The 222,224-nt window shown below is 62.1% G+C and carries 205 protein-coding genes, 4 tRNA genes, 1 other RNA gene, 3 pseudogenes and 3 riboswitches (2 of these 216 only partly in view); of the genes and pseudogenes, 90 read left to right on the forward strand and 123 right to left on the reverse strand.

What is annotated here, in order from left to right; genetic code table 11:
• Both ACN9MU_RS11380 and ACN9MU_RS11385 read right to left on the reverse strand, forming a co-directional pair.
• On the reverse strand, positions 1 to 181 hold the 5' portion of the coding sequence (locus ACN9MU_RS11380; protein ID WP_426170679.1) for a C39 family peptidase. The gene continues 401 nt to the left of window position 1, outside the view; the window shows 181 of its 582 coding nt (coding positions 1-181); it begins with the start codon at positions 179 to 181; its stop codon lies off the left edge, out of view.
• Between the two features lie 12 nt (positions 182 to 193).
• On the reverse strand, positions 194 to 838 hold the full coding sequence (locus ACN9MU_RS11385; RefSeq protein WP_426170680.1) for a hypothetical protein: 645 nt from the start codon (positions 836 to 838) through the stop codon (positions 194 to 196).
• A 155-nt stretch (positions 839 to 993) separates the two neighbouring features.
• Positions 994 to 1,088, reverse strand: a riboswitch (glycine riboswitch).
• Positions 1,089 to 1,257: 169 nt separating this feature from the next.
• Between ACN9MU_RS11385 and ACN9MU_RS11390 the strand changes: the two genes are divergently transcribed.
• The 8 genes from ACN9MU_RS11390 (at position 1,258) to ACN9MU_RS11425 (ending at position 11,511) form a co-directional block, all read left to right on the forward strand.
• Positions 1,258 to 2,481, forward strand: a complete 1,224-nt coding sequence (locus tag ACN9MU_RS11390) for an ABC transporter substrate-binding protein (protein WP_426322426.1) — start codon at positions 1,258 to 1,260, stop codon at positions 2,479 to 2,481.
• Between the two features lie 15 nt (positions 2,482 to 2,496).
• On the forward strand, positions 2,497 to 3,315 hold the full coding sequence (locus ACN9MU_RS11395; RefSeq protein ID WP_426323727.1) for a carbohydrate ABC transporter permease: 819 nt from the start codon (positions 2,497 to 2,499) through the stop codon (positions 3,313 to 3,315).
• Positions 3,312 to 4,157: a carbohydrate ABC transporter permease gene (locus ACN9MU_RS11400; protein ID WP_426322428.1), complete on the forward strand. Its 846-nt coding sequence runs from the start codon at positions 3,312 to 3,314 to the stop codon at positions 4,155 to 4,157. The genes ACN9MU_RS11395 and ACN9MU_RS11400 overlap by 4 nt, the downstream gene beginning before the upstream one ends.
• 4 nt (positions 4,158 to 4,161) lie before the next feature.
• A complete protein-coding gene (locus ACN9MU_RS11405; RefSeq protein WP_426322430.1) occupies positions 4,162 to 5,256 on the forward strand; it encodes an ABC transporter ATP-binding protein in 1,095 nt (364 codons plus the stop codon).
• Between the two features lie 16 nt (positions 5,257 to 5,272).
• A complete protein-coding gene (locus tag ACN9MU_RS11410) occupies positions 5,273 to 6,304 on the forward strand; it encodes a LacI family DNA-binding transcriptional regulator (RefSeq protein ID WP_426322432.1) in 1,032 nt (343 codons plus the stop codon).
• 81 nt (positions 6,305 to 6,385) lie between these two features.
• Positions 6,386 to 7,753, forward strand: a complete 1,368-nt coding sequence (locus tag ACN9MU_RS11415; RefSeq protein WP_426322434.1) for a GH1 family beta-glucosidase — start codon at positions 6,386 to 6,388, stop codon at positions 7,751 to 7,753.
• A gap of 11 nt (positions 7,754 to 7,764) precedes the next feature.
• The gene (locus ACN9MU_RS11420; RefSeq protein WP_426337340.1) at positions 7,765 to 10,245 is read left to right on the forward strand and encodes a glycoside hydrolase family 3 N-terminal domain-containing protein; all 2,481 of its coding nucleotides are present in this window, start codon (positions 7,765 to 7,767) and stop codon (positions 10,243 to 10,245) included.
• A complete protein-coding gene (locus ACN9MU_RS11425; protein ID WP_426344597.1) occupies positions 10,246 to 11,511 on the forward strand; it encodes a sugar MFS transporter in 1,266 nt (421 codons plus the stop codon).
• On the opposite strand, the gene ACN9MU_RS11430 is transcribed toward ACN9MU_RS11425, so the two are convergent.
• The 4 genes from ACN9MU_RS11430 to ACN9MU_RS11445 all read right to left on the reverse strand — a co-directional run bounded on the left by ACN9MU_RS11430 (position 11,469) and on the right by ACN9MU_RS11445 (position 17,709).
• A complete protein-coding gene (locus tag ACN9MU_RS11430) occupies positions 11,469 to 12,992 on the reverse strand; it encodes a tryptophan halogenase family protein (RefSeq protein ID WP_426344598.1) in 1,524 nt (507 codons plus the stop codon). The two genes, ACN9MU_RS11425 and ACN9MU_RS11430, sit on opposite strands and share 43 nt — an antisense overlap.
• Before the next feature lie 11 nt (positions 12,993 to 13,003).
• Positions 13,004 to 14,035 carry a cupin-like domain-containing protein gene (locus ACN9MU_RS11435; RefSeq protein ID WP_426322442.1) on the reverse strand — a complete coding sequence of 344 codons (1,032 nt, stop codon included), beginning with the start codon at positions 14,033 to 14,035 and terminating at the stop codon, positions 13,004 to 13,006.
• Positions 14,019 to 14,726 carry a SapC family protein gene (locus ACN9MU_RS11440; RefSeq protein WP_426344599.1) on the reverse strand — a complete coding sequence of 236 codons (708 nt, stop codon included), beginning with the start codon at positions 14,724 to 14,726 and terminating at the stop codon, positions 14,019 to 14,021. The genes ACN9MU_RS11435 and ACN9MU_RS11440 overlap by 17 nt, the downstream gene beginning before the upstream one ends.
• A gap of 64 nt (positions 14,727 to 14,790) precedes the next feature.
• Entirely contained in the window at positions 14,791 to 17,709 is a 2,919-nt protein-coding gene (locus ACN9MU_RS11445; RefSeq protein WP_426344600.1) for a TonB-dependent receptor, read from the reverse strand.
• Positions 17,710 to 18,090: 381 nt separating this feature from the next.
• Between ACN9MU_RS11445 and ACN9MU_RS11450 the strand changes: the two genes are divergently transcribed.
• The 3 genes from ACN9MU_RS11450 to ACN9MU_RS11460 are packed head-to-tail and all read left to right on the forward strand — an operon-like array spanning position 18,091 to position 21,476.
• Positions 18,091 to 18,579, forward strand: a complete 489-nt coding sequence (locus tag ACN9MU_RS11450; protein WP_426170701.1) for a hypothetical protein — start codon at positions 18,091 to 18,093, stop codon at positions 18,577 to 18,579.
• Positions 18,580 to 19,986 (forward strand): DUF2868 domain-containing protein, encoded by a 1,407-nt coding sequence (locus ACN9MU_RS11455; protein WP_426344601.1) that lies wholly within the window; start codon positions 18,580 to 18,582, stop codon positions 19,984 to 19,986.
• The gene (locus ACN9MU_RS11460) at positions 19,983 to 21,476 is read left to right on the forward strand and encodes a DUF3482 domain-containing protein (RefSeq protein WP_426322450.1); all 1,494 of its coding nucleotides are present in this window, start codon (positions 19,983 to 19,985) and stop codon (positions 21,474 to 21,476) included. The genes ACN9MU_RS11455 and ACN9MU_RS11460 overlap by 4 nt, the downstream gene beginning before the upstream one ends.
• On the opposite strand, the gene ACN9MU_RS11465 is transcribed toward ACN9MU_RS11460, so the two are convergent.
• Positions 21,428 to 22,156 (reverse strand): SDR family oxidoreductase, encoded by a 729-nt coding sequence (locus tag ACN9MU_RS11465; protein WP_426344602.1) that lies wholly within the window; start codon positions 22,154 to 22,156, stop codon positions 21,428 to 21,430. The two genes, ACN9MU_RS11460 and ACN9MU_RS11465, sit on opposite strands and share 49 nt — an antisense overlap.
• A gap of 103 nt (positions 22,157 to 22,259) precedes the next feature.
• Between ACN9MU_RS11465 and ACN9MU_RS11470 the strand changes: the two genes are divergently transcribed.
• Entirely contained in the window at positions 22,260 to 23,183 is a 924-nt protein-coding gene (locus ACN9MU_RS11470; RefSeq protein WP_426344603.1) for a LysR family transcriptional regulator, read from the forward strand.
• Positions 23,184 to 23,234: 51 nt separating this feature from the next.
• On the forward strand, positions 23,235 to 24,158 hold the full coding sequence (locus ACN9MU_RS11475; RefSeq protein ID WP_426170708.1) for an exopolyphosphatase: 924 nt from the start codon (positions 23,235 to 23,237) through the stop codon (positions 24,156 to 24,158).
• Positions 24,159 to 24,213: 55 nt separating this feature from the next.
• Here ACN9MU_RS11475 and ACN9MU_RS11480 read toward each other — a convergent pair whose 3' ends face one another.
• Both ACN9MU_RS11480 and ACN9MU_RS11485 read right to left on the reverse strand, forming a co-directional pair.
• The gene (locus ACN9MU_RS11480) at positions 24,214 to 25,473 is read right to left on the reverse strand and encodes a nitronate monooxygenase (protein WP_426344604.1); all 1,260 of its coding nucleotides are present in this window, start codon (positions 25,471 to 25,473) and stop codon (positions 24,214 to 24,216) included.
• A 13-nt stretch (positions 25,474 to 25,486) separates the two neighbouring features.
• Positions 25,487 to 25,972 carry a YajQ family cyclic di-GMP-binding protein gene (locus tag ACN9MU_RS11485; RefSeq protein ID WP_057262600.1) on the reverse strand — a complete coding sequence of 162 codons (486 nt, stop codon included), beginning with the start codon at positions 25,970 to 25,972 and terminating at the stop codon, positions 25,487 to 25,489.
• A 134-nt stretch (positions 25,973 to 26,106) separates the two neighbouring features.
• Here ACN9MU_RS11485 and murB point away from each other — a divergent pair, with 134 nt between their 5' ends.
• Positions 26,107 to 27,132, forward strand: coding sequence for a UDP-N-acetylmuramate dehydrogenase (murB, locus tag ACN9MU_RS11490; protein ID WP_426344605.1), 1,026 nt, complete (start codon positions 26,107 to 26,109; stop codon positions 27,130 to 27,132).
• Positions 27,133 to 27,213: 81 nt separating this feature from the next.
• Here murB and ACN9MU_RS11495 read toward each other — a convergent pair whose 3' ends face one another.
• The 13 genes from ACN9MU_RS11495 to ACN9MU_RS11555 form a co-directional block, all read right to left on the reverse strand.
• On the reverse strand, positions 27,214 to 28,230 hold the full coding sequence (locus tag ACN9MU_RS11495) for a diguanylate cyclase (RefSeq protein WP_426344606.1): 1,017 nt from the start codon (positions 28,228 to 28,230) through the stop codon (positions 27,214 to 27,216).
• A 9-nt stretch (positions 28,231 to 28,239) separates the two neighbouring features.
• Entirely contained in the window at positions 28,240 to 29,268 is a 1,029-nt protein-coding gene (gene cheB, locus ACN9MU_RS11500) for a chemotaxis-specific protein-glutamate methyltransferase CheB (protein ID WP_426344607.1), read from the reverse strand.
• On the reverse strand, positions 29,265 to 31,562 hold the full coding sequence (locus tag ACN9MU_RS11505) for a hybrid sensor histidine kinase/response regulator (RefSeq protein WP_426337347.1): 2,298 nt from the start codon (positions 31,560 to 31,562) through the stop codon (positions 29,265 to 29,267). The genes cheB and ACN9MU_RS11505 overlap by 4 nt, the downstream gene beginning before the upstream one ends.
• Positions 31,559 to 32,230, reverse strand: coding sequence for a chemotaxis protein CheW (locus ACN9MU_RS11510; RefSeq protein ID WP_426170720.1), 672 nt, complete (start codon positions 32,228 to 32,230; stop codon positions 31,559 to 31,561). The genes ACN9MU_RS11505 and ACN9MU_RS11510 overlap by 4 nt, the downstream gene beginning before the upstream one ends.
• A 15-nt stretch (positions 32,231 to 32,245) precedes the next feature.
• Positions 32,246 to 33,559 carry a CheR family methyltransferase gene (locus ACN9MU_RS11515; protein WP_426344608.1) on the reverse strand — a complete coding sequence of 438 codons (1,314 nt, stop codon included), beginning with the start codon at positions 33,557 to 33,559 and terminating at the stop codon, positions 32,246 to 32,248.
• On the reverse strand, positions 33,556 to 34,014 hold the full coding sequence (locus tag ACN9MU_RS11520; RefSeq protein WP_426344609.1) for a chemotaxis protein CheW: 459 nt from the start codon (positions 34,012 to 34,014) through the stop codon (positions 33,556 to 33,558). Before ACN9MU_RS11520 ends, ACN9MU_RS11515 begins: the two co-directional genes overlap by 4 nt.
• Positions 34,011 to 35,822, reverse strand: coding sequence for a methyl-accepting chemotaxis protein (locus ACN9MU_RS11525; protein ID WP_426170725.1), 1,812 nt, complete (start codon positions 35,820 to 35,822; stop codon positions 34,011 to 34,013). Before ACN9MU_RS11525 ends, ACN9MU_RS11520 begins: the two co-directional genes overlap by 4 nt.
• A 96-nt stretch (positions 35,823 to 35,918) precedes the next feature.
• Complete coding sequence (locus ACN9MU_RS11530; protein ID WP_426344610.1) at positions 35,919 to 37,151, reverse strand: argininosuccinate synthase; 1,233 nt, start codon at positions 37,149 to 37,151, stop codon at positions 35,919 to 35,921.
• A 59-nt stretch (positions 37,152 to 37,210) separates the two neighbouring features.
• Positions 37,211 to 38,137, reverse strand: coding sequence for an ornithine carbamoyltransferase (gene argF / locus ACN9MU_RS11535; RefSeq protein ID WP_426344611.1), 927 nt, complete (start codon positions 38,135 to 38,137; stop codon positions 37,211 to 37,213).
• A 45-nt stretch (positions 38,138 to 38,182) separates the two neighbouring features.
• Positions 38,183 to 41,017 (reverse strand): ATP-binding protein, encoded by a 2,835-nt coding sequence (locus tag ACN9MU_RS11540; protein ID WP_426322469.1) that lies wholly within the window; start codon positions 41,015 to 41,017, stop codon positions 38,183 to 38,185.
• A gap of 10 nt (positions 41,018 to 41,027) precedes the next feature.
• Complete coding sequence (gene rsgA, locus ACN9MU_RS11545) at positions 41,028 to 41,927, reverse strand: ribosome small subunit-dependent GTPase A (RefSeq protein ID WP_426170731.1); 900 nt, start codon at positions 41,925 to 41,927, stop codon at positions 41,028 to 41,030.
• Entirely contained in the window at positions 41,924 to 42,265 is a 342-nt protein-coding gene (locus ACN9MU_RS11550; protein WP_426170732.1) for a 4a-hydroxytetrahydrobiopterin dehydratase, read from the reverse strand. Before ACN9MU_RS11550 ends, rsgA begins: the two co-directional genes overlap by 4 nt.
• On the reverse strand, positions 42,262 to 43,533 hold the full coding sequence (locus ACN9MU_RS11555) for a M48 family metallopeptidase (RefSeq protein ID WP_426170734.1): 1,272 nt from the start codon (positions 43,531 to 43,533) through the stop codon (positions 42,262 to 42,264). Before ACN9MU_RS11555 ends, ACN9MU_RS11550 begins: the two co-directional genes overlap by 4 nt.
• Positions 43,534 to 43,590: 57 nt before the next feature.
• Here ACN9MU_RS11555 and orn point away from each other — a divergent pair, with 57 nt between their 5' ends.
• On the forward strand, positions 43,591 to 44,178 hold the full coding sequence (gene orn / locus ACN9MU_RS11560; RefSeq protein ID WP_426170736.1) for an oligoribonuclease: 588 nt from the start codon (positions 43,591 to 43,593) through the stop codon (positions 44,176 to 44,178).
• A gap of 28 nt (positions 44,179 to 44,206) precedes the next feature.
• Here orn and ACN9MU_RS11565 read toward each other — a convergent pair whose 3' ends face one another.
• From ACN9MU_RS11565 to ACN9MU_RS11600, 8 genes are all read right to left on the reverse strand, one after another.
• Complete coding sequence (locus ACN9MU_RS11565) at positions 44,207 to 45,568, reverse strand: DUF3526 domain-containing protein (protein ID WP_426322474.1); 1,362 nt, start codon at positions 45,566 to 45,568, stop codon at positions 44,207 to 44,209.
• The gene (locus ACN9MU_RS11570; RefSeq protein WP_426344612.1) at positions 45,569 to 47,002 is read right to left on the reverse strand and encodes a DUF3526 domain-containing protein; all 1,434 of its coding nucleotides are present in this window, start codon (positions 47,000 to 47,002) and stop codon (positions 45,569 to 45,571) included.
• On the reverse strand, positions 46,999 to 47,724 hold the full coding sequence (locus tag ACN9MU_RS11575) for an ABC transporter ATP-binding protein (protein WP_426344613.1): 726 nt from the start codon (positions 47,722 to 47,724) through the stop codon (positions 46,999 to 47,001). Before ACN9MU_RS11575 ends, ACN9MU_RS11570 begins: the two co-directional genes overlap by 4 nt.
• Positions 47,725 to 47,741: 17 nt before the next feature.
• On the reverse strand, positions 47,742 to 49,850 hold the full coding sequence (locus tag ACN9MU_RS11580) for a TonB-dependent siderophore receptor (protein ID WP_426344614.1): 2,109 nt from the start codon (positions 49,848 to 49,850) through the stop codon (positions 47,742 to 47,744).
• 60 nt (positions 49,851 to 49,910) lie between these two features.
• On the reverse strand, positions 49,911 to 50,249 hold the full coding sequence (locus tag ACN9MU_RS11585) for a hypothetical protein (RefSeq protein ID WP_426170743.1): 339 nt from the start codon (positions 50,247 to 50,249) through the stop codon (positions 49,911 to 49,913).
• 68 nt (positions 50,250 to 50,317) lie between these two features.
• A complete protein-coding gene (locus tag ACN9MU_RS11590; RefSeq protein ID WP_426344615.1) occupies positions 50,318 to 50,650 on the reverse strand; it encodes a hypothetical protein in 333 nt (110 codons plus the stop codon).
• A 74-nt stretch (positions 50,651 to 50,724) separates the two neighbouring features.
• A complete protein-coding gene (locus tag ACN9MU_RS11595; RefSeq protein WP_426322481.1) occupies positions 50,725 to 51,546 on the reverse strand; it encodes a crotonase/enoyl-CoA hydratase family protein in 822 nt (273 codons plus the stop codon).
• A 14-nt stretch (positions 51,547 to 51,560) separates the two neighbouring features.
• The gene (locus tag ACN9MU_RS11600; RefSeq protein WP_426170748.1) at positions 51,561 to 52,250 is read right to left on the reverse strand and encodes a UPF0149 family protein; all 690 of its coding nucleotides are present in this window, start codon (positions 52,248 to 52,250) and stop codon (positions 51,561 to 51,563) included.
• 66 nt (positions 52,251 to 52,316) lie between these two features.
• Here ACN9MU_RS11600 and ACN9MU_RS11605 point away from each other — a divergent pair, with 66 nt between their 5' ends.
• Together ACN9MU_RS11605 and ACN9MU_RS11610 are read left to right on the forward strand one after the other, a co-directional pair.
• Positions 52,317 to 53,294, forward strand: coding sequence for a serine/threonine protein kinase (locus tag ACN9MU_RS11605; RefSeq protein ID WP_426337357.1), 978 nt, complete (start codon positions 52,317 to 52,319; stop codon positions 53,292 to 53,294).
• Between the two features lie 188 nt (positions 53,295 to 53,482).
• Positions 53,483 to 55,771, forward strand: a complete 2,289-nt coding sequence (locus tag ACN9MU_RS11610; protein WP_426344616.1) for a hypothetical protein — start codon at positions 53,483 to 53,485, stop codon at positions 55,769 to 55,771.
• Between the two features lie 113 nt (positions 55,772 to 55,884).
• On the opposite strand, the gene ACN9MU_RS11615 is transcribed toward ACN9MU_RS11610, so the two are convergent.
• Entirely contained in the window at positions 55,885 to 56,247 is a 363-nt protein-coding gene (locus ACN9MU_RS11615; protein WP_426344617.1) for a hypothetical protein, read from the reverse strand.
• Positions 56,247 to 57,278 carry a DUF475 domain-containing protein gene (locus tag ACN9MU_RS11620; RefSeq protein WP_426170754.1) on the reverse strand — a complete coding sequence of 344 codons (1,032 nt, stop codon included), beginning with the start codon at positions 57,276 to 57,278 and terminating at the stop codon, positions 56,247 to 56,249. The genes ACN9MU_RS11615 and ACN9MU_RS11620 overlap by 1 nt, the downstream gene beginning before the upstream one ends.
• 68 nt (positions 57,279 to 57,346) lie before the next feature.
• Here ACN9MU_RS11620 and ACN9MU_RS11625 point away from each other — a divergent pair, with 68 nt between their 5' ends.
• The 5 genes from ACN9MU_RS11625 (at position 57,347) to ACN9MU_RS11645 (ending at position 67,327) form a co-directional block, all read left to right on the forward strand.
• The gene (locus ACN9MU_RS11625; protein WP_426170755.1) at positions 57,347 to 57,769 is read left to right on the forward strand and encodes a divergent PAP2 family protein; all 423 of its coding nucleotides are present in this window, start codon (positions 57,347 to 57,349) and stop codon (positions 57,767 to 57,769) included.
• 225 nt (positions 57,770 to 57,994) lie between these two features.
• Positions 57,995 to 59,179, forward strand: coding sequence for an efflux RND transporter periplasmic adaptor subunit (locus tag ACN9MU_RS11630; RefSeq protein WP_426170757.1), 1,185 nt, complete (start codon positions 57,995 to 57,997; stop codon positions 59,177 to 59,179).
• Between the two features lie 39 nt (positions 59,180 to 59,218).
• Positions 59,219 to 62,431 (forward strand): efflux RND transporter permease subunit, encoded by a 3,213-nt coding sequence (locus tag ACN9MU_RS11635; protein ID WP_426170759.1) that lies wholly within the window; start codon positions 59,219 to 59,221, stop codon positions 62,429 to 62,431.
• Between the two features lie 81 nt (positions 62,432 to 62,512).
• Positions 62,513 to 65,722: an efflux RND transporter permease subunit gene (locus tag ACN9MU_RS11640; RefSeq protein WP_426322487.1), complete on the forward strand. Its 3,210-nt coding sequence runs from the start codon at positions 62,513 to 62,515 to the stop codon at positions 65,720 to 65,722.
• Between the two features lie 156 nt (positions 65,723 to 65,878).
• Entirely contained in the window at positions 65,879 to 67,327 is a 1,449-nt protein-coding gene (locus ACN9MU_RS11645) for an OmpP1/FadL family transporter (protein WP_426322489.1), read from the forward strand.
• Positions 67,328 to 67,372: 45 nt separating this feature from the next.
• On the opposite strand, the gene ACN9MU_RS11650 is transcribed toward ACN9MU_RS11645, so the two are convergent.
• Entirely contained in the window at positions 67,373 to 68,596 is a 1,224-nt protein-coding gene (locus ACN9MU_RS11650) for an NADH:flavin oxidoreductase/NADH oxidase family protein (RefSeq protein WP_426322491.1), read from the reverse strand.
• Positions 68,597 to 68,729: 133 nt separating this feature from the next.
• Here ACN9MU_RS11650 and ACN9MU_RS11655 point away from each other — a divergent pair, with 133 nt between their 5' ends.
• Positions 68,730 to 69,161 (forward strand): MerR family transcriptional regulator, encoded by a 432-nt coding sequence (locus ACN9MU_RS11655; protein ID WP_426322493.1) that lies wholly within the window; start codon positions 68,730 to 68,732, stop codon positions 69,159 to 69,161.
• Positions 69,162 to 69,206: 45 nt separating this feature from the next.
• On the opposite strand, the gene ACN9MU_RS11660 is transcribed toward ACN9MU_RS11655, so the two are convergent.
• From ACN9MU_RS11660 to ACN9MU_RS11710, 11 genes are all read right to left on the reverse strand, one after another.
• The gene (locus tag ACN9MU_RS11660) at positions 69,207 to 69,533 is read right to left on the reverse strand and encodes a hypothetical protein (protein WP_426322495.1); all 327 of its coding nucleotides are present in this window, start codon (positions 69,531 to 69,533) and stop codon (positions 69,207 to 69,209) included.
• Between the two features lie 41 nt (positions 69,534 to 69,574).
• A riboswitch (SAM-I-IV-variant riboswitch) is annotated at positions 69,575 to 69,677 on the reverse strand.
• A gap of 115 nt (positions 69,678 to 69,792) precedes the next feature.
• On the reverse strand, positions 69,793 to 70,437 hold the full coding sequence (locus ACN9MU_RS11665; RefSeq protein WP_426322497.1) for a GNAT family N-acetyltransferase: 645 nt from the start codon (positions 70,435 to 70,437) through the stop codon (positions 69,793 to 69,795).
• Between the two features lie 646 nt (positions 70,438 to 71,083).
• Positions 71,084 to 71,350: a hypothetical protein gene (locus ACN9MU_RS11670; RefSeq protein WP_426344618.1), complete on the reverse strand. Its 267-nt coding sequence runs from the start codon at positions 71,348 to 71,350 to the stop codon at positions 71,084 to 71,086.
• 18 nt (positions 71,351 to 71,368) lie between these two features.
• Entirely contained in the window at positions 71,369 to 71,728 is a 360-nt protein-coding gene (locus tag ACN9MU_RS11675; RefSeq protein WP_426344619.1) for a helix-hairpin-helix domain-containing protein, read from the reverse strand.
• Between the two features lie 289 nt (positions 71,729 to 72,017).
• A complete protein-coding gene (locus ACN9MU_RS11680; RefSeq protein WP_426344620.1) occupies positions 72,018 to 72,749 on the reverse strand; it encodes an ATP-grasp domain-containing protein in 732 nt (243 codons plus the stop codon).
• A 326-nt stretch (positions 72,750 to 73,075) separates the two neighbouring features.
• Positions 73,076 to 73,363: a barstar family protein gene (locus ACN9MU_RS11685; RefSeq protein WP_426322502.1), complete on the reverse strand. Its 288-nt coding sequence runs from the start codon at positions 73,361 to 73,363 to the stop codon at positions 73,076 to 73,078.
• A 127-nt stretch (positions 73,364 to 73,490) separates the two neighbouring features.
• Positions 73,491 to 73,898 (reverse strand): hypothetical protein, encoded by a 408-nt coding sequence (locus ACN9MU_RS11690; protein WP_426322504.1) that lies wholly within the window; start codon positions 73,896 to 73,898, stop codon positions 73,491 to 73,493.
• 84 nt (positions 73,899 to 73,982) lie between these two features.
• Entirely contained in the window at positions 73,983 to 74,369 is a 387-nt protein-coding gene (locus tag ACN9MU_RS11695; RefSeq protein ID WP_426322506.1) for a hypothetical protein, read from the reverse strand.
• A gap of 389 nt (positions 74,370 to 74,758) precedes the next feature.
• Positions 74,759 to 75,166 (reverse strand): hypothetical protein, encoded by a 408-nt coding sequence (locus ACN9MU_RS11700; RefSeq protein WP_426322508.1) that lies wholly within the window; start codon positions 75,164 to 75,166, stop codon positions 74,759 to 74,761.
• A 513-nt stretch (positions 75,167 to 75,679) separates the two neighbouring features.
• Positions 75,680 to 76,147, reverse strand: a complete 468-nt coding sequence (locus tag ACN9MU_RS11705; RefSeq protein WP_426170774.1) for a hypothetical protein — start codon at positions 76,145 to 76,147, stop codon at positions 75,680 to 75,682.
• 17 nt (positions 76,148 to 76,164) lie between these two features.
• Positions 76,165 to 76,533, reverse strand: a complete 369-nt coding sequence (locus ACN9MU_RS11710) for a transposase (protein ID WP_426170776.1) — start codon at positions 76,531 to 76,533, stop codon at positions 76,165 to 76,167.
• Between the two features lie 644 nt (positions 76,534 to 77,177).
• Between ACN9MU_RS11710 and tnpB the strand changes: the two genes are divergently transcribed.
• Genes tnpB through ACN9MU_RS11725 form a run of 3 tightly spaced genes read left to right on the forward strand, consistent with a single transcriptional unit; the run spans position 77,178 to position 78,500 of the window.
• The gene (gene tnpB, locus ACN9MU_RS11715; protein ID WP_426170777.1) at positions 77,178 to 77,528 is read left to right on the forward strand and encodes an IS66 family insertion sequence element accessory protein TnpB; all 351 of its coding nucleotides are present in this window, start codon (positions 77,178 to 77,180) and stop codon (positions 77,526 to 77,528) included.
• Complete coding sequence (locus tag ACN9MU_RS11720) at positions 77,480 to 78,031, forward strand: transposase domain-containing protein (RefSeq protein ID WP_426170778.1); 552 nt, start codon at positions 77,480 to 77,482, stop codon at positions 78,029 to 78,031. The genes tnpB and ACN9MU_RS11720 overlap by 49 nt, the downstream gene beginning before the upstream one ends.
• Positions 78,000 to 78,500, forward strand: a complete 501-nt coding sequence (locus ACN9MU_RS11725; protein WP_426170780.1) for a hypothetical protein — start codon at positions 78,000 to 78,002, stop codon at positions 78,498 to 78,500. The genes ACN9MU_RS11720 and ACN9MU_RS11725 overlap by 32 nt, the downstream gene beginning before the upstream one ends.
• Before the next feature lie 418 nt (positions 78,501 to 78,918).
• Here ACN9MU_RS11725 and ACN9MU_RS11730 read toward each other — a convergent pair.
• The 5 genes and pseudogenes from ACN9MU_RS11730 to ACN9MU_RS11750 all read right to left on the reverse strand — a co-directional run bounded on the left by ACN9MU_RS11730 (position 78,919) and on the right by ACN9MU_RS11750 (position 81,309).
• Positions 78,919 to 79,314 (reverse strand): annotated as a pseudogene (locus ACN9MU_RS11730) (IS66 family transposase).
• A 2-nt stretch (positions 79,315 to 79,316) separates the two neighbouring features.
• Positions 79,317 to 79,604 carry a hypothetical protein gene (locus ACN9MU_RS11735; RefSeq protein WP_426344621.1) on the reverse strand — a complete coding sequence of 96 codons (288 nt, stop codon included), beginning with the start codon at positions 79,602 to 79,604 and terminating at the stop codon, positions 79,317 to 79,319.
• A 103-nt stretch (positions 79,605 to 79,707) separates the two neighbouring features.
• The gene (locus tag ACN9MU_RS11740; RefSeq protein ID WP_426322511.1) at positions 79,708 to 80,088 is read right to left on the reverse strand and encodes a hypothetical protein; all 381 of its coding nucleotides are present in this window, start codon (positions 80,086 to 80,088) and stop codon (positions 79,708 to 79,710) included.
• A 24-nt stretch (positions 80,089 to 80,112) separates the two neighbouring features.
• Positions 80,113 to 80,631, reverse strand: a complete 519-nt coding sequence (locus ACN9MU_RS11745; RefSeq protein WP_426170784.1) for a hypothetical protein — start codon at positions 80,629 to 80,631, stop codon at positions 80,113 to 80,115.
• Between the two features lie 360 nt (positions 80,632 to 80,991).
• On the reverse strand, positions 80,992 to 81,309 hold the full coding sequence (locus ACN9MU_RS11750) for a hypothetical protein (RefSeq protein WP_426170785.1): 318 nt from the start codon (positions 81,307 to 81,309) through the stop codon (positions 80,992 to 80,994).
• An 824-nt stretch (positions 81,310 to 82,133) separates the two neighbouring features.
• Between ACN9MU_RS11750 and ACN9MU_RS11755 the strand changes: the two genes are divergently transcribed.
• Positions 82,134 to 84,437, forward strand: coding sequence for an alpha-amylase family glycosyl hydrolase (locus ACN9MU_RS11755; RefSeq protein ID WP_426344622.1), 2,304 nt, complete (start codon positions 82,134 to 82,136; stop codon positions 84,435 to 84,437).
• A 46-nt stretch (positions 84,438 to 84,483) separates the two neighbouring features.
• On the opposite strand, the gene ACN9MU_RS11760 is transcribed toward ACN9MU_RS11755, so the two are convergent.
• The 12 genes from ACN9MU_RS11760 to ACN9MU_RS11815 all read right to left on the reverse strand — a co-directional run bounded on the left by ACN9MU_RS11760 (position 84,484) and on the right by ACN9MU_RS11815 (position 95,356).
• A complete protein-coding gene (locus ACN9MU_RS11760; RefSeq protein WP_426344623.1) occupies positions 84,484 to 84,834 on the reverse strand; it encodes a hypothetical protein in 351 nt (116 codons plus the stop codon).
• Between the two features lie 15 nt (positions 84,835 to 84,849).
• Positions 84,850 to 85,209: a hypothetical protein gene (locus ACN9MU_RS11765; RefSeq protein ID WP_426337372.1), complete on the reverse strand. Its 360-nt coding sequence runs from the start codon at positions 85,207 to 85,209 to the stop codon at positions 84,850 to 84,852.
• Between the two features lie 12 nt (positions 85,210 to 85,221).
• Positions 85,222 to 86,148, reverse strand: coding sequence for an NAD(P)H-hydrate dehydratase (locus tag ACN9MU_RS11770; RefSeq protein WP_426170792.1), 927 nt, complete (start codon positions 86,146 to 86,148; stop codon positions 85,222 to 85,224).
• Complete coding sequence (locus tag ACN9MU_RS11775; protein WP_426170793.1) at positions 86,145 to 86,909, reverse strand: histidine phosphatase family protein; 765 nt, start codon at positions 86,907 to 86,909, stop codon at positions 86,145 to 86,147. The genes ACN9MU_RS11770 and ACN9MU_RS11775 overlap by 4 nt, the downstream gene beginning before the upstream one ends.
• A 215-nt stretch (positions 86,910 to 87,124) precedes the next feature.
• Entirely contained in the window at positions 87,125 to 90,664 is a 3,540-nt protein-coding gene (locus ACN9MU_RS11780; RefSeq protein ID WP_426344624.1) for a pectinesterase family protein, read from the reverse strand.
• 31 nt (positions 90,665 to 90,695) lie between these two features.
• Complete coding sequence (locus ACN9MU_RS11785; RefSeq protein ID WP_426344625.1) at positions 90,696 to 91,265, reverse strand: PEP-CTERM sorting domain-containing protein; 570 nt, start codon at positions 91,263 to 91,265, stop codon at positions 90,696 to 90,698.
• A 344-nt stretch (positions 91,266 to 91,609) separates the two neighbouring features.
• Positions 91,610 to 91,921 (reverse strand): hypothetical protein, encoded by a 312-nt coding sequence (locus tag ACN9MU_RS11790; RefSeq protein ID WP_426170798.1) that lies wholly within the window; start codon positions 91,919 to 91,921, stop codon positions 91,610 to 91,612.
• 32 nt (positions 91,922 to 91,953) lie between these two features.
• Complete coding sequence (locus tag ACN9MU_RS11795) at positions 91,954 to 92,490, reverse strand: YcxB family protein (RefSeq protein WP_426170799.1); 537 nt, start codon at positions 92,488 to 92,490, stop codon at positions 91,954 to 91,956.
• Positions 92,477 to 92,920, reverse strand: a complete 444-nt coding sequence (locus tag ACN9MU_RS11800; RefSeq protein ID WP_426170801.1) for a TIGR02594 family protein — start codon at positions 92,918 to 92,920, stop codon at positions 92,477 to 92,479. Before ACN9MU_RS11800 ends, ACN9MU_RS11795 begins: the two co-directional genes overlap by 14 nt.
• Before the next feature lie 85 nt (positions 92,921 to 93,005).
• Positions 93,006 to 93,461: a type II toxin-antitoxin system RatA family toxin gene (locus ACN9MU_RS11805; RefSeq protein ID WP_426170802.1), complete on the reverse strand. Its 456-nt coding sequence runs from the start codon at positions 93,459 to 93,461 to the stop codon at positions 93,006 to 93,008.
• Positions 93,455 to 93,949, reverse strand: a complete 495-nt coding sequence (locus tag ACN9MU_RS11810; RefSeq protein WP_426170804.1) for a GNAT family N-acetyltransferase — start codon at positions 93,947 to 93,949, stop codon at positions 93,455 to 93,457. The genes ACN9MU_RS11805 and ACN9MU_RS11810 overlap by 7 nt, the downstream gene beginning before the upstream one ends.
• A 9-nt stretch (positions 93,950 to 93,958) precedes the next feature.
• Positions 93,959 to 95,356, reverse strand: coding sequence for an L-cystine transporter (locus ACN9MU_RS11815; RefSeq protein WP_426170806.1), 1,398 nt, complete (start codon positions 95,354 to 95,356; stop codon positions 93,959 to 93,961).
• A gap of 107 nt (positions 95,357 to 95,463) precedes the next feature.
• Between ACN9MU_RS11815 and ACN9MU_RS11820 the strand changes: the two genes are divergently transcribed.
• A complete protein-coding gene (locus ACN9MU_RS11820) occupies positions 95,464 to 97,095 on the forward strand; it encodes a methyl-accepting chemotaxis protein (RefSeq protein ID WP_426337376.1) in 1,632 nt (543 codons plus the stop codon).
• Here ACN9MU_RS11820 and ACN9MU_RS11825 read toward each other — a convergent pair.
• The 4 genes from ACN9MU_RS11825 to ACN9MU_RS11840 form a co-directional block, all read right to left on the reverse strand.
• Complete coding sequence (locus ACN9MU_RS11825; RefSeq protein ID WP_426170809.1) at positions 97,014 to 97,211, reverse strand: DUF2970 domain-containing protein; 198 nt, start codon at positions 97,209 to 97,211, stop codon at positions 97,014 to 97,016. The two genes, ACN9MU_RS11820 and ACN9MU_RS11825, sit on opposite strands and share 82 nt — an antisense overlap.
• Before the next feature lie 82 nt (positions 97,212 to 97,293).
• Entirely contained in the window at positions 97,294 to 98,043 is a 750-nt protein-coding gene (locus tag ACN9MU_RS11830) for a hypothetical protein (protein ID WP_426170810.1), read from the reverse strand.
• A 58-nt stretch (positions 98,044 to 98,101) separates the two neighbouring features.
• Positions 98,102 to 98,926 (reverse strand): GGDEF domain-containing protein, encoded by an 825-nt coding sequence (locus ACN9MU_RS11835; RefSeq protein WP_426170812.1) that lies wholly within the window; start codon positions 98,924 to 98,926, stop codon positions 98,102 to 98,104.
• A gap of 167 nt (positions 98,927 to 99,093) precedes the next feature.
• Positions 99,094 to 99,693, reverse strand: a complete 600-nt coding sequence (locus tag ACN9MU_RS11840) for an IMPACT family protein (protein WP_426170814.1) — start codon at positions 99,691 to 99,693, stop codon at positions 99,094 to 99,096.
• Between the two features lie 96 nt (positions 99,694 to 99,789).
• Between ACN9MU_RS11840 and ACN9MU_RS11845 the strand changes: the two genes are divergently transcribed.
• Both ACN9MU_RS11845 and ACN9MU_RS11850 read left to right on the forward strand, forming a co-directional pair.
• Positions 99,790 to 101,403 (forward strand): hypothetical protein, encoded by a 1,614-nt coding sequence (locus tag ACN9MU_RS11845; protein WP_426170816.1) that lies wholly within the window; start codon positions 99,790 to 99,792, stop codon positions 101,401 to 101,403.
• Positions 101,393 to 102,508, forward strand: a complete 1,116-nt coding sequence (locus ACN9MU_RS11850) for a sterol desaturase family protein (RefSeq protein WP_426337378.1) — start codon at positions 101,393 to 101,395, stop codon at positions 102,506 to 102,508. The genes ACN9MU_RS11845 and ACN9MU_RS11850 overlap by 11 nt, the downstream gene beginning before the upstream one ends.
• Here ACN9MU_RS11850 and ACN9MU_RS11855 read toward each other — a convergent pair.
• Complete coding sequence (locus ACN9MU_RS11855) at positions 102,420 to 103,769, reverse strand: APC family permease (protein WP_426322533.1); 1,350 nt, start codon at positions 103,767 to 103,769, stop codon at positions 102,420 to 102,422. The two genes, ACN9MU_RS11850 and ACN9MU_RS11855, sit on opposite strands and share 89 nt — an antisense overlap.
• Positions 103,753 to 104,817 (reverse strand): aromatic ring-hydroxylating oxygenase subunit alpha, encoded by a 1,065-nt coding sequence (locus tag ACN9MU_RS11860; RefSeq protein ID WP_426344626.1) that lies wholly within the window; start codon positions 104,815 to 104,817, stop codon positions 103,753 to 103,755. Before ACN9MU_RS11860 ends, ACN9MU_RS11855 begins: the two co-directional genes overlap by 17 nt.
• A 70-nt stretch (positions 104,818 to 104,887) precedes the next feature.
• Here ACN9MU_RS11860 and ACN9MU_RS11865 point away from each other — a divergent pair, with 70 nt between their 5' ends.
• From ACN9MU_RS11865 to ACN9MU_RS11875, 3 genes are read left to right on the forward strand one after another with little or no spacing between them, the layout of a single operon-like run.
• Entirely contained in the window at positions 104,888 to 105,280 is a 393-nt protein-coding gene (locus ACN9MU_RS11865; protein ID WP_426170823.1) for a hypothetical protein, read from the forward strand.
• 20 nt (positions 105,281 to 105,300) lie between these two features.
• Positions 105,301 to 105,759, forward strand: coding sequence for a MarR family winged helix-turn-helix transcriptional regulator (locus ACN9MU_RS11870; protein ID WP_426170824.1), 459 nt, complete (start codon positions 105,301 to 105,303; stop codon positions 105,757 to 105,759).
• Positions 105,756 to 107,210 carry an MDR family MFS transporter gene (locus ACN9MU_RS11875; RefSeq protein ID WP_426170826.1) on the forward strand — a complete coding sequence of 485 codons (1,455 nt, stop codon included), beginning with the start codon at positions 105,756 to 105,758 and terminating at the stop codon, positions 107,208 to 107,210. Before ACN9MU_RS11870 ends, ACN9MU_RS11875 begins: the two co-directional genes overlap by 4 nt.
• Positions 107,211 to 107,229: 19 nt before the next feature.
• On the opposite strand, the gene ACN9MU_RS11880 is transcribed toward ACN9MU_RS11875, so the two are convergent.
• Positions 107,230 to 107,796: a hypothetical protein gene (locus ACN9MU_RS11880; RefSeq protein ID WP_426170828.1), complete on the reverse strand. Its 567-nt coding sequence runs from the start codon at positions 107,794 to 107,796 to the stop codon at positions 107,230 to 107,232.
• 231 nt (positions 107,797 to 108,027) lie between these two features.
• Between ACN9MU_RS11880 and ACN9MU_RS11885 the strand changes: the two genes are divergently transcribed.
• The gene (locus ACN9MU_RS11885) at positions 108,028 to 110,766 is read left to right on the forward strand and encodes a TonB-dependent receptor (protein ID WP_426170830.1); all 2,739 of its coding nucleotides are present in this window, start codon (positions 108,028 to 108,030) and stop codon (positions 110,764 to 110,766) included.
• Here ACN9MU_RS11885 and ACN9MU_RS11890 read toward each other — a convergent pair.
• Together ACN9MU_RS11890 and ACN9MU_RS11895 are read right to left on the reverse strand one after the other, a co-directional pair.
• A complete protein-coding gene (locus ACN9MU_RS11890; RefSeq protein ID WP_426170831.1) occupies positions 110,763 to 111,449 on the reverse strand; it encodes a YjjG family noncanonical pyrimidine nucleotidase in 687 nt (228 codons plus the stop codon). The genes ACN9MU_RS11885 and ACN9MU_RS11890 overlap by 4 nt on opposite strands.
• Before the next feature lie 51 nt (positions 111,450 to 111,500).
• Positions 111,501 to 111,576: transfer RNA gene (locus ACN9MU_RS11895), tRNA-Lys, on the reverse strand.
• An 83-nt stretch (positions 111,577 to 111,659) separates the two neighbouring features.
• Here ACN9MU_RS11895 and ACN9MU_RS11900 point away from each other — a divergent pair.
• Both ACN9MU_RS11900 and ACN9MU_RS11905 read left to right on the forward strand, forming a co-directional pair.
• A complete protein-coding gene (locus tag ACN9MU_RS11900; RefSeq protein ID WP_426170832.1) occupies positions 111,660 to 111,875 on the forward strand; it encodes a hypothetical protein in 216 nt (71 codons plus the stop codon).
• A gap of 1 nt (position 111,876) precedes the next feature.
• Complete coding sequence (locus ACN9MU_RS11905; RefSeq protein ID WP_426170833.1) at positions 111,877 to 112,530, forward strand: pentapeptide repeat-containing protein; 654 nt, start codon at positions 111,877 to 111,879, stop codon at positions 112,528 to 112,530.
• 5 nt (positions 112,531 to 112,535) lie between these two features.
• On the opposite strand, the gene ACN9MU_RS11910 is transcribed toward ACN9MU_RS11905, so the two are convergent.
• From ACN9MU_RS11910 to ACN9MU_RS11925, 4 genes are read right to left on the reverse strand one after another with little or no spacing between them, the layout of a single operon-like run.
• On the reverse strand, positions 112,536 to 114,308 hold the full coding sequence (locus ACN9MU_RS11910) for an FUSC family protein (protein WP_426344879.1): 1,773 nt from the start codon (positions 114,306 to 114,308) through the stop codon (positions 112,536 to 112,538).
• A 5-nt stretch (positions 114,309 to 114,313) separates the two neighbouring features.
• Positions 114,314 to 115,339 carry a multidrug transporter subunit MdtN gene (gene mdtN, locus ACN9MU_RS11915; RefSeq protein ID WP_426170834.1) on the reverse strand — a complete coding sequence of 342 codons (1,026 nt, stop codon included), beginning with the start codon at positions 115,337 to 115,339 and terminating at the stop codon, positions 114,314 to 114,316.
• A 9-nt stretch (positions 115,340 to 115,348) separates the two neighbouring features.
• The gene (locus tag ACN9MU_RS11920; protein ID WP_426170836.1) at positions 115,349 to 115,558 is read right to left on the reverse strand and encodes a YtcA family lipoprotein; all 210 of its coding nucleotides are present in this window, start codon (positions 115,556 to 115,558) and stop codon (positions 115,349 to 115,351) included.
• 53 nt (positions 115,559 to 115,611) lie between these two features.
• Positions 115,612 to 116,037: a MarR family winged helix-turn-helix transcriptional regulator gene (locus ACN9MU_RS11925; protein ID WP_426344627.1), complete on the reverse strand. Its 426-nt coding sequence runs from the start codon at positions 116,035 to 116,037 to the stop codon at positions 115,612 to 115,614.
• Between the two features lie 125 nt (positions 116,038 to 116,162).
• Between ACN9MU_RS11925 and ACN9MU_RS11930 the strand changes: the two are divergent.
• Positions 116,163 to 117,309: pseudogene (locus ACN9MU_RS11930) on the forward strand (glycerophosphodiester phosphodiesterase).
• A 1-nt stretch (position 117,310) separates the two neighbouring features.
• Here the strand turns inward: ACN9MU_RS11930 and ACN9MU_RS11935 are convergent.
• The 4 genes from ACN9MU_RS11935 to ACN9MU_RS11950 all read right to left on the reverse strand — a co-directional run bounded on the left by ACN9MU_RS11935 (position 117,311) and on the right by ACN9MU_RS11950 (position 125,486).
• Entirely contained in the window at positions 117,311 to 120,298 is a 2,988-nt protein-coding gene (locus ACN9MU_RS11935) for a TonB-dependent receptor (RefSeq protein WP_426344628.1), read from the reverse strand.
• A gap of 114 nt (positions 120,299 to 120,412) precedes the next feature.
• Positions 120,413 to 122,443, reverse strand: coding sequence for a hypothetical protein (locus ACN9MU_RS11940; RefSeq protein WP_426344629.1), 2,031 nt, complete (start codon positions 122,441 to 122,443; stop codon positions 120,413 to 120,415).
• A 10-nt stretch (positions 122,444 to 122,453) separates the two neighbouring features.
• Complete coding sequence (locus tag ACN9MU_RS11945; RefSeq protein ID WP_426344880.1) at positions 122,454 to 124,403, reverse strand: glycoside hydrolase family 97 protein; 1,950 nt, start codon at positions 124,401 to 124,403, stop codon at positions 122,454 to 122,456.
• Positions 124,404 to 124,481: 78 nt separating this feature from the next.
• Positions 124,482 to 125,486 carry a LysR family transcriptional regulator gene (locus ACN9MU_RS11950; protein WP_426170843.1) on the reverse strand — a complete coding sequence of 335 codons (1,005 nt, stop codon included), beginning with the start codon at positions 125,484 to 125,486 and terminating at the stop codon, positions 124,482 to 124,484.
• Between the two features lie 157 nt (positions 125,487 to 125,643).
• On the opposite strand from ACN9MU_RS11950, the gene ACN9MU_RS11955 reads away from it, so the two are divergent.
• Entirely contained in the window at positions 125,644 to 126,867 is a 1,224-nt protein-coding gene (locus ACN9MU_RS11955) for a GNAT family N-acetyltransferase (protein ID WP_426170844.1), read from the forward strand.
• A gap of 104 nt (positions 126,868 to 126,971) precedes the next feature.
• A complete protein-coding gene (locus tag ACN9MU_RS11960; protein WP_426344630.1) occupies positions 126,972 to 128,036 on the forward strand; it encodes an acyltransferase family protein in 1,065 nt (354 codons plus the stop codon).
• 6 nt (positions 128,037 to 128,042) lie between these two features.
• On the opposite strand, the gene ACN9MU_RS11965 is transcribed toward ACN9MU_RS11960, so the two are convergent.
• Positions 128,043 to 128,258: an energy transducer TonB gene (locus tag ACN9MU_RS11965; RefSeq protein WP_426344631.1), complete on the reverse strand. Its 216-nt coding sequence runs from the start codon at positions 128,256 to 128,258 to the stop codon at positions 128,043 to 128,045.
• Positions 128,195 to 128,986: a tetratricopeptide repeat protein gene (locus ACN9MU_RS11970; protein WP_426344632.1), complete on the reverse strand. Its 792-nt coding sequence runs from the start codon at positions 128,984 to 128,986 to the stop codon at positions 128,195 to 128,197. Before ACN9MU_RS11970 ends, ACN9MU_RS11965 begins: the two co-directional genes overlap by 64 nt.
• A 218-nt stretch (positions 128,987 to 129,204) precedes the next feature.
• Here ACN9MU_RS11970 and ACN9MU_RS11975 point away from each other — a divergent pair, with 218 nt between their 5' ends.
• The gene (locus ACN9MU_RS11975; RefSeq protein WP_426170848.1) at positions 129,205 to 129,882 is read left to right on the forward strand and encodes a substrate-binding periplasmic protein; all 678 of its coding nucleotides are present in this window, start codon (positions 129,205 to 129,207) and stop codon (positions 129,880 to 129,882) included.
• Here the strand turns inward: ACN9MU_RS11975 and ACN9MU_RS11980 are convergent.
• The 3 genes and pseudogenes from ACN9MU_RS11980 to ACN9MU_RS11990 form a co-directional block, all read right to left on the reverse strand.
• On the reverse strand, positions 129,879 to 130,190 hold the full coding sequence (locus tag ACN9MU_RS11980) for a putative quinol monooxygenase (protein WP_426170850.1): 312 nt from the start codon (positions 130,188 to 130,190) through the stop codon (positions 129,879 to 129,881). The genes ACN9MU_RS11975 and ACN9MU_RS11980 overlap by 4 nt on opposite strands.
• 32 nt (positions 130,191 to 130,222) lie before the next feature.
• On the reverse strand, positions 130,223 to 131,032 hold the full coding sequence (locus ACN9MU_RS11985; RefSeq protein ID WP_426170851.1) for a helix-turn-helix domain-containing protein: 810 nt from the start codon (positions 131,030 to 131,032) through the stop codon (positions 130,223 to 130,225).
• 32 nt (positions 131,033 to 131,064) lie between these two features.
• Positions 131,065 to 133,013 (reverse strand): annotated as a pseudogene (locus ACN9MU_RS11990) (phosphatase PAP2 family protein).
• A gap of 104 nt (positions 133,014 to 133,117) precedes the next feature.
• On the opposite strand from ACN9MU_RS11990, the gene ACN9MU_RS11995 reads away from it, so the two are divergent.
• On the forward strand, positions 133,118 to 134,161 hold the full coding sequence (locus ACN9MU_RS11995; protein ID WP_426322559.1) for a hypothetical protein: 1,044 nt from the start codon (positions 133,118 to 133,120) through the stop codon (positions 134,159 to 134,161).
• Positions 134,162 to 134,183: 22 nt separating this feature from the next.
• On the opposite strand, the gene ACN9MU_RS12000 is transcribed toward ACN9MU_RS11995, so the two are convergent.
• The 12 genes from ACN9MU_RS12000 to ACN9MU_RS12055 form a co-directional block, all read right to left on the reverse strand.
• Positions 134,184 to 134,801: a hypothetical protein gene (locus ACN9MU_RS12000; RefSeq protein WP_426322561.1), complete on the reverse strand. Its 618-nt coding sequence runs from the start codon at positions 134,799 to 134,801 to the stop codon at positions 134,184 to 134,186.
• A gap of 638 nt (positions 134,802 to 135,439) precedes the next feature.
• Positions 135,440 to 135,515: transfer RNA gene (locus ACN9MU_RS12005), tRNA-Lys, on the reverse strand.
• Positions 135,516 to 135,532: 17 nt separating this feature from the next.
• Positions 135,533 to 135,608 (reverse strand) — tRNA-Lys (locus ACN9MU_RS12010).
• Positions 135,609 to 135,672: 64 nt separating this feature from the next.
• Positions 135,673 to 136,425 carry a tol-pal system protein YbgF gene (gene ybgF, locus ACN9MU_RS12015; protein WP_426170865.1) on the reverse strand — a complete coding sequence of 251 codons (753 nt, stop codon included), beginning with the start codon at positions 136,423 to 136,425 and terminating at the stop codon, positions 135,673 to 135,675.
• A gap of 87 nt (positions 136,426 to 136,512) precedes the next feature.
• Positions 136,513 to 137,037: an OmpA family protein gene (locus tag ACN9MU_RS12020; protein WP_426170867.1), complete on the reverse strand. Its 525-nt coding sequence runs from the start codon at positions 137,035 to 137,037 to the stop codon at positions 136,513 to 136,515.
• An 80-nt stretch (positions 137,038 to 137,117) separates the two neighbouring features.
• Positions 137,118 to 137,642, reverse strand: a complete 525-nt coding sequence (gene pal, locus ACN9MU_RS12025) for a peptidoglycan-associated lipoprotein Pal (protein ID WP_426170869.1) — start codon at positions 137,640 to 137,642, stop codon at positions 137,118 to 137,120.
• 55 nt (positions 137,643 to 137,697) lie between these two features.
• Complete coding sequence (gene tolB, locus ACN9MU_RS12030) at positions 137,698 to 138,960, reverse strand: Tol-Pal system beta propeller repeat protein TolB (protein WP_426170870.1); 1,263 nt, start codon at positions 138,958 to 138,960, stop codon at positions 137,698 to 137,700.
• Positions 138,960 to 139,814, reverse strand: coding sequence for an energy transducer TonB (locus ACN9MU_RS12035; protein ID WP_426170872.1), 855 nt, complete (start codon positions 139,812 to 139,814; stop codon positions 138,960 to 138,962). Before ACN9MU_RS12035 ends, tolB begins: the two co-directional genes overlap by 1 nt.
• Positions 139,815 to 139,817: 3 nt before the next feature.
• Positions 139,818 to 140,258 carry a biopolymer transporter ExbD gene (locus ACN9MU_RS12040; protein ID WP_426337391.1) on the reverse strand — a complete coding sequence of 147 codons (441 nt, stop codon included), beginning with the start codon at positions 140,256 to 140,258 and terminating at the stop codon, positions 139,818 to 139,820.
• Positions 140,259 to 140,273: 15 nt separating this feature from the next.
• Positions 140,274 to 140,963: a protein TolQ gene (tolQ, locus tag ACN9MU_RS12045; RefSeq protein ID WP_426170875.1), complete on the reverse strand. Its 690-nt coding sequence runs from the start codon at positions 140,961 to 140,963 to the stop codon at positions 140,274 to 140,276.
• A gap of 18 nt (positions 140,964 to 140,981) precedes the next feature.
• Complete coding sequence (gene ybgC / locus ACN9MU_RS12050) at positions 140,982 to 141,380, reverse strand: tol-pal system-associated acyl-CoA thioesterase (RefSeq protein ID WP_426170877.1); 399 nt, start codon at positions 141,378 to 141,380, stop codon at positions 140,982 to 140,984.
• A 119-nt stretch (positions 141,381 to 141,499) separates the two neighbouring features.
• Entirely contained in the window at positions 141,500 to 142,243 is a 744-nt protein-coding gene (locus tag ACN9MU_RS12055) for an SDR family NAD(P)-dependent oxidoreductase (protein WP_426322571.1), read from the reverse strand.
• A gap of 214 nt (positions 142,244 to 142,457) precedes the next feature.
• Positions 142,458 to 142,568, forward strand: a riboswitch (ZMP/ZTP riboswitch).
• 81 nt (positions 142,569 to 142,649) lie between these two features.
• Here ACN9MU_RS12055 and glyA point away from each other — a divergent pair.
• The 9 genes from glyA to ACN9MU_RS12100 all read left to right on the forward strand — a co-directional run bounded on the left by glyA (position 142,650) and on the right by ACN9MU_RS12100 (position 149,296).
• Complete coding sequence (gene glyA / locus ACN9MU_RS12060; RefSeq protein ID WP_426170880.1) at positions 142,650 to 143,894, forward strand: serine hydroxymethyltransferase; 1,245 nt, start codon at positions 142,650 to 142,652, stop codon at positions 143,892 to 143,894.
• Between the two features lie 78 nt (positions 143,895 to 143,972).
• The gene (nrdR, locus tag ACN9MU_RS12065) at positions 143,973 to 144,446 is read left to right on the forward strand and encodes a transcriptional regulator NrdR (protein WP_090443505.1); all 474 of its coding nucleotides are present in this window, start codon (positions 143,973 to 143,975) and stop codon (positions 144,444 to 144,446) included.
• A gap of 60 nt (positions 144,447 to 144,506) precedes the next feature.
• Positions 144,507 to 145,130, forward strand: a complete 624-nt coding sequence (gene pilV, locus ACN9MU_RS12070) for a type IV pilus modification protein PilV (RefSeq protein ID WP_426170881.1) — start codon at positions 144,507 to 144,509, stop codon at positions 145,128 to 145,130.
• Positions 145,127 to 146,002, forward strand: coding sequence for a PilW family protein (locus ACN9MU_RS12075; RefSeq protein WP_426344633.1), 876 nt, complete (start codon positions 145,127 to 145,129; stop codon positions 146,000 to 146,002). Before pilV ends, ACN9MU_RS12075 begins: the two co-directional genes overlap by 4 nt.
• A 10-nt stretch (positions 146,003 to 146,012) precedes the next feature.
• The gene (locus tag ACN9MU_RS12080; protein WP_426344634.1) at positions 146,013 to 146,585 is read left to right on the forward strand and encodes a pilus assembly PilX family protein; all 573 of its coding nucleotides are present in this window, start codon (positions 146,013 to 146,015) and stop codon (positions 146,583 to 146,585) included.
• Positions 146,582 to 147,025, forward strand: coding sequence for a type IV pilin protein (locus tag ACN9MU_RS12085; RefSeq protein WP_426344635.1), 444 nt, complete (start codon positions 146,582 to 146,584; stop codon positions 147,023 to 147,025). Before ACN9MU_RS12080 ends, ACN9MU_RS12085 begins: the two co-directional genes overlap by 4 nt.
• On the forward strand, positions 146,953 to 147,579 hold the full coding sequence (locus ACN9MU_RS12090; protein WP_426344636.1) for a GspH/FimT family pseudopilin: 627 nt from the start codon (positions 146,953 to 146,955) through the stop codon (positions 147,577 to 147,579). The genes ACN9MU_RS12085 and ACN9MU_RS12090 overlap by 73 nt, the downstream gene beginning before the upstream one ends.
• On the forward strand, positions 147,576 to 148,670 hold the full coding sequence (gene ribD, locus ACN9MU_RS12095; protein WP_426323735.1) for a bifunctional diaminohydroxyphosphoribosylaminopyrimidine deaminase/5-amino-6-(5-phosphoribosylamino)uracil reductase RibD: 1,095 nt from the start codon (positions 147,576 to 147,578) through the stop codon (positions 148,668 to 148,670). Before ACN9MU_RS12090 ends, ribD begins: the two co-directional genes overlap by 4 nt.
• An 11-nt stretch (positions 148,671 to 148,681) precedes the next feature.
• On the forward strand, positions 148,682 to 149,296 hold the full coding sequence (locus ACN9MU_RS12100; protein ID WP_426322580.1) for a riboflavin synthase: 615 nt from the start codon (positions 148,682 to 148,684) through the stop codon (positions 149,294 to 149,296).
• Positions 149,297 to 149,521: 225 nt separating this feature from the next.
• On the opposite strand, the gene ACN9MU_RS12105 is transcribed toward ACN9MU_RS12100, so the two are convergent.
• A complete protein-coding gene (locus ACN9MU_RS12105) occupies positions 149,522 to 149,671 on the reverse strand; it encodes a hypothetical protein (protein ID WP_426322582.1) in 150 nt (49 codons plus the stop codon).
• Positions 149,672 to 149,803: 132 nt separating this feature from the next.
• Here ACN9MU_RS12105 and ACN9MU_RS12110 point away from each other — a divergent pair, with 132 nt between their 5' ends.
• Complete coding sequence (locus tag ACN9MU_RS12110) at positions 149,804 to 152,743, forward strand: sensor histidine kinase (RefSeq protein ID WP_426344637.1); 2,940 nt, start codon at positions 149,804 to 149,806, stop codon at positions 152,741 to 152,743.
• A 208-nt stretch (positions 152,744 to 152,951) separates the two neighbouring features.
• On the opposite strand, the gene ACN9MU_RS12115 is transcribed toward ACN9MU_RS12110, so the two are convergent.
• The 3 genes from ACN9MU_RS12115 to ACN9MU_RS12125 form a co-directional block, all read right to left on the reverse strand.
• Positions 152,952 to 153,281 carry a type II toxin-antitoxin system RelE/ParE family toxin gene (locus ACN9MU_RS12115; protein ID WP_426170892.1) on the reverse strand — a complete coding sequence of 110 codons (330 nt, stop codon included), beginning with the start codon at positions 153,279 to 153,281 and terminating at the stop codon, positions 152,952 to 152,954.
• Positions 153,282 to 153,312: 31 nt separating this feature from the next.
• A complete protein-coding gene (locus ACN9MU_RS12120) occupies positions 153,313 to 154,026 on the reverse strand; it encodes an SDR family oxidoreductase (protein ID WP_426344638.1) in 714 nt (237 codons plus the stop codon).
• Between the two features lie 151 nt (positions 154,027 to 154,177).
• Positions 154,178 to 154,600, reverse strand: a complete 423-nt coding sequence (locus ACN9MU_RS12125; RefSeq protein ID WP_426170896.1) for an OsmC family protein — start codon at positions 154,598 to 154,600, stop codon at positions 154,178 to 154,180.
• Between the two features lie 144 nt (positions 154,601 to 154,744).
• Between ACN9MU_RS12125 and ribBA the strand changes: the two genes are divergently transcribed.
• Genes ribBA through nusB form a run of 3 tightly spaced genes read left to right on the forward strand, consistent with a single transcriptional unit; the run spans position 154,745 to position 156,871 of the window.
• Positions 154,745 to 155,854 carry a bifunctional 3,4-dihydroxy-2-butanone-4-phosphate synthase/GTP cyclohydrolase II gene (gene ribBA, locus ACN9MU_RS12130; protein WP_426322594.1) on the forward strand — a complete coding sequence of 370 codons (1,110 nt, stop codon included), beginning with the start codon at positions 154,745 to 154,747 and terminating at the stop codon, positions 155,852 to 155,854.
• Between the two features lie 37 nt (positions 155,855 to 155,891).
• Positions 155,892 to 156,380 carry a 6,7-dimethyl-8-ribityllumazine synthase gene (gene ribH / locus ACN9MU_RS12135; RefSeq protein WP_057263414.1) on the forward strand — a complete coding sequence of 163 codons (489 nt, stop codon included), beginning with the start codon at positions 155,892 to 155,894 and terminating at the stop codon, positions 156,378 to 156,380.
• Between the two features lie 20 nt (positions 156,381 to 156,400).
• A complete protein-coding gene (gene nusB, locus ACN9MU_RS12140) occupies positions 156,401 to 156,871 on the forward strand; it encodes a transcription antitermination factor NusB (protein WP_426170900.1) in 471 nt (156 codons plus the stop codon).
• On the opposite strand, the gene ACN9MU_RS12145 is transcribed toward nusB, so the two are convergent.
• Both ACN9MU_RS12145 and ACN9MU_RS12150 read right to left on the reverse strand, forming a co-directional pair.
• On the reverse strand, positions 156,868 to 157,578 hold the full coding sequence (locus tag ACN9MU_RS12145; RefSeq protein ID WP_426322597.1) for a hypothetical protein: 711 nt from the start codon (positions 157,576 to 157,578) through the stop codon (positions 156,868 to 156,870). The genes nusB and ACN9MU_RS12145 overlap by 4 nt on opposite strands.
• Positions 157,579 to 157,647: 69 nt before the next feature.
• The gene (locus ACN9MU_RS12150; RefSeq protein ID WP_426170902.1) at positions 157,648 to 158,577 is read right to left on the reverse strand and encodes a transglycosylase SLT domain-containing protein; all 930 of its coding nucleotides are present in this window, start codon (positions 158,575 to 158,577) and stop codon (positions 157,648 to 157,650) included.
• A gap of 477 nt (positions 158,578 to 159,054) precedes the next feature.
• Between ACN9MU_RS12150 and ubiD the strand changes: the two genes are divergently transcribed.
• From ubiD to recR, 6 genes are all read left to right on the forward strand, one after another.
• A complete protein-coding gene (gene ubiD / locus ACN9MU_RS12155; protein ID WP_426170903.1) occupies positions 159,055 to 160,539 on the forward strand; it encodes a 4-hydroxy-3-polyprenylbenzoate decarboxylase in 1,485 nt (494 codons plus the stop codon).
• Between the two features lie 16 nt (positions 160,540 to 160,555).
• Positions 160,556 to 160,654: signal recognition particle sRNA small type (gene ffs / locus ACN9MU_RS12160), an RNA gene on the forward strand.
• Positions 160,655 to 160,870: 216 nt separating this feature from the next.
• The gene (dnaX, locus tag ACN9MU_RS12165) at positions 160,871 to 163,372 is read left to right on the forward strand and encodes a DNA polymerase III subunit gamma/tau (RefSeq protein WP_426344639.1); all 2,502 of its coding nucleotides are present in this window, start codon (positions 160,871 to 160,873) and stop codon (positions 163,370 to 163,372) included.
• Between the two features lie 37 nt (positions 163,373 to 163,409).
• Positions 163,410 to 163,736, forward strand: coding sequence for a YbaB/EbfC family nucleoid-associated protein (locus ACN9MU_RS12170; protein ID WP_130313213.1), 327 nt, complete (start codon positions 163,410 to 163,412; stop codon positions 163,734 to 163,736).
• Between the two features lie 9 nt (positions 163,737 to 163,745).
• Positions 163,746 to 164,036: a YciI family protein gene (locus ACN9MU_RS12175; RefSeq protein ID WP_426170909.1), complete on the forward strand. Its 291-nt coding sequence runs from the start codon at positions 163,746 to 163,748 to the stop codon at positions 164,034 to 164,036.
• 4 nt (positions 164,037 to 164,040) lie between these two features.
• Entirely contained in the window at positions 164,041 to 164,631 is a 591-nt protein-coding gene (gene recR, locus ACN9MU_RS12180) for a recombination mediator RecR (RefSeq protein ID WP_426344640.1), read from the forward strand.
• Positions 164,632 to 164,640: 9 nt separating this feature from the next.
• On the opposite strand, the gene ACN9MU_RS12185 is transcribed toward recR, so the two are convergent.
• The 4 genes from ACN9MU_RS12185 to ACN9MU_RS12200 form a co-directional block, all read right to left on the reverse strand.
• Entirely contained in the window at positions 164,641 to 166,728 is a 2,088-nt protein-coding gene (locus ACN9MU_RS12185; RefSeq protein WP_426170913.1) for a putative bifunctional diguanylate cyclase/phosphodiesterase, read from the reverse strand.
• Between the two features lie 4 nt (positions 166,729 to 166,732).
• Positions 166,733 to 169,681: a response regulator gene (locus ACN9MU_RS12190; RefSeq protein ID WP_426170915.1), complete on the reverse strand. Its 2,949-nt coding sequence runs from the start codon at positions 169,679 to 169,681 to the stop codon at positions 166,733 to 166,735.
• Between the two features lie 84 nt (positions 169,682 to 169,765).
• The gene (locus ACN9MU_RS12195; protein WP_130313223.1) at positions 169,766 to 169,966 is read right to left on the reverse strand and encodes a YbdD/YjiX family protein; all 201 of its coding nucleotides are present in this window, start codon (positions 169,964 to 169,966) and stop codon (positions 169,766 to 169,768) included.
• A 4-nt stretch (positions 169,967 to 169,970) separates the two neighbouring features.
• Positions 169,971 to 172,031, reverse strand: coding sequence for a carbon starvation CstA family protein (locus tag ACN9MU_RS12200; protein ID WP_426170917.1), 2,061 nt, complete (start codon positions 172,029 to 172,031; stop codon positions 169,971 to 169,973).
• 129 nt (positions 172,032 to 172,160) lie between these two features.
• On the opposite strand from ACN9MU_RS12200, the gene ACN9MU_RS12205 reads away from it, so the two are divergent.
• The 12 genes from ACN9MU_RS12205 to ACN9MU_RS12260 all read left to right on the forward strand — a co-directional run bounded on the left by ACN9MU_RS12205 (position 172,161) and on the right by ACN9MU_RS12260 (position 183,460).
• Entirely contained in the window at positions 172,161 to 173,522 is a 1,362-nt protein-coding gene (locus ACN9MU_RS12205; RefSeq protein ID WP_426170919.1) for a cache domain-containing protein, read from the forward strand.
• Positions 173,519 to 174,148, forward strand: coding sequence for a response regulator (locus ACN9MU_RS12210; protein ID WP_426170921.1), 630 nt, complete (start codon positions 173,519 to 173,521; stop codon positions 174,146 to 174,148). Before ACN9MU_RS12205 ends, ACN9MU_RS12210 begins: the two co-directional genes overlap by 4 nt.
• Before the next feature lie 293 nt (positions 174,149 to 174,441).
• Entirely contained in the window at positions 174,442 to 175,380 is a 939-nt protein-coding gene (locus ACN9MU_RS12215; RefSeq protein WP_426344641.1) for an HDOD domain-containing protein, read from the forward strand.
• Positions 175,381 to 175,382: 2 nt separating this feature from the next.
• Positions 175,383 to 177,440, forward strand: coding sequence for a putative bifunctional diguanylate cyclase/phosphodiesterase (locus ACN9MU_RS12220; RefSeq protein ID WP_426170924.1), 2,058 nt, complete (start codon positions 175,383 to 175,385; stop codon positions 177,438 to 177,440).
• A 2-nt stretch (positions 177,441 to 177,442) separates the two neighbouring features.
• A complete protein-coding gene (locus tag ACN9MU_RS12225) occupies positions 177,443 to 178,240 on the forward strand; it encodes a substrate-binding periplasmic protein (protein WP_426170926.1) in 798 nt (265 codons plus the stop codon).
• A gap of 122 nt (positions 178,241 to 178,362) precedes the next feature.
• Positions 178,363 to 179,757: a DUF6861 domain-containing protein gene (locus tag ACN9MU_RS12230; RefSeq protein ID WP_426344642.1), complete on the forward strand. Its 1,395-nt coding sequence runs from the start codon at positions 178,363 to 178,365 to the stop codon at positions 179,755 to 179,757.
• Positions 179,758 to 179,768: 11 nt separating this feature from the next.
• Positions 179,769 to 180,395, forward strand: coding sequence for a GAD-like domain-containing protein (locus ACN9MU_RS12235; RefSeq protein ID WP_426170928.1), 627 nt, complete (start codon positions 179,769 to 179,771; stop codon positions 180,393 to 180,395).
• A 4-nt stretch (positions 180,396 to 180,399) separates the two neighbouring features.
• On the forward strand, positions 180,400 to 181,011 hold the full coding sequence (locus ACN9MU_RS12240; protein ID WP_426344643.1) for a GAD-like domain-containing protein: 612 nt from the start codon (positions 180,400 to 180,402) through the stop codon (positions 181,009 to 181,011).
• A 34-nt stretch (positions 181,012 to 181,045) separates the two neighbouring features.
• The gene (locus ACN9MU_RS12245) at positions 181,046 to 181,657 is read left to right on the forward strand and encodes a GAD-like domain-containing protein (RefSeq protein ID WP_426344644.1); all 612 of its coding nucleotides are present in this window, start codon (positions 181,046 to 181,048) and stop codon (positions 181,655 to 181,657) included.
• 15 nt (positions 181,658 to 181,672) lie between these two features.
• Positions 181,673 to 182,299, forward strand: coding sequence for a GAD-like domain-containing protein (locus ACN9MU_RS12250; protein ID WP_426170931.1), 627 nt, complete (start codon positions 181,673 to 181,675; stop codon positions 182,297 to 182,299).
• Position 182,300: 1 nt separating this feature from the next.
• The gene (locus tag ACN9MU_RS12255; RefSeq protein WP_426170932.1) at positions 182,301 to 182,909 is read left to right on the forward strand and encodes a GAD-like domain-containing protein; all 609 of its coding nucleotides are present in this window, start codon (positions 182,301 to 182,303) and stop codon (positions 182,907 to 182,909) included.
• The gene (locus ACN9MU_RS12260; protein WP_426344645.1) at positions 182,906 to 183,460 is read left to right on the forward strand and encodes a GAD-like domain-containing protein; all 555 of its coding nucleotides are present in this window, start codon (positions 182,906 to 182,908) and stop codon (positions 183,458 to 183,460) included. Before ACN9MU_RS12255 ends, ACN9MU_RS12260 begins: the two co-directional genes overlap by 4 nt.
• Here ACN9MU_RS12260 and ACN9MU_RS12265 read toward each other — a convergent pair whose 3' ends face one another.
• Complete coding sequence (locus tag ACN9MU_RS12265) at positions 183,461 to 184,705, reverse strand: IS256 family transposase (RefSeq protein WP_426344881.1); 1,245 nt, start codon at positions 184,703 to 184,705, stop codon at positions 183,461 to 183,463.
• A gap of 91 nt (positions 184,706 to 184,796) precedes the next feature.
• On the opposite strand from ACN9MU_RS12265, the gene ACN9MU_RS12270 reads away from it, so the two are divergent.
• From ACN9MU_RS12270 to ACN9MU_RS12285, 4 genes are all read left to right on the forward strand, one after another.
• Positions 184,797 to 184,886 carry a hypothetical protein gene (locus ACN9MU_RS12270; protein ID WP_426344646.1) on the forward strand — a complete coding sequence of 30 codons (90 nt, stop codon included), beginning with the start codon at positions 184,797 to 184,799 and terminating at the stop codon, positions 184,884 to 184,886.
• Positions 184,887 to 185,028: 142 nt separating this feature from the next.
• Positions 185,029 to 187,170 (forward strand): exo-alpha-sialidase, encoded by a 2,142-nt coding sequence (locus tag ACN9MU_RS12275; protein WP_426344647.1) that lies wholly within the window; start codon positions 185,029 to 185,031, stop codon positions 187,168 to 187,170.
• A 167-nt stretch (positions 187,171 to 187,337) separates the two neighbouring features.
• Entirely contained in the window at positions 187,338 to 190,349 is a 3,012-nt protein-coding gene (locus ACN9MU_RS12280; protein ID WP_426344648.1) for a TonB-dependent receptor, read from the forward strand.
• 14 nt (positions 190,350 to 190,363) lie between these two features.
• On the forward strand, positions 190,364 to 193,234 hold the full coding sequence (locus ACN9MU_RS12285) for a TIM-barrel domain-containing protein (protein ID WP_426344649.1): 2,871 nt from the start codon (positions 190,364 to 190,366) through the stop codon (positions 193,232 to 193,234).
• Positions 193,235 to 193,253: 19 nt separating this feature from the next.
• On the opposite strand, the gene ACN9MU_RS12290 is transcribed toward ACN9MU_RS12285, so the two are convergent.
• From ACN9MU_RS12290 to ACN9MU_RS12315, 6 genes are all read right to left on the reverse strand, one after another.
• A complete protein-coding gene (locus tag ACN9MU_RS12290; protein WP_426344650.1) occupies positions 193,254 to 194,876 on the reverse strand; it encodes an alpha/beta hydrolase in 1,623 nt (540 codons plus the stop codon).
• A gap of 261 nt (positions 194,877 to 195,137) precedes the next feature.
• Positions 195,138 to 195,728, reverse strand: a complete 591-nt coding sequence (locus tag ACN9MU_RS12295; RefSeq protein ID WP_426170942.1) for an addiction module antidote protein — start codon at positions 195,726 to 195,728, stop codon at positions 195,138 to 195,140.
• 62 nt (positions 195,729 to 195,790) lie between these two features.
• A complete protein-coding gene (locus ACN9MU_RS12300; protein ID WP_426344651.1) occupies positions 195,791 to 196,147 on the reverse strand; it encodes a type II toxin-antitoxin system RelE/ParE family toxin in 357 nt (118 codons plus the stop codon).
• Positions 196,148 to 196,485: 338 nt separating this feature from the next.
• Positions 196,486 to 196,830 carry a YggL family protein gene (locus ACN9MU_RS12305; protein ID WP_426344652.1) on the reverse strand — a complete coding sequence of 115 codons (345 nt, stop codon included), beginning with the start codon at positions 196,828 to 196,830 and terminating at the stop codon, positions 196,486 to 196,488.
• Between the two features lie 65 nt (positions 196,831 to 196,895).
• Entirely contained in the window at positions 196,896 to 197,447 is a 552-nt protein-coding gene (locus ACN9MU_RS12310) for a hypothetical protein (RefSeq protein ID WP_426170947.1), read from the reverse strand.
• A gap of 121 nt (positions 197,448 to 197,568) precedes the next feature.
• A tRNA-Ser gene (locus ACN9MU_RS12315) sits at positions 197,569 to 197,658 on the reverse strand.
• Between the two features lie 124 nt (positions 197,659 to 197,782).
• Between ACN9MU_RS12315 and ACN9MU_RS12320 the strand changes: the two genes are divergently transcribed.
• Positions 197,783 to 198,868, forward strand: a complete 1,086-nt coding sequence (locus tag ACN9MU_RS12320) for a M23 family metallopeptidase (protein ID WP_426344653.1) — start codon at positions 197,783 to 197,785, stop codon at positions 198,866 to 198,868.
• Between the two features lie 3 nt (positions 198,869 to 198,871).
• Here the strand turns inward: ACN9MU_RS12320 and ACN9MU_RS12325 are convergent, their stop codons facing one another.
• Both ACN9MU_RS12325 and ACN9MU_RS12330 read right to left on the reverse strand, forming a co-directional pair.
• Positions 198,872 to 199,891, reverse strand: a complete 1,020-nt coding sequence (locus ACN9MU_RS12325) for a LacI family DNA-binding transcriptional regulator (RefSeq protein ID WP_426344654.1) — start codon at positions 199,889 to 199,891, stop codon at positions 198,872 to 198,874.
• A 65-nt stretch (positions 199,892 to 199,956) separates the two neighbouring features.
• The gene (locus tag ACN9MU_RS12330) at positions 199,957 to 201,519 is read right to left on the reverse strand and encodes a tryptophan halogenase family protein (RefSeq protein WP_426344655.1); all 1,563 of its coding nucleotides are present in this window, start codon (positions 201,517 to 201,519) and stop codon (positions 199,957 to 199,959) included.
• A gap of 110 nt (positions 201,520 to 201,629) precedes the next feature.
• Between ACN9MU_RS12330 and ACN9MU_RS12335 the strand changes: the two genes are divergently transcribed.
• The 3 genes from ACN9MU_RS12335 to ACN9MU_RS12345 all read left to right on the forward strand — a co-directional run bounded on the left by ACN9MU_RS12335 (position 201,630) and on the right by ACN9MU_RS12345 (position 206,649).
• The gene (locus ACN9MU_RS12335; protein ID WP_426344656.1) at positions 201,630 to 203,981 is read left to right on the forward strand and encodes a TonB-dependent receptor; all 2,352 of its coding nucleotides are present in this window, start codon (positions 201,630 to 201,632) and stop codon (positions 203,979 to 203,981) included.
• Between the two features lie 71 nt (positions 203,982 to 204,052).
• Entirely contained in the window at positions 204,053 to 205,354 is a 1,302-nt protein-coding gene (locus ACN9MU_RS12340; RefSeq protein WP_426344657.1) for a GH1 family beta-glucosidase, read from the forward strand.
• The gene (locus ACN9MU_RS12345; RefSeq protein WP_426344658.1) at positions 205,351 to 206,649 is read left to right on the forward strand and encodes an MFS transporter; all 1,299 of its coding nucleotides are present in this window, start codon (positions 205,351 to 205,353) and stop codon (positions 206,647 to 206,649) included. Before ACN9MU_RS12340 ends, ACN9MU_RS12345 begins: the two co-directional genes overlap by 4 nt.
• Here ACN9MU_RS12345 and ACN9MU_RS12350 read toward each other — a convergent pair.
• Positions 206,625 to 207,455, reverse strand: a complete 831-nt coding sequence (locus ACN9MU_RS12350; protein ID WP_426322638.1) for an alpha/beta fold hydrolase — start codon at positions 207,453 to 207,455, stop codon at positions 206,625 to 206,627. The genes ACN9MU_RS12345 and ACN9MU_RS12350 overlap by 25 nt on opposite strands.
• A 151-nt stretch (positions 207,456 to 207,606) precedes the next feature.
• On the opposite strand from ACN9MU_RS12350, the gene ACN9MU_RS12355 reads away from it, so the two are divergent.
• The 3 genes from ACN9MU_RS12355 to ACN9MU_RS12365 all read left to right on the forward strand — a co-directional run bounded on the left by ACN9MU_RS12355 (position 207,607) and on the right by ACN9MU_RS12365 (position 209,915).
• Positions 207,607 to 208,503: a ribose-phosphate pyrophosphokinase gene (locus ACN9MU_RS12355; RefSeq protein ID WP_426344659.1), complete on the forward strand. Its 897-nt coding sequence runs from the start codon at positions 207,607 to 207,609 to the stop codon at positions 208,501 to 208,503.
• Between the two features lie 15 nt (positions 208,504 to 208,518).
• Complete coding sequence (locus ACN9MU_RS12360; RefSeq protein WP_426344660.1) at positions 208,519 to 209,241, forward strand: hypothetical protein; 723 nt, start codon at positions 208,519 to 208,521, stop codon at positions 209,239 to 209,241.
• Positions 209,242 to 209,354: 113 nt separating this feature from the next.
• Complete coding sequence (locus tag ACN9MU_RS12365; protein ID WP_426322642.1) at positions 209,355 to 209,915, forward strand: hypothetical protein; 561 nt, start codon at positions 209,355 to 209,357, stop codon at positions 209,913 to 209,915.
• On the opposite strand, the gene ACN9MU_RS12370 is transcribed toward ACN9MU_RS12365, so the two are convergent.
• A complete protein-coding gene (locus ACN9MU_RS12370) occupies positions 209,912 to 210,928 on the reverse strand; it encodes a zinc-binding alcohol dehydrogenase family protein (RefSeq protein WP_426322644.1) in 1,017 nt (338 codons plus the stop codon). The two genes, ACN9MU_RS12365 and ACN9MU_RS12370, sit on opposite strands and share 4 nt — an antisense overlap.
• Positions 210,929 to 211,030: 102 nt before the next feature.
• Between ACN9MU_RS12370 and ACN9MU_RS12375 the strand changes: the two genes are divergently transcribed.
• Positions 211,031 to 211,933: a LysR family transcriptional regulator gene (locus ACN9MU_RS12375; RefSeq protein ID WP_426170966.1), complete on the forward strand. Its 903-nt coding sequence runs from the start codon at positions 211,031 to 211,033 to the stop codon at positions 211,931 to 211,933.
• Here the strand turns inward: ACN9MU_RS12375 and ACN9MU_RS12380 are convergent.
• Positions 211,930 to 212,154: a hypothetical protein gene (locus ACN9MU_RS12380; RefSeq protein WP_055934969.1), complete on the reverse strand. Its 225-nt coding sequence runs from the start codon at positions 212,152 to 212,154 to the stop codon at positions 211,930 to 211,932. The genes ACN9MU_RS12375 and ACN9MU_RS12380 overlap by 4 nt on opposite strands.
• Before the next feature lie 108 nt (positions 212,155 to 212,262).
• On the opposite strand from ACN9MU_RS12380, the gene ACN9MU_RS12385 reads away from it, so the two are divergent.
• Genes ACN9MU_RS12385 through ACN9MU_RS12395 form a run of 3 tightly spaced genes read left to right on the forward strand, consistent with a single transcriptional unit; the run spans position 212,263 to position 214,633 of the window.
• Positions 212,263 to 212,925, forward strand: coding sequence for a phosphatase PAP2 family protein (locus ACN9MU_RS12385; RefSeq protein ID WP_426170968.1), 663 nt, complete (start codon positions 212,263 to 212,265; stop codon positions 212,923 to 212,925).
• Positions 212,922 to 213,824, forward strand: coding sequence for a diacylglycerol/lipid kinase family protein (locus tag ACN9MU_RS12390; RefSeq protein WP_426344661.1), 903 nt, complete (start codon positions 212,922 to 212,924; stop codon positions 213,822 to 213,824). The genes ACN9MU_RS12385 and ACN9MU_RS12390 overlap by 4 nt, the downstream gene beginning before the upstream one ends.
• Positions 213,824 to 214,633: a metallophosphoesterase family protein gene (locus ACN9MU_RS12395; RefSeq protein WP_426170971.1), complete on the forward strand. Its 810-nt coding sequence runs from the start codon at positions 213,824 to 213,826 to the stop codon at positions 214,631 to 214,633. Before ACN9MU_RS12390 ends, ACN9MU_RS12395 begins: the two co-directional genes overlap by 1 nt.
• Before the next feature lie 38 nt (positions 214,634 to 214,671).
• Here the strand turns inward: ACN9MU_RS12395 and ACN9MU_RS12400 are convergent, their stop codons facing one another.
• Together ACN9MU_RS12400 and ACN9MU_RS12405 are read right to left on the reverse strand one after the other, a co-directional pair.
• Complete coding sequence (locus tag ACN9MU_RS12400; protein ID WP_426344662.1) at positions 214,672 to 216,093, reverse strand: phospholipase D-like domain-containing protein; 1,422 nt, start codon at positions 216,091 to 216,093, stop codon at positions 214,672 to 214,674.
• 64 nt (positions 216,094 to 216,157) lie between these two features.
• Positions 216,158 to 217,435 carry an acetyl-CoA hydrolase/transferase family protein gene (locus ACN9MU_RS12405; RefSeq protein ID WP_426344663.1) on the reverse strand — a complete coding sequence of 426 codons (1,278 nt, stop codon included), beginning with the start codon at positions 217,433 to 217,435 and terminating at the stop codon, positions 216,158 to 216,160.
• A gap of 71 nt (positions 217,436 to 217,506) precedes the next feature.
• On the opposite strand from ACN9MU_RS12405, the gene ACN9MU_RS12410 reads away from it, so the two are divergent.
• Complete coding sequence (locus ACN9MU_RS12410; protein WP_426170975.1) at positions 217,507 to 218,592, forward strand: porin; 1,086 nt, start codon at positions 217,507 to 217,509, stop codon at positions 218,590 to 218,592.
• A 41-nt stretch (positions 218,593 to 218,633) separates the two neighbouring features.
• Positions 218,634 to 219,473, forward strand: a complete 840-nt coding sequence (locus ACN9MU_RS12415; RefSeq protein WP_426344664.1) for a branched-chain amino acid aminotransferase — start codon at positions 218,634 to 218,636, stop codon at positions 219,471 to 219,473.
• On the opposite strand, the gene ACN9MU_RS12420 is transcribed toward ACN9MU_RS12415, so the two are convergent.
• The 4 genes from ACN9MU_RS12420 to ACN9MU_RS12435 form a co-directional block, all read right to left on the reverse strand.
• On the reverse strand, positions 219,454 to 220,047 hold the full coding sequence (locus ACN9MU_RS12420; protein ID WP_426322661.1) for a DUF3617 domain-containing protein: 594 nt from the start codon (positions 220,045 to 220,047) through the stop codon (positions 219,454 to 219,456). The genes ACN9MU_RS12415 and ACN9MU_RS12420 overlap by 20 nt on opposite strands.
• Positions 220,048 to 220,110: 63 nt before the next feature.
• Entirely contained in the window at positions 220,111 to 220,776 is a 666-nt protein-coding gene (locus ACN9MU_RS12425) for an OmpA family protein (RefSeq protein ID WP_426344665.1), read from the reverse strand.
• A gap of 97 nt (positions 220,777 to 220,873) precedes the next feature.
• Positions 220,874 to 221,020: a lmo0937 family membrane protein gene (locus ACN9MU_RS12430; protein ID WP_139232699.1), complete on the reverse strand. Its 147-nt coding sequence runs from the start codon at positions 221,018 to 221,020 to the stop codon at positions 220,874 to 220,876.
• 79 nt (positions 221,021 to 221,099) lie between these two features.
• Positions 221,100 to 221,795: a glycine zipper 2TM domain-containing protein gene (locus ACN9MU_RS12435; RefSeq protein ID WP_426344666.1), complete on the reverse strand. Its 696-nt coding sequence runs from the start codon at positions 221,793 to 221,795 to the stop codon at positions 221,100 to 221,102.
• Between the two features lie 128 nt (positions 221,796 to 221,923).
• Between ACN9MU_RS12435 and ACN9MU_RS12440 the strand changes: the two genes are divergently transcribed.
• Positions 221,924 to 222,224 carry the 5' end (the start) of a Crp/Fnr family transcriptional regulator gene (locus ACN9MU_RS12440; RefSeq protein WP_426322667.1) on the forward strand. The gene runs 419 nt beyond the window's last position, so the window shows 301 of its 720 coding nt (coding positions 1-301); its start codon is at positions 221,924 to 221,926; its stop codon lies off the right edge, out of view.

The following is a 222,224-nucleotide window of genomic DNA, read 5'->3' on the forward strand; positions in this document are numbered from 1 at the left end:
CGATCTGGCATTGGCTGGGTGTGCGGCTGTAGTAGTTCAGGACCGCTTTGCTGGAGCCTGCCCAGCACCACTGGCTGTGTTCCTGCGTCACCAGCGGGACGTTCAAGGTACGCCATTGCGCGAAGGCTGAGGGCAGGGCAAGCACCAGCGCTGCACCGGCCACGATTTTTGCGATTTTCATAGTCGGTCCTCCTTAGCGAAATGCTTCAATGTTGGCTTTGACGGCGGCGCGCAATGGCTCCAGCAATTCCGTGCCGTCGACCAGCTGGTTGCCGTTCTTCTGAAGCAGCAGCGATTCGCGAGCCGAGTGCAGCGGCGCGAACTTGGCGTGGTCCACTTCCAGCAGGTCGGCGCGGGCCTGGTAGATGCGGATGAAGCGCAGGTTGGAACGCGCGCTGTTGCCGTGAACCGCCATCGCAGCATCCACGTCTTTTGCGAGGATGGAGGCGCCATAGGCGACGGTTTCATAACGGCCGTTCACACGCTGGACAGTCGCCAGTCCGATGGGCTTCCCGTGCAGGGAAATGACGAAGCGCCATTCGCCGGTAGGCTTGGCTAGGGATGCCAGGTCGCCGCGCGCCAGCAGGTCTTTCGGGTCGACGGTGTAGACCTCGAAACCGTGGCCGACCGTGGCTTGCTTCAAGTCGCCCACGTCCGTGATATCGAGCGGGAAGTCGACCGGTGCGCTGCCGGGGCGAATCGCCTGCTGGTGCTCGGCGAATTGTACGAGTCCGCGTTTGGCGGCCTGCAATGCCGCGCCGTTGTCTGCTTTTGCCAGGAACGGGGCGGCCAACATCGCTGCGCAGGCAATGCGCAGCCAGAGTCGATGCGTATGCATGTGACTACTCCTCTGAAGGTTGATCAGATGTTCTTGAGGTGCGAGGTGATTGCCCCCTCTGTGCTGGACCTGAGAGTTTCACAGGCGTTGGCGGCCTGCTTGCTCCTTCGGTGCGCCGGCGCTTACCCTTGCCGGCGGCTCTTCAGAGTTGTGAAAACACGCGACCGGTCCTTTGGCCTGAGAGATTCCGGGGGCGGCTTGCTCCTTCGGCGTTGTCCATGGGTGGGACAAACTCTCCCGATCGCGCGACCGGAATGCTCCGGCAGCGAAATCAGGATATCCCAGGGATTTATTCGATTTCAATCGTTTTCCGATACACGTTGCGTTTTCGCCAAGAAGGACTTTCCTGTTATTCTATTGACACTCGCCTGGGAAATTGGTAACGTTTCCAAAAATAAGCGGCACACAGAGGAGACGGGATGTTTAAGCAGTTATTTGCTTGTGCAATGGCGTTCGGCGCCACCTCCGCGCAGGCTGCCGGGCCAAGCGCAGAAGTGATCCATTGGTGGACGTCAGGCGGTGAATCCGCTGCCGTCAAGCAGCTCGCAAGTGCCTATCGTGCCGCCGGCGGCACATGGATCGATACGGCGATTGCCGGTGGCGAGCAGGCTCGCGCGGTGACCCTCAATCGCATGGTTGGCGGCAAGGCGCCTGCTGCAGCGCAGTTCAATATTTCCAAGCAGTTCCTCGATATAGTGGACCAGGACATGCTGGTGCAACTGGATGATGTCGCACGCCAGGAGCGCTGGGAATCCACGCTGCCGGAACCGATCGTCAACACCATCCGCATCGATGGCCATTACTACGCGATGCCGATGAACATCCACATGCAGACCTGGATCTGGTATTCCAGGGCCGCCTTCAAAAAGGCCGGCATCGCAAAAGAACCTGCAACCGTCGACGAACTTTTTGCCGCGCTGGATAGACTCAAGGCCGCGGGCCTGGTGCCGCTGGCGCATGGCGGGCAGGCGTGGCAGGAGCACATTCTGTTCGCATCGCTGCTGGCAAACATGGGAGGGCGCCAGCTCTACCTGCAAGTGATGCGCGATCGCGACCAGCGTGCGATCAATTCCGAACCGGTGCGCAAAGTGCTGCTGGCCTTCAAGCGCCTGCAATCCTATGTCGATCCCGCGTCACCGGGCCGCAACTGGAATGACGCGACCGCAATGCTGGTTAGCGGCAAGGCGGGCATGCAGATCATGGGGGATTGGGCCAAGGGCGAATTCAGCAATGCAAAAATGGCGCCCGGCGTCGATTACGGCTGCATCGCGGGCCTTGGCGCGAATTCGCCGTACCTGATCCAGGGCGACGCTTTCGTCTTTCCTCGTTCGGAGCAGGCGGTAGTGCAGCAGGCACAGAAGCTGATGACCAAAGTGCTGCTGGCGCCTGCGACACAGGTGAGCTTCAACAAACTCAAAGGCTCGGTGCCTCCGCGTGTGGATGCCGATACCAGCCAGCTCGACGCCTGCGCCCGCGCGGGCGCCGCCATCATGCGCGACCGCAATCGACAGGTCGGGGCGCCCGAAATCTACCTGACTCCCGACCAGAACGGTGCAGTCCAGGACGCGCTGACCGCGTACTGGAACACATCGATGACGGTTGACAAGGCGCAGAAGGCGCTTGCTGCGGCGCTGAGGAACTGAGCGGTGCGTCGAGCCATGTCTTATGCGGCGCTGTTGCCGATGTTGCTGACGGTATGCGTGGGCTACCTCGGCTCCTTCGCCTGGACGTTCTACGTATCCCTCACCAGTTCGCGCAGCATCGCGACCAGCAAGCTGGTTGGCATGGCGCAGTATGAGCGCCTGTTCGACAATGAGCGCTGGCTGCTGTCGCTGCACAACCTGGCGTTGTTTGGCGTGCTGTTCGTGCTGGCCTGCATGGTGATCGGCTTTCTGCTGGCTGCCGCGATCGATCGGCAGGTTGCCGGCGAGGGTGCACTGCGCACCCTGTTCCTGTACCCGTATGCGATGTCATTTGTCGCGACGGGGCTGGTGTGGCAGTGGATCCTGACGCCCGGCGGCATGCCGGGCGTTGAGATTGACTGGCTGGTGGACCAGGACATGGTGCTCTATACGGTGGTGCTGGCGTCGGTGTGGCAGGCATCAGGTTTCGTCATGGCGCTGATGCTGGCCGGCCTGCGCAGCGTTGATCCGGAAATATGGAAGGCTGCGCGACTGGACGGCATTCCGGCCTGGCGCGTCTATGTTTCCATTATTCTGCCGATGCTGGCGCCAACCCTGGCGACCGTTTTCATCCTGCTGGCGACCATGGTGGTGAAGTTATACGACGCCGTCGTGTCGATGACCCAGGGCGGCCCGGGTACGGCCAGCGAAGTGCCGGCGAAATTCATCATGGATCACCTGTTCCTGCGCGCGAATATCGGCCTGGCCTCGGCCGGCGCGGTGGTGTTGCTCCTGACGGTGCTGGCCCTGCTGGCGCCATGGGCTTATGCCCGCAGCAGGAGAGGTAGGGCATGAAGGCGGCGCGTATCGGGCTTTACGCCTTCCTGGCCAGCGCGGCGCTGTTCTTCCTGCTGCCGCTGTACGTGATGCTGGCGACTTCGCTGAAATCGATGGACGAGATCCGGCTGGGGAATATTTTCGCCTTGCCGCTGGCGCCCACACTGGACGCCTGGCGGGCTGCCTGGAGCGAGGCATGCACCGGCGCGGCTTGCGAGGGTGTGCAGGGCGGGTTCTGGAATTCGGTGCGTATCGCCGTGCCAAGCACGATGCTGCCGATTGCGCTGGGAGCGCTGAATGGTTATGCCTTGTCTTTCTGGCGGCCGCGCGGCGCGAATCTGTTGTTCGGCATCCTGTTGCTGGGAGCCTTTGTACCGGTACAAGTGATGATCTATCCGCTGGTGCGCATGATGGCCGGCCTGGGTGTCTTTGGTTCGTTGCCGGCCATTGTGATCGTGCACCTGGTGTTCGGCATGCCGGTGCTGACGCTGCTGTTCCGCAATTACTACGCGGCGCTGCCGCAGGAGCTGTTCCATGCCGCGCGTATCGATGGCGGCGGTTTCTGGCGCATCTTCTGGCACGTGATGCTGCCCTTGTCGGTACCTATGCTGGTAGTGGCGGCGATCATGCAGCTTACCGGCGTATGGAACGACTATATCCTGGGCCTGGTTTTTGCCGGGCGCGACAACTTGCCAATGACGGTGCAGTTGAACAATGTGATCAATACGACGACAGGCACGCGTCTTTACAACGTCAATATGGCGGCCACGATCCTGACGGCACTGGTGCCCTTGACGATTTATTTCCTGTCGGGCCGCTGGTTCGTGCGCGGCATCGCTGCCGGCGCTGTGAAAGGTTGAACGGATGTCGAACGTAAGTCTTAAAAAGCTGGACATTAGCCTTGGCGGCAACGCCATTATCCGGGGCCTGGATCTGGAGGTGGAGGAGGGCGAATTCCTGGTCCTGCTCGGGCCCTCCGGTTGCGGCAAGTCGACCTTGTTGCACAGCATTGCGGGGCTGACGGAAGCCAGCGGTGGCACGATCGAGATCGGCGGCAAGGACATGTCGCGCACGGATCCGAGCGATCGCGGGATCGGCATGGTATTCCAGTCCTACGCCCTGTATCCGACCATGACGGTCGAAAAGAACATGTCGTTCGGCCTGCGCATTGCGGGTGTGGCGAAGGAGGAAATCAGGCGCCGCGTTGACCGCGCGGCAGCCATGCTGCACCTGGGCGACCTGCTTGGCCGTAAACCGGCGGCACTTTCGGGAGGGCAGCGGCAACGAGTGGCGATTGGCCGCGCGCTGGTGCGCGAGGCCAGCGTTTACCTGTTCGACGAGCCGCTCTCCAACCTCGATGCGAAGCTGCGTACCGATTTGCGGCGCGAGCTGAAGCTGCTGCACCAGCAACTGGGCGCCACCATGATCTACGTGACGCACGACCAGGTGGAAGCCATGACGCTGGCCAGCCGCATTGCCGTCATGCGGGCGGGGCAGATCCAGCAGGTCGGCACGCCGGGCCATGTGTACGAGCGGCCGGCAAACCTCTTCGTCGCCGGCTTCCTCGGTGCGCCCGCCATGAACTTCATTGAAGGCGAAGTCGATGCCTCCGGCACGTTTGCGGGCGGCAGCCTGCGCTTGGCGATGGACGAGCATGCCGGGACTGGCGATGGGCGCAAGGCTGTATTGGGCGTCCGTCCGGAACATATTTCCCTGGTGCTGGCCGGCCCGATGCAGGGGCGCGTCACGCTGGTCGAGCCGATGGGAAGCCATCGCGTAGTATGGCTCGATTGCGGCGGCAAGCTGCTCTCCTGCATCTTGCAGGGCAGCCGCCCGATTGCGCCGGATGACATGGTCGCATTCGAGATTGATGCACAACGCGCTTCGCTGTTCGATCCGGATAGCGGCAGTCGCTTTGATTTGGCGGGCGCTTCAAGTATGCTCGCGATGACGTTATAAGAAGAAAAGGATTCCAGTGGCCACTATCAAAGACGTAGCCCGCCTTGCGGGTGTAGGACTGGGCACCGCCTCCCGTGTAGTCAGCGGCAAAGGTTCGGTGTCCCCAGCCACGCTTGAAAAGGTGAAGAAGGCGATTGACGAACTGGGATTCCGGCCGTCGCATGCGGCGCGCACGCTGCTGACCGGCACCAGCCAGATGATCGGTGTGTATATCCCGGTCCTGAGCGGCACCTTCTACACGCCGATCCTGCAGATCATCGATACCGAACTGCGGGCGGCCGGCCTGCACATGGTGGTGGCTTTCGGCGTCGGCCTGGGCGACGAACGCAAACAGGCCAAGGACGGCATCCAGTTCCTGATGGAGCGTGGCTGCGATGGCCTGATCGTGATGACCAGCGCCTTGCAGGACGAAGATATCGAGGCGCTGGGTACGCAGCAGGGCCGGATCGTGGTGCTGAACCACAGCCTGGCCAGCATTCCCGACCAGTGCTTCACCGTGGACCACAAACTTGGCGGCCGGCTCGCGGCACGCGCGCTTCTGGACCACAAGCACCGCGATATCGCCGTGGTGGCCGGACCGTCGCGCCTGGCCGACAACGTGGAGCGGATCGATGGCTTCATGGAGGAACTGCAGGACGGCGGCATCGACACCAGCCGCATGTGGGTCGCCGAGAGCGACTTTTCGCCGGCTGGCGGCTGGGCGGCGGCCAAGGAGCTGGTGGAGTCGGGGCACCGCTGCACAGCCCTGTTCTGCGCCAACGATGAAATGGCGGTCGGAGCGCTGTCCTATTTCCAGGAGGCGGGCATCCGCGTTCCGGTCGACCTGTCCGTCATTGCTTACGACGATACGCCAAGCGCGGAGTTTTCTGCGCCACGCCTGACTACCGTCCACATGCCATGGCGCGAAATGACCATGAATGGCCTGAGCGCCTTGCTCAACCGCTGTTACGACTTGCGGCGCACGGTTACGCGCAGCTTCCCCGTGACGGTAACGCTGCGTGCGTCCCTGGCCAAGGCGGCAAGCGCCAAGCGCCAGGCCGCTGCATGAACTGAACCAGTAGAAGGGCGCGTGCGCCCTTTTTTTTCGACTAGATATGGAAACCTTTCCAATTCCTGTACACTATTGAACATGACTACTCCAGACCAGATTGAACCAGGCGCCCCGGCGCGCAGCGACTTCGCCCGCGATTTTCTTTGGGGCTGCGCCACCTCGTCATACCAGATCGAGGGGGCCGGCAGGGAAGATGGTCGGGCCGAATCAATCTGGGACCGCTTTGCCGCCACGCCCGGCAAGGTGCGCGACGGCTCCAGCGGCCTGGTGGCCTGCGATCACTATCACCGCTGGCCGGAGGATCTGGACATCGCCCGCGACATGGGCTTGAACGCCTACCGCTTTTCGATTGCCTGGCCGCGCATCGTCTCCGGTTTGGGCGAGGAACCCAACCGGAAGGGACTGGACTTCTATTCGCGCCTGGTGGACGGCATGCTGGAACGCGGCCTCCAGCCCTGGGCCACCCTCTACCACTGGGACTTGCCGCAGTACTTGCAGGACCGTGGGGGCTGGGCCGAACGCGACACGGTGCGGCGCTACCTCGAGTTCGTGGACGCTGTAACGCGCCGCCTGGGCGACCGCGTGCAGCACTGGATTACGCACAACGAGCCCTGGTGCACCGCCATCCTGGGCAATTTCGAAGGCCTGCATGCGCCAGGGGTGACTGATTTCGGCACCGCGCTGCAGGTTTGCCACCACGTGCTGCTTTCGCATGGCAAGGCGGTACCCTTGATCCGCGAAAACGTGCCTGGGGCACGCGTAGGCATCTCCCTCAGCCTGCATCCGCTGCGCGCCGCCAGCTCCAGCGAAGAAGATCGCGCGGCATGCGAACGCCACGATGGCCTGCGTTACCGCTGGTTCCTCGACCCACTGCATGGCCGCGGCTACCCGGCGGCAGCGCTGGAGCGGTTTGGGGTGGCGGCACCGATGGTGCACGAGGGCGATATGGAGGCGATCGCGGTGGCGACCGACTTCATGGGCGTGAACTACTATTTTCCGGAAACGGTTGCCGACGCGCCCGGCCACGAGCCGCTGGATGCGCGCGTGCTGCCGCCTCCAGCCGGTGCGGAGACCACTGCGATGGGCTGGGAAGTGGCGCCGGAAGGTATGAGCGAGCTGCTTGGCCGCATCCATGCCGATTACGCGCCGAAGGAGTTGTACATCACCGAGAATGGCTCCTGTTATGACGACGAAGTGCTGGCCGATGGCAGCGTGGCCGACTTTGGCCGCCGCCGTTACCTGGCGCGCCACCTGGGCGCCATGAAGGATGCGATAGCGGCCGGAGTGCCGGTGAAGGGCTATTTTGCCTGGAGCCTGGTTGACAATTTTGAGTGGGCTGAAGGCTACCTGCGCCGTTTCGGCCTGGTCCACATCGATTACACAACACAAGAACGAAAGCTGAAGGAAAGCGGCAAGTGGTATCGCGCCTTCCTGCAACAGCCATAAAAGGAGGCAGGATGAAGCAGGTTTCAATGCTGGTCGCGGCGCTTGCAATGGCGCTACCGGCAGCGGCTGCGCCGCTGGCCGACTGGCCGCACGCAAGCAGCGCAATCAAGCGCGACCCGGCGCTTGAGAAGCGCGTCGCCGATATTGTCGGCAAGATGACGCTGGAGCAAAAGATCGGGCAAATGACACAGTCCGAAATCAAGGCCACCACGCCGGATGACGTGCGGCGCTACTACCTCGGCTCGGTGCTCAATGGCGGCGGTAGCTGGCCCAATGGGAACAAGCGTGCCAAGGCGGCTGAGTGGCTGGACCTGGCGCAGAAATACCATGACGCATCGATGGCCACCGACATGGCAGTCAAGGTGCCGGTAGTGTGGGGCATCGATGCAATGCACGGCAATAGCAATGTGTTCGGCGCTACCTTGTATCCGCACAATATCGGCCTCGGTGCGGCGCATGATCCCGGGCTCGCCTACGAGATCGGCGCGGCTACGGGCAAGGCCGTGCGCGCAACCGGCATCGCCTGGGTCTTCGGCCCGACTGTCGCGGTAGTGCGCGACGACCGCTGGGGGCGTACCTATGAAAGCTTTTCGGAAGATGGCAGGCTGGTGGCGCAATATGCCGGGCAATACGTGAAAGGCCTGCAGGGGCGATTCAGGTCCGATGCCAACGTGCTGGCCAGCGCCAAGCATTTTGTCGGCGACGGCGGCACCGACCAGGGCAAGGATCGCGGCAATACCAAGGTATCGCCGGCGGACATGGTCAATATCCACGGTGCAGGCTATGGGCCGGCACTGGCGGAAGGGGCGCAGACAGTCATGGCCTCGTTCAATAGCTGGAACGGGGTGAAAATGCACGGCAGCCGCGAGATGCTGACCGATGTGCTGAAGACCAGGATGGGCTTTGACGGATTCGTTGTAAGCGACTGGAACGGCATCGCCGAAGTGCCAGGCTGCCGTAACGATAGCTGTCCGCAGGCGATCAATGCCGGCATCGACATGATCATGGTGCCGGACGACTGGAAAGCCTTCATTGCCAACACCATCGCACAGGTGAAGGCGGGAGAGATACAGATGTCCCGCATTGACGATGCCGTGACACGCATCCTGCGCGTCAAGCTGCGTGCGGGCCTGTTCGGAAAGAGTCCTTCGCAGAACGCCCATGCCGGCCTGGACGCTGCCCTGCAGGACCGGGAGCTGGCACGCCGCGCCGTGCGGGAGACGCTGGTGCTGCTGAAGAACGAAGGACCGGCGCTGCCGCTGGCGCGCGGCAAGAAGATCCTGGTGGTCGGAAAGAGCGCCGACAATATCGCGAACCAGGCCGGCGGCTGGTCGTTGACCTGGCAGGGGACCGATAATACCAATGCCGATTTCCCGAATGCCGATAGCATCCTGGCCGGCATCCGCGCAGCGGCGGGAGAGGGCAACGTGGATTTCAGCGTGGATGCGCAAGGCGTCGACCTGTCGCGCTTCGATGCAGTGATCGCGGTCGTCGGTGAGCGCCCGTACGCGGAAGGCGATGGCGACATCGGACCGTCGGGCACGTTGCGCCACAGCAGCCGGTATCCGGAAGACCTTGCGGTCCTGGAAGCGGTGGCGGGCAGGGGCAAGCCGGTGATTACCGTATTTGTTGCCGGCCGCCCGCTGTTCGTGAACGACCTGCTCAACCTTTCCGATACCTTTATCGCGGCATGGCTGCCGGGTACCGAAGGCAAGGGCGTGTCCGATTTGCTGGTGGCTGGCCCGCGCAGCTATGACTTCCGTGGCAGGCTATCCTTTTCCTGGCCCGGAGCGGCATGCCAGACGCCGTTGAACTTTGGCCAGGCCGGCTATGCGTCGCTGTTCGCATTGAACTACGGCTTGCGCAAGGCGCAGCGTTCCAAGCTGGGCAAGCTGGATGCTTCCTATGCTCCTGGCGGCTGTGGATCGAGCAATAGCGTGCCAGTGCACGGCCAGGCCGACCGCGCCAGCTTCCCTCTCGTGATCCGCAGCGGCGGCGAGCAAATCGCGCTGGGCGCGGACCTGAACGCGACGTTCCGCCTGCCCGGCATCACGGTGCAGACAGCGCAGGTGAACACGCAGCAGGACGCCAAGCTGGTGACATGGTCGGCCGGCGCCCCGACCGGCGCCGCCCTCGTTGCGCGCGGCGCAAAGCCTATCGTATTGCCTGCCGCCGCCATGCGTGATGGCGCACTGCAATTTGATGCGATCGTCGCTGCCGCGCCGCAGGGAAAAGTCATGCTGGCGATGCAGGACACCGCATTGGATGCGACCCGGCTGTTCACCCGCATTGCGGGCAAGGGCAAGCAGTCAGTCAAGCTGCCTCTGGCCTGCTTCACGGCCCGGGGCCTGCAGCTGGAGCGCATGGATGCACCGTTCGCCATCAGCGCCGGGGCGCCGTTCGCCGTGGCCATTGCCAATATCGAAATCGCTGGCGGCGCAGCTACAGCTGCCGACGCGATACCTTGCGAAGAACTGGGACAGGAGAACTGAATGGCAAGCATCGCTCCCAACTCATCCCCCGCCACGCAGCAGGAGGCGGCCGGCGCCCGGCAGGACGGCGGCAACACCGGTGCCCTGGTGATCGTCACCATCCTGTTCTACATGTGGGGCCTGATCACTTCCCTGAACGACGTCCTGATCCCGCACCTGAAGTCGATCTATACGCTGACCTATGTCCAGGCAATGCTGGTGCAGTTCTGCTTCTTTGGCGCCTATTTCATCGTATCGATGCCCGCCGGCGCGCTGATTCGCCGCATCGGCTACCAGAAAGGCGCGGTGGTCGGCCTGCTGATCGCCGCCTGCGGCTGCGCGCTGTTCTATCCCGCATCGTTCGGCGGATATGGCCTGTTCCTGTTTGCTTTCTTTGTGCTGGCATCGGGCATCACCGTCCTGCAGGTGGCCGCCAACCCCTACGTGACGGTACTGGGCGCGGCGCGCACGGCGTCGAGCCGGTTGACAATGACTCAGGCCTTCAATTCGCTCGGCACCACGATCGGCCCGGCAGTCGGAGGCTTGCTGATCCTGTCGGCCGTTGGCGCGGCCGCCGGCGCGGCAGCGGATGCGGCGACGGTGCGCGGTCCTTACCTTGGCCTGGCTGCTGCGCTGGTGCTGCTGGCCGTCCTGTTCCATGCCGCCAGGCTGCCTCGGGTCGCCGCCAGCGATGATCTGGCGCAGCCGGGGGACGGGCAAGGTTCCGCGTGGGCGCATCGCCATCTGGTGCTCGGCGCCATCGGCATCTTCCTGTACGTGGGCGCGGAAGTCAGCATCGGCAGCTTCCTGATCAATTTCCTCGGGGAGCCGCATATTGCCGGCTTGTCGCATGCCGAGGCGTCGCGCTACGTCAGCATTTACTGGGGCGGCGCCATGGTGGGCAGGTTTATCGGCTTCGCTGTGATGCGGGTTGTCAGCCCGGGCAAGACGCTGGCCTTCAATTCCTTGCTGGCGATTGCGCTGGTGCTGGCGGGGGTGTTCGGCAAAGGCAGCGCGGCGATGTGGGCGATCCTCGCGGTTGGATTGTGCAACTCGATCATGTTCCCGACCATCTTCAGCATGGCGCTGCATGGGCTCGGCAAGTACACGGGGCAGGGGTCGGGAATCCTGTGCATGGCCATTGTCGGCGGTGCGCTGGTGCCGTTTGCGCAAGGCGCGCTGGCCGATTCGATCGGTGTGCAGGCGTCCTTCATGCTGCCGGCCGCCTGCTACACCTTCATTCTTTACTTCGGCGCCAGGTATTCTTCCATGTACGCTGCGCAGTAGTTTTCCACGTACTGCTGGTGCGGCGGCAGCTGCGCTACGGTACGCGCCACATTGTTGCGGATGCTGTCGAGGAAATAGGACAGCTCCGCATCTCCCATCAGGTCCGCGGAAGGGTGGTGCTGGAGCGGCATGATGCCCTGGCCCAGCATCACCTGGACCCATGAGTTTTCGGCGAACAGTTCGTTCGACAGGCGGAACACGCGGCCCGTGTCGCGGAACATGTCAATACGCTGCTGCAGGGATGGGGGCACCTCCATCTCGGCGCAATGACGCCAGAAAGGTGCATCGCGGCGGTTCGTTGCCTTGTGGTGCAGGATGATGAAGTCGCGGATATGTGCGATCTCGTCCCAGGCTTGTTTGTTGTATTCGTCGACCTCGGACTGGAAAATGCCCGCGGAAGGGAACATCTGCAGCAGGCGGACGACGCTGCGCTGGATCAGGTGGATGCTGGTCGATTCAATCGGCTCGAGGAAGCCGCTGGCAAGGCCGATAGCGATGCAGTTCTTGCTCCACACCTTGCGGCGCTGGCCAGGCTTGAAGCGGATCAGGCGTGGCTGCACCAGTTGTTCGCCGACGATGTTCGACATGAGCTTGGCGCGTGCGGTATCGTCGTCGACAAATTTGCTGGAGTACACAATGCCATTGCCGACGCGATGCTGCAGCGGGATGCGCCATTGCCAGCCCCATTCGTGGGCGATGGCCCGCGTATAGGGCACGGCCGCCCCCGTCGAAGACGTTTGTACTGCGATTGCGCTGTCGTTGTGCAGCCATTGCGACCAGTCTTCCAATGCCGCGCCCAGGGTTTCGCCGATCAGCAACGCCCTGAAGCCGGTGCAATCGATGAACAGGTCGCCTTCCAGCATGGCGCCGGAATCGAGTTGCAGCGCCGTGATATGGCCGCTCGCGCCGTCGGTATGGACCCTGGCAATTTTTCCCTCGATCCGTTGGGCGCCGTAGCCTTCCGAATATTTGCGCAGGAAGCGTGCGTAGGCGCCGGCATCAAGATGGTACGCGTAGTTGATGCCTTCGCGCGGCAGGTGGCCAAAGCGGTTCAGCTGTGCCGCTTTCAGCTCCAGGCAGTAGTCGCCATAGTCGCCGGCCAGTTTTCGTTCGCGCCCCTTGCGCCAGAAATGATTGAAGCCGGCGGTCCAATGATCGGTGCCGGTCACGCCGAAGGAATGAATGTAGTCTTCATGTACGTTGCGCCAGCTCTCGAAGCTGATTCCAAGTTTGAAGGTGGCCCTGGTGGCGGCCATGAATTCCTGTTCATTGATCTCCAGCAGACGATGGAAATTCAACAGGCTGGGGATGGTCGCCTCGCCAACGCCGACGGTGCCGATTTCGTCGGACTCCACCAGCTTGATGTCGAGGACCTTGCCAAGGTTGCGGGAAATCGCCGCTGCAACCATCCAGCCTGCAGTGCCGCCGCCTGCAATGACAACGCGCCGCACTGGGCGGCGCAGGAACTGTTCGTCTCTCACTTCGGTCTCCGTTATCGGTTGATTTTCCTGAGAAGCTGGGCGCGCAGCATGCGTGCTGTGTCGTCGTCGATCGGGCCAAGAGCACGCCTTGCGCCAGCGGGGATGTGGGCTGCGGTTTTCTCATCGGCCTGGAATACGTAATGGCGGAAAATTTCCTCCCAGGCGTGGCGCTGCTCGGGCGGCAAGTCGCGGATCGATAGCAGCGAGAGCAACAGCGCATTGGCAGGCGTGTCCATGTATGCAGGCGACTGGCGCCACCAGTAATTGACCAGGACATTGAAGCACTCCAGCGCTTCCACATGGTGCCACCACATGCTGGGAATGAAGATGGCGTCGCCGGGCTCAAGTTCGGCGGCTTGTGCATGGCGCATCGCTTCCCTGAAGCGAGGAAAGCGCTCGAGGTCCGGCTGGCCCAGGTCGACCAGGCTGATTGGCTGGCCGGCCGGGGTGAAGTCCAGCGGGCCGATATACAGGTTTTCCAGCTGCGCCGGCGGGAACAGCGTGAACCTGCGCCGGCCTGCAGTGACGCAGGCCAGGTTGTCGGGCAGGTCATAATGGGCCGGAACGCGGGTCTGGTTGCCGATCCAGATGCTCGCGAGCGCGTCGCGCGGATGCAGGTTGAGCGGGTTTTCTTCGAGGTAGCCCGGCAGGGCCGTTTCTGCCGTGGTGGAGCCGACGTAGATGGCGGGTGGACGCGGGTTGCCGCGGTGTGCCGCCAGTTCGTTCAACACGTGGTCGAGGCGGGTGTGCACCGAGGTGAAATTGAAGCCGCTCAGGTCTTCGTTATAGAAAATGCGTCCGCCGATGGCGGGTGCGCCGAGCATGGCAACCACGCTGGCGTCGCGGCAGAAGCGGCGCAGGTAAGCGTCGGCGCTGGCTGCGCGTGCGATGCCGTCGGCGCCTTTGCGGCCAGCCTGCACCGCCGGCCAGCGCGCCACCAGGCCGCGCAGTACCAGCGGCCGCGTGGACGCCAGCACTTCATCGCCCAGGTCGGACGGGGTTACGCCGTGCAGTTCCCGGATTGGCTCAGCACTGGGCAGCATGGGCGCGGTTCTTGCGTTCGATCAGGGTGCGGAAGTTGGACATGGACGCGATCACCATGTAGACCGGCTGCAGGTAGCCGGCGCGGTTCAGGCGTTCCAGCACGTTGCCCGGCAGCGTAGCGAGGCGCTCTTCGTTGATGGTGTGGAAGCCGGCCAGCCGGCACTGTGCGCCATCATCGAGTTCGATATCGAATACAAAGGGCTCGAGCAATTGGTGCTCCAGGAGCGCCGCCAGAAAGCCTCGTGCCTGCTGCAGTCCCTGGTGGATGGCAAGCAGGGTAGCGTTGATGCGTTCCAGGTACTCGGAGGTGCCGCCATGCGGCAGGAATATGCGCTCGCCGCTGGAAGTGCCGACGCGCGGGTTTTCGAGGTCGATGTGCACGGTCAATTCATCGCCGCTCACCCCGATCAGGAAAGGCTGGCGCTCGATTGCCAGCGGCACGTAAGGCGCCTCCCAGCCGTGCAAGCCGAGGAACAGGTTTTCGCCCTCCTGGAAGCCGAACAGCGCATGGGCCTCGAAGCCGCCGCCGGCAGCCCGGCGGAACACGATCGGGTAGCTGGCCTGCACGTCGCGGAATTCGGCCGGGAAGGAGAGGGCGGACATGACGTTGTCGCCGAAATGGGCGCCGCGCCCGGTCTGCACACGCAAGTCTTTGTGGTCGATATTATTCAGCAGGACAGCTCTGGCCATGGAGATCCTCGGTTGGACGGCGGGCCGGGTGGTGATGCCTCCCCGGGCACGCCGCCGCTTGTCATCAGAACTTGTAGCGGGCGCCCAGCATGTAGCGCGGCCCGGATTGGGTCACGAATAGCGCCATCGTTTCAGCGCGGCCGTGGACACGCTGGATTTCATTGGTCAGGTTGATCGCCTCGAACTGCACGCTGAGCTTCTCGTTGAAGGCGTAGCCGACGCTCAGGTCGAGCTGGCCGTACGCTTCCGTGTAGTTCGGATTGGGGCCTGCGCCGTCGAAGGTCGAGGACAGGAACTTGTCGCGCCAGTTGTAGGCCGCGCGAATCGACCAGTTCTTGTCTTCATAGATACCGACCAGGTTGGCGGAGTTGCTCAGGCCGACCAGCGCAAATTGCTCGCCAATCTTGAAGTTGTCGTACTTCAAGCCCGAATCGACCCAGGTGTAGTTGGCCGAGAGGCCGAAGCCCGAATTGCCGAACATATGCTGCACATTGATTTCTGCGCCTTTCAGCTTCTCGTTCTTCTGGTTGGCGAAAGAGTTGATCTCGAACGACATCACCGGATCGTTTGGCTGGCCGACGATGGTGCCGGTAGCATTGCCGCTGGCGTCGTCCGGACCGCGCGTCACGCCGGGAGCGGTGGGATGGTTGCGGAAGATGTAGTTGCGGATGCAGACACGGTCGGTGCCGCAATTACCCTGCTGGACAGCTTCGTTCCACAGCGCGCCGCCAACCGGGGTATGCAGGTTGAACGGGGTAGCCGTGATCTTCGATTGGCCGGCATAGTTGCTCAGGTCTTTGTGGAACAGGCCGATCGAGGCGAAGCTTTGCTGGCCGTAATACCACTCCCACGACAGGTCCAGGTTCTTCGACTTCACCGGCTTCAGTTGCGGGTTGCCCTGGCTGCCGGTGCCGCCGAAATCGCGCGCCAGGCGGTCCAGCGTGGTGCCGCCCTGGATCTGGTCGTAGCGCGGGCGGCCGATGGTTTCGCCGTAGCTGGCACGCAGCTTCATGTCGGGACGGATATCGGCATCCCAGTCCACGGCGGGCAGCCAATGGCTGTATTTGCCGTCCAGCGTAGTGAAAGTCGGCGCGCCGAAACTGAGAGGGAACTCATTGGCCGACACCCAGCTGATGCCGGTCGCTGCGGGTACCAGCGCGGTCGAGATGACGTCGGTCTTTTCATAGCGCACGCCGATATTGGTATGCATCGGGATCGCGGTATCCCAGTCGGTGCCGAACTGGATATAGGCGCTTTTCGATTTCTCCTGGGTGCGCTGGTCGGAGTCGAAGGTACTCTTCGGCATGTACATGTCCGGCAGGCCGGTGACCTTGGCGGTCAGGGCGCGCACTTCGGCAAAATTGAAAGTGTAGAACTGGTTGAACAGGGCAGGGTTGCCGCTGCCGTTGATCTTGTCGTAGTACTGCCGCAGCGACTCCTGGTGGAACAGGCTGGCCGGGTAGTCCGATGCCGTCGACGCGCCGCCCCAGGAATCGCGCTGCTGGGTCGACATGGCGGAGCGGTTCTTCACTTCGATCGCACCAACGCCGAAGTTCAGGTTCGACGCTTCCAGCAGCTTCATGCTGCCCTTGAATTGGGCCTGTTCGATCTCGCCTTTCATGTAGCCATTCTGGAATACGGAGCCCGTCACCTGTTGCGGAGCCCTGGCGAAATCCGCGCCCTGGATGCTCAACACCGGGAAGTCGTCGCGGAAGTCGACGGTAGTGTCGCCGCGGCTGAAGCTTGCGGTGCCGATCACGTTGCTGGAGCCGAAAGGACTGTCGGCCTTGGATACGGCGCTGGACTTGTGCATGTCCAGCTCCAGCTTCAGGCCATCGGTCTTCCAGGCGGCGTTGAAGCCGAGCGATTTGTTCTGGGTCTTGGTGGCAAAGTCGGCGCCGCCCATGGCGATATCGCTGTTGGCCGCCGGCAGCAGTTCGGTGTAGACCAGCGGCGCGGCGACCGGTCCGTTGCTCCAGGTCGAAGTGGACGGGCCGAAGTTGAACCAGGCGGACAAGTCCTGGCGGCGGGTCTGGATCTTGTTCTCGGAGTAGGTGTAGTCCAGCGTGGTGGTGAGCTGCTTGAGCGGCGCCCACTGCAAGGTCAACTGGCCGTTGGTGCGCTGGCGCTGCACGCCGTTCATGTTGTAGTTCAGGTTTTGCGGCAGCGAGTAAATGTCGCTGTCTTTCGGATGGTTGGTGGCGCCGGCTTGCGGGACCGGCCCCGCATTGCCCTGGTAAGGGCCGCGCCAGCCGTTCGAAACGGCTGCCTGGTTGAAGCCCAGGTTGCGCTCCTGGTAGCTGGCGCTGAGGGCCACGCCGAAGCGGTTGTCGTCGAAGGTATTGCTGTAGATGCCCGACACCTCCGGCGTGGTGGCGCTGCCTTGCTTGACGTCGCCTGGCAGCTTGTTGTGCGAGGTGTCATGTACCGCCTTGACGCCGACGCTGGCCACCATGCCCGGGCGGTCGAGCGGACGCGCGGTCAGCACATTGACGGTGGCGCCGATGCCGCCGGTCGGCGTTTCGGCGCGGCCGGTCTTGTAGACCTGGATCTGCGAGATCGCTTCCGAAGCCAGGTTGGCAAAGTCGAAGGCGCGGCCATTCAGGTCGCCCAGGTTGGAGGTCGGCATCTGGCGGCCATTCAGCAGCACCAGGTTGAAGTCGGGACCCACGCCGCGCACGGTGATCTTGGAGCCTTCGCCGATGGAGCGGTCGATCGACACGCCGCTGATGCGCTGCAGCGATTCAGCGAGGTTAGTGTCGGGGAATTTGCCGATATCGGCTGCCACGATGCCGTCCACGATACCGTCGGCATTGCGCTTCAGGTTCATCGAGGAACCCAGGCTGGCGCGCAGCCCGGTCACAACCACCGTGGTCACGTCGCCTGTACTGGCAGGGGCGGGCGCCACCCCTGCCTGGTCCGATTCCTGCGCCTGGGCTGGTGCGATGAGCGCCGCGCAGGCGGTGGCTACTGCAAGGCTCATCAATGTCTGCTTCGCCTTTGGATAGTGCATTTGGTCTCCTTGGTTCTTATAGTCTGGCCGCCTCCCAACCAGCATGGAAACGTTTCCATAACATGCTTAAAAATACTAGGGGCAGCAAAATCGATTGTCAATAAAATACGCCGGGGATCGGCTGGAAGTGTGGGATTTTCGTCATCAAACTGGAAACGTTTCCACTCTGGTTGGCGCAATATAGCACTCCTCAAATTTTGAAGTCAACAGCCTTTCCGTGCCGTGTTTGCAACAATAATGGGAACGTTTCCAGTGTGCGTGCGCGCTGACCCTGTGGCCGTCCTTGCAGTGGAAACGTCGCCAGGCGATATTCGGATTTTTCACTGGAGAGTCTGGTGGTACACTCGGTGCATGAATGCAATCATTCTTGCTGCGGCAATGCTGGCCGCCCCGGCCACGCCGGAACAGGCAGTCGCCACCCTGTGGCGTTCCCTTAGCCACGCTGCCGGCCAGGCCGGCGATGAGGCGGCCCTGCGCGCCATCCTCCACCCTGACGCCATGGTCTACGGCGCCCGTTACCGCGACGGCGTCGCCGCGCTGTCCGTGGCGCGCGGCAGCGATTTCGCCGCAGGCATTGGACGTGCCGCTGAAAAGGGCTTCTACGAATGTGAAGTGGCGCGCGAAGTGCGCCAGTACGACCGCTTTGCCACTGTCTACAGCGTGGTCGAATCGCGCAACGAGCGCAATGCGCATCAAGCCAGTTTCACGGGCGTCAACAGCATCCAGTTATACCGCGCCGATGATGGCTGGCGCATCATCGGACTGTATTACCAGGTCGAACGGCCCGGCCAGCCGATCTCGCTGCAGGGCGGAAAATCCGGCGCCTGCCTGGAGGGCTGAATGAACGAAAAGACCGCCCGAGCCATCATGCTGGTCAAGGCCATCGAGGAGGCCGACCAGCACAAAGAAGTGCTGACTGACGACGACAGAAAATTCGCCAGCCGCACAGCGCGCGAGCTGGCGCACTGGCAGGCGGCCGAGCAGCGATCGGCGTCCACGCTGCCGGACTTCCTTTACCACCGCGCCGAGCAATTGCTCAAGCGCCTGGCGGCACGCCACAAGCTGTTCGCCTCCGTCACGCAAGGCCATAGCGGCCTGTGGGGAGCAAGCTGGATGCTGCCGCTGGCGGCGCTGCTGGCTGGCGGCATGGCAGAGCGCTTCGGCGACCCGCACCGCGTCGACTTGCTGTCAATGCCGCTGCTGGGAATCATCGCCTGGAATATGCTGGCCTACCTGTTGCTCGTCTTGTGGGCGCTGCTGCCTGCACGCCGGGCCGGCCTGCGGCGGGGCCTGGCCAACCGCATGGCGCTGGGCGGCGGCCATATACCGCGCCGGCTGCCGCAGGCGCTGGCGAGCGGCGTGCTGCAATTCATGGTGGACTGGGCGCGCGTGGGCGCCCGCCTGAACCTGGCCCGCATCGCACGCATCCTGCACTGGTCGGCCGCCGCCTTTGCCGCCGGCGCCTTGTTGTCGCTGTACGCACGCGGTATCGTCGAGAGCTACGCGGCGGGCTGGGAGAGCACCTTCCTCAGCCCGTGGCAGGTACACCATCTGCTGTCGGTGCTGTTCGCGCCGGTGGAATTCATCTTTGGCCTGGAAGGCTTCACGATGGACGAGGTGATGGGCTTGCAGAACTGGGAAGGATCGCGCCTGGGCAACGGCGCGCGCTGGGTGCACCTGTATGCTGCAAGCCTGCTGCTGTATGTGGTGCTGCCGCGACTTGCGCTGGGCGCCATTGCCGCGCTGCGCGCCTTGTGGCTGCGCCGGCATTTTCCGCTCGACCTGGACCATGCTTACTACCGCCAGCTATCGGCGGCTGCCGGCGGCGAACCGGGCCTGTTGCGCGTGCTGCCCTACAGCCTGACGGTGGACGAAGCGCGCAGCAAGGGACTGGATATCCTGGCGCAAGCGATGCTTGGCGAGCAGGCTCGCCTACGGCTGCTGCCGCCGGCCGCATACGGCAGCGAAGCGCCGGCGCTGGAGGCCGGAGAAGGCGTGACCAATGCAGTATTGTTTGGCATCGCCGCCACGCCGGAACAGGAAAATCACGGCGTTTTCCTGGCGGCGCTGGGGCGCGGGAGCAAGCTCACTGCCTTGCTTGACCAGTCGGCGCTGGCAGCACGCATGGATGCCGCCCGCTTGAGCGAGCGTATCGAGTTATGGCGCGAGTTCTGCATACAGCACGGCGCCGAGCCCATGGTGGTCGATTTGCTGGCGCCCATGGCGGCAAGCGAGAATCCGGCATGAGCGGCGCGCCTGTCACCATCCAGCTTGCGCTGGTCTCCCACACCAACAACGGCAAGACCACGCTGGCCCGCACCCTCCTGGGCACCGACGTCGGCCAGGTGCGCGATGCCGCCCATGTCACGGCTTTCGCCGAATCGCATGCGCTGATGACGACGCAGCAAGGCGACCGCCTGGTGCTGTGGGATACGCCTGGCTTTGGCGACTCCATGCGCCTGATGAAGCGCCTGGCGCTGACCGGCAATCCGATCGGCTGGTTCCTGCGCGAGGTGGTGGATCGCTACCGCGACCGTCCTTTCTGGCTTAGCCAGCAAGCCGTGCGCACCGCGCGCGACGAAGCGGACGTTGTACTGTACCTGGTCAATTCCACCGAGAACCCGGGCGATGCCGGCTACATCCCGGCCGAAATGCGCATCCTCGACTGGCTGGGCAAGCCGGTGCTGGTGCTGCTGAACCAGATGGGGCCGCCACGGCCGCTGCCGGAAGAGCAGGCCGAACTGCTGCGCTGGAAAGACTTCATGCTGCAGTTCGGCCAGGTGCGCGAAGTGCTGCCGCTGGACGCCTTTGCCCGTTGCTGGGTGCACGAGCGCGTGTTTTACGATGCGCTGGGGGCGCTGGTCGGGCCGGAAAAGCAGCCGGCCTACGAGCGCCTGTTCTCCGTATGGGAAGACACCAATGCGCGCCGCTTCAAGCAATCCATGGCGGTGATGGCGCACCAGCTGGCCGATGCTGCGCACGACAGGCAGATCGTGGAGACGGTGGAGCGCGGCGTCATCGCATCGGCCTTGAAGATCATCGGCATCGGCAAGGGCGAGGACCGTAAGCGGCAGGACCGGGCCATGAATACGCTGGTGGCGCGGCTCAACCTCTCGATCGGCCAGGCGACCGTCAACCTGCTGGCGCTGCACAAGCTGGACCCGAGCGAGGCGCCCAAGATCAATGCCCGCGTCAGCAACAACTTCGTGGTGCTGGCGCCGGTCGACAAGGGACAGGCGGCGCTGCTGGGGGCCATCGTCTCGGGAGCGGCAACCGGCTTGTCGGCCGACCTGGCTGCCGGCGGCCTGACGCTGGGCACGGGTGCATTGCTGGGCGGCGTGATCGGCGCACTGACCTTTGCGGGGGCGGCCTGGGGCTTCAATGTCGGGATGGAGCGTGAAGTGCCGACCATGTCGCTGTCCGACGATTTCCTGCGCACGCTGCTGGTATCCAGCGTGCTGCGCTACCTCGCCGTCGCGCATTTCGGCCGCGGGCGCGGCAACTTCGTCGAGAGCGAAGCGCCGCCCTTCTGGCAGGAGGAAGTGGAGCAGGCCGTGGCGTTGCATGAAACAGAGGTTGCCGCCCTCTGGAAGACCCTGCGCGAGCAGGAAGAGCGCGACCTGGCGCCGGCCAGCGCCGTGATCACCGGCATCACGGCGCACGTGCTGGCACGGCTGTACCCCGAAGGTCAGGCGGCGAATCCGCCGTCGATATTGAGGCCGGCACCGGTCACGTAACCGGCATCGTCGCTGGCCAGGTAGGCCACCATGGCGGCGATCTCCTCGCCGCGCGCGTGGCGCTTGATCGGCATCAGGTCGTGCAGCGCCTTGGCAAAATCGCTGTGCGCCGGGTTCATGTCGGTGTCCACCGGGCCTGGCTGCACATTATTGATGGTGATGCCGCGCGGGCCCAGGTCACGCGCCAGGCCTTGCACCAGGCCGGTCAACGCCGATTTGCTCATCGCATAAATCGAACCGCCAGGGAAGGGCATGCGCTCGGCATTGGTGCTGCCGATATTGATCACGCGGCCGCCGGCTTTCATATGCGCCACAGCTGCCTGGGTGGCCGCAAACACGCCGCGCACGTTGACGGCGATGGTGTGGTCGAAGTCTTCCAGCGTCAGTTCGGACACGTCGCCCAGGTGCAGCACGCCAGCGTTGTTGACGAGGATGTCGAGGCGGCCGAAGCGCTTGGCGATATCGTCGATGGCGGCGCGGGTTGCAACGGCATCGGTGGCGTCGACTTTCAGCGCGAGGACCTTGCCGCCGGCAGCGGTGATTTCGCTGGCCAGGGCGTCGGCTGCTGCGCCGGAGCTCTGGTAGGTGAAGGCGACCGTGGCGCCATCCTTGGCCAGGCGGCGCACGATGGCGGCGCCGATGCCGCGGGAACCACCGGTAACGAATGCGATCTTGCTCATGATTTTGCTCCTGAATGTTGGTTGGGATGAAGCCAGTATGGTCGCGACATTGCATGCCGACTAGCTGGTAATATTGATTATCACTTTCAACCAGATGTATCAAATGCAGCCACTGAATCTCCTGGAATCCTTCCTGCAGAGCGCCGAATGCGCTGGCTTTTCCGAGGCGGCGCGGCGCCTGGGACTGACGCCGGCGGCGGTCAGCAAGAACGTGGCGCGGCTGGAGGCGCAACTGGGCGTACGCCTGTTCCAGCGCAGCACGCGCCGGCTGGCCTTGACCGAGGCCGGCGAACGCTTGCTGCAGCAGGTGCGCGGCCCGCTGGCCGAATTGCAAGGCGCGATCGCGGGCGCGGCACAGGATGCGGGCGAACCGGCCGGCACCCTCAAGGTGGCGGTGGCGCATGGGGTGGGCCGCATGTACATCCTGCCGCTGCTGAAGGGCTTCCTGCAGCGCTATCCGGGCGTGCAGCACGACTGGCGTTTCGACAACCGCACGGTGGACCTGATCGGGGAGGGCTATGACGTTGCTATCGGCGGCGGCATCGAACTGGCCCCCGGCGTGGTCGCGCGCGAACTGGGGCGGCCGCGCATCCTGGTCACGGCCACCCCGTCCTGCCTGGCTGGCCGCAAGCTGCCTTCCCATCCGTCCGAGCTGGCCGGGTGGAAAGGCATTGCGCGCCGCTCCGCCGAAACCGGACGCCTGCGCGAATACCTGCTGCGCAACGCGGCAGGGGAAGAGGCGGTGGCCCAATTCAGCGCAGTCGCCACCTTCGACGATCCGGAAGCGATGGCGCAGGCGGCCTGCATGGGGCTGGGCGTGGCGCTGCTGCCAGGGCCGCATGCGGCCCCGCTGCTGGAATCCGGCCAATTGGTGCGCCTGCTGCCGGACTGGCATGCGGAGGTGGGGCCGCTGTCGATCTACTATTCCAGCAAGAAGCTGTTGCCGGCCAAGACGCGCGCCTTCGTCGATTACGTGATTGCTCAAATGCGCGCAGACGACTTTGCGGGGCGGCTCGACAGGCTTTGAAAGATCACGGTAATATGGGCTTCCAATTCATCAGCGATAGGGGTGCCTTCCATGAAGTTCCGCCTTGTTACCCGCAGTGATTTTGATGGCCTGGTGTGCGCGGTGCTGCTCAAGCACCTGGACTTGATCGACGAGATCCTGTTCGTGCACCCGAAGGATATGCAGGATGGGAAAATCGCCATTACCAGCCGCGATATCACCACCAACCTTCCTTACGTATCCGGCGCTTATCTGGCGTTCGACCACCACCTGTCCGAAACCATCCGCAATACGGGCGAGCGGCAGAACCACGTGATCGATCCCGGTGCGCCGTCGGCCGCGCGCGTGGTGTACGACTACTACGGCGGCGGCAACAAATTCCCTTCGGCGTGGAACGACATGATGCTGGCGGTGGACAAAGGCGATTCGGCCCAGTTCAACCGCGATGAAATCCTCAACCCGCAGGGCTGGGACTTGCTGAACTTCCTGATGGACGCGCGCACGGGCCTGGGGCGCTTCCGTGATTTCCGCATCTCGAACTACAACCTGATGATGGACCTGATCGATTACTGCCGCTCGCACACGATCAGCGAAATCATGGCGCTGCCGGATGTGAAGGAGCGCAGCGACCTGTATTTCGACCACGCGGAAAAGTGCAAGGAGCAGATTCGCCGCTGCTCGAGCGTGCATAAGAACCTGGTGGTGCTGGATCTGCGCCATGAAGAGACGATTTATGCGGGTAACCGCTTTGTCATTTATGCACTGTATCCTGAGCAGAATATCTCGATCCACGTGCTGTGGGGCCTGAAAAACCAGAATACGGTGTTCGCGACCGGCAAGTCGATCCTGAACCGTACGTCAAAGACCAATATCGGGGCGCTGATGCTGGAATACGGCGGGGGCGGGCATGAGAATGCCGGGACGTGCCAGGTGGAGAACGAGATGGCGGAGGATGTGCTGGGCGCGCTGATCGTGCGCATCAACAAGGAAGGGTAGAACCTCTAACCGGTGCCCGACCCGCAGGGTCGGGCACCATTGCCCGGCAAGCGAATTAGAAGTCTTTTTCAGGTAAAGCTATAGAATTATCGGTCGAGAACTGGTAGTCCTTGAACACGTGCTCCGCAGTCAGGATCTGGTAGGAACCATCCGGCTTCCTGAACGAAGTGTCCTTCAGGCGGTAGGTGTAGTGACCGCAAGTCCAGCAGTTGAAGTTGCGCATGTGGGTGCACAGGCAGGTCTTGTCCATCACCTTGATGCCCTTGTCGCTGCCGCCGTTGGCTATCACTTCGCGGTTGTACGAATTGATGTAGGCGCAGTTGCCGGTGGCATCGAGCAGGTAACCGTAGGATTCGCAGCCCGGACGAATGCCTGCGCCGATTGCCGGGGTGCTCTTCAGCATGCGCATCGGATAGCCGGTCGGCGAAACGCCGTTGACGATGATGTCTTCCTCGCTGGCCTTGAAGTATTCCTGCTTCACGTCTTCAGGCAGGCCGCATTCCTTGGTTACGGTAAAGCGGGTCGCTACCTGCACGCCGGCCGCACCCATCTCCAGGAAGGACACCGCATCGCTGCCGGTGAACACGCCGCCTGCGGCGATCACTGGAACGTCCAGGTTTTCCGCCTTCATGTAGTCCAGGATCTCTTGCACGATCTGGTGCAGGTCGAAATCTTTCCAGTCTTCCAGGCCGAAACCCAGGTGGCCGCCGGCCAACGGGCCTTCCACGATCACGTAGTCGGGCAGGCGGTTCAGCTTCTGGTTCTTGCGCAGGAAGATCTGCAGCGCGCGCACGGAGGAAACGATGATGCCCAGCTTCGCTTCGCGGAAGCGCGGGTGGTCGGCCATCAGCGCGAAGGAGCCGAAGTGCAGGCCGGCCGACAGCGTGATGCCGTCGATGCCCGCGTCCAGCGCCGCGTTCAGGCGCGTGCGCAAGGTTTCCTTCGGGCCGTTCATGGTCAGCTTTTCCATGCAGTTCACGAAGATCAGGCCGGGGCCTTCCTTGCGCTGCATGGTGTCGCCGATGTGGCGGCGCTGGGCTTCTGCCAGGCGTCCCAGGTCGAACTGCACCTCGGACTTGTCCATATTGTTGATGTTGTGCTTGTACAGGCGGGTCTTGTCCTTGACGAAGGTGGTGTCGAACTTGCGGTCCGAAACATCCTCCACCATGGCATCGGAAATATGGCCGATGCCGCCAAGGCGCGCTGCTTCCAGCGCCAGTTCGGTCGTGGAAATATCCACGCCCATCCCGCCGATCATGATTGGCACATACTCTTTGTCGCCAAACTTGAGGCGGAAATCGTCAACACGTTTCATTACAGTCCTTCGATCAATCGCGGAAATTGTTGAACTCCAGAGGCGTGTCCGGCACGTCCTTGCGCAGCAGCTGCATCGCAGCCTGCAGGTCGTCGCGCTTGGCACCGCTCACACGTACCGACTCGCCCTGGATGCTGGCCTGGACCTTCATCTTGCTTTCCTTGATTACCTTGGTGATCTTCTTGGCGGTCTCGGAATCGAGACCGTTTTTCACCTTGATGACCTGCTTGACTTTGTCCCCACCAATCTTCTCTACCTTGCCTTCGTCGAGGAAGCGCACGTCGACCTTGCGTTTGGCCAGCTTGTTGGTCAGCACATCGCGCACCTGGCCAAGCTGGAATTCCGAATCGGCGAATGCCGTCAGGTCGTTTTCTTTTTGTTCTACGCGCGCATCGCTGCCTTTGAAGTCGAAGCGGGTCGAGATTTCCTTGTTGCTTTGGTCGACGGCGTTGCGCACCTCGATCATGTCCGCTTCGGATACTACGTCAAACGATGGCATATTCTTTCCTTTACAATGAAGCACCCGCCCAAGGGGCGGATTCAAAAGAAGCGACATTTTAACGGACAAACAAGCGAACGCTCGGTCGTTTTTGTCATAATTGCACTATAATCGAGCAAAAACTTGATCTACCCATGCCTTTCCCTGATTTTCTCCAGCACGAATACCCACTGAAGCATTTAAATACGTTTGGTATTGATGTACGCGCCAAACATTACCTGCGCGTGACATCGCTGGAGCTGTTGCGCAGCGCCCTGGCCGATCCCCAACTGGCGGCCATGCCGCGCCTGGTGCTGGGCGGCGGCAGCAACCTGCTGCTGACCCGCGATTTTCCGGGCCTGGTGCTGCATATTGCGCTGGAAGGCCGCGAAATCCTGGCCGGCACCGCGACTCACCACCACGTCCGCGCCGCAGCCGGCGAAACCTGGCACGGCTTTGTGCAGTGGGCGCTGGCGCAGGGCGTCGGCGGGCTGGAAAACCTTTCGCTGATCCCGGGTACCGTGGGCGCAGCTCCAATCCAGAATATTGGGGCGTATGGGGCGGAAACCAAGGACTGTTTCCTGTCGCTGACGGCGTTCGACCCGGCCAGCGGCAAAGTGCGGGTAATGGACGGCGCCGACTGCCGCTTCGCCTACCGCGACAGCATCTTCAAGCACGAAGGACGCGAGCTGATCATCCTCGACGTGAGCTTTGCCTTGCCGCGCGCCTGGCAGCCTAACCTGCGCTACGCCGAACTGGCCAATGCCGTGGCGGAGCAGGGCCTGGCGGCGCCAACGCCGCAGCAGGTAGCCGACACTGTGATCGCGATCCGCCGCCGCAAGCTGCCCGACCCGGCGCAAATCGGCAATGCCGGCAGTTTCTTCAAGAATCCCGTGGTCAGTGCCGAGCACTGCGCCCAGTTGCTGGAGAAGTTCCCAACGCTGGTGCACCACCGCCAGCCGGACGGCAGTGAAAAGCTCGCTGCGGGCTGGCTGATCGACCAATGCGGCTGGAAAGGGAAGTCGATGGGCGCCGCCGGCGTCTACCCCAAACAGGCCCTGGTGCTGGTGAATAACGGCGGCGCCACCGGCACCGAAGTGCAAGCCCTGGCCGCAGCCATCCAGGCCGATGTCTCGGCACGCTACGGCGTATTGCTCGAACCCGAGCCAGTATTCATTTAAAAGTCGGGGTCAGGTCTGGCAATCCGCCATGTTTTTCGCGATGCGAAAAACATGGCGGATTGCCAGACCTGACCCCGACTTTCATTCTGCGTTGACGACGCGGTTGCGGCCGCCTGCCTTGGCGGCGTAGAGCGCGCGGTCGGCGGCCGATACCAGTTCACTCCACGATGATTGCTTGGTGGGCACGACGGTCCGCACGCCGATCGACATGGTGAGCACGCCGTAAGGCGCGGCATTGGCGTTTTCGATTTCCAGTTTCTCCAGCTGGCGCAGGCAGGACTGGGCCACGTTCATCGCACCGGCATTGTCGGTCTCCGGCAGGATGATGGCGAATTCTTCTCCGCCGTAGCGCGTGACCAGGTCGGCCGGGCGCTTCAGGTTCTCGGTCATGACTGCCGCTACCTTTTTCAGCGCCAGGTCGCCTGCCGGGTGGCCGTAGCTGTCGTTGAACTGCTTGAAATAGTCGACGTCGACCATCAGCAGCGACAAGGGCGTCTTGTCGCGCTTGCCGCGCTGCCATTCCAGCACCAGCGTTTCATCGAAACGGCGTCGATTGGAGATGCCGGTCAGCGGGTCGAGCGCGGCCAGCTTTTGCAGCTCCACATTGGCGGCGGCGAGCTTTTGCTGGCTTTCGCGCAGGAAGCGGAAGGCCTGGTCGCGCTGCAGGCGGTGGATGTGGGCATTCGAGTGGTGGCGCACGCGCGCCAGTAGCTCCAGCTTGTCGGGCAGCTTGACCAGGTAGTCGTTGGCGCCGACGGCGAAGCCGTGTGCTTTGAGCTTGGGGTCTTCGCGCGCCGACAGCACGATGATCGGAACATGCGCCAGCATTTCCTCGGCGCGGAAACGGCGGATCAGCTCAAAGCCGTCCACTTCCGGCATCACCAGGTCCTGCAGGATTACGGTAGGTTGCATCGAGTTGGCGACGGCAATCGCTTCGCGCGCATCGGTGATGAAGTGGAACTCGATGTCTTCCTGGTCGGCCAGCATGCGCCGTACCGCTTCCGCAATGATCAACTGGTCGTCAACCAGCAGCACGCGTACCTTGAAGTGGGTCAGGCTTGGCTCGGTTTCCAGGTTCAAGGTGAGTACGTCAGGCATCGCTTTCCTTTAAATCAGTTTGCCTCCGATCGTGCTTCGCAGGAATGGGCCGATCTTATCGAGAGGCAGGATGGTTTGCGCCGCGTCCAGTTCGATCGCGGCGCGCGGCATGCCGTATACCGCGCAACTGGCCTGATCCTGGGCAATGGTGTTCTTGCCCGCGCGGCGCAGTGCCAGCATGCCCTCGGCGCCATCGCGCCCCATGCCGGTCAGCAGCACGCCGACTGCGTCGCCTTTCCAGTGCTGTGCCACGCAGTTGAAAAACACATCGACCGAAGGCCTGTATGCGTAATCCTTCGGGTTGGCATCGTAACCCAGTTGGTGTTTTTCATCCAGTACAAGGTGGTCATTGCTCTTGGCGACCATGACGATACCACCCTGCAGGGGCGTGCGGTTTTCAATTGGGCGCACCGGTACCGCCAGTTGTTCCGACAGCCATTTGGCGAAATGGTCGGCAAAGTTTTCGTCGATGTGTTGTACCACGACGACGGCGCAATTGGCGGGCGGGGTCCAGCCGGCCAGGATGCGCGCCACTGCCATGGGCCCGCCGGTCGAGGCGCCGATCGCCACCAGCGTGTCGAGCACCGCTTCGCGCGGCTCCGGCAGCGTTGCGTGCCGGCGCGGCGGCATGGACTGGTTGCCGCCGCTGTGGCGGATCAGCTTGTCCATGGTCTTGATCTTGTGCAGCAACTCCGCGTCACCGCCTTCTTTCCCCTGCAGCACCGGGGTGGCCGTGACGTCCAGGGCGCCGGCGCCCAGGGCGCGGAATACCTGGTTGACGTTGTCCTGCGGGCGCCCCGTCACCACCAGGATGGCGCAGGGACTTTCCTCCATGATGCGGCGCGTTGCTTCAACCCCGTCCAGTTCCGGCATATTGAGGTCCATCAGGACCAGGTCAGGGCGGTCGGTTGCGCATTTCAGCACCGCTTCGAGACCGGTGCGGGCGATCCATGCGACCTGGTGTTCCTGCGTGCTGGCGACCACGCGCCGCAGCGCTTCAGCCGCCATCGGAACATCGTTGGCGATGGCGATCCTCATCGGTAAGCGTCGCCTATCAGGTCGGACACCGCATCCAGCAGCGTCTCGTCGTGGAAGCTGCCCTTGGTCAGGTAATAGTCCGCCCCCGCAGCCAGGCCGCGTGCGCGGTCTTCCGGCCGGTCCTTGTAGGAGACGATCATGACGGGCAGCTTATGCAAGTGCAGGTCTTTCTTGATCAGGGTGACCAGTTCAATGCCGTCCATGCGTGGCATGTCGACGTCGGTGATGACCAGGTCGTAGTCGCCGCTGCGCACCACGTTCCAGCCATCGATGCCGTCGACGGCGATGTCCACTTCAAAACCGCGCCCGACGAGCAATTTACGCTCCATTTCACGTACTGTCAGCGAATCGTCCACGACAAGGATGCGTTTCATTCTACGCCGTCCGGCGTGGTCTGCGCGCGTAAGTTGATGCAGGCCGCCTTCTTCCAGCAGCTTTTCGACGGAAAGCAACAGGTCCGGTACGTCCAGGATCAATACCGGTTCGCCGTCGTCCAGCAGCGCGGCGGCTGAAATATCGCGCATCTTGCCGAAAATTGGGTCGATCGCCTGCACTGCAAGGCTTTCCTCGCCGCGGATCTTGTCCACTACCAGGGCGTAGCGGCGCGCGCTGCCGCCGATGACGACGACGGGCATTTCCTCGGCATGTTCCATATCGCCCAGTTCCAGCACCTCGGCTGCAGCCACCAGGCCAAGGTGTTCGCCGTCATGGTCGAAGAACTGCTTGTTCTCCAGCGTGTGCACGGCGCCTTGCTGCACCATGAGGACGCGCTCCACCTTGACGATGGGAACCGCGTAGGCTTCGCCCTTGACGTCCACCACCAGGGCACGCACGATCGATTGCGTCAGCGGCAGCGTGATCGAAGTGCGGAAGCCTTTGCCCAGCTCCGATTCGATGCGTACCGTGCCGTTCTGCTGGCGGATGGTGTCGTGCACGATGTCCAGGCCGACGCCGCGGCCTGAAATCTCGGTAATGCCTCCCTTCAGGCTGAAGGCCGGCAGGAACAGGAATTCCATCAGCTCTGCCTGCGACATGGCAGCCACCATCTGCTCGGTGGCCATCTTGCGCTCGATGACGGTGCTGCGTATTTTTTCCGGATCGACGCCGCAGCCGTCGTCGCTGATCTCGATATTCAGCATGCCGGCGCGGTGGCGCGCCTCCATCACGATGGTGCCGGTGGCTGGCTTGCCGGCTGCAAGCCTTTCTTGCGCGCTTTCCATGCCGTGGTCGACGGCGTTGCGCAGCATGTGGCTGAGCGGGCTCTCGATGCGCAGCAGGATGTCGCGGTCGACCAGCGTGTCTTCGCCTTCCACGTGCAGCACCACGTCCTTGCCCAGGTTGCGGGCCAGGTCGCGCACCATGCGCGGGAAGTGCTGGATGCCGTCGCGGAAAGGCCGCATGCGCAGCGACAGCACTTCATCGACCATGTTTTCGGAGCCAGTCAGCAGGCGGCGCTCGTAGTTTTCCATGTCGGTGATGTGCTCCAGCATGAATTGCTTGAGCGGCTGGCTTTTCTGGATCGCCAGCAGGGCCTTTTCCTTCAGTGCCGGGTCGCTGGTGCGGGATGCGGCTTCCATCACGTCTTCCAGCACCGCGAACAGGGCGGCCTGGTTGCGCTTGTAGCGCTGCATGCCTTGGATCAGGGGATGCAACTGGTGGGCGTTGATGCGGGCTTCGCTCGCCAGCGCGAGCAGGCGGTCGAAGTTTTGTGCGTTTTTCATCGGCGGCAGGGAGCGGCCGGGCACCGGCTGTTCCGCTACGCCGTCGGCCTGCGCCGCCTCGACCAGACTCTCCGGCCGGATCTCAGGCGCCGGCTCCGCTGCCCGCGCCGCCTTGACGGCTGGCGCGGGCGGCGGCAGGGCAGCCGGCAGTTCGACCGGCTCGGGCAGGAAGGCAATGCCCTGCACATCGTTCATGGTCTTGCCGACTTGCGCGCTATTGGCCGCCAGCCAGGCATCCAGGTCGCCATTGAGGCGTGAGCACTGCACGATCAGGTCGACCGCAGCCAGCAGGGCGTCAACCCGGTTGGCAGTCAGTTTCAGCTTGCCTGCCTGGGCGGCGATGAATGCATCTTCCATGCCGTGGGCCAACTGCACGATCATCTCCAGCCCAACGATGGAGGCGGCGCCCTTGATCGAGTGCGCGGCGCGCATCATCGATTCCACGGCAGCCGGGTCGTTGCGGCGCTCGAAGGCCAGCAGGCCGTCGGTCAGGATCTGGGTCTGGCTGTCGGCCTCCATGCGAAACAGGTCCAGCATGGAGAACTGGCTCAGGTCATCCTTCTTGTCGGTCATCGCAAGGTCCTCGCTAGCTGGTGGCCGAGCAGGCTGTCGTCCAGGCAGCCCACCTGCATGTCCTGGTGCGGAAGGACCCCGGCCAGGTAACGCTCAATGCCCTTGTTGATGGTGGCGGCAGGTGGTTTCAGTTCGCTGGCCGCATAGCGGATGATGCCGTGCAGTTCCGCCACCGGCAGGGCGTAGGACTGGCCCTCCCACTGCACCAGCAGCATGCGGGCGAAAACATGGCGGCCGCCGGTTGCCTCGCCGCCGGCTTCGTCGATGCCCAGCAGTTCGGCCAGCGAGATGCAGGGATACAGCTTGCCGCCAGCGTTGACGATGCCGCGCAGCCCGCGTGCATTGCGGTGCGGCAGGCGATGCGAAATGGCTTTCGGCGCAATCTGCTGGAACATATTGGTCGGCAGGGCTAGCCACTCGCGGCCAATGCGGAAGGCGACGCAGGAGCTGTCGTGGCGCGTGCCCTCATCTTGCGGGGCGCGGAAGTGTTCGGCCCATTCGCGCAGGTAGGCCGGATCGACAGGGCGTTGCAGGTTGCGCAATGCGGCGCCGGCATACACGTCGCAATTGCGGCAGTGGACCGCCTTGTCGAGGATCTCGCAGCTATGGTCGCCGGCGACGCCGATACGGTTCCAGCAGGCGTCCAGGTCTTGGATTTGATCAGTCATTGTCTTGGTCTGCTATCACTGTGGCTGCTGGCGCTGGAAAGCGCGCGCGGCACGGGCCTTCAACGTAGCGGCGGCGCGGCTGTTGCCGCCTTGCTCCTGCAGCAGGGCCAGGTGGCACAGGGCTTCGTAGTGGTCCGGTTGCAGGTAGAGGCAGCGCTTCAGGTGTGCTTCGGCATCGGCCGGCTTGCCGGCGGATTCAGCCAGCAGGCCGAGGATGAAATACGCTTCGGCCGACTCGGGCTGCTGGGCAAGAAATTCACGGCAGGCGGCATCGGCTTCCAGCAGTTTACCGGCGTCGGCCAGCTTGCGCGCGTGCGCGAGCAGGGATTCGTCGCCGGCAGCGACCGGACGGGACGTTGCGCTGGCGTTGGCGCGGTTGGCACGGGGCGGGTGCGGCGCCACCGGGGCAGGGCGGCTGCCGCGTGCCGGAAGGCTTGCCAGGGCCGGCGCAGCGGATGCGGTGGCTCGCTCCGGCGCGATGGCGGCGGGATGCGCGAGGCCGGCGCCGGACGGCAAAGGCGTGCCGGCAGGCAGGGCAGCCCGGGCCGGTGCCCCGGAGCGTTTGATGTCCTTGCGCAGGGCGAATGCCTGGCGGTGCGGCAGCGGCGAAAAGCCGTGACGCACGAAGGATGGCACTTCTGCGTATCCGGCCAGGATCATGCCGTCTCTGGCCAGGTATTCAGACAACCGTGCAATGGCAGCAGCGGTGGTTGGCTCGTCGAAATAGATCAGCAGGTTGCGGCAAAAGATCACGTCATACTGGCGCGCCGTTCCAAGCTCGCCTTCCAGGATGCTGCCCTGGCCGAACCGGATGCGCGCCCGCAGCGCGTCATTGATGCGATACAGTTCATCGTCGCCGGACCAGGTGAAATAGCGGTCGCGGAACGACAATTCGCGTCCGCGGAACGCATTGCGTCCAAATACCCCGGCCTCGGCGCGCATGATGCAGGCTGCGCTGATATCCACGGCATCGATCATGAACGCTTGCGGCTTCACGCCGGCATCGAACAGCGCCATCGCCATCGAATAAGGCTCTTCGCCGCCGGCGCAGGGCACCGACAGTATGCGCACGAGCCTGGACCCTTCGGCCAGCCGCTGGCGCACAAATGCGACCGCCGCGGAGAAAGCTTGCGGATCGCGGAACAGCCATGATTCCGGCACCACCACCAGCTCCACCAGTTCGCGCAGCTCCGCTTCATCCAGACCGTCTGCGTAAGCCTTGTGCTCCGTTGCGCCCGTCGCCTCCATGCGCCGCTTCACCGCCAGTTCGACCGTGTTGCGGGCCAGGTTCATGCCGGTCAGGCGGCGCAGTGTGGCCAGTACATTCATCCCGCCGCAGCCTCCGCCGGGAACAGGCGTGCCCGCAACTCGGCTGGCAACAGGTCATTGACCTCGACCAACTGCACCATGCCTTGCGCATCGCCTGCGACCCGGCCCAGGAACGGCGCCGCCTGCACGCCGCTTGGCGCCAGGTCTTGCGGCACCACGTCCTGCACGCCCTGCACCCGTTCGGCCATCAGTCCCAGTGCGTGCACTGCGCCATCGGGCGCCGTGTAATCGGTCACCACGATGCGCGTGTCGTAATGCTGCCGCGACGGCGCCCGGCCGCTGATGCGCGACAGGTCGATCACCGGCATCGGGGCACCGTGCAGGTTCAGCAAGCCCGCCACACTGTCCGGCGCCAGCGGGATGCCCTTCAGTTCCAGCAGGGGCAGCACGCGCTGCACCTGCCGCAACGGAAGACCGTAGCGGTCGGCTCCAATGTGGAAGACTAATACTTTCATGCGTTCACGGCGAAAGTGGAGACGCTCGACTGCAGGTCGCCGGCCGCATACTGCAGCTGGTGCACGGCCTCGCTGGTTGCCTTCAGCGATTCGACGGTCTGCTGGGTGGCATCGTTAAGCTGCATCATGGTTTCGCTGATCTGCTGCGCGCCCACAGCCTGCGCCTGCATGCCTTGCAGCACCGCGTCGAATTGCGGGGCCAGTTTCTGCACCTGGTCCATCACGCCGGACAACTGGTCGGTCACCTGGCGCACCTCGCCCACGCTGCGGCGGATCTCTTCCGAGAATTTGTCCATGCCCATCACGCTGGCCGAAACAGCCGACTGCATTTCCTTCAGCATCTGCTCGATATCCCAGGTCGACACCGAAGTCTGGTCGGCCAGGCGGCGGATTTCGGTTGCCACCACCGAGAAGCCGCGGCCTGCTTCGCCGGCCTTCTCGGCTTCGATGGCGGCATTCAGCGACAGGATGTTGGTCTGGTCGGCCACCTTGGTAATGGTGGTCAGCACCGAGTTGATGTTGGACGCCTTTTCCGACAATGCCGCCAGCTTGGCATTGATCGAATCGGTCGCGTTGACCATGTTCTGCATGGTCTGGTCCATGCGGCGCAGGTTGCCCTGGGCCTCAGAAGTGGCGGTGGTGGTGTAGTCGGCCACCGCGGTCGCATCTTCCATCGTCTTCAGCAGTTGCGAGGTATTGGACGAAATCTCCTTGGTGGTGCTGAGCACCTCGACCGAAGTCTGTGCCTGCTCGACACCGGTGGCTTCCTGCTGCTTGGCCGAAGCGGCAATCTCGGTGGCCGAGGTGGTGACCTGGATGCCCGCCTTCTGCACATTGTTCAGCAACTGGCGCAGGTTGTCGAACATGCGCTGCAAGCCATCGCCCAGCTGGCCGATGGCGTCATCGCCGCCCACGGAGATCTTGCCTGTCATGTCGCCGCCGGCAGCGCGCGCCACAACGCCAAGCAGGGAATCGACTTTCGCGCGCAGCTCATTGGTCTGCGCCTGCTCGCGCAGCGTTGCATCCTGCAGTTGCTGCGCCATCTTGTTGAAGTCTTCGCTGACTTTCCCCAGTTCGTCGCCTGACGTCACCACGGTTCGGGCGGCCAGGTCGCCGCCGCCCAAGCGGGCGAGCCCAGCGGTCAGGTTGGCCAGCGGGCCCAGGATGGCGCGCCCCAGCGTATAGGCGATCAGCAGGGACAGCATGAATACCGCCGCGCCGCCGCCCAGCAGCAGGTTGGTTTGGTTCGAGTGCAGGTCGACCGCTTTGGCGCTGCGCTCGGCCAGCAAGCGGCGCTCTTCTTCAGACGCCTGGTCCAGCAGTTCGCGCGCGCTGCCGACGATGGCGCCGGCTTCCTTCAGCTCCGACGACTGCCCCAGGATTTCGGCCGCGCCTTTGGTGTCGCCGAGTGCGCGGCGCTTGTCGATCTGGCGACGGATATTGACGTCGGCCCAGGTCGTGAGCAAGGCCTGGGCGCGCTTCAGGCGCTCGTTCTGTTGCGGATTGTCTGCCGTCAGCTGGACTGCTTTGGCGATATGCTGCTTGAGTTGTTCCGCGTTTTCACGCTCGCTGCCGATCAGGGCTTCGCTGCCGGTCAGGATATAACCGCGCGTGTCGACCTGGATTTGCAGGGACACGCTGTTGATGCGGTCGAGCTGAAGCAGCACCTCCATCGTGTGCCGGTCCCACCTGTTGGCATCGGTCAAGCTGGCGAAGTTGTTATAGGCCGTGATCAACAGTAGCAAGATGATTGCCACGATGCTGCCGAAGCCGATATACAGTTTGTTCTTGATGCTCAGATTGTTCATGCGCGGGTCTCCGGGGACGGGGGGCTTTCTTCCAAGGCAATGTAGCAAAAAAAACGGGCCGCGCAAAGCGGCCCGTCTTAGAGGAGCGGAGGCAGCTTACTGGCCGCGCTTGTTCCTTGCGTTGGCGGCGATGCGCATGCGCAGCGCGTTCAGCTTGATGAAGCCGCCGGCGTCGGCCTGGTTGTAGGCGCCGCCGTCTTCGTCGAAGGTGGCGATGGTCTGGTCGAACAGCGAGTCGGTCTTCGAATCGCGCGCGACGACGATCACATTGCCCTTGTACAGCTTGACGCGCACCCAGCCGTTCACGGTGGCCTGGGTGTGGTCGATCAGGGTTTGCAGCGCGACGCGCTCCGGCGCCCACCAGTAGCCGTTGTAAATCAGCGAAGCGTAGCGCGGCATCAGGTCATCCTTCAGGTGCGCCACTTCGCGGTCCAGGGTGATCGACTCGATGGCGCGGTGCGCCTTCAGCATGATGGTGCCGCCAGGGGTTTCGTAGCAGCCGCGCGACTTCATGCCGACGTAGCGGTTCTCCACCAGGTCCAGGCGGCCGATGCCGTGCTTGCCGCCCAGGCGGTTCAGCTCAGTCAGCACGGTGGCCGGCGACATGCGCTTGCCGTTCAGGGCAACGATGTCACCGTTTTCGAATTCGATGTCCAGGTATTCCGGCTGGTCCGGTGCAGCTTCCGGGCTGACGGTCCAGCGCCACATCGATTCTTCGGCTTCGGCACTTGGGTTTTCCAGGTGGCGGCCTTCGAAGGAGATGTGCAGCAGGTTGGCGTCCATCGAGTAGGGCGCGCCGCCGTTCTTGTGCTTCATGTCGATTTCGATGCCGGCATCTTCCGCGTATTTCAGCAGCTTTTCGCGCGACAGCAGGTCCCACTCGCGCCATGGAGCGATCACGCGCACGCCTGGCTTCAGTGCGTAGGCGCCCAGTTCGAAACGGACCTGGTCGTTGCCCTTGCCGGTGGCGCCGTGCGAGATGGCGTCGGCGCCGGTCTGGTTGGCGATCTCGATCAGGCGCTTGGCGATCAGCGGACGCGCGATCGAGGTGCCCAGCAGGTACTCGCCTTCGTACACGGTGTTGGCGCGGAACATTGGGAAGACGAAATCGCGCACGAACTCTTCGCGCACGTCGTCGATGAAGATGTTTTCAGGCTTGATGCCGAACTTCAGCGCCTTGGCGCGTGCCGGCTCCAGCTCTTCACCCTGGCCCAGGTCGGCGGTGAAGGTCACGATTTCGCAGTTGTAGTTGTCCTGCAGCCATTTCAGGATCACGGAGGTGTCCAGGCCGCCGGAGTAGGCGAGGACTACTTTCTTTACGTCGCTCATGATTTTCTCAGTCAGTTGATATTGGTTGGTGTTGCCTGAAAAATGGGGTACGTCCCCATTTATCGAGCAATCTTGCCCAGCAGCAAATATTCGATCAGGGCCTTCTGTACGTGCAGGCGGTTCTCGGCTTCGTCCCAGACCACGGATTGCGGGCCGTCAATGACGTCGGCGGAGACTTCCTCGCCGCGGTGGGCCGGCAGGCAGTGCATGAACAGGGCGTCCGGCTTGGCGCGGGACATCTTGGCGGCATCGACGATCCAGCCGTCGAAGGCCTTCAGGCGGGCGGCGTTTTCTTCTTCGTAGCCCATCGAGGTCCACACGTCGGTGTTGACCAGGTCTGCGCCTTCGCAGGCGTCGGACGGGTTGGCGAAGAAGGTGTAGCGGTCGGTCGATACCAGCGACATGTCCATGTCGTAGCCGTGCGGCGTGGAGACATTGACGTGGAAGCCGAACACTTCGGCCGCCTGCAGCCAGGAGTAGAGCATGTTGTTGGCGTCGCCCACCCAGGCCACGACCTTGCCCTTGATCGAGCCGCGATGCTCGATATAGGTGAAGATGTCGGCAAATACCTGGCATGGATGATGTTCGTTGGTCAGGCCGTTAATCACCGGCACGCGCGAATGCGCTGCGAAACGTTCGATGATGTCCTGGCCGAAGGTGCGCACCATGATGATGTCGCACATGCGGGACATGACCTGGCCCGCGTCTTCCACCGGCTCGCCGCGGCCCAGCTGGGAATCGCGGGTATTCAGGTAGATCGCTGCGCCGCCCAGCTGGTGCATGCCGGCCTCGAAAGACAGGCGGGTACGGGTCGAATTCTTGTCGAACACCATGACCAGGGTGCGGTCGATCAGCGGGTGGTAAATCTCGTAGGCCTTGAATTTGCGCTTGATTTCCGCTGCGCGGGCGATCACATATTCGTACTCCTCCAGGGTCAGGTCCTTGAACTGGAGATAGTGCTTGATGCTTTTAGGTGGTATAGACATCTTTGCAAAGTTTTGCTGCGGTGGACTAAAGATTATACGGGCATTTCAATAAATCGTGGCCGGGCGTTCGGGGTCATGCCTTGGCGCCGATATCGGCAGGTCCAGCGTGAAGGTGGTGCCTGCGCTGCTGCTGTCGACGGCGATCTGGCCGCCCAGCAGGGAAGTGACGATGTTGTAACTGATTGATAACCCCAGCCCCGAGCCGCCCTGTCCCAGTTTGGTGGTGAAAAACGGGTCGAAGATGCGCGTCTGGTTCTCCGGCGCGATGCCGCTGCCGTCGTCACTGAACGATATTAGCACGCGGCCTTCCATCGGCGTGGTCGCCAGCAGGTGCAGCTGGCCCCCTTCGCGGCCGTCGAAGGCATGCAGCAAGGCGTTGTTGATCAGGTTCGTGATGACCTGGCCGAAGGGGCCGGGATAGCTGTCCAGCATGATCAGCTCCGGCACCTCGAATGCGATCGTGTGGCCTTCCTTGCGGATGCGGTTCATCACTGTCGCCACCACTTCATGCGTCACCTGCTGCAGGTTGAAAATGCGCCGCTGCTCGGTGGTGCGGTCCACCGCCACCTGCTTGAAGCTTGACACCAGGTCGGCCGCGCTGTGCAGGCCGCGCATGACCAGGGTGGAAGCCTTGCGCGCGTCGTCGATGTAGGCCAGCAGCTCGGATTTGCGCAGCCCCCGGCCATTGACCACTTCTTCCAGTTCGGTGGTTTTCTGTTCCAGCGTGCTGGCAATCAGCAGGCTGTTGCCGATCGGCGTATTCAGTTCATGCGCCACGCCTGCCATCAGCGCGCCCAGCGCCGCCAGCTTTTGCTGCGACACCAGCTGCGACTGGGCTTCCTGCAGCTGCCGGTAGGCAAGGGCGTTGTCGAGCGCGATGGCGCCGTAGGCGCACAGGGTGCGGAAAATCAGCCGTTCCCGTTCGCCATAGGCATTGGCATGCATGGCTTGCGCCGTCATTACGCCCAGCGCCCGCTCGCCCACCAGCAACGGCACGTACAGGGCGCTGCGGCTGGCTGCCGTGCCGGGCGTGACCGTGCTGTCGCGCTCGGGCGGGATCTGGTCGATGTACACCTCGCGCCGCTCGCGCAGGCATTGCGCGGTGTAGGCGGTGGGGTGGTCGAGCGGGATTGCGTTGCGGGGCAGGGCCTGGCCGGCTTCCACGCCGAAGGCACGTTCCAGCTGGCGGCCGGCCGGATCGACCAGGTAGACCGCGAAGGTATTGGCCGACAGCAGGGCGTGGGTGTGGCGGTCCAGGGCCTGGAATACGGCGCCGGCGTCGAGGTGGGTGGTGATTTCCTGACCGATGGCCGATAGCCGCTCCAGCAGCTTGGTGGTTTGCTGCAGCACTTCGGCGCGGCGCGCTTCGGACATTGCCAGTTCGCGATGATGCAGGCCTTCCGCACGCGCCTGTTCCGTCTGGTGGTGCACCTGCATGGCGATGGCGCGGCTGGTGGCGTCCAGCGTGTGGGTCTTTTCGCGCGCGGCGCTGGCGGCGGTCGCCATTTCGTAAGCACGGCCGAAATCGCCCAGGCGCGCGTACTCGGCGCCCAGTGCGTCATACAGGTCGCCCGGCACTGTGTAGCCTTTGATGGTCTGTGCCGCTTCCAGGGCCTGGTGCAGGTAATGCAGTCGGGCGTTGGGCGCCTGCATGCCGGGCGGCGCGGACAGCTGGAGCTGGCCGTGGATCAGGGCCAGCACCCGCAGTGCCGCCACGTGGTGGAAGGCATTATGGTGGCGCGATGCGCGTTCCACCGCCATCAGCGCCATGTCCAGTGCTTCCAGCGAACGATTGAGGAAGCACAGGGCATGGGCCTGGCCGCGCAGCGCTACGATCTTGAAGTCGCCCTGCTGCAAGGCTTCCGCGCGCTCAGACAGCCGCTGGAAAGCATCCAGCGCTTCGCCGTAATCCTTCTTGTCCAGGCACAGTTCGCCCAAGTGCTGCAAGGCGATGGCGTAGGTGCGGCCGTTCGCTTGCGGCGCCAGGATTACCAGCGCCTCGCGCAGCAGCTCTTCCGCCGCGCCAAGGCGGCCAAGGCGGCGCACGATGTCGGCCGTGTGCACCAGGCAGGAGCCGATGCTGCGCGGCCAACCGGTAGGTTTGGCCAGGTCCATGGCGCGCTGCATCCACTCCAGGCCGGAGTGGTGGTCGTTCAGTTGCGAGAATTTCTCCGCGATATTGATGGCGGCCGTGGCGGCTGCGCGAATCTGCCCCGTTTGCAGCGCGGCTTCATAGCTGCGGATGTAGAAGCTGGCCGAATTGCCGATATCGCCGGCCTGGCTGGCCGCGATGGCGAAAAAGTCGTTGATCCAGCATTCGATGCTGGGCGGCGCTTCCACCGACATGTTGAAACGCTCGCCCCAGCGCTCTGTCGCGGCGTGCAGGTCGCGCAATGCCGCCCAACGCGCCTGCACAGCATCCGCAATGGTGGCGCGCTGCTCGTCGGGCGCCGCATGGGCTGCGTTGGAACAGGCTTCCAGTTCAGCATCGCGCTGGCCATGGTTGCCGCGGTCGACCGAGATCCAGGCCTTCAGCCAATGGGCGTCGGCCCGGCCGATATTGTCGTTTTGTGCTTCGAACACCTCCAGCGCGCGCGAAGCGAGGCTGGCGGCGGCATCGAGCTCGCCAAGCAGCCAGCGGATTTCGCCGTCGACCAGGTGCAGTCGCGCTTCGAGCGAAGCGCGTGCATGGCCCGGCAGGTGAGCCAGGGGCAGCAGGGCGGCTGCTTCGCGCGCCAGTTCCTGCGCGCGCTTGCCGTCGCGCTGGCGCAAATGCCAGGCCAAGGGGAGCAGCACCGGAAGCCGCGCAATGCCGCGCAAGGGCAGCAATTCGAGCTCCCAGTGCGCAACGGCATCGTCATCGGCAAACAGAAGCTGCATTGGCGTCCCGTCAATAGAGCGTCTGCGAGGACTCGTGCAACAACTGGCCGTACAGCGTATGCCGCATTTTCGCGATCTTGCCTTCGTTGACGGCCTCCAGCACCGCGCATTGCGGCTCGCTCAGGTGGCGGCAGTTATAGAACCGGCAGCCGCCGAGATAGGGCTGGAAATCGCGGAAGGCCCGTTCCAGCATGCCTTCGCTCAGGTGGTAAAGCCCGAACTCCTGGAAGCCAGGCGAATCGATCACGCTTGAATCCGGGCCCACATGGTACAGGCGGGTGAAGGTGGTGGTGTGCTTGCCGGTGTCGAGCGCCTCGCTGATTTCTCGCGTGGCGATATCGGCGTCCGGCACCAGGATGTTGATCAGCGAAGACTTGCCCATGCCTGACTGGCCGATCAGAATCGAGGAATGACCTTGCAGCAGCGGCGCCAGCGTTGCGCCAGTCTGCTCGGGCTGGCCGGTGGCCGAGACTTCGATCACTTCGTAGCCCATCGCCGAATAGACCTGCAGGCGCTTGCGCGCGTGTTCCAGCATGTCGGTCACGTCAACCTTGTTCAGCAGCAGGCGCACGTGAATGCCGGCCGCCTCCGCAGCCACCAGGGCGCGCGACACCAGGTCGTCCGAGAAGCTTGGTTCCGTTGCGACCACGATGAACAGTTGGTCGACATTGGCGGCCAGCAGCTTGGACTTGTACTGGTCGGAGCGGTACAGCAGCGTCTTGCGCTCCTGGATCTTGTCGATCACCGCCTGGTCGGGCGAAGTCAGGGTCAGGTCAACGATGTCGCCGACCGCCACATTGGTCTTCTTGCCGCGCGTGACGCACTGCAGGCGCTGGCCGTCCGCTTCGGCCAGGTAGTGGCGGCCGTGGGCTGCGATGATGGTGCCGGTGCGTTTGGTCCCCTTGCTCATGCCTGGCCCAGTGCATCGGCCTTGGCGGCGCAAATGAAATCGTTGATCGACAAGCCGTTGACCGAGTGCGTGTCGTAGCGCACCTGGCAGGTCTTGTAGCCCACCACCATTTCGGGGTGATGATCTTCGCGGTGGGAAATATAGGCCAGCGCATTCACGAAAGCCATCGTCTCGTAGTAGTTGTTGAAGCCGAAAGTGTTCACCAGCTTGCCGCTGGCCATGCTCCAGCCATCCAACAACTGGACCAGGCGCAGCGCCTCAGGGGCGTCCAGGGCCTGCGTCTGGTGGCTGCAGCGCAGCGCGCGCAAATCGGCCGCGGTGTGGATATTCGCTGTCATTGAGATGCCGCCAGGTTGAGTTGACGAATCCGCACGCTGGCGGGCGGGTGCGAATCGTAGAAGGCCGAATGCAGCGGGTCAGGCGTCAGGGTTGACGCATTGTCCTCGTACATCTTGACCAGGGCCGACACCAGGTCGCGCGCATCGGTATGCCTGGCGGCGAAAGCATCGGCCTCGAACTCGTGCTTGCGCGAGCTGAGCGAAGTCAGCGGGCCAAACAGGAAGGTAAATACCGGCAGCACCAGCATGAACAGCAGCAGTGCCAGTGCGTCGTTGGACTGGCCGGGCACGATGATCGGATTCACGCCCAGGCCGGTGTAGAACCAGAGCTGGCCTTTCAGGTAGCCAAGCAGTGCGAGGAAACCCAATGACAAGCCGAACATCACCACGATGCGCTTGATGATGTGTTTCAGCTTGAAGTGGCCCAGCTCGTGCGCCAGCACCGCCTCGACTTCCTGAGGCGACAGGCTGGACACCAGGGTGTCGTAGAACACGATGCGCTTGGCCGCGCCGAAGCCGGAGAAGTAAGCATTGCCATGCGCGCTGCGCTTGGACCCGTCCATCACGAACAGGCCCTTGGAGGCAAAGCCGACGCGCGCCATCAAGCCCTCGATGCGCTGCTTCAGCGATTCGTCGGCCAGCGGCGTGAACTTGTTGAACAGCGGAGCGATCAGGTTCGGGTAGAGCGCCATCACCAGCAGCTGGAAGCCGCACCACACGAACCAGGCGTACAGCCACCACAGGCTGCCCGATTTTTCCATCAGCACCAGGATGACCCACACCAGCGGCAAGCCGATCACGCCAGCGACGCCGACACCCTTGAGCAGGTCGATGAAGAACAGGCGCTTGCTCATCTTGTTGAAGCCGAAGCGTTCCTCCAGCTTGAACTGGCGGTAGTAGTCGAGCGGCAGGTCGACCAGGCCTGAGATGACGCAGACGGCAACGATCAGGCCAAGCTGGTAAGCCATGCCGCCGCCGGTGGCATTGAACAAGGTGGCCGAGAGCCATTGCAGGCCGCCCAGCAAGGTAAGGCAGATCAGCATGATGCTGGACAGCATCATGTTCAGCAGTCCCAGCCTGGTGCGCTCGATGGTGTAGTCGGCGGCTTTCTGGTGGGCCGCGAGCGGGATTTTTTCCGCGAAATCGGCTGGCACGGCGGCGCGGTTTTGCAGCACATGGCGGATGTGGCGCGAAGCGAGCCAGAATCGCACCACCAGAGTTGATGTTAAAAATGCAATGAACAAATACGAAAACGCGTGTGAATACATTCTGTGCCTGTGAGAAAATGGCGGATTAACCTGCCCTATATTGTCTTAGAGAGAATTATGTCACAAGCGAACGACACCCCAGCAACCCCGGTCACCCCGCAGCGCCCGAATGAAATGAACCTGGTGTGGGTCGACATGGAGATGACCGGCTTGGAGCCTGAGACCGACCGCATTATCGAAGTGGCAATGGTGGTCACCGACATGCACCTGAACGTGCTGGCCGAAGGCCCGGTGCTGGCGATCCACCAGTCGGACGAAACGCTGGACAAGATGGACGCCTGGAACAAAGGCACCCACGGCCGCTCCGGCCTGATCGACCGCGTGAAAGCGTCGACCGTGACCGAAGCCCAGGCCGAAGCCGAATTCATCGCCTTCATGCGCCAATGGGTCCCGAACGGCAAATCCCCGATGTGCGGCAACACCATCGGCCAGGACCGCCGCTTCATGGTCAAGTACATGCCCAAGCTGGAGGCCTTCTTCCACTACCGCAATATCGACGTGTCGACCCTGAAGGAGCTGGGCCGCCGCTGGAAACCGGAAATGGTCGCCGGCTTCAAGAAAGCCCAGAAGCACACCGCCCTGGCCGACATCATCGAATCGATCGAAGAGCTCAAGTACTACCGCGAGAACTTCATCAAGCTCTAATCAGCCGAGCCCGTGTCACACCATGGGGTCACACCCCAAGTGTGACACGAGCTGTGCTGCGCAGCCCGAGCGCCAGCGCGGCGCCCGCCAGCAGGGCCAGCGCGCAGGCCAGCAGGGCAGGCGGAAAGCCGGCGCCCGGCGCCGGGACAAACACTGGCAACCGTGTAAAGTCCGCCGCGCCGAACGGCTTCTCGTCAAATACGTAAGGATAGAAGTGGCGTCGCACCCGCTCATGGTAGGCGGCCACGCGATCCTGGTAGGCCATGCGGGCCTGCATATCGGTTCCCGCCAGCCGATGCAGCAGCACCTGCACATTCACTCCCGCCAGAAATATTGCCGCGTTGCGCGTCCACTCTTCACGCGACCACAGTGCGTTGCGGTACTGGGCTGCCTGCCCAGCAACCATGTCATCCCCGGCCTGGTGCATGGCGTAATACCACTTCCAATGGAAGCCTTCAGGCAGCGGCGCCGTGTTTTTCCACTCAGGATGGGTGCGGAAGAAGCGCTGCATCGTCTCCTCCTTCGGTTTGTCCCATGCCGCATGCACCGCCTGGCGCTGCGCCAGGGCCAGTTCCGCGCCTTGCGCTACCGGGATGGCCCGCTCCAGCGCGGCGTTGACTGCCGTCGGCAGCACCAATGCGAGCAGCACGAAGGCGGCCAGCAGCAACGCGGCGCCCGCTGCTGCGTTACGCGCCACAGTCGCGCCCCAGGCGGCCACGCCGCACCAGAAAACAAGGTAGAGCAGCGCAGCACCCGCCATCAGGGCCGTTTCACCCGGTGCGGCGTCGGACAGCAGCGCACCGGCAAGCAAAGGCACAAGCAGGGCCGCGGCAAGCAGGGCAAGGCGCAGCAGCACGCGGCGCCGCCACAGCGCGCCGGGCTTGCCGGGCAGGGAGGACAGCAAGCGCAAGCGCCCGGCCTCGCGCTCGCCGCTGACCATGTCGTGCATCAGGGCGATGATGAACAGCGGCGCCAGGTAGACCAGCACAAAGGCGAAGTCGAATCGTCCCGGCGCAGCCAGCTCGGGATTGATCGCTTCCGATTCATAGAGCTGCGCTTGCAGCCCAAGGGCGCGCACCTGCAGCGCATAGGGCTGGACGTCGCGCTGCCCGATGGCGGCAAAGGCCAACGGTGACGCCGGGTCGAAGGTCAGGTGAGGCGTGTAGTAGGCCGTGAGCCCGGCATCGCCGTCGGCAGGCTGGCGTTCTGCCCGTTCTGCAAGGTCGGCGGCATGGACGGCGGCGATCCGCTCCAGCGCGACGCGCTGAGCGCCCATCGCCTGCATGCCGTTCCAGACCGACAGTGCGGACAAGAGCGCCAGCACCACGAGCGCCGCAGCCGCAGGCCGCGAGCGTAGCAACAGCAGAAGTTCAAATTTCCAGTTCTTCATTCAGATATTCCTTTCCAGGCGGCGCGCGACCCAGGCGGCCAGCAATGCGGCGGCCCCCAGCCAGCCGGCGAGGATGGCCAGCGCCGGCCATACGCGCTGCGCGACTGTGCGTTCCAGCGGCGAGGGGGGATGGCGGTAGCGCGGCAGTGCGCGCCAGTAGTCAGCCGAAATGCGCTGGGCGCGGTCGTCGTGATACTTCACTTTTTCGGCGTGCAGCCGGTTCAGCGCCTGGATCAGGCGATAGCGATAGTCCTCGCCGGCCAGAAGGAAGCGCTCATGCGCCGCCCGGTCGGTATCCGCCAGCGCCGCCGACATGCTGCGCAGGGCCAGCAGCGGCACCGCCAGCGCCGCCGTATCCAGCACGCTGCCTTGCGCGGCCTGGCGTGCGAAGTCGCGCTGCATGCTGGATAAAAACAGCTCGCTGGTCAGGCGCTCGCCTTCTTCGATCACCAGCCCCTTGTAGTTGACGGGCAGGTCCTCGACCTTGCTGACGCCATACCGTTTCAGCACGCTGTCGCGGAAACTGCGGAAGTAGGGATCGTCCGGGTTATGGCTGTCGCCGATGCGCGCCAGTTCGGCGTGGACGGCCGCTTCCATTTCGATGCGGGTAGGGCGCGGCACCATGCTGGAAGCCAGGTCGGGCAGCATGCGCGGCAGCAGCACCGCCATCAGGGCCCAGGCGCCAACCAGCAAGAGCAGCGCATCGCGCGCCCGCCGCGCCAGGGCGGAAAGCAAGACCGCAGCAGCCGACCACGATAGCAGGTAGGCGGCGTAGCCCAGCGCCAGCCAGCCGGCCGGCGCCACCAGCAGCGGATCGGCCGCAGCGATCAACAGCAGGGCTGCCAGCGCCGGCGCCGCCAGCATGAGGGCCAACGCGCCGTGCGCCGCCAGCTTGCCCGTCACCAGCGCGCCGCCGCCGACGCCATGCGCCAGCATCAGCCGCAGTTGATCGCGTTCGCGCTCGCGCGCCAGGGCGCCGAACGCCAGGAACACCAGCAGTAAAGGGGCCAGCACCTGCAGCACGAAGGCCGGCGTCAATTGCCCGAAGCGCAGCAACAGCGAAGACTGGCCGGCGTCGCTGAAGTTGGCGCTGTTCTGGCGGTGCCCTTCCAGGTACAGCGTGCTGCCGGTGAAAGGCGCCACGCCGAAGTCGAAGAAGGCGAGGGCGGTCAGCGGGCGGAACACGTAGTGCCCGTAATGCACCACCCGGTGCGGATGACGGTCCGGCTGGCTGTTCCACTGCTCGTCGGCCTGCTGCTGCAGGCGGGCACGCTGCGCTTCCACACTGTGGGCGCGTTCCAGGCTGACCATGATGGCCGCCAGCGTCAGCACCAGCAGCAGGCCCGCCGCAGCAACGGCGACCCTGCTGCGCCGCAGGGCGCGCCATTCCTCCAATGCCACGCGCCAGGCGGTGCCGGCAAACGCGGGCCTCATGCCGCCCTCCGTGCATCGGCATAGCGCTGGAACAACTGCTGGACATCGAAGCGCTGCGGCCCGTGCGCGGCCAGTTCATGGGCGATGCGGCCCCGGTCCAGGAAGCCGATGCGGTCTGCCACTTCGGCAGCGCCTAGCAGGTCGTGCGTCACCATGAACACCGTGACGCCGTGCTCGCGCAGCTTGAGCAGCAGGGCATTGAATTCGCTGGTGGCATGCGGGTCCAGGCCGGACGTCGGCTCGTCCAGCAGCAGTACCGGCACCAGGCGCGCCGCCGCCAATGCAATGGCAACCTTCTGGCGCATGCCTTTGGAGTAGCCGCCGAGACGACGGTCCCAGGCCGCCGGGTCCAGGCCGACGTCGTCCAGCGCCGCCTCGATGATGGCGGGCGCGGCGTCGGCGCCGCCCACGCGCAGCAGGTAATCGAGGTTCTCGCGTGCCGACAGGTGTTCGTACAAGGCGACGTTCTCCGGTACATAGGCCAGGCTGGCGCGCGCCGCCAGCGGATCGAACGCGGGATCGATGCCGCACACGCGGGCATAACCCTCCGCCGGGCGGGCGAAGCCGAGGAAGGCGTTCAGCGTGGTGGATTTGCCGGCGCCGTTGCCGCCCAACAGGGCGTAGATCTCGCCCTGGCGTACCTGCAAGTCGAGGCAGTCAAGCACGCTGGCCGTGCCATAGCGGACCGTCAGGCCCACCGCTTCAAGTGCAATCTTGGTCATCTGTGTTCTCCTTTCAATCAGTAGGAAGCCTGCAGCCCCAGCGAGACCGCACGCGGCGTTCCGGGCGCGACCCAGGTGCGCTGGTAGGAACTGGTGTAGTAGGTCTTGTCGAACAGGTTGTCGATATCGAGCGACAGCCGCAGGCCGCGGGCGATGTGCCAGTGCGCGACCAGGCGCGCCACCGTATAGGCCGGCAGATCGAACGGCGCTGCACCGCTGCTGGCCTGGGCCTGGGTGCGTGCTTCGCCCAGGCGGCGGCCCGTGTGCGTCACGCCGCCGCCAACGCCGAAGCGGGCGCCGTTGGCCAGCGCGCCTTCGTACATCAGCATCAGGCTGCCGTTCACGCGCGGCACGTTGAGCAAACGGCCTCCCGTTTCCAGCGTGTTGTCGCGCACCACCTGGGCGTCGATCAGGGACAGGCTGGCATTGGCGCGCCAGGCGCGGCCCAGTTGCCCGGCCAGGTCGAAGTCCAGTCCCCGGCTGCGCACCTCGCCAGCCGCCACGGAATAGGCGGGTTGCTGCGGATCGGTGGTGAGGGCATTGCGTTTGCGGATGTCGAACAGGGCCAAGGTGGCGCCGAGCCGGCCGCCTGCCTGCTCCCATTTCAGGCCCGCCTCGCTGGCCTTGCCGCGCTCGGGCGCGAAGGCGGAGCCGCTGGCGTCGCTGCCCGTGTTGGGACGGAAGGAGCTGCCCCAGTTGGCAAACAGCGTCCACGCCGGCGTGGCGAGGTAGCTGGCGCCGATGCGCGGGGAAGTGGCGTTCGGCTCCTGGCGCGCAACCGTGCCGTTGCGCCGGTTGGCCAGGGTCTGCTCGTGCCGGTCGTGCCGCAAGCCGGCCACCACGCGCCAGTGCTGGCCGAGGCGCAGCGTGTCCTGCGCATACACCGCCACGTTGCGCTGCTTCTCCAGCGTGTCGGTAAACAGGGCTGGCACCGGCAGCGGCTGGCCGTAGACGGGCGCCAGCACGTCGATCGCATACGGCGCGGCGGCGCTCGGGCTGGCGCGGAACATGCGCAGGTCGTAATCAAAGCGGTAAGCTTCGGCGCCGAGCAGCAGTTCATGGCCCGGCGCCGGACTGCCCGCCAGTTCCATGTGTCCGCCCAGGTCGTCGGAGCCGTAATCGCGCAGGCGGCGCTGGCGGCGCAGCGTGCGCTGGTCTGCATTGAGGGCGGCGGCCGGTTCAGTGGAGTAGCCATCGAGCAGGCCGCGCTTCCACAGCAAGCCGCCGCGCAGTTGCCACGCGTCCGACAGTACATGCTCGAACATCAGCTGCTGCGTGCTGTTGAAGATGCGGATATCGCCGTCGCCCGGTTCGCCGAGGAAGCGCCCGCGCGGCACGGCGCCCAGTTCATCGTTGACCGCTGCGATGCCGCGGTCCAGCGTGCCCACATGGCGCAGCAATTCGCCGCGGTACTCGAGGCGCGTGCCCGGTCCGGCCTTGATGCTGAGCGCCGGCGCCAGCAGGGTACGGCGTGAATGGACATGGTCGCGGAAACTGTCGCGCTTTTCGCTGGCAGCATTCAGGCGCCAGGCCAGCGCTTCGCCCAGCGGGCTGGTGGCGTCGAGGGCCGCGCGGCGCAGGCCGAAGCTGCCGGCCACCGCATCGAGCGCGTAGGCGGGCCGCCAGAGCGGCCGTTTGCTGACGATATTCAGCGTGCCGCCAGGTTCGCTGGCGCCGTACAGCGCCGCCACCGGGCCTTTCAGGAACTCGATGCGTTCGACGGCGGCCGTGTCGCGCGGCGCGTTGATGCCGCCGCGGTTGGCGGCAAAGCCATTCAGCAACAGGGCCATGCCGTTGTTCGGGTCCCCGGCCAGGCCGCGGATGGCGATGTTGTCCCACAGGCCGCCAAAGCTGTTCTGGCGCGACACGCCGCCAGCGTAATCGAGGGCATCGTCGATGCGCAGGGCGCCCAGGTCGTCCAGTACCTGGCGCGGCATGATGCGCACGGCTTGCGGCAGTTCACGCAGCGGCAAGTCGGTCTTGCTGCCCAGCGCGTCGCTGGCCAGGTAGCTGCCGGAGTCGCGGCGGCCCACGACTTCGACGGATTGCGGTTCTTCGGCACGAACCGACAGGGTGAGCAGTGCCAGCGCAGCCGGGATGGCACGCAGGCGGATTTTCTTCGTCATTTTTATCTTCTCGTCTTGCTTGATCAATGCGCCGCCGCACTGGGCGGCGCCGGGTCTTGGTCAGGGCAAGGCGTTGGCGGGCGGGCCGCGCGGGAGGTAGGGCGGTGCGGCGCGGCGGCCAGGCAAAGCCCGCTCGGCATAGGCCAGCGGGCGTGCCGGCGCCTGTGCCTGGGGCAGCAGGAGTGGCGCGGCCGGCAGGCGTTCGGCCAGCGTGGCGGCATCGTAAGCCAGGCAGGAATGCGCGTGCGCGACGTCGCGCACGTCCTTCTTCCAGGCGTGGGCGAGGCGGTGCTGCAGGCCGGCGGAAACCGCTGTCAGCAAGGCGGCCGCCAGCAGGGCGGCCAGCGCAATATGGATGGCACGCCGCGATGTCACGCGGGTGCGGCGGAATATGGGCATATCGGGTAGCGGCACGATGCCGCGGACGTAACAGGGAATCCTGCGCGCAAGCGGGCAGGGAGGTCAGGTCACGAAGCGATATGGGGCGGCGCCTGCCGCTGGGGGATCAGGTAGCGCTGGGGCGAAATTGCCGCTGGCGCCGAAGGCTGGCGCGCCAGGAAGTAGGCGACTGCCAGGAAGACCGCCAGGAGGGCGGGCGGCGTCGAAGGAACGTCGGCCGGGAAATGGCTGGCCATCTGGCAGGCCACGCAGTCATCCAGCTTGTCGGCCAGGTCGTGGCTGTGCGAGGACGCCGCCAGCAACTGCAATGCAAACACGATCGTGCACAACGCCAACAGCCAGCGCCACAAGCGATTGCCGTGGCGCAGTCCGGAACGTTGGGTATCGGGCCTGGTTTGCATAGCGAGCGAGTATAGCAACTTTTGTCCACTTTGTTCCTGACCCCAGGTGGACAAATTTTGCTGGTTGTTACTTGTCAGTCCTTGAACGCGGGCGGGCGCTTGGCCATGCCGGACATCATGGCTTCCTGCAGGTCGGCCGACATCAGCATGGCCGCGTTCCAGGTGGCGTTGTAATTGAGGCCGTCGGCAATCGAGTGGTCGCGCGCGTAGGTGATCATTTCCTTCACGCCCCGCACGGCCAGCGGCGCCTTGGCGGCGATATCGGCGGCAATGGCGCGCACGCCTTCGCGCAGCGCTTCCGGCGATTCGAACACGCGGTTGACCAGGCGGATTTCCCTGGCTTCCGCCGCCTCCACCTTGCGCGCCGTGTAGGCCAGTTCGCGCGCCATGCCTTCCCCGATCAGGCGCGGCAGGCGCTGCAGCGTGCCCACGTCGGCCGTCATGCCGATATCGATTTCCTTGATCGAGAACCAGGCGTCCGCCGAGCAGTAGCGCATGTCGGCGCAGGTGACCAGGTCGATGCCGCCGCCCACGCAGGCGCCATGCACGGCCGCCAGTACCGGCTTGCGGCAGCGTTCCAGGCTGGTGAGGGTGTCCTGCAGATCGAGGATGATGCGGCGCAGCGATTCGCGCATGCGGCCCTCGCAGTCGTTCTGGATCTGCTGGCCCAGGCCCATCATCATTTGCAGGTCGATGCCTGCCGTGAAGGCCTTGCCTTCGCCTTCCAGCACGGCGACGCGGATCTCGGGCGTGTCGTCAACGTAGCGGAAGGCGCTGCGGATGTCGTGCCACATGGCCAGGTTCATCGCGTTCAGCTTTTCCGGCCGGTTCAGACGGACGGTGGCAATGTGGGCGTCAACGCTGATGGCGACAGTTTCGAGGACTGGAATGCTCATGGGGCTCTCCGTGCTTATTGCTCGGCGCCGTGGCACTTCTTGTACTTCTTGCCGCTGCCGCACGGGCAGTCGTCGTTGCGGCCGACTTTCGGCTCCTCGTGCTTGACGGTGGTCACGCCGGTCTTGCGGCGCGGCACCCACCATTTGTGGATGGCCGGCAGGTTGGCTTCGATGTCCAGCGCCAGTTGGTGGGCTTTCACCGGATCTTCCACTTCCGGCAGTTCTTCCGGCTTGATCTCGTCGGCGCCCAGCAGGTAGATCGGGCGCATCAGCGGAGCAGCTTCGGAATCCCAGATCTCGTCCCACGACCCCTCGCGCAGTTCCATGCCTTCCCAAAAGCCCCAGCACCAGGCCTCGGCGTTCAGCAGGACCTTGCCTTCATGTTCGTGCTCGACGAACAGCGGTTCGAATTCTTTCGGCGCCACTTCAAAGGTCACCAGCACTTCGTTCATGAAGCGGGTGATCAGGTTGTAGATGCGCTCTTCCTGCTTCGGGTTCTTGAACTTCGGACCGTGCTTGCGGTCCTCGCCCCAGATGCTCGGCAGCCATTCGGCCGGGGTAATCGGTTCCGGGCCGATGGCGATGGCGGTCAGGTAGCCATGCAGGTGGTCCATCGTCATGGAATCCTCCGGGCTCTGGTCGCCCAGCAGGAAGTTGTCGAGTTCGTCGAATTCTTTGTCGGTCAATGGCTGGTCGAGTTGCATGGCTTGGTGCTCTATATATTGGGTCGAAGGGCGACAGTATACGCCCTGGCCCTTACAATAGCGAGAATGACGCATCCATTCCTTGAATTGAGCCCGGACCGGGTACTCGACGCCCTGGCCAGCATCGGCCTGTATGGCGATGGCCGCCTGCTGGCGCTGAATTCCTATGAAAACCGTGTTTACCAGGTGGGCATGGAAGAGGGGCCGCCGGTGGTGGCCAAGTTTTACCGCCCGGGGCGCTGGACCGGCGAGCAGATCCTCGAAGAGCACGCCTTCGTGCAGGAGTTGCAGGAGCGCGAGGTGCCGGCCGTGCCGGCGCTGGCGCGCGATGGCCGCACCCTGCATGAATTCGAGGGTTTCCGCTTTGCCGTCTTCCCGCGCCACGGCGGCCGTGCGCCGGAAATGGACGATCCCAAGGTGCTGGAGTGGACCGGCCGCTTCATCGGCCGCATTCACGCGGCAGGGGCGGCGCGGCCGTTCGCCACCCGCCCGACCCTGGACATTGCCTCCTTTGGCGAAGAGCCGCGCGACTGGCTGCTGGCCAACGACTTCCTGCCGCCGGAACTCGTGACACCCTGGCGCTCGGTGGTCGACCAGGCACTGGACGGCGTGCGGCGCTGCTATGAGCGGGCAGGGCAGGTCGAGCTGATCCGCCTGCACGGGGATTGTCATGGTGGCAATGTTTTGTGGACTGATGCCGGGCCGCATTTCGTCGACTTCGACGACGCCCGCATGGGCCCGGCCGTGCAGGACCTGTGGATGATGCTGTCCGGCGAACGGAGCGACATGGTGCGCCAGATGGGCGATATCCTGGCCGGGTACGAAGACATGCGGGAGTTCGACCCGCGCGAGTTGTACCTGGTGGAAGCCCTGCGCACGTTGCGCCTTATCCACTACTCGGCCTGGCTGGCGCGGCGTTGGGACGATCCTGCGTTCCCGGTGGCTTTTCCGTGGTTTAATACACAACGATACTGGCAAGATCGTATCCTCGAATTGCGCGAGCAAATCGCGCTGATGGACGAGCCTCCCCTCTGGCCAGTTTGAAAAACCGGTAACCCGGTGTCAGACCCTGTGGGTCTGACACCTGCCACGCGGCTGGCGCAAGTCCGTGTCGCGGGCTTACCGGTTTTAAAACGAGAATTGCCGGGAAATCCCCGCTTTCCTCAAGAGCTTCGCCCCTGTTGGACTCATCGATAATGGCAACATCACCCCAAAAGCCAAGCGAGACCCTCATGCAAGCACAACTGCCGCCAAATACCGACGCCGTCGCCAGCGACCGTGCTGAGCATGAGAAAGCCGAGCTGAAGGCGATCACCGAAGCCATCGCCCGCGTCGAAGCCGAGGCGAAAGCCCAGTGCGCCGCAGAATCGCGCGCCGTGGCCGAGGCCCGCGCCCGCGCTCTGGCCGAAGACCGCGCCGCCCTCGAATCAGCCGCTGCTGCTGCTGCGGTGCAGAACGCCGAAGCTGCTGAAGAAGCCATCAAGATTAACAAGGAGCGCCTGGAAACCCTGCGCGCCGCCGCATCCGCCAGTGTGGCCCGCCTGGAAGCCGTCAAGCAGGAAACCGCCGAACTGCGCGCCCGCGTCGATGCCGACATCCAGGTGCGCCTGGCCGCCGAACAGCGCGCCAGGGCTGAAGAGGAAAGCCGCCGCCGCGCCGCCGAGCAGGTGGCCGAAGAGGCCAAACTGACCGAACTGGCCAGCAAGGCCGCCGAAGAACTGGCCGCGCAAGCCGAGCAGGCCCGCCTGCAAGCCGCCGAACGTGCGGCCGCCGTGCAAGCCGCCCGCGATGAAGTGGTGGGCGTGGCCTCGGCCGACGCCCGCATGACCACGATTGCACGCGAGCGCGAACGCCAGGCCCACGCCGCCCGCCTGACGGCCGAACAACTGGCCCAGGCCGAAGCCGAGGCCCTGGAAGCAACCCGCCAGCGCGAGCGTGCCGACCAGGTGGCCCTGGAGGCCGCTTTCAAGCGCGCCGCCGCCGAAGTGCGCGCGCTGGAAGAAGCCCGCGCCTTGGCACACCTGGAGCAGGAGCGTGAACAGATCGCCTTGGCCAAGGCCGAATCCGACCGCAGCGCCGCCCAGTCGCTGCACCTGCGCCTGCAGACCGAAAAGGAAATCCGCGACGCCGCCCTGCACCGCGAACGCGTCGAAGCCATGGCCGCCGACGCAGCCCAGGCCCGCCGTGATGCCGACCTGCAGATCATCGCCGCCACCGAGCGCCGCGTAGACACCGACCGCCAGCTGCACGCCATCGCCATGGCCCGCGTCGAGGCCGAGCAGCAAGCCGATTTCGAAACCCGTGCCCGCCTGGAGGCGGAGGCGCTGGCGCTGGAGCAGGCCAAGCTGCGCGAACAAGCCGAGCAGGCCGCTGCCGAGCAGGCCCGCATCGAAGCCGAGGAACACCAGCGGGCGGCCGCCATCGCAGCCGAACGCCAGCAACTGTCAGCGCGCTCCGTCGCCGTGGCAGCGGAGCAGGCTTCGGCCGAGAAGATCGAGCGCGATGCCGTCGCTGCGCAACTGGCCGCCGCCGAACAGGCCAATGCCCTGGCCCAGGAAAAAGCCGCCGCCGCTGTGCGCCTGGCCGATGCCGAGCGTGCCCGCGCCGAAGCAGAGCAGGCGGCGCTGGATGCCATCAATGCCCGCCTGGCGGAAGCTGAACGCGGCCGCGCTGAGGCCGAACAGGCCGCGCTGGCAGCGATGAACGACCGTATCGCCGCTGAAGAAGTGGCCACCGCAGCGGCCAAGGCGCGGGTCGATGCCGAACGCGCCGGCGCTGCCGAAGCTCGGCGCAAGGCGGCTGCCGATGCCCGCTTGCAGGTGGCGGCTGAGCAGGAAGCCTCGGCCGTGCGTGCAATGGCTGAGCAGGTTGAATTTGATGCGGCCAACAAGGCTGCTGCTGCCGAGGCTGCCGCTGCCCAGGCGCGGCTGGCAGGTGAACTGGTCAAGGCGCAGGCTGAGCGTACCAAGGCCGAGCAGGCCCGCGTTGCGGCGGAGGAGTCGCTGCTCAAGTCGGAGCTGGAGTTCGTGGCCAAGGAGCGTGAGACCCTGGCGCTGATCGACCAGAAGCTGGTGCAGCAGCGTGCGGCCAATGCGGCCGAGGTGCGTGCGGCCAAGGCGATCGAAGTGCGCGTTGAGCTGGAGAAGAAGGCAGCCGCGGCCGCAAAGGCGCGTGCGGATGCCGAGGAACAGTTGGTGGAAGTGGCGCGCCAGCGTGAAGCGGCTGAGGTGGCGGCCAATGAGGCGGAATGGGCCAAGCTGGCGGAGCAGAAGACCCTGGTCGATACTGTTCATGCGCATGCCGAATTGCAGCGCCGGGTGACGGCGACAACTGCGGCGATGGTGGAGTCGAAGAAGAAGCTACTGGAGCAGGAGGCACGCCGCCAGCATGCGGCGCAGAATATGCTGAGTGCGATGGAAGATAAGGCGGCGCATCCGGCCGACGAGCATTCGGAGACCATGGCGCGCGATGTGATTGGGCGGCTGAAGGAAACTGCTGGCGCCGTGTGGCGCGGCCGTTAAACCGGTAAACCGGTGTCTGACCCACGGGGTCAGACACCTGGCCAGCGGCCGTCGCGTCACAGGTGCCTGACCCTGCGGGTCAGGCGGGACGGCCATCCGGCTGGTGTACCGGTTCAAGGCTGAACGTTCACCGACTCAACAAAATACTGCGTATCGCCGAAGCACGAAGTCGGCACCCCCTTATGCTGCGCATAATGCAGCACCACCCGCTTGCCCGCGGCCGCCGCGATCTGCGACGCGACAGCATCATCGCGCACGGTAAATTCGAACTTCTCCGGAATCGCCCCCGGCATCGAGGTCAGAAGAATCTCCCCCTCCCAGGTCTTGCAAATCCACCCGCGTTTGGAAAACTTCTGCAAATAACCGGCGCGCTCGCCCTCCGAATACGAATAGCTCAACGCCACCCACACATACGCTGCAAACAGCAGCGCCACGGCGGCCAGCAGGCCACCGACAATCACCAGCACACGACCCATTAAGACTCCTGAGGATGTAATTTCTTGTATTTGAGGGAAGACCACAGCGACACGGCAATGAACGCCACCCCGGACAGGCCGGTGAACCACTCCGGAATGTGATACTTCACGCTGGCGAACATGATCAGCGCCAGGATGCCGATTGCGTAATGCGCGCCGTGCTCGAGGTAAATGAACTCGTCCAGCGTGCCCTTGTGCACCAGGTACACCGTCAGCGAACGTACGTACATCGCGCCAATGGCCAGGCCCAGCATGATGATCACGACGTCGCTGGTAATGGCAAAGGCGCCGATCACGCCGTCGAAGGAGAACGAGGCATCCAGCACTTCCAGGTAGAGGAAGCCGCCGATCGAGCCGCCGGCCACCGCCTTGCCCACTTCGCCATGGCCTTCTTCTTCCAGCAGGCTGCTGATCCAGCCCACGCCCACGTAAATCGCGGTACCGATCACGCCCGAGTACAGCACGGTATAGCGCTTGGCTTCCGGCACCATCTGTACGCACAGCACCACGGCAACCAGGGTCAGCAGCACGGCCAGGCTTTCGGTGCCGTATTTGCCCACTTTTTCCTCGAACCAGTGGATCCAGTGCACGTCCTTTTCTTCGTCGAACAGGAAGTTCAGGAAAACCAGCAGCAGGAAGGCGCCACCAAAGGCTGCCACTTCCTCATGCACCCCCAGCAGGTGGCGCGAGTATTCTTCCGGCGTCTTGAGCGCCATGTCCCACACCGACAGCATGTCCAGCCCGGTCGCCGCCGCCACGATGGCCAGCGGGAAGATCAGCCGCATGCCGAACACGGCCACCAGGATACCGACGGTCAGGAACAGTTTCTGCCAGAACGCGTTCCAGTTCTTGAGGACCGAGGCATTGACCACGGCATTATCAAACGAGAGGGAGACTTCCATCACCCCCAGGACGCCGGTAATCCACAGCGCGGTAATCGCAGCGGACATGCCGCCATGGTTATAGCCCCACCAGCCGGCCAGCCCCATCAAGACGATGGTGACAATAATCGAAATCCTGAAATGCTTCATTTTTGCTTGCTATTAATAATTGTTAGTGCGCCGATTATAATGGGGGATTGCACCTTAGGACGCTATAAATGGATCTCGCTTACCTGCTGACGCCTGTCTTGACCTGGATTACTGTCGGTCCGATCAAATTCCTGATTAACAGTATCAAAGCCCGCAAATGGGCATTCAACCTGGTCGGGAATGGCGGCTTCCCATCCAACCACAGTGCCGTGGTCTCCAGCATGGCCACCCTGATCGCCCTGCGCGAGGGCATCGGGCATCCGGCCTTCGGCGTGGCAGTCGCGCTGTGTTTCATCGTGATCATTGACGCCAACAGCCTGCGCCAGCACGTCGGCCGCCAAGCGGCGGCGATCAACCGCCTGGCCAAGGATGCCACGGACCATAAATGGCTGCGCGAACGGATGGGCCATACCGTGATCGAGATCACCGGCGGCCTGGCCACCGGCATCGCCATGGGCCACATCATCTTCGCCCTGTTCCCGCGCGTCTGATCCCTTCAAATACCCCTGGATTGCTACACTAATGTAGCAATCCTTTCTTGCAGTTCAGCCACCGTTTTTGCGGTTCATCCGCGAATCCTGCAGTCCAGCCCTAAAAACCCGCAGTCTGGCCCGCGGTGAATTGACACTCTCCCTCTGTAAAAGGATACTTTTGCACGCTGCAGAAGTATGCATTCCATATTCAAAAATAAGCCGTCCACCAAACTGGAGATTCACATGTTGCGTAAAACCCTATTAGCTCTCGCCGTTGCATCCGCGCTGGTCGCCTGCGGCAAGTCCGACAAGGCGCCTGAAGCCGGCAAGGCCAGCGCCTCGGCGACTGCCGACGCGAAAGGCAAGGGCGATGACAAGAAGCTTGCAACGCTGCAGGTTGCATCTGAAGATCTGGTGACGGTGGAAAGCAATGCCCTGTCGTCCGGCCCGGTGATCACCGGTTCCATCCAGCCTGAACGCAAGGCCGACCTGCGCGCCGAAGTTGGCGCCGTCGTGATGCAGGTGCTGAAGGAGAACGGCGAAGCGGTCAAGAAGGGCGACCTGCTGGTGCGCCTGGACGATACTTCCCTGCGCGATGCGCTGAATTCGGCCCAGGAAGCCGTGCGCGCCTCGACCCAGTCGCTGGACCAGGCCGAGCGCGTCCTGCAGCGCCAGAAAACCCTGAAAGCCTCCGGCATGGTGTCCTCGCAGGTGCTGGAAGACGCCGAAGTGCGCCGCAATAACGCCCAGTCCGACCTGTCGGCTGCCAAGGCCCGCCTGGTGGCGGCCAACCAGCAGCTGACCCGCACCCTGGTGCGCGCTCCGTTCGACGGCATCGTCTCCGAGCGCAAGGTCTCGGCCGGCGATACCGCGCAGATCGGCAAGGAACTGGTGAAAGTGGTCGACCCGGCGTCGATGCGCTTTGAAGGCCGCGTTTCCGCCGACTCGGTGGGCGTGGTCAAGGCAGGGCAGGGCGTTGTGTTCGCCATCAACGGCTACCAGGGCCAGAACTTCCTGGGCAAGGTCAAGCGCGTTGACCCGGCCGCCAATCCGGTCACACGCCAGGTGGAAGTGCTGGTCGATTTCGCCGACAAGAACCTGCCGCGCGTCGCCGGCCTGTTCGCCGAAGGCCGCATCGAAGCGGAAACCACTTCGGCCCTGATGGTGCCGGAATCGGCCCTGGTCAAGCAAGGCGACACCACCTACGTCTGGAAGATCAAGGACAAGGCCTTGTCCAAAGCCACGCTGCAAATGGGCGCACGCGATGCGCGCAGCGGCAACTGGCAGGTGCAATCGGGCCTGGCCAAGGGCGATATCGTGATGCGTACCCCGGCCTCCGGCTTCCGCGATGGCCAGAAAGTGGACCTGCAGATGAACAAGGCGGTTGCATCCGCTTCGGTGCCGGCCGATGCCGTCAAGGGCAACTAAAGAAGTATAAAAAACCAGGGAAACCGGGGAAACTAAGTCATGTTCCTTTCCAATTTCAGTATCAAGCGCCCCGTCGCCATGATCGTTCTGATCGTGGCGATGATGGCCATGGGCCTGCTGGCCCTGTCCAAGCTGCGCGTCAACCAGAATCCCGACGTCGAGATTCCGCTGTTGATCGTCAACATTCCGTATCCTGGCGCTTCGCCGGAGACGGTCGAACGCGAGGTGGTCAACCGCCTCGAAAAATCGCTGCAGTCGATCGCCGGCGTGACCGACCTGTATTCGACCTCGCGCGAGGGCAGCGCCACCATCGAAATGCGCTTCACGTTCCAGAAGAACCTGATCGAAGCGTCCGACGAGGTGCGCAACGCCATCGCCTCGGTGCGCTACAAGCTGCCGACCGAGATGCGCGAGCCGATGATCCAGCGCATCGACACCTCGGCCGACCCGATCATGCAGATGTCGCTGTCGTCCAAGACCCAGTCGCACGCGGTGCTGTCGCGCCTGGCCGAAGACAAGCTGGCCGACCGCTACCGCGCGCTGGACGGCGTGGCCGTGGTCAACGTCAACGGCTCGCTGCGGCGCGAGTTGTCGGTGCTGCTGCGCGCCGACAAGCTGCGCGAGTTCAACGTCTCGGTGGCCGAAGTGGCCAATGCGGTGCGCATGCAGAACACCAACGCCCCGGTGGGCAAGGTGCGCGGCGACCTGGAAGAAAAGGCGATCCGCCTGGTCGGCCGTATCGAGCGTCCGGAAGAATTCAAGGACGTGGTGGTCAAGCGCAACGGCGACCAGCTGATCCGCCTGGGCCAGGTGGCGACCATCGAAGACGGCTTCGCCGAGATCAATAACGTCAGCCTGCGGTCCGGCAAGCCGAACGTCGGCCTGGCCGTGATCCGCGCGCGCGATGCCTCCACCGTGTCGGTGGCCAAGGCAGTGCGCAAGCTGACCGAAGAAATCAACAAGGAATTCAAGGAAGAAGGCAACGGCACTTCGCTGGAAGTGACCCGCGACGGCGGCGAAGACGCGCAGGATTCCCTGAACAACGTGATCGAAGCCCTGGTGTTCGGCGCCGTGCTGACCATCTTCGTGGTCTACGCCTTCCTGAACTCCTGGCGCTCGACCCTGATTACCGCGCTGTCGCTGCCAACCTCGGTGGTGGCGGCCTTCATCGCGGTCTGGCTGTGCGGCTTCACGCTGAACTTCATGACCCTGCTTGGCCTGTCGCTGGCAATCGGCGTGCTGATCGACGATGCCATCGTGGTGCGTGAAAACATCGTGCGCCATATGCAGAATGGTTCCGACCGCCGCAAGGCTGCGCTGGAAGGCACGGCCGAAATCGGCCTGGCCGTGGCAGCGACCACCTTCTCCATCATGGCAGTGTTCATCCCGGTGGCCTTCATGGGCGGCATGCCGGGCGAATGGTTCCGTCCATTCGCGCTGACCGTGACCTGCTCGGTGGCGGTGTCGCTGTTCATCTCCTTCACGCTGGACCCGATGCTGTCGGCCTATTGGGGCGATCCGCCTGACCATCACAGCGCGCCGAAGAAAGGCATCGGCAAGGTACTGGACAAGTTCAACCACTGGTTCGACCACCAGGCCGACCGTTACGGCAAGGTGATCGCCTGGGCGCTGCACCATCGCCGCTGGATGGCCGTGATTGCCGTGGCGACCTTCGTTGGCGCGCTGGCGCTGCAGGGCACTATCGGCGGCTCCAGTTTCCTGCCGAAAGTGGACTTCGGCACCATCGCCATCGACGTGCGTACGCCTTCCTCGTCCAGCCTGGACTACACCAAGACCAAGATGGACAAGGCCGCGCAGATCGCCCACACCATTAAAGAAGTGAAGGCGACCAGCACCTACGTCAACCTGTCGGGCGGCCGTATCTGGGTCGACATCGGCAAGCGCAAGGAACGCAAGCGCGATGCCACCGAGATCGGCATGGAACTGCGCCAGAAGCTGGCCGGCCTGGTGGGCGGCGAGTTCGTGGTGCTGGAAGACATCAACAACGGCGCCCGCAAGCCGGTGCAGATCGACTTCGTCGGTCCCGATTCGCGCAAGCTGATGGAGATCACCAACCAGTACATGGACAAGCTGCGCCAGGTCAAGGGCGCGGTCGATGTCGGCCTGTCCGAGCAGGATCCGAAGGACGAGCTGCAGATTGAACTGAACCGCGGCCTGGCCAACTCGATGGGCATTTCCGCCGGCGATGCGGCGCAGTCGCTGCGCGTGGCCTTCGCCGGCATCGAAGTTGGCGACTGGGTCGACCCCACAGGCGAAACCCGCGACGTGGCAGTGCGCCTGCATCCGGAAGACCGGGTCAGCCCTGACAATATCGAGCGCCTGCCGATCGCCGTCACCGGCACCAACCAGATGGTGCCGCTCGACCAGATCGCCAAGATCACCATGGGCAAGGGCCCGGCCACCATCCGCCACAAGAACGGCAAGCGCATGGTGTCGGTATCGGCCAACGTGGAAGGCCGCTCGAACGGCGAAGTGATCAAGGAAGCCCGCGAGCTGGCTGAAAAGATGGACTACCCGCCAGGCTTCGGCATGGACGTGGGCGGCTCCGGCAAGGACCAGGCGGAAGTGTTCGGCGCGATGGGCATTGCCCTGGTATCCGGCATCGGCCTGATGTACCTGGTGCTGGTGATGCAGTTCGGCTCCTTCACGGCGCCGGGGGCGGTGATGCTGTCCTTGCCGCTGTCGCTGATCGGCGTGGTGGTGGGCCTGCTGCTGACGGGCGGTACGCTGAACCTGATGAGCTTTATCGGCGTCATCATGCTGATGGGCCTGGTCGCCAAGAACGCCATCCTGCTGCTCGACGCGGCGCGCAAGCGTGAGGAAGAGGGCTATGGCCGCGAGGATGCACTGATGTATGCGGGCCGCATGCGCTTGCGCCCGATCCTGATGACGACCTTCGCGCTGATCGCGGGCATGATGCCTGTGGCAATCGGCATGGGCGACGGCGGTGAGTTCTATCGCCCGATGGCGGTGGCCATTATTGGCGGCACCATCACTTCGACCCTGCTGACCCTGCTGGTGGTGCCGACCTTCTACGACAGCATCGAGATTACCCGCGACCGCATGGTGGCCAAGTTCAAGTATCGCGAGCAGCGCTGGAATACGGCAGTGGCCTTTGTGCTGACCTTCGTGGAAGCGATCCTGGCGCTGACCTTTGTGCGCCTGGTGTTCCGACTGGTGATGAAACTGGTTGGCCTGGTGACCGGCCGCCGCCAGCCATCGGCAGCGTAAAGCGCCTGAAACGCGTCAAGCGCGTACCAAGAAGGGCCTTCGGGCCCTTTTTTTGAACCAATGAGTTAAGGAAAATGCAAGATGTTCCTCTCCAATTTTAGTGTCCGGCGCCCCGTCGCGACGATCGTCCTGATCATCGCCATGATGGCCATGGGCTTGCTGGCCCTGTCCAAGCTGCGCGTCAACCGCGAGCCGGACGTTGAACTGCCGATGTTGTTCATCAATATCCCCTATCCGGGCGCCTCGCCGGAAACCGTGGAACGGGAAGTGGTCAACCGCCTGGAAAAGTCGCTGCAGTCGATTTCCGGCGTGGACGACCTGTTCTCCAATTCGGGCGAGAGCATGGCGACCTTCCAGATCCGCTTCAGCTTCAACAAGAACCTGATTGAAGCCTCGGACGAAGTGCGCAATGCCATTGCCGCGGTGCGCTACAAGCTGCCGACGGAAATGCGGGAACCGATGATCCAGCGTGTCGATACCGCGGCCCAGCCCGTGATGCAGCTGGCGCTGTCGTCGAAAACGCTGTCGCATGCCGCCATTTCGCGCCTGGCGGAGGACAAGCTGGCCGACCGCTTCCGCGCTTTGGACGGCGTGTCGGTCGTGAACGTCAACGGCGCGCTGCGGCGTGAGCTGTCGGTGCTGCTGCGCGCCGAGAAGCTGCGCGAGTACAACGTTTCGGTGGCCGAGGTCACCAGCGCCTTGCAGATGCAGAACACCAATGCGCCGGTGGGCAAGGTGCGCGGAACCCTGGAAGAAAAGGCGATCCGCCTGGTAGGCCGCATCGAGCGCCCGGAAGAATTCAGGGACGTGGTGGTCAAGCGCAATGGCGAACAGCTGGTGCGCCTGGGCCAGGTGGCGCAGATCGAGGACGGCTTCGCCGAAATCAATAGCGTCAGCCTGCACAGCGGCAAGCCGAACGTGGCACTGCATGTGATTCGCGCCCGTGATGCATCCGCCGTGTCGGTGGGCAAGGAGGTGCGCAAGCTGACCGAGGAAATCAACAAGGAACTGGCCGACAGCGGCACTGTGCTGGACATCACCGAAGACGGCGGCAAGGAAGCCCAGGAATCGCTGGACAACGTGATCGACGCGCTGGTGTTCGGCGCCGTGCTGACCATCTTCGTGGTGTACGCCTTCCTCAACTCCTGGCGCTCCACCCTGATTACCGCGCTCTCGCTGCCAACCTCGGTGGTGGCGGCCTTCATCGCGGTCTGGCTGTGCGGCTTTACGCTGAACTTCATGACCCTGCTTGGCTTGTCGCTGGCGATCGGCGTGCTGATTGACGACGCCATCGTGGTGCGTGAAAACATCGTGCGCCATATGCAGAATGGTTCCGACCGCCGCACGGCTGCGCTGGAAGGCACGGCCGAAATCGGCCTGGCCGTGGCCGCGACCACTTTCTCGATCATGGCGGTATTCATTCCGGTGGCCTTCATGCCCGGCCTGGCCGGCGAATGGTTCCGCCCATTCGCGCTGACCGTGACCTGCTCGGTGGCCGTGTCGCTGTTCATCTCCTTCACGCTGGACCCGATGCTGTCGGCCTTCTGGGGCGACCCGCCGGACCACCACAGCGCGCCGAAGCAGGGCCTCGGCAAGGTGCTGGACAAGTTCAACCACTGGTTCGACCGCCAGGCATCCCGCTACGGCAAGGTCATTGCCTGGGCGCTCGACCATCGCCGCTCGATGGGCGCGATTGCACTGGCCAGCTTTGTCGCCGCCATTGCGCTGCAGGCGACGGTGGGCGGCACCAGTTTCATGCCGAAGCAAGACCACGGTGCCCTGAAAGTCGAGGTGCGCACCCCTTCCTCGTCCAGCCTGGCCTACACGCGCGGCAAGATGGAGAAGGTGTCCGCTGTTGCCATGGGCATCAAGGAAGTGAAGTCGACCGAGGTCTACATCAACCAGGCCAGCGGCAATATCTGGATCGATATTGGCGAGCGCAGCGAACGCAAACGCGGCGCCGGCGAGATCGCCTCCGAACTGCGCCAGAAGCTGGCTGGCATGGTGGGCGGCGAGTACACCGTGATCGACGATTTTGGCGGCGGTGGCGGCGGCAAGGCTGTGCAGATCGACTTTGTCGGCCCGGACTCGCGCAAGCTGATGGAGATCACCAACGAGTTCATGGCCAAGCTGCGCCAGGTGCCGGGTGCGGTCGATGTCGGCCTGTCCGAACAGGATCCGAAGGACGAACTGCAGATCGAACTCAATCGCGGCCTGGCCAACTCGATGGGCATTGCCGCCGGCGATGCCGCCACCTCCTTGCGGGTAGCATTTGCCGGGGTGGAAGTGGGCGACTGGGTCGACCCGACCGGCGAAGCGCGCGACGTGGCTGTGCGCCTGCATCCGGATGACCGCCTGAGCCTGGAACATATCGAGCGCCTGCCGATCAAGGTGGCCGGCACCAACCAGATGGTGCCGCTGGACCAGATCGCCAAGGTCTCGATGGGCAAGGGTCCGGCCGGCATCCGCCACAAGAATGGCATGCGCACCATCGCCGTCACCGCCAACGTGGAAGGGCGCGCGGCAGGCGAGGTGCTGGCCGACGCCAAGAAGATTGCCAAGGAAATGAATTTTCCGCCGGGCTTCGGCCAAGGCGTGGGCGGCGCCAGCAAGAACCAGGGCGAGATTTTCTCCGCCATGGGCGTCGGCCTGCTGTCCGGCATCGGCCTGATGTACCTGGTGCTGGTGATGCAGTTCGGCTCGTTCACGGCGCCGGGCGGCGTGATGCTGTCCTTGCCGCTGTCGCTGATTGGCGTGGTGGTGGGCTTGATCGTGACCGGCGGCACCCTTAACCTGATGAGCCTGATCGGCGTCATCATGCTGATGGGGCTGGTGGCCAAGAATGCCATCCTGCTGCTTGACGCGGCGCGCAAGCGCGAAGAGGAGGGCGCCAACCGTCACCAGGCCCTGATCGAAGCGGGCCAGATGCGCCTGCGCCCGATCCTGATGACCACGTTTGCCCTGATTGCCGGCATGATGCCGGTCGCGATCGGCATGGGCAACGGCGGCGAGTTCTACCGGCCGATGGCAGTGGCCATCATCGGCGGCACCGTCACCTCGACGCTGCTGACCCTGCTGGTCGTGCCGACCTTCTACGACAGTATCGAGATCGCCAAGGAGCGCATGGTCGCCAAGTTCCAGCGCCGTGATGAACGCTGGGGCGCCGCGCTGGCCTTCATCCTGACCCTGGTAGAAGCGATCCTGGCCCTGGTTATCGTGCGCCTGGTCTTCCGCCTCGTTATGAAGCTGCTCTCGTTTGTAACCAGAAAGCAACGGAGTCAGCTCGCCTGATTCCCCTATGACAGAGGGCTTTCGGGCCCTCTTTTCTTAAACTATTTTCAATTAAAAAGCACCGTCGTACGGTTTTGGTGTAGACTGCGGTGCCCTCGCGCATTTCTTATGACGCAAGGTTGAACATATATCAATAACGAACAGCCGAGACCTACCTTGAACCCAAAATACCTCTCCCTGATGGTTGCTGCCGCCCTGTCGGCCGCCGCAATGAACGCAAACGCATCCGGTTACCGCTTCGGTTCCCAGTCCGTGTCCGGCCAGGGCACTGCGGATTCCAACACCGCTGAAGCTGCCGATGCTTCCACCATTTTCGCCAATCCAGCCGGCCTGTCCCGTCTGGAAGGCACCCAATTCTCCGGCGGCATCACCGCCGTGGTACCGCACTCGACCTACGACGACCAGGGCTCGCAGCGTTACGGCAAGGTCGGCTCGACCGGCGGCGCAGCGCATCAGGATGACTACGCTCCAAGCGCGGTGGCGGCTCCTTCCTTGTACATCTCCCACAAGCTGAACGACAAGTGGGCGTTGGGCTTCGGCGCCTTCGTTCCTTACGGCGCGAAGCTGGACTATGACAACAACTGGGCCGGCCGCTACGCGCTGACCAGCATCGACCTGAAGTCGGTGACCCTGAACCCATCCGTCTCGTTCAAGCTGGACGAGCGTCACTCCTTCGGCTTCGGTATCGATGCCGAGTTCATGAAGGCCGAGCTGGGCCAGGGCGTTGACGTGCCAGGCTCCATCATGTTCCTGAGCGCCAACGCTGCCACGAACCCTGAGATTGCAGCGCGCCGCACGGCCCTGTTGCAAACGATCGTCGCCAAAGGCGGCAGCCTGGCCGCACTGGCAGCTGCCAAAGACGGCCACGCAACCATGGACGGCAAGGACTGGGGCGTTGGCTTCAACCTGGGCTACATGTTCAACCTGAACAAGGACACCCGCTTCGGCCTGTCCTACCGTTCCTCGATCCACCACAAGCTGAAAGGCGACGCGGTATGGGACTTCTCCACCGTGACCACCGACCCGGTTGTGAACGCGGTTCTGCAAGCTTCCTCGCGCAAGAAGAACTCGCCAGCCCTGGTTGACATCAAGACCCCGGAAACCCTGTCGGCCAACGTATTCTCGCAGATCGACGACAAGCTGGCTCTGATGGCTGACCTGACCTGGTCCCGTCACTCCCGCATGAAAGACCTGCATATCGAGTTCGTCGGCACCGGCGAAGGCGATGAAGTGATCCGCCAGCAGTGGAAAAACACCATGCGCGCATCGCTGGGCATGAACTACAAGCTGAATGACGCCTGGATGCTGCGCGCCGGTGTGGCAATCGACGAATCCCCAGTGGAAAAAGCATCCCTGCGCCATCCAGCACTGCCTGATTCGGACCGCAAGCAGCTCTCCTTCGGTGCAAACTGGAAGGTAACGGCTAATTCGTCGATCGACCTGGCTTACAGCTACCTGAAGTTCGACGACGCGTCGTCCACTTACCAAAACCAGTGCAGCACCCTGGCTCCTGCCGGCACCTGCACCGGCAACGGCGAAACCACCGTCGGCACCTGGAGGACCCACATGTCGCTGGTTGGCCTGTCGTACAACTACAAGTTCTAATCCTCCCCGGATGAACCGAGAAGCCGGCGCTTGCGCCGGCTTTTTTCATGTTTGAGTCCACTGGCGGTATCGAAAATTCCCGATCGTGGTGGCCCATTGCTGCTGCAACAGCGCGAGAGCGGGTGCCACGTTGGGGTTGGCCGGCTTGCCACGGCTCAGGCGGCGCAGCTGGTGCTTCACCATCGCCATGTAGGTCACCGAAGCGAGCACCTTGTTCTTCCAGGTGATGGCGCGCAGCAGGGGCGCCTGCGCCTTGTCCGTGCGCCAGGCATTGGGCAGTTGCGGGTCGAGTGCGAGTGCGGTGCCGATGCCCGCCATGTCGATGCCGCTGGCCAGTACTTGTTCGACGACTGCAAAGCGGCGGATGCCGCCGGTGACCATGACCGGCATGCGCGCCACCGACCGGATGTCCTTCGCAAATTCAAGGAAATAAGCTTCGCGCGCCAGCGTACGTCCATCGCGCGCCTCACCCTGCATGGCCGGCGCCTCGTAGCTGCCGCCCGAGAGTTCGATCAGGTCCACGCCTAGCGGGTTGAGTATCCCGACCACCTTCTTCGCATCGTCGGTACTGAAGCCGCCGCGCTGGAAGTCGGCCGAATTAAGCTTCACGGCAACCGCGAAACTGCTGCCCACCACAGCGCGCACGCCTTTGACGATGTCGATCAGCAGGCGGGCACGGTTTTCGAGCGAGCCGCCCCAGCGGTCATCGCGCTTGTTGGTGATAGGGGAGAGGAATTGGCTGAGCAGGTATCCATGCGCCGCATGGATTTGCACCCCATTGAAGCCGAACCCCTCAGCCAGTTGCGCGGCCTTGATGAAACGCTCCTTCACTTCGGCGATATCTCCCTCCGTCATCGCGCGCGAGGCTGCGAACTGCTTCGAAAAACTCCCCAGATCCATCGCCACAGCGGAAGGCGCGATGGTCGGCTGCCCCAGGGCGGCCGGCATCTGCCGGCCCGGGTGATTAAGCTGCAGCCAGATGTGGGCGCCATGGGCTTGCGCAGTTGCCGCCCAATCCTGGAAGCGGTCGCTGTGCAGCCAGGAATCCAGCACAACGCCGCCCGGCCCGGTCATGGCGCGCCGGTCGACCATGACGTTGCCGGTTATGAGCAGGCCCGCGCCACCTTCAGCCCAGGCGCGGTAAAGCCGGATCAACTGGGCGGAAGGAGCATGGTCCTTGTCCGCCATATTCTCTTCCATGGCGGCTTTGGCGATGCGATTCGGGATGACTGCGCCATTGGGCAGTGCCAGTGATTCGAAAGGGTTCATCGAGGAGTCCAGTGAGTTGCGATGGCTCCACCTTAGGATTAAAGTTCACTTGAAGGTCAAGCATTTATTCCGGTCATTGACCTTCAAGTGGGCTTTAAGCTTATAGTGATGCCGTGAACGGCGGGTGGACACTATGAAAATTGGGGAACTGGCCCGGCAAACAGGCTTGGCTGCATCGGCGATACGCTTCTATGAATCGAAAGGGTTGTTGAAGGTAGGGAGCCGGCAATCGAACGGTTACCGCGAATACCCGGAGGAAGCGGTAATGGTGCTGAAGATCATCAGCGATGCCCAGCATGCGGGCTTCTCGCTCGAAGAAATCGCCCAGTTGTTGCCGGACGAGGCTTCGACGTGGAAGCACGATGAATTGCTTGCGGCCTTGCGCAAGAAGATCGCCGACATCGAGGTGCTGGAACAGCGCCTGGCGCGCAGCAAATCCGAACTCCAGTCGCTGGTGGAACTGATTGATTCAAAGCCCGCAGACGTTGGCTGCAAGGAGAATGCCGAACGGGTGATAGCCGCCATGGAAGGGCGCAGGCGATCGACGCTGCCGAAGCAGCCCTGAGCTGGCTCCGTCTTCCGGCAACCAATGTACCGTTTGACTTTCGAATCAGCGTTGCGCCGCGTCGCTGTCAAAGTGGAGCATGTGCTCGACATGCACCTTGATCTCGCCATTCAGGCTGGCCAGTTCCGAGCGCAGCTCACGCGCCGATTCATCGCCAATGCCTTTCACGGTAATACAGTGATCGTAGCAGCCTGCGCGGCGCGAGATAACCCATTTCTCGATTTGGGCGTTTGAGTTTTTCAGCGTGGCTTCCAGCTGGCCCGCAACGGGTTCGTTGGTTCCCAGCGAGAGATGGAACGTGTGGGTCATGCGGAACTGGTTGCGCCAGGCGCTGAGGTCCAGGGAGGAAGCAGGGGAGGTGTGAGTTGTCATGGTTTCTCCTGAGAGCTTGGCCCGATTCGGAGCAAACCATGTCGCACCCGCTTCGTTGCCGTTAATAGGCCGCATCGCCGTGATGGCTTCCACCTTGCCCGGGGAGGCAGGTTGGCGTCGAAAATTCGACTCTTGATGCTGATTAGTTGATAACAAACGTCGCTAAACGAATTTCGTTATACAGAACTTGCGTTCAATATAGCGGAATTTCTTTGGTTGAGCAACAAATCATTGTAGTGGTGAGCAAAGCACTAATATTTCACCTGCCAGCCGCTGGTAGAACTGCAGTAGACCACGGAGAAATGACGCTCCAGCCAAGGCGGGTATAGAGCGCCCGACCATCCTCGGTCGCCACGAGCAGCCGTTCGGTTACGCCGGCTTCGGTCGCGAGGGCATCGAGCGAGTGCATGACGACACTTCCCAGGCCGCGGCGTCGATGGGATTCTGCGGTTTCGATCTGGTCGAAAATGGCGGTCTGGCCGTGCAGCACAATACGGCCCGACGCTGCCAATTCCTGGCTTTCGTGAAGCACTCGCACAACGTGCGCGCCGTGTTGGGTTTCGACAGTTTTCCGGTAACCCGGAGGCATCGCCACTTTGATGTTTGGCTGCGAAGGTCCGGCCATGAGGTAGCCGCGCCCTTCAACACTCCAATGCGCTGGCAATGCACGCCGCAAGTCCTCCGGTTCGACAGGGGCCTTGAGGAAAATGAATGGATCCCGTATGCGATCCGCGCATGCTTGAAGTGCTTGCCCCGCATCGGCAAACACGTAGCGCCGCAATTGCGCCGGCATGCCGACTTCAACGACCAGGCCACCATCATAGGGCACTGGCAAAGGCACGCCGCGCGACAAGCTCCAGCCCATAAGCCAGCGTTCGATCAGCGCAAGGTCGATATTCTTCAAGCCGGTTTCTCCGATTGAGATCAGGACGTTAGCCTAACATCAAACGCGCGCCGTTGCTTGGAGCCTCGCCGCCCAACCGCCGCCTTTGCAGTGGCAAGGCAAATTCCAGATCAATCGGGGGTAGGCAAGGGGCGGGTCAGCGCGCGTTCATTTGGCCTCGCAGAAGCTGTTGCCCGGACTGTCTCCTGGCACGTATCGAAGTTGCTCGATGTCGCGAATTTTCAAGTAGGGCCCTTCTTGCCGATCGCTGTATCCAACCAGGATGACGCATGCGTCTTGCCTGAGAACGCTGTATAGCTCGTAGAAGTGGCCAGCTTTCGGCTGGAAACTGGAGGTGATGCGGCAGGCGTAATCGCCTTTGGTAAGGTAGGCCGTAAACGTGAGCTGGCGATCCGCAGATAACTGCAAGGGATTTTCAAGCCGCCGAACGCGCCTGGCGAACGGCAGGTGTTCGGGTCGTCATAGATGACAAGACCGGAGATCGCAGCGGAGCCACCAACGGCAACCTGAAGTTGTGCAGTCCTTCCTTCAGTGGGAGAAACGAAGTCTGGAACAGGGCTGTACTGCGCGGCTGCCGGCAAAGCTACAGCCATCAGCCCAACTAGAGCGAAGTGAGTGAAGTTGAACACGAAATGAGACTTTGATGTCACGAGCGACGCACAAGGCGTGAAAAATAACCCAGATCATCCCATGCAGCTGCGCCAGAAACGATTGCCTGGGCAAGCTCGGGAGCCAAAGCGTCCGCTCCGATTTGGCCCATAAGACTGAGCATACTCACTTGGTATCCCGCCACTATTTCAGCGCGTCGCTCCGGACTATGCCCAGACCACACGTAACCCTTGTCGTTGTACATTGCCGCTATATCGAGAACGTCGATCAGTTCTTTCTTTAAATCTGAGATTTCGTCGGCCATAAAAATTAACTGGTCAAATCAATCGGCTGCCGGAACGCACAGCTTCGAGGAAGAAGACAATGTCAGGGGCTCACCAGCGGCGACTGCTGGCAAATTGCCGTATTTTTGTTTGCGCAGTTCGGTGAAATGCCACCAAGGCTTGGGCGCACCCCCGCCCAGGAAATCAGTCACCGACATGAATACGTCCAGAACGCATGGGTCATGACGCGTGCCCGTGACGACGCAGAGGGATTCGTAAAGGTGAAGTGGGTCAGCACCAGCCAATTGGGCGGGCTCACTAAAACCTAGCAACTCGAAGTCGTGTGCCGCAGCTGGACCGATGTTGGGAAGGTCGGTGAAGCGCCGGACTTTTTCTCGAATGACTTTTTGAGGGTTCATGATTGAACGTGTAGCGTGCAGGCAGTCCAGTTCACTGCAAATTGGGAGATTCGGACGACGTCATACTATTCAAAGAGAGGAAGATGTTAGTCCTTAACTTCGTCGCGGCGAAGATCAGAGGCACAGCCTCGAAGCCAGCTACGTACATCGCAAAAATGTGCCGACGCGCCCCAGCGGCGGAGTATCGTCCCTGTTTCCTAGAGGTTTGGAATTTCTATGATGCCCTGAAAGGGTTCGCACAACAATTTGTATGCGAACGACCGCGCCGCCAATTCAGTTTCGAGTTCCATCACTTCGAAGTCTTCGTTCGGAAGTCTTCCCAGCGAGCCTCAATGATTGAGCTGTAAGGCAAAGAAGGGAGTCCATAGCAGCCAAGTGAAAATCCCTCATTGACCTCAACCAAGATTGTTTCGCCGCTTTCAGTTACGGCGAAGTCGATCCCATAACCTGACGGCGAATCTGCATAGGCAAGGACCGCGGACTCAATGAGCTTGAAGTCCGGGAATGCCCGGAAGTCCCCCTTGTAGTGGCGGCATCCAACGATGGTCCCTCTCAGTACAAAGACGCGATACTCAGAAATCATTGAAACGGGTTCTGAGCAAATAACAGGATAGCCGCCCGGTAGCGATGCGGTTATAGCCAGGTCCCGATAGTTGGTGACGACTTTTCCGGCGAAGAGCTTTCTATCGTTGGGGAGCGGCTTGATAAAAATGCTGCCGCCTCGATCCACAATGCTTCTCACCTCGCCCATCGAGCCTTCCCAGGTACGGCGCCCGGCGAATGAAGAAATTGACTCAGGGATTGAAACTAATCCAGGAGGGGTAATGCCAAGGCGTGTCAAGGCGCTCACTACTACTGGGATACCGCCAACGACTATGGTCTCGTCATCAAGCTCTTTGGAACTGAGCTCTTCGAACTCAAAGAACTCAATAAAGTATCCCTTCTCGGTAAAGCCGAGAAAGGCAGTTAGAACATTGATATTCGCAAATTCGCCGCGATGCTTTTGAATGAGGGCTTTCATTTGGCTGCGCCTAACGAGGCTGTATAAAAAAACGGTTCACAAGCGACACCTCGCGCGCCCCATGATCTTCACCAGCGATTCTGGTTGCAAAAACAGTCATGACGGCAGTTTGCCCTATGGCCGCCCTTTATGGCAAGCGCAATACACGGCCCCCTGGAAACGGCAGGTTTGCAACGATACAGGCCTTTATTTTCCCTACCCGTGCAGCGCCAACTTCCAGGAGTTCATCTAGTTTTCGTGGCGCGCTGGAGTCATGCCCATACCGTGCGAATCACTGGCGGATGAAGCGTAGCGCGTAAGCTGCCCAGTTGATTACAAATAGAAGGTTAGGTAAATGTAATCGTTGATGCCGATCGAGGAAACTCCTCTGCCATCTCTTGAAGACACGTCAGTAAATGCTTCGCCTCGTTCGGTAGCCGCGCAGAAAAGATCTTCCAGTTCTCGAATTCGAGCAATTCCGGCATTTCAACCAGTCCAGTGATCGCGTCCCAGAAGGCATTCCAATTGCAGCCATACCAGCCAGGGAAATCCAGACGTTCCATCAGTAAGTGGTGAAGCTCGCGAGCATCGCTCACTGTGCCAAGATCAATTGATATTTTCGATAGCCGTGCCATAGAATGCCTGAGTGTGCGATAACCTGCGGCTGGAGCGCAAAGCGCAAGTCCGCTTGCCGTGGTAGCGGAAAACGCCCATGCATTAACAAGCGCGTTTTGCGCGTCCGTTTGGATGCAGCGTTCGGCATTAATCCCACCAAACCGCCAGTGCTGTCTTGCCAGATTCGCCGAGCAGTGCCTCGGGTGCGCCGAAATCCTCAGCCGCACCGATTTCATCAGGCTCGAGCGCAGAGAGTTCCGAGGCCAAGTCTTCAGCCGCTATTCTGCCGACCACGATGACAGTGTCCGAGAACGGCCAGCAGTCGTCTCCAGGATCTACCTCCGCAATTTGAGCGAAGACGGCATCTACATCCTCTCGCTCACTAAGGCGTGCAAAAGTCGCACGAAAAGCCTCGATGCCAGGATGATCCAGAAGATTGCAGCCAATCGAGCCGAGATCATCGTTCCCGTCAAAAAATACGTCGATAGGAACGAGTTGCGGCTCGTGCTCTGAACTAAGCTTTTCAACTAATGCGTTGCGTTTTTCAGTATTCATGATTATTCGAATTTGGGCCAAAGCAGACGTTCAGCGGCGCCGTCGGGCGCCCCGCTGGATTGAATGGTTGGGAAGTACGCCCAACTATGAGGCATTCCATGGCTTCATGATTTGACCGTTCCAGGGCGTAAAAAGGTAACCCGATGAAGCATCCTGTAAAGCGCCTTGGGCCTCCATCAGCGAGTTGATTTCGTCCATAGCCGCATCCAGATCGGAAATAAAGAGTTCGAATCGAGATCCGCACTTAGACAGGAATTGTTCGTGCTCCGATCCTTGGCCTATTTCCTTTGCCTCCAGCAAAACATGAGGAAGTTGGACAAGCGTGATCTTAAACTCCTGTGATCCAAGCCTTTTCGCGAATAGCGAGCCCCCGCTCGATCTCACGTCGAAGTCGTATTTCGTAAGTTCTTGCTCCGCTTGCTGGAGTGAGGACGAACCTTCGGGAAAGAAGATAAGGCATGTGCTATTCAATGTTTGCGCTCCTACGTGCGTGCTAATCGACGGCTTGAGCGCGCAACCCGCAAGCTATCCGATTGGCTTTAAGGTTTGGCATTTGCGTCCACCCGCTTGAGCCGAAAAAATTTACGAAGCACCCACAGGATAAGGCCAAGCAGGACAAAGAACGACGCTTGCAACGAGTACACTTGAACCGTTGAAGGGCAGCCCCAAGCGCAGACTGATATATTGAGCGCAGCGGAAAAAGCTAGCGCGGCGATCAGTACAGCCAGTATAAGGAAGTGCTGCACCTTCGTCATGGGCGTCCTAGTAGCCACCGGCCGCCGCAGCGCGCAGCGATGCAGCGGTTCGGTGGACGGAATTGTCGGGTAAGAAACTCAACAAAGATTGGTGCGCGCAGTTGCTCACGGCGCCTTGGATACGCAACGGAACTCAAGGGAGAACGCTGCGCTTCTCGCAAAGCCGGAATTTGTCTCGTCGGCCTTAATCGTTTCCACAGCCTTCCCATCCTTCGAGCAGAAGGCATTTGCTTCAGCATACACCTCACCTTTAACACCGATAGGTGGGCCAAACCCGACCTGCGGGCTTTTCTTCGCAATCAGGAATGTGTCTTTTTCCATTTGCACGACACCCGTACTCGCGCATCCCGCCAACAGTACTACGAAAAACAAACCAAGCAGTTTCGAACAATTCTCCTTCTCTCCTCGTCCTACTACATTAAATCGCGGCGCAACGAGTGCGATAACGGCGGCTGAAGTGCTCAGTGCGTAAGCCGTCCGTTTGATTGAAAGGTCGGGCAAATGGGGACGCATCAAATTCCCCTCACTTGCACGAGTCCGAAGTTCATAAGCAGTTCGTCAGGGATGAAACCAATTTCGCATCGAACGCACCAATAACCCTTTACGAAGCCCATCGCCGGCACCAGTTCCGTCGCAGGATCCTTCCAGTCAAATTCAGTCGGCAAAGCATGAAGCTTGCGCGTGACATGATCCTCGGATTTACAACGAGGGCAACTTACTCTGTCCGGAATAGAATGCAACGGTTTCGTCATTCTTCAGTTGGCCCAACGAATGTAAGGGCCTTCCCCCGTCCCACATGCGCAGCCAGGTACTTGCTGCAAGCACCTGCGGTCTAAAGATTTGGAAGTCCTCCTCATCATTGGTCCACAAGGGGGAGTTATGAATAAGATTAGCACTTTAGCAGCAAATGGGAATGGCGAAAACGTTCTGACTGTGATCGGCATCGATCTGGCATGCAGGCTTATACCGCATGCCGAACCTATTGATGAACCCGTTGTACTCTCGGGGGCGTCCATATCTGAATTGTTAGGCCGCAGGCTGTGATGCCAGCCAAACGGTTTGTCGGCGTCTGAGCATGCCATGGCAATATGGACAGCTTTGAAGCGGCAGTTCATTGAACTCGTCCCAGACCTTCTGTGGGTCTACGCTGGTCCCCGCGTACGATACGCTGTCGGGCGTTGCGGATGCTCCGCATCGTCTATCGCAGTGTTCGCAGATGACGTCTTCGTAGTGGACGCGATAGTAGCGACCGTCAAGGCGAAGCATGGGAACGACGAGCCAGCCAATATGGTGAGGTTTGTGAACGAGTCCAAGGTGAGCGACGTGGAACTGGCCGTACTCATCGAGCCATCTCTTGATCCAGTCTGGAATGGGCAATGCGATATCTCCCAGTGCCGCATCCCTAATAATCTCTGACCAGGCTTCCAGCGATGGGAAGTGCACGATCTGGCCGTGAATGACTTCAGTGCGAATGCGTGGATCAGCAATTTCCATGTGCTGTGCTCTACGGCCTAACGAGGCTGTAGAAATATCCCTTTTCGGCGCGAGTTTGCGCAAACCTCAGGGATTTCTGCCAGCAGCTCAGTTGATTTTTTAATCATTCCGCCAGTTTGCCGCAAACTGCCAGTTTCAGGCAAGTAAAGGCAGTTGGCTTCAGCCCTTTTAGCGTTTCTTAGGCCGCGTATCCGTTCCTTGCCAGCTTTTCGATATTGTGAACCTAGGCAGTAGAGATGCCATTGAGTGTTCACCTTTGCCTGGCTTCGCAACGTAAAGCGGTCAAGCCGCTTGTTGTAGCGCAGGTTAGCGAAGACCGGCTCCATGGTGGCCATGCGCCGACTATACAAAGCGCGGCCACGTGGTGTATCGATTGCCTGTCGCATGGGCTGCACGTAGGTGAGTGGTGACGCCTGCCCTTCCTGAAGAAGGCCACTTGGCGAACCTGCGTGCGCTGCGGATGGCGCGCAGCTTTGCTTGGCGCCTGTGAATTTGTGATGCTGACGGCCGTTGGCAGTGCAGTTCGTGCCACTGCGGTAAAGGTGCTCACCTGCCGGGTAAATGCAGCTCTTGGTTTTTCCATCGAGCTGAAAGTCGGCCGGTCGGAAATGTATGGTGCGCTTTGGCAGCGAGGCACCGCGCTTGTCGTAAAGCGGTAAGCGTCCAGCCCTACCACCTGTAATTTCTTGTTGAACGGTTCAATACTCCTGTCTTTTTTGGAGACGGGAATGTCGGGACAAGACAACAGCAACTGTGGCAAGAGCGGTTAGATGCGGGGCGAGTCAGCGGCGAATCGATGCGTAGTTTTGCAGCTCGCCAAGGCTGGGCGCCCGCGCCAAATAGCATGGTGGAAGAAGCGCTTGGCAGAAGCAGCGGCCTGAACCCATGCCGCTGTTGCCGGTAAAAGTGAAGGCGATAGTGGCAAGCGGCCCGATTCGCCTGTCTGCCCGAATTGGTCGCTCGATTTGCCCAACACCACGCCAGCAGCGTAGTTGGCAGAATTGCTGCGCAGTCTGTGATGCAGTTGCAGGTGAACGCGGTCCGACTGGCCACACAGCCGGTCGATATTCGTGCCGGAATTGACCGGCTGTCGCTGCATGTGCAGCAAGCGCTGGGCAGGGCTCCTTGCGATGGCACGGCCTACGTCTTTGCCAACCGGCGCCACACGCGCCTGAAGGTAGTGTGCTGGGATGCCAACTGCGTGTGGATGTGCGTGCGGCGCCAGCATCATGGCCAGTTCGTTTGGCCGCAAGCCGGTGACACCAGTTGGGAGCTGACGGCCGAACAATGGCAATGGCTGATGGCCGGTGTGGACTGGCAGCGCTTGTCGAGTTGGCCTACTACCGCCGCATTTGGTTTGGCAAGAAGAGCGAAGCCTTGACCGGTGAGCAGCGCGAGCTGTTTGAGGAAACGGTCGATGCCGATCTGGCGGAATTGTCCAACGGTTCCGCCGCAACCGTGACGCGTGATTTCATGGTCCAAGTGTTGGGCGGCAGCGATTGCGGCACGCCGACTGGGCTGAATCCGTATGTCTGCTATCTGAACGATACGTCGGCCATGACGGTGCAGGTGGATGTGTCGGCCACGGCGACGCCGCTGGCGCCGATCGTTGCCGGTGCGTCGATCGTGATTCCTGGCGTGCAAGTGCAGGCGGACGTCAGTGAGCTGTCGATGGAGGCGTGGCTGCAGCAGTTGAGCCAGTCCCTGGCTGGATCTTGCTGGCGCAGATGGCGCAGTTGTCCGGTCCGCAAGGCTGATCGCCTGCTGACACCAGGTAGTCCGCAGGCCGTCAGGCTCGCGGGCTGCCGAGATTGGGATAAAATAATTGCATGTTGGAAATTTGTGGGGCGCTGTGAAGAAAAATCTGAAGCAAAGAGTGAGTAGGTGGAAGCGTTGTGTAGCCGTCGTGATAACGATTGGTGCATGCGACGTATATGCCGTGGAAAGTGGATATGTCGGACGAGATTACAGCAAGCTTTATACAGAATGCGAAGTGTTGCAGACCGGCATGGTGGTCAACGGCGGGTCGCAATTCCACATTGCGCAATGCAAGGCTTCGCAGGGGCCAAGTGGCAAGCTCCGCATCTGGAGAGTGGATTCGCTGCCGGTGAAAGGCAGGGAGGTGGTAATCGTGACTGCCGAGGTTGTCTTGCCTTGGCGGAAGGTTCGGCCGGTTGAGTATCAATTCGTTGATTGTAAGCTGAAGGGACAGCAAGATTATCAGGTCGCCGGTTTCGTTCATCCATATGACCGCCGCTGGAGTAATGCGCTTTATTACTTCGATCCGGCCCGCTCCGACCTCAAACAGATTCCCTCTTCTGCGATTGCGGACTGTATTTTCCCTGAAGGGTAAGTCAGTGGGCCGCGACTTCGGTGAATCATGAAGTCCGCAACGACGCTTCCAGTTGCACTTCGCTGCTTGAGTAGTTGTCGGGAGAACTCAAGGAAAAAGCCTGCAAGGCGCGAACCTTGCAGTTTTTTTGTCAGCTGTGAGGCTGTTGGCTATTACATCATGCCGTCCATGCCACCCATACCGCCTATGCCGCCGGCTGGCTTGTCTTCTACGACTTCGGGTAGGCGTCCAGCGAAGCCACCTGTTCGGTGGAGTTAAGCTGGCGTAGAGTTCGGGAATGGCAGCAACGAATCGATCTGGCTGTTCGCGCACGTCGGGAGACATTCCAATATGCTAGCCAGCCAATGCAGCGATTGAGACCATTGAGCCTGGCGGTGCCGAGCAAAGTCTGGATGGCGGCAGCGCGTCGGCCGGCGCGCTACGAGCCGGCGAAGAACCAGTTTTTCTTGCCGATGGCAATCGGGTGGACCGTATTCTCGATTGCGTTGTTGTCGATCGGGGGCGTGCCCGAGTCGGCGTAACGCACCAATGTTGGCCAGCGCTTGAGCGAATGCTCAATGGCTTTGCCAGTACCGCTGCCGGTGGCCACGACCTTCTGCATGCTCACCAGCCACGCGTGCAGCGCCCCCAGCGCAGGCTATGCATGCTCTTGCCGCATCCGCAGGCGTTCGTCGGCGTTCATGTTTTTAGCTTGCTGCTCAATGGCATACAGGGCGGCGATGCGCTGCAGTGCTTCCGCAGCTACTGGGCTGCCATTGGCAGCGGAGGCAGTCCAGTTGACTGCATTGTTGGGCAAAGCATCGCTAAGCTTCAAAGCTAGATCCTTGAGAGGAATTCAAGGCCACCTATACGATGTCCGGTGAGGACCTCGACGATGACAGTACCAAAATGGGGGTGTTCAAGAACGACATTTGTTTCGAACTGCCATTCTGCACCAGCAGCATGTGCATTTTGCGCTGAGATGTAGCGAACGTATGCTGCGCTTTCCCAGGCGCCGGCCCCGCAGTCTTCCAGCGCGTGCGGAAGCCACGGGTATTCCGGCGCTTGAACCCTTGCAATCGCAGCTAGAATTTGCGGCGTGAATCCACAGCTCAAATCAGCCATGTCATTTCCTTTGCGGCCCAACGTTGGACGTAACCGGCCGCAGCAGCGCGCAGCGATGCGGAGGTCCGGTTGACGGAATTGTTGGGCGATTTTAGGCAAGTGCTCACTTGGGGTTGATCCAGTGACGAATAGCTTTCCCGCTGTGACTTACCATGATGTAGGTTTGGCCACCGAACCGGCTTTGGCAACACCCGACCTCCCAACCTTCCTCATTAATTTGCAACGTAAATGCAGGCTTCCAACGCAAGGAATTGGCATTTGCGTATTCACGAGCAATCACCAACGCGAGCGCGGGTTCTAGTCTGTCCGATTCGTCTAGGACCCGCCCATTCTCGCCGTTGATCCGAGTGATCGATTCATTCTCAGCTTGAACTTGCCACTCACCTGCATCGAAGCCAATAAAAAATGGCGGTCGCCATGCCCAGCTTCGATCCTTTGCGGTGGCGCAAGCAGTCCTAAACACTTCGATTTCATCAATGGTCATGGCTGAAGGGCGCAACCGTCGAGCTCAGTGGCGACGCTGTGAAGCAGCGGCATCCACTGGGGCGTCAGGTTCGGCAGGTTGAAAAAGCCACGGCTCGCCTTTTGTGCAGCCAAGCATCAGGCGCCTTTGAGTAAACAAAAAACGGTTTACGCGAGAACGTAGGTCACCAATTCGGAAGGACCAAACAGGTCTTTCGCAAATGCGCAGGCTCCATTGATCATTTGTGCCGTAGAACCCGAAATTCAGCTCAAGCTCGGCCGGGCTTTCAACATCTTGAAGGAACCCGAAGTAGTCAGGAGTCGACACGATGTCTCGGACTCTTCCCTCGTCGTCAATCAGATGAAACCAAGTTCTCACGCCGTCAAAGTAGTCGTAGTTTGTAACAAAAATGGTGAAGGCGCCGCACAAAAACTGTGCGGCAATCTCATCTCCATCGACCACCACCCAGGTTGGTTTTCCATCGCGAACCAACCGGCGTTTGAACGCTCTGAAAGGGTACCAAGCGGGAAGCACTTGAAGTGAATATCGTTCAATCGGTTTCATGCGAATTTCTACGCCGAATGTGGCGCTAACCGGCGGCTGGAGGGCGCAGCGCGTAAGTCGTTCGGTTGAGCTAGATGTTGGACACGCGCGTGAACTGGCCGAGAAGGCTCAGACGATAGCGTGTCTGCGAATGCGCCAACACGAACGGGCGCAAAACGCGCATGCTGGCCCCTGCCACCGACCTGGGAGCAGCCAGCGGCCCAAACGCCACCGATAGCCACGGAGGCCGAGCAGTGGGCCTTGGAGCCAAGCGGAGAGGACGAAGCGTGCATCATGTTCACAGCGATGACCAACGTTCAAAGTAGCTGGCCTCAGGAACGGGCAGCGTGGAGGCAGTCCAGTTGACTGCAATGTTAGAGATTAGTCGGCAATCCCGTACAGGCCAAGTTGTTTCCATTTTGCGTATGACAGTACCGAGATCAGCTTATGCAAGAAGGCCTCTTCATCAGGGCGCAAGTCCAACGTGAGCAGGGGGAGCAATTGCGGAAGTGCCTGCTCGATCTCTGCGACAGAAAAAGCCTGATCTTCTAAAAGATTGGAGATCCGTTGAACGAATGAAGATTCGACTCGTTCAAGCAGACGCAATATGGCTGGAAGTTCGGCGAACTCAATTCCACCCACTATATCCGGCGCGTCCTTGACCTTGCTCCCTCGGCCAACTACCAAATCGTATGCCATTGGTGATCTTTAACGTGGTTGTTCAGCGGCGCCCTCAGGCATCCGCTGGAACTTGTGGTTGGGACGGCTGTCTTGCATCCGACTGGCATGGCCTGGATTCTGCCAAGAGCCCCTCGCTTCCGCCGACTCCCGCCAAACGGATCGCCTTGTGGCATTCCGGGCAAATAACGAAGTATTCGCTTTTCGCAGGATCGACCGTGGCTGACCCTCTGCGGAGAGTGAAGTTGGATTCATGAGACGCGCTTTGATCAAGTGGGCAAATAGTTTCAGCGCTCATAGAAGCTCCCAACGTGGTGCTAACCGGCGGCTGGAGCGCGCAGCGCGTAAGCCGTCCGGTTGAGCTAGATGTTGGACACGCGCGTGAACTGGCCGCGAAGGACCAACCGACAGCGTGTCCGCGAATGCGCCCGCACGAACGCGAGCAAACCGCGCGTGCAGGCCCCTGCCACCAAGCTGAGAACTGCCAGCGGCCCAATTGCCAGAAGTAAGAGCTGAAGCCTGCATCATGTTCAAAGCGATGACCAACGTAAAGTCGACGTCAAATTGACGTTTTAATAAATTTCATAATGCCGTTTATTGGCAATTTATGCAATGCCAAGCCCGAGGTTTTGGCAATCTGCGCGCATAAAACCTCCCAAAGTTAGATAAAAACCGTCGATGGGTAGGCTTCGAAGGCAACTACGGCTTAAGGCGAGCAAAAAAGATGGGTGTAGTTGAATTACGTCACGCCAATTCAGCTTGGTTGAGTAAACAAGAGCTAAGGCGCAAAATCGATTCGCTGTTACGTAGTAGAAGTACATAAGCCAATAAAATAGGGAGACTATATGAAAGTTCGCCGTGCCCTCGGGTTGGCGACGTTGGGCTGCGCCATGCTTGGCAGTCCGCTCGTCGTTCGAGCCGCAATCAATGCCAACAATCTCGGCGCCGCCTATGACGCCACGAAATCCAGCATCAACTTCAAGATCTACTCCAGCCGTGCCACCCGCATTGACCTGTACCTGTATGGCGCCGCCACCGGCCAGCAGGAAAAAGTAAGCTTGCCGATGACCCTCGGCACGGGAGGCATCTGGAGCCTGAACGTCACCAGCAGCCAACTGGCCGGCTACGGCATCACCGGTACCGTCTACTATGGCTACCGCGCCTGGGGACCGAACTGGCCCTATAACGCGACATGGACCAAGGGCTCATCAGCCGGGTTCATTGCGGACGTCGACGCCAATGGCAACCGCTTCAATCCTAACAAGCTGTTGACCGATCCCTATGCGCTGGAAATCAGCCATGATCCGACCACGTCCACAATGAGCAACGGCACGATCTACGCCAGCGGCGCGCTTTACCGCAACATCGACAGCGGCAGCAGTGCTCCGAAAGGCATCGTGCTGCAGGGCGATGCCCAATCGATCGGCACCAAGCCCACGCGCGCTTTCAAGGACGATATCGTGTACGAAGCCCATGTGCGAGGGCTGACGAAGAACGACAGCAGCATCTCGGCCACCTATCGCGGCACCTACAAAGGCGCGGGGTTGAAAGCGCCATATCTCGCAAGCCTTGGCGTGACCGCAGTCGAATTCCTGCCGGTGCAGGAAACCCAGAATGACACGAACGATGCCGATCCAAATTCAAACACGGGCGACAACTACTGGGGCTATATGACCCTGAACTACTTTGCGCCGGATCGTCGTTACAGCTACGACCGGACGGCCGGCGGCCCGACCCGCGAGTTCAAGGAAATGGTGAAAGCCTTCCACGACAACGGCATCAAGGTGTATATCGACGTGGTCTATAACCACACGGGCGAGGGCGGCCAGTGGAATGCCGGCGACAAGACCACCTACAACATCTATGGCATGCGCGGGCTCGATAACCCAACCTATTATTCGCTGACCAGCGACTTCCAGAATTCCTGGGACAACACCGGCGTGGGCGGCAACTACAACACGCGCAACATGGTGGCGCAGAACCTGATCGTCGATTCGCTGGCTTACTGGCGCGACAAGCTGGGCGTTGACGGCTTCCGCTACGACCTGGCTTCGGTGCTGGGCAACACTTGCCAGCATGGCTGCTACAACTTCGACAAAATGGATAGCGGCAATGCGCTCAACCGCATCGTGGCGGAGCTGCCGGCACGCGCGGCCGCTGGAGGCAGCGGTGTTGACCACATCGCAGAACCATGGGCAATCGGCGGCAACTCTTACCAGGTTGGCGGCTTCCCGACTGGCTGGGCGGAATGGAACGGCATCTACCGCGATGTGATCCGGCAGGACCAGAACAAGATGGGGCAGGTGGCCATCACCCCCGGCACGCTGGCCACGCGTTTTGCGGGTTCCAGCGACTTGTATGGCGACGATGGACGCAAGCCCTGGCATTCGGTGAACTTCATCACAGCCCATGACGGCTTCACGCTCAAGGATCTGTATAGCTGCAATTCGAAGAACAATACCCAGGCCTGGCCTTATGGCCCAAGCGATGGTGGCGAGGACAATAACAACAGCTGGGACCAGGGTGGCGTTGCGGGCGACCAGCGCAAGGCCGCGCGCAACGGCATGGCGTTGATGTTGTTGTCGGGTGGCGTGCCGATGATGGTGGGCGGTGACGAGTCGCTTCGCAGCGTCAACTGCAACAATAATCCCTACAACCTGGACTCCGTCGCCACGTGGCAGAACTGGAGCTGGACTGCGGACCAGTCCAATTTCGAGTCCTTTACCAAAGGCCTGGTCGCGTTCCGCAAAGAGCACCCTGCGCTGCGTCCTGCGAATTTCTATTCTTCGACGGACGGCAACGGCAACGTGATGGAGCAACTGCGCTGGTTCAAACCGGATGGTGCAGTGGCCGATGCGACGTACTTCAATGACAGCAATAACCACGCGATTGCCTGGCGCATCGACGGCAGTGAGTTTGGCGACAGCGCTTCCGCCGTCTATGTTGCCTACAACGGCTGGAGCGGCAATGTGAACTACACGCTGCCGTGGCCGGGTACGGGCAAGAGCTGGTACCGCGTGACCGACACTTGCACCTGGGCCGAAGGCCCCGGCCAGGTTCGCACGCCAGGCGCGGAAGACTTCATCGGCGGCGAAAACTATGTCTACGGCGTTTGTGGCCGCGGCTTGCTGCTGCTGATTGCGAAGTAGAAAGCTTGGATGGGTAAAACGCCGACGCTGTGACGCCGGCGTTTCACTATCGGCCTGGTTGCAGGCCGCTGGGCGGCGTTGACGTCCCCGGTGTGTTGGCCGGGCTGGTCGCAGGCGCCGCGCCGCTGGCGGGGGCCGTTGGCTGCGTGCCTTGGGTAGCGGCGCTGCCGCCGCTGGCGCCGCTGGTCGAGTTGCCGGCGCCGGTGGCAGGCGGGCTGGGGAGCGCGGCTGCTGGCGCTGGTGCGGTACCGGTGCCGCCAGTATCCGGCGTGGTCTGGGTTCCGATGCCTGTTGGCGGGTTGGCAGGGCTTTCGGCGTTATGTTTGCTGCAGGCCGGGAGGACGGCTGCAAGCAGGGCGCCCAGCATCAGGGCGCCCGCATGGCGGAGAATCGGCATGGCAGGGCCTCCGCTCTAATAAGTTGGGCGTCGATCGCGCTGCATGTCCTTCTGGTCTGTCTTGTCGGGCACGGTGGACGGCGGCTGGGCGGCGCCTGTGGTGCCTTGCGTGCCGCTGGTCCCGCTGGTTCCTGGCGTGGCTCCGCTTGCTGGCGTTGTCGTGGTGTCTGGTGCTGGCGTCGTGGAGTCGGACGGTGGCGTGGTTGGCGTCACGGGTGCCGGGGCAGGGGTTGCCGGCGGCGGCGTTGGCGTTGTTGTTTCTGGCGAAGTTACCGGCGCAGGCGTCGTGTCTTCCGTGCGGTTTTTGCAGCCGGCCAGGCCGGCGGCCAGGACTGCGCCCAGCAACAGGGCGCCTGCTTTGCTCATGGTGTTCATCTTGAATCTCCTTTATTGGGCAGCCAGCACCCGCAACAATGCCGGTACTTCGGCTGCAATTTCACGCGCCAGGTAGCCCAGTGGGCCGCAACGCAGCGCCAGTTGCTCGCCGGCGGCCGCGTGCAGCACCACGCCCCAGGCCGCAGCCTGTTCCAGCGAAGCACCACGCGCCAGCAGCCCGGCGATGATGCCGGCCAGGGTATCCCCCGAACCGGAAATGGCCAGGCCGGCATTGCCGCCCTGGTGTTGCCACAGCTTGCCGTCCGGCGTCGCCAGCACCGTGGTAGCACCTTTCAGTGCGAGGACGGCATTCCAGCGGTCGGCAGCGGCTTGCGCGGCGCCATGCGGCTCCCGCTCGATATTGCCGCGCACACCGCCCGTCAGTCGCGCCAGTTCGCCGGCGTGGGGTGTCAGCAGTACAGGCGTGGAAAAACGGAAGTGCTCCCAATCGACTGCTTCGTCCAGCAAATGCGGCTCGCCACGCGGATGTACCGCGCACATGGCGATGGCATCGAGTACGATGGGAATGGCGCTGAAGCGCTGCAGCAGCTGGTGCACCAGTTCCACGCAGCTGGCTTCGTCCTCCATGCCGGGGCCGACCAGCAAGGCATCAGCCTTGCCGGCCAGTTCAGCGAGGCGGCGCGCGCTGTCGGCCTGGAAGCCGTGTGCCGCGGTTTCGCCCAGGCTGATCACGCGTGCTTCGGGGATGGCGGCGCCCACTTGCGGCGCCACGCTGGCAGCGGTAGCGATGGTCAGCTTGCCGGCACCGGCGCGCAGGGCCGCTTCGCCGGCGAGGATGGCGGCGCCGGGCATTTCCGCCGAGCCGGCAACCACCAGCACGTGGCCGCGCACCTCCTTGTCGCCATCGAAGCCGGGTTGCGGCAAGGGCCAATCGCGCAGCAGGGCGGGAGCCAGTTCGATCGGGGCGGCGTTGCTCATGGTTTCGGCGCGGCCGGGACGTCCGGCTTGTCGGTGACGGGGGTGCCGCTGTCTTTCAGCGGGGCGACGAAGTTTTCCAGCTCCAGCACCAGCTTGCCGCGTTTGCCCGCTTGCGGATCGAACTGGTAGGAGGTCACGCCGCAATTCGGCACATCGGCCGCGCGGTCGATGGCGAGAATGGTTTCCTCATCCAGCCGCTCGACCAGGTAGCGGAAGCAGTTCACGATCACCTGGTGGCCGATGATCAGCACGCGCTCGCGGCGGTATTCGCGGGTGATGGTGTCGAGCACACTGCGCAGGCGCAGGATCACATCGCACCAGCTCTCGCCACCGGGCGGTCGGAAGTAGAACTTGCCGACGTGTTTGCGCTGTGCCGCCAGGTCGGGGTATTTCTCAGAGATGCCCAGTGGTGTCAGGCGATCGGTAATGCCGAATTCCTTTTCGCGCAGGCGTTCATCGGAGACCACGGCCAGCATGTCCTCAGGGCCGAGGCATTGCAGCACCGCTTGCGCCGTCGCGCGGGCGCGCAGGTAAGGCGAGTACAGCACGACATTGGGCTGCTGCCCGGCGGGCAAGGCCGCGAACCATTGCGCCAGTGCGTCCGACTGGCGCATGCCCAGTTCGGAGAGGGGGACATCGACATCGCGCTCGGCAATGTCGATCAGCAACTCATTGGCAGCCGTGGCAGCATCACGCGCCACGTTGCCGGCACTCTGGCCGTGGCGCACAAGCCAGATCTGTTGCGGCCATTTTTGCTCCATCGCATACCTTTCGGTGGATAGCCAAAAGCCTATGGTAAGCGATGCGATGGCAGGGCGGCACACAATCCCCGCCAGCAAGAATTACAGCCGCGCCCGTGTCACACCCTGGGGTCACACCCCAAGTGTGACACGGGCTCAGCCAAGCCGTAGTCGAGGCCGTGTCACTTTCGGGGTGTGACCCCAAGGTGTGACACGGGCTCGGCTGGTGGGGCGGCTTAGGGGTTCCAGCCGGCGCCGTTGTTGTAGGCGGCGAAGAGTTGGGCGCGGGTGGCGAAGCCGGCAGCGACGTCGGTGGCGCTTAGCTGGTAGCCGCCGACGCGCGTGGCGAGGTTGAGTGGGGCGCCGGACAGGTCGGTGCTGCCGTACTCGCGCCAGCCGCTGCCGGCATTGGGCACGGCCGGGCTGGGCGCGGGTTGGCCGTTGACGCCGGCACCGGCCCAGCCGACTGGCGCAACGTGGCTATCCATCTGGCAGTTGATGAAGGCGATGTTGTCCCATACGCTTGCGTTGCCTGAACTGCGTGCCAGGTAGGTGGCGCCGTTTGGCACGTCGCCGTGCGCGGGGCCAGGGCCGGGGCCGTGCGTCAGGCGGCTGTTGAGGAAGACGTAGCCTTTGTCGCTGGCATTCGGCACGCGCGCTTGCAGGACATACCCGCCGCTGCTGGCGCTGGTAGTGTCGCCGACCGAGCGGATTTCGCTTTCTTCGAACAGGGCTGCGTGGCTGCCTCCCCAGATGAAGTCGACATTGCCCGCCACCAGCGTGCGGTAGAACCAGGACCAGCCTTTCAGGTTCAACGTGTCTTGTTCGCTGTAGAAGGCGGCGTCGCGCGCAATCAGCCGGCCGTTGTCGTTGTTGAAGTACAGCGTTTCCGCCTGTGCCGAGATGTTGGCGGCGCGCAGGGTGGTGTTGCGCAGGGTGAGGGTGTCGAGCAGCAGCATGTCCGAGGTTTCCACCAGCATGACGGAACGTCCACCCCCAGCAGTGGCGCTGGTGCCTGGAGCCTGGCTGGCGCCGGTGCCGGGATTGAGGGTGTCGTGGTTGGTGTATTGGATTACCGTGCCGTCGCGGCTTTCACCGCGCAGGGTGACGTTGTCCTTGCCCCGCAGGTAGAGCAGTTCGTTGTAGCTGCCGTTGCGGACCGTGACCGTGGCTGGCGTGACCTTGTCCACGTTCTGCATCAGGAAGTTCAGCGCTCCCTGGACGGTGGCGAAGTCGCTGCCGGCATCGGCTCCGACCACCAGGTCCGGGCCCGCCGGAGCCGCAGCCTTTGTCGTGAAGGACCAGTTACCCAGCTTGCCGATGCCGACGAAGGGTGTACCACCCAGCGTGGCGCCATTGAATACGCCGTTCGCTATCGCAACGTAGTATTCGGTTGCGTAAACGAGCTTGCCGTTGTGCGGCTTGATTGTCACGACGTTGCCGTTGATCGTAATCGGATGGGTATTTACCTTGCGTACTGCCGCCTGGCCGGGGTAGCCCAGTTCATCGCTCTCGCCGGACAGCTTGATCACATCGACCAGCGCATCGTCCATCTTGCGGAAGATGCGGATGGTGCCGCTGCTGCCCAGTGATGGCGTGCTGTCGAATGCCAGGCGCAGGCTGGCGTCCACCTGGGCCTCGCCCTGTGCCGCAGCGGGAGAGGCGCGGTCGGCCAGGGTGTAGGTTTGCGTCGGTTGCACGAATTGCGCACCGATGGTGGCGCTGATCAACCGTACCAGCGTCGGGTCGCTGTCGCTGGTCACGCGCACCGTGGCGTTGCCGGCGCCGACCGGCGTCAGTGCCAGCGTGTTGCCGCTGATGCCGACTGCCAGCACCGCCGGGTTGCTGGAACTGGCGCTATAGCTGTCGGCCGATCCATCGGGCTTGACGGCGGTAACAGCCAATTGCAGCGGCGCGTCGCCCGCTTCGGCGGTGTAGCTCGTGGTGGCGGGATTGAGCGTCAGCTGCGCGGGCTTCAGGCTTGGGTCGCCAATCCGCACGTCGTCGATCTGGAAGGATTTGTTGGCGGTGTACAGGCCGACCAGCCCGCGCGCGCTGAAGGTAGTATCGGTCACGGAGCCAAGCGATTCGCCATCGAGATAGACCGTCAGCGTGCTGCCAATCATCTCAAAGCGCACGGTATAGAACACCGAATCCATATTGATTGGCTTGCGCACTTGCTTGGGGCGGGTCAGCGCGCCATTCAGCATCCTGGCGATTTCAACCTGGGTGCTGGTGTTGGCGTTCTGGACATTCAGGCCGGCGCCGTACCAGTTGCTGGCGTTGGTGTAGCGCGTAATCAGGTAGAGCTGCTTGTTGCCGGTGGTGCTGTTGGTTTGCGGCTTGATGCGCGCTTCGACAAAGTAGTCGCCGCTCGGCACATTGGCCATGGCGGCTGGCTTTAGCAGGGCCAGCACGCCGCCGGTCGTGGCGGCGGTGTACTGCATCAGCATATTCGTCGCGCCGACCGCTTCCGCCTTGACGCTGAAACTGCCGTTCGCGCCGGCCACGGGCAGCAAATCCCAGTTGGCGGAGGTGCCGGACTGGAAGTCGTCGCAGAAATACAGGCCGCTCGGCGGGCAGCTCAGGGTAAGGATCGGCGTGCCGCTGGTGTCGCCCGTGCCGCTGATGCTGATGGACAGCTTGCCGGCGCCGGCCTGCGCCAGCGCGTTGGCCTTCACCAGGGAGGTAGGGCGCACGCTGTAGGTATATGGCGGCGTCCACGTCACGTTATTGTTGATGGTGCATCCTCCAAGCAGGGTGCCGTTCAGCAGCGAGCCACTGTCCTTGAAGGCGCCGGTGGCGGCGCCGCCCGGATTGACCACGATATTGCTGCAGCCCTGGGCTCCGGTGATGTCGAACACGTTCGATTGCGACAGGATCCTGGAGTTGTAGCCGGCGCCGATGCTGTACAGGTTCGCATACACCGCGGCATCTCGGCTGCCGGTGAAATAGTTGTTAAACAGGTGGACCTGGCCGTAACGCACGCGCGGTGCGCGGCTGGACACGTTGCGGAAGACATTGTTGCTGAAAGTGACGCGCAGCTTGCCTTCGTCGGCTGTGGCGCCGTCGCCCGAACCGATCAGGTTGTTCTTGTGGTGCTCGCCGAACACGTTGTACGACACTGTCACGTAGTCGGATGCGTTGGTGATGTCGAGCGCCCCATCGTGGCATTGTTTCAGCTGGCCGTTTTCGATCGGCAGCAGGTTGTCCGTCATCGGAGCGTCAGTGAATGTATTGTGGTCGATCCAGACGTGGTCGGAGCCTGAAACGCCGATCGCGTCATAGGCCGAATTCCATGCACCATTGGCGCCGTCGTTCGGGTCCCACACCGGCCCCACGTCGCAGGGCGCAACGATCTTCAGGTTGCGGATGATGATTTGCGAGACGCCGACAAGCTGGATATGGCCGTTGACGATGCCTGCGCCGGCTCCAGCACCGACCAGGGTCGTATTGCTTTTCAAGCGGATCGCGCCGCGAATGGCCTGGTCGCCCGTGTTCGCGTAAGGCACGCCTTCAGTCATGTCGATCGTGCCGGTGATCTTGATGATCTTGGGATTGATGCCGCCGTTATTGATGGCGTTGACCAACTGGGCGCGATTGCTCACGCTGTAGATTTGCGAAGCGATGGCGGCTGAGCCGCCGGCGGTTCCGCCAGCTTGGCTTGCCCAGCCGTCGGCCGGGGCGGCGACGCGCGCCGGATCGTCGGCCGCCTGCGCGGGCAGGCATAACGCTGCAAGCAGGGCGAGCGCGATCCTGAAACCTTTGAGTTCCATAAGATTCTCCTTGGGGGAAAGGGGGACAGTGTCAGCTGCGTCGTGTGCGGCGGCGGCCTGCCGCCAGCGCGGCAAGGCCGCCCAGCATCAGTGCAGCGCTGCCCGGTTCCGGCACGGCGGTGGCATCCAGCTGGGCCGTGATGCTGGCAAATTCGGTCCAGGTGGTGCCGCTCAGGTCGATGTCGATCGAGTTGCCGTTGGCGCCCAGCGACAGGATGGGCAAGCCGCCGATGCCGCTGGCGTCAAGCAGTTTGAAGGCGGTCAACGGTGCAGCCAGGGTGCTGCCGAAGTCAAAGTGGAACTGGTATGTACCCGGCGTGACCGCGTTATTTGCGATCACGGTCAACAGGCCGCTGGCGTCGAAGTCGAAGCCGAACATGGCATCGGCGCTGAGGAATTCGACGCCGGTGCCGGTTGGATCAAGGGCGGTGGTGTTGGCGCCCGGTTCGGGTTGGAACAGGTGGTCAAGGCCGAGGATGGTGTCGGGCGAGCCGTTGTAGGTGGCGGTGATGACGGCATCCTGCAAAGGTAACGGTGCTGCGTGCGCAATTCCGGTGGCGAGTACGGCAGCCACCAATGTCTCCATTATGGTTTTTCTCATCGTGTGCTCCGGTGGGGCTGAATAGGCGTGCCTGATCGGCACTGCCGATCTTATATTGGCCTGACCAATATTTCAATCAATCAGGCCAAATGTGATGCGGTCAGACCACGTTGCCTCGCGGAAATACAAGTCATTCTGTCGCGACCATTCAACACTCCACGCCACGAAGGTGTCATCGCCCGCAGCGCAGCGGCTGCAACCACAGGACGTAGCAGTGCTTAAGCCAAGGCAAGCGGTACCAGACAAGCAAGCAAGAGCGTTCCGCATAACCCGGGGGCTGCAAGACACGCCTATCGAGCATTAACTTTCGCATGACAGGGAAGCATTAATGTCAGCGTCATGCCTCATGGTGTCCGGCCTTGAGTCAGGTTGGACCATAAGACAAGTGCGCCTTCGCGATCAACTGGCGAGAGCCTCGTTGATTCCAGTACTTCCGACATATCCGAGTCTGAATACTTTGTGTAGAGCGCATAGCCATTCGAAAAGATCGAGATGCTATAAAGCGGGCCAGACGCCGACCCGCATTCAATCCAGGCATCGGGGTGGTCGGCGTCGGCTTTCTCAAAGAGCTCGTCAAGCGCGGTTTCCATTTCCGCTATTGTCGGATTGCGCAGGGAACTTCCGAATACCTTGGTGAGAGTAATCCATTCGTGCATGTGGTCCTCGATACAGATACGTGCCTGAAGCGTCAGGCTACATTCTCGAATTTGGCCGTGAAGCCAATCACTTTGCCCCCTGAAGCTTGAACAGCCCTCAGCACGAATACCTGCATTTCCGGCGAGACCGTTTCAAGAGGCATTGTGATGAACTGCGCCTTGGAAAACAACAGAAGCCAGAAGCCGGGAAAACACCATATTTCGACAACCGATGACCACTGCATGGTGGAGCTTCCAATGCCCGACGAAACTGAAAACGTCGATGCGTCGGCAGTGAAGACCGCTTGCGGCCTTCCCATGTCATGCAGCTTTGCCATCACGCTGCGATAGTGGACCACATAGATTGCCAGAACAATGGCAAAGGCAAACGCCAGAGCGGCGCCAAGGGCGCCAATGAACCAGGACGATTCACCTTCAACGAGCAGCCACACGAAGGCAATGGTGGCGAATGATAGTGCCAAAGGAAGGCTTATGCCGACTGACCGGCGCCAGAACGCCAGCACTGCTCGACGGAGGAGTTGTTTGTCATAGGTGAGCGTGGCTTGATGGGACATATTATTGGAGGCCACTGGGCCACCTGTAGGCGAGAACCATGGACTTTGGATAGAAGTGTTCCCGTACCTGTCCAAGCTGATTACCTCCGAGGAGGTAAACGAATTCTTGGTCTTCCCTCAAATAGAAGCCTACGTGTCCTTTCCAGCTGGCCGGATCATCTCGCCAAAGAACTGCAACGCAACCAGGTACCGGACGTTCAATTTCCTCACCCCACTCAAGCCACGATCTGGCGAGAGCAGACGCCGTACCGGCAATGCCCGCTTGTGCAAACGACCAATTGACGAACGATGAACACCAGGACACTTTGTCATCGTAACCTTCGATATTGGTGCCTGCGTGGTATGAATTGATTCGCGGGTTGCTCGAACCGACGGGGTATGCTGCGATCCCCAATTCGCCGATAGCGATTGCCAGCCAAGGTGGAGTGTTCAATTGAGCGGTCAACTTAACAGGTCAGGATTAAATTCTAGCCAGCGTCGTGCTTTTGCTATAGAGGGCGTAGTAGTACTGCTGTACTCTGCCTCTGAGCTCAGAGTTGGCTACGATAGTTCGCTGCCGCATACTGCTGAAGCGCGGCGATACGCTTGCGCGTCTCTCGCTTGAAAAAGAACACTACCGCTGGAGTCAGCAGCCAGGATAGCCAGCGCGGCTTGGTCGTGATGTTGTATGAGAAAAGAACCCTGGTCCTGTCGGGGCCGAGTTCCTTGAAATTCCACCCGCCGGCAAATTTATCGAAGATGTATGGGCCCTTGATCAGCTTCACGGCCGCAACCTTGTTGGGCTGGTAGGACACGTAGACCGTATCCATGCTAAGGCCATTGGCCGCAGTGCAGCGAACCAGTTCGCCTTGCGCAGCGTCCGTCGCATTGACCAGGAATGCCTCTGTCGTGAGAGGATCCCACTTTGCCCTCAGGTCGTAGTCCTGGGTGAGCTTGAACAGGTATTCGGCACTTGCGCCGACTTCGAAGTCGTAACGTATCAGCATAGTGAGCGTAGGTAGAATCTGGTATCGACTGCCATTACCGGGAAGGCAGGAGGCAATTCGCACTGGTTTATTTCGGTGAAGCCGTTCTTCTCGTAGAAGCGATGTGCCGCGACGAATGCATCGGTTGTTCCAAGATAGACTTTGTCGATCCCCTGGAGGCGCGACCATTCGAGCAAGCTATTGAGAAGATGCCTGGCCACGCCATGCTCGGCGCCTCGATGGGATTGCGAGACGAACAGTTTGCGCAAGGCGGCCTGGCTGCTGCCGATGTCCAGCAGGGCAATGGTGCCGACGATGGCGCCTCCATGCTCGGCCACCCAGAAGCCACCGGCGCCGTGCTGATAGAAGCTCGGAATGTTCAGCAGGTCGGGCTGGGCTTCGAGCGTGATCGGAATGCCGAACTCGGATTGCTGGATCGGAAGGATCACATCGATGACGGCTTGAGCGTCAGCAGGTGTGTATTGGCGAATGCGTAAGGTCGACGTCATATTGACGGTTTACGCCGCGGCCTGGGAATCGACCTGCAACTCCTGGTCGCTGGCGAATGCCGCCATATTCGTTTCGCCCATCACGCGGCTGGTGACGGTGCCGGCGGCGATGGAGCCGCTGACATTCAGCGCCGTCCGGCCCATGTCGATCAGCGGTTCGATCGAAATCAGCAGGCCTGCCAAGGCCACCGGCAGGTTCATTGAGGACAGCACGATCAGCGCCGCAAAGGTCGCACCGCCGCCAACGCCGGCCACGCCGACGGAGCCGATGGTGATGATCGCCAGCAGCGGTACCAGGAACGAGGCGGTGAAAGGATCGATTCCGACCGTCGGCGCGATCATCACGGCCAACATGGCGGGATAAATGCCGGCGCAGCCGTTCTGGCCAATGGTGGCGCCAAACGACGCGGCGAAGTTCGCGATGCCTTCCGGCGTGCCCAGGCGCTGCGTCTGGGTCTGCACGCTCATCGGGATGGAGCCTGCGCTGGTGCGGGACGTGAACGCGAAGGTCAGCACCGGCAGGATCTTCTTCGTATAGCGCAGCGGATTGAGGCCGCTTGCGCTGACCATCGCCAGGTGCACGCAGAACATCAGCAGCAGGGCGCAGTAGGAAGCCACGACAAAGCCGATCAGGTTCAGGATGTCGGCATAGCTGGAGCTGGATACCACCTGTGCCATCAGCGCGAACACGCCGTAGGGCGTCAGGCGCAGCACCAGCGTCACCATGCGCATCACGATGGTGTGCGCCACGTGCACGGCATGGTCGAAGGAAGTGAAGTGCTCGGGCTTTTTCTCCGCGATGCCGATGGCGGCCACGCCGATAAACACTGCGAACACCACCACCGCAATGGTCGACGTCTTGCGCGCGCCGGTCATGTCGAGGAAGGGGTTGCTCGGGATGAAGGAGAGCAGCATGTTCGGCAGCGAAATCGACTGCGCGTCGGCCAGCTTGCCTTCCAGGTAGGCGCCGCGCGCCACTTCCGCCGCGTTCGACGCCAGGCCGGCCGCGCTCAGGCCGAATACCTTGGCCATCAGGATGCCGATCGCCGCCGCCACGGTGGTCGTCAGCATCAGGGTGCCGATGGTGAGGGCACTGATCTTGCCCAGCGAGCTGGCGTTGCGCAGCTTGAGAATGGCCGAGACGATCGACACCATGATCAGCGGCATGACGATCATCTGCAGCAGCTTGACATAACCGCTGCCGACGATATCGAGGTACTGGCCGGTCACCTTGACGATGTCGCTGCCGGCGCCGTACAAGGTTTGCAGCCCGGCGCCCAGTACAACACCCAGGCCCAGCGCGCTGAACACGCGCACGGTGAAGCTGGCATGGCGTTTCTGCTGCATGACGAGGAAGGCCAGCACGATGGCGGCGACGGCCAGGTTGAGGATCACTTGCAGGTTCATGTAGGGTCGGCGGCTTATATTCTGGAATCGACAGATTCTAATTGAATTGGTGTAGTCTTGCCTATTTGCAGTGCCGAGGTTGCAGAGTCGCTACGAAAGGAATAGCCATGTCGAAGCAATCGATGAAGGTGGGCACCCGGCTGGCGCTGGGTTTTGGCCTGGTGCTGGCGCTGATGGCCGGCGTGTCGGGCCTCGGCATCTTCAACATGCACCGCATCCACGCCCAGCTCGAGAAAGTCGTGCGGCTCAATGTGGCGAAGCTGACCTATGTGCAGGACATGTCGGAGGCGGTGCATGTCGTGGCACGCGTCACGCGCACCCTGGTGCTGCTCTCGGACGAAGCGGCAATGCAGCGCGAACTGCCCAAGATCCAGGCCGCGCGGGCTCAGTACGACAAGGCGCAGGCGGCGCTGGAAGCCTTGCCTGCCACGGAGGAGGGCAAGGCGATCCGCGCCCGCATTCGCGCGCTGCAACAGGAGTCCCGTTCATTGACCGACCAGCTGCTGCAGCTGGCCATGCAGCACAAGGATGACGAAGCCGTGGCCCTGCTGATGCAGAAAGCCGGCCCCGCCACTCAGCGCTGGCAGGACGTAATGGATGAAGACGTGCAATTGCAGCGCCAGCATAATGCCAGGGACGCTGCCGCCGCGACCGAAGCCTATGCCGCGGCCCGCAGCATGATGCTGGTGATGAGCGGCGTGGCGCTGGTGGCCGGCGTGGTGGCCTCTACCCTGATTGCGCGCCGCTTGCTCGGCCAGTTGGGCGGCGAACCCGATGTGGCGGCCGAAATCGCCGGCCGTATCGCTGCCGGCGACCTGACCGTGCATGTGGAAACCCGCCAGGACGATGAAGCCAGCATGATGAAGGCCATGAGCATGATGCGCGACAGCCTTCTGCGCATCGTATCCGAAGTGCGGCAGGGGACAGAGACCATCAACACCGCCGCCACCCAGATTGCGGCCGGCAACCTGGACCTGTCGTCGCGTACAGAACAGCAGGCCAGCGCGCTGGAGGAAACCGCGTCCTCGATGGAGGAGCTGACCAGCGCCGTGCGCGAAAACGGCAACAATGCACGCCAGGCCAACGAACTGGCCGCGGCGGCGACCGCGGTGGCGCAGCAGGGCGGCGCCGTGGTAGGGCAGGTGGTGCAGACCATGGGCTCGATCAGCGATTCTTCGCGCAAGATCTCGGACATCATCGGGGTGATCGACGGCATTGCCTTCCAGACCAATATCCTGGCCTTGAATGCGGCGGTGGAGGCGGCGCGCGCCGGCGAGCAGGGGCGCGGCTTTGCCGTGGTCGCCACCGAAGTGCGCCAGCTTGCGCAGCGTTCGGCCGCTGCGGCCAAGGAGATCAAGGACCTGATCGTCAATTCGGTGGAGCAGGTGGACCAGGGCAGCGCCCTGGTCGCCCGGGCCGGCAGCACCATGGATGAAGTGGTCGCTTCGGTGCAGCGGGTGTCTGAGATCATGCGTGAAATCACGGCCGCCGGCGATGAGCAAAGCGCCGGCATCGAACAGATCAACCGGGCCGTGACGGAGATGGATACGGTCACGCAGCAGAACGCCGCGCTGGTGGAGGAAGCCGCATCAGCAGCGGATGCGCTGAAGCAGCAGGCCGCCCACCTCGATACGCTGGTGGGCGTGTTCAAGCTGCATCACGATGTGGCCAGGCGTACCGCAAACAGCAGGATGGCGACGAAGCAGCTGGCCGCAATCAGCCCGCCTGCAATGACGTAGCCGGGACGCAGGGCGCCGGCGTCGCGCTCGAAATCGCTGCGCCGGCGCAGTCCGATGAAGGACCAGGCAACGGCCAGCATGGTTTCGCCGAAGCTGCGGGGTTTGGTGTCGTCCATGTCGTATCCTTTCGAGGTTGGGCCTATTGTGCGCCGGCCCGGCCTCGAAAAACAGGCGCAGAAGCGCCCGGAAACGACCGTATCAGTTGGCAGCCGGCTGGCCGCGCAGCCGGGCCAGGGCCTTGAGCAGTTTGCCGCGCTGGCCCCCGGTCCAGTCCAGGCGCAGCAGGTCGGCATCGCCCAGCGACTCCAGGCTGGCCGCCGCCTCGTCGCTGCCGCCGTCCGCTTCTTCCAGCATTTCCTCGTACAGCTCCGGGTAGGCCTGGATGCGCAGCATGACTTCGTCCGCGACCTCGTCTTCCACCAGCGTGTCGCCCCAGGCGAGCAGGCGTTCGGCCAGCTCGGACAGCGCGGCGTGGCGCTCGGGCGACGTGGCCTGCTGTTGCAGCAGGTCGAAACTGGCCAGGGCTTCCTGCAGCTGGCGGGTGCAGGCCGAGACGTGGCAGGCGTAGGTGGCGAATTCGCGTGCCAGCGGACCGCCTTCGGCGATCTGGCGCCAGCTCGCCAGCATGGCGTCGCCGCCCAGCACCGGGCCGGCGCCGGGCACTTGCCAGGCCTGGGGGGCGGCCAACTGGCGCAGCTGCACTTCGGCGCGCCCCAGGCAAACCTGCAGGTCGTCAAGGCGGCGTGCATAGGCGCTGTTGGCGCGCGACGCGCGCAGCCTGTCCAGCAGGTGAATCGGGATGGCTTCGCGGCCGCGCCATCGGGCCACGGCTGGCAGGGTGGCGGCACGCGGCGCGGATGCCGGTGCCAGCAGGTGGTTCATGGCGCGCGCTCCGCGGCTACGCAGCAGCCAGGTGTCGCCAGGTTTGAACTGTATTAAAGAGTCCATCACAACCTCCCTCGGGCTTTGAGGGAATTCTGAACCTTTTATCAAGCCCCCGCAAGCCTCAGCCAGCGCCGATGATGCGATTGCGGCCGGCGCGCTTGGCCTGGTACAGGGCGTCGTCGCCGCGTTTCAGCACGTCTTCGCAGGATAGGTCGCCGGCGCGAAAGCAGGCCAGGCCGCCGCTGATGGTGACGGAGTCGCCAATGCAGCCCAGGGCTTGCAGGGTTTCCGCGATGCGCAGGCGCAGGCGTTCGGCAATGGGCGTCGCCTGTTCGCAGGTGGTGTGTGGCATCAGGACCACGAACTCGTCGCCGCCCAGGCGGGCCGGCGCGTCGGTCGTGCGCAGCTCGCGCTGGCACACGTCGGCGGTGGTCTTGATCACCATGTCGCCGGCCAGGTGGCCGTGTTCGTCGTTGACGCGCTTGAAGTGGTCGATATCGAAGATCAGCATGGTCATCGGGGTGGCGTAGCGCTCGAAGGTATCGAAATGCTCGGCCAGCACGCTCATCAGCTTGCGCCGGTTCAGCAGGCCGGACAGCGAATCCACTTCGCTCTGCATGCGCAGCTGAACTTCCAGTTCCTTGCGCGCCGTGATGTTGCTGGCCACCCACAGCACGGCATCTTCGTCGTCAACCTGGAAGTCCAGCGCCTGGAGGCGGCCCTCGAACCACAGGCGGTAGCTCGGACCGCTGCCAGCCTGCCCCTTGATGTCGCCTTGCACCAGGCTGTATTCGACAATGTGCAGGGCGCGCCAGGCCAGGGCGGTTTCGATCTCTTTCAGGAACCAGCTGGCCTTGTCCGGCGTCAGGACGTCATGGACGGTTTTGCCGATCAGGTGGGTGCCGTCGTGGTAGTACCGCAGGTCGATGCCGCCAAAAATAGCCATGTAACGGCCGCTGCGGGTCAGGACGAACGCAGGGTCGGGCAGGGCATTCAACAGCGATGAGAGTTGATTGCCAGAAAATAGTGTTTCATCGCGCATGACTATGACAGTATCGAGACCCGCCCAATAACGCAAAAATTGTTAATAGGAAATTATTTAATTGTAACTATTTAACTTTCATCGTGTCGTGCCTGCCACGCGAGCTGGCCGCTGGCTGCCTCGTTCAGCTGGGCCGCCAATGCCGGCGCGGCGGCCTGGGCGATGCGGAAAGCCAGTGATACGCGCTGCCCGTGGCTCACTTCCAGCAGGATGGCGCCGGCGGCGGCCAGTTCACGCCGCACCATGCCTTCCAGCGAGTAAGGCAGGGTGCAATGCACTTCGGTATAGCGCACGATGGCGACTTTTTCCACTTTCATCAAGGCCTGGGCCACGGCATCGGTATAAGCTCGCACCAGGCCGCCCGCGCCCAGCTTGATGCCGCCGTAATAGCGCACCACGGCTGCCAGCACGCCTTCCAGGTCCTGGTGGCGCAGCACGTCGAGCATGGGGCGGCCCGCCGTGCCGCCGGGTTCGCCGTCATCGACTGCCGCCGACTGGCCGCCGGCCAGCAGGGCCCAGCACACATGGGCCGCAGCGGGGTGCTCGGCGCGCAGGCGGGCCACGACGGCCTGCGCCTCGGCGCGGCCGGTTACCGGAGAGACAAAACCGAGAAAACGGCTCTTCTTTACAATCAAATCGCTAGTCGCGGGAGATATAATGGTTTGTGGCATGGGGCCAACATGATACAGCTTTGCTGAACAGTTAACGTCCGGCTTCCCTTACAATGCTGTTGCAATTTGTTTAACTTGGTCTACGTGGCGACGTTCGTGGCAACTTATCGGATCAAAACCCTTGGCGTACAAAGCGGCTTCCTGCAGGAGCGGGTCGAGGCACGCCTGATGCTTTTGTTCCGCCGCCCCCTGGAGGCGGTGCGCCCGATCACGGCCGGCAATGGCGCGATCGTGAAGAAGGGCGTCGACTGGGCCATGGCCGAGCGCTTCCGCGACGCCTTGATGACCTGCGGTATCCGCTGCGAAGTGGAGGAGGAAAAGGCGCCGCCCCCGCGTGCGACGCTGGCTGAATACGCCGTGCAATTGCAATCGCACCTGGAATTGCTGGACCCGGGCCGGCGCTGGACTTTCATGGCGGCAGAAGGCGAACTGTTTGGGGTGCCCGGCCCGGAGTCGCCCTATCCGCTTGAACTGCTGGTGCCGCTGGAGAGCATGTACCAGGAATGGCTGGGCGCATCGCTGGCCGCCAGCGAAGACCTGCTGCGGCACACCGCGGGCATGGTCCTGATGGGAAATACGCCCGGCATGGTGGAGGAGGCCGTGCGCCACCTGCTGCCGATCGTGCGCAACAGTGCGGAGCGCGGGCAAGCCATGCTGGCTGCCGCCCGGGGCTACTCGCCGCTGCTGTTCCGTCCCATTTGCGAGGGCCTGGAAATGGGCCTGGCCTTCCACCGCGGCACGGTGACCCACCGCGTGGCACGGGCGCATCTCGAGGCCTGGGGGCTGACCGAGGATGCCGCTTTCGAAGCTGCCTTCGCCAATTTGCGCGCGCGCTCGACCGCGCCGCTGCTGTCGTCCCCGCAAGGTGTCTTTGCCGGCGGATGGGAAGATGGCTACAGCTCCTCGCGCATGCTGCTGCCTGAATTGATCAAGGCGGCCGTTCCGGATGGACGTCCGGTCGTCATGGTGCCGACGCGCGGCATGCTAATGGTGTGCAGCGACCAGAACCTGGTGGCGATGGAGGCGATGCTGAAGGCCGCTATCGAGGCCATGCGCGAAGAGAAAATGGTCATGCCACGCCTGCTGCGCCTGGTGGACGAGCGCTGGCAGGTCTTCGTGCCGCCAAGCCTTGAGCGGCGCCTGAACAGCCTGGCCAAATACGTCGAAGGCAATGATTACCGCTTGCAGAAGGAACTGCTGAAAACACACGAATGGGCCAGTGGGCGCAATCGCTGCGTGGTCACCTACCTGGTCGGCAAGCTTGGCCCGGAGCAGGTCCGCACCAGCGCCTGCACCTGGACGCGCGACATGCCAAGCCTGCTGCCGAAAACCGACCTGCTGTACTTTGCCGATCCTTCCAGCCTGGACCCGCCGATTACCGTGAGCTGGGACGCCGCCATGCCGGTGGTGGGAGCGCTGATGCAGCGCACCGACGATTACCCGCCGCGCTATTTTGTCGAAGGCTTCCCGAACGAGGTGCAGTTGGCGCAACTGGCCGATATCGCTGCCGGCGCGCGGCGCGAAGCAAAGGCGAAGGCCCTTGCCGCCGCCCAGGCTGCACAAGCGGCCATGGCCGCGCAGAACACCCGCCCCATGCTGGACTCGCGGCGCATGCAGACCGTGGCGGCAGTGCTGAACCGTCCTGTCGGCGAAGTGCTGCGCAGCGCGCTTGGCCGCAAGGCCGGCGCCAAAACCGCGCATGCTCGATAACAATGCACTGGTGGCTGCGGCCACGCCCGTCTTTCTTGTCATGATCGCTGCCGAAGCCTGGCTGGCCCATCGCCGCCGGCTGCAGGCCTATTCGCTGGCCGACAGCCTGACCAGCATGGGCTGCGGCATCTGGACCGTGACGCTGGAAGTGTTCACCAAATCCGCCATGCTGCTGGCCTATGGCTGGGTGTTCAGCCATTTGTCGCTGTGGCAGTCGGCGCCCGCGTCGGCCTGCACCTGGGCGTGGTCGTTTGTCGCCTTCGATTTCGTCTATTACTGGGCGCACCGCTGGTCGCACGAAATCAACTTCCTGTGGGCCGTGCATTCACCGCATCACCAGAGCGAAGAGTTCAACCTCACCACGGCGCTGCGGCAGGGCGCTTTCCAGGATCTTTTCCACGCGCCGCTGTTCATGGCGCTGGCGCTGCTCGGCTGCCCGCCGGGCGTCTTCATCATCCAGCTCACGCTGAGCAAGTTCTACCAGTTCTGGATTCATACGCGCCTGGTTGGCCGGGTGCCGCTGCTCGAGGGCATCCTCAACACGCCCAGCGCGCACCGGGTGCACCATGCCGTCAACGACGTCTACCTCGACCGCAACTACGCCGCCACGCTGATGATCTGGGACCGCCTGTTCGGCACCTATATCGAAGAAGGCGAGGCGTGCGTTTACGGCGTGCGCAAGGGCGCGCCGGGCTGGAATGCGGTGCGGGCGCAATTTGCCTGGCCGGCCGTGATGTGGCGCGATGCGCTGCGCACTGCGCGCTGGCGCGACAAGCTTTCGCTGTGGTTCCGCCGCACCGGCTGGCGTCCCGCCGATGTTGCCGCTGCCGATCCGTGGCCGGCCTTCTCGCTGCCTGCGGGCCGCCTGTACAGCGCCACCCGTGCCACAGCCGGCGGTGCGCGCTGGACCTTCGCCGCGCTGTCGATGTTTGCTGCCGCAGTGGCCATGCAGAACCAGCTGGTCCTGCATGCCGCCACGCTGTCGCTGGCGGCCAGGCTGGCGCTGGCTGGCGCCGTTACTGCGGCGCTGCTGCTGGTGGCGTATTGCCTGCAGCCTGTTGCGCCTTCTGCCGCCAACGCACCAGCCAGAACACGGGCAGGCTGACCGCACCCAGCGCCATGCCCCACCAGAAGGCTTCCCTGCCCATGCCGTAAAAGGCCCAGAGCGAAAAAACGCAGCTCATCACCGCACTCAGGGACAGCGCTGCCCCTCGCGCCAATACGCCGCGCCGGTGCAGCCTGAATACCGCCGCGCCGCCGACCAGGTAGAGCGGCATGCTGGCTGCCGTGACCACCAGCGTCAGGAAAGTGAAGGCCTCGGCCGTCGAGCGGCTGTAGTTCATTGCGATCATCACGCTGGCCAGCGCTCCCACCAGCAGCAGCGACCAGGCTGGCGCGCCGTGGCGGTTGGGCGCTTTCAACATGGCGGGGAAAATGCCGTGGCGAGCCATCGACGCGGTCACTTCGCCCGCCAGCATGGTCCAGCCATTCAGCGCCCCCAGGCCGCTGAAGATGACGGCCGTCGCCAGCCAATGCCCGCTGCCGCCATCCCAGTAGCGGCGGAACAGGTCGACGAAGGGGGCGTTGGAGGCGGCCAGCTCGGCCTGCGGCAGCAAGAGCATGGGAATCGTGCAGACCAGCACATACACTGCTGCCGCGGCCAGCGTGCCGGCAATCGTGGCGCGCGGGATGGTGCGCTCCGGCTCGTGCACCTTGGTCGCAGGCAGCGAGGCGCATTCCACGCCCAGCATTGCGAACAGGGCAATGGTGCCGGCTGCGGCGGTGCCGTCCAGCGTGAATGGCGTGGGCGGCAGGTGCGCCGCGTAGGCGGCGCTGTCGGTTCCCAAGATCCACACGCCCAGCAGCACGATGGCGCTCATCGGCAGCAGCTTGAGCGCCGCCGACACCAGTTGCACCCGGCCCGAAGCCAGCGCACCGCGCAGGCTGACCAGCACGAAGAACCAGATGATGCCCATGGCCGCCAGCGGCGGCAGGGCCGGGTGCGCGGACAGCGCCGGCGCCAGCGTTGCCAGGTAACCCACGATGCCGATCGCCAATGCGGCATTGGTGACCCAGATCGACACCCAGTAGCACCACATGGTGAAGAAGGCAACGCCGTTGCCGAAGGCGCGCCGGCAATAGCCGTAAGGCCCGTCCTCGTCCGGCATGGCGCGCGCCAGGCGGGCGAAGACGTGGGCGATGAACAGGCAGCCGATGACGGAGATGGCCCATCCCGCAAACGCGTTCCTGCCGAACGGCGCCAGCGCGGCGGGCAGCATGAAGATGCCCATGCCGATCATATTCCCCACGATCAGGGCTGTGCACATCCAGAAGCCGAGCGGCTTGGCCTTATCCGTGGCGTGCATAGGCCGCGCGCAGCAGGTTCTGGAAATGCCACACGCCGCTTTCGCGCCTCGGGTTCAGGCGCCCGGCGGTGTATGAGCCGGATGCCAGGCCTTGCTGGACGTGCTGGCAGATGCTGATGTCCTCGGCCTGGATCTCGTCGCTGAAGGCTTGCTCGGCCTGCGCCCGCGCCTGCACTGCCGGATCGTCGGCGTAGTAATAGTCGAACTCCACGATGCACTGCCTGTGCCCGGCCGGCAGGATGCGGTTGGTCTGCAGCCGGCCCGGTGTGATGTTCAGCATGATGTTGGGGTAGATAAAGTAGTACCAGGCATTGCCGTCGCCGTAGATGCCGTCGTTGTTGCGCAGCGGCGAGTGCTGCAGCGAATGCCATTGCGCCAGCTCGGTGTCGTAGGCGCGGTAGTCGAGCACCTGCGACAGGCCGGGATGGACGAAGGGCAGGTGATAGCCTTCGAGGAAGTTGTCGACATAGACCTTCCAGTTGCATTCGAGCTTGTAGGTGTCGCGCTTGGCGAAGCGCATGGACGACACGCCCGCCGGGGCGATGCGCTCGGCGATGCCGGCAAAGACCTGTTCGAACGGCGGCGCGGCGGCATCCAGCGCCACGAACACCAGCCCCTGCCACTCGCGCACCTGGATGCGGGGCAAGCGGATCGCCGACTTGTCGAAGCCGGCCGCGTCTTGCATTTCGGTGGCCGCACGCAGTGTGCCATCCAGTTCGTAAGTCCAGCCGTGGTATTTGCAGTGCAGCGCCCGCGCGCCCTTGCCGTTACAGGTCGCGAGCGGGCCGGCGCGGTGGCGGCAGACGTTGAAGAAAGCCTGCAGGCTGCCGTCGCCCTGGCGTATGATGATAATCGGCTTGCAGGCAATGTCGCCGACGACATGGTCGCCGGTTGCACTGAGCTCCCCGGCGTGCGCCGCCAGTTGCCAGGTCGATCCGAACACTTCCCGCAGCTCGAATTCCAGCCATTGCTGGTCGGTATAGAAGCTGGCATGCAGCGCGCGGGCGCGTTCCAGCGGCTCGATACGGCAATGCTCCTGCAGGGTCATATGTGCTCCGCGGCGCGAAAGATTCACTGTCTCATAAATTGCAGCGCACTGGAAGAAAGAGGTTGCAAAAATGGACGAAGGTCTTTTCTTTGAGGGTTTGCAAGCCTTGCCTGCATCGGCCTTCCCCAAGCATTGCGGCAATTGCGGGCGGGCTTTCGCCACGGCGCAGGAATTCATGCAGCAGACCCAATCGGTGCGCAAGGACATCACTGGCCTCAAGCAAAGCTTCGACGACGACAGCGTTGCGATCGTCGAAGCCTATCGCAATTGCCTGTGCGGCTCGACGCTGATGGACTTTTTCAGCGACCGGCGCGGTATCTCGGAGGCCGGAGTCCGGCGCCGCGAACTGTTCGAAAAGCTGCTGCCGCACCTGCAGGAAAAGGGCATGGCGCCAGCGGCGGCACGCCAGCATTTGCTGGCGCTTTTGCGCGGCAAGGAGAAATCTGGCAATATATGTAGGTAGCCTACCTAACTATATGGCCGATGCCGAAAAAACATGAAGCGATCCTGACGCCGCGCGTGCTCGCCGCCAGTGAAGAGCTGCGCCTGACGCTGAAACGGCTGGTGCGCGAGATGCGCCGCGACGCCAGCGAAAACGGCGGCGATATCCCCTTGGTGCAGTACATGCTGCTGGCCATCATCCAGGAACAGCCTGGCATCGGCGTGGCCGAACTGGCGCGCATGGAAAACGTGCGCACCGCCACCATGAGCGGCCATGTCAAGGCGATGGAGGAGGCGGGGCTGGTGCAGCGCAGCGCGCCCGATCCGCAAGACCGGCGCCGCTCCGGCCTGCAGGCGACGGCGCATGGCGCCGCGTGCATCGAAGCCTTGCGCGACAAGCGCCGCGACTGGATGGCGCAGCGCATCGCCCGCCTGACGCCGGCCCAGCTGGCTGCGCTGGAAGCCGCCATTGAACCCCTGAACATCATCGGAGCACCATGAAGGACACCGCTGTTACCGAGCGCGAAATCCGCGCTGTCTACCTGGCCATGATGGCCGTGCTGGGCCTCAGTGCGCTGGACCAGAGCATCGTCGCCACCGCCTTGCCGCGCATCGTGGCCGACCTGGGCGGCATGGCCCACCTGTCGTGGGTGGTCACCGCCTATGTGCTGGCTTCCACTGCCACCATGCCGCTGTACGGCAAGCTGGCCGACCAGTACGGCCGTCGCCCGATGATCTTCGCCGCCATGGGCGCCTTCCTGCTTGGCTCCGCGCTGTGCGGCCTGTCGCAGAACATGACGCAGCTGATCGTGTTCCGCGCGATGCAGGGCGTGGGCGCGGGCGGCTTCCTGCCGCTGGCCCAGATCATCATTGCCGACATCATCCCGCCGGCGGAACGCGGCAAGCGCATGGGCATGGTGCCGGTGGTGTATGCCGCCACCAGCCTGCTTGGGCCGGTGCTGGGCGGCCTGATTACCGACGCCTTGTCGTGGCACTGGACGTTCTACGTCAACCTGCCGGTTGGCGCCGTGGCCTTCTATGCCATCGCACGGGCGCTGCACAAGGAAAAGGTGCACCATGCGCACCGTGTCGATTATCTGGGCTCCGTGCTAATGACCGGCTCGATCACGTCGGCGCTGCTGGTGCTGGCGCTGGGCGGCACGGAATGGCCTTGGGATTCCCTGCAGGTGCAGGTGTGCAGCGCGGTGGCCGTGGTGCTGGGCGCCTGGCTGGCCATGCATGTACGCAAGGTGCCGGAGCCTGTGCTGCCGCCGGATTTGTTCGGCAACCGCGTCTTCAATATCGCCAGCGTGGTGATGGCGCTGACCTTCATGGGCCTGATGGGCGCGACCGTGTTCTTCCCGCTGTTCTTCCAGGTGGTGATGGGCAGCAGCCCGGCCAGCTCCGGCCTGCTTACCGTGGCCATGATGATTGGCCTGGTCGGTTCTTCCATGCTGAGCGGCCGCAGGCTGGCGCGCACCGGCAAGTACAAGGGCGTGCAAGTGGCTGGACTGGTCGCCGCGCTGGTGGCGTTCAGCACCCTGGCGCTGGGCATGGAGTCCGGGTGGGGCTACTGGGTCATCGAGCCGGCGATCTTCCTGCTCGGCGCCGGCCTGGGCCTGGTGATGCCGAACATGACGATCGCGGTGCAGAACGCCTTGCCGCTGCCGCGGCGCGGCGTGGGGACGGCGATGCTGACTTTCTTCCGCTCGCTGGGCGGCTTGCTGGGCGTGACCGGTTCGGGAGCCATGCTGGCGCATTCGCTGCATGTCCACGGCGTGAACGCCGTGGCGGCCGTCGGGCCCGGCGTCAGCGTGCTGGCTTCGACGGTGGCCGTCTATCGCCACGCAATTGCCGGCGTCTTTGGCGCCGGCGCGCTGCTGGTCCTGCTAGGACTGATTGTGCTGCTGTTCCTGCCGGAGATCGCGCTGGCAGGGCACAAGGCCGATTAGCGCGCGGCGCCGGCGTTCATCAACGAACGAGCAGCAGGCCGATGGCGAAGAAGAACCAGGCTAATGCGCCGAGCACGCACCAGGCGATATTGGCCGCGGTGAAGTTGTCGTTGCTGCTGCCGGCCGGGTCGCCGCTGCGGATGTTGATTTCCAGCTGGACCTGCTTCAGCAGCAGGCCAGTGGGGATCAACAGCAGGATCGAGACCACGTCCAGGAGCAGCGAGCCGGTGCCGGCCCATGACAAGGCGTAGCCAGCGAGCATCAGGAACACCATGCCGGTCGCGTAGGTGTCGCTGTTCCAGCTGCGGCCTTTGCCGCTGGGGTCGTAGTCGGCCACTTCGTGGTACAGGGTATGCGTAAAGAAGAGGGCGAACAGCGCGCGCGGCAGCGGCCAGACGTCATCCCCGGTAGCGCGCTTGTGCCGCTGCCAGTTCTGGAAATTCCAGTGCAGCTGGAACAGGCCGAAGGTGAGGAAGAACAGGATCAGCATCTTGCGCGTGGAGACCACGTAAAAGCGGTCTTCCACGCCGGAATGGAAATGTTCATCAAGGTTGGCGCTCGGCGCGGCGTATACGTTATCAGACACTGGGAATCCCGAAATTTTCAGAGTGCAAATTGTAACTTCTGTTGCTGTCAGCAAACTATCGAATAGTCACGGGTTGCATAAATCCGACATCAGGCATCGTGCTCGCGCGCAGCCAGCGGGCCAGGCTGACTCATACGTTTTCGGAATATCAATACTGAAAGACGCAATACTTTGATATTGCAAGCCCTGCGTAACATTGGCTCACCAAAACCAAAATAACGGAGACAATTTATGCGTAAGACTGTATTGGCGGCGCTGATCGCAGAGATCCTGCTGCCGCTGGGTGCCAATGCTCAAACGGCGGAAGAGCAGATCGATCCTTCTGCCAAGGTGGTGGTGAGTGGCGTGCGCGCTTCGCTGGCGTCCTCGCTCGCGACCAAGCGCTTGCAAGAAGGCGTCGTGGATGCCGTATCGGCCGAAGACGCCGGCAAGTTCCCCGATACGAACATTGCGGAATCGCTGCAGCGCGTCACCGGCGTGCAAATCCAGCGCAACAACGGGGAAGGGCGCTACATCTCGGTACGTGGCCTGGGCCCCGAGTTCAATAATGTGCTGGTCAACGGCCGCACCATGACCAGCGACACCGGCGGCCGCGATTTTTCGTTCGACCTGCTTTCGTCCGACCTGATCTCGAAGGCCATCGTCTACAAGACTTCCATGCCTTTCCTGCCGGAGGGCGGCATCGGCTCCACGGTCGATATCCAGACCGCGCGTCCCTTGTCCGGCAAGGCCGGCCACTCGGGCGTGATCAATGTATTCGACTCCTACGATTCGAACTCGAAGAAGAACACGCCCAACGTCAGCGGCATGTATTCCTTCGCCAATGAGAACAAGACTTTTGGCGTGACCGGTTCGCTGTCGTACACCGACCGCGCGTCGAAGCAGAACAAGGCCATCAACGATGCCTGGAACCTGCGCGACGTGTATATGATCGACGGCGACCTGAATTCCAAGGGCCTGACCATGGCCAACGTCACCAGCAAGAAGCTGCTGATGCCGCAAAGCTTCGGCTACCAGCAGGAGAACGAAACGCGCAAGCGGCTGGTCAGCAACGTCACCGTGCAGTACAACCCTTCCGCGGACTGGAAGCTGACCGCCGATGCCTTGTATTCGCGCCTCAACCAGCGCAACGACGTGATCGCCATCAGCGACTGGAACAACCCGGTGCAACTGGGCGTGAAGTACGACTCCAACAACCAGGTCACGAGCTTCCTGCGTCCCGGCGCGAACTTCTTCGCCAATAACCCGGCCCTGGTCGGCGACGGCACCGGTATCCTGACAGATGCCAATTCGAACGACATGATCGTCAAGGGCGGCGACCGGCTGTCGATTACCAAGGCCTTTGGCCTGAATGCGAAATGGAACGCTTCACCTGAGTGGAAGCTTGAAGGCGACGTCTCGAATTCGCGAACCACCACCAAGACTCCGGACCAGTGGATCGTGGCGGGCATGGTGCCGAAAAATGGCGATTCGCTGACCTTTGGCTCCATCCCGAGCCTGTCGTTCGGCGACGGCATTACGGACCCGAACGCGGTACGCGCCCACGCCGTGTCCAACAAGGATGTGCGCTTTGCCGATGAACTGAGCGAAGCCCGCATGAACGCCTCCTGGGCGCACGAGATGGGCGCCTTCAAGGGCATCGACACCGGCGTCTCATATTCGCAGCGCAAGGTCGGGCGCAACCAGTGGGAAAGCGATTCGTGGAACGCTTTCAGCGGCTACCACGTGTCGCTGCCGTCATCCTTGTTCACGGTGAAGTCGCTGGATAACGCCTTCCCGGGCGCGCCGGCGAGCTACCTGAGCTTCGATCCGTATGCTTACATGAATTACCTGAACCAGCCGTCCACGCTGGCGCTGTCGAACGATCCGGCGCTGTACCTGGACAAGAGCAAGTTCCCGAACGGCCCGATGTCCATCGATTACACCAAGCCGAACTTCTGGAGCGTGAAGGAGAAGGTGTCGAGCATCTTCCTCGATTCGAAGTGGGAAGGCGAGCGCTGGTCGGCGAATGCAGGCGTGCGCGTGGTGCGCGTGAATTCGACTTCCACCGGTATCAGCCGCGTGCTGCTGTCGGCGACCAAGAGCCCGAACGACACCACCTACATCCTGAACTACGGCCCGGCGGTCGAGACGTCGGTCGAGAACAGCTATAACAGCGTGCTGCCATCGGGTAACCTGAAATTCGACCTGACCGATGACATGGTGCTGCGCCTGGCCGCCTCCAAAACCGAGACCCGGCCGACGCTGAACCAGATGGGCGTCGACAACTGGTACGGCGGCCGTTTCGGAGACGTGCAGACCGGCGGCGGCAATCCATACCTGAAGCCGATGGAGTCGAAGAACCTGGACCTCTCTTATGAGTGGTACCTGTCCAAGACCAACTTCCTCGGTGCGGCGATCTTCCAGAAGAATGTGTCGAACTTCCTTGAAAAGCGCCTTGAAGACATCACCATCCCGCAGTACTCGGAAGTAGTGCACGATACCCGCATCCGCAATGGACAGAAGGGCAAGATCAAGGGTATCGAGCTGGCCGGCCAGTATGCCTTCGACAACGGCATCGCGTGGCTGCGCGGCTTTGGTGTCGCCGCCAACTACACCTTCGTCGACGCTACCGCCAGCCGAGACGATGCAGCAGCCCTCGATTGCGGCTACCCGGGCTTGTCGAAGCAGTCGTACAACGCTTCGCTGTTCTATGAGAACGAGACCTTCTCGGCGCGCGTGAGCTACAACTGGCGCAACAAGTTCGCCGTCGATTGCGGCGGCGGCAGCACCCAGCCACGCACCCGTGCAGCCTACGGCCAGTACGACCTGAGCCTGCGCTACAACATCACGCCGAAGATCGCCTTGTACCTGGACGGCATCAACTTGAGCAATTCGCGCATGCACGAATATGCCAACAACGAGAGCCAGTTCCTGACCCTGGAAGATGTGGGGCGCCGGGTCAACGCCGGCCTGCGCTTCGCCTTTTAAGCGAGCAAAGGAGCGATATCGTCTAGATGGGCGGCTTCGAAAGTGGGCAGGGCTTCGGTGTCGTTGTCTAAACGGCCCGGGTTGTACCAGCAGCTTTCGATGCCGAAACGGTTGGCGCCGAGAATATCGGCGTCCAGCCGGTCGCCCACGATGATGGTTTCATCCTTGTTGAAGGCACGCGCCATTTTCGTGGCGTATTCGAAGAAGCGGCTATCCGGCTTGGCATAGCCGCATGCTTCGGAAGTGGCAGTGAAGGAGATGTAATCGCCCAGGCCGGAGCTGGCAATGCGGCGGTCCTGGATGTGCGCCACGCCGTTGGTGATGATGCCCACTTCGCCGGCTGCGGCCAGCGTTTCGCACAGGCGACTGGCGCCATCGACCAGGACCACGGTTTCGGACAGGGACTCCAGGTAGCGGTAGCTGGCTTGCTGCGGATCGATCTCCAGCCCGTTTGCCGCAAAAGTTTTGCGGAAGCGTTCCACTTTCAGGAATTCCTTGGAAACCGTACCGGCTTCAAACGCCCGCCACAGTTCGATGTTGATGCCTTGATATTGCTGGAACATTTCATCGATGCTGTCACGGAAGCCAAGCTGCCGCAGCACGCGCTCAAAGGAAAGCTTCTCGGAAGCGCGGAAATCGAGCAGGGTGTCGTCGAGGTCGAACAGGAAGAGGGAATGCTTCATAATGCAGATAATAAAATAGCCAGCCCGAAGGCTGGCTATTCTATCTTTTTCTGGTAGGCCGTGCGGGGCTCGAACCTGCGACCAACGGATTAAAAGTCCGCTGCTCTACCAACTGAGCTAACGACCCGAAGGGCCCGAATTATATAGATACGGAATCGTTTCGGCAAGTGCCCGCATGACGCGTATAATCGGCGCCGGAAGGAACCGATCATGACTTACGAAGAATATCTCGACGAAGTGACCACGCTCATCTTCGAAAAATACAACCTGAAAGACACGCTTGCGGTCAAACTGGTGATGGATGCGCAGGACGCAGAATTCTTTGTCCGCCATGACGACGACAAGAAGCTGCGCAATATCGACCAGGCCCACAAGGACGCCAAGACGATCTACGAAGCCTACGCCGCCCGCACCCAGCGCCGCTAACATGGAGATGGATCGCGACTCGCTGGTGGAGCAGCTTTCGGCAGGCGTGCGCCATTTCGTGCAGTGCAGCTTTGACGAGGCGGACCTGTCGCGCCTCGACCTGCAGGACTGCGTCTTTGAGCGCTGCACTTTCAATGAAACGATTCTGTACGCATGCAAGCTGGCTCGCAGCAGTTGGCAGCGTTGCCGCGGCATGTCGGCCGATTTCGAATCGGCGGACCTGGTCGATGCACAATTCCAGGGCTGCGACCTGAATAACAGCAAATGGCGCCGCAGCAAGCTGGCGTCGGCCAGTTTCCGCAGTTGCAAACTGACTGGAGCGTCCTTCGAAGAGGTGTCGCACCTGGGCGCCAGCTTCGAGGAAAGCCTGCTGGTTGGCGCGGATATGCGCGGCTTTTCATTCCGCAAAGCGACCTTGAACCAGCTCGATTTTTCGGATGCCGACTTGTCCGGCTGCGATTTCCGCGAGGCCGTGCTGGAGGGCTGCAGCCTGCGCGAAGCCGTGCTCAAGCTGGCCCGCCTTGAAGGCGCCGACCTGCGCGGGGCAGATATCGGCGGCCTGGATCTGGCCGACTTGCGCACCTTCAAGGGCGTCGTGATATCCCACGCCCAAGCGGCGGCAATCCTGGGCGAGATGGGACTGTTGGTCGCCTGATCGCCCTAATGGCTGGCCTGTTGTGCGGCCAGCTTCTCCTCCGCTTGTGCCAGCGTGTTCGCGATGCGACGTGCATTGCGGTCGCGCCAGCCCGGCTCTAGCGCCACCCTGGCGTGCAGTTCACGACATTGGTTCAGCAGGCCCCAGACCTCCAGCCGCGCCGAGCCAATACCCTGTTGATCGGCGTGCACGCAAGCGGCGACCGCCTTGCGCAGGCGCGACAGAGCTGTTTTGAGCGCCTGGCCTTCGCGTTCTGGCCACAGCAGCGCGTATATGGTGATCGAAACCGCCAGTCCAAGCAGAATGCCAATCAACCGGTCGCGGATCTCAGTGACGTCGGTGACGGGCCCGAAGCTGCCCAGTTGCGCCAGTGCGAATGCAAACATCATTTGGACGCCGATGTAGTTCGAACGCGGCGGCCCCACGGCAATCCACGCACCAAGCGCGATGATGGGCAGGGACATGGCCAGCAGTCCGACGATGCTGTCGAGGTGCGGCACGACAAATACCGTTGCCGCCAGCGCGGCCAGGCTGCCAAGGCAGCAACCCAGCAAGCGGTTGATGCCTTTATGCGTGGTCGCGCCGAGGCTTGGCAGGGCGAGAATGATGCAGGTCTGCATTGCTGTATGGATGCCGGGCCATTGAAGGCCCGTGTAGATGACGTAGGTGATCATCGCAGCCAGGACTGCCTTGAAGGCAAACTGCAGGTAAACGAGGCGCAAGGGATTTCCGACGGCACCGGACGAGCGGGTTCCGCCTTGGCGCGCCAGTCCGGCGGCACCTGGGGTGGCATCGGCGTCCGCATTTGCCGCGGCGTGCAAAGCCCGCGCCATCTCGCGCAAAACCACGCTGTGCGCGTGCGACGCGCCGGTTGCAGCTCCCGCTGCGGTGCCAGCCAGGCCGGCCGAAGCCGGCGCTGCAGAATCCGGCGTGAAGGCCGTCCCATGCCCGAGACACTCCCGCAGTGACGCGCAAGCCTGTCGAATCGCGATCATCTGCTTGTGCTCCTCCTGCGAAGCTTCGAACGGCGCCAGCCTGGCCAGTTGCGCGGCCGCGGCATGCAGGCGACCGACGGCCGCAGCACGCGCCGCAGTGCGTTCCTCATTGCCCAGGGCTGCAAACGCCAGTTGCCGCTGCAGGGCCAGCACGCCGCGCCCGACCTGGCCGCTGTGAAAGGCTGGCGCTGCGGCACCGGCGATGCGCGCCTCAAGCTGGTGCTCGACTTCATCAAGCTGGCGGCCATATTCTTCCACCAGGAGCTTGACCGGCAACGCAGGCCGGAACAGGCGCTGGATGATCATCGTCACCACCACCGGATAGGTCGAAGCTACCCATACCCACAACAAGGCGCGCGTCATCACTTCGGGATCTTCGTAAATGTCGGCCATGCTTTGCCCATACACCACGATCAGGGCGGTGAGGAAGCCGATGGCGCCGAGCTTGCTGGTCCGCATGAAATACATGCCGCAGAAAGCAACCAGCGCCGCGCCGAGAATCCGCAGCATCGGGGCGTCGATGAAGAATTTGAGCAGGAGGATGGACGACGCCACCGCCAGCGTACTGCCGATCCCCAGCACGATGCCGCTCATGCGGGTCAGCACGGTATTCTCCTGCGCGGTGAAGAACACCATGATCAGCGACAGCGAGAGCGAAGGAATTTGCAAGGCCATCGAGCAGACGATGACCACGGTGCAGCTCGCGAGCAGGCGCCACACCGCATCCATGCGGCCAGGGAAGGGCGCCAGTTCGGCGCGGATACGCGCCATCAGCGCTTCCATGATGTTCACTTCGCGTTCAGCATGGCGACGGCCGAAGCGCCGATGCGGAACGCTGCGTCTGGCTGTTCGATCAGGATGCGCACGGGGAAGCGCTGCGCCACCCGCACCCAGTTGATGGAACGCGGTACGCGCGGCAGCCCTGCCACTTCGCTGCCGCCGTCGTCGGGGAACACGCCGTAGCCGATGGACTCGACGGTGCCGCTGTAGCGTTTGGAGGTGTCGCCAAGCAGGTAGACTTGGGCATGGCGGCCGGCCTTGATGCCGGCCAGGTCGGTCTCGCGGAAATTCGCCACCACGTACCAGCGGCTGGAGCTGGCCAGCGTAAACACCGGATGGCCGGCAGCGGCAAACTGGCCCACCGAGGTTTTCAGGTTCAGCACGATGCCGTCGCCCGGCGCGCGCACCTCGGTATAGGACAGGTTCAGGCGCGCCAGCGCGATCTCGGACTTCACGACTTCGCGCCTGGCGACCAGCGCATCGACGCCGCTGACGGAAGCTTCGGCTCGGCGCGCATCAAGCAAGGCCGCACTAAGCTGGGATTGCGCGCCGCGCCTGGCGGTGCGAGCCTGGTCGATGCGCTCGGCCGACACGAAGCCTTTGGTGAGCAAGGGTTCGAGCCGCGCCAGCGTGTCGCCCGCCTGCTCGGATGCGGCCTTTGCGTGTTCGACGTTCGCCTGTGCTGCAGCGGCGGCAAACTTCTGGGCATCGACCGAGCGCTGGGTCAGCCTGATCTCGCTGTCGAGCGCTTTCAGGCTGGCTTCGGCCTTTGCCAGGGTTTGCTCGAAGGGCTGGGGATCGATGCGGAACAGAAGGTCGCCTTTCCTGACACGCTGGTTGTCCGCCACCGGCAGCTCCACGATCCTTCCGTTGACTTCGGGGGCGACGTTGATGGTGTCGGCATAGACGTAGGCATCATCGGTGCGCGGCGCTTGGTCGATCGTGCGCACGACGTAGATGGCGAGGCCGATTGCGGCCAGGGCCAGCACCAGCACGATGGCGCTCCAGCGGCGGGAGTTCCTGGTTTTCTTCATGACCTCACCTCAATGTTGGAAAAATACGAGCCACGCCGACAGGGACAGCACGGTGGCGAGGGCGGGGTAGCCCAGCGCGAGCAGATGCGCCGGGGCGCCGGCCAGCCAGCCGCGCGCATTCAGCACTGTGTGCAGCACGAAGCACAGCACCGTGGCGCCGGCAATGCAGAAAAGCCAGTCGGGAAAATAGGCTCCCAGCACATTGATTGAAGGTTCCACATTACTTCCTTAATGTAACATTGCCTAGGTAACCTATTCGGCAAAAAAAAGATCTACTTCCCGGCGAACATCTTCAGCAACAGGGCTTCGAGAGCATGCAGTTCCTGCGCACTGAAAGTACCGAAGTACTGTTCGATCACGGTGCCCGAAGCTTCCAGCAGGCTGGGGAAAAGACGCCGGCCTTCTTCGGTCAGTTCCAGTTGCACGGTGCGGCGATTGGCGGCGCTCGGCCCTTTCTGGATCATGCCTTTCTGTTCCAGGCGGTTCAGCATGCGGGTCATGGCGCCGGGGCTGTACGAGAGCTCCTTGCAGATTTGCGCTGCGATGTTGGCGCGGCCGCCATGCAGGGTGGACAGCACCACGTATTGCGCCGCCGTGATATCGAAGGGCGCGAGCCTGGCATCCAGTTCTTCTTCCAGGGCTTTCTGGGCGCGGCTGACCAGGCGGGCAACGCGGCGTGGGTCGGCTTGTTTGTTCATGAATGAACTATACGTTGCCTAGGCAACGATTGTCAAGCACCTCGCGCACGCTTGCGCGATTCACAAGCTTGTCATTTTCGCTACCTACAATCCGCCACGTTTTCAACTTACACAGCGGGGCAACGATGAAGAAGGCGATAGCAGGAGCGGTAGCGGCAGCGGTATTGGCGGCATGTGGCGGGACTTCGCAGGCGCCGCTTCCCACGTTGGACGGCAAGCCGGCCCTGGTAGTGGCGCACCGCGGCGCCAGCGGCTACCTGCCGGAGGAAACGGTGGAAGCCTATGCCAAGGCCATCGAGCTGGGTGCCGACGCGATTTGAGCCGGATGTGATCTCCACCAAGGATGGCGTGCTGATTGCCCGCCACGACCCGAACCTGGCCTTCAGCACCGACGTGGCGCAACATCCGGAATTCGCCGCCCGCAAGCGCAAGCTGAGCGTGGATGGCGAACTGCAGGAAGGCTGGTTTGCCAGCGACTTCACGCTGGCGGAGATCAAGACGCTGGGCGGCATTTCGACCGATGCCGAACGCCCGCAGCAATTCAACGGCCAGTACAGGATCGCGACCATCCAGGAAGTGATCGACATGATCAGGAAGAGCGGCCGCAATATCGCCATTTACCCGGAAACCAAGAACCCGACCTTCCACCGCCAGCAAGGCTTGCCGCTGGAAGACAAGCTGCTGGCGATGCTGGCGGCCGCCGGCTGGACCGAGCGCGACTCGCCGGTCTTCATCCAGTCCTTCGAGCCGGGCAGCCTGAAGTACATGCGCAGCAAAGGTTCGAAGCTGAAGATGGTGCAGCTGATCGACGCCGACGACGTCGATCTGAAAACCGGTGCGCTGACTTACGCCGCGCCGTACGACAAGCCGTTCGACTGGGCGCAGGCCGGCGACAAGCGCTTGTTCAGCGATATGGTGACCCCGGCCGGGCTGGCCGAGATCAAGACCTATGCCGACGGCATAGGCCCATGGAAGCGCTACATCGTCAGCGTCAAAGGCGCTGCTGATATCAACGGCGACGGCAAGGTGAACGATGCCGACACCACCACCATGGAGCCCACCTCGCTGGTGGCGGATGCGCACAAGGCTGGCCTGTTCGTGCACCCGTACACCTTCCGCAACGAGAAGCGCCGCCTGGCCAGCAACTACAAGGGCGATCCTGTGCTGGAGTACAAGCACTTCTTCGCCCTTGGCGTCGATGGCGTGTTCAGCGACTTCGCCGACACCGCGCTGGCAGCGCGTGCGGAATACCTGAAGGAAGCGGGGCGCTGATTCAGAACTTGTGGTTGTACTCCGCGGCAAAGCGCACCTGGCGTTCAGGTGCACGCCCCAGCACCTGCCCATAGTAGGGGCTGACGGTGTTGGCGCCCGCGTTGTAGACCGGCTGGGTCGCCAGCGTGGTCTGGCGGTTCAGCAGGTTGAACACGTCCGCCTTCAATGCCAGCCCCTTGAACATGCGCGGCATATAAGTCGCGTTCAGCGCTATGCGGAAGTCGGTCGGCATCCTGCCCGCGGAGCCGCGAGGCGCCGGCTTGTCGTCGCAGTAGAAGACGGCAGCGCCATAGCCGGCTGCCGGATTCTTGCCATCCTGGTTGAGCGCGGCCGGCAGGTTGCCGATGCAGGACTTCGGCGCGCCGGTGACGATGTTGATGTTGCCGCCCACAGTCCATTCCTGGCCAAGCTGGTAGTAGCCGAAGGCCTTCAGCACGTGGGTATGGTCGTTCGGCAGCGGGCCGCTGGCGTAATCCATCAGTTCCGGGAAGTCGAACGAGGTGGTGGCGGCGATGTCGGCCTGGCCGATATCGGACATCACCTGGCCTTCCATATTGCCCCTGGTGCGCGACAGCGTGTAATTCAGCTTGCCGTACCAGCCGTTGCGCATCGGGTGTTCGATAAAGAGGTCCAGTGCCGTATAAACGCGGCTTACCTTCGGCAGGCCGATGTCTTCAGCCGTCAATGGAATGGAAACCAGCTTGCCATCGCCGGCCAGGTCCAGCGTCAGGGTGTTGTCGCGGCCGGGATTGATCAGCAGGCAAGGCATATCGTATTTGCTGGTATCGACGTTATTGCGCTTGCCCCAGGCGCGCAATGGACGCGAATCGCACCAATCCTCGATCGTGTTGCGCAGCGTGCGATAGGTGACCTTGCTGCCGACCGTGTACTCCGGCGTCAGTGCCGCTTCGAAGCCGAGTGCCAGCTCGTCCTGGTAGGTTGCACCCAGCTTGCTCGATGCGACCTGGCGCGGGTCTTTGGGCGTGCCCCATTCGTTGCCGCCGGAAACCGGTGGGGAAATTTCCGTCAACCCGGTCGGTACGCCGGTTTTCGGATCGACGCCGGTGTAGGTGTAGTAGTGGTCGATGTGGACCGGATTGCCGGCCAGGCGCGATGCCACGCTGGTCGGAATTTGCAGGTGGTAGCGGCCAAGGTTGGCAAAAGCTTTCAAGGTGCTGTCGCCGCGCACGTCCCAGGATGCGCCGATGCGCGGGGCGAGCATATGGCGCTGCGCTGCATAAGCCTGGCCGAAGCTGTTCTTGTTGGTGAACTGCTCGTTGCGCAAGCCCAGGTCGAGCAGCACTGTATCGGTGACCTGCCAGCGATCCTGGATGTACTGGGCCGACTGGTCGGTTTTTGGCGAGGCGGAGTCGCTCTGGTGATACTCGTTCACGTAGTAGCCTTGCAGCCCGTACCCACCTCCCGATACGGGCGTCCTGCCGCCAGGAACCGCTTTATTGGGATCGCCGCGGAAGTAGGTCCAGCTGCCACCGCCGGCCAGTTCCGAGCCATTGATCGATGAGACGTTATTGCGGTCGATGCCGGCGCGCAGGCCGTGGTTGCCAAGCTTATACTCCACATCCAGGCGCAGCGTGGATTGCCTGTCTTCCGCATTCGGCACCTGGATGGTGCCGCCGATGGCCTGCGGGTTGGTATAGACCAGTCCCGGCACCTGGGCATTGAGCGGGGCATTAACCTGGTACACGCCCGGCACGTAGCCTTCACGCGATTGCGGATAGGTCGACTTGAAACGCCCCGCCAGCGCAGTCACTGTCAGGCTGTCGCTCAGGAAGCCGGTATATTTCACGATCGAGTCGTTGGTCTTGGCGCCATCGCCGGTGGTGCCGCCGGCGCGCACCTCGTTGCGCTGCAGGCTGGCGTAGTCGAAGCCGTAATTCTGCTGCGTTTTCTTGTTCTCGTCGTGGATCTGGGTGAACTCGAGGCGATGGTTGTCGCTGATGTTGTAATCGAGTTTGAGCAGGTAGCGCGGCGTGCGGGTCTCGCGTTCGGTCCAGCCGTTGGTCTTGTTGAGCGAATCGGAATCCTTGCTGATGTAGCCGGTGCTGAAGCGGTCCTGCTCGATATTGGCGAACATGAACAGCTTGTCCTTGACCAGCGGGCCGCCGACGTAGGCGCTGCCGAAGACGTCGGTGGCGTTGTTGTTGTGACGGTAGGTGAGCAGCTTGCCGTCGGTCTTCGGGTTATGTCCGGTGTTCGGATAGTACGTGTTGTCCGGCTTGGCGCGCAGCCAGTCCGGCGTGTATTGCAGCACGGCGCCGGCTTCCCAGTTGTTGGTGCCGCTCTTGGTGGTGATGTTCACCACGCCGCCGGTGGAACGGCCAAACTCCGCGCTGTAGCCGCCTTGCAGGATCTGCGCCTGTGCGATCGCGAAGAAGGGCAGGGTGGTCGAGCCGATCTGGCGATAGACATTGGTGACCGGGAAGCCGTTGATGAAGTAGGCGTTCTCGCTTACGCCGGCGCCGCCGAAGCTGTCACCACCGATGCGCGTGTTGCCGCGCGCAGTGCCGGGCGCAAGCTGGATGATGCCGGACAAGCTTTGCGAGATCGGGAGCGTGGCCAGTTGGCGCGCAGTGAACACGGCGCCGTTGTTCGTGTTGCTGACGTCGATAGTCGGGCGGCGGCTGGTCACCTTCACTGCCTGGATGGGTTCGAAGGATGCTTCCACACCCTGGCCAATCAGCGCCTCCACTTCCAGCTCGCGTTCGACGACGCCGTCGCGCATCAGCAGCACCTTGTAGACGCCCGGCGGCATGGAGCTTGCGTTATAGCGCCCGTTGGCATCGACGGCGATGGTGCGGCGCGCGCCGGTTGCGACGTTCACCAGCACGATGCTAGTCCCGCTCGCGTTGGCAACCTGGCCGAAGATGCTGCCGGTGGCATTCGATTGAGCAAGGACTGGCCCGGCGAAAGCCAATGCAAGGGTGTGCGCGACGAGCGTCAAGCGCACACGTTGGGAAGGGTTCTTCATTGCGTCTCCTGTTGTGGTTATGATTCGGCCGCGCAAGGCGGCCGACGGAGACATGCTAGGTAGCTTGGTGGTGGCGAACAATTGAATGTTTACTCGCCATCTATGCACAAAAGGTTATATCTTGCCTGGCAGCGTGACGAGCAGCGGCGCCTTGCCGTCCCAGGCCTGGTCCAGCAAAATCTTTCCATCCAGGCGTACCAGCACGCGCTGGCCGCGCGGCGTGCGCGTGGTGACGATGTCGATGCCGCCGCCGTCTTCGCCCGCGCCGAAGGCACGCATATGCCGCAAGGCCATGCGCGGCCAGCCATGCGGCAAGCGCGGTGCGATAGTGAAGCTGCGCAGGCTGGCCGCCTCGATGCCGAACAGGCCTTCCATCATGACCCGCGCATACAGCCCGCTTTCGGCGGACAGGTGGCGTTGCTGGCCTTCCGGCCAGGCTTCCACCGCATACGGCACGTGGTCGCCCAGCAGGCGCCGGCCGGAGTAGTAGCGCAGGTAGGGCATGGTGCGTTCCAGTTCGCCCGCTTTCAGCAGGCCGCGCAACGCATACAGCGTGGCGCGGTCCCAGAAGGTCTTGTCGCCCGCTTCGGTCAGCACCCCGTTCTCGCTCCAGAGTTGCGGCGACAGCAGGGCATCGACGGTGCCGCGCTGGCGCTCGTTGATGCCCAGGGCCAGCGGCAGTGCGATCCAGGCACGCAGCTTTTCGTTGCCGTCGTAATAGCGGTAGGTGTCGAAGCCACCCATGCGCGCACCGAAATGGCGTTCGATCGCACTGCGTTGCGCTTCCGCTTCCTGCCGCAGCGCAGTCGCATGCTGCGCATCGCCCAGCGAAGCCGCCAGCCTTGCAGCACCTTGCAGCCCGGCGTAGGCCAGCACATTGGTCGACAGGTTGGCCTTGCCGGCCGGGAAGCGGCCTTCCAGTTCGTCGCTATCCGAATGCACGACGCCTTGCGCGTCGCGCTTGCGGCGCGTGAATTCCAGGCACCAGTCGATCAGGGGCAGCAGCTGGCGCGCGGTGCCCGGGTCGCCTTGTGCCAGTGCGAACTGGCTGGCGCCGTAGGAAATCATGGCGCAGTCGCCGCGGTCGCCGGCACCGTTCCAGTAGCTGCGTCCTTCGGCGATGATCGAGGAGGGGATGGGCTTGTAGGCTGCGTTCATGTAGCGCGCGAACATGCCGAAGCTGGTGAGCGCGCTCTGCACGCCGGCGCTGTCGCCCAGGTAAGGAAAGAAGGGATTGACGTATTCCGCCTGGTCGTTGGCCCAGATGGCGGCGTAGTAGCGCGTGCCGCCGGGCCCGTGCAGCAGGCCGCCGCGCGTGGCGAAGATGCTTTCCGCGGCCCGGATCTTGGAGAAGGCGAACATGGCGTCGAGCACCGGCTCCGGCGTTTCCAGCACCAGGTTGCCGCGCCATTGCGCTACCTTGCGTGCGCGTTCCTGCAACGCTTCGCCGCCGTCCACGTAGACCATCTCGTTCTGCAGGCGGCCGCTGATGATCACGTCCACGTGCACGCGGGCGCCTGGCGCCAGCTCGCCTTCGCGGGCAGGGGAGCGCACTTCAATCACATAGGCGCCGTGGGTGCCGCGCTCGGCCGGCGTGGTTTCGCTGCGCTCCAGCGCGCCGAAGCTGTAGTGCAGCATGCTTTGGCCGCTATTTTCCAGTTCCAGCCGCTCAACCAGAGCCGGCTCGCTGGGCGACGGCGTCAGGGTGCGCGTCAGCGTCAGGCCAGGCGCCAGCTCCGAACGCAGCGCGAGGCGGCCGTCGAATCGAACTTGCTCCAGGCGCTCGCCAGCGGCGGGTTGGCCGTCGATGGCGATGACCGGCGAGGCTTCCGCACCGAATTTGCGAATCAGGCTGGCATGGGTGTCGTCGGGAATGGTGCGCAACATCGGCCACACCACGGTGCGCGCCAGCAGCAGCGAGCCATCGGCCTGGCTGCCGTAGTCGATCACGGCCGAGACCTGGCGGCCGCTCATTTCAAGCTGGTCGCGGTGGACGTCTTTCACCTGCCAGCGGATAGCGTCGCCGTCGATCTGCCAGCGCGGCGCAAAGGCCGGCGGTACGGCGTGTGCAGGGCTTGCGGCTGTTGCGCCGGCGGCAAGGGTTGCGGCAATCAATGCCGCGCAAATGCGGGAAGTAATTTGCATCCGCTTCTCCTCAATTCATCTTGCGGATGATCGCCGCCCAGCCGCCGCCCGGCGCCAGGCGCATCGTCAGGCGGCTGCTGCGGCTGACGCTGGCGCCGCCCTTCTGCACGTCGGTGGCGAAGACCCCGGCGTTCGGCCCGTCTTCCATGCTGTCCAACTGGTAGCCGCCGTCGCCCAGGAAGGACAGGTCCAGCACCAGGTCGCGGCCGTCGGCGCCGGTCATCGCGCCTACATACCAGGTATCGCCGCGGCGGCGCGCCATGGCGACGTAGCGGCCAAGCTCGGCGTGCAGCACGCGGCTTTCGTCCCATTCCACCGGCACCTGGCGAATGAACTCCAGCGAGGATGGGTTGGCGCGGTATTGCGAAGGGCTGTCGGCCAGCATTTGCAGCGGGCTTTCGTAGATCATGTACATCGCCAATTGGTGCGCGCGCGTGCCCTGGCTCATGGGGCGGTCGAAACTGGCGACGAAATCCTTGCGGTGTGCATTGCTCATGGCGCCCGGGGTGTAATCGACCGGGCCGGCGAACATGCGGATGAAGGGCAGGGTGACGTCGTGTTCCGGCGTCTGTTTGTCGCTCCACTTATTGTTTTCCAGGCCCTTCACGCCTTCGAAGGTCAGCACGTTGGGCCAGGTGCGCTGCAGGCCGCTGGGCTTGAAGCTGCCGTGGAAGTCCACCAGCAGGCGGCGCGCGGCGGCTTCGCGCGCCACGCGCTCGTAGTAGTTCACCATCCACTGGTCGGAACGCTGCATGAAGTCGACCTTGATGCCGGCAGCGCCCCAGCGCGCGAACTGGTCCAGTGCCGCCGTCATCTGGGTGTCCAGCGTCTTCCATGACACCCACAGGATGATGCCGACGCCGCGCTGCCTGGCATATGCCATCAGTTCCGGCATGTCGATCTCCGGCTTGACGGCCAGCAGGTCGCCCAGCTTGTACCAGCCCTCGTCCATGATGATGTATTCGAGGCCGTTGTCGGCCGCGAAGTCGATGTAGTGGCGGTAGGTGCGGGTATCGAGTCCCGACTTGAAGGGTACGCCATAGAGCTTGTTGCCGTTGTACCAGTCCCAGGCCACCTTGCCTGGCTTGATCCAGGCTGTCTCCTTCAGTTCTTGCGGCTCGGCCAGCAGATAGGGCATCTGGTTCAGCAGGAGGCCGCCGGCGTCGGCGGAAATACCCAGGATGCGCCACGGGAAGCTTCGCTTGCCAGCGGTGCGTGCGATGTAGGGGGCCTCCTGCGTGACCGGCACATTGCGGTCGTCGCGCGCCGTTTCGGCCAGCGCCACTTTCGGGAAGACGGCGCGCAGGCCCGCCGCTTCGCCGTGCAGGTACAGGCCGGGATAGTCGTGCAGGCCCGATTCGGTGAACACGAGGTGCACCCCGCCATCACGCACCAGGGCCGGCACGCCAACCAGCTTGCCGGCGGCGTCGCCTATGGTCAGCGCCTGGTAATAGTGCTCGTTGTGCGACTGCATCGACTTTTCCTGGGGCCAGTACAGGGTGTCCTGCGGCCGCAGCCTGACACCAGCCTGCTCGTCTTCCACCGTGACCTGGCCGGGCAGGGAGGTGTGGAAGCGGTAGGCGATGCCCTCGTTGTAGGCGCGCACTTCCAATGCATAGCCGCCGGCGAAGTCGAGCTGCAGGGAGTTGTAGTGGTCGCGCACTTCACGCGACTTCTGCGCGACCACCGGCCGCACGGTCGTATCGATGCTGCGGCGCTGCTGGCCGGCCAGGCGCGGCTTGTCGCCCAGCGTGCCAAGGCCGGCCAGGGTCATGCTGATTGGCGTGGGCAGCACCAGTTCGGTGCCGCGATGGCTGACGGCGAAGGCCAGGTGGCCGCCGGTATCTATCGTTACGAGCAACTGGCGGTCGGGGGAGCTGAGTTCGACGCGGGGCGCGGCGTGGCCGGCCAGCGGCGCGATCAGCAGCAGCGCACTGGCCAGGCAGCGCATAAGGGGCATATGGTTCAAGGCAGGTCTCCGGATATGGGTGTGCCGGTCCATGCTATGCGCATGCACCGGTACCGATCCAATGACTTTTTACGCGAGAGCTATGTCGTAGAGGTTATACGCCGCAGGCGTCGGCGCGGGCGCCGGCACAGCAGGGGGCGGCGCCGAAGCCTCGCGCCGGATCGCCTCCAGCAATAGTTCCGCGCCTGGCGACAACATGCTGTCGCGCCGGCGGATGATGCCGAAAGGGTCCATGCGGCAGTCCAGCTCCAGCGGCAGGATCGCCAGCAGCCCCAGTTCCCGAAGGCGCCGCGCCACATCCGCCGACATGACGTTCAGCGCATCGCTCATCTGCAGCATGCTGGTGATCAGCACAATCTCGCTGGTATCGACCACGTCGGCGGGCGGCTCCAGTCCAGCGTTGTGGAACAACTGGTCGAAACGCTGGCGCAGGATGCTGCCGGGCGGCGGCGTAATCCAGGGCGCATGCACCAGGTCCTGCAAGCCAAGGCCGTGGCGCACGGCCAAGGGGTGTCCAGCGCGAGCCACCACCACGACCGGCTCCGGCGCCAGCTCCTCGTACAGCAGTTCGGCGCAGTCGTGGAAACCTGTAAGGCGCGCCAGCAGGAAATCAAGCGTGCCCCGCTGCAGGCGCTCCAGCAGTTCGTTGCTGGACTCGACCTGCACGCCGATGCGCAGTTGCGGCACCTGCTGCTTGATGCGCGTGATGGCCCGCGGCAGCAAGCCCAATGCCGGCGTCATGATGCTGCCCACGTCGACCTGGCCCGCCAGGCCGGCCTTGAGTGCCACGATATCCTCGTGCGCACGCGCCAGGCTGCTCAAGGCCATGCGTGCGTGGCGGATCATGCTTTCGCCGTAAATGGTGGGCAGCATGCCGCGCGGATGGCGTTCGAACAGCGCGATGCCGAGCATGTCTTCCAGTTCCTTGAGCTGCTTGGAAGCCGCCGGTTGCGTCATGCACAGGGTCTCCGCCGCGCGCAGGATATTGCCCGCGTCGTCGATGGCGATCAGCAGCAGGAGCTGGCGGGTCTTGAGCCGCGCGCGCAGGTACCAGTTCGGATTCGGAGCAGTCATTGCAGTGCCTTTCGGGTCGATTGGCGTTTTTAACATGTTCAAAATGGTATCGGTGTTGCCAATTTATCGATTGCGCGCATATCGTGGCCTCCTTCAAATTATTCGGCACAACGCGGCCCGTGGTAGACTGCGCCGTCCAATTGCCAATTTTCTAACGATGAAGATCCAGCAAAAACTGCGCTCAGTGAAAACCGCCCTGTCCGAACGCCGCGAAGTGCGCAAGCGCCTGCGCGGCCCCGCCCAACTGCGTTACGCCATCGCCGACTCGATCGGCATGCTCGACGCCCAGGCATGGAAAGGGCTCACGGCCCAAGCGGGCTTCTTCCTGTCCTACGATTACCTGCGGTCGCTGGAGACCGTGCTGCCGACCAACCTCGAGCCGCGCTATGCGCTGGTGTACGAGGATGAACAGCCGGTGGCCGCGCTCTATATGCAGCTGGCCGACATCAAGCTGGCCCAGGCCAGCAAGACTTCCTTCGGTGCGCTGGGCGAGAGCCTGGGCCAGCGCGTGCTCACCTGCGGCAACCTGCTGACCTTTGGCCAGCACGGCATCGCCATCGCCCCCGGCGTCGATCCGGAACTGGCCTGGCACGGGGTGGCCGAAGTGCTGTACCGCGTGCGGCAGGCGGAAAAGCTGGCCGGCTCGGCCAACTTCGTCATGATCAAGGACTTGCACGGACCGCAAGCGGAGGATGCCGCCTTCCTCAAGAACCTCAGCTACCGCTTCGTGGAAACGGAGCCGAACATGGTGCTGGCCCTTGGCGAAGACTGGAAAAGCTACGACGACTACCTGGCCAGCCTGGCCTCGAAGTACCGCGCCAACATCCGCAACGGCATCCTGAAGCCGATCGAGGCGGCGCAATGCACGGTGGAGCACTTTACCGGCATAGCCGCCATGCAGGACGAGATCCATGCCCTGTACAAGGCGGTGCAGGTGAACGCCGGCTTCCGTCCGTTCGAACTGCTGCCGGAGTACTTCCCGGCGCTGCAGCAGGCGGCAGGGGAGCGTTTCCGCTGCAGTGTGCTCAAGCGCGAAGGCAAGATGCTGGGGTTCCTGGTCACCATTGCCGACGGCGAGACCGCCATCGCCTTCCACATCGGCTTTGACCGCGCCGCCGCGGCCGACCTGCCGATCTACCTGCGCCTGCTGCACGCCGGCATTGCCGACGCCATTGGCCTGGGCTGCAAGCGCGTGTCCTTCGGCCGTACCGCGCTGGAGCCGAAAGCGGCGCTGGGCGCCCGACCGGAAACGTTCGGCGTATTGATCCGCCACCGCCAGCCTTTGATGAACAAGGTGATCAAGCACCTGCTGCTGAACATCGACCACGATGAGGCGCCGGATCGTAGCCCGTTCAAGAAGGCCGAAGGCAAGGCTGCGTAACATCTGGTTACTTACGCGGTGCTAGGCGCGCGCCTCTAATCTGCTGAGCTCGGTTATCATGTCGACCTTTTGCACAGTCGGCAGCAGATGTAATGAAGTATGGCGTGATCAATTTATTAAAGGCTGTTGCAGCACAGCTAATTGTGTTGCACCACCTGGCGTTTTACGGCCCCATGGCCGACCACGTGCGGCTCATCCTGCCAGACCTGATCGACTGGCTGGGAGGCAGCGCGCGCATTGCCGTGCAAGTGTTCCTGGTGGTGGGCGGCTTCCTGGCCGCCAAATCACTGGCGCCGAGTGCGCAGCCGGTGATGGTCGACCCGCTGGGCGCCGTCTGGCGCCGTTACGCCAAGCTGGCGCCGCCTTTCATCGCCGCGACCCTGATTGCAGCGCTGGCGTCCGCGTTTGCCAGCCAGTGGATGGACCATCATTCGATTTCCGCCCCGGCGACAGTCGGCCAGTTGGCGGCGCACGCCGTGCTGGCGCATGGCGTGCTCGGTTTCCCGTCCCTGTCGGCAGGCGCCTGGTACGTCGCCATTGATTTCCAGCTGTACGCCATTGTCGTGGCCATCCTGTGGCTGGCGGCCCGCATCAGCGGCCCGGTGCGCCGCGCCTGGCTGGTGCCAAGCCTGGTTGCCGTCGGCAGCGCGCTGTCGCTGCTGCACTTCAACCTGGACTCCGATTGGGACAATTGGGGGCCGTACTTCTTCGGCAGCTATAGCCTGGGCCTGGCCGCATGGTGGGCCGGCGATCCGCGACGCAAGACGCGCGGTGCAGTGCTGGTGCAGGCGGCGATTTTCCTGCCGGCCTTGCTGGCGCTGGCTGTGAACTTCCGCAGCCGCCTGGCGCTGGCCATCATGGTGGCGTGCGCGCTGGTGATCTTCGGCCGCATGCAGTTCAGCGGCGAAGGCCGCTTGCTGGCCGTGGTCAATTCACTGGCCCGCACCTCGTACTCGGTTTTCCTGATCCACTTCCCGGTCTGCCTGCTGGTGAATGCAGCCTTCACCCGCTTCGTGCCTGCCGATCCGGTGCTGCAAGGCGGCGGCATGCTGGCCGCCTGGGGCGCCAGCCTGGTTGCGGGCGCTGCTTTCCATCGCTGGATCGAAGTGCCGCTCGGACGCCTGCTGCAGCCTTCTTCCTCCACAGCCAGCGCTGCCCAGCGCGCGTAGGCTCGCTTACTCGAGCGACCAGACATACTCCATCACCAGCCATGAAGCGACGCGCTTGCCGTCCTGCTCGGCTGGTGTGAATTTGCTGGCGACCACCGCCAGTAGCGCTGCGTTATCAAGCTCGCTGTAACCGCTCGATTTGAGCTTCCTGGCGCGCTTTACATTTCCTTCTTCATCAACCAGGAATGCGAGCCTGACGGAACCAGTCTCTTCGTAGCGCAATGAGGGGTGGGCCAGGTTGGCCGGTTAAAGCTGGCGATGCTCGGGCGTGCCACTTTCTTGCCCGTTGCAGGATCCCTGGCGCCGGTGATCAGCTCAGGAAAAGCCGCTTCAACCTGGGCCAGCTTGGCCGCGTTCTGGTCGATCAGCGAGACGGCTTCATTGAAAACGGTTGCGGAATCACTTGCCTGTGCAGCCTTCAGGTATGCATCGCGCATGACGGTCGGGTTGCTTGCCCAGTTATATGCGACCAGCAGTGCCGCGACAGCATCGTCTTTCTGTCCCTTGCCCATGAAAACGGCAGCCAGGTCCGACCAGAACGGCGCGTAAAACGGTTGATGGCGGATGGCTTCCTTCGCTTCGCTCTCGGCGGCCTGGTACTGCTTTAGCTGCAAGTACTGCAGGGTGAGGGCGCGGCGGAACGCCGGCAACTGATCGTAGTCCTTGTTCGCATTTTGCAGAACCGCGGTCAGTGCGGTAGCAGGAGAGTCAATGCCTGTCGCTTCGGAGCCAATTCCCGGCCGGGTCTTCTGCCTGCTCTGTGTGTCTTGCCAGTTGGGGGCCAGGGAGGTCAAGTGCGCCATTTGCGCAAGCTCATTCGCATGTTCGCCCGCCCTGGCGCTTGCCAGCACACCTGCAATGCAGGCGTTTTGGTCCGGACACGCAGGACCTGCCAAGACGAGGCTCGGCGCCATTGCCGCACAAATGATCAAGAAGTGGCTGATTCGCATCGCTCTTAACATCTTTCCTGGAATATTGAGAAAGGCGCAATTATAGGCGCCTCAGTACGAGGCAACTAGGCATTCGGCCACGCCTGGTATATCGTGTAAGAAGCGCAGCTGTAGCTGGAGGCTGAATGTGGCGTTGGCATGCACTGGGAGTCCTGGCGCGAAAGTGGCTTTGGCTAGCCTTGGCCATAGGCTGCGCCGCGAGCGCGGCTGAGCCGGTCATGCCGGAGGTCCACGTCGGCATGGGTTTGCCCAAGCCGCCTTATGTCATGGAGTCAGGCATTGCAGGCCTGGACTACGACATCGCCAGACAAGCTTTGGCGTCCGGCGGCTATAAGCTGGTTGGACATATGCTTCCGCAGACCCGGGCGCTGGCGATGCTGCGCGCCGGCCAGCTCGATGGCCTGCTGTCCATCAGCGAAGGGATTGGCGGCCAGGACTACTTCACGGACAACTACATCGTCTACCAGAACGTCGCCACCACGCTCACCCGCCGCAACCTGAAGATCCAGCAGATTGAAGACCTGGCCAATTATTCAGTGGCAGCTTTCCAGAATGCGAGCATGGTGCTGGGCGACCGCTTCAGCCTTGTTGTCAGCGGCCATTCAGATTACAGGGAAGTGCCGGCCCAGATCACGCAGAACAAGCTTCTTTTCACAGGCCGGGTAGACGTCGTGGTGGGCGACCGCATGATCTTCCGCTACTTCTCGGAAAAGCTGGAGCCGCGAATCGATGCCAGGCAGCCTGTGACCTTCCACCGGATCTTCCCGGAAAGCCCGCGCAGGGCTGTCTTTCGCGACGTACGTGTACGCGATGCATTCAATACCGGCCTGAAAAACCTCCATGCCAACGGCACTTATGACGCACTGGTGAAGCAATACCTTGGCCCGCAGCCTTAGGAGAGCGAGAACTCTCGCAGGAAGCCATTGCGCCGGCCCATGCGCACCAGCGACGGCGGCGCACCAAGGTAGGTGGCGAACCTGGCGACCAATGCCTGCAAGGGGGCGCTTTCCATGTGCGCCTGCAAGGCTGCTGCATCGGCATAGTGTTCGAACACGATGATGCGGTTCTCGTTTTCCAGATCCGTGAGCACTTCATATTGCAGCGTACCGGGCTCGGTACGTGAATGTGCCACCAATTGATCGAGTGCGGCAAGCAGCTCCTGTTGGAATTGGGGATGGACGTCGAGTGTGGCAAGCAGGTACATGGCGGCTCCGGTGAATGAATGGAATCGCGAGTCTACGCAACCGGCCGCGATGGCGGATTGTAGAAATGGGACTTTTCGCGCAGGCCTGTGATGATTGCCTGCGGAGTGCTGCCGGTCAGTGCGCGCGTCTCGTGGATAAAGTGCGACTGGTCGAAATAGCCCATGCGCAATGCTGCATCGAGCGCAGGCAGGGAGGGGGTGAGCGCCAGCATGCGCATCGTATGACCCAGGCGGGCGACGCGGGCAAACTGCTTGGGGCCGAGGCCATAGGCATCGGTGAACTTGCGCTGGAAGTGGCGGCGGGTCCAGCCCGATAGTTCGGCCAGGGCATCAATGCTGGTGCCCGGCGCGTAATAGAGCTTATCGAGCAGGGAGTCCAGCCCGTGCCCGCTGCGGTCTTCATGCTTACCCAGGCGCGCCAGGAAGAACTGGTCGAGCGCAGCGGCGCGCGCGGCTGGGCCGTCGGCCTGCGCCAACTGGTCGGACAGGCGCTCAGCACCATCTTCCCAGACCGCTTGGGCCGGCCAGGCCTCGTCATGCAAACGGGACAGCGAGGCCGCGCAAAAATGCCGCAGGCTGCCTCCACGAAAGCGCACTGCGACGAACCCGAAAGCCCCATTTGCTTCGATGGCGATGGCGCGCGTGCGCAGGCAAAGCAGGACCGCCCGTGGCGACTCTTTGCCGTCCAAGAGATAAGGCGAGCTGTAATGAAATATGCACTCGGAACCGGTACCGGGCGGAAGCCGGGGCGGAAGGGGAGAATCGCCCTCCCAGCCCCAGTAGCGGTCGATAAACGGGCGCAATTGAGCGGTCGGGCGAAGATGCCAGCATTGTAGGAGCATGCCGGCGATGTTACCCGATTCCTGCCAGGCGCTTAGCTACCGATGGTGAGCGTCAGGGTAGTGGCGCTGTAATTTGGCGTGACGTTGGTGAAACCATCGACCGTGATGGTGGTGAATTTTCCTTTCAGGCTGGCGGCCGTGATGAGCGTCAGGACATCGCCGGCTTTAGGCTTGTAGCCGTTGGCGAACTTCACGTGCAGCGTTCCGCCGGCGATGGTGGCGGTAGATGCCACGGCCAGGCTGCCCTGGCTGCCTGAAGCGGCGCCAAGATCCAGCTCCAGGGTGGTGCTGCCGCTTAACTGGGTGTAGTTGCCGGCCAGTTTCAGCGCAGTCTGGGCGTTAGCCACCAGGGTTCCACCGCGTACGTACATGTCGCCTGTGCCGAATGCGGAGGCGGAGTCGCCTTGCAGGGTTCCTGCGGTCAGCTCGGTACCGCCACTCCAGGTATTTGCCCCGGCCAGTTTCAGCGTGCCTGTGCCTTGCTTGACCAGTTTGCCGTTGCCACTGATGTCGTTACGCCAACGATCTGCCGCGTTGAAGCCACCTTTGCTGGCATCCATCACGATGACGACGTTGCCGCTGAACGCCCCGTAGCCGTCGGCTGCGGCAAACAGGTTGATTCGGCCCCATCCCTCCGCATCATCCATCACTGGGTAGCCGGATGGCAGGGCGGTGGTTTTGAGCACGACGCGGCGCTGCGCATCGCTCAGGTAAGGCTGGCGCGTCTCCAGCAACACTTCGGCGCCTTTCGGTACAGCGGCGATGGCATTGGTCGCGGAGACAGGCGTGAAGCCATACGTGAGCCGGCGCAGGTAGTTGGCCTTGTTGGTCGCATAGTCGGCAAACCGGTCGTCGGCGAGCGTGCCCGATTGCGCGAACGTGGCAAAGGTATCGGCGTTGGTGCCGGTAGCCGCCATCAGTGTGGCGTGCGCCTGGGTGACGGCAGCGGCTTTCCTGGCCATGTTCGCAGGGTCCGCCAGATTCGCCGCGGCGCTGGCCTGGCCGAGGATACGGCCGCTCAAGACATCCAGCGGCGAATGCATGCCGGCCAGGATGCGCGATTCACCCAGCTCGAGGCCGCGGCTAAGCATTTCCTGGAAGCGCTCCGGCACCGCATACGCCATGGCGACAGCGTCGCGCACGGCTTCGGCTGAGTGGCCGCTGGTGAAACCGCCGTCGGTAGTCGGAGTGCTGCTCTTGGCCGGCACCAGTGTCGGCAGCACCTGCACGCTGCTGCTCCAGCGGTAGGGGCGGGCGTATTTGTAGAAACGCTTGGCCGGTTCGGTGGAAGCGTTGTTGCCGACCAGGTTGACAAGGTCGACCACGCTGCCGAAACGTTCATTGGCGCTGCCGCAACGCCGGTGTTATTGCCGGTATCGTTATACAGCTTGCTGGTGGCGTCGCTGGCGACGGTGGTAATGCTGGTGACTTGCTGCGCCGCGCTGCGCCAGGCGTCGGTCAGTGGGCCCATGCCGTCGGTGACGCTGTAGCCTTTGCCGCGGCGGTCATCCAGGTAGGCCTGCACCACTTGCACCGCGCTGCGGCTTGCGGTGGCTTTGACGACATAATCGATATTGGCCTGGTGCACAGCAGCGTTGACCACCTTGCCGTCCGGCGTGCCATCGTTAGGTACGCCGCTCCAGGTTGAAGGGACCACCGCCGGGAAGCCATCAACAGCGGGCGCGCTGACGCCCGCATCGACTATTTCGGTCAGCGGTTTCCATACATCGAGAAAGCCACCCAGAACGCGTACGCCGGCATTGGTGGATAGCGTGGCATAGCGGGCGTCGCCGCGCTGGTTAGTGGCGATGGTGTCGACAAAAGCGGTCACGGTGGGAAGCGGCACCACTTCCGCCGCGCCCTGGTCGGCTGGCGCCGCCGGGATCACCAGCGGTTCGTCGGAGGAGGCGCCGCCGCAGGCGCTCAGGCCGAGCGTAATGCCCAGGGCCAGGAGGTTGCGACGCGAGGAAGGCTTTTGCATGTTGGTTACCGTGCGTTAGTTGAAAACGCACAAAGGTAAAGAGGGCTTGTGACATATCGATTACCCGGGGCCGCTGAAAAGCCTGATGATGAAAATGTCATCGCATGATATCGAAATCGATATTGCTAAAACTTCTTTTCAATTCGATAAAGTGTTATCTTGCGGCCTGGATTCCCTCATTACCCGCACCTGCCTCAAAGATGATCAGACATTTTCTTATTCCAGTTGCCGCGCTATGGAGCAGCGTGGTATTTGCCGCAGCTGTCAACCCGCTCACCGTCGATATTGGCACGGACGATGCCCGCCGCTTTGCAAACCTGATGAAGGACAATGCCGTGCCGACGGCCGAAGTCCTGCAACGTGAATACCTGGATCGCGCCGGCCCAGGCGTCAAGATTTTCACCCCAATGCGCATTGTCAACGCCGAGCGCCTGGCGCGCAACGTTGCGTCCAAACCTGACACCTATCGCTATGCCATCAGGGAATGCCTGCCACGCCTTCCAGCGTTGCGAAGCGACCTCAGAGCGATCTACCTCGCCTTTTCAGGCTTGCTTCCCGAGCGCCCGCTTCCTGCAATCGAGGTCGTGTTCGGCGCGTTGAATTCAGGAGGAACAGCCAGTTCGGACACGCAGGTAATTGGCCTCGAGGTGACCTGCCCGCCGGGCACAACCCCCGAACAGTTCCGTACCAGGATGCGCGGCTTCTTCGCGCACGAAACAGTCCACACCTGGCAGGAGGCGGAAACACCGCAGGCCCTCGCCGATCCACTGTTAAGCCAAGCCTTGAGGGAGGGCGTTGCCGACTACCTCGCAAATTTGGTCACCGGCGAAATACCCGAACCCGAGCGCGATGCGTGGGCACGCCAGCGCGAGTCGTGGTTGTGGGAAGAGTTCAAGCGCGATCGCCAGTTCATGCGGTCCGACAGTGAGAGCTTGCGCAAACCTGGCGCCAGCCCACGATTCAAGCGTTGGTTTGCCAACTACGGCAGCGCTCCGGAAGGCTGGCCGAGCGAGGCGGGCTATTGGATCGGCATGCGCATTGCCGAAGCTTATGTGAACCGCGCCTCCGACAAGCAGGCGGCGATCCGAAAACTGATTGAACTCGAAGATCCGGCGGGTATCCTGGAGGCGAGCGGTTACAAGAATTAACCCCGCCGGCCAGAGACTCTATTTACCACTTCGGTATTGGGTGGCTGTGGGACTTGTCCCATTCATCAAAACTTGTGGGAACGTCGGGCTCTCCGTCCGACTTTGGTATGACGGCCAATTCTGGTTCCTCGCGCGGTTCGTGCGTGTACGCATCCAGTTTCGTCACGGTGCCCTTGATTTGATCTTTGTCGATCTTGCCCGAGAACGTTAGCTGGACGCGTGCCTCGCGCTCCTTGTCGCCCACAAATTCGGAGCCGTCCGAATACTTTGCCTTGAACGAGATGGTCTTCTGTTCTTCATTGTAGATAACGTCATAGATGGACGCTTGCGATGGTTCCAATGAACCGTCGGCGATACCAATGGCGCCAAAGACGACATTGCCTTGCTTGTACAGATCCAGGCTATAGCCGGAATTGGCGTGGGGCTCGTCGGTGTCGCTGTATTCCATGTTGAAGTAGGTGCCGATTACTGTCACAGGCTCGGCAGGGGTGCTTGCAGGTTTTGCGTTGGCCGTCACCGGCGGTTGGACCGCCTTGGTGTCTGAAGCGGGCTGGCCGGCGGTCGAATAGCTGTAGATGCCAGCGGCCAGTGCCGCGAACACGGCGCCGGTTGCAGCGACAAGTGCGAATGTTTTTTTCATGAGTTTCCGATGTAGTCCCGGCAATTCGGCAGGTGGGCGGGCATGTTATCGGAATGGCCGCTTTGCAAATTGCGCAAAAAGTCACAAGATCGCTTGCCGCTTCAAGAGCTTTCAAACCGTTGGTCGTTTGCTCGGGATCATTAAGGAAACTGTTGTCGGGTATGGACTACGGCAAGAGTTTCTATTGCAGTCGCGCTAACACGGAGTGCTGCAATTACTACTTCGTGGGGGCGGGGAGACAGCGATCGTCAAGCGACATCTGTACTTTTGTCCGAAACCAAATATCGTAGGCTTCGGCTTCTTCAGCCGTTGCGAACTCGGACTCGGTCGGGAGGGGGGCGGTAGACATGATCTGGCAATTGTACGGCAGAAGGAATGCAAGTCGTCCGCCCAACGAGCTTCATTGTCGGCGTCAAAACAGACGTTGTTTCTCCGCTCAGCGCTGGCTTCACGGAGTTCGAATCCGTGGCTCTGCGCTAACCTGAATTCAGCCTATATAGGTGGCCCGTCTGATGTTTGTATTGTACAGGCGGAAATAGTGGATGAGGCATCATGGCGTTGCACGTCCTGTGCGACCAGGGAGCGACCAGAAACAAAAAAGCCCACGAACCGAAATTCGTGGGCTTCTCTGCGTATCTTGGTAGGCCGTGCGGGGCTCGAACCTGCGACCAACGGATTAAAAGTCCGCTGCTCTACCAACTGAGCTAACGACCCAAGGTTCTCATTTCGAATGGTAGGCCGTGCGGGGCTCGAACCTGCGACCAACGGATTAAAAGTCCGCTGCTCTACCAACTGAGCTAACGACCCGTCGAAAGAAGAAGCGAGATTATAGGCTGGGTCGGCCCAGCTGTCAAATACTCGCCTGCACTTTTTACTTGATGGATTTCAGGCGGTCCTTGGCGGTAGCGGCCGCTGGGGTGCCTGGATAATTCTTGATCAGCTCCTGCAATGTCTTTTTGGCATTGTTGACCGCCTTCAGTTCGGTTTGGCAGCTTGCGATGTTTAGCAGGGCGTCGGCGGCTTTCGGGCTATCCGGCCAGGTCTTCACGACCACTTGCTGAGCGGTGATGGCGTTTTTGCAGTCGCCCTGGGCATAATAGGCGTTACCCAGCCAGTATTGGGCGTTCGAAGCGTAGGCCGAGGCGCCGAAGCGCTTCACGAAGTCTTGCAGCGCGCCAGCCGCGCCTTTGTAGTCGCCGCCCTTGAACTGTGCCATCGCGTTGTCATAGGCGTTCTGTTCGTCCATATTGACCGAGGAGGTCTGGCCGTCGATGGTTACCTGGCGCGGTTCCAGCTTCTTCATGCGGGCATCGAGGTCGGTGTAGAAGTCCTTCTGGCGCTTTTGCGCGACCTGGATTTCGTTCAGCAGAATTTCAGTCTGGCCGCGCAGGCGTGCAACTTCTTCGCGGAGCTGGTCCTGCTGCGAGATCATGTCCAGCGTGGTGTTCTTGTCGGTCTTGGTGTCGATCAGGTTTTTCAGGTCCGCTTCCAGCTTGGCGACCTTGGACTTGAGATCCATGATGGCCTTGCGTGCTTCATCATCGTCGAACAGGCCGGCCGATGCGGTCAGGGGCAGGGTGGCAGCGAACAGGGCTGCCATCAGGGCAGACTTAGTGAATTTCATTTTTTCTTCCTTGCACAAAAAAAGAAATGGGGCAGGGCGCAGTATAAACTGCGCGCTGCCCCTTGTGCGACATCTCTGGCGGTTGGCCTATCGCGCCTTGTAGACGATGTCAGCACGGCGGTTCTTGGACCATGCTTGTTCGTCGTGGCCTTCAGCCGCGGGCTGTTCCTCGCCCTGCGAGACGGCTTCCATCCGGCCTTCTGGCACGCCCAGTGCGGCCATCGTCTTGCGCACAGCTTCGGCTCGCTTCTGACCAAGGGCCAGGTTGTACTCGGAGCCGCCGCGTTCGTCGGTGTTCCCCTGGATCAGGACGGTACGCTTGTTCTTGACCAGGTACGCGGCGTGGTTCCGCGCCACTTGTTTCCCATCTTCGCCCACAATGTAGCTGTCGAAGTCGAAGTGTACGGACCGCTCGGCCAGGGAGCCCCCGGGGATATCCAGTTCGTCGATATCGGTGTCTGGGAGCGGCATCGGGCCACAAATCACGCGCTCGGGAGGCACCTGAATTTCCTGCGCAACCTCTTTTGACGCTGCCAATTGCTGCGGGGTGGAGCAAGCAGCCAGCAACGCGATGCTGCAGATTGCGGGAATATGTTTTTCGATTTTGCGCATTCTATTGCGAAAAAATTAGGGGCGGTGCGCAGACTAGACTGCGCACCGCCCCTCGAGTGCGGCATTGTTAAGCTAAAAAATTACTTAGCTTTGTAAACGATGTCAGCACGGCGGTTCTGCGACCATGCTTCTTCGTTGTGGCCTTCAGCCTTAGGCTTTTCTTCGCCCAGGGACACGGCTTCCATGCGGGACTCGGCCACGCCCAGGGCTGCCATCGACTTGCGCACAGCTTCAGCACGCTTCTGGCCCAGGGCCAGGTTGTACTCGGAGCCGCCGCGTTCGTCGGTGTTACCCTGGATCAGGATGGTGCGCTGGTTTTTGCCCAGGTATGCAGCGTGGTTCGACACCACTTCTTTGCCGTCTTCACGAACAACGTAGCTGTCGAAGTCGAAGTACACGGAACGGTTGGCCAGCTTGCCGCCTGGGATGTCCAGTTCGTCAACTTGTGCTTGCACTGGCTGAACCACGCGTGGTTCTTCCTTAGGTGGCTGAACCACTGGCTTTTCTTCCACGGCTACTGGCTTGGTTTCTGGCTGTGGGGTGGAGCAAGCTGCCAGCAGGGCTGCAGTGCTGAGGATGAAGGCTACGTGTTTTACGTTACGCATTTTTATTTCTCCTGGTCGTTAAAGGTGCTACTTCTCGTTTACTTCTTTTACTTCTTCACTTCATGAAAGGGCCCCAAGTGGGTTCCTTGATATTGCCCGCCTGAATACTCAGGCGTTGCTTAACCCGGCCGTCTGTCGATGCCACGGCCAGCGAGCGGCGGCCGCCGTTCTGAGTGGCGTACAGGATGTACTTGCCATTCGGAGCGAAGCTTGGCGAATCGTCGCTTGTGGTATCGGACAGGCGTTGCTCTTGGCGGGATTCCAGGTCCAATACGAACAGCTGGAAGGCGCCGCCATCGCGCCGCGAAATATAAGCCAGCGTCTTGCCGTCAGCGGAAATGCGCGGGCTGATATTGTACGAGCTGCCAAACGTCAAACGCTGTGCTTCGCCACCGTTGACGCTCATGCGATAAATCTGCGGACCGCCGCTGCGGTCGCTGGTGAAATAGATCGACTGGCCATCGGCGCTGAATTGCGGTTCGGTGTCGATGGTGGTGCCGTTGGTCAGGCGGCGCATGCCGCTGCCGTCGGCGTTGACGATGAAGATCTGGGTGTTGCCGGGCTTGGACAGCGCCACCGCCAGGCGCTTGCCGTCCGGCGACCAGGCCGGCGCGGAGTTGTTGCCCTTTTCGTTGGCCACTACGGTGCGCTGGCGGGTCGTCAGATTCTGCACGTAGACCACCGGTTTGCGCTGCTCGAACGAAACGTAGGCGACCTTGGTGCCGTCAGGCGACCACGATGGCGAGATGATTGGTTCGCTCGAGGTCAGGGCCGGGATCACGTTCTCGCCGTCGGCGTCAGCCACTTCCAGGCGGTACTGGCGGCCTTGCTGGACCACGTAGGCGATGCGGGTCGAGAACACGCCCTTGAAGCCGGTCAGCTTTTCATAGATGTCGTCCGCCAGCTTGTGCGCTGCCAGGCGGCCATACTGGTTCGGTACCTGTGTTCTCAGGGCCGACAGGTCCTTGCCCAGGGTGGAGATCAGGCGGTACTGCACTTCGAACGAACCATTCCCGGCTGGCTGCACGGCGCAAGCGGCCAGTGCGTCGACGCCGAGCGACTTCAAGCCGGTGGCATCGACCTGCATCAGGTTAGTGGTCGGCGTAACGTCGATGACCTTGAACATGCCGCTGCGGATCAGGTCAGCCTTGATAATTTCCGAGATCTGGGCCGGTGCCGCTGCTTCATTGGCGCATGGGCCGATGGCAACCGGGATCTGGTTGCTGCCGACACCGGAAATTTCGACGCGCAGTTGCGCCTGGGCCGACAGCGCAAACGCCGCGCCGGCCGCTACGAACATCAATTTAGCTTTGTTCATCAAGGTACGTCCTTCAAATTGAACACGAGTTCAAGCTCGCGCGCCACCGTGCCGTCATCGCGTTTCGGCAGGGGCGAGGCCTTATAAATCGCATTCTCCACCGCAGTGTCATACGCAGCTACACCGCTGCTTTTCGTTTTCTTCACGGACATGACTTCGCCGCTAGGAAGCTGGCTGACCATGAACCTTGCCTCGATATCCTGCTTGGCGCCAGGATAGTCGATGCGGCCCATGATCTTGGTGCGCAGCTTTGCGACATAGCCCTTGTCCAGGTTAGGCGCGGTTGAACGTGCCGCCGTTCCGGTGGAGCCTGCAGCTGCCGAACCCATGATGCGCTGCATTTCTGCAGCACGGGCTTTGGCAGCTTTTTCCTTCTCTTTCAGTTCCGCCAGTTTTTTGGCTTTTTCTTTTTCCAGCTTATCCAGCTTGTCTTGCTTGTCCTGCTGCTCGGCCAGACGCTTTTTCTCATCTTCGAGCTTTTTCTTTTGCTCGGCGATCTTCTGTTCGAGCTCTTTCTTCTCTTTTTCTTTCTTCTTCTGCAGCGCGATCTCAGGATCAGGCTGCACCGGCTTCACCACTTCCGGTGGCGGAGGCGGCGTCGGCTCAGGCTCGCGCGCAGGCGGCTCTGGTTCAGGCTGCGGCTCCGGTTCAGGCGCTTTAGGTGCGGCCATCTGCGTGGTCATGTCCCAGATTTCGGCGTCGACGCCGACCGGGTCGTTGTTCCACCGAATACCGACCCACAGGAACGCAAACAGCACGCAGTGCATCGCCAGCGCGAGCGCAAACGCGCGCGTGCCGCCGTGCCGCTTCGGCACGCGATACGGTCCGCCTGCATTTGCCATCGTCATTGCCATGCCTTACTTCGTTGCCAAGCCAACGCGGTTAATCCCCATCTTCTTCGCTTCGGAAATCAATTGGATCACATCGTCGTACTTGCTTTCCTTGTCGCCGGCGATCAGCACCGGGTACTCGGGATATTGTTCGTGCAGCGTGCGCAGCTTGCGCACCAGTGCATCGCGGTTCGGTTCGGTTTCCGGCGCTTCAGCCGACTTGCCGGCGATGCCGATCATCAGCGAGCCGTTGGGCTTCACCTGTACCTGGATATAGGCATCCGGCGGACGCGACGCTTTTTCCGCGTGGGGCAGGTCGATCGACTGCGGGTTGTTCGAGGTCGGCATCACCATGAAGATGATCAGCAGGCAGAGCATCACGTCGATATAAGGCACGACGTTGATCTCGGACTTCAGCTTGCGGCCGCCGCGGCTGCCGCGCATGCTGCTGGAGAAGGAGGAAGCCATCTTCAGTTTCGCCTTTTAACGGGACTGGCGCTGCAGGATGTTCGAGAATTCTTCAACGAAGCTCTCGAAGCGGATCGCCAGGCGGTCAATATCGTGCGAGAAGCGGTTGTACGCCACCACGGCCGGAATTGCTGCGAACAGGCCGATAGCAGTCGCGATCAGCGCTTCGGCAATGCCGGGCGCCACAGCCGACAACGTCGCCTGCTGCACATTGGCCAGGCCGCGGAAGGCGTTCATGATGCCCCACACGGTACCGAGCAGGCCGATGTAAGGGGAAACGGAACCGACCGAAGCCAGGAAGGCCAGGTGCGCTTCCAGTGCATCCATCTCACGCTGGAAAGCAGCGCGCATGGCGCGGCGCGCGCCGTCCAGCACGTCGCCCATATTCATGTCGCGGCTGGATGCTGCAGCCTGTTTGCCCTTGATGAATTCACCCATGCCGGCCTCGAAGATGCGGGCCAGGGCGCCGCTGTTGGCGCGGTTGCTGCCAGCGCTGGCGTGCAGGGCATGCAGGTTGCCGCCGGCCCAGAAGGTCTTCTCGAATTCGATGGTCTGATTGCGCGCACCGCGCACATCAAACAGCTTCTTGAAGATATAGGTCCAGCTGATAACGGAAACCGCAAGCAGCAGCGCCATGATCAACTGAACGATCAGGTGTGCGTTGGTGATGAGGGCGATGAAGGAAAGGTCTTGGGTGACGTTCATTGTTTCTCAATCTAATTATTATGCGCGCATGCGGGCCGCAACGGCATCAGGCACGGCGCGTGGGCGCAGGGCCGAGTCGACGCAGCCTACTTTTACGTGGGCAGTATTTAAGAGGCGGTCGCCGCACCACGCCTCCTGTACAAACTGGATCGAAGCGCGGCCCAGTTTATCAATACGAAGCGTCAATTTTATTACATCGTCTAGTCGCGCTGGCGCGTGGTAGTCCGCGCTGACATTTTTGACAACAAACATGGCGTCGTGCTCACGCAGGAGGATATCCTGGTTAACGCCGAGGGAGCGCAACCACTCAGTGCGTGCGCGCTCGAAGAACTTCAAATAGTTCGCGTAATAGACAATTCCGCCGGCGTCCGTGTCTTCGTAATAAACACGGACATCCCAGGTGAACTCAGACGACATAGATAGAAGAGCTACTAAGTGAGAATCGGCAACATTTTACGCCAAATGAATCAGCGACAAGGCATTTTGCACAATCTCGTAACAATTGCTTACGGTTTTCCCTTATATGGGGCGGCATTTTAGCCGCGTTTGATCGCGAATGGCGAGAATCCTTGGCAGGTTGGCATCAATTCGATGGAATTTACATTAATGTGTTGCGGCAATGTTGCAATCCAGAAAGCTGTGTTGGCGATATCGTCGGCGGTCAGCGGGGTGGTGCCTTCGTAAACCTTGGCTGCGGCAGCGTCGTCTTTCAGGCGCACGTTGGAAAATTCGGTGCCGCCGCACAGGCCGGGGGCGATATTGGTAGCGCGCACACCGGTGCCGATCAGGTCGGCGCGCAGGTTCAGGGTGAATTGTTCGACGAAGGCCTTGGTGGCGCCGTACACATTGCCGCCGGGATAAGGGTAGGCGCCAGCGACGGAGCCGAGGTTGATGATGGTGCCGCGGCCGCGCTCGACCATGCCTGGCAGCAGGGCGCGGGTGATGGTGACCAGGCCGGTGCAGTTGGTGGCAATCATGGTTTCCCAGTCTTCCAGGTCGGCTTCGTGGGCGCCTTTGATGCCGAGGGCGAGGCCGGCGTTATTAATCAGGACGTCGACTTCCTTCCAGTCGGCGGGCAGGGACGCCAGGGCTGCGTGGATCGCGCCTTTGTCGGTGACGTCGAGCTTGACCGGCAGCAGGTTCGGGCCGAGTTCGGCGGCCAGGGCTTCCAGGCGCTCGGCGCGGCGGCCGGCGGCGATGGCCTTGTGGCCGTTCTTCACGAAAACACGCGCCATCGCGGCGCCAAAACCAGCGGTTGCGCCGGTAACTAACACGATCATGGTCGAACTCCCAATGTTAACTTGGGGGATTCTAACGCCAAACCGGTAAGGCGGGGTCAGACCCGCAGGGTCAGACCCCTGTGCGCAGAGGGTGCCTGACCCTGCGGGTCAGGCACCGGTTTACCGGTTTTAGGCCGAATAACCCCCGAAATCCGCCGAATCCGGCCAAACGATTGCCGGATCTGGCCACTTAATCTACAATCTTGGCTCCATTACTGTCTCACGTAACTGGCGAAAAACTAGCTGGCGCTTGCGCTGCTGGTGAGAGGTGGGCAACCACCGGGGAACGTGAGATCTCAAACAGCCGTTCGCCTGGGCAGCCACGATGGAAACGTGCGTTTCGGCTGCCCTGTCACTTTTTGGCTCCCGATTCGATCCAATCTGCCTTAAAAACTGGAGTAATTTCATGTTCGCAAAAGATCACACCCTCGCCAACGTTGACGCGGAGCTGTTTGCCGCTATCCAGAACGAGAACAAGCGCCAGCACGACCACATCGAGCTGATCGCTTCTGAGAACTACACCTCGCCAGCCGTAATGGAAGCCCAGGGCTCGCAGCTCACCAATAAATACGCCGAAGGCTATCCTGGCAAGCGCTACTACGGTGGCTGCGAGTACGTGGACGTCGTCGAGCAACTGGCAATCGACCGCGTGAAGCAGCTGTTCGGCGCCGAAGCAGCCAACGTGCAGCCTAACTCCGGTTCCCAGGCTAACCAGGGCGTGTTCTTCGCTGTCCTGAAACCAGGCGACACCATCATGGGCATGTCGCTGGCGGAAGGCGGCCACCTGACCCACGGCATGGCGCTGAACATGTCCGGCAAATGGTTCAACGTCGTTTCCTACGGCCTGACCGCTGAAGAAGACATCGACTACGACGCAATGGAAGCCCTGGCCAAGGAACACAAGCCTAAGCTGATCATCGCCGGCGCGTCCGCCTTCTCCAAGAAGATCGACTTCGAGCGCTTCGCCAAAGTCGCCAAGGCCGTTGGCGCCTACTTCATGGTCGACATGGCCCACTACGCCGGCCTGATCGCCGCTGGCCTGTATCCGAACCCGGTTCCGCACGCCGACTTCGTGACCTCCACCACCCACAAGTCCCTGCGCGGCCCACGTGGCGGCATCATCCTGATGAAAGCCGAACACGAAAAGATCATCAACTCCGCGATCTTCCCTGGCATCCAGGGCGGCCCGCTGATGCACGTGATCGCCGGCAAGGCAGTGGCCTTCAAGGAAGCCCTGTCCCCTGAATTCAAGGCCTACCAGCAGCAAGTGGTGAAGAACGCCGACGTGCTGGCCAAGACCCTGATCAAGCGCGGCCTGCGCATCGTTTCCGGCGGCACCGAGTCGCACGTGTTCCTGGTCGACCTGCGCGCCAAGAACCTGACCGGCAAGGAAGCGGAAGCGATCCTGGGCCAGGCGCACATGACCTGCAACAAGAACGGCATCCCGAACGACCCGCAGAAGCCATTCGTGACTTCGGGCATCCGCCTGGGTTCGCCAGCCTTCACCACCCGCGGTTTCAAGGAAGCCGAAGCGGAAGAAGTGGGCAACCTGATCGCCGACGTGCTGGATAACCCGCACGATGCAGCAACCATCGAGCGCGTGAAAGCCGCTGTGAAGGTGCTGGCTGACAAATTCCCTGTTTACGCCTAAGCAAGCGGTTGGTACTATCGAGGCGCCGGATCGTAAGGTCCGGCGCTTTTTCATTCAATAATAAGAGACGCTCAATCCATGAAATGCCCGTTCTGCCAGCACGATGATATCCAGGTCCTCGACACCCGCGTGTCGGAGGAAGGGGACGCCATCAAGCGGCGCCGGCGCTGCGTGAACTGCGACAAGCGCTTCACCACCTGGGAGCGGATCGAACTGACCATGCCTTATGTGGTCAAGAAGAACGGCAGCCGCACCGAGTATTCGGCCGACAAGCTGCGCGCCAGCCTGATGCTGGCCTTGCGCAAGCGCCCTGTTGCCGCCGAGTCCGTTGACAAGGCGGTTTCCTCGATCGAAGAAAAGCTGCTGACCAGCGGCCAGCGTGAAGTCGATTCGGTCTTCGTCGGCGAACTCGTCATGGCCGAGCTCAAGCGCCTGGACAAAGTGGCGTATATCCGCTTCGCATCCGTCTACAAGAACTTCGAAGACCTGGCCGAATTCCAGGACGCGATCGAAGAAGTTGGTGACGGTCAAGAGCTCTCTCCCAAGGCTTGATATTTCTCAAACCCGCGAGTCCTCTGCTGACTAATTTGATCAGCAGGGGAGGGCTGTGCCATGCATCGTCCATTTGCTGGGTTCACCATGGTGGAAGTGTTGGTTGCCGTGCTGCTGCTCGCCGTCGGCCTGGTCGGCGCGCTGGCGATGCAGGCCCACGCCATGCGCACTCGACAGGAGTCGAGCCTGCAGACCGAAGCCCTGCAGGCTGCCGCCACGCTTGCTGACCACATCCGCGCGAACGCCGCGCAGTCCTCCGCTTACCTGGGATTCGAATTCGACGCCAGCGATGCCAGCGGCGTTTCCGGCGCACCGGCTTCCTGTGCCGGCGCGCCCTGCGATTCCGGCGCCATGGCGCGGCAAGAGCTGGAAGAGTTCCGCCGTCACCTTGCGGCTGTGCTGCCGCAAGCCCGCGCCGTCATCTGCCGCGACGCCGACACGGCGCCGGGCGGCCAGTTGCAATGGCCATGCTCCGGTGGCGCCGATGCGCCCGTCGTCATCAAGATAGGCTGGCGCTTCCGGCGGCCAGATGGGGCTGCTGCCGGTTTGGCCACCGTTCCAGGCGTTGCTTTGCCCATCGCGCTGGCCGATCCGCCACCCTTGCCCGGCCCACCGCCAGCGGCGCCCGCCCAGCCGGCTCCAAACGATCCGGTTGATCCGCCAGCCGCAGGAGACATGCAATGACAGCACGCCAGCATGGCCTGGCCATGGCCGAAGTCCTCGTCGCGATGGCGCTCAGCCTGTTGGTAGCGTTGGCGGCCGCCTCCCTCCTGCACGCGTCCGATAGCGACTTCCTGCATAACGGCGCCAATACCCGCATTGACGATAGTGGCCGCTTCGCACTGGCAATCATCGGCCAATCCCTGCGGCAGGCGGGCTATCCCGGCGAGCCAGGCGCGGAGGTCGCCGCCGCGCCAACGTCGCCCCTGGCCATCGAAGGCCGCGACGCCGCAAGTGTGGCAACCAACGCCGACGGCCTCGGCCCAGCGCTGCCAGCTGTCAACGGCAGCGATGCACTCGCCATTCGCTATGCACCTGCAGCAATCGCCGGCGCGGAGGGCGGTGGCGCCATGCTCAATTGCGCCGGTTTCCCGGCCGACCCGGGCGAATGGGCCTGGAGCATCTTCTACATCGCCCAAGCTGGAGACGGCGTTGCCGAACTTCGCTGCAAATACAGGGGTGAAAACGGTTGGGGCGCGGACGCCGTGGTGCGTGGGGTGGATGCCTTCCACGTACTGTATGGCGTCGATATGGACAGCCCGCGCGACAACATCCCCAACCTTTACATGACCGCCAGCGGCATCGATGCCCTCGATGCCGCGCTTCCCGTATCCGAGCGTGCGCTGCGTCCTCATTGGCGCCGCGTCACCAGCGTTCGCATTGCCTTGCTGCTGCACGGTGAGCGCGGTTCGCGTGCGGGCGGCCGGCTTGGCAGCTACGATTTGCTGCCGGGCCTTGACCCGGGCGCACGTATCGACGAAGCCGGTTTGCCGCAGCCGATGCAGCGTCGCGCGCGCCGGCTGTTCACGGCGACGGTCGCCTTGCGCAACCATTAAGGAGAGCACCATGCATGAATACCAGCGTGGCGTCACTCTTCCGGTAACGATGCTGTTGCTGTTCGCCGCCCTGACGATCGGCGCATCGGCCGCACAAATGGCGATGCTGGGCGAGAAGGCCGCCCGCGCTGAACGGGACCGCCTGCTTGCCTTCCAGTCTGCGGAGGATGGATTGATGGATGCAGAACGCGATATCAATGCCGGCCTTGGCCAGCCGCTCGACGTGCCCGCCACGCTGGCGCAGCCCGGGAGCGCGGCTCCCGCCTGGCAAACCGTTGACCTTGCAGGTATCGGAGGTACGGAATACGGCGCGCTGACCGGCGCCGCAATGGAGACAGGGCAGGGCGTGCTGCCATTTCGACGCCCGCGCTACCTCGTGGAGCGCGTCGCGTACACGCCAGCCGGAGCGCCTCCGTCCCACTATTACCGCGTGACGGTAATCGGCTTCGGCACGCGCCCCGGCGCCGAGACCGTGATGCAGGCCAGCTACACGCCCCCGGTACCGGTGCGACGCCACAGCTGGCGTGAAATCATGGATTGGCAGGCGCTGCACGATGCCGCCAGCCGCGAGGAAGAACAATGACCGCGCGCCCATCCGCCGGCGGCACCTTGCTCGGTATGCTGACCACCCTGATCATCATCGGCATTCTCTCGGCCGTAGCAATACCGGTCTGGAGCGAAGCTGTCATCCGCATGCGCCGCAGCGAAGCGCAGGCCGCACTGCAAGAGCTGATGCAGCAGCAGGAGCGCCACTTCACGCGGTTTAACAGCTACGCCGCGTTTTCGGCGAATACCGCGAGCGACTTCCGCTGGTGGTCGGGCCGGAACGCCAGGACCAGTGCTTATGAGCTGGAAGGCAAGGCCTGCGATGGCCAGCAAATCCGCGACTGCATCCAGCTTGTGGCCACGCCCGGCACGCCCAATGTCGACAGCCGATTCAGGGACCCGCAATGCGAACGCCTCATACTCACCAGCAGCGGGCTTCATCTCGCCACCGGGCCTTCCCGCAGCTGCTGGCGCTGAAGTGGGCGACGCGCCAGCAAGCGGGAAGGCGTCCCGGCTTTACGCTGCTGGAGCTGATGATCGTCCTTGCCATCCTCTCCATCCTGTTTGCCACCGCGCTGCCGAACCTGAGCAATATGCTTGCCGGACGCCAGCTGCGCACCACTTCGGCCGACCTGCTGGCGGCAATCAACGACACCCGTGCCCAGGCCATCGCCCGCCGCCGCGTGGTCACCCTGCTGGCCGAAAGCGGCAATTGGCAGCAAGGTTGGCTGATTGTCATCGACGCCAACGCCAACCGCAGCCTGGACGAAGGAGAGGCAATCCTGTCCCGCCACAGAGCCGCGCCCGAGCGCCTGCAGGTAAGGGCCAGGTTCACCGACAACACAGCCCCGGCCTATATTTCATATAATGCAGCAGGACGAAGCTGCCGCGCCGCCCACCCGAATGCCGCCAACTTTGGCACCATCACGCTTGAACTGGCCGGTGCGCAGCGCAATATCAAGATCAATATGCAGGGCAGGGCGCGCTTATGCGATCCCGCCCTGGAACCGGCAACCTGCGCAAGCATATGAATATCAACAGCGACCTCGAAGGCATGCAGCTTGCCCTGCTATGGGCAGAAAAAGGCCTGTTCACCACTTCACCGAACCCGCGCATCGGCTGCGTGATCGTGCGCGACGGCGTCGTGATCGGTGAGGGCGTGACGCAAGCCGCCGGCCAGGACCACGCCGAAGTCCAGGCTCTGAAAGACGCCAAGCGCCGGGGCCACGACGTGCGCGGCGCCACCGCCTACGTCACGCTGGAGCCGTGCAGTCACCATGGCCGCACGCCGCCCTGCGCCGACGCGCTGGTGCGCGAAGGACTGGGCCGCGTTGTCGCGGCGATGGAAGACCCTAACCCGCTGGTTGCTGGCAACGGCATGGCCCGCCTCTCGGCTGCCGGGATCGAAGTCGCCAGCGGCCTGCTGGCCGACCAGGCCTATGAAATGAACATTGGCTTCTTCCACCGCATGCGCCACGGCCTACCGTGGGTGCGCATGAAGACTGCTGCCAGCCTCGATGGCATGACCGCCTTGCACAACGGCCAAAGCCAGTGGATCACCGGCCCCGAGGCGCGCGCCGACGGCCATGCCTGGCGTGCCCGGGCCTGCGCCATCCTGACCGGCATCGGCACGGTGAAAGCCGACGACCCGCAACTGAATGTGCGCGCTGTCGAAACGCCGCGCCAGCCGCGCCGCATCGTGGTCGACAGCAAACTGGAAATCAGCCCGCAAGCGCGCGTGCTGCAAGGCGGCGGAACCTGGATCGTCGCTGCCGGCCATCACCCGGAAAAGGAAGCAATCTTGCGCGACCAAGGCGCCGAGATCATTGTGCTGCCCAACGCGCATGGCAAAGTCGACTTGCCGGAGCTGATGCGCGAGCTTGGCCGCCGCCAGATCAACGAGCTGCACGTCGAAGCAGGCGGCAAGCTGAATGGCTCGATGATCCGCGAAGGCTGCGTAGACGAGCTGCTGGTCTATCTCGCGCCAACCCTGCTGGGCGATGCACAAGGCATGTTCGCCCTGCCAGCGCTGACTGAGCTCAGCGGCAAGCACAGCCTGAAATTCCACGAGGTTAAGCAAGTCGGCGCCGATTTGCGTATCCTTGCCCGATTCAACCCTTAATAAAGATCACTATGTTTACTGGAATCGTAGCCGCGGTCGGCAAAATCAAAACCGTAACTCCGCTGGAAGGCGGCGCTGATGCAGGCGTGCGCCTGGATGTGGATGCCGGCGGCCTGCCGATGGCAGATGTCGGCCTGGGCGACTCGATCGCCCTGAACGGCGCCTGCATGACGGTGGTGAAAAAGACCGCGACCGGCTTCACCGTCGACGTTTCGCGCGAGAGCCTGAACAAGACCGTCGGCCTGGACACCACCACCGAAGTGAACCTGGAAAAAGCCCTGACCCTGGCCGAGCGCCTCGGCGGCCACCTGGTCTCCGGCCACGTCGATGGCATTGGCGTGGTGCGCAAGTTCGAGCCGGTCGGCGAGTCGCACGAACTGGTGATCGAAGCCCCGCGCGACCTGGCGAAATACCTGGCCTACAAGGGTTCGGTGGTGGTGAACGGCGTGTCGCTGACCGTCAACCGCGTTGAAGACAGCGCCACTGGCTGCTCGTTCTCGATCAACCTGATCCCTCACACCATCCAGGTCACCACATTGAAGCACTTGAAGGCCGGCTCCAAGGTTAACCTCGAGATCGACCTGATTGCCCGCTATGTGGAGCGCATGCTGTCGTTGAAATCCTAAATGGATATATCGATTTCATTCGCCAGCCGACCAACAACAGCTCTTGCCGAGCTCTGAGTTGGACCGCTAACGGCCAAAAGCTGCCTGCGGCGAGTGCGTAAATTTTTGGAGCTTTCATGGGGCCGCATCGGGTCAACATCATTAACCGTTTGGACCTTATCGCATCGCGCAGCGAGCAGCTTGAATACCAAGGATCAGCGCCAGTGAGGCGTTCATAAAGAGCCACTACAGCTCTGTGGGCAGCGCGACCTCATCGGACGCATGATTGTCGATGATCGGCAGGGCGGCGATGAGCATTGAGCTTAGTCGCTGCTGTGCCTTGCCGGCCCGCACCTTGCTGCGCAGGAATCGCGATATTGAACCTGCCTTCGCCATAAGGAACTCCGCAAGAATGGGGGGGGCACCGCGGAATGCTACCTTGGGGCGGCCGTTCGCAAAGTTCGTTAAGCCGCGCAATCGCGTTGCACCACGTAAAATGGCGGGTTCGTTACCTGAATTCACCCCTCAATGCGGATATTGCATCTTATTCGGAATGGCCTCATTCTGTTTCTGCTGACTTCGCCGCTGCACTCCGGCGCAGCCACGGCAGGTTTTAGTCCGATTAATCTGCACCATAGGAGCTGGACGGCCAAGGACGGTTCGCCTTCGTCGATTATCGGAATTGCACAAACACCCGACAGGTGGATGTGGGTCGCGTCATTGGGCGGTTTATACCGCTTTGATGGCATCGAGTTCGAACGCTTCACTTCGGGAGGCGGCGCGGGCCCGAGAAGCGATATCTGGGGAATCAGGGTCCTGGAGAACGGCGACCTATGGATAGGGTACCGTTTTGGCGGAGCAAGCGTTTGGCGCGATGGGCGCCTGCGAACCTTTGGCGCCGCAGAGGGGTTTTCCGGAACAAGTGTCTTGGACTTTGCGCAGGATGCGCGTGGACGCGTATGGGCATCCACGGCGCGCGGCTTTCGCGTCTTCGATGGGGAGCATTGGACTTCTGGGGATGAAAGCGAATCAGGCCGCACCGGTTCATGTTTCCTGGCCAAGGACTCCAGCGGCACTATTTGGGCTCGATGTGAAACGGGGGTGTACGCGCTGGCAAAGGGCGCTGATTCGTTTGGCGCGAGAATTCGTCATCTGAGTTTCGGCCGCTTGGCCCTGGCTCCCGACGGAACGCTTTGGGCAACCGGAGGCTCGGCAAATGAACTGATCCCGCTGGGCGGGCCCGGAAAAGACAAGCCTGTTCCGGATTGGCCGCGTCCAAGAGGTGGCAATGGCCCCATGCTGTTTGAACGCGACGGAAAGCATGTCTGGTCTTCTCAGCCAGTTGGAGTAATCCGTCACGGGCCAACCGAAAAAGGCGAACCGTTTGGCGTGGCGAACGGACTGAGTGGAAGCCTGGCCAACTGTTTCTATCAGGATGACGAAGGAAACATCTGGGTCGGCACTGAAAACGGCCTGGACCGCTTCAGGAGAACTGTATTGTCAGGAGTGGCCTTGCCGCCGGCCTATTGGGATGCGGAAGCCATTGTTCCAGGAGAGGACGGAGCCCTGTGGGTCGGCGGCGTGGAGGTGAAGTCGCCCGGTGTTCGCACATTGGGCGCACTCCCGACTCAGAATTCGGCGACCGCAGTGAGTGTCGTCTACAAGGATGGCGCAGATGTCTGGACGGGTGGGCGCGATGGCGTCTGGCACTATGCCGCTGGTATCCGGACGCGTGTTCCTTTGCCCGATTACGTTAACGTGATGCAGTTCCATGCAATCGCCCGGGATACGGAGGGCGGCTTGTGGGTTTCGGCTCGTGGGGCCGGCGTCATACGCTTGAAAGATGGTGCCTGGCAGCGTGGCGGCGGATATCGGGAACTGGAAACGTATGCGAGTTCGATTTCGCGCGATCGTCATGGAAAGATGTGGTTCGGATACCCGAATAATGGCATCCGCATGCTCGACAAGAACACCGTTCGATCGTACGGGGAGGAAGACGGTTTGGCGCTTGGGGCCACCCTGCAAATACTTGACGATGGAAAGCGCGCGTGGGTTGGCGGCTCAGACGGCTTCAATTACTTCGATGGCACCAGGTTCCACCGGCTTGTCGGCGAAGGGGATGATCAGTTCCTCGGAGTGTCGGGAATCGTTGAATATGGCGGATCGCTTTGGCTCAATGGGGCGGCAGGTATCACCGTCATTGCTAACGCTGAACTGGAACGTGCCGCGTCAAACGTGAAGCACCGCATAAGATTCAGGCGCGTCAACCATCTTGATGGCTTGCGCGGTGCGGCAACAAATTCGTTCCCGATACCGACTGCGGTCGCCGGCACTGATGGCAAGCTGTGGTTTTCCACTGCAGCGGGCATCTTCTGGCTGGATGCTAAAAGGCCGATGACAAACAAGATGCCACCGGGAGTTCATGTCAGGGCCATCAACGTGGACGGCGCCAACTTCAAGTGGTCGAAGGATACGGTGACGCCCATCCCGCCGAACCCGGGCCGGTTACGCATCGACTACACAGCCCTCAGCTTCAGCATGCCGGAGCGCGTGCGATTCCAGTATCGCATAGAGGGTATCGACCGTGACTGGCAAGACGGTGCGGCCGTGCACAGTGCAACGTACACCGGACTCGCTCCCGGGAAGTATCGGTTTCGCGTGCGAGCGGCCAACAATGATGGCGTGCGGAGTGAGGCGGATGCAGTAGCCGACTTCGAGGTACCCCCGGCCTATTACCAATCCATTTGGTTTCGTACTTTAGTCGTGTGCCTGCTGGCGCTTGCCCTATTGGGGATATACAAGCTTCGTGTTACATATGTGGCGCGGCGTGCGGTCGAGGGTTACGCAATCCAGGCGGCTGAAAGGACGCGCATTGCGCGCGACCTGCATGACACTTTGCTGCAAAGCGTGCATGTGCTATCTCTGCGGCTGGCGAAGGTGCTCGATCGCCTGCCAGCGGAGAGCTACGGGCGGGATGAAATTGAACGCTCGCTGTGCCTGGTTGAGGCAGCGCTGCAGGAAGGGCAGGATAAGTTGCATGGATTGCGGCGCGGGCCGGCGTCGGACCTGTTAGGCGAGCTAAGCAGTTCCTTTGCGGCCGAATATCCGCTGTTGCCGTTGAAGTTGTCATGTACTGGCGACGTAAAAGAATTCCAGCCTCCTGTCCGTGAAGAGCTCCGGGCGGTAGCCTTCGAAGCGCTTCGCAACGCCGCGCGGCATTCCGGAGCTTCACAGATTCGTTTTGGCATGGAGTTCGACAACCACGAATTTCGAATGTCGATCATCGACAACGGCAAGGGCCTGCCTGAAGAAGTCGCGTTAGCTGGTTTCAGCAATGGCCGCTGGGGCCTGGTTGGTATGCGTGAGCGCATCGATCAGCTTGGCGCGCAATTGATCGTTGAGAGCATTCCCGGGGAGGGAACGATGATCAAAATCTCGGTAACCGCGACCCGGGCATACGTGGGCTGATCTGTACTGGCGATCAGGCTGATTTTGTAGACACTGACGGGGAGTTGTTGCGGCGACAGGAGGAAGGCCAGTGCGCAGGTCAGAATGGCAACCAGGAGCGATTCGAACATGCGTGGCAATTTGCCCACGTAAGGGCGAGCCACCTTGACCAGGCGACAGATGGCGACGACAAGACCGGCGGCAATTAGCGCGGCCAACGAAATCTCCCTCATTCCCCGAGCATTGCTAATCGCTCCAACTGGGCCAGGCTTTGGCGATGGAAGGTATCGGCAATTGATTTTGCTGCGATACCACTGCGTCGGGGAAGAAATATGACTGTCGAGCTGTGCCGCTTTGCGACTAAGGTGCGAAGTGCACCGCGTTTGCCATGGCCATGAGTTGCGATGTGCTTCTTGCACAAACCAGGACCGAGGTCGGCTTCGTAAAGGCCGGCCTCGATTTCACAGGCAGCGATGCAAAGCAGGACATCGCCAACTACTTTCCTGGCCCAGCGGTCGAAAGTCTTCGTCTTGAAAACTCTTTTGCAGTCCCTGGGCAAGGGTAGCGCGCAGTGCTACACCTTGTCGCAATCAAGCGGCTGCGCGTGAGGCGGCGATGTAGGCCGGCAGTTCAGCGTTGATGCCCAACTTGACCTGGCGGGTCAGGTCGTCCGCCAGTACTTCTTCCTTGCCTTCGGCCAGAGCGGCAAAGATTTGCACTGCCACTTCTTCCGGCTTGATCTTCGCGACTTCGTAGCCGGCGGTCATGTCGGTATCCATATAGCCCATGTGGGCGCCGACCACCTGCGTACCTTGTGCGGCCAGTTCGATGCGCAGGCCGTTGGTCAGTGCCCAGGCGGCCGACTTCGACATGCTGTAGGTATTGGTCGGGCCCTGGCTGTACCAGGCCAGCACGGACAGGATGTTGACGATGGCGCCGCCGCCGTTGGCTTTCAGCGTTGGGGCGAAGCCTTTGCTCAGCAGCATAGGGCCGATTACGTTGGTTTCCATTTCGGCGCGGGCCTGTTCGAGGGAGTTGTCGGCCAGGATGCCGCCGGCGCGGACGATGCCGGCGTTATTGATCAGCACACTCACATCTTTGTATTCACGGGTGACGGCGGCGATTTCGTCGTGGTTGGTCACGTCGAGCTGGACCGGGGTGACGCCGGGCAGGGTGACCGATTTCGGGTCGCGGGCGGCGCCGTAGACTTTCTTAGCGCCTGCGGCGAGGGCGGCTTTCGCCAGTTGCTGGCCGAGGCCACGGTTGGCGCCAGTGATGAATACGACGGAATCTTTGATGTTCATGGTGGTTTCCTTGAAGGTTAATGATGACGGTCGTCATCGAATGACTTAATAATAGTGATCGCAATTAAAAAGTTCAAGGGAAATTTTTGGAAACCGGTAAACCAGGGTCAGACCCGAAGGGTCTGACCCTCGCTAAGCGACGGGCGCGGGATTACAGGAGGGTGGTGGTGAGGGTGATGTTGGCTTTGAAGAGCTTGGAGACGGGGCAGCCAAGCTTTGCTTTATTGGCAAGTTCTTCGAACTTGGCCTTGTCGGCTCCGGGGATCTTCGCCTGCAGGTCGAGGTGGATGGCGGAAATCGAGAAGCCGTCGGGCACTTTATCCAGAGTCACTTCGGCCTTGGTTTCCATCTTTTCGGCCGTCAGCCCGGCCTCGCCCAGGATCAGCGACAGGGCCATTGTGAAGCAGCCGGCATGCGCCGCGCCGATCAATTCTTCGGGGTTGGTGCCCGGTTTCCCTTCGAAACGGCTGGAAAAGCCGTATGGCGCCGCCTGCAGTGCGCCGCTTGCCGTGCTGATCGCTCCACGTCCATCCTTGATGCCGCCAGTCCAGACGGCTGAACCGCTAGTCTTCATCACTGCCTCCTTCAGGGTTGAAAAGCAATTCAGTCTAGGCCAAAACTCCTAATGGCGGCGCTCGAGGGGGCGGAAGTGCGCCAAATCCTTTAAAATAGCGGGTTAACAAAGAAACGCTCTGTGCCTCACATCAAAGGAAAAAATATGTCCATTTCCAGCACCGAAGAAATCGTCGCCGAACTGCGCGCCGGTCGCATGGTGATCCTGGTCGATGAAGAAGACCGTGAAAACGAAGGCGACCTGGTGCTGGCCGCCGAGCACGTCACGCCGGAAGCAATCAATTTCATGATCAAGCACGCGCGCGGCCTGGTGTGCCTGACTCTGACCGAAGAGCATTGCAACCAGCTCGACCTGACCATGATGACGGCCAAGAACGGCACTTCGTTCGGCACCAACTTCACCGTGTCGATCGAAGCGGCGGAAGGCGTCACCACCGGTATCTCGGCAGCGGACCGCGCCAAGACCATCCAGGTGGCCGTGGCCAAGGGCGCCAAGCCAAGCGACATCGTGCAGCCGGGCCACATCTTCCCACTGCGCGCGGTGCCGGGCGGCGTGCTGATGCGCGCTGGACATACCGAAGCCGGCTGCGACCTGACCGCGATGGCTGGCCTGATGCCGGCTTCCGTGATCTGCGAGATCATCAAGGATGATGGCACCATGGCGCGCCTGCCGGAACTGCTGGAATTCGCCAAGGAACATGGCCTGAAGATCGGCACCATCGCGGACCTGATCCACTATCGCAGCCAGAATGAATGCATGGTGGAGCGCATTGCCGAACGTCCGCTGCGCACTGCGCACGGCGACTTCCGCATGATCGCTTTCCGCGACAAACCGAGCGGCTCGGCCCACCTGGCGCTGGTGCATGGCGATATGGCGCCTGGCAAGGAATCGCTGGTGCGCGTGCACCAGCCGGTATCGATCCTGGACCTGCTGGAAACCGAAGCCACCACGCACTCCTGGAACGTGTCGTCCTCGATGAAGGCGATCAAGGCGGCGGAGCAGGGGGTGATGGTGCTGCTGAACTGCGGCGAGACTGCGGAGCAACTGTTCGGCCAGCTGGAAGCGCTGGACAAGAACGTGCGCCCAACCGGCCGCGCCGCCAGCATGGACCTGCGCAGCTACGGCATTGGCGCGCAAATCCTGCGCGATGTGGGCGTGCACAGGATGCAGTTGCTGGCCAGCCCGCGCAAGATGCCTTCGATGACCGGCTTTAACCTTGAAGTCACCGGCTACATGGCCAAACCTGCCGCCTGAAGCGCGGCTTAACCGAAATCCAGAAAAGAGGACCACCATGACCGTAGCAACCTACGAAACCAACCTGTCCGGCGAAAACCTGCGCATCGGCATCGTGCAAGCGCGCTTCAACGAAGACGTTTGCCATGGCCTGCTGTCCGCTTGCCTGCAGGAGCTGAAGAACCTGGGCGTGGAAGATGAAGACATCCTGCACGTGACTGTTCCGGGCGCGCTGGAAATCCCGCTGGTGCTGCAGAAGATGGCCGAATCCAACCAGTTCGATGCCCTGATCGCGCTGGGCGCCGTCATCCGCGGCGAAACCTACCATTTCGAACTGGTGTCCAATGAGTCCGGCGCAGGCGTGACCCGCGTGGGCCTGGACTACAGCATCCCAATCGCCAACGCCATCCTGACCACCGAGAATGACGAGCAGGCGGAAGTCCGCATGGCTGTCAAAGGCGCCGAGGCTGCCCGCTGTGCCGTCGAAATGGCCAACCTGTCGATCGCCCTGGAAGAACTGCACCAGGACCTGGGCGACGACGAGTAATTCAACAAGAAGGTAAGAACATGACTGACAAAATGACGCACGCCAACCCGAGCAAGAACCGCACGCCGCGCCATCGCGCGCGCGAGTTCGCGCTGCAGGGCCTGTACCAGTGGCTGCTGAACAACGAAGACGCGACCAAGGTCGTCAACAACATCCGCGGCGCCCATGGCTTCGACAAGGCGGACGGCGAGTACTTTGCCGACCTGCTGCGCGGCACCATCAAGCAATCGGTCGAGCTGCGTGAAGTGTTCACGCCGCTGGTCGATCGCGGCATTGGCGAACTGTCCCCGATCGAGCACGCGGTGCTGCTGATCGGCGCATATGAGCTGAAGAACCACGTTGAGATTCCATATCGCGTCGTGATCAACGAAGCGGTAGAGCTGACCAAGTCCTTTGGCGGTATCGATGGCCATAAATACGTGAACGGCGTGCTGGACAAGCTGGCGGCCCAACTGCGCGGCGACGAAGTCGCGGCAGACAAGAAGCGCTAATCCCTTCCCCCGGTGCCTGCGGCAGTGGCCGCGGGCCCGTCTTTCAGCACCAGTTGTCCCTTCACCAGCCATGCGGCTGAAAAGGCCATGACCGCAAGGGTCTCCGGCCAGAAGATCGATTGCTGCTGTCCGTTCAGTTCCAGGATCGCTATCCACGCGAATGCCACCGTCATCAGGGCGCCGCAGGCAATGTAGACCTTGTTGCGCGTGCATTTCTGTTGCGTCGGCAGGGAAGGCGTATTGGCGCGGAAGCGGAACGTCACCAGGTAAAACGTCAGCACGAAGAAGGCGGCAACGAAGATGAAGTGGTAGCCCAGCGGGCCATGCGGGGCGTGCAGCAGGGCTGCCACCAGCTTGCTCTCGTCGTCGGGCAGGATGGTGTCGGGTGACCTGAGGACGCCGATCGAGATTTTCATGGGGAAAAGGGCGATGCCGATGGCCGACGCTCCGGCCAGGATGGAAAACCAGCGGTCGCGCCGGTGGCCGGTATCGAAGAACGCCATGACCACTCCGCCCACCACCAGGGCGCCGACGAAGATGTCGCGCGCACTGCTGTAGTAATAGGCACTGATGGAGTTGGTGGTCCAGACCTGGTCCGGCGAGAGGAAGGCGAGCAGGCGCACGCTGACCGGCATCAGGAAGGCGATCCAGCCCACGGTTTGCTGCAAGGCCCGCTCGGAGATGAGCAAGTGGTTTGCGGTCGACATGCCTCCATTCTGCGCCGCGCATAATAAAAAAGCCACCCGAGGGTGGCTTCGTGCGCGGCAGGTGGTCGATTACAGGCCGGCCAGCTGGTCTGCGCTGATCGGCTTGTCAGCCTGGGCCACGGTGGTCGGGGCTTCTTTCGGCTTTGCCGGGGCAGGGGCGGAGGACGCGACCTGCTGCGGGGGGGTAATGTAAGGCACTTTCTTGCCGGCGGAGACTTGCTTCAGGCGCGAGTATTCCGCCAGCACGCGCGAACCATAGCCGTCATCGGTTTCGAAGGCGGCTGCGCCGACGTAGGATTTCAGGCCCGCTTCAACGGAACCGCCCTTGGCCACGTAATCCTTCAGGATCAGGGCGCCGACGCGGATGTTGGCGACCGGGTTCAGCGCAGCCTGCACGCCGCCCATGTCCTGGAATTTGTCGGTGTGGACCTTGGACATCACCTGCATCAGGCCTTGCGCCCCCATCGGGCTTTCCGCGAACGGATTCAGGCCCGACTCGATTGCCATCACGGCCAGGATCAGCAGCGGATCCAGCTTGATTTCGCGAGCGGTAAGGTAGGCGGTAGAGACCAGCATATTGGTCGCATCGCCAGCCACGCGGTAACGCTTGGAGAGCCAGTTGGTAACGGCATCCTGCTGCTTCTTGGAGCCCACCAGGTCTTTGTCCTCGGCGGCAAGCTGCGCTTCGGCAGTGGCGATGACCAGGCCGGCCGGACGCACTGCAGGCGCTTCCATCAGTTCGGACAGCGGAGGCGCCACGACGACTTGCTGAGGCGCTGGCGGCGCGCCGCGCAGGGCCTGGGCCAGATCGGTCGCCAGTTCAGGACGGGCAACCATGGCGCAAGCCATGACCAATGCAGCGATACCCAGGAGGCTCAGCAGAGACTGAGCGGCGGTCAGCAGACCGCGTGCCGAAATGCTCTGCGTGGAAATCCACGCGGCGGGCTGGCGAGCCCACAGGCGGGCGCTATCAAGCAACCCATTGAATCGATTGTTCATTCAGAACTCCCCTGAAATGTAAGAGTCAAAACGCGTCCCCGCCGCGCTAAAACGCGGTCAATTCGACGTGCCATAGTCGTTACATCAGTGTTATCTTCGTCCACCGCCGCACAGGTCGCACGGGACTGGACGCCATCATTGTTTGCTAAAGCTGGCGGGTCTATGGGGCCAGTTGCAACACAACTTTTTCCGGGAGGGAGGCAGACGCCTCGTGAAAAACACTCCTTAAAATGTCTGTGGAGCCCGGATACTCCGTGAATGTAATGAGTGACAACTTAGTTGGCATAAAGGCCATGTCCTCATCAGGTAGGTCAAATTGTAGGAGGGGTATTATATCTAGTCAATACTAACACCGTCGTTCTTTATTACTTTTGAGTATGATTTTCTCGTGAACACATTGACAAAAACCAATAAAATCAACGGCTTGACCAAAAGTGCTCAGACGGCCCGTCGGGAGCAAAAAAATCGTAAAAAAGTATGAAATATCGCGATCTCCGGGATTTTATTTCCCAACTGCAAGCAATGGGCGAACTTAAGCGCACAAGCTTGCCTGTTTCGCCACACCTCGAGATGACGGAAATTTGCGACCGCACCCTGCGTGCCGGCGGACCGGCCATCCTGTTCGAGAAACCGGCCGGTTTCGACATGCCGGTGCTGGGCAACCTGTTCGGCACCCCGCGTCGCGTGGCCCTGGGCATGGGAGCGGACGAAGTCGGCGAACTGCGCAAGATCGGGCATGTGCTGGCACAGTTGAAAGAACCCGAGCCGCCAAAGGGCTTCAAGGACTTGATGGGCCTGGGCTCGCTGGTAAAAGCAGTATGGGACATGTCGCCGAAGGAAATGCGCGGTGCGCCATGCCAGGAGATTGTCTGGGAAGGCAATGACGTAGACCTGGCCCGCCTGCCGATCCAGCATTGCTGGCCAGGCGACGTGGCGCCCCTTATTACATGGGGCCTTGTGATTACCAAGGGGCCGAACAAGAAGCGCCAGAACCTCGGCATCTACCGCCAGCAGGTCTTGGGGCGTAACAAGGTCATCATGCGCTGGCTGGCGCATCGCGGCGGCGCGCTGGACTTTCGCGAGCACTGCATCAAGCATCCGGGCCAGCCATATCCGGTCTGCGTGGCGTTGGGCGCCGATCCTGCAACCATCCTCGGCGCCGTCACGCCAGTGCCGGACAGCTTGTCGGAATACCAGTTTGCGGGCTTGCTGCGCGGCAGCCGCACCGAACTGGTAAAGGCGATCGGCAGCGAGTTGCGCGTGCCTGCTTCGGCCGAGATCGTGCTGGAAGGGCATATCTACCCGGACGAGAAGCATCCGTCGGGCTTCGAGCATGGCCTGGAAGGCCCGTATGGCGACCACACCGGCTATTACAACGAGCAGGACTGGTTCCCGGTCTTTACCATCGACCGCATCACCATGCGGCGCGACCCGATCTACCACTCCACTTATACAGGCAAGCCGCCGGACGAACCGGCTGTGCTGGGCGTGGCGCTGAACGAAGTGTTCGTGCCGTTGCTGCAGAAGCAGTTCAGCGAGATCACCGACTTTTACTTGCCTCCGGAAGGCTGCAGCTACCGCATGGCGGTGGTGCAGATCCGCAAACAGTACGCGGGCCACGCCAAGCGAGTCATGTTCGGCGTGTGGAGCTTCCTGCGCCAGTTCATGTATACCAAGTTCATTATCGTGGTGGACGAGGACGTGAACATCCGCGACTGGAAGGAAGTGATCTGGGCGATAACAACCCGCGTCGACCCGACCCGCGACACCACGCTGGTCGACAATACGCCGATCGATTACCTGGACTTTGCCTCGCCGGTCAGTGGCCTGGGCAGCAAGATGGGCATCGACGCTACCAATAAATGGCCGGGTGAAACCAGCCGGGAATGGGGCACCACGATCGCCATGACGCCCGATGTGAAAGCCCGTGTGGATGATATTTGGCAGCAGCTAGGTTTATAGCCTATAATTGCCGCCGGGCGGGCCCCTGCGCATTGTGGCACGGTTAACCTGGTCAGGTCGGGAACGAAGCAGCCAAAGCTGTTCACCGCAAGTGCCGCAGATCAGGCTCGCCTCCTTGAATTCTTAAAAAGCTGCCAATGGCAGCTTTTTTCATTCTGATTTTCCTTCAGCAGCACAGACTTCAGCGTGGCCGGTGCCGGTGCCGGTGCAGGGCAGTCAGCAGCAGCTTTCTCATGGTGGTGAGGTTGTAAAAAAGACAAAGTCCGGGCGAAGCCTGGCCAAACGTCTAATGTTGTCCGCAGTGCTTGCTAACTACGGTAAAATTCCGTTCATGTCCTATCAAGTCCTCGCTCGCAAATACCGTCCCCGGAACTTTGAAACGCTCGTCGGCCAGGAGCACGTTGTCCGTGCACTGACCCACGCGTTGCATACCGGTCGCCTGCACCACGCCTACCTGTTTACCGGGACGCGCGGTGTCGGCAAGACGACGCTGTCCCGTATCCTGGCCAAGTCGCTCAATTGCGTCGGCCCGGACGGCAATGGCGGGATCACGGCTACCCCGTGCGGCGTGTGCGAGGCTTGTACCGCGATCGACGGCGGACGCTTTGTCGACTACGTCGAGATGGATGCAGCATCCAACCGCGGCGTCGATGAAATGGCGCAGTTGCTTGAGCAGGCGGTGTACGCGCCGTCCAATGCACGCTTCAAGGTCTATATGATCGACGAGGTGCACATGCTGACCAACCACGCCTTCAATGCGATGCTGAAGACGTTGGAGGAACCGCCTGAGCACATCAAGTTCATCCTGGCGACCACCGATCCGCAAAAGATTCCTGTCACCGTGCTGTCGCGCTGCCTGCAGTTCAATCTGAAGCAGATGCCGCCGGGGCATATCGTCGGCCACCTGGAAAATATCCTGGGCCAGGAAAATGTGGTGTTCGAACAGCCGGCCTTGCGCTTGCTGGCGCAGGGCGCGTACGGCTCGATGCGCGATGCCTTGTCGCTGACCGACCAGGCGATTGCCTACGCCGCCGGCGCTGTCACGCTGGACGCGGTGCAGGGCATGCTGGGCGCTTTGGACCAGTCCTATCTGGTGCGCCTGCTGGACGCACTGGCCAATAAGGATGGCGCGGATTTGATGGCGGTGGCCGACGAGATGGCGACGCGTTCGCTGTCATATAACGGCGCCTTGCAGGACCTGGGCACTTTGCTGCACCGGATTGCGCTGGCGCAGACCGTGCCTTCCGCCGTGCCGGCGGACCTGCCTGAATATAGCGATATCGTGCGCCTGGCTTCCCTGTTCGATGCGGAGGAAGTGCAGCTGTTTTACCAGATCGCCGTGCACGGGCGGAATGAGTTGGGGCTGGCGCCGGATGAATATGCCGGCTTCTCCATGACCCTGTTACGCATGCTTGCCTTTCGGCCCGGCATCGGCGGGGCAGATGGCCAACCGGCCGGCGCCCCGGTAGCGGCTCGTCCAGCCGGTGCGAATCCGGCCCGTGCGGCTGCTGCAGCCGCCATGGCCGCATCGGCAGCAACGGCGGATCGCATGAGTGTTCCGGTTGGCCAACCCGCACCGGCCAGCGCCGCCCCGGCTGCGGCCGTGCCGCCAGCGCCGCCGGTCCAGCAAGTCGCACCCGCTGCCGCAGCGGCTGCAAACGCTGCCAGTGCCTCGCACCTGAGCAGCGTTCCGGCCAGTGCCCCGGCTGTCGCCGCGCAAGCCGCACCAGCGCAGCCAAGCGGTTCGCAGCTTGCCAACGCATCCGCTCCTGCGCCAGTCGCCACGTCGCAAGCTCCTGCCGCTGCAGCCCCTGCGCAGCCCGCGCCGGCAGCCGTGGCAGCACCGCAGCCTGCTGCTGCACCTGCCCTGGCTGCAGCGCCTGCGCCGCAGCCAGCGCCTGCCGCCGGCAGCCGCCCGATGAGCCCAGCCAAGATGGCTATCACGGCGGCATTGGAAGCCGCGCGCGCCGCAGCCGCTGCCCGTACCGGCCAGCGCGCGCCGGCGCCAGCACGTCCGGCAGCGCCGCAAGCCGACGCGCCAGCATCGCCGCCTGCAGCGCCAGCCTCCGCGCCGCGCGCAGCGATGTCGCCGGCACCGGCCGCCCAGCCTCCTGCCGCGCCATCGGCACCCCGGGCACCGGCGCCGTGGGAAGACGCCCCGGCGATGCAAGCCAGCGCTCCTTGGGACGACCACGACGGTGCCGCCGCCGTGATGGAAGCCCCGCAGCAAGTGCAGCAGCGCCGCGCTCCTCCAGTGCAGCAGCCGGCGGATGAAGACGAGCTCCCGCCCTGGGTCACCGACTTCTCCGAAGACTCCGCAGTGCCGGCCGGCGCCGACCACATTTCCGGCATGACGCAGGCAGCGCCGCAGCAACGCGCCGCCGCGCCGGCCCAGGCGCCATATGAATATGTCATCACCCCGGTTCCTGAATTGGGCTGGGACGGCAACTGGCCAGCGCTGGCCGCCCACCTGCCGCTGCGCGGCGTGGCGCAGCAGCTGGCAACCCAGGCCGAACTGGTAAGCTGTGCCTTTGACGGCAATATGGCCGTGTTCCGCATCCGCTGCCCGATCGAAACCTGGGCCACCCCGGCCAACGTGGAAAAACTGACCTCCGCCCTGACCGAACGCTTCGGCCGCGCCGCACGGGTCGAGACCGAAATCGGCAAGGCCTGGTACACCACCAGCGTCGAAGCCCAGGTGCACCGCGACAATTGCCAGCGAGCCGCTGAAGAAGCCGTAGCCGCCGATCCATTTATCAAAGCCATGGTGCGCGACTTCGGCGCCTTCGTCGTCCCCGGCTCGATCGTGGCGCCGATGACGCCAGCGCACTAAACCCAATACTCAACACCGAAATACGGAGAACCACACCATGATGAAGAACCAACTGGCCGGCCTGATGAAGCAAGCGCAAGCCATGCAGGACAACATGAAGAAGGCGCAAGAAGCGCTGGCCCTGATCGAAGTTGAAGGCCAGGCCGGCGCCGGCATGGTGAAGGTCGTCATGACCTGCAAGAACGACGTGAAGCGCGTGTCGATCGACCCATCGCTGCTGGGCGACGACAAGGACATGCTGGAAGACCTGGTAGCCGCCGCCTTCAACGACGCCGTGCGCAAGGCCGAAGCCACCGCTTCGGAAAAAATGAGCGGCCTGACCGCCGGCCTGCCGCTGCCACCCGGCTTCAAGATGCCTTTCTAAACCAACATCATGTTCATCATCACGCTCACGTACCTTAAACCGGCCGAGGAGATCGACAAGCTCCTCGCCGCGCACAGCGAGTACCTGCGCGAGCAATATGCCAACGGCATGTTCCTGATGTCTGGACGCCTGGTGCCGCGCACGGGCGGCATCATCCTTGCCACGGCCGATAGCCGGGCCGATATCGAAGCGGTGATCGAGCTGGACCCGTTCAACGAAGCGGGAGCAGCCAGCTACACGATCACCGAATTCGTGCCGACCAAGACGGCCGACTTCCTGAGCGCGTTCAAGCAATCCTGATCCAATGGCGAAGTCCTTTGAATTCCTGACGGAGGCGCTGCGCCGCCTGCCTGGTGTCGGCCCCAAGTCGGCCCAGCGCATGGCCTTCCACCTGCTGCAGCACGACCGCGAAGGCGCGGCGATGCTGTCGCGCGCTCTGTACCAGGCGGTGGAGCAGGTGCATCACTGCGAGCTGTGCAATACCTTCACCGAAACCGAGATCTGCGACACCTGCGCCGACGAGTCGCGCGACAAGCGCCAGCTATGCGTGGTCGAAACGCCGGCCGACCAGGCGATGATTGAATCCACGCTGACCTACAAGGGCCTGTACTTTGTCCTGATGGGCCGCCTGTCGCCGCTGGACGGCATCGGCCCGAAGGACATCCACCTCGAAAAGCTGCTGGCGCGCGCCGCCGACGGCGTGGTGGAGGAGGTGGTGCTGGCGACCAACTTCACCAACGAAGGCGAGGCCACCGCCCACTACATCAGCGAAATGCTGAAAGCCCGCGGCCTGGCCGTGACGCGCCTGGCGCGCGGCGTGCCCGTTGGCGGCGAGCTCGAATACGTCGACGCCGGCACCATCGCCCGCGCGATGCTGGACCGCCGCAGTACCTGATCGCCGCTGTCAAGTTGACGCGATGCCCGTCGGGCATGCGCCCAGCATCTGGCTGATGGCTTCCTGCGGGGCGGGGCGGCCGAGCAGGTAACCCTGGGCCATGTCGCAACCGTAGTGCTTCAGCAGGTCGAGCTGTTCGGGCGTTTCGACGCCTTCGGCCACCACGATCATCTTCAGGCCGTGCGCCATGGCGATGATGGCGCGCGTGATGGCGGCGTTTTCGCTGTCCTGCGGCAGTCCGCTGATGAAGCTCTTGTCGATCTTCAGGGCGCGCACGTCGAAACGTTTCAGGTAGCTCATGGACGAATAGCCGGTGCCGAAATCGTCGATCGACAGGAATACGCCGATGCCGCGCAACTGTTCCAGCGTGGCCAGCGTGGCGAGGGCGTTGTCCATCAATGTGCCCTCGGTCAGCTCCAGCTCCAGCAGGCCCGGATCGAGGCCGGTATCCTGCAATACCGCCAGCACGATCTGCGCCAGGTTTTCATCCTTGAACTGGCGCGCGGAGAGGTTGACTGCCATGCGGACAGGACGATCGCATTCGCGCTGCCAGGCGCGGGCCTGCCAGCAGGCGGTGCGCAACACCCATTCGCCGATCGGCACGATCAGGCCAGTCTCCTCCGCCAGCGGAATGAACTCCGTGGGCGGGATGATGCCGTGTTCCGGATGGCGCCAGCGTATCAGCGCTTCCACGCCGACGATGCGCGTGGTGGGCACGTCGACCTGGGGTTGGTACAGCAGGTAAAGCTCGTTGTTCTGCAAGGCCTTGCGCAAGCCCACCTCCAGCTTGACGTGGCTCATGATCTGCATCGTGAGCGAGGAGCTGTATAGCTTGGCGTTGTTCTTGCCGCAGTTCTTGGCGTGGTACATGGCGGTGTCGGCGAACTTGAGCAGCGAGGTGCAGTCTTCGCCGTCTTCCGGGTAGAGCGAAATGCCGATACTGGCGGTGACGAAGATTTCATGGCCGTCCAGGTTGAAGGGGCGGCGCATGGCGTCCTTCACGCGATGGGCGACGGCCAGGGCGTCGTCCACGCGCTCGATATCGGGCAGCAGGATCGTGAATTCATCGCCGCCCAGGCGGGCCAGGCTGCTCAAGTGGTCGCTGGGGCGTATGGTTTCGCGCAGGCGCTCGGTGACGATCTGCAGCAGCAGGTCGCCGACATTATGGCCCAGCGTATCGTTGATGCGCTTGAAGGAGTCCAGGTCCATGAACAGGATGGCGAACTTGCGCTGTTCGCGCTGCGAGCGCTCCAGCTCGCGCTCCAGCGTCTCGAGGAATGCCTGGCGATTCGGGATGCCGGTCAGGCTATCGCAATAGGCCAGCTTGCGGATCTGTTCTTCGGTGCGTTTGCGCTCACTGATGTCGCGCACCAGGCCGAGGACCTCGCCCGAGGCTGTGCCGACCAAACGCGCTTCAAAGTGGTGGCTGACGCCGTCGCGCGTCAATTCGTAATCGACCGAGTGCACGGAAGTGGAATGCAGCACGGCCGACAGTTGATCCAGCATGCGGCTTGCGATCGGGGCGGGCAGCACGTCGCGGATGTGGCGCCCCACGCATTCGCGGCTGGCGAAATCGGCTCCAGGCTCATGGCCTTCTTCGTAATCGAGGTAGTAGCCGTCGGCGCTGAGGCGGAAGAAGGTGTCGGGGATCGCGGCCAGCACGGCGCGGTTGTGGGCGTCGGCAATGCGCAGGCGGGCGATGGCATCGCTGGCGCGCAGCACATAGAGCACGCGGTGCCCGAGGATGGGCCAGTTGATCGGCTTGGAGACGAAGTCGGTGGCGCCGGCTTCATAGGCTTGCGTGACTGCGCCCAGGTCGTCGCCGCCGGTGACCATGATGACGGGAACGTGCGATGAGCTTTCCAGCTTGCGGATGGCGCGGCAGACGGAAAAGCCGTCGAGCAGCGGCATGTCGACGTCGAGCAGCACCAGGTCTGGCGCGTTGTCGCGGAAGCTGGCGATGGCCGCACGGCCATCGCTCGCTTCCACGGCGTCGAGCCCGACCTGGGCCAGCATTTCAAGCATCAACAGGCGCATGACGGGATCGTCGTCCGCCACCAGCACGGTGCCGCGTTTGGGTGAATAGAGCGCTGCCATGATTTCATGCTCCCTTCGGCAGAATGAGGCTGAGCGAATGCCGGACTGACTGGAATTCGCGCTCCAGTTGCGCTATCAGGTCTGCCGCACCATCGGTCTGGCCGGTGCGGGCAAGCTGTTCCAGGTCGCGGAACAGCCGGGCCAGCGTATCGGCGCCGACGTTGGCGCTGCTCGATTTCAGGCTGTGGGCGGTCTTGCGGATGGTGTTTGGGTCGCTTTCTGCGACCGCTTCGTGCAGGGCTGCGAGCTGGCGGGGCGTGTCTTGCAGGAAGGTGGCCAGCACGCGCTGCAGCAATGCCTCTCCTTGCCCTGCGCTGAGGGCGCGGATGGCGTCAAGCGCGAGCGGGTTGATGGCTGCGGGCATGGCTTGCAGGGGGGGGCGCACATGGCCTGCATCGGCTGGCTCGGCTGGGGGCGGGGCGTGCGCCTTGTGGTTGCCGACGGCGCTTGCTGGTGGTGCCTGGCCGGACGCGGCGCGCACTGCGAGAGCTACGGATAGCGCGCTGGCGGAGGCGCGGCTGTCCGGGGCCGTGGCCGGCAATGCGGCAGGCGCCGGGCGGGGCAGGGCGATCCACCGGCCAAGCGTATCGGCCAGGGCCTGTTGCGAGAACGGCTTGCTGATGTAATCGTCCATCCCCGCCGCAAGGCAGCGTTCACGGTCCCCTTGCAGGGCGTTGGCGGTGATGGCGACGATAGGCGTGGCGCGTGCGCGGCCGCGCTGCTGCTCCAGCCGGCGGATTTCGGCGGTGGCGGCCATGCCGTCCATCACCGGCATCATGCAGTCCATCAGCACCAGGTCGTAGTCGCCCGCCCGCACGGCCGCCAGCGCCTCCTCGCCGTTGGCAGCGCAGGCCACTTCCATGCCCAGGCCGCGCAGCATGGCCGACGCCACTTCCACATTGACGGGATTATCTTCCGCCAGCAGGGCGCGCGGGCGTTGGCCGAGGCGAGGACGCAGCGAGGCTTGGGACTGCGATGCGCCGCCGTGCGCAGCAGCGCCCACGCCTTCATTGGCCCGCACCGGCGTCACGATGCAGTCGTACAGGTCCGGCTCGCGCACCGGCTTGATAAGCTGGAACGCCACGCCGGCGGCACGGCGCTGCACCTGGTCCGCTGCATTGCGCTCGGAGGCCAGCAAGATCAGGCGGATGCCCGAAATGTCGGGATCGGCCTTGATCTCGGCCGCCAGCGCCAGCCCGCCGATATCGTCCAGCCCCATGTCAAGCAGCGCCACGTCGTAGGGCGTCCCCCGTGCGGCCGCCGCGTGCAGCTCGCGCAAGGCATCGGCGGCGCTTGGTGCGCAATGCCCTTGCAAGTGCCAGCGGCCCAGCAGGCGCTGGAGCGCCAGCGCGCTCTCGGCCTGGCGATCGACCACCAGCGCGCGCAAGCCCTTGGTCGGTTTTTGCTGGAAGCCTGCATCATCCGCATCCACGCGCCGCTTGTCGAATTGCACGGTGAACCAGAACACCGAACCGCGTCCCAGCGCGTTGTCGACGCCGATCGAGCCTCCCATCAACTCCACCAGCTGCTTGGAAATCGCCAATCCCAGCCCGGTACCGCCATGCTTGCGGGTAGTCGAGCCATCGCCCTGCGAGAACGAGTCGAAAATGTGGGCCCGCGCCTCGCGTGAAACGCCGATGCCGGTATCTTGCACTTCTATGCGCAGGCGGGCCGATTGCGCGTCTTCCTCCGCCACGCGAACCGCCACCTTGATCCGTCCCTGGTCGGTGAACTTGACCGCGTTGCCCAGCAGGTTGACGATCACCTGCCGCAGCCGGTTTGGGTCGCCGCAGATCGCCAGCGGAATATTGTTCGCCACAGCAAACTCCATCTCGATGCCCTTGGCCTGGGCCTGCGGCGCAAATACGTTCTCGATATCGTCAAGGAGTTCGCGCAGGTTGAAGTTGATGTATTCGACGGTCAGCTTGCCCGCTTCAACCTTGGAAAAGTCGAGGATGTCGTTGATGATCACCAGCAGGTGCTCTCCCGAGCGACGCACCATGCTGGTGTAGTGGCGCTGGGTCTCGGTCAGCTCGGTCGCCGCCAGCAGCTCGGCCATGCCCAGCACCCCGTTCATCGGCGTGCGGATTTCGTGCGACATATTGGCCAGGAAGGCGCTCTTGGCCTGGCTGGCCGCTTCCGCCGAATCCTTGGCTTTTTCCAGTTGCGCAGTGCGGATGCTGACCTGGCGTTCCAGTTCGCCGCGGTACTGCGCCAGCTTGGTGTCGCGGCTCTCGATCTGCGCCAGCATGCCGTTGAAGCTGTCGATCAGCGTGCCCAGTTCATCGCTGCGCTGGTGCTGCACCTGGGCGTAGGTCTGGCTGCTGCTCACCTTGTCCGCCGCCGCGATCAGCTGCGCAATGGGCGCCGCAATGCCTTCGCGAAAGCGCGCCGACAGCACCAGCGCCAGCCCGAAGGAGGAAACGGTGGCCGCCGCCGTAATGCCGAGGTTGCGCAGGATGCCAAGCCACAGCGAAGCCTGGCCGGCCTCGATCATCACCGCCCCGATCACATGCTGGCGCACCCGCACCGGCCGGTAAAGCCGCAGCAGCGGCGCCCACGGCGGCCCGTCACGCTCGGCCAGTTCGCCCGACGCCAGTTGCCGCAAGCGCGGCGCATCCAGCGCAATGGGCGCCGGTTCGCGCTGGGCAGGGTAGGAGGCAAACAGCCTGCCGTCCCGGTCGAACAGGGCGGCGCGCGTGATGTCGCTCTTGACCGCCAGCGCGGCCAAGGCCTGTTCGGCAGTCGGCCGGTCGGCATAAAGCAGGGAAGAGACGCTGTTGGCGCCGATGACATCAGCCAGCGAGGTTAGCTGCTTGCGCTCCTCGCTGGTGTGGGAAAGGATGGACGCGACGGCGAATGCCACGAACACCAGCAGCAGGGCGCTGCCGGTGGTGAGCACCGAGATGATGGTCAGTTTCTGGCTTAGGCCGGACCGTTCGAAATTGAGCATTTTCGCCGCCGAAGGACGATTCCATCGGGCAAAGAATAAATGCTAAGAATTTCGACACTTTGATCTGGCTCTAACTTCCAGTTACTAGCAGCAGCCACCCCGCTTGCCGGCGCCGCCGTAGCGCGCTTCCTGGCGTTCGCGGAAGAATTCCTCGTAGCTCATCACGGGCTCACCCGGGTGGGTGGTCTCGCGATGGGCGACGTAGGTGTCGTATTCCGGCAGGCCGCACATCAGCCGCATGCTCTGTCCGAGGTAGCGGCCTGCCTTGACGATTTCGCCGAGCATGGCTTTACTTGGCCGCGGCGGCGTATTGGGCCGGGGCTTCGTTGTGGGTCGGGCGGCTGGCGTTCCAGGCAGCCAGCGCGGTGCGCACGCCAAATACCAGTACGCTGACCACGACGATCATGAAGAAGGCTGCCAGGCCTGCATCGAGGTAGTCGTTGAAGATGACCTGCTGCATCTGCTCGATCGACTTGGCCGGGGCCAGCACTTTGCCGTCCGTCAGGGCCGCCTGGTATTTTGCGGCGTGGGCCATGAAGCCGATCTTCGGATTGGCGTCGAAGATCTTCTGCCAGCCGGCGGTCAGGGTGCACAGCAGCAGCCAGATGGTCGGCAGGATGGTGACCCAGGCGTATTTGGCGCGCTTCATCTTGAACAGCACGCAGGTCGCCAGGATCAGCGCAATCGCGGCCAGCATCTGGTTGGCGATGCCGAACAGCGGCCACAGGGTGTTGATGCCGCCCAGCGGATCGACCACGCCCTGGTACAGGAAGTAACCCCAGGCAGCCACGCACAGGCCGGTGGCCAGCAGGCTGGCGAACACGGAGTCGGTGCGTTTCAGCGACGGTGCGAAGGAGCCCAGCAAGTCCTGCAGCATGAAGCGGCCGGCGCGGGTGCCCGCATCGACAGCGGTCAGGATGAACAGGGCTTCGAACAGGATGGCGAAGTGGTACCAGAACGCCATCATGGCCTTGCCGCCCACCACGTTGGACAGGATGTGCGCCATGCCCACCGCCAGGGTCGGTGCGCCGCCGGCGCGGGAGATGATGGTGGATTCGCCCACGTCCTTGGCGGTCTGCGTCAGCATTTCAGGCGTGACGTAGAAGCCCCATTGGGAAATCGCCTGCGCTGCAGATTCGGCGGTGGTGCCGAGCAGTGCGGCCGGGCTGTTCATCGCGAAGTACACGCCTGGCTCGATGGTCGAAGCGGCCACCAGCGCCATGATGGCGACGAAGGATTCCATCAGCATCGCACCGTAGCCGATGAAGCGGGCGTGGGTTTCGTTCTCGATCATCTTCGGCGTGGTGCCGGAGGAGATCAGCGCGTGGAAGCCGGACACGGCGCCGCAGGCGATGGTGATGAACAGGAAGGGGAACAGGTTGCCGGACCATACAGGGCCGGTGCCGTCGATGAACTTGGTGATCGACGGCATCTGCAGCATCGGCGCCACGATCAGGATGCCCAGCGCCAGGCCGACAATGGTGCCAATCTTCAGGAAGGTGGACAGGTAGTCGCGCGGCGCCAGCAGCAGCCACACCGGCAGCACGGAAGCGATGAAGCCATAGCCGATCAGCATCCAGGTCAGTTCAGTGCCGGAGAAGGTGAACATCGGCGCGAGGGCAGGGTTTTCCTGCACCCACTGGCCGCCGAAGATGGCCAGCATCAGCAGCACGAAGCCGATCAGCGACACTTCGCCGACGCGGCCGACGCGGATATAGCGGGAGTAGACGCCCATGAACAGCGCAATCGGGATGGTCGCCATCACGGTGAAGGAGCCCCATGGCGAGTGCGCCAGCGCCTTCACCACGATCAGCGCCAGCACGGCCAGGATGATCACCATGATCATGAAGGTGCCCAGCAGCGCGATATTGCCCGGGATCGGGCCCAGTTCGGACTTGATCAGGTCGCCGAGCGAGCGGCCATCGCGGCGGGTGGAAATGAACAGCACCATGAAGTCCTGCACCGCGCCGGCGAACACCACGCCGGCCAGGATCCACAGCATGCCGGGCAGGTAGCCCATCTGCGCCGCCAGCACGGGGCCGACCAGCGGGCCGGCGCCGGCAATCGCGGCGAAGTGGTGGCCGAACAGAACGTTCTTATTGGTTGGCACGTAGTCCAGGCCATCGTTGTACTTATGGGCCGGGGTCAGGCGGTTGGCCTCCAGGCCCATGACGTTTTTGGCAATAAACAGGCTGTAGAAGCGGTACGCGATCAGGTACACGCAAACGGCTGCAATCACCAGCCAGATGGCGCTGACAGGTTCGCCGCGCTTGAGGGCAATCACGCCCAGGGCGCCGGCACCGAGCACCGACATCGCTGCCCAGCCAAGTTTCTTCATAACGGGATTCATCGGGGTCTCCTCCAAGGATGAATGGCCAGTATTCAGGAATTGAATATCTGTCACAAGCGCACCACTACGCAAACGCCGTCCGTATAACTACGTAGGACAAGCGCCCGGCAGCGGGCTTACAATCGCCGCATGAAGCTGCGGCAAAAGTTCCTGTTCCTGGCCATTGCGCCCCTGATCCTGGCCTTGTGCGCGATCGCCGTCGCGGTGCGCTACCAGGCGACGACGCTCGCCCGCCAGCAGCGCGACACCATCCAGCAGGCCTACCTGGCCAGCAAGGAAGCGGAGCTCAAGCACTACGTCACCCTGGCCAATCACTCGATTGCCCACCTGGTCAAATCCGGGCGCAAGGACCAGGCCACGCTGGACGAAGCGAAACGCATCCTGTCGACCCTGAGCTTCGGTGACGATGGTTATTTCTTCGTCTACGACATGCAGGGCAATTCGCTGATGCATCCGCGCCAGCCGGAGCTGGTGGGCCAGAACCTGTTCATGCTGAAGGACCAGGAAGGCAATCCCACCATCCAGCGCCTGCTGGCACGCGCCCGCGAAGGCGGAGGGCTGGAGCGCTACAACTGGGTCAAGCCCTCCACCCACAAGCCGGCGCCCAAGCTTGGTTACGTGATCCCGCTGCCCGAATGGGGCTGGATGCTGGGCACCGGCATCTATCTCGACGACGTCGATGCAGCGCTGGCCAAGGTTGACGCCCAGCAGCGCGGCAACATCCGCAATACCCTGCTGTGGATGGCGGCGATTGCGGCGCTGGCCCTGGTGGCGGTCGGCGTATCGGGCCTGGCGCTGAATATCCGCGAATACCGCGTCGCCGATGCCAAGCTCAAGGTGCTGGCGCAGCGCGTGGTCGAATCGCAGGAAGAGGAGAGGGCGCGCCTGTCGCGCGACCTGCACGACGGCATCAGCCAGTGGCTGGTGTCGATCAAGCTGCAGATCGAGGCCGGCATCATCCGCCTCGGCAACCCCGCGCAACAGGACAAGGCCAAGGCGGCTTTCGAACACACGGCGGAGCAGTTGAACAATGTGCTGGGAGAGGTGCGCCGCATCTCGCACAACCTGCGTCCCGCCATCCTGGACGACCTGGGCCTGGCCGCCGCGCTCGACCACCTGGCCGCCGAATTTCGCGAGCACATCGGCGTCGACGTGGCCTTCATCGCCAACGGCTGCACCGACCGCCTGCCGGACGTGGCGAACACGGTGCTGTTCCGCATTGCGCAGGAGGCGCTGACCAATATCGAGCGCCATGCTGCGGCGACCAGCATCAATATCGGCCTCGAAGGCGATGCCGAAGGCGTCACGCTGCGCATTGCCGACAATGGCAGCGGCTTCGATGCCGAGGGCATCGCCGGCCATCCGAAGCGCGGCATCGGATTACGGAATATGATGGAGCGCATGGAAGCGATCGGCGGCCAGTTCCGCATCGAGTCCTCGCCAGCCGGCACCACGGTGCTGGCGCGTGTAGACAACAAGGGCAAAAAATGAGTGAGCTGCGGACAAGGATCCTGCTGGTAGACGACCACCCCCTCGTACGCGACGGCCTGCGCGCGCGGCTGGAAGCGATGGCCCAGTTCGAAGTAGTAGGCGAGGCAGGCAGCGCCGCCGAGGCGCTGGAAGCTGCCGGCCTGCACAGCCCCGACCTGGTCCTGATGGACATCAATATGCGCGGCACCAATGGCATCGAAGCGACGGCCCTGTTCAAGCGCCAGTACCCGTCGATTGCAGTGCTGATCCTGTCGATGCACGACAAGCTGGAATACGTGACCCAGGCCATCCAGGCAGGCGCCCGCGGCTACGTGCTGAAAGACGCGCCGGGCAAGGATATCGTGGTCGCCATCGAAACCGTGATGGCCGGCGGCATCTACTACAGTGCCAACCTGGCGCAGCAGCTGGCCAAGCCCATGGCGCAGGACAACCATCTCACCACCCGCGAAGCGGAAGTGCTGCGCCACCTCGCCAATGGAGAATCGAACAAGCATATCGCGCGCGAGCTGGACCTCAGCGTGCGCACGGTGGAAACCCACCGCCTCAATATCAAGCGCAAGCTCGGCATCGAGGGACAGGCAGAATTGATCAAGTTTGCGGTACAACACGCACAATTCGACAAATAGAAATTGCTAAATAGCTCAGGAATGTATCGTTGCAGGTACAATCCGGCAATTCGATTGCTCCCTCTATCCCCAAAAAGCTGACTTTTCAGCAATTTCTGTTATATTCCCGGAGTCTTGTAACACAGGGTGTCAGCGGGCGCTCAATGGTTGCTTTACATCAATAAACCATTTACCATTGTTCGTATTGCCACACCGAGATTCCGATGTCTGCGTCAGATCCGAATTCGTTTCCGCTGGTGGGAATCAAGCCTGTCCTGGATAACCAAAACCACTGGGCAGGACTGGCGTTTCAAATGCCGGCAGCGGCTTCGCTGCCCGCGCTCCAATTGCTCCTTGGCTGTCCTGAATCCGAAGCACTGGGTTCGCTCGATTACTACATTCCCCTCGCCGATCCGCTTGCCATCGAGGCCAGCCGGCTCGATGGCCTGCCGCTCGCACGCATCGTCTTCACCGTCTCCGCCGCGCAGCTGGCCGACAGCGCAGTGCAGCAGCGCTGCAAGCAACTGGCCGAGCGCGGACTGCGCTTGCTGGTCGATGGTGAAGCTGGCGTCGCACCGGCCCAGGCCTGTCTCCGCAGCGAATTGCCGCGCGCGCAGCAACATGAAGCGGCGCAAGGCGACGGCACCACCCGCAAGCGCTTGCTTGCCCTGCTTGGCCTGCTGGCCCGGGACGCCGATTCGCGCGAGCTGGAAATCCTGCTGAAACAGGACCCGGCGCTGTCCTTCCAGTTGCTCAAGCTGGTCAATTCAGCCGCCTTCGCGCCGAACAGCAACCCTATCCACAATTTCGGGCAGGCCATCAACCTGCTGGGCCGCCGCCAACTGCAACGCTGGCTGCAACTGCTGCTGTACGCGCGCCAGCAAGCGGACGGCCCGGCCAATGCGCTGCTGCCGCTGGCCGCCCTGCGCGCCGCGCAAATGGAAGCCCTGTGCAAGCTGCGCGAAGGCGACCGCGATGAGCAGGACATGGCGTTCCTGGTCGGCGTGTTCTCGCTGCTCGACGTGTTGCTGGCAATGCCGATGACCGACATCGTATCGGCACTGAACCTCGACCTGGACGTCGTTGCGGCCCTGCTGGACCGCACCGGCGAACTGGGTGAGATGCTGGCGCTGGTGGAAATGCACGAACCGCAGGCGAGCGCGCTGCGCGACGTCGGCATCGACAATGAGACCTATTGGCGCAGCCTGTTGCAGGCCTACCATTGGGCGCTCCAGGTCAGCAGGAACGTGTGAGCATGCCCGCGCAACCGGTTGCCAATTTCCTCGCCAGCAGCGCCGCCGTGTGCGATGCCGTGCTGCGCCTGCGCGGGCACGCGCTGGTGGAGGAGCTTGGCCGCGTCGCGCGCGAGGTCACCGGCAGCCCGCACGGCCGCTACGTGCCGCGCGACATGACGCCGGCCACCGGCCTGCCGGGATGGGAGAGCGGCCTGTCGCAGCTGATCCAGTTCGACAGCCAGTACTTCGGCCGCTTTGAAGTGTCCGGTCTCGCATCCTATACCGACGCCAACCGGCAGAATCTCGCCAGCCTCGCCAGCCTGGCCGCCAGCATACTGCAAGTGCATTCGGTAGCGCAGCGCACCACCCACGCCTATGTGCAGGTGGAAGCGCGCCTGCAGCACCAGACGCAGATCCTGGACCAGATCCACGAGTCGGTACTGACCATGGACCCGAACGGCTTCATCACAAGCTGGAACAAGGGCGCCGAGCGCCTGTTCGGCTATTCGGCGGTGGAAGCGGTCGGCCGCAACATCATCTTCCTCTACGACGACGAAGACGAAGATCTCGGCGATGCATTCCTGGAGCAGGGCGGCCGCCTGATGGAAGTACGCCGCAAGAAAAAGAACGGCGAAGTATTCTGGGCCAGCCTGTCGCTGTCGCAGCTATGCGATATGGAAGACCGCTCGATCGGCCTGATCGCCTACCTGACCGATATCACGGAGCGCAAGCGGGCGGAGGAGCGCATCCACCACCTCGCATACTACGATGCGCTGACCAACCTGCCGAACCGTTCGCTGCTGACCAAGCTGGTCGACCAGGCCTTGATCGTGGCCCAGCGCAGCAAGGCGCACGGCTGCGTGATGTTCATCGACCTGAACCGCTTCAAGCTGATCAACGACACCCTGGGCCGCGCCGTGGGCGACGCGCTGCTGCGCGAAATTTCGCAGCGCTTCCGCCTGGCCCTGCGCGACCAGGACGTGGTGGCGCGGCTGTCCGGCGACGAATTCGCGGTTGGCCTGTTCGACATCCACCAGCATTACGAAGCAAGCATGGTGGCAAACAAGCTGCTGTCGGCGCTGAACGAGCCTTTCCTGATCGATGGCCATGACTTGCGCGTCAGCGCCTCGATCGGCATCAGCGTCTACCCGCAGGATGGCAACGACGCGGAAACCCTGCTGCGCCTGGCCGATATCGCCATGTATCGCGCCAAGCAGAATGCTTCGACCGACGGCGAGCATATCGCCTTCTACAGCCAGGACATGAACAAGGGCATGCAAGAGCGCATGCGCATCGAATCCGGCTTGCGCCAGGCGCTGGGCAATGGGCAGCTGCTGCTGCACTACCAGCCCAAGTTCGAAATCAGCAGCGGCAAGATCATCGGCGCCGAAGCGCTGGTGCGCTGGAAGCACCCCGAGCGCGGCCTGGTGCCGCCGGCCGAATTCATCCCGCTGGCGGAAGCGACCGGCCTGGTGGTGCAAGTCGGCGAATGGGTGCTGGAAGCTGCTTGCGCGCAGGCGCAGGCATGGAAGGAGAAAGGCTTGCCGCCGATTCGCCTGGCAGTCAATGTCTCTGCGCGCGAGTTCACTTCCGCGTTGCCAGGCCGTGTGATGGAAACGCTGCAGCGCTACGGCCTCGAACCATCCTGGCTGGAACTGGAAATCACCGAATCCACCCTGATGCACAATATCGAGCGCGTGATCGGCATCATGGATCGCCTGACAGCGGCCGGCATCACCTTGTCGCTGGACGACTTCGGCACCGGCTATTCCAGCCTGTCCTACCTGAAGCGATTCCCGATCGATACCTTGAAGATCGACCGCTCCTTCACCACCGGCATTCCGGTCGACACCAACGACTGCGCCATTGCCAGCACCATCATCAGCATTGCCCAGCAACTGAAGCACAAGGTGATTGCCGAGGGTGTGGAAACGCCGGAACAACTGGCCTTCCTCAAGGATTCCGGCTGCGACGAAGTACAGGGCTACCTGTTCTCGCGCCCCCTGCCGGCCGAGGAGTTCGAAGAGGCCCTGGTGCAGAACTGGGCGCCGCCAGAACGTATCGCCGCGGCAGGCTGACCATGTTGCGCGCCGCCCTCCTGGCCATGCTGGTTTCCTGCTCCGCGCAGGCTGCAGAGCCGGCGCGCATCAGGTTCGGCCTGCAGGACGACATTGCCCCCTTTGTCATGCCCGACCGCCACAGCGGCCTGATGGTCGATGTGCTGCGAGACGCCATGGCAACGCAAGGCATCGCAGCGGATTTCCTCTACCTGCCGCAGAAGCGAACCGAGGAAGCCCTGCGCAAGGGCGTAGTCGACGTAACGACCAGTGCCAAGCCAGGGATGACGCTGCCAGGCGTGATGAGCCGCTGGCCGATAACCAGCTTCCACAACCTTGCGATCACCCGGCGCGCCAACTTGCCGCGGCTCGATTCGGTCGCCGACCTGTCGCACTACCGCGTGACCGCCTTCAATGGCGCCAGCCGCATGCTAGGCCAGGCCTACCGCGACGCAGTGCAGGGCAATGCTCGCTACTCAGAACCCTTGACGCTGCAATCACCGCTGCTGGTGCTGAAGCAGGTGGACGTAGTGATCTCGCAGAAGGATATTTTCAACTTCTACCTGGACCGGCAGTCCTACCTGCGCGATGGCGATTTCGACCTGGTGTATCACGACATCCTCGGCAAGCCGAATGAATATTGGTTTGCCTTCCGAACGGTCGAAATGCGTGAAAGCTTCGAGCGCGGCATCGCGGCCCTGTACAAATCCGGCGACATCGACCGTATCTTCAATCGCTATAACAAAGCTTACGGCACCTCGCGTGATTTCTTCCGCCCATTGGACTGCCGCTTCGCTGCCATCAAGCCCCAGGACTGCTAGCTTATCGCGGCAGGAAGTTATTCATTGTGTCGTTCAACCTGCGCACTGCAGAACTTATCGAAAATTTAATTATTTTGCTATCCTACCGGTTTTCCAATTGAGCAACGCCAGAGGGTAGCAATTTGCTTAACCAATCGTCGCGCATATGGTCTGAACTTGAAAAACGGGAGCGCCAGGTCAGCAAGGGGCATGGCACGGGTTCGGTTTTCGACAGCATGGGACGGGCCATCAGCCCCGCGCCCCCATTCGGCATCGGCAATTTCGCAAGCCAGAGCTCACGCGTCGAGCGCGTCCAGCGCGCGCTGGAGCAGTCGGGTGACATGGCCAGAAGGATCATTGTCCAGCAACTGTCGGGCATCGACCTTTCGTCCATCTGGCACATTCTCATCGAAGTCTGTAAAGACATGGCCCTGTACTATGGCGGCTCGGTTGTCGCCGGCGCCACGGTCGGCGCTGTCGGCGGCGCGTTCTTTGGTGGAGTCGGAGCTTTGCCGGGTGCTGCAGCCGGCGCGGCGGTGGGCTCACAAGTCGGCGCCTGGGTGATGGCGCTCTTGGGACTGAAATCGCTGATTGAAGGCATGGTGACGGCAATTCCCGAAGCCATGGAGCACTATGAACGTGGTTTCCGTGAAGCCTGGGGGCCGCCGCCGCGGAATGAGCGAACCTGCAGTTACGCGCTAGCCGGGACGGAACAAGGAAACGTACGCCACGCAGCCTTTGAGTTCGCCAACGGCCACGTGATCATGATCATGGCCATCCTGATGGCGCTGCTGGCCTACTTCTCGCGGGGAAAAGGCAACAAAGCCCTGGCGTTGAAAGAAGTCCGTGAGAGCCCGCGCCTGGGACCAAAAGTGGCGCGCTGGATCGAGGAAAATGAAGAGAAGTTGAGCCGGCATCCGGCCTTACAATCACGCCGCAAAAATGCAGCGAGCGCGCTGGAGGAGCCTGCACCTGCGCCGCCGAAACGAAAACGTCCAACTGAGGAGCCAGAACCACGGCGCCCGGTAGGTATGCCTCAAAAGAAGGTTCCGTGTTTCAAGCCGAATGACCTGCCGCAAGGAAGCCTTCCCGAATTTGACCGCCAACTGGCGGGGCAGGAAGCGGGTTTGAACGCAATGACTGTCGAGGAATACATGGAAGGCCGCAAGGCGTTCACTGCAAAAGATGCAATTCGTGATCCCAAAGTGGCGAAACAGGCTCGTGAGGGGTACGAAAGGAGAATTGTGGAAGCACTTACCATCCAATTCCGCAAAATTGGATTGTCGGTAGGCGATGCTGAAACTAAGGCCATGCAAGAAGCAGCAACTAGAATGAAGGCGTTGGCAGCCTTACATAACCCCGACATGGTCGTAGCTGGACGGGATGTTATCAGCGATTTCGGTGATCGCAATATTAACTCGCGCATCGGTTCTCAATGGCGAAGCCGAGTTGGAACACTTGATGACGCAGCAAAAGAAGTGCCAATCTCGCAACGCACCGTTGCCAAAATGAATGTAAAGCTCGAACGATGCAAATAAGGGAATAAATTATGGATGAAGACTTTGAGTACTTCCTTGAGAAAATGGGGCCGGTGATGAATAAGCGCCATGTTCCACCATCAAGCATTGCTCGCTTTCGAGGAAAACTCCCTGATCAATTGCTGGCGTATTGGGAAGAACATGGCTGGTGTGGTTATGCAGAGGGTTTATTCTGGACCGTCGATCCGCAAGAGTACGAGCCTGTTCTCGAGGCATGGATCGGTGAAACGCCCCTCATGGAAAGGGATGCGTATCACGTCATTGCGCGGAGCGCCTTCGGTGAGCTCTACTTCTGGGGCGAACAAACGGGCAACACGCTGACGTTATTTGCGCCAGGGTCGTACTGCTTTCCTACCGAACCAGCTTTTCAGGAGCATGAGCTAGAGTTTGGTATGCGAGTTTTTTTCGGCATGCGGAAACGAAAGGACAACGACTTTGCTGAAATGTTCTCGCCAGCGTTGAAGAAATTAGGCCAGTTGAAGCACGATGAAATGTATGGTTTCGTTCCTGCGCTGGCGCTCGGAGGCCCATCGGAACTGCCGCATCTTCAAAAAGTAAAAGCCGTCGAGCACTTGGTTCTTCTTGCTCAACTCGCCCCATTGGAAGTGATGAGATCGCCTACGCTTACTGATTTCTAAAGTGATGGACGAATACTTCGAGTTCTTCTTGAAAAAAATGGGGCCTGCCATGCACAAGCGTTGCGTCCCAGCGCTGAGCATCGAACGCTTTCGAGGAAAACTCCCTGAACAATTGTTGGCATATTGGGAGGACCATGGATGGTGTGGTTACGCGGATGGTCTCTTCTGGACCGTAGATCCTCAAGAGTACGAGCCCGTACTGGAAGCCTGGATTGGTGACAGCCCATTCATGGAAAAGGACGCTTATCACATTATTGCGCGTGGCGCTTTTGGTGAGCTGTATTTTTGGGGCGAACGTACTTGCGACTCATTGAAAGTCTTTGCGCCGGGCTCCTATTGTTTTCCTCGTGAATCGGCATTCCAGCACGGAGATATGGAACGCGGCATGCGCGTCTTCTTCAGCAAGCGAGATCGTGAAGAAAATGATTTTGCTGACTTATTTGTGCCGGCCTCAGAAAAACTCGGGCCGCTAAAACACGATGAAATGTATGGTTTCGTCCCCGCATTAGCGCTGGGTGGCCCGTCGGAATTGTCGCATCTCCAAAAGGTTAAGGCTGTCGAGCACTTGGTGCTGCTGGCCCAACTCGCGCCATTGGAAGTAATGACCCCACCTTAGCTGATTGCGGGCACAGCGACCGAACAATAAAGTGATGGATGACGACTTTGAATTTTTCCTGGCACAGATGGGACCGGCGATTGAGCGGCGGCGTGTCTCAACAGCGAGCATGGCACGCTTCCGAGGAAAGCTCCCCGAGCAGCTATTGGCCTATTGGGAACAGCATGGCTGGTGTGGATACGCCGACGGATTGTTCTGGACCGTCGACCCCCAAGAGTATGAGCCGGTGTTGGAAGCATGGATCGGCGACACGCCATTTATGGAGAAGGACGCGTATCACATCATCGCGCGCAGTGCGTTTGGGAAGCTGTATTTTTGGGGAGAACGTACCGGAGACTCTCTGAAAGTGATAGCGCCTGGAGCGTATTGTTTCCCTCGTCAATCGCGCTTTCAGAATGGCAGACTCGAACTTGGCCTTCGCATGTTTTTCAGCAAACGGGATCGCGAAGAAAATGATATGGAGGGCCTTTTCTCTCCAGCGAGGGAGAAGCTAGGACAATTGAAGCATGATGAGATGTACGGCTTCGTTCCTGCACTGGCGCTGGGCGGCCCATCGGAACTGTCGCGTCTTCAAAAGGTGAAAGCCGTCGAGCACTTGGTCTTACTAGCCCAACTTGCGCCATTAGAAGTAATGACCCCGCCCTAATTGATTGTTGATGCAATGGACGAACATTTCGAATTATTTCTGGAGGAGATGGGGCCGGCGATTGATAAGCGGCCCGTTCCGCCATCGAGCATTGAACGATTCCGCGGTAAGCTCCCCAGCCAGTTGTTGGCTTACTGGGAGGAGCACGGCTGGTGCGGTTATGCAGACGGGCTTTTCTGGACGGTCGATCCCCAAGAGTATGAGCCTGTGCTGGACGCATGGATTGGCGATACCGAGTTCATCGAGAGGGATGCTTATCACATCATTGCGCGAAGCGCCTTCGGTGGGTTGTACTTCTGGGGCGAACGTACCTGCGACTCGCTAACTGTGTTCGCTCCGGGCACTTACTGCTTTCCTCACGAATCAATTTTCCAGAACGGGGATATAAACCTCGGCCTTCGCACGTTCTTCGGCGTGCGTGATCGCAATGAGAACGATTTTGATGACATGTTCTCCGGCGCCCGAAAAAAACTGGGTCAATTGAAGCACGATGAAATGTATGGATTCGTTCCGGCATTGGCGCTCGGCGGTCCTGCACCCTTGTCACACCTCAAGAAGGTTAAAGCGGTTGAGCATTTGGTGTTCCTCGCACAGCTCGCCCCATTGGAAGTGATGACGCCGCATTCGCTTGCTGATTTCTAAAATGACGGACGAACATTTCGAGTTCTTTCTTGAAAAAATGGGACCGGCAGTGCACAAGCGTTGCGTCCCAGCGCAGAGTGTCGAACGCTTTCGAGGAAAACTCCCTGATCAATTGCTGGCGTATTGGGAAGAGCATGGCTGGTGTGGCTATGCTGACGGCTTGTTCTGGACCGTCGATCCGTCTGAGTATCAACCGGTCCTGGAGGCGTGGATCGCCGGTACAGGCTTCATGGCGCAGGATGCGTATCACATCATCGCGCGGAGTGCATTTGGTGAGCTGTACTTTTGGGGCGAGCGTACTGGCGAGTCCCTCCGGTTGTTTGCGCCCGGTTCTTATTGCCTTCCCGTTGATCCGGTCTTTGAAGAGGATGAGCTGGAGCTCGGTGTGCGTGCGTTCTTCAGCGTGCGAGATCGCGAGGAGAATGACTTCGCGGGCATGTTTCTCCACGCATTGGAAAAGTTGGGGCATTTGAACCACGATGAAATGTATGGTTTCTCGCCAGCGTTGGCGCTGGGAGGGGCTTCGATGTTGAAGAATCTAAGGAAGGTAAAGGCTGTCGAGCACTTGGTATTACTTGCGCAGCTCGCCCCTTTGAGGCTGATTTCGTGAATGAAGACTTCGAGTACTTCCTTGAAAATATGGGGCCGGCGATAAGCAAACGCCGTGCTCCGCCATCAAGCCTCGCACGCTTCCAGGGAAAGCTCCCTGACCAGCTTTTGGCTTTCTGGGACGAGCATGGCTGGTGTGGTTATGCCGATGGCTTATTCTGGACCGTCGATCCTCAAGAGTACGAGCCGGTGTTGGAGGCATGGATCGGCGACACGCCGTTTATGGAAAGGGATGCGTATCACGTCATCGCTCGAAGCGCTTTCGGGAAGTTGTATTTATGGGGGGAGCAAACCGGAGACTCCTTAAAAGTGATGGCGCCTGGAGCTTATGGTTTTTCACGTGAATCGATTTTCCAGGGTAATAGGTTGGAGTTTGCGCTGCGTTTGTTTTTCAGTAATCGAGACCGCGAAGAGAACGATTTTGCAGACCTGTTTTCCCCTGCCTTGCGTAGGCTCGGTCAACTGAAACATGATGAGATGTACGGGTTTGTTCCGGCATTGGCGCTCGGCGGGGACCTGTCAGGAATTTTGTGTGCCGGGGTCGCGGTTTAGTTAATTGATCGCGTTGGTAAAACGTTCCCCAAACAGGATGGCAAACTGGTTGGCGGCCATCTTCCAAGTCCGCTGCGGCATCTTCCAATCTTTTTCAATATTGCGCAAGGCCAGGTACAGTAATTTCGTCGCTGCCTCGTCGCTCGGGAAGTGTCCGCGGTTCTTGACGATCTTCCGCAAACGCATGTGTAGGCTCTCAATGGCGTTCGTTGTGTAGATGATCGAGCGTACTTCCGGCGGGTATGCGAAGAACGGAATCACTTGCTCCCACTGGCGCCGCCACATGGCGACCACGGTGGGGAAACGCTGGCCCCAAGGGCCCTGTGCAAAGGCATCTAGCGCCGCTGCGGCTGCATCAGCGTTGGCAGCCTGGTAGATTGGCTTAAGCGCTGCTGCGAGCTCCTTACGATCCTTCCACGACGCCAGCGTCATCGAGTTGCGGATCAGGTGCACGATGCAGGTCTGGATATGTGCTTGCGGGAACACCGCTTCAATCGCTTCGGGGAAGCCGCGCAGGCCATCAACGACGGCGATCAGGATATCCTCCAGGCCACGGTTGCGCAGTTCGTTAAAGACCTTCAGCCAGAACTTGGCGCCTTCAGTTTGCTCAATCCACAGGCCCAGGACTTCTTTGCGACCATCGGCGCGAATGCCCAGCGCCAGGTACACTGCCTTGTTCTTGACGGTACCCTCGTCGCGGATCTTCAGGCGCAGCGCATCGAAATAGACAATTGGGTACATCGCTTCCAGCGGGCGCTGCTGCCATTGCGTCACTTCCTCCATCACTTCGCTGGTGATCGTGGAGATCAGGTCTGGCGACACCTCGGTGCCGTACAACTCCAGCAAATGGGCCTGGATTTCGCGTACCGTCATGCCACGGGCATACATGCCGATCACATGGTCATCAAAGCCCGGCATACGGCGCTGATGCTTGGCTACCAGCTTGGGTTCAAAGCTGGAAAGGCGGTCGCGCGGGATCTCCAGTTCCAGCTCGCCGCCCGGTGCCAGCACGGTCTTGCGGCTCTTACCATTGCGGTGATTTTTGGCGTCGCCTTCGGTGGCGAGATGGTGGGTCAGTTCGGCCGTCAGCATGCGCTCGGCGAGCATCTTCTTCAACTGGCCGGCAAGGCCCGATTCGCCGAGAATCGACTCGGCATCCTTGTTCTCCACCTGGGCCAGCAACTGGTCAATCAGTTCAACGGGAAACGGGTACTGCTTCTTGGTTTTTGGCTTCTTCGTGGTCATTACGTCGGTCATGGACAATCCCTTTCGGTATTATTTCATGACCCCGGTCTCACACTAAATTTCTGACAGGCTCCTCGGCGGTTCCTCGGCCTTGACACACCTCAAGAAGGTCAGGGCTGTTGAGCACTTGGTGCTGCTCGCGCAGCTAGCGCCCTTGCAAATCATGAACCCCGCAAATTGATCCAGTTTCCGCATTATCGGAATCCGATTTGGTGATTTTCGTAATTGCCGGGTAATCCTGTGCATTGGAGAATGCGCTTCCGATACTCTCCGGGAGACGACGCATGGGGTCTTTACTTAACGCTGGCCCGATTGGTGCAGGGATGGCGGCAATCATCATATGCGTGGGCGCGGTTGCTGCGCCCCAGGCACCTGGCTATGTGTGGGACAGCGTGGCAATTGGCGGCGGTGGATTTGTGTCCGCCGTCATTCCGAGCCGTAGCGAGGCTGGCGTTGTGTATGCCCGAACGGACGTCGGCGGCGCCTACCGCTGGGACAAGGGTGCTGGGCGCTGGATGCCGCTGCTGGACTGGCTGGGCGATGCAGATACTGGCCTGTTAGGCATCGATTCCCTGGCCGTTGACCCACACAATGCCGGCAAAGTCTACCTCCTGGCCGGCATCGGCTACTTGCAGAATGGCCGCACGGCGATCCTGCGTTCCAGCGATTACGGCAAGACCTGGGCCGTAACGGAGACCACTGGCCAGTTTAAAACGCATGGCAATGGCATGGGGCGCAATAACGGGGAGCGGCTGGCTGTCGATCCCGGCAACGGCAACGTGCTCTATGTCGGCACACGCTGGAATGGCCTGTTCAAGAGTACAGATGCCGGCGCTAGCTGGCGCCATATGGCGAGCCTGGATGTCAAATCTACTCCGAACGGTGCGGGCATCAGCTTTGTACTGCCGGACCCGGCCAGCGTGAAGGACGGCGCGGTGCGGCGCCTGTATGTTGGCGTATCGCGCTACGGCTCCGTCGGCCCGAACTTCTATCGCAGCGACGACGGCGGCGCAACCTTCACGCCAGTGCAGGGCGCTCCCGCCGCGCTGATGCCGCAACGGGCGGCACTCGATGGCGCAGCAGGCAAGCTTTACATCACGTTCGCGAACGGTGCTGGCCCGCATCCGAACGACAGGCAACCCGAGCCCATGGACCGCGGACAGGTCTGGCAATACGCCATCGCAACCGGCGCATGGAAGGACGTGACGCCAGCCGGTTTCACGGCGCCTTTCAGCGGTATCAGCGTCGATGCGAAGAACCCGCGCCGGCTCGCCGTATCCACCATCAGTACTTACCTGCCGCAGGGCGACGCCAAAGGGGACCGCCTGTTCGTCTCGAACGACGCCGGCAACAGCTGGACCGACCTCATTGCTCGTGGCTTTGAAAAGGACCTGCAAGGCGCGTCCTGGATGGCCGGGCATGGCATCCATTGGGCCAGCACGTTCGAATTCGATCCTTACGATTCAAAGGCAGCCTGGGTTACCTCCGGCAATGGCGTTTTCCGTACCGCCGATATCGATGCAAGGCCGGCGCGCTGGTCCTTCCATGTGCGGGGACTGGAGGAAACGGTTCCCCTGAATGCCATCAGCGTTCCGGGTGGGCCGCTGGTATCGGCACTGGGCGATATCGACGGCTTCCTACACGCGAATCCCGCCCGCTATTCGCCGATCCATATGCCGCAGATGGGCACGACGTTTGGCCTCGCCGTGGCCAGTGCCAGGCCTGGCGTGATGGCCCGAGTCGGCAAGGCGATGTACCTCACCACGGATGGCGGCTCACACTGGACGCAAACACGCTCGTTGAAGGGCGAGCAGGGCCAACTCGCCCTGTCGTCCGATGGTGCCGTCATGCTGCACGCTCCGCGCGGCAGCCGGGAGGTTTATCGCAGCAGCGATTCAGGGACTAGCTGGAGCGTCGTGCGCGGCCTGGCTGGCGCCAACCTGCGCCCGGTTGCCGATTCGGTTGCGTCGGGACTGTTTTATGCCTACGACAACGGGGTGATGCAGGTCAGTACCGACAGCGGCGTTTCATTTGCACCGCGTGCGCGGCTGGCTGCAGGCGGTTCGCGTGTGATCAGGGCTGCACCGGGCAGGGAAGGGGATATCTGGGTTCCGCTATACGGTGGCGGACTGGCGCGCTCCACGGATGCAGGTGCCAGCTTCGCGCCCTTGGCCGGCGTTACCTATTGCGCAGCCGTCGGCTTTGGCAAGGCTGCGCCGGGCGCCGATTATCCGGCGGTCTACATCTGGGGCAGTGTCGGCGGAGTGCGGGGCATCCACCGCTCGCTGGACGGCGGCACGACCTGGCAGCGCATCAACGACGACGCAAACCAGTTCGGCGGACCTGGCGATGGCCAATTCATCGTCGGCGACATGAACCGCTTCGGCGTGGTCTACATGAGCACTGCCGGACGCGGAATCATTTACGGCCTGCCAGCCGCGGGCAAGGGGGACCCGGTGTTGTAGCAAGTAGACACATGCGAGTAGGTCTATGGTTCGGAAATCCGGGCAATTGTTTGAAAACGTTTTCAGCTTTGGTGAATTTCATAATTGCGAACGCAAAAATAGCAAAGCAAACTCCAATCACTCAGTGGAAAACCACGAGATAGATAACTAAAAAAGGAGACTACAGCGTGAATCAGACTCACCTCAGGAAGACCGCTATTGCCCTCGCCGCGGCCCAGTTTGCACTGCTCACCGCCAGCACCGCGATGGCCCAGGTGGCGGGCGATGCGGCCCAGCCTTCGTCAGTCGTGGTGGTGACCGGCCAGCGGGCGGCACTGCAATCGGCACAGAACATCAAACGCAATTCAGACGAAATCGTCGACTCCATCGTCGCCGAAGACATTGGCAAGCTGCCGGACCGTTCCATCACCGAAGTGCTGCAGCGCGTAGTCGGCGTGGCGATCGACCGCACCATGGCGAAGGGCGACCCGGAACACTATTCGGTGGAAGGCTCCGGCGTGACTGTGCGCGGCCTGACCTATGTGCGTTCCGAGCTGAATGGGCGCGATTCCTTCTCCGCAAACGGCGGCCGTTCGCTGAATTTCGAAGACGTGCCCCCAGAACTGATGGCCGGTGTCGACGTGTACAAGAACCCGTCGGCAGAACAGATCGAAGGCTCGATCGGCGGCCTGGTCAACCTGCGCACCGCGCTACCCTTCGATTACAAAGGCTCCAAGGTCTCCCTGAGCGCCGACTACACGTACAATGAGCTGGGCGGCAAGAAGAAGCCGGGCGGCTCGATCCTGGCATCGGATCGCTGGAAAACGCCGATAGGAGAGTTTGGCGCGCTGGTCGACCTGGCATACTCGGAAAGCGCCACCCGCACCGACGCCTTCCAGGTCGAGCCTTATTATCCGCGCACCGACGTCGTCAACGGCAAGACGGTGTGGGTGCCGAAGGGCGCGCAGTGGCGCACCCTGGAATTCGACCGCAAGCGCGAGGGCTATTACGGCGCACTGCAATGGCAGAAGGATTCCACGCTGAAGTCGCACCTGACCTATTTCAAGTCCAAGTACCAGATGCAATGGGATGAGCGCGCGATCTTCTCACAGGCCAGCCCGTACAACATCCGCGTCAGCCCGGATGCCACCTACGGCCCTAACGGCAACCTGCTGACGGGTACCTTGACCGATCCGGCCGATGGCGGCATCAATTTTGGCGGCGACACCCGTACCGCCAACCGCAAGTCCGACACCACCGATATTGGCTGGAACGTCACATGGCGCCCGGCCAGCCGCTGGACCGTGAAGTCCGACCTGCAGTACATCAAGGCCAAGACCCGCAGCCTCGACTCCACCGTGGCGACCGGGATCCAGATGGCCAAGGAACAGGTCGACCTGAGCGGCGACGTCCCGCGCCTGATCTTCGACCAGTCCGACCTGGCTCACCTGGCCGACCCCAGGAATTACTACTGGGCCTTCACCATGGAGCACATGGATCGCTCCAAAGCCACCGGCAAGTCGTGGAAGGGCGATGCCATTTACGACTTCGAAGACCATCCCTTCCTGAAGGACATCCGCTTCGGCGTCCGCCTGTCCAACAAGGACTCGGTGACGATGAACTCCAACCCGAGCTACAACTGGTCGCCGATCACCCAGACTTGGCAACTTGGTGGAGACATCAAGCAGCTTGCTTACTTGGGCGACCCACGGTTCAGCGGCAATACCGAGGTGCATGCCTTCAATAACTTCTTCAACGAGAACATGCAGGTGCCATCGCTGGTGTTCCCGGCGGTCTCGCTGGCGAATGGTTATCCGGACAGCTATGCAGCGCTGCACAAATACCACGACATCCTGTGTACCGAAGCGCATAACGGCGACTCTTCCAGCTGCACCCCGTGGAAGGCCGCCACGTTCGGCACCGATCCGGCCGGCACCAACGTGCAGTCGGAAAAGACCAAGGCCTTCTATACCCAGGTGCGCTTCGGCTTCGATGAACTGAAGTACCCGATCGACGGCAACCTTGGCGTGCGCTATGTGAAGACCGACATGACCGCCCAGGGCTACGTCACCTTCAAGCCTGACTACACCATCCCAGCCGGTAACGTTGTGACTGGCCTGCCGTTTGCCCTGATCCCGGCCTACCAGGCAGCCCAGGACTTCGACAACAGCTACCACAACGTGCTACCTAGCCTGAACCTGCGCATGAAGGCCAGCGACAAGCTGCAATTCCGCTTCGGCTTTGCAGGTGCGATGTCGCGGCCGGACTTTGACCAGTTGCAGGCCTACACTTCGCTGTCGCAGAAGCTCGACATCACCAACAACGACGGCGTCACCACCATCAACAGCGTCAACCAGTCGGGCGAGGCCAAAGGCAACCCGCAACTGAAGCCGATCACCTCCAGGCAGACCGACCTGACAGCCGAATGGTACTTCTCGCCCGTGGGTTCGTTCACGGTGGCCGTGTTCAACAAGCAGCTCAAGGACGTGATCCTCAAGCAGTCCCTGGTCTACCAGATCCCTGACGTATCGGGCAACCTGCAGAACTTTGTCGTGACCGGTCCGGTGAACGGCGCCAAGGGCCACGCGCGCGGCATCGAACTGGCTTACCAGCAGTACTTCGACAAGCTGCCGGGCTGGATGTCCGGCATCGGCATGCAGGCCAACTACACCTACGTGGACAGCAAGCAGAAGCTGTACACCCCGGTGTTCTCGCCGTACTGCAGCGGCAGCAGCCAGGCCGCTGGCCTGAACACCAGCATGAATGGTTGCGACACCAACGGCCAGACCTTCAACGATTTGCCGCTGCCACTGCTGTCGAAGAATGCCTACAACATCGCACTGCTGTACGACAAAGGCCCATGGTCGGCCCGCGTGGCCTACAGCTGGCGTTCCAAGAACCTGCAGGCGATCGACGTGAACGGCACCAACGGCGGCGACGCCACCGACACCAATCCGGCCAGCCCGACTTTCGGCCAGCACGTGCTGCACTGGGCGCTTCCGACCTGGGCCGATTCCTTCGGCCAGCTGGATGCCTCGGTGTTCTACCAGATCAACGACAAGGCAACCATTGGCATTGAAGGCACCAACCTGACCGATGCCAAGTACCGCCAGTTGATGCAGCAGCACACCGGCATGATGGGGCGCGCATGGTTCGTTTCGGGCCCGCGCTACGCCGTCAAGCTGCGTTATTCGTTCTAATCACAGGAGAGAGAATGCGTTTTAAACCGATGCGAGCCGCGCTGTTGTGTGCCCTGGCGGCGGCCGGCAGTGCAGGCGCCGGCACCTTCGAACAAACAGCCCATGGCCTGGTGGTCAAACCGGACCGCGGCGCTGCGAAGGAAGTCCGCCTGGAGCTCATGGACGACAACATCATCCATGTGCTGAAACTGGACCAGGGCGGCAAGGCGCTGACGCCATCGCTGATGACGGTCGCCAAGCCATGCAGCTGCAGTTTCACTGTCCAGCGCAAGGGCGACACGGTAACCCTCCAGGCTAACAAGATTGCTGCTGCCGTGTCACTGGCGACCGGCAGCGTGCAATTTTCGGACGCGGGAGGCAAGCCGTTCCTGAGCCAGGCATCGGAATCCATTGAACCGATTGAAGTCGGCGGCAAGCCTTTCGTGGCGATCAAGCAGGGCTTCAACTACGGGACGAAAGACGCTTTCTACGGCCTGGGCCAGCACCAGAATGCCCAGATGAACCTGAACGGCGAAGACGTACTGCTGGCCCAGCACAATATGATCGCCTCCGTGCCCTTCGTGGTCTCGGACAAGAACTACGGCGTCCTGTGGGATAACAACGCCATCTCGCGCTTCGGCGACCCGCGTCCGTACGGCCCGCTGAAGCGCGACCTTAAACTGGTCGATGCCGAAGGCCAGGCGGGCGGACTGACCGCGCGCTACTACGTCGACGGCAAGCTGGCGCTGACTCGCCAGGAATCAGATATCGCTTATCAGTACCTGAAGGACGTTGCGGAAAACTGGCCGAAAGAACTCGGCCCAGTGAAAAACCTGAAAGATGTCAAGGTGGTATGGGAGGGCACGCTGTCCAGCGACAAGCCGGGCGTGCACAAGATGCAGCTGTACGCGTCCGATTACGCCACGCTGACCATCGATGGCAAGCAGGTGATGGATGTGTGGCGTCAGGGCTGGAATCCGTGGTACCACAACTTCGAACTCAAGTTCGCCAAAGACAAGCCGGTCAAGCTGAAGCTGGAATGGAAGCCATCCGGCGGCATGGTGGCCATGACGCACAGCGACCCCATGCCGGATCGCGAGCGCCATTCGCTGACGCTGTCCTCGGAAATCGCACAAGGCATCGACTACTACGTGATCCGCGGCACGAATATGGATTCCGTGATCGGCGGCTATCGCCAGTTGACCGGCCAGGCGCCCATGATGCCGAAATGGGCTTATGGCTTCTGGCAATCGCGCCAGCGCTACGAAACCCAACAGCAGCTGCTCGACACCCTGCACGAATACCGCAGGCGCCAATGGCCGCTGGATAATATCGTGCAGGACTGGTTCTACTGGCCGGAAAACGCCTGGGGCTCGCACGACTTCGATAAGACCCGCTTCCCGGACCCGAAAGGCATGGTGGACGAAGTGCACCGCCAGCATGCGCGCATCATGATCTCCATCTGGGGCAAGTACTACGACACGACCGACAACTACAAGGAGTTCGCGTCCAAAGGCCATATGTGGACGAAGAACGTTGAGGACGGAGCGCTGGACTGGGTTGGTCCTGGCTATAAGAACAGTCACTACAGCCCCTATGCGCAAGAGGCGCGCGACATCTACTACCGCCAAATGAAGCACAAGCTGGTGGACCTGGGCTTTGACGCGTGGTGGATGGATAATACCGAGCCGGACGTGCTGTCCAACACGCGCCCCGATGATTTCAAGAAGCTGATCGGCCCGACCATTTACGGCCCGGGCGAGGTCACCTTCAATCCGTATAGCCTGGTGCATACCCAAGGCATGTATGAAGGCCTGAAGCGCGACCAGCCCGACAAGCGCCAGTTCATCTTGTCGCGTTCCGGTTTTGCCGGCATCCAGCGCAATGCCACGGCCGTGTGGAGCGGGGACGTGGCCAGCCGCTGGAATAACCTGTACGACCAGATTGCCTCGGGCGTGAACATGTCGATGTCAGGCATCCCGAACTGGACGCACGACATCGGCGGCTACGCCCAGGAGAACCGATACCAGTACGGCGACGTGGGTTCGGCGCAGGAGAATCGCGGGACCGGCGGCGGCAAGATCGATCCCGCCGACCTGAAGGAATGGCAAGAGCTGAACCTGCGCTGGTTCCAGTTCGGAGCCTTCTCGCCGCTATTCCGTTCGCACGGCGAAGTGGTCAAGCGCGAGATCTACAATATCGCGCCGGAAGGCTCGGAGATGCGCGACTCGATGGTGTCGTACCTGAAACTGCGCTACCGCCTGATGCCCTATATCTACGCGACCGCGTCGGACACCTATCACAAGTCCGGCACCATCATGCGCGGCATGGTCATGGATTTTCCGCATGACGAGCGTGTGAAGGACATCAAGGACCAATACCTGTTTGGCCACGACTTCCTGGTCGCCCCGGTGACCAGCTACGGCGCCCGTGAACGCAGTGTCTATCTACCCAAGGGGGCGTCGTGGTATGACTTCGACACCGGGGCAGTGCATCAAGGCGGCTCGACCATCACAGCGGCCGCGCCGGCCTCGCGCATCCCGCTGTTCGTGAAAGCTGGCGCGATCGTTCCTACGGTGCCGGTGCAGCAGTATGTGGACCAGCAACCGGATGCGCCGGTTACCTTGAAGGTCTACACGGGGGCCGACGGGGACTTTTCGCTGTACGAAGACGATGGCGTCAGCAACGGCTATACGCGCGGCGAATACAGCCGCATTCCGCTACGTTACGACGCGAAGACCGGTGTCGTAACGATCGGTAAGCGGGAAGGGCAGTATCCAGGCATGGTGGCGGCGCGCAAGTTCAAGGTTCACTTCATCAAGCCGGGCACCTCGACCTCCGGTAGCCTCGATGTTGCCGACAAAGAGGTCACTTACGACGGAAAGGAAGTCGCAATCAAGCCATGATGAGCGCGCGGCCCTGCTTTTAGGGATTCCCCGGCTTTAATTGGGATTTGGGCCGCGCTACCGAATACATCTCCCAAGTGATCTTCTCCAGCAGGGCGAGTTTGTTCTCGCCCTCTTTGTAGAGGTCAAAATGCGTTTTGCCGGAGACGAAGCGGAAGTCCGATTTTGCGTTCAGGCCTTCCATCACCGCTTGCAGGCGACGGGCCGAACCATCCAGGTAGAAAGTGTCGGCGGTACCCACGATCAGGTGAATCTTTCCATCGAGGTCGGCCTTCAGTGCAGGCCAATCGCGCTTCATGCGGTGGGCAATGTCGAAATTCTCCCGCCAATAAGCGACTACGGCGGGATCGACGTTGCCCGTGTCGCGGTCGAACATGGGCTGCGGCGCTCCGGCATGGCCGCGCGGCGAGAACACCCATTCCATTGAGGCGAGTTGGCCGCCATAGCTGCCCAGCACGCGTTCCAGCTTGGCGAACTGCTCAAACGTGCCAAGGACCTTGTCGTGGTCACGCACCAGCGGATAGGCGCTGCCATCGGTCTTGCGGAAGACATTGGCCTGCGGTGCGTACAAGTCTACACCGGTGAAATCGTGGAAGTCCGACGGGTCCGGCGACGTGGACCAGGTTCCGCCGAACAGTTTTGGATAGCGCGTCTGCAGCCAGAGGGTTGCCCAGCCACCCGACGAGTGGCCGTTCAGAAGGCGTCCATTGGCGTTGGCATCCATGCGGTAGTTTGACTCCAGCTGAGGAATCAGCTCGGACGTCAGCGCCTGGCCCCAAGGGCCATTATTCACAGAGTCTGCAAATTCGTGCGTGCCGGTGGGGCTCGATTCATCCAGCAGCACCCAGATCATGGGCGGCGTTTTCCCGCTTGCCATGCCTTTAAAGATGTCCGCCATGATCGGCACCAGGTAGGCGGCATTGCCGCCAAAGCCGTGGGTGAAATAAACCGTAGGATAGGTCTCCTTCGCTTTCATGTCATAGCCAGGCGGGGTCAGGACCCAGCCATCCATTTTGACAGGGCGGCCCCAGAAAGCGCTCAGGGCAGGGCTGGTGAACGCGATAGGCTGGGCGTGCGGACGGGCTGCATCCAGCGCCGCGCGCTCCTCGGCGGAAGCGGACTCCCGCGTCCACGGATCGGTTGCGGGCAGGGCTCGGGCCAAGTGGATCGTGGGTGCTTCCTTGGTTGGCAGGTGCACCTTGACGACGTCGCTGACCAGATCGCCCGCGCCACGCCCTGTGTAGTTGTAGCTGTGATCCACGTCAAGCACCGCCTGAACGTAATAGTCGCCGGGAGGCAATTGCGAGTATGGATGCGGGAAAGCGATGTCGTCTCCGTCAATGCCTACGTTTTCTCCTGGGTGGAGGCGGCCAACTTCCCGCGCCGTGACAGCAGTTTCAGTTGCAGCAAAGGGATCGGCATCTACTACCGTCACTGCATTGGACTTTTGCTTGGACTTCTCCAGCGCGTTCGCTTCGGCGGATTTGGCCTCTCTCGCAAACACCAGCAGCCGACCTTGGGTGGCAGGGCTGGCGGCGGCATCCAGTTGGACCTTGATGAACTGCCGGTCTGGCGTGGCGGCGGCCTGCACGTTTGCTGCGCTGGCCAGCATCAGAAGGAGGGAGAGTGTCGAAATCTTCAAGCAGCTATGCATGGCGGCCTTTCAAAGAAATGGAAACACGAGAGTATCAGGATCAGCGGGAAACGCAACGAAGCCATAATTTCGTAGAACGATGCCGCTCCATCTTCCGCATCAACAAACAATGTGATTCCGCCGACATTTTGTGATGCGCGCCAGACGCGCTCCCCGCTGCATGGCGGCAGACTGAAGCCACCCCGTTGGTGGCAAATCGGGCTTGCTCTGTTTCGCAAGCCTTTCTTGAAGCAGGGTGCGATGGTGTTCTTAAGCCTTGCCGTAGGCTTTATGCGGGTGCTGTGCGGGTGTGGGAGCTTTCTTTGCCCCACCTTTCTTTGCAGGTGCATGGGGAGTCTTCTTTGCCGCTGACTTGGCTGGTGCGTTGGCCGGAGTCGCTTCGACCGTCATGGCTTTTGCAGCCGGCATTGAATGCACCGGCGCTCGCTTAGGTGGTGCCTTTCGAGCTGTTGGTGACAGGTGACGCACTTCCACTTTTCGTGAATCTATCTGTTGAGTCGCTTCTGCCTTTGTTAATTCAGCAGGAATTGGCTCGACCACCAAGCGTAACTGCATTGCGCCAAGAACTCGGGCGATAGTTTCCATGCGTGGCTGGCTGTTCTGGCGCAACGCCTTGTACAGCGCCTCCCGGGTAATACCAGCGCTTTTGGCAATTTCAGTCATGCCGCGAGCGCGGGCAATGTCACCGATTGCGGACGCGAGAAACGCTGCATCGCCTGTTGCCAGGGCTTCGTTAATATAAACAGCGGCGGCCTCCTCGCTGGTGAGGTATTCCGCAGGGTCGAAGTCCTCCAGGCCCAGACCGTCAAGGTCGGACACAGTAATATTTTGATCGGACATACATTTCTCCTTGCTTACCTTATTGTGCTATGTGAGTGAACTTAGTGTGTGCTTAAGTGGCACTATCTTTGTACGGACTTTGATGTCGATTTTGCGCCCGGTCTCGCCGCTGCGTTCGCGGCTGCCCGTTTCTTCAATTCTTTAAACATCGTTTTTGCGTCATCAATGTCGGCTTGTTGCCCTTTTTTTGTGCCGCCTGCGAGCAGAATGATTACTTGGCCGGCGAGCTCGCCGAAGTAGACCCGATACCCAGGCCCATGGTCGACCCTAATCTCACTGACCCCTTCTCCAACCGGTGCGACGTCGCCGAGACCCCTTTCCAACTTCTCGACGTTGGACGCAACGATCGCCGCTGTCTTGACATCCTTGATGCTGGCCATCCAGTCCCGATACTTTTGCGTGCTTTTGATAGCCTTCATAGGCATCTCGTGTAATCATTCGATTACATTCATTGTAATCACTCGATTACGGCAACGCAATCGAATAATCATGCGCTGCGGGAGTATTGCGAAGTCGCGGACTTAATGAAGTGTCCCAAGTTGCGGAACGTCGTTGCCTGTAATCTGCAATTAACAAGACGCCAAAAGAAATCTCATATCTGTTGTTACGCATTCCCAACCGGCATATATTGTGTCAAATATGCAATTTCCGGAGAGGAGGGCAGATCATGACTGTAGCTGAACATCAGCGGTTGCAAAGAGCTTGACATGAAAAAGGCAGCCATTTGGCTGCCCTCAACTGGTGTGACGCTTACTGCTTAACCCCAGCCGTACCACGCATCGCGCAGTTCGCCAACTTTGACGTCGGTTAGCTTGCTCTGTTTCGCGAGCCATTCCTGGACCAGGGTGCGATGGTGTTCTTCAACCTTGCCGTAGGCTTTGTTCGAAACGACAATGCCACCGAAATCATCGTTGTAGCCGCCGCCAAAGGCGAGGCCGTTTGGCTCGATTGCTTCGTCGAGGAATTGATGGATCAACGCATTGTGTTCAGCCAAGGTCAGTTTGCCCACAATCTGTGCTTCCACGAGGAAGCCGAGTTCCTGGAACTCACCGAGGTGTTTTTTCTTGAGTTGGCGTTTGTTGTAGCGGCGGGATGCGGTCATGGTGGATCGTGGTCAAAAAAAATTGGGCTGGTGGTCATCTATTACCGCCAACCCATCAGTCAGGCTTACCTCACAATTCCAAAGTCAGCAGCCTTGATCTTCACCATGCGACCATCCGGGTGGTACCAAACCACACCTTCCATCACATTCTTGGTCAAGTAAGACTTCAGGCCATCGAAATCACGAGGGCAATCAACAAGTACATCTTTGCCGTGAGGTACCAGCAGGTGTTCAGATAACCGTTCAGGATTTGCGCCATGGCGGGTGCCGACCGTAGGACCGCAGAATTCGTACGTCCCATCAGGCAGGCCTTCTTTTACGGCCGCCATGATCCTCTTCAAGTTCTTGCCTTCCACCTTGACCCAGCCCGGCCAGTGACCGGTTTCGGGATCGGGTTGTGGTTGAGCAGGCTCAAAGCCGGCGGGAGGGGTGCGTCCTGTTTTCGCGTCGTAGCGTACAAAGATCACGCCATCTTTCAACCGCACAGCCAAGCCATCCCATTTACGGGTTGCGTAGCCGGTACCTTCGGTGACCCATTCGGATCCCGGGACGACTTCGTTTCGAACTTGACGATTTCCGTCGTAGTTACGCTGAAACAACGACTTAATCTTAATCATTTGCTGCTCCTAGGTAGTTGGTAAGGTTTCGATTCCGGCCCCATCCACACTAGGTACTTCTACTACTGCATTACTACTGCACATCAGGATCAAAGTCGCACGACCAAGTTCCAAAGCACATTGGCGGAAGCGGTGAGATTCGAACTCACGAACGGGATTAACCGTCGGCAGTTTTCAAGACTGCTGCCTTCAACCACTCGGCCACGCTTCCGGAGGGCTGGATTATACATTCCCGGAGCGGATCACGCCAAGAATCGTGCAGTTCGTCGCAAATTCCCGCGCCGGGATGCCTGCGCCGGTATAGTCGGCCCACGATTAAAACCCTGGGGGACCGAATGAAACTGCATGCCATCGCTTTTGCCACAATGACCTTGACCTTGGGTGCTGCCATGGCCGCTCCGATCGAGGTGAGCGTGGCGCCTTCAAAGCCGCTGATCGAGCAGGGCAAAGGCCAGCAATTGCTGAACATAGACTTCCTGATCAAGAATGACAGCCAGGACAAGGTCGAATTGAGCGAAGTCGAAGTATCCGTGCTAGGCGACGCCGGCAAGCTGGTGGCGCAATATCGCGTAGGCGCCAATGGCCGCAGCGTGCTGGTGGTGCCGAACCGTTTTATTGAGCCGGGCAAGTCGGAGCTGGTCTTCAATCCCCTGTATGCATTCCCTCAGGAGCTCGATTTGTCGCGCCTGCGCTATACCTTCAAGTTCGACGTAGGCGACGATACCAAATACACAGTCGAAATCCCGGTGGCGCCAACTTCCTACAAGCCGAAAGCGCAGCTGCAACTGCCCGTTGCCGGGCCGGTCCTGGTGCATGACGGACACGATTTTTACGGCCACCATCGCCGCCTGCCGTTGCTGGACCCGATGGCGCAGGCGCTGAAATGGAAGCGCAACTTCATGCGTTACAGCTATGACTTCGTGGCCACCGATGACCAGGGGCGCATGTTCAAGGGCGATGGATCGCGCAATGAGGATTGGTATGGCTGGGGCCAACCGATCCTGGCACCGGCTGGCGGGAAGGTAATCCGCGCCGTCGGCACAATCCCGGACAATGCCAAAGGCAAGGGGCCGTCGTTTGGCAAGGAGCAGTTCATCGCTGATCCGAGCATCATGTGGGGCAACCATGTGGAGATCGAACATGGCAACGGCGAAATCAGCTTGCTGGCCCATATGAAGCAGGGCAGTGTGGCGGTCAAGGCCGGTGATACCGTGAAGGCTGGCCAGAAGGTCGGCGAAATGGGCTTTTCCGGCGATGCCTTCCTGGTTCACCTGCACTATGACCTGAAAAACGCGCCGGGCTTCGATGCCGATGCGCTGCCATCGCCGTTCAATAACTTCGAACGCTTGATAGGCAAGAACTGGCTCAAGGTCAAGCAAGGCCAGGTCGATAGCGGCGATATGGTGCGCCGCCTGCCGTAAGCCTTAGCGGATGCGCCGGGTGGTTTCGCGCACCACCAGCTCCACCGGTGGGATGGTGCCTTCCACTTCCTCGCTGTTGATGAGGCCGAGCATCGATTGCACGGCCGACTGTCCGATCACGTACAGCGGCTGGCGGATGGTGGTCAGCGGCGGCGTGGTGTAGGAGGAGCCGGGCAAATCGTCGAAGCCGACCAGCGAGATGTCGTCAGGTACGCGAATGCCTTTGCGATACAGGAAAAGCCGCGCGCCGTAAGCCGTCTGGTCATTCACCGCGAAGACGGCGGTAAAGGGATGGCCGCCGTCGAACAGTCGATTCATGGCCAACAGGCCGCCGGCCTCCTGCAGGTCGCCTTCCACCACCAGCGCCGGATCGAAATCGATGTCGGCTTCTTTCAGCGCGCGTTTGTAGCCGGCCAAGCGCTCGACCGAGTCGCGGTTCTCGCCCGGCCCGGCCAGGTGGGCAATGCGGCGATGGCCCATCTCGATCAGGTGGCGTACTGCCAGCCAGGCGCCGTGTTCATTATCGAGCGCGAAGCCGATGGCGCGGTTGGTGCGCAATACGCGGCCCAGCGAGACGATAGGACGCTGGGCGGCGAAGCCCAGCACTGCTGCGTCGGTCATGCGGCCGGTCAGCAGGATGATCCCGTCCACTTTGCGCGCCAGCAGCAGGCGGATGCGCTCCGCTTCCTCGTCGGCGTTCCAGTGGCCGCTGACGATCACCGAGGCGTAGCCGGTGCCTTTCAGGCCATCGTCCACGCCGTGCAGGATCTCGTCGAAGAAGGGGGAGGCGATATCCTGCACCACGATCCCGATCGTCATCGTGCGTCCGTGCTTCAGGCTTTGCGCCATCTGGTTGGGGGCAAAATTCAGTTCGCTGATCGCGGCCAGCACGGCCTGCCGTTTATCGTCGGCGACCTTGGCGGTGCCGTTCAAAATACGCGATACAGTGCTGGGGGAAACGCCCGCACGGCGGGCGACGTCGGTCAGCGTGGCGGGCGATGGGGCAGTGGAGTGGTCGTTCAAAGGATTTCTCATTCTGAAAAGCTTTTCAAACGGAGATTACCATAGAACACGACAGTAACTTTAACTTAGTGAATTACTGTTGCACGAATAGTATGAAAGTTGTTTCTGAAAGCGTTTTCATGCCGGCATAACAGGGCCACGAAGGCGCGGTGGTCGGGCAGGTCCGCGACCGCACGCGCTGACACTGCAGCGATATTGGCGAATTCCTGGCGCGCGGCTTCGGCCAGTGGTTCAAGGCCGGGCAGGGGAGGCATGGCTTTCGGGAAGTCCATTCCATACAAGACGTATTGCCAGCTGGTGGGCGGGTACATCTCGAAATCGGTCAGGAAATCCATGCGTTGCGGCGGGCGGCAGCGCCACATGGCCAGCTTGTCGCGCAAGCTGTCGGTCCAGGTGGCGGGGTCGCAATTGTCGATCCAGAATTGCTCGCGGCGTTTGCTCAGGCAGTAGTGCAGCTTGATGAAGTCGACGATGCGGGCATAGCGCTCGCCCATGAACCGGTTGAAGTGGCGCGCCACTGGCGCCATTTCGCCGTCATGCGGGAACAGTGCGCCCAGCATGTGCACCGCGGTTTCGACCAGGCCGATGCCGGATGCCTCCAGCGGTTCGAGGAAGCCGCCCGACAGGCCGATCGCCACGCAGTTCTTGATCCAGTGCTGCTCGCGGTAGCCCACGCGCATGGGGATCTTGCGCACGCTCAGGCCATCGGCGGCGGGGCCGGCGTAGGCGCGCAGCACCTGCTCGGCGCGCTCGTCGCTGGTGTGGCGGCTGGAATAGACGTAGCCGATGCCGCGCCGTTCCTGCAAGCCGATATCCCAGGTCCATCCTGCTTCGTGCGCGGTGGAGATGGTGGCGGAGGCGATCGGCGTATCGGGCGCCGGATGCGGCACTTGCACGGCCAGCGCGGTATCGCATAGCAGGATGTCGCTTACGCTGTGGAACGGCGAACCAAGCGCACCGCCGATCAGCAGGGCGCGGAAGCCGGAGCAGTCGATGTACAGGTCGGCGGTGAGGGCGCCGTGTTCGCGGGTGTCGACGCTGGCGATGGCGCCATCCAGGTCGAGCTGTACGCCTTCGACATGATCCTGCACGTGGCGCACGCCGAGTTTGCGCGCATGCTTTGCCAGCAGGCCGGCAAAGCGCGCGGCGTCGAAATGGTAGGCGTAGTTCATCGGGCCGTTGTAGTCGCTGTCGCCGGGACGTTTCGGCGCGCGTTGCGCATCTACCACGCGCTTCTGCATGGTGACTGCTTCGGCAAACGGCTTGTTGCCGGCCAAGCCTTGCAGCCAGTAAGGCAAGAGCTCCGGCGCGCCCGGCCGCTGGCTCGGCATGGAGAAGGGATGGAAGTAGTGCTCTTCGCCGTGCAGCCAGTTCTGGAAGGTGATGCCTTGCTTGAAGGTGGCACTCGATTCGCGAATGAATTCCGCCTCCGGAATGCCGATCGCCGCGAGCGTGGCGCGCAGGGAGGGGAAGCTGCCTTCGCCCACGCCGATGGCGCCGATTTCGGGCGCTTCCACCAGAGTGATTTGCTTGCTGTCGCCGAACATCTTGGCCAGGTAAGCGGCGCACAGCCAGCCTGCGCTGCCGCCGCCAACGATCAGTATCCGCGTGGTTGGGATCGTTCCCATTTTTGTCGTCTCCTTAAAAATTTTTGTTGACTTTTTATTTTTTGAAAATGTACCATGAAAACGTTTTCAAGAAATAAGAAATCGTTTTCACAACAACTACCGGAGACAACATGAAGTTTTCTGCAATCCAGGTCGGGGTGCTGGCCCTGGTCTCGTCCGTCAGCGCCTCGGCGCAGCAAGCCGCCCCTGCGGCCAACACCGAATCCGCCGTCGTGCCAGAGGTTCTGATCACGGCGACCAAGCGCACCACCTCCCTGCAAAAGACCCCTGTGGCTGTTACCGCCCTGGATGCAGCGGCACTCGAAGACGCACACGTGCAAACCATCCAGGACGTGACCAACCTGGTGCCAAGTTTCCAGGCCACCGGCCAGGGCGACCACGGCGTCATCACGATGACCATGCGCGGTATCGGTAACGACTCCGCCAAGACTGAATACGCCGATCCGGAAGTAGCCTTCTTCGTCGACGGCATCTACTCGCCTCGTCCGGAAGGGGCTACCGCGCTGCTGTTCGACGTGGAAGCGATTGAAGTCCTGCGTGGCCCGCAAGGCACGCTGTGGGGCCGCAATTCCACCGTCGGCGCAGTCAATATGCAGACCGTCAAGCCCAAGCTGAAGGAATTCTCTGGCAGCGTTTCCGGCGGCATCGGCGATTACGCCCGCCTCGGCGCCCGTGCGGCGTTGAACGTGCCGACCGGCGACAACTCCGCCCTGCGCGTGGCCGTGATCCACGAGCAGCACGACGGCTACGTCAAGTACCAGACCTTCCCGAACATTTCGCTGGCCGACCAGCGTGCGGCCTACCTGGCTGGCGGCGGCGACCCGGCCAAATTCCAGCCGATCAACCCGAACCAGTACGTCGTCAATGGCCCGCGCTACAACGCGCAGAACCAGAGTGGCGTACGTGTGAGCTGGCTGTACCAGCCGACCGATCGCCTGAAGTGGAATATCTCCTACGAGCGCTTCCAGGACCGTGGTACCCCGAACATGAACCTGATGCAGACCCCGCGCGCCGGCCAGGACGAGTGGTCGGCACTGATCGACACCGCGCCGTTCCTGCACCGTAACGTGAACACCTTCCGCAGCCGCCTCGAATACGCGGTGAGCCCGGACATGTCGCTGACGTATATCGCCGGCCATTCCAAGTTCTCCGGCTCGTCGACTTACGACCAGGACGGCGGCCGCGTACTGCCAACCAGCTTCACCACCGGCGGCGACTTCCAGGCCAATAACACGGTCTGGTCGAAATACAGCAGCAATAGCCACGAACTGCAACTGCAGTCGGTCGGCCAGAAGGAAGTGGACTGGCAACTGGGCGCCTACTACGCGGCGGAAGACAACGGCATCCGCTTCGACATCCCGATCATGCACGGTACCCAGCAGGGCAGCGTGGCCTGGCAGGGCTCCTTCATCCAGCCGAAAGAAACCGTGGACTCGCGCGCTGTCTTCGGCCAGGCGACCTGGAACGTCGGCAGCATGCACCTGACCGGCGGCCTGCGTTACACCTCGGACAAGCGCACCAATGAAGGCGGCAACGGCTATACCTGGAATTCTGACCCGAACGCACCGCAGGTTCCTCTGAGCCCAAGCATCGATCCGACCAAGCCGGGCCAGGGCTACAACCCGAGCGTGCCGTCCAACGATGGCCGCTACAAAGGCAGCAAGACCACCGGCCTGGCGCGCCTGAGCTACGACGTCGACAAGAACCACATGCTGTACGCCAGCGTCGCCACCGGCTACAAGGCGGGCGGCCTGCAGGACGGCGGCCGTACGTACGACCCGGAAACCCTGACCAACTACGAGATCGGCAGCAAGAGCTCCTTCCTGGGCGGCGCACTGCGCATCAACAATGCGCTGTACTACGAGAACTTCAAGGACTTCCAGTTCAGCTCCCCGGTCACCAATCCGGACGGTTCGCACACCTTCGTCACCAGCAATGTGGACGGCGCGAAAGTGTGGGGCTTCGAATCGGAAATCCAGGCCAAGCTGTCGCCGGATGACAAGCTGGCGCTGGCCCTGGCTTACACCCACACCAAGCTGGGCTTCCTGATCGCCGGCTCCAACGACTACGCGCTGCCGTTCTGCCCGGACCTGAACTCGAACTGCCTGAACGTCACCGGCAACATCATGCCGCACGCGCCAAAGTTCTCGGCCCACCTGAACTACCAGCACACCTTCCGCATGGCGAATGGCGACACCCTGATCCCACGCGTTTCGGCACACTACGAAACCAAGTCCGAACTGTCGATCTTCAACCTGGGCCCGGAAGACCAGCAAGCTGCCTACACCAAGTTCGACCTCGGCCTGCGCTACCAGGGACCGAAGCAGTTCTGGGTGGACGCCTTCGTACGTAACGTCGGCGACAAGCGCATCAAGACCAGCGCCATGAACGGCGCCAATGTGTGGGTGGCGCAGTACCTGCCTCCTCGCACCATCGGTGTGAATGCGGGCATCGATTTCTAAGCCCGTTGCAACGCGGCCTGCCTCGTCCCCCGGGGCAGGCCATCCCTAAGCCTTAACCTGTGAATCAAGAAATGAAAGATAAACGCCTGCCGCCCGAATTTCTCTGGGGCGTAGCCACCAGCGCCTTCCAGATTGAAGGCGCCAACCAGGAGGACGGCAAAGGCCTCTCTATCTGGGACGTTTTCTGCAATACGCCCGGCAAGATCAAGGATGGCAGCGACGGCAGCGTCGCCTGCGATCACTACCATCGCTACTGCGAGGACGTCGACATCATCGACTGGCTCGGTGTCGATGCCTACCGCTTCTCGATCGCCTGGGCGCGCGTGCAGCCGGACGGGAAGGGAGCCTGGAATGAAGCCGGTTTCGCTTTCTACGACCGCCTGATCACAGCCCTGCACGAAAAAGGCAAGCAGGCTTATATCACGCTGTACCACTGGGACTTGCCGCAAGCCTTGCAGGAAGAGGGCGGCTGGCTCAATCGCGATACCTGCTACCATTTTGCGGCCTACGCTGCCGAAGTGGCGCGCCGCTTTGGCGATCGTGTGGCCAGCATCGCCACCCACAACGAGCCGTGGTGCACAGCCAACCTGGGCTACGGCAACGGACAGTTCGCGCCCGGCGTGCGCGACGCCAAGGCGGCCATCCAGGTTTCGCACCACTTGCTGTTGTCGCACGGCCTGGCCATGAACGCCATGCGCGCCGTCGGCTCGAAGGCAAAACTGGGCATCGTGCTGAACCAGTGGACCGCCGATCCTGCCACCGACAGCGACGCCGACCGCGAACTGGCGGAGTTCGAGTATGCGCGTTCGGTACAATGGTTCATGGACCCAATTTTCAAGGGCCGCTATCCGGAACTGGCGCTGCGCAAGCACGGCGCGAACGCGCCGCAGGTTGAGCCGGGCGACATGGCCGTCATCCACCAGCCGATCGACTTCCTCGGCGTGAATTACTACTTCCGCGCCTTCTGCAGCGCCGAAGATCCGCCGCGTACACCGCCGCTGGAAAACGGCCGCACCGACATGGGCTGGGAGATCTACCCGCAAGGCCTGACCGAACTGCTGCTCAAGCTGAAGGGCGAGTACGAGCTGCCGCCGATTTACATCACCGAGAACGGCATGGCCAGCAGTACGCCGGAGCACGATGAGGAGCGCATTTCCTTCGTCACGCGCCACCTCGATGCGCTGGCCAGCGCAATGGAGCAGGGCGTCGACGTGCAAGGCTACTTCATGTGGAGCCTGCTGGACAACTTCGAATGGGATTCCGGCTACGCCAAGCGCTTTGGCATCGTCCACGTCGATTACGCCACGCAAAAGCGCACGCTGAAAGACAGTGCGCACTGGTATCGTGAATTGATCAAGGTACAGCGTTCATGAACCGATCGCCGCTGCAGTGGGTCCCCACCGGCTACTTCGCGATGGCGATGGGGTACATGATGCTGACCAGCGTCACGTCCATCATGTTCAAGAACCTGGGCATGGACAATGGCCGTGCCGCGCAGTATTCGAGCATGCTGATCCTGGCCTACACCATCAAGCCCCTGTTCGCGCCAGTGGTGGAAATGTACCGCACCAAGAAGTTCTTCGTGCTGGTCACACAGTTGCTGCTTGGCCTGGGCTTCGGTGCGGTAGCCCTGGTGATGGGCATGCCGGGTTCGATGGCCCTGATGATGGTGCTGTTCTGGATCATGTCCTTCATCGGCGCCACCATGGACATTGCCAGCGATGGCGTGTACGTCACTTCGTTAAGCTCGCGCAGCCAGTCGCTTTACTGCGGCGTGCAAAGCCTGAGCTGGAATATCGGCCCGGTGGTGGCCTCCGGCGTACTGGTTTACCTGAGCGGCCGCCTGCATTCGGACTACGGCATGGATTGGCTGGGCGCTTGGCGCATCGTCTTCGTGGCCGTGGCGATCCTGTTGCTGGCAATTACGGCATGGCACTGGCGCGCTATGCCGGATGGCGCCCGTGCCGCCGATACGCCGGAAAGCCTGGGCCAGGCTGCCTTCATCCTGCGCGACGCGTTCAAGACCTTCTTCGAAAAACGCGGCGTGTGGATGATGGTAGCCTTCGCGCTGCTGTACCGAGTCTCGATCGGCCTGCTGGAAAAAATCGGCCCCTTCTTCATGGTCGATCCGGTGGGCAAGGGCGGCCTGGGCATGTCGAATGAGTTGCTGGGCATCGTCTACGGCACATACGGCTTGCTGGCCGTGCTGGCGGGCTCCCTGATTGGCGGCTGGTACGTGGCGAAGCGCGGCCTGAAACCGGTGTTGTTCACGCTGTGCTGCGTACTGAACATCCCGATTGCCACCTTCCTGCTGATGGCGATCTACCAGCCGTCCAACCTGTGGGTAATTGGCGCCGGTGTGGTGATCGAGAAATTCTCCTTCGGCTTTGGCTCGGTGGGCTTCATGATCTACCTGATGCAGCAACTGGCGCCTGGCAAATACACCACGACCCATTACGCCTTCGGCACTGGCCTGATGGGGATGTGCGGCATGTTGACCGGCATGGTCAGCGGCCACCTGCAGGAAGCACTGGGCTACGTCAGTTACTTCTGGCTGGTGATGGCGGCGACCGTACCATCCTTCATCGTGACGTGGTACGCGCCTTTCCACCATGAAGAAGCGCGTCCTGCTACCGAACCCGATCAGCTGCAGCGCAAGGCTGGCTGACGCTTGCCGTCGTGGGCGCCGATCACGTCGCGGATCGCGCTGACCACGACCTCGGGATTGGCCTGCTGCATCTGGTGGTCGGAATCCACGATCACCTTGCAGGCTTTCGGATACATGTTCTTGACCATGTTGCGAGTCTGTTCGTCGTCGTTGACGGTACCTAGGTCCACCGCCACGGCGCCGGCCGATTTGGGCACGTTAAACAGGCGCACGACCGGAATATCGTCATTCCACGGCATCGCCAGCATGGCCTGGCCGGTGCTGTTGATCTGGTCGACTTCCGCCTCCATCGCCGCGTTCAGGAACACGTACTTGGCCACGCGCGTCATGAAGGGAAATTCTTCCGGCTTCTTGATGATGCCGGGGTAGACCGAGTCGACCAGCACCACCCCCTGGACTTCCTGCGGGTAGGCGCGCGCATACATCTGCATGTACAGGCCGCCAAGGGAATGACCGACCAGGGTATAGGGCGGCTGCAAGCCTTGCTGGCGCAGCAGCTGGCGCAACTCCTCGACCACGGTCTTGCCGTCGCGCGGGGTGGAAGGCTTGTCGCTCTTTCCGTATCCGGGGCGGTTGTAGGCAAACACCGTCGATTCCTTGGCCACTTCCGCAATTACCTTGTCCCATTTATCAAGGGTGATGCGCGAACCGTTCTCGAAGACCACGGTGGACGGCGCTCCTGGCTTGGCGATTTTCAGGACTTCGATCTTATGGCCTGCAAAGTTCTGCAGCACGGCTTCGGCATGGGCCTGGGCGCTGGCCAGCGCGATTGCCAGCACAGGCAGGGTGAAACGAGTCAAGGGCATGAATGTCTCCAGTTTGATAACGGTGGCGATTCTGACGGCTGCCACAGCTAGCTACCGGAAGATTGCGACGAGTTGTCAAAAATAATGCTTGAATTGCACAAATCGCGGCCTGGGGGCTAGAATAAAAGTCACTACTTAGAGGGGAATCGCCATGACGCCTATCCTGTTCGCACTGCCCGGCAATGAGGCAATGACAGCGCAACTGTCGGCGTTGCTGGGTTGGGAGCAGGGGAGTTTGCAGGTGCGGCGCTTCCCGGACGGCGAATCCTACGTGCGCTACCACTCGGAAGTGAAAGGCCGCCAGGTGGTCTTGGTGTGCACCCTGGACCGGCCGGATGATCGTTTCATGCCCCTGTATTTCGCCGCCAGCATCGCGCGCGACCTGGGCGCGGCCAGCGTAGGACTGGTGGCGCCATACCTGGCCTATATGCGCCACGACGCCATCTTCAACCCCGGCGAAGGCATCACCTCTGCCCATTTTGCGCGGCTGGTGTCGGGCGTGTTCCATTGGATGGTGACCATCGATCCGCACTTGCACCGCCACCATGACCTGGCCGAGATCTACACGATCCCGACCCGCGTGGTGCGCGCCGCGCCTGCCATCTCGCAATGGATCGCGGCCAATGTGCCGCAGCCGCTGGTGATCGGGCCGGATTCGGAAAGCGAACAATGGGCCTCCGAAGTGGCGCGCGGCGCCGGTTGCCCCTTCATCGTGCTGGAAAAAGTGCGTCGCGGCGACCACGACGTGGAGGTATCGGTGCCGGACACCGAACGCTGGCTGCACCACACCCCCGTCATCGTTGACGATATCGCATCCACTGCCCGCACGATGATTGCCGCCGTGGGCCACGTGCGTCGGGCCGGCCTGCCGCCTCCCGTATGCGTCGCGGTCCACCCCCTGTTCGCAGGCAGCGCCTATGAAGATCTGCAAGCCTCCGGCGTGGCCCGCACTGCCAGCTGCGACACCGTCCCGCACAGCAGCAACGCCATTCCTGTCGCATCCTTGCTGGCCCCGGCCCTGGCAGGCATGACACAAGGCGCAGGCTAGGCTATATTCCTGCCTATGTGGAATTGGATTCGTAACTGGTATCGCAAGCTGCGCATGCCCGCAGCCTATCGCGCCTACGAGCGCAGGCTGCGTGCCGCCCATGAGGAAGAGGCACGCAAGAAGTTTTCAACCGTGCGCTACGAGGCGCGCCTGCTGGCCGCCAACAAGGCGATGGAGGAGCGCGCCCAGCGCCGGTTCGACATGCCGGTCGCCAAACTGCAGCTGGAAGTGGTGGCGCTGGAAAAGCAGCTCGAGTCCTGCCGCGCCCAACTGGGCAATTTCGAACGCCCCTTCCGCGACGAGTACGAAGTGCTGGAAGCGGAAATGGCCCTGCTGGGGGAGCGCCGCCGCAACGCCTACGCGGCCAAGGACGCCCAGGCCATCGACGAGGTCAACGCGGAAATCGCCGAACTGCAGAAGCGTACCAACGCCGTGCGCGGCGACCTGGCGGTGCAGACCGACTTGCGCGACCAGGGCCTGACGCCGGAAAAACTGCGCCGCACCGTGCAGCGTTGCGAGGGGCGCCTGCAGACCATCAAGGACGAGCAGGAACGGATCCAGCGCGAACGCGCCAACTACATGTACCATTCGGCGGACCGTGCTGAAATCGACGCGATCGAGCGCGAGATGCTGGCGCTGGAACGCAAGCACATCCAGTTCTTGCGCGACTTCGACTCTCCGGCCGAGCGCCGCCGCCGTGAACGCGCCCACGAGCAAACCTGGCTCAACGGCGCTTAATCGCTGCACCTTTAATCTGCGTCAAGCCGGGGTATATTCCCGCCGGCCCAGTGCTGCCTATACTTGGCTTGTCGCGCCATGCCTTTGCACGGCGGATCGTCGGGAGGACGGCCATGCGCAACCAATCCCTTGGCAGCAATCTCGGTGCGCTCCTGCGCCGCTGCAAAAAAATGGAAGCCACAATGCGGGGCGTGGGCTTGCCAAGCTTCCTGGCCTGCCTGCCGCTGGCCCTGCTGGCCTGGCAATACGCGTTGATGCTGCACCAGAAAAATGCCAACATCAATCGCATCAGCCGCCGCATCCAGCGCTGGCAAGGCACGGTGTCGCAACTATCGGCCCATGAATACGCGCGTACCGAGTTCATCGACCTTGACCGCAAGATGCGCGCCGACATCGAAGGCGCTTGCGCTTCCATGCGCACCCTGCGTGACCTGTGCTTGGATATCTGCGAAATGTTCAGCGTAGTGGGTTACCAGTCGGCCATGCTGACGCGGGGCCGCGACCGCTTCGATGCCACGGTCAGGGAGGCGTGCCGGCTTTCGCAATCCTTAATTGACCTGGTCGATGCGCATGATCGCCGCGCGCTGGCAATCCGCCAGCAACTGCACGCGATCGAACAGGCCGGCGAGGCGAGCGCGGCAGCGCATGCCGCGCGTGCCGCCGCTGAAGCTTAAAACCCTTCCAGCACGATCTTGCCGCGCGCGCGATTGCTTTCGAGCAGGGCGTGTGCGCGTTTCAGGTTGGCTGCGTTGATGGCGCCGAAGCGCTCGCCCAGCGTGGTTTTCAGCACGCCGCTATCGACCAGGCGCGACACGTCGTTCAACAGCGCATGCTGTTGCGCCATGTCGTCGGTCTCGAACATTGAGCGCGTGAACATGAACTCCCAATGCAACGATACGCTCTTGCGTTTCAGCAGGCGCACGTCGATATGCGCAGGATCGTCGATCAGGGCCAACTTGCCTTGCGGTGCCACCAGTTCGGCCAGCGCGGCGAAATGGCGTTCGCTCTCGTTCAGGCTGGCGATGTAGTGGACGGGCGGCAGGCCGAGGCGACCGATTTCTTCATCCAACGGCTTGCTGTGGTCGATAACGTGGTGCGCGCCAAGCGACTTGACCCAGTCTGCAGTTTCAGCGCGCGAAGCGGTACCGATCACGGTCAGTCCCGTCAACTGGCGTGCCAGCTGGACCAGGATGGAGCCGACGCCGCCGGCGGCGCCCGTCACCAGCAGGGACTTGCCGGCTTCGCGCGCCTTGTCGCGGCTGGCGCCAAGGCGGTCGAACAGCAATTCCCAGGCGGTGATGGCGGTCAGGGGCAGGGCAGCCGCTTCGGCGAAGCCAAGCCTGGAAGGCTTATGGCCGACGATGCGTTCGTCAACCAGGTGCAGTTCGGCGTTCGTGCCCGAGCGGCCCAGAGCGCCGGCGTACCACACTTCATCACCCGGCTTGAACAGCGTCGCCTCCGGGCCGACCGCGCGCACGATGCCGGTGGCGTCCCAACCGAGCACCTTGTGTTCTCCTTCGGCGGGAGCGACGTTGCGCCGAATCTTGGTATCGACTGGGTTGACGGAAACGGCCTTGATTTCGACCAGCAGGTCGCGCCCGCTGGCAACCGGTGCCGGCAATTCGATGTCGACCAGCGCTTCGGCGTGGTCAATGGGCAGGGAGGCGCGGTAGGCAACAGCTTTCATTGTGATGTCCTTCGTCAAAAGTGGTGATGTCGCTATCTTCGATCATCACGGCTTCGCGAAAAAGACTAAAATTATGGAAACACTTTCAAAGGAATGCTGAAAATGCTGCGCCTCGACGATCTGGAAGTCTTCGTCAGCACGGCCGACCGCGGCAGCCTGTCAGCGGCGGCGCGTTCGCTCGACATCTCGCCGGCCCTGGCCAGCGCAGCCTTGAAGCGGCTGGAAGACGAACTGCAACTGCGGCTGTTTGCCCGCACCACGCGTTCGCTGCGCCTGACGGCGGAAGGCGAGCATTACCTGGGGCACGCGCGCGAAGCGGTACGCCAGTTGCGCGAAGGACATGAGGCGATCAGGCAAGGCCAGCAGGAGCTGGCGGGCTTATTGAAAATTTCGATGCCGTCCGATGTGGGCCGTAACGTGCTGCTGCCCTGGCTGGACGCTTTCCAGGCCGAATATCCGGCCATCAGCCTGCAGTTGTACGTCAGCGACCGGGTTGCCGATATGTATCGCCAGCCGGTAGACCTGGCCCTGCGTTATGGCAAGCTCGATGATTCAAGTCTGGTTGCCATGCCTGTTGCGCCAGGAAATCGACGCACCCTGGTGGCCTCGCCGGACTACCTGCGCCGGCACGGCGCCCCGGCCAACCTGGATGAGTTGGCGCGGCACAATTGCTTGCGCTTTGCTTTGGATGATGTGCTGTATGACCGCTGGGCCTTCCCCGCCCAGGGCAAAGTCGTGCAGGTCAGGGGCAACCGCAGCAGCGATGATGCCGACCTGGTGCGCCGCTGGGCGGTAGCGGGACTGGGGATTGCCTATAAATCACGGCTGGACGTGACCGCCGACCTCAAGGCCGGTCGCTTGCGCATGCTGCTACCAGATGTAATGGGTGAAGAGGTGCCATTACAGCTGGTTTGCATGCATCGCTCGCAGGTCACGCCCGTCGTGATTCGTTTGCGCGACTATTTGCGCGCTCGGTATGAACAGCTATGCGAGACTGAAGCTTAGTGGGCCTTGGAGAAGATCAGCAGCCAACGGCTGAACAGCAATACTTCCAAGTGGCCAGGCTGTACGCCGGTGTCGCATTCGATGATCGGGTTCACAGCGTAGAAGCGCTTGCGGAAGTCGCGGCACACCAGCACTTCGCGTTTGCCGAAGCGAACCAGGAAAGACATAGGGGCATATTCCAGGCCAAAGCGGGAGCCGAAGGTGCTGTGCATAGTGGTCATGACGAATTCCTTTTGCTGTGATGTGTTTAACGAGTGATTAGAATAACACAAATACTGTATGAATCAACAGTACTGGATGAAATATCAGGTTTTTTTATTAAGCGTTGTATGAGAGATACGATCCGACTTCCCCTGCATCTGGTGGCCGGCCTGCTTCTGTTGCTCAGCGCCGCGGCCGTGTTTGATGCGATTGCCGGCGCTGCGATGGGACCCGGCGCCCAGCTGGCCGCACTCGATATCAGTGTTTCCCAATGGCTGCACGTTCGTGCCAGCGAGCCCTGGACTACGCTGATGCTGGCGGTCAGCCATCTGCACAGCGTGGCGGGAATTGCCTTCCTGACGCTGCTGTTTGCCTGGCAGCTGTGGCGGCGCCAGGCGCATTACTGGCTGCTGACCTTGCTGCTCTCCGTACCACCGGGCATGGTGCTGAACGTGTTGCTCAAGCACAGCTACCAGCGCGTGCGGCCCAGCTTCGACGCGCCTCTGCTGACTTTGCCGACCTACAGCTTTCCCAGCGGCCATACGCTGGCCGCAACCGTGTTTTATGGCGTGCTGGCTTGTTACCTGTGGCCGCGTGTTCGCGGCGCGGCCCAGCACGCGGCGCTGCTTGCTGGCGCAGTGGCGATGGTGGCGCTGGTCGGGTTCAGCCGCGTCTATCTCGGCGTGCATTTCCTGAGCGATGTGCTGGCGGCGGTGGCGGAGGGGCTTGGCTGGTTGGCCATCTGCGTCACGGCGGTGTCCAGCCTGCGCCGGCACCGGGAGCGCCGATGAGCCGCATGGCCGTCATCATCAACGCTGGAGCTGGCCTCGGATATGGCCTGCCGTGGCGCGATTCGCTGGCCGCGCGTTTCGCCAGCCACGGACTGGATGCCGACATCACGCTGGCCGCCGACCTCAATCATCTGATGGAGGCCGTCCGGGCAGCATTGGCCGCCGGCGCGCCAGTGGTGGTGGCGGGAGGCGGCGACGGCACGGTCAATGCCGTGGCCTCGGTGGTGCTCGATAGCGGCGCCATGTTCGGCGTCCTGCCGATGGGGACGCTGAACCATTTTGCGCGCGACCTGCGCATCCCGCCCCAGCTCGACGCAGCCATTGCCAACCTGGCTGCCGGCCACGTGGCAATGGTCGACGTCGGGGAGGTCAATGGCCGCATCTTCCTGAACAACTCGAGCCTTGGGCTCTACCCGGACATCGTGCGCGATCGCCAGCGGCAGCAGCGCCGCCTCGGGCGCGGCAAGTGGACTGCGTTCGGCTGGGCGACGCTGGCCGCGCTGAAGCGTTATCCTTTCCTCAGCGTGCGCCTGACCCTTGGTGAACAAGGCCATGCGCGGCGCACGCCCTTCGTTTTCATCGGCAATAATGAATACCATATGCAAGGATTCAACATCGGCGAGCGGGCACGGATTGATGGCGGCACGCTGAGCGTCTACGTGGCCCAGCGGCCGACACGTTTCGGCTTGCTGAAACTGGCCTTGCGCGCGCTGTTCGGACGGTTGCGCCAGTCGCGCGAGTTCCATGTATTCCAGGCCGGCGAGATGGTGATCGAGACCCGCCACCGCCGCTTGCGGGTGGCGACCGATGGCGAGGTGTCCGTCATGGCCCCGCCTTTGCGTTACCGGATCCGCCCGGCAGCCTTGCCGGTGCTCGTGCCGCGCCCTCTGGAGAAGTGATGCGAACCCTGGTCCATATCTCCGACTTGCATTTCGGCCGCGTGGACAACGCCTTGCTGGCACCCTTGCGCGAATTGATCGGGGATTTGCGGCCGGACGTGGTGGTGGCTTCCGGCGACCTGACCCAGCGTGCCCGCAGCGCGCAATTCCGCCAGGCACGGCACTACCTCGACACCTTGCCCCAGCCGCAGATCGTGGTGCCGGGAAATCACGACATTCCCCTGTATAACGTGGCAGCGCGCTTCTTCCAGCCGCTGGTCAAATACCGGCGCTACATCACGCGCGACCTCGCGCCAGAGTTCGTCGACGATGAAATTGCCGTGCTGGGGTTGAACACGGCGCGCTCGCTGACCTTCAAGGATGGCCGCGTCAATCGCCGCCAGGTCGAATACTTGCGGCAACGCTTCTCGCGCCTGCCGCGCAGCGTCACGCGGGTTGTCGTGACTCACCACCCCTTCGACCTGCCACCGCACAAGGACAATGACGATATCGTGGATCGCGCGCCAATGGCGATGGAAACGTTCGCGCGCTGCGGCGTGGACTTGCTGCTGGCAGGGCACTTGCATACCAGCCATACTCACAATACTTCTGAGCGCTATGAGATAGACGGCTATGCCGCACTGGTGGTGCAGGCCGGCACTGCCACCTCCACCCGTAGCCGGGGTGAGACCAATTCATTCAACGTGCTGCGCGTACAGCACGACGAAATCCAGGTTGAGCGTTACAGCTGGCGCGAAGGAAGCGGCTTCGCCTTGGCTGCTACCGATATCTTCTGCCGTGAGGGCGACATCTGGCGCCCAGCTGCTTAAGGCGCGCCAAGGTGGCGTGGTTTAATGCATATCAAACCTCAGAGCCAGTAGTCCCATACGCGGGCAAGCCACTCCTTGAGACGGGTGGAGATCGGCCGCTTGTTCCACTCCACCAGCGTGATCTCCCGGGAATTGTGCAGGTCTTCCTTGAACGCCTTTTCCATCTCGAGGCCGAACACATCGCCCATCACGATCACATTCACTTCACTGTTGTGAAGGAAGCTGCGCCGGTCGAGGTTGGTTGAGCCGACAGTGGACCATACGCCGTCAATCACCACCGTCTTCGCATGCAGCACCGACAGCTTGAGCTCATAGATCTTCACGCCAGCTTCCAGCAAAGGCTGGTAGAACGCCCGCCCTGCGTGGAATACCAGCCCGCTGTCCGACACGCTGGGCAGCACAAGCTGCACATCCACGCCGCGCCGGGCGGCATCGGTCAGCGCCTCCAGGGTCTGGTCATCCGGCACAAAATAGGCGCAGGTGATATGGATCGACTTCTTCGCTTCCTGCATCGCCAGCAGCAGCGCCTTGTAGATCTCAAAATGTCCTTCAGGCCGCGAACCCAGCACGCGCACCACCTTGTTTCCCGCCGGCGCTATCTGGCTGAAGTATTTGGCGTCGCGCAAGTCGTCCGCATCCTGCTCGATCCAGGCTTGCACGAACAGCCACTGCATGGCCTGCACGGCCGGCCCCTCGATGCGCACATGCGTGTCGCGCCAGCCGACGTCATTTTCGCCTTTTTCACGCCCCGGGCCGGACCCGCCGCCGGCGCCCGAACCCACACCGCCTGAGCCGCCGCGGAATGGTGAACTCTTCGAGTACGTATCGCTGATATTGATCCCGCCCGTGAAGCCGACCTTGCCATCGACGATCAGCATCTTGCGGTGGTCGCGCGCATTCAGCTTCCAGCCGTTGCCGCGCGCCTTGGCCGGATTGACCGGGTTGAAGGCCAGCAGCTTCACGCCGCCTTCCTTCATGCGGTCAAAGAATTCCTGCGGCACGCCGATGGTGCCGACACTGTCGTAGATCACATTGACCACCACGCCTTCGCGCTGTTTCTGGATCAGCAGGTCGGCGAACTTCATCCCCAGTTCATCCTGGTCGAAGATATAGGTCTCGAAATTGATATGGTCGCGGGCTGCCGCAATGGCCTTCATCATCTCCGCCATGGTCTGCGGGCCATCGAACAGCAATTGCACCTTGTTGCCGGCAATAAGCGGCACGCCGGTTGCCGACTCCTCCAGGGCCGCCTGGGCTTTCAGGTCCAGCGTGGACTTGGCCCAGCGCTTCTTCAGCAGTTGTTCGGTGGTCTGGCGCGGCAGCTTGCCCTTGGCGGTAATGACTTGCGGCACGGTGCCCGCACGTGGCTTGCCCTGGTCGGCATCGACCTCCGGCAACGAAGCGCAGGCCAGCAGCGTCCAGCCCGCGAGGATAAAAGCCAGCCAACGACTTGCCTTCATGGGGCACCTCCGAAGGCCAGTCTAAGACAGCAGCGAACGGTTGAATGTTCGCTGCCGAACATAGTCAGCTGTAGTTCAGCCGGGCTGCTTCACGCCGCAATTCGCCCCTGAAATCGGGATGCGCAATCGAAATCAGCGCTTCGGCGCGTTGCTTGGCCGACTTGCCGCGCAATTGTGCCACGCCATATTCGGTCACCACGTAGTTGATGTCGTTCTTGCTCGTGGTCACATGTGTCCCGGCGCACAGGGTGGGCACGATGCGCGAAATGCTGCCTTCCCTGGCGGTCGACGGCAGCACGATAAAGGACTTGCCGCCGCGAGAACGATTGGCTGCCCGCACAAAGTCCACCTGGCCGCCGGTGCCGGAATAGGGCAGGTGCGCCAGGCTTTCCGAGCCGCACTGTCCCAGCAGGTCGATCTGCAGGCTGGCGTTGATCGATACCAGCTTGTCGTTCTGCCCGGCGATATAGGGATCGTTGGTGAAGCTGACCGGGTGCATTTCCAGCATCGGGTTGTGGTGCATGAAATCGTACAGCTTGCGCGAGCCCAGCGCGAAGGTCGCCACCATGCGCCCGGGCATGAAGCTCTTGCGGCGATTGGTCACGGCGCCGCACTCCACCAGCTTGAGGATGCCGTCGCCAATCATTTCGGTATGGATGCCCAGGTCCTGCTTGCTGGTCAGTTGCATCACCACCGCGTCGGGAATGCCGCCATAGCCGATCTGCAAGGTCGAGCCGTCTTCGATCATCGGCGCCACATGGGCGGCAATCGCCTCCTGCACCGGTCCGATCTTGGGCAGCCCGACTTCGATCACCGGCGCATCGCTTTCCACTACCGCCGTCACCTGCGAAATATGGATGTGGCATTGGCCGTGCGCAAAAGGCACGTTGGGATTCGATTCGAGCACGATGACACGCGCTTTCTGCAGGGCAGCCATGGTGTAGTCGGCGCCCAGGCTGAGCGAGAAGTTGCCGTGCTGGTCCATTTCCGATGCCAGCGCAAAGACCACGTCGGCGGGCATTTGCCCGTGCTCGATCAAGGAGGGGATTTCAGAGAAATACGCCGGGATGAAGCCTGCCCAGCCAGCCTGGCCCGCCGGCCGCGAAGCGCCGCCGAAGAACAGGGCGCAATGCCGCACGTGGTGCGCCGTTCCCTGGTCGAAGTAATCGTACTTGCGCATGGCCAGGATTTGCGCCACCTGCACGCCTTTGAAATTGCGGCGCTGCGCCGACAGTTCGGTCAACAGGGCCGGTGGCTCGCCGGCGCCGGTAGGGACAATGATCATGTCGCCATCACGCACGAGGCGGATGGCGTCGGCGGCGCTGCAACGCTTGCTGGACATACGCGGTCTCCGAATAGTTTTGTTTGTGTGCGCACAGATTGCATGACCGTGCTTACCCTAAGCTGACAAGCATGAAAGCTCTTGCCATCCTGCTCACAATGCCCGCACTGGCGCTGGCGCAGACCAGGGAACCGCCGGCGGGACAAGGCGTCCAGCCCTATGGCGTGGTCGATGCCGGCGTGGTGCTGGAGCGCGGCTGCAAGGAGGGCTGTGCCGGCAGCAAGGTTTCCCCCGGCATAGCGGAAGGCTCGCGCATCGGCATCACGGGGCGCGAACCGTTGGGCAGCAACGGGAATTCCGCCGTCTTCACGCTGGAAGGCGGCGTCGAGAACGATACCGGCCGCTCCGAAGAAGGCCGCCTGCTGGGGCGCCAGGCCTGGGTCGGGCTCGATGGGACGTGGGGCATGCTGACGCTCGGCCGCCAGTACAACCTGCAATACGAAACCTTGGCCGAGGTGGCTGACCCCTTCCATGGCGGACTCGCCGGTACCGCTACCAACCTGATGGGCTTTACCACCAAGCGTTATGACAATGCCGTCAAATACCGCACGCCGTCCGGCCACCAATGGAATGCCAGCGCCATCTACAGCTTCGGCGAATCCGAATTCAGCACCTCGCGCAACCGGGCGTACGGCGCGACGCTGGGCTTTGCCAACGGCATCTTCAATGTCCGCATCGCCCACCAGCGCAAGCGCAATCCGATCGAAGCGGTCGGCACCACGCAGCCGGTCGACCTGTCCGCCCGCAACACCCTGGTGGCGGCCAACCTGAACTTTGGCGCCACCACCGTCTTCGCGGCCTATGGCATCAATCGCGGCCTCGGCAGCTCGCCGTGGGACCCGGCCAACCCGTATGGCGCGCTGACGCTGAACACGCCCTCGCTCTACAGCCACGATATGCTGGCAGGCATTTCCTACACCCGCGGCCGCACCACCTACATGGCTTCCTTCATCCACAAGGATGATCGCAGCCCCCCCAACCAGGATGCCGACCAGGCGGCTGTCGGCGTGGTGTATTCGCTGTCCAAACGCACCGCCCTGCATGCCTCCTTCGCCCATATCCGCAACCGCAATAACGCAGCTTATACCGCCGGCACCGCGACCGAAACCGGCAAGGGCAACCGCGCCATCACCTTCGGCCTGCGCCACGCTTTCTGATGTGCTACATTCCCAAGCTGGAACTTTCAGCGGGGAACACTATGTATCTGACTTACTTCAATGGAAACTGGGCGGAAGGCAATGCGCCACTGTTCGGCGCAATGGACCACAGCGTCTGGCTCGGCTCCTCGGTATTCGACGGCGCGCGCGCCATGCGCGGCAAGCTGCCGGACTTGCGCCCGCACCTGGAGCGCGTGATTCGCTCGGCGCGCAGCCTGGGCCTGGAATGCCCGCTCAGCGTGGATGAAATGGAAAAGCTGGTGAAAGAGGGCGTGGCCCGCTTCCCTGCCGATGCCGAGCTGTACATCCGCCCGCTGGTATTTGCCACCGATGGCCTGCTGATCCCGGTCGCTGAAAAATCCGCCTTCGCGCTGACCCTGTTCGACGCACCGGTGCCGCCATTCACAGGTTTCTCGGCCTGCCTGTCGGCCATGCGCCGTCCGGACCCGGACATGGCGCCTACCGATGCCAAGGCCTCCGCGCTGTATGCCAATTCGACCCGCGTGCTGCGCGAAGCGAAAGAACGCGGCTGCGACAACGCCGTGGTGTGCGATAGCCAGGGCAATGTGGCGGAGTTCGCCACCGCCAACCTGTTCTTCGTAACGCCGGAGGGGAACGTGGTGACGCCGGCCCTGAACGGCACCTTCCTGGCCGGCATTACCCGCGCCCGCGTGATCAAGCTGCTGGCCGAAGCCGGCATCGAAGTCGAGCAGCGTACCGTCAAGCCGGAAGAGCTCGATCGCGCCAGCGAAATCTTCAACACCGGCAACTTCGGCAAGGTCACGCCTTGCGTGCGCTATAACGGCCGTGAACTGCCGGCTGGTCCGGTCGCCACCAAGGCCCGCGAGCTGTACTGGGCCTTTATTGAGCGCGGCGAGTAGGCGCCTGCAAATCCGGCCCGGGCTTGCTGGGCGGTGCAGCGGGCGCCGGCGGCGCCACGCTGCCGCAGTCGGCGCTGAGCCAGCGGCCGCTGCCCTCCACCACCATGTTTTGCGGCTTGCCCTGCGCTGAACTGTTCACGTTCATGCGCATGCTGTAGGCCGTATTGCCGTTGAAGATCACCTGGCCATTACCGCTGGACGGCGGCCGGGTGCAATTGAAGGTCACGTTCAGGCCGCCCGGCACGGGCGTGCGGGTAGTGGTGCACTGGCCGGGTTGGCCGGCCGGCAGATCCTGTTTCTCGGCCATGTCCTTGGTCAGGCAATAGGTGAGCTTGACGCCACCGTTAGCGCCCAGTCCCAGGTTGACGCCGTGGCGCGCCATCATCTGTTCCATGGCCTTGCGCTGTTCCGGCGCCATATTGGCCATCTGTTGCTGGGCTGCCTCCATGATGGCCATCATTTCGGGACTGGCCGAGGCAATGCGGTTATCCAGCTCCCACAGTCCCGGTTTCAAGGTCTGCGCCATCGCCGGCGCGGCGGCCAGGCAAAGCAGGAAGAAGGCTTGGATTTTCATGCGGGCTCCTTGGGGGCAGGATGCGCGGCCCGGAGCGCCATGCCCCGGGCCGATGCGGCTTGCTTAGCCTTGCGGCTGGCGTGGCTCGGCCACGAAGATTTCCACGCGGCGGTTGCGTGCGCGGCCGGCTGCGTCGTCGTTGGAGGCGATCGGCTCCTGCTCGCCGCGGCCTTCGATCACGATGCGGGTCGGCGATACGCCGCGCGTGGCTAGGTAGTCGCGCGTATGGGCTGCACGGTCGACCGACAGTGGCTGGTTCACGCTGGCGTTGCCGGTGCTGTCGGTGTGGCCGACAATGCTGACGGTGGTCGCCGGGTTTTCATTGAGCGTGGTGGCAAAGCGGTCCAGGATCGGGCGGAAGTCGGGCTTGATGTCGGAACGGCCCGTATCGAACGAAATATCGCTCGGGATTTCCAGCTTCAGGCGGTTGTCGCCGGTTTGCGAGACTTGCACGCCAGTGCCCTGGGTGGCCTGTTCCATCTGCTGCTTCTGCGCTTCCATGCGCTTGGACCAGACGTTGCCGACCACGGCGCCGACTGCCGCGCCAATCGCAGCACCGCCGGCCGCCCGTTTGCCGCCGCCTGGACCGGTCGCGGCGCCAAGCACGGCGCCGATGCCGGCGCCGACGCCGGCGCCGGTGGCAGTGCCGCGCTGGGTGGCGGTCATGTCCGCACAGCCGGTTGTGGCGAGCACGGCAATCAGCAGGGCAGCAAGGGTTTTATGAGGCATGAGCTTTCTCCTTCGTTAAATATGCTCGAAAAAAAGCGGGACGGGTCCTGCGCCGCAGTTCCCGCCCCGCTAGTGTACGCCGGCTTGGCCGGCTTAACTAAATGCCGCGCCCACTGATCAGGCGCAGCAGGATCATGATGACTGCCACCACCAGCAAAATATGGATGAAGCCGCCCACAGTGTAGGAGGTCACCAGGCCGAGCAGCCACAAGATGATAAGTACGACAGCGATCGTATAGAGCATGATGTTTTCCTCTCATAATCCGTAATCCTGGATGCATTATTGCTGCGTCCGACCGCGTCATCTGTACGTTGTCGAACTATCAGCGTCGTCGCAGGCGTCCCTTGACGACTTTTACATGGTCGCCAGCCTGCCAGTTGGCCGAGCTGCTGCTGACGGTGCGCACCTTGCCGTCATCCATGCGCACGCGCACCTGGTAGGTGGTGGTCGACTTCATATTGCCTTCCACCTGGTTGCCGACCACGGCGCCGCCGACCGCACCGGCCACGGTGGCCAGCTTGCGGCCCGAGCCGCCGCCGATCTGGTTGCCCAGCAGGCCGCCGACAATCGCGCCGCCCGCCGCGCCCAGGCCGCTGCCCTGGCCGCGCTGGGTGACGGCATGCACTGCTTCCACTACGCCGCAGCTATGGCAGACGGCGGGCGCCGGCGCCGCCATGTGCGCTGCGGCGGGCTGCGGTGGGGGCGCTTCTGCCGGGGCCGCACTGCCGCCGCCGTAGTTGCCGGCGCCATAGCTGCCGCCACCGCTACCGGAATAGCCGGAAGTATCGGCCACGCGATTGACCGGCGCATAACCGGCCGGCGGCGGCGGCGGGCCGACGTCGCGCGTATCGACCTGTACCGGCGCTTCGGCGACCGGCGGCCCCATCTTCGCCCCTGATTGCGGCAGCCAACCCATGACCGCAGCGATGCCGACGCCGCAAAACAGCACCACGGCAATGGCAGCAATCAGCAGCATCGGGTGGGTGGTGTAGCTCATGATTTTGGTTTCTCGTTGCATGCCGTAATTCCTTTCCTATTGGATAGACGCATTGTGGCGGCCGGGCTGGCCTGCTTCCGTGCGTCAGCGTACATACAGTCTTTTTAATTGCCGATACGCTCCGCCTAAACTCCACCAGGCTGACGGCAATGACCCTGAATCTTCATACCGTTCCAAGCAGTGAATCGCCACCGCCCCGCATTGGCAACCGCCTGCTGGCAACCCTGCCGGAAGACGACCTCGAGCACCTCGAGGGCCTGTGCGAACTGGTGGACCTCGCGGCCGGCGATATCCTGTTCGAAGCCGGCCAGCCCATCGACTACATCTTTTTCCCGCTCGATACCCTGGTCTCGCTGCTGGCCGTGGCGGAAGGCCGCATGACGCTGGAAGTTGGCTCGGCCGGCCGCGAAGGCATGGTCGGCGCTTCGGTAGCGCTGGGCCAGCGTTTCG

The sequence above is a fragment of the Pseudoduganella sp. R-32 genome (assembly GCF_049913245.1).
Classification (GTDB): Bacteria; Pseudomonadota; Gammaproteobacteria; order Burkholderiales; family Burkholderiaceae_D; genus Rugamonas.

What these genes read in the sequence shown, in the direction of transcription:
- ACN9MU_RS11385 (WP_426170680.1), bottom strand. Translation starts at nt 838, where the DNA reads ATGCATACGCATCGACTCTGGCTGCGCATTGCCTGCGCAGCGATGTTG.
- ACN9MU_RS11390 (WP_426322426.1), top strand. Translation starts at nt 1,258, where the DNA reads ATGTTTAAGCAGTTATTTGCTTGTGCAATGGCGTTCGGCGCCACCTCC.
- ACN9MU_RS11395 (WP_426323727.1), top strand. Translation starts at nt 2,497, where the DNA reads ATGTCTTATGCGGCGCTGTTGCCGATGTTGCTGACGGTATGCGTGGGC.
- ACN9MU_RS11400 (WP_426322428.1), top strand. Translation starts at nt 3,312, where the DNA reads ATGAAGGCGGCGCGTATCGGGCTTTACGCCTTCCTGGCCAGCGCGGCG.
- ACN9MU_RS11405 (WP_426322430.1), top strand. Translation starts at nt 4,162, where the DNA reads ATGTCGAACGTAAGTCTTAAAAAGCTGGACATTAGCCTTGGCGGCAAC.
- ACN9MU_RS11415 (WP_426322434.1), top strand. Translation starts at nt 6,386, where the DNA reads ATGACTACTCCAGACCAGATTGAACCAGGCGCCCCGGCGCGCAGCGAC.
- ACN9MU_RS11420 (WP_426337340.1), top strand. Translation starts at nt 7,765, where the DNA reads ATGAAGCAGGTTTCAATGCTGGTCGCGGCGCTTGCAATGGCGCTACCG.
- ACN9MU_RS11425 (WP_426344597.1), top strand. Translation starts at nt 10,246, where the DNA reads ATGGCAAGCATCGCTCCCAACTCATCCCCCGCCACGCAGCAGGAGGCG.
- ACN9MU_RS11435 (WP_426322442.1), bottom strand. Translation starts at nt 14,035, where the DNA reads ATGCTGCCCAGTGCTGAGCCAATCCGGGAACTGCACGGCGTAACCCCG.
- ACN9MU_RS11440 (WP_426344599.1), bottom strand. Translation starts at nt 14,726, where the DNA reads ATGGCCAGAGCTGTCCTGCTGAATAATATCGACCACAAAGACTTGCGT.
- ACN9MU_RS11445 (WP_426344600.1), bottom strand. Translation starts at nt 17,709, where the DNA reads ATGAGCCTTGCAGTAGCCACCGCCTGCGCGGCGCTCATCGCACCAGCC.
- ACN9MU_RS11450 (WP_426170701.1), top strand. Translation starts at nt 18,091, where the DNA reads ATGAATGCAATCATTCTTGCTGCGGCAATGCTGGCCGCCCCGGCCACG.
- ACN9MU_RS11455 (WP_426344601.1), top strand. Translation starts at nt 18,580, where the DNA reads ATGAACGAAAAGACCGCCCGAGCCATCATGCTGGTCAAGGCCATCGAG.
- ACN9MU_RS11460 (WP_426322450.1), top strand. Translation starts at nt 19,983, where the DNA reads ATGAGCGGCGCGCCTGTCACCATCCAGCTTGCGCTGGTCTCCCACACC.
- ACN9MU_RS11465 (WP_426344602.1), bottom strand. Translation starts at nt 22,156, where the DNA reads ATGAGCAAGATCGCATTCGTTACCGGTGGTTCCCGCGGCATCGGCGCC.
- ACN9MU_RS11470 (WP_426344603.1), top strand. Translation starts at nt 22,260, where the DNA reads ATGCAGCCACTGAATCTCCTGGAATCCTTCCTGCAGAGCGCCGAATGC.
- ACN9MU_RS11475 (WP_426170708.1), top strand. Translation starts at nt 23,235, where the DNA reads ATGAAGTTCCGCCTTGTTACCCGCAGTGATTTTGATGGCCTGGTGTGC.
- ACN9MU_RS11480 (WP_426344604.1), bottom strand. Translation starts at nt 25,473, where the DNA reads ATGAAACGTGTTGACGATTTCCGCCTCAAGTTTGGCGACAAAGAGTAT.
- ACN9MU_RS11485 (WP_057262600.1), bottom strand. Translation starts at nt 25,972, where the DNA reads ATGCCATCGTTTGACGTAGTATCCGAAGCGGACATGATCGAGGTGCGC.
- murB (WP_426344605.1), top strand. Translation starts at nt 26,107, where the DNA reads ATGCCTTTCCCTGATTTTCTCCAGCACGAATACCCACTGAAGCATTTA.
- ACN9MU_RS11495 (WP_426344606.1), bottom strand. Translation starts at nt 28,230, where the DNA reads ATGCCTGACGTACTCACCTTGAACCTGGAAACCGAGCCAAGCCTGACC.
- cheB (WP_426344607.1), bottom strand. Translation starts at nt 29,268, where the DNA reads ATGAGGATCGCCATCGCCAACGATGTTCCGATGGCGGCTGAAGCGCTG.
- ACN9MU_RS11505 (WP_426337347.1), bottom strand. Translation starts at nt 31,562, where the DNA reads ATGACCGACAAGAAGGATGACCTGAGCCAGTTCTCCATGCTGGACCTG.
- ACN9MU_RS11510 (WP_426170720.1), bottom strand. Translation starts at nt 32,230, where the DNA reads ATGACTGATCAAATCCAAGACCTGGACGCCTGCTGGAACCGTATCGGC.
- ACN9MU_RS11515 (WP_426344608.1), bottom strand. Translation starts at nt 33,559, where the DNA reads ATGAATGTACTGGCCACACTGCGCCGCCTGACCGGCATGAACCTGGCC.
- ACN9MU_RS11520 (WP_426344609.1), bottom strand. Translation starts at nt 34,014, where the DNA reads ATGAAAGTATTAGTCTTCCACATTGGAGCCGACCGCTACGGTCTTCCG.
- ACN9MU_RS11525 (WP_426170725.1), bottom strand. Translation starts at nt 35,822, where the DNA reads ATGAACAATCTGAGCATCAAGAACAAACTGTATATCGGCTTCGGCAGC.
- ACN9MU_RS11530 (WP_426344610.1), bottom strand. Translation starts at nt 37,151, where the DNA reads ATGAGCGACGTAAAGAAAGTAGTCCTCGCCTACTCCGGCGGCCTGGAC.
- argF (WP_426344611.1), bottom strand. Translation starts at nt 38,137, where the DNA reads ATGTCTATACCACCTAAAAGCATCAAGCACTATCTCCAGTTCAAGGAC.
- ACN9MU_RS11540 (WP_426322469.1), bottom strand. Translation starts at nt 41,017, where the DNA reads ATGCAGCTTCTGTTTGCCGATGACGATGCCGTTGCGCACTGGGAGCTC.
- rsgA (WP_426170731.1), bottom strand. Translation starts at nt 41,927, where the DNA reads ATGAGCAAGGGGACCAAACGCACCGGCACCATCATCGCAGCCCACGGC.
- ACN9MU_RS11550 (WP_426170732.1), bottom strand. Translation starts at nt 42,265, where the DNA reads ATGACAGCGAATATCCACACCGCGGCCGATTTGCGCGCGCTGCGCTGC.
- ACN9MU_RS11555 (WP_426170734.1), bottom strand. Translation starts at nt 43,533, where the DNA reads ATGTATTCACACGCGTTTTCGTATTTGTTCATTGCATTTTTAACATCA.
- orn (WP_426170736.1), top strand. Translation starts at nt 43,591, where the DNA reads ATGTCACAAGCGAACGACACCCCAGCAACCCCGGTCACCCCGCAGCGC.
- ACN9MU_RS11565 (WP_426322474.1), bottom strand. Translation starts at nt 45,568, where the DNA reads ATGAAGAACTGGAAATTTGAACTTCTGCTGTTGCTACGCTCGCGGCCT.
- ACN9MU_RS11570 (WP_426344612.1), bottom strand. Translation starts at nt 47,002, where the DNA reads ATGAGGCCCGCGTTTGCCGGCACCGCCTGGCGCGTGGCATTGGAGGAA.
- ACN9MU_RS11575 (WP_426344613.1), bottom strand. Translation starts at nt 47,724, where the DNA reads ATGACCAAGATTGCACTTGAAGCGGTGGGCCTGACGGTCCGCTATGGC.
- ACN9MU_RS11580 (WP_426344614.1), bottom strand. Translation starts at nt 49,850, where the DNA reads ATGACGAAGAAAATCCGCCTGCGTGCCATCCCGGCTGCGCTGGCACTG.
- ACN9MU_RS11585 (WP_426170743.1), bottom strand. Translation starts at nt 50,249, where the DNA reads ATGCCCATATTCCGCCGCACCCGCGTGACATCGCGGCGTGCCATCCAT.
- ACN9MU_RS11590 (WP_426344615.1), bottom strand. Translation starts at nt 50,650, where the DNA reads ATGCAAACCAGGCCCGATACCCAACGTTCCGGACTGCGCCACGGCAAT.
- ACN9MU_RS11595 (WP_426322481.1), bottom strand. Translation starts at nt 51,546, where the DNA reads ATGAGCATTCCAGTCCTCGAAACTGTCGCCATCAGCGTTGACGCCCAC.
- ACN9MU_RS11600 (WP_426170748.1), bottom strand. Translation starts at nt 52,250, where the DNA reads ATGCAACTCGACCAGCCATTGACCGACAAAGAATTCGACGAACTCGAC.
- ACN9MU_RS11605 (WP_426337357.1), top strand. Translation starts at nt 52,317, where the DNA reads ATGACGCATCCATTCCTTGAATTGAGCCCGGACCGGGTACTCGACGCC.
- ACN9MU_RS11610 (WP_426344616.1), top strand. Translation starts at nt 53,483, where the DNA reads ATGCAAGCACAACTGCCGCCAAATACCGACGCCGTCGCCAGCGACCGT.
- ACN9MU_RS11615 (WP_426344617.1), bottom strand. Translation starts at nt 56,247, where the DNA reads ATGGGTCGTGTGCTGGTGATTGTCGGTGGCCTGCTGGCCGCCGTGGCG.
- ACN9MU_RS11620 (WP_426170754.1), bottom strand. Translation starts at nt 57,278, where the DNA reads ATGAAGCATTTCAGGATTTCGATTATTGTCACCATCGTCTTGATGGGG.
- ACN9MU_RS11625 (WP_426170755.1), top strand. Translation starts at nt 57,347, where the DNA reads ATGGATCTCGCTTACCTGCTGACGCCTGTCTTGACCTGGATTACTGTC.
- ACN9MU_RS11630 (WP_426170757.1), top strand. Translation starts at nt 57,995, where the DNA reads ATGTTGCGTAAAACCCTATTAGCTCTCGCCGTTGCATCCGCGCTGGTC.
- ACN9MU_RS11635 (WP_426170759.1), top strand. Translation starts at nt 59,219, where the DNA reads ATGTTCCTTTCCAATTTCAGTATCAAGCGCCCCGTCGCCATGATCGTT.
- ACN9MU_RS11640 (WP_426322487.1), top strand. Translation starts at nt 62,513, where the DNA reads ATGTTCCTCTCCAATTTTAGTGTCCGGCGCCCCGTCGCGACGATCGTC.
- ACN9MU_RS11650 (WP_426322491.1), bottom strand. Translation starts at nt 68,596, where the DNA reads ATGAACCCTTTCGAATCACTGGCACTGCCCAATGGCGCAGTCATCCCG.
- ACN9MU_RS11655 (WP_426322493.1), top strand. Translation starts at nt 68,730, where the DNA reads ATGAAAATTGGGGAACTGGCCCGGCAAACAGGCTTGGCTGCATCGGCG.
- ACN9MU_RS11660 (WP_426322495.1), bottom strand. Translation starts at nt 69,533, where the DNA reads ATGACAACTCACACCTCCCCTGCTTCCTCCCTGGACCTCAGCGCCTGG.
- ACN9MU_RS11670 (WP_426344618.1), bottom strand. Translation starts at nt 71,350, where the DNA reads ATGGCCGACGAAATCTCAGATTTAAAGAAAGAACTGATCGACGTTCTC.
- ACN9MU_RS11675 (WP_426344619.1), bottom strand. Translation starts at nt 71,728, where the DNA reads ATGAACCCTCAAAAAGTCATTCGAGAAAAAGTCCGGCGCTTCACCGAC.
- ACN9MU_RS11680 (WP_426344620.1), bottom strand. Translation starts at nt 72,749, where the DNA reads ATGAAAGCCCTCATTCAAAAGCATCGCGGCGAATTTGCGAATATCAAT.
- ACN9MU_RS11685 (WP_426322502.1), bottom strand. Translation starts at nt 73,363, where the DNA reads ATGGCACGGCTATCGAAAATATCAATTGATCTTGGCACAGTGAGCGAT.
- ACN9MU_RS11690 (WP_426322504.1), bottom strand. Translation starts at nt 73,898, where the DNA reads ATGAATACTGAAAAACGCAACGCATTAGTTGAAAAGCTTAGTTCAGAG.
- ACN9MU_RS11700 (WP_426322508.1), bottom strand. Translation starts at nt 75,166, where the DNA reads ATGCGTCCCCATTTGCCCGACCTTTCAATCAAACGGACGGCTTACGCA.
- ACN9MU_RS11705 (WP_426170774.1), bottom strand. Translation starts at nt 76,147, where the DNA reads ATGGAAATTGCTGATCCACGCATTCGCACTGAAGTCATTCACGGCCAG.
- ACN9MU_RS11710 (WP_426170776.1), bottom strand. Translation starts at nt 76,533, where the DNA reads ATGCGACAGGCAATCGATACACCACGTGGCCGCGCTTTGTATAGTCGG.
- ACN9MU_RS11735 (WP_426344621.1), bottom strand. Translation starts at nt 79,604, where the DNA reads ATGGCTGATTTGAGCTGTGGATTCACGCCGCAAATTCTAGCTGCGATT.
- ACN9MU_RS11740 (WP_426322511.1), bottom strand. Translation starts at nt 80,088, where the DNA reads ATGACCATTGATGAAATCGAAGTGTTTAGGACTGCTTGCGCCACCGCA.
- ACN9MU_RS11745 (WP_426170784.1), bottom strand. Translation starts at nt 80,631, where the DNA reads ATGAAACCGATTGAACGATATTCACTTCAAGTGCTTCCCGCTTGGTAC.
- ACN9MU_RS11750 (WP_426170785.1), bottom strand. Translation starts at nt 81,309, where the DNA reads ATGGCATACGATTTGGTAGTTGGCCGAGGGAGCAAGGTCAAGGACGCG.
- ACN9MU_RS11755 (WP_426344622.1), top strand. Translation starts at nt 82,134, where the DNA reads ATGAAAGTTCGCCGTGCCCTCGGGTTGGCGACGTTGGGCTGCGCCATG.
- ACN9MU_RS11760 (WP_426344623.1), bottom strand. Translation starts at nt 84,834, where the DNA reads ATGCCGATTCTCCGCCATGCGGGCGCCCTGATGCTGGGCGCCCTGCTT.
- ACN9MU_RS11765 (WP_426337372.1), bottom strand. Translation starts at nt 85,209, where the DNA reads ATGAACACCATGAGCAAAGCAGGCGCCCTGTTGCTGGGCGCAGTCCTG.
- ACN9MU_RS11770 (WP_426170792.1), bottom strand. Translation starts at nt 86,148, where the DNA reads ATGAGCAACGCCGCCCCGATCGAACTGGCTCCCGCCCTGCTGCGCGAT.
- ACN9MU_RS11775 (WP_426170793.1), bottom strand. Translation starts at nt 86,909, where the DNA reads ATGGAGCAAAAATGGCCGCAACAGATCTGGCTTGTGCGCCACGGCCAG.
- ACN9MU_RS11780 (WP_426344624.1), bottom strand. Translation starts at nt 90,664, where the DNA reads ATGGAACTCAAAGGTTTCAGGATCGCGCTCGCCCTGCTTGCAGCGTTA.
- ACN9MU_RS11785 (WP_426344625.1), bottom strand. Translation starts at nt 91,265, where the DNA reads ATGAGAAAAACCATAATGGAGACATTGGTGGCTGCCGTACTCGCCACC.
- ACN9MU_RS11790 (WP_426170798.1), bottom strand. Translation starts at nt 91,921, where the DNA reads ATGCACGAATGGATTACTCTCACCAAGGTATTCGGAAGTTCCCTGCGC.
- ACN9MU_RS11805 (WP_426170802.1), bottom strand. Translation starts at nt 93,461, where the DNA reads ATGCTGATACGTTACGACTTCGAAGTCGGCGCAAGTGCCGAATACCTG.
- ACN9MU_RS11810 (WP_426170804.1), bottom strand. Translation starts at nt 93,949, where the DNA reads ATGACGTCGACCTTACGCATTCGCCAATACACACCTGCTGACGCTCAA.
- ACN9MU_RS11815 (WP_426170806.1), bottom strand. Translation starts at nt 95,356, where the DNA reads ATGAACCTGCAAGTGATCCTCAACCTGGCCGTCGCCGCCATCGTGCTG.
- ACN9MU_RS11820 (WP_426337376.1), top strand. Translation starts at nt 95,464, where the DNA reads ATGTCGAAGCAATCGATGAAGGTGGGCACCCGGCTGGCGCTGGGTTTT.
- ACN9MU_RS11825 (WP_426170809.1), bottom strand. Translation starts at nt 97,211, where the DNA reads ATGGACGACACCAAACCCCGCAGCTTCGGCGAAACCATGCTGGCCGTT.
- ACN9MU_RS11830 (WP_426170810.1), bottom strand. Translation starts at nt 98,043, where the DNA reads ATGGACTCTTTAATACAGTTCAAACCTGGCGACACCTGGCTGCTGCGT.
- ACN9MU_RS11835 (WP_426170812.1), bottom strand. Translation starts at nt 98,926, where the DNA reads ATGGCTATTTTTGGCGGCATCGACCTGCGGTACTACCACGACGGCACC.
- ACN9MU_RS11840 (WP_426170814.1), bottom strand. Translation starts at nt 99,693, where the DNA reads ATGCCACAAACCATTATATCTCCCGCGACTAGCGATTTGATTGTAAAG.
- ACN9MU_RS11850 (WP_426337378.1), top strand. Translation starts at nt 101,393, where the DNA reads ATGCTCGATAACAATGCACTGGTGGCTGCGGCCACGCCCGTCTTTCTT.
- ACN9MU_RS11855 (WP_426322533.1), bottom strand. Translation starts at nt 103,769, where the DNA reads ATGCACGCCACGGATAAGGCCAAGCCGCTCGGCTTCTGGATGTGCACA.
- ACN9MU_RS11860 (WP_426344626.1), bottom strand. Translation starts at nt 104,817, where the DNA reads ATGACCCTGCAGGAGCATTGCCGTATCGAGCCGCTGGAACGCGCCCGC.
- ACN9MU_RS11865 (WP_426170823.1), top strand. Translation starts at nt 104,888, where the DNA reads ATGGACGAAGGTCTTTTCTTTGAGGGTTTGCAAGCCTTGCCTGCATCG.
- ACN9MU_RS11870 (WP_426170824.1), top strand. Translation starts at nt 105,301, where the DNA reads ATGCCGAAAAAACATGAAGCGATCCTGACGCCGCGCGTGCTCGCCGCC.
- ACN9MU_RS11875 (WP_426170826.1), top strand. Translation starts at nt 105,756, where the DNA reads ATGAAGGACACCGCTGTTACCGAGCGCGAAATCCGCGCTGTCTACCTG.
- ACN9MU_RS11885 (WP_426170830.1), top strand. Translation starts at nt 108,028, where the DNA reads ATGCGTAAGACTGTATTGGCGGCGCTGATCGCAGAGATCCTGCTGCCG.
- ACN9MU_RS11890 (WP_426170831.1), bottom strand. Translation starts at nt 111,449, where the DNA reads ATGAAGCATTCCCTCTTCCTGTTCGACCTCGACGACACCCTGCTCGAT.
- ACN9MU_RS11900 (WP_426170832.1), top strand. Translation starts at nt 111,660, where the DNA reads ATGACTTACGAAGAATATCTCGACGAAGTGACCACGCTCATCTTCGAA.
- ACN9MU_RS11905 (WP_426170833.1), top strand. Translation starts at nt 111,877, where the DNA reads ATGGAGATGGATCGCGACTCGCTGGTGGAGCAGCTTTCGGCAGGCGTG.
- ACN9MU_RS11910 (WP_426344879.1), bottom strand. Translation starts at nt 114,308, where the DNA reads ATGGAAGCGCTGATGGCGCGTATCCGCGCCGAACTGGCGCCCTTCCCT.
- mdtN (WP_426170834.1), bottom strand. Translation starts at nt 115,339, where the DNA reads ATGAAGAAAACCAGGAACTCCCGCCGCTGGAGCGCCATCGTGCTGGTG.
- ACN9MU_RS11925 (WP_426344627.1), bottom strand. Translation starts at nt 116,037, where the DNA reads ATGAACAAACAAGCCGACCCACGCCGCGTTGCCCGCCTGGTCAGCCGC.
- ACN9MU_RS11935 (WP_426344628.1), bottom strand. Translation starts at nt 120,298, where the DNA reads ATGAAGAACCCTTCCCAACGTGTGCGCTTGACGCTCGTCGCGCACACC.
- ACN9MU_RS11940 (WP_426344629.1), bottom strand. Translation starts at nt 122,443, where the DNA reads ATGCAAATTACTTCCCGCATTTGCGCGGCATTGATTGCCGCAACCCTT.
- ACN9MU_RS11945 (WP_426344880.1), bottom strand. Translation starts at nt 124,403, where the DNA reads ATGCCCCTTATGCGCTGCCTGGCCAGTGCGCTGCTGCTGATCGCGCCG.
- ACN9MU_RS11950 (WP_426170843.1), bottom strand. Translation starts at nt 125,486, where the DNA reads ATGACTGCTCCGAATCCGAACTGGTACCTGCGCGCGCGGCTCAAGACC.
- ACN9MU_RS11955 (WP_426170844.1), top strand. Translation starts at nt 125,644, where the DNA reads ATGAAGATCCAGCAAAAACTGCGCTCAGTGAAAACCGCCCTGTCCGAA.
- ACN9MU_RS11970 (WP_426344632.1), bottom strand. Translation starts at nt 128,986, where the DNA reads ATGCGAATCAGCCACTTCTTGATCATTTGTGCGGCAATGGCGCCGAGC.
- ACN9MU_RS11975 (WP_426170848.1), top strand. Translation starts at nt 129,205, where the DNA reads ATGCCGGAGGTCCACGTCGGCATGGGTTTGCCCAAGCCGCCTTATGTC.
- ACN9MU_RS11980 (WP_426170850.1), bottom strand. Translation starts at nt 130,190, where the DNA reads ATGTACCTGCTTGCCACACTCGACGTCCATCCCCAATTCCAACAGGAG.
- ACN9MU_RS11985 (WP_426170851.1), bottom strand. Translation starts at nt 131,032, where the DNA reads ATGCTCCTACAATGCTGGCATCTTCGCCCGACCGCTCAATTGCGCCCG.
- ACN9MU_RS11995 (WP_426322559.1), top strand. Translation starts at nt 133,118, where the DNA reads ATGATATCGAAATCGATATTGCTAAAACTTCTTTTCAATTCGATAAAG.
- ACN9MU_RS12000 (WP_426322561.1), bottom strand. Translation starts at nt 134,801, where the DNA reads ATGAAAAAAACATTCGCACTTGTCGCTGCAACCGGCGCCGTGTTCGCG.
- ybgF (WP_426170865.1), bottom strand. Translation starts at nt 136,425, where the DNA reads ATGAAATTCACTAAGTCTGCCCTGATGGCAGCCCTGTTCGCTGCCACC.
- ACN9MU_RS12020 (WP_426170867.1), bottom strand. Translation starts at nt 137,037, where the DNA reads ATGCGCAAAATCGAAAAACATATTCCCGCAATCTGCAGCATCGCGTTG.
- pal (WP_426170869.1), bottom strand. Translation starts at nt 137,642, where the DNA reads ATGCGTAACGTAAAACACGTAGCCTTCATCCTCAGCACTGCAGCCCTG.
- tolB (WP_426170870.1), bottom strand. Translation starts at nt 138,960, where the DNA reads ATGAACAAAGCTAAATTGATGTTCGTAGCGGCCGGCGCGGCGTTTGCG.
- ACN9MU_RS12035 (WP_426170872.1), bottom strand. Translation starts at nt 139,814, where the DNA reads ATGGCAATGACGATGGCAAATGCAGGCGGACCGTATCGCGTGCCGAAG.
- ACN9MU_RS12040 (WP_426337391.1), bottom strand. Translation starts at nt 140,258, where the DNA reads ATGGCTTCCTCCTTCTCCAGCAGCATGCGCGGCAGCCGCGGCGGCCGC.
- tolQ (WP_426170875.1), bottom strand. Translation starts at nt 140,963, where the DNA reads ATGAACGTCACCCAAGACCTTTCCTTCATCGCCCTCATCACCAACGCA.
- ybgC (WP_426170877.1), bottom strand. Translation starts at nt 141,380, where the DNA reads ATGTCGTCTGAGTTCACCTGGGATGTCCGTGTTTATTACGAAGACACG.
- ACN9MU_RS12055 (WP_426322571.1), bottom strand. Translation starts at nt 142,243, where the DNA reads ATGATCGTGTTAGTTACCGGCGCAACCGCTGGTTTTGGCGCCGCGATG.
- glyA (WP_426170880.1), top strand. Translation starts at nt 142,650, where the DNA reads ATGTTCGCAAAAGATCACACCCTCGCCAACGTTGACGCGGAGCTGTTT.
- nrdR (WP_090443505.1), top strand. Translation starts at nt 143,973, where the DNA reads ATGAAATGCCCGTTCTGCCAGCACGATGATATCCAGGTCCTCGACACC.
- pilV (WP_426170881.1), top strand. Translation starts at nt 144,507, where the DNA reads ATGCATCGTCCATTTGCTGGGTTCACCATGGTGGAAGTGTTGGTTGCC.
- ACN9MU_RS12075 (WP_426344633.1), top strand. Translation starts at nt 145,127, where the DNA reads ATGACAGCACGCCAGCATGGCCTGGCCATGGCCGAAGTCCTCGTCGCG.
- ACN9MU_RS12080 (WP_426344634.1), top strand. Translation starts at nt 146,013, where the DNA reads ATGCATGAATACCAGCGTGGCGTCACTCTTCCGGTAACGATGCTGTTG.
- ACN9MU_RS12085 (WP_426344635.1), top strand. Translation starts at nt 146,582, where the DNA reads ATGACCGCGCGCCCATCCGCCGGCGGCACCTTGCTCGGTATGCTGACC.
- ACN9MU_RS12090 (WP_426344636.1), top strand. Translation starts at nt 146,953, where the DNA reads ATGCGAACGCCTCATACTCACCAGCAGCGGGCTTCATCTCGCCACCGG.
- ribD (WP_426323735.1), top strand. Translation starts at nt 147,576, where the DNA reads ATGAATATCAACAGCGACCTCGAAGGCATGCAGCTTGCCCTGCTATGG.
- ACN9MU_RS12100 (WP_426322580.1), top strand. Translation starts at nt 148,682, where the DNA reads ATGTTTACTGGAATCGTAGCCGCGGTCGGCAAAATCAAAACCGTAACT.
- ACN9MU_RS12105 (WP_426322582.1), bottom strand. Translation starts at nt 149,671, where the DNA reads ATGGCGAAGGCAGGTTCAATATCGCGATTCCTGCGCAGCAAGGTGCGG.
- ACN9MU_RS12110 (WP_426344637.1), top strand. Translation starts at nt 149,804, where the DNA reads ATGCGGATATTGCATCTTATTCGGAATGGCCTCATTCTGTTTCTGCTG.
- ACN9MU_RS12120 (WP_426344638.1), bottom strand. Translation starts at nt 154,026, where the DNA reads ATGAACATCAAAGATTCCGTCGTATTCATCACTGGCGCCAACCGTGGC.
- ACN9MU_RS12125 (WP_426170896.1), bottom strand. Translation starts at nt 154,600, where the DNA reads ATGAAGACTAGCGGTTCAGCCGTCTGGACTGGCGGCATCAAGGATGGA.
- ribBA (WP_426322594.1), top strand. Translation starts at nt 154,745, where the DNA reads ATGTCCATTTCCAGCACCGAAGAAATCGTCGCCGAACTGCGCGCCGGT.
- ribH (WP_057263414.1), top strand. Translation starts at nt 155,892, where the DNA reads ATGACCGTAGCAACCTACGAAACCAACCTGTCCGGCGAAAACCTGCGC.
- nusB (WP_426170900.1), top strand. Translation starts at nt 156,401, where the DNA reads ATGACTGACAAAATGACGCACGCCAACCCGAGCAAGAACCGCACGCCG.
- ACN9MU_RS12145 (WP_426322597.1), bottom strand. Translation starts at nt 157,578, where the DNA reads ATGTCGACCGCAAACCACTTGCTCATCTCCGAGCGGGCCTTGCAGCAA.
- ACN9MU_RS12150 (WP_426170902.1), bottom strand. Translation starts at nt 158,577, where the DNA reads ATGAACAATCGATTCAATGGGTTGCTTGATAGCGCCCGCCTGTGGGCT.
- ubiD (WP_426170903.1), top strand. Translation starts at nt 159,055, where the DNA reads ATGAAATATCGCGATCTCCGGGATTTTATTTCCCAACTGCAAGCAATG.
- dnaX (WP_426344639.1), top strand. Translation starts at nt 160,871, where the DNA reads ATGTCCTATCAAGTCCTCGCTCGCAAATACCGTCCCCGGAACTTTGAA.
- ACN9MU_RS12170 (WP_130313213.1), top strand. Translation starts at nt 163,410, where the DNA reads ATGATGAAGAACCAACTGGCCGGCCTGATGAAGCAAGCGCAAGCCATG.
- ACN9MU_RS12175 (WP_426170909.1), top strand. Translation starts at nt 163,746, where the DNA reads ATGTTCATCATCACGCTCACGTACCTTAAACCGGCCGAGGAGATCGAC.
- recR (WP_426344640.1), top strand. Translation starts at nt 164,041, where the DNA reads ATGGCGAAGTCCTTTGAATTCCTGACGGAGGCGCTGCGCCGCCTGCCT.
- ACN9MU_RS12185 (WP_426170913.1), bottom strand. Translation starts at nt 166,728, where the DNA reads ATGGCAGCGCTCTATTCACCCAAACGCGGCACCGTGCTGGTGGCGGAC.
- ACN9MU_RS12190 (WP_426170915.1), bottom strand. Translation starts at nt 169,681, where the DNA reads ATGCTCAATTTCGAACGGTCCGGCCTAAGCCAGAAACTGACCATCATC.
- ACN9MU_RS12195 (WP_130313223.1), bottom strand. Translation starts at nt 169,966, where the DNA reads ATGCTCGGCGAAATCGTCAAGGCAGGCCGCTACCTCGGACAGAGCATG.
- ACN9MU_RS12200 (WP_426170917.1), bottom strand. Translation starts at nt 172,031, where the DNA reads ATGAATCCCGTTATGAAGAAACTTGGCTGGGCAGCGATGTCGGTGCTC.
- ACN9MU_RS12205 (WP_426170919.1), top strand. Translation starts at nt 172,161, where the DNA reads ATGAAGCTGCGGCAAAAGTTCCTGTTCCTGGCCATTGCGCCCCTGATC.
- ACN9MU_RS12210 (WP_426170921.1), top strand. Translation starts at nt 173,519, where the DNA reads ATGAGTGAGCTGCGGACAAGGATCCTGCTGGTAGACGACCACCCCCTC.
- ACN9MU_RS12215 (WP_426344641.1), top strand. Translation starts at nt 174,442, where the DNA reads ATGCCGGCAGCGGCTTCGCTGCCCGCGCTCCAATTGCTCCTTGGCTGT.
- ACN9MU_RS12220 (WP_426170924.1), top strand. Translation starts at nt 175,383, where the DNA reads ATGCCCGCGCAACCGGTTGCCAATTTCCTCGCCAGCAGCGCCGCCGTG.
- ACN9MU_RS12225 (WP_426170926.1), top strand. Translation starts at nt 177,443, where the DNA reads ATGTTGCGCGCCGCCCTCCTGGCCATGCTGGTTTCCTGCTCCGCGCAG.
- ACN9MU_RS12235 (WP_426170928.1), top strand. Translation starts at nt 179,769, where the DNA reads ATGGATGAAGACTTTGAGTACTTCCTTGAGAAAATGGGGCCGGTGATG.
- ACN9MU_RS12240 (WP_426344643.1), top strand. Translation starts at nt 180,400, where the DNA reads ATGGACGAATACTTCGAGTTCTTCTTGAAAAAAATGGGGCCTGCCATG.
- ACN9MU_RS12245 (WP_426344644.1), top strand. Translation starts at nt 181,046, where the DNA reads ATGGATGACGACTTTGAATTTTTCCTGGCACAGATGGGACCGGCGATT.
- ACN9MU_RS12250 (WP_426170931.1), top strand. Translation starts at nt 181,673, where the DNA reads ATGGACGAACATTTCGAATTATTTCTGGAGGAGATGGGGCCGGCGATT.
- ACN9MU_RS12255 (WP_426170932.1), top strand. Translation starts at nt 182,301, where the DNA reads ATGACGGACGAACATTTCGAGTTCTTTCTTGAAAAAATGGGACCGGCA.
- ACN9MU_RS12265 (WP_426344881.1), bottom strand. Translation starts at nt 184,705, where the DNA reads ATGACCACGAAGAAGCCAAAAACCAAGAAGCAGTACCCGTTTCCCGTT.
- ACN9MU_RS12275 (WP_426344647.1), top strand. Translation starts at nt 185,029, where the DNA reads ATGGCGGCAATCATCATATGCGTGGGCGCGGTTGCTGCGCCCCAGGCA.
- ACN9MU_RS12285 (WP_426344649.1), top strand. Translation starts at nt 190,364, where the DNA reads ATGCGTTTTAAACCGATGCGAGCCGCGCTGTTGTGTGCCCTGGCGGCG.
- ACN9MU_RS12295 (WP_426170942.1), bottom strand. Translation starts at nt 195,728, where the DNA reads ATGTCCGATCAAAATATTACTGTGTCCGACCTTGACGGTCTGGGCCTG.
- ACN9MU_RS12300 (WP_426344651.1), bottom strand. Translation starts at nt 196,147, where the DNA reads ATGAAGGCTATCAAAAGCACGCAAAAGTATCGGGACTGGATGGCCAGC.
- ACN9MU_RS12305 (WP_426344652.1), bottom strand. Translation starts at nt 196,830, where the DNA reads ATGACCGCATCCCGCCGCTACAACAAACGCCAACTCAAGAAAAAACAC.
- ACN9MU_RS12310 (WP_426170947.1), bottom strand. Translation starts at nt 197,447, where the DNA reads ATGATTAAGATTAAGTCGTTGTTTCAGCGTAACTACGACGGAAATCGT.
- ACN9MU_RS12320 (WP_426344653.1), top strand. Translation starts at nt 197,783, where the DNA reads ATGAAACTGCATGCCATCGCTTTTGCCACAATGACCTTGACCTTGGGT.
- ACN9MU_RS12330 (WP_426344655.1), bottom strand. Translation starts at nt 201,519, where the DNA reads ATGGGAACGATCCCAACCACGCGGATACTGATCGTTGGCGGCGGCAGC.
- ACN9MU_RS12335 (WP_426344656.1), top strand. Translation starts at nt 201,630, where the DNA reads ATGAAGTTTTCTGCAATCCAGGTCGGGGTGCTGGCCCTGGTCTCGTCC.
- ACN9MU_RS12340 (WP_426344657.1), top strand. Translation starts at nt 204,053, where the DNA reads ATGAAAGATAAACGCCTGCCGCCCGAATTTCTCTGGGGCGTAGCCACC.
- ACN9MU_RS12345 (WP_426344658.1), top strand. Translation starts at nt 205,351, where the DNA reads ATGAACCGATCGCCGCTGCAGTGGGTCCCCACCGGCTACTTCGCGATG.
- ACN9MU_RS12350 (WP_426322638.1), bottom strand. Translation starts at nt 207,455, where the DNA reads ATGCCCTTGACTCGTTTCACCCTGCCTGTGCTGGCAATCGCGCTGGCC.
- ACN9MU_RS12355 (WP_426344659.1), top strand. Translation starts at nt 207,607, where the DNA reads ATGACGCCTATCCTGTTCGCACTGCCCGGCAATGAGGCAATGACAGCG.
- ACN9MU_RS12360 (WP_426344660.1), top strand. Translation starts at nt 208,519, where the DNA reads ATGTGGAATTGGATTCGTAACTGGTATCGCAAGCTGCGCATGCCCGCA.
- ACN9MU_RS12365 (WP_426322642.1), top strand. Translation starts at nt 209,355, where the DNA reads ATGCGCAACCAATCCCTTGGCAGCAATCTCGGTGCGCTCCTGCGCCGC.
- ACN9MU_RS12370 (WP_426322644.1), bottom strand. Translation starts at nt 210,928, where the DNA reads ATGAAAGCTGTTGCCTACCGCGCCTCCCTGCCCATTGACCACGCCGAA.
- ACN9MU_RS12375 (WP_426170966.1), top strand. Translation starts at nt 211,031, where the DNA reads ATGCTGCGCCTCGACGATCTGGAAGTCTTCGTCAGCACGGCCGACCGC.
- ACN9MU_RS12380 (WP_055934969.1), bottom strand. Translation starts at nt 212,154, where the DNA reads ATGACCACTATGCACAGCACCTTCGGCTCCCGCTTTGGCCTGGAATAT.
- ACN9MU_RS12385 (WP_426170968.1), top strand. Translation starts at nt 212,263, where the DNA reads ATGAGAGATACGATCCGACTTCCCCTGCATCTGGTGGCCGGCCTGCTT.
- ACN9MU_RS12390 (WP_426344661.1), top strand. Translation starts at nt 212,922, where the DNA reads ATGAGCCGCATGGCCGTCATCATCAACGCTGGAGCTGGCCTCGGATAT.
- ACN9MU_RS12395 (WP_426170971.1), top strand. Translation starts at nt 213,824, where the DNA reads ATGCGAACCCTGGTCCATATCTCCGACTTGCATTTCGGCCGCGTGGAC.
- ACN9MU_RS12400 (WP_426344662.1), bottom strand. Translation starts at nt 216,093, where the DNA reads ATGAAGGCAAGTCGTTGGCTGGCTTTTATCCTCGCGGGCTGGACGCTG.
- ACN9MU_RS12405 (WP_426344663.1), bottom strand. Translation starts at nt 217,435, where the DNA reads ATGTCCAGCAAGCGTTGCAGCGCCGCCGACGCCATCCGCCTCGTGCGT.
- ACN9MU_RS12410 (WP_426170975.1), top strand. Translation starts at nt 217,507, where the DNA reads ATGAAAGCTCTTGCCATCCTGCTCACAATGCCCGCACTGGCGCTGGCG.
- ACN9MU_RS12415 (WP_426344664.1), top strand. Translation starts at nt 218,634, where the DNA reads ATGTATCTGACTTACTTCAATGGAAACTGGGCGGAAGGCAATGCGCCA.
- ACN9MU_RS12420 (WP_426322661.1), bottom strand. Translation starts at nt 220,047, where the DNA reads ATGAAAATCCAAGCCTTCTTCCTGCTTTGCCTGGCCGCCGCGCCGGCG.
- ACN9MU_RS12425 (WP_426344665.1), bottom strand. Translation starts at nt 220,776, where the DNA reads ATGCCTCATAAAACCCTTGCTGCCCTGCTGATTGCCGTGCTCGCCACA.
- ACN9MU_RS12430 (WP_139232699.1), bottom strand. Translation starts at nt 221,020, where the DNA reads ATGCTCTATACGATCGCTGTCGTACTTATCATCTTGTGGCTGCTCGGC.
- ACN9MU_RS12435 (WP_426344666.1), bottom strand. Translation starts at nt 221,795, where the DNA reads ATGCAACGAGAAACCAAAATCATGAGCTACACCACCCACCCGATGCTG.